Below are 199,986 nucleotides of genomic sequence, written 5' to 3' on the forward strand. Positions count from 1 at the left end.
AAACACAGAAGAAACCACTCAAACCCTCGCAGAAAGCCTTCTAGAGCCCTCTCAGCAGCCCCTATTCCTACTTCCCAGCACACGCTACCTCACCGATAGATGCAGAAAGCCCCTCCCCTTCCGTTCGGCAAGGAATAGAAGAAGAGGGGCACATAGAGCGCTGAAACGCTTAGTACTGAATTAGTTGAGTACGGGGTTAGTACTGGGGAGGCGCCTCATTCGCCATATTGTTGAAGCGCGAGTACTTACCGCTAAACGCCAACGGAATAGTACGAGTCGGACCACCACGGTGCTTAGCAATAATCATGTCCGCCTCACCCACACGTTGACTATCCAGGTTATACATATCCTCACGATGCAGCAGAATCACCATATCCGCATCCTGTTCAATAGAACCCGACTCACGCAGATCCGAAACCATCGGACGTTTATCAGTACGCTGCTCCGAACCACGGTTCAGCTGCGACAGCGCAATCACCGGAACATCCAGCTCCTTAGCCAACAGCTTCAGGCTACGCGAAAACTCCGAAACCTCCTGCTGACGCGACTCAACCTTCTTACCCGAACTCATCAGCTGCAGATAATCCAGCACCACAAGCTTCAAATCATTACGCTGCTTGAGGCGGCGGCACTTCGCGCGAATCTCCATCAGAGTCATATTCGGCGAATCATCAATAAAGAGAGGAGCAGAATCAATACGGCCCTGCAGATTCGCCAGGTTCGTCCAGCCTTCAGTACCCAGGTCACCCTTCTTCAGCTCACTCATCGGAATCTTGCCCTCCGCAGAGAGAATACGCATCGCCAACTCAGTACGACTCATCTCCAGCGAGAAAAACACAGTCGTCATCTGATGATGAATAGACGCAGAACGAGCAATATCAAGAGCCAAAGTCGACTTACCCACACCCGGACGAGCCGCAATAACAATCATCTGGCCACCGTGCAGACCACCGGTCAGCTCATCAAACTCAATAAAGTCAGTCGGCACACCGTACACGCCATCGGGGCGGTTCGAGTTCGCATCAATCTCATTGATGGTCTCCTCCAACGCATCAGAGAAAGATACATAATCTTCCTTCGCGTTACCATCAGTCACCGCATAAATCTCAGCCTGCGCCTGATCGACCAAAGTATCGACCTCAGTCTCATTGGCGTAACCCAGCTGAGCAATCTTCGTACCCGCCTCAATCAGGCGGCGCATAATCGCGTGCTCCTTAACAATCTCAGCGTAATACTGAGCGTTAGCAGCAGTCGGAACCGACGCAATCAGCGTATGAATATAGGACGCGCCGCCCACACGAGTCAGCTCGCCGCGCTTCTTCAGCTCATCAGCAACCGTAATCGCATCCGCAGGGCTGCCGTGACCATAAAGAGAAAGAATCGCCTCATAAATCGTCTCGTGCGCCGGCTTATAGAAATCAGACGCACGCAGGCTCTCAACCACATCCGCAATAGCGTCCTTCGACAGCAGCATGCCACCGAGCACCGACTGCTCAGCCACATCATCATGGGGCATAGTGCGGGAACCATAATCAATGGCAGTTTCAGACATGCTTATCCTCGCGTTTCAATCCGATATCTACGACGTTCCAGAAACAATTTCTGCAGAACTCCTATGCTAGTTTCTCACGAAGGCACATGCGAAACCCATACACGCCTAACGGGGAGCTCGGAGATAATCCTCAATCTTCTCAACGGCGAGCGCCGCGCCATCCATAGTGCGCATTGCCTCACCCAGCTGCCGCGCCCTAGCGCGCATGCCCTCATCGCTGAGCAGACGGTCCAGAATATCGCGCACATTGCCGCGGCGCACATTATTCTTCGTAAAGCGCAGGGCGTTACCGTAGCGCACGCACTCCTCAATATTCCAGCTTTGCTCAGCCTGCATCGCAATACCGGCAAACGGCACACCCGCCAGGCACGCCGTCTGTACCGTCCCCTCACCGCCGTGGGTCAACGAGGCATCAATATGGCCGGCAAGCAGATGCGCCGGAACAGTCCCAGCGAAATGGATATTGCTGCCCAGCATGCTGGTATCCGAGAGCTGCACCCCGCCGCCGACCAGCACATCCACCGGAGCGGCTGACAACTGCTGCAGCACCTGCACCAAAATATCTGCGGAGCCGGATGAGCCCATTCCCACGTAAATCAGTGGCCGCTCCCTGGGTTCGCGAACAATCTGCGGCAGCTCACCGGGCGCACGGTAATAAATAGGACCCACACCAACATCAGGCTCCACCAAAGAATCCCCGCGCAGCTGCATAAACAGAGAACAGATAAGATTCACGTCGGCACTGAGCATATCAACAGTACGGCGAGGAAGCCTCAGCCCATGCTCACGTGCCACACGAGTAAAAGAAGTCGGCTTATACGACAACACCCGCGCCACCGCACGCAACCACCCCGGTGCCGCGAGCTCGCCGTCTACAGGTTTCTTCGAAAAGTACGTCGACGAGTAAGCGTACGGGCGCGCATAGAAAATAGGGACACCCGCAATACGCGCAGACAGCAGCATCGTCAGGTTAGAACCAATCACCACAGCGTCCGCGCTAAAGTCACGAATAGCCGCGAGCTCAGCATTGACCCGCCGACGCACCATATCGGTCGTGAAAGGATGCCGGACTCCCCTGCCCTGATCCAGCGCCATAATCTGCTCCGCCTCAGCATCGCTCATGATTGGCTCGCGAAGATGCACAGGAAGCCCCGTATTTTCCAGCAGTCCCAAGTACTTAGGGGAATACACATGGAACAAGACCGTATGACCTCGCTCCCGAGCCACACGCGCTATCTCAATACAGCGCGTGGTTTCACCCATATTGAAGCTTTCGGGAGAGAAAAGAATACGGCTCATAACAAACTCCGGCAGGCGCACACGTGACTGAGCCGAATCTGCGACTCATAACCTCACCAGTGTAAAACGGAGCCCCAGTATTCCCTCGGATAGAGAGGAATACTGGGGCTCCGTTTCGCTGTATAAGCTTTGCGGTGTGATTCTGTCTTACTTCTTACGCAGAATCAGCCCGATAGCGCCAATGTGGTCCGCGTGGCGGCGGAACACACCGCGCATACCCAGCACACGCTCACGAATCTGCGGCTTACGCGCCAGATTGAACGCAATCTTCGCAACGCCGGCGGGACCCTCATCAGCCAGCAGACGCTTCGGCTCCAACAGAGCCATATCGGTCTGGTACACATCCAGCACCTCAAAGCCAGCCTCTTCCGCCAGAGCAGTCCACTCGGCAACAGTCAGCGGGCGGGCATTCACACGGATAGTGCGCGCCAGGTCCTTCTGAATCTCTTCCTTCAGCTCGGGGCGCAGATAATCGGGAACCAGCGACATCTCGTGAATAGCGTAGTAGCCGCCCGGACGCAGCAGACGAGCCGCCTCACGCATAATCTCCAGCTTGTGCTTATCGGTCTGCATGGTCAGCATCGCCTCGCCCACCACGGCGTCGTAGCTTTCCGAGGGCAGACCGGTCTCCTGAGCGCTAGCATTCACCACACGGTAGTTCGGCTTAGTCGATGCACCAATACGCTCGGTTACGATTTCAGCAGCCTTGGGATCAAGATCCACACCGGTGTAGCTCTTGGGGGAACGCTTCACAATCTCCAGGGCGGTAATACCCAGGCCCGGCGCAAACTCCACGACGTCAATGTCGCCGCCCAGAGCACGAGCCAGCAGCCAGTTGGTGGTCTCGCGGCCACCGGGGCGCAGAACCTTCTTGCCCAGCTGAGCCAGCAGCCAGTGACCTGCCGCCTTGTCGGCGGGGCGGTCGGTACCGGGAACGGAAGGGGTCTTAGACACGGAAGACAACTCCTCAATACTTGTATTTAATATGCAAAATTTATCTTCCCTAATTCTAGACCCGCCACCCAAAGAAAGGAAATATGACGTTATATAGAAGTGTGGTTGCCCTTTGTTACAGCATGCCGCAACACCACTACAGCCACCTTTGCTGCACACCTAGAGATTAAACAGAAACTGGAGCTGGACCTCTCGATCCAACCCCAGTCTCATCACACACACATACATACGAAAATCAGAGCCACTTCCGCAAGGAAAGTCCAACTTTCTGATGGTCCTCTCGAACCATCTATATAAAGTATTACGCGTAAACCTTTATTCCCTGTAGGTTAAAGCTGTAAGAAAGCTGGGAATAGATTTTCTTCAAAATCGGGGTGCGGCACCCCGGATTTCACGCGGAAACTACAAGTCGCTTTAAAAGAAGAAAGGCAAGGCGCTTTTGCCTTGCCATCCTTCTTTCGCTAGCGGGCGACCCCGCTACACGAAACACACACATTCACATCGCAGTCCTCTCGAACCAACACTTATAGTAAACACCCCCAACCTTATGGGAGGATTGAATTTCGCTGGAAACAAGCTGGGAGAAAACCAACAGAACCCTGAGAGCTTTGATATTGTGCAGTTTGCGGACTCTAAACCGGGCTAATAAGCCGCCATATACAGCCCCAGCAGCACCAACGGGTTAGCCACTACAGAAATAACCGCCAAGCAAATATTAGCCACGCGGTACTGACGGAACTTCACCAGACCCACCAGCGCGCACACCAGCGCAACACTGGATGCAAGGCCGCCAACCACCAGCAAAAGAAGCAGAAGAGCAGTAGCGACATTAGCGTCCGCAAATGGGATAACCGCTAGAGCGCACAGCAACAAATTGACGCACTCCAACACCACACCCGTGGACAGAAGCTGCGCGCTAGAAGACAAACGTGAAAAAGATCGAGCCATGTCTACCAGTCTACGGGGTCAATTGGCGTATTTCGCAGTCGCAACCGTTCTAATCACCAATCCTTCTGTAGCACACCACATATTCTCAGCTTCCAAAAATAATGTTTCACGTGAAACATGTACAGGAGCGAATACAACAAACGGGGTGCCCCTCACGAAGAGGGACACCCCGTCCAACATTCAACGCCGCAGCATCAAAGCACCAGCGTCAAATATCTAAAAATCTACTTACGCAGCAGCAACGACGTCCAGGACAACGTTAGCAACAACGTCAGCGTGCAGGCGGACAGTCACCTTGTACTCACCGGTGCGCTTGATAGCGGAACCCAGGTGGATGGTGCGCTTGTCAACGGAGCCAATGCCAGCAGCCTCAATAGCCTCAGCAATAGCCTCAGCCTTGACGGTACCGAACAGGCGGCCGTCAGCGCCAGCCTTGTGTGCAACGACAACCGGCTTAGCAGCCAGGGACGCAGCAATTGCCTGAGCCTCTTCCAGAGAAGCCTTAGCACGAGCCGCACGAGCGGCGCGGATGGACTCAACCTGCTTCTCGCCACCCTGGGTCCAGGTCACGGCGAAGCCGCGGGGCAGCAGGTAGTTACGTGCGTAACCGTCCTTAACGGTGACAACATCGCCAGCTGCACCGAGGCCGGAAACTTCCTGAGTCAGAATGATCTTAGCCATGTTACTGTCTCTCCTTCTCTTTAGCGGCCAGCGCCGGAGTAGGGCAGCAGTGCAACTTCGCGGGCGTTCTTAATAGCCTGAGCGATCTTGCGCTGCTCCTGAACGGTCACGCCAGTCACGCGGCGAGCGCGGATCTTGCCGCGGTCGGAGATGAACTTGCGCAGAAGTGCGACGTCCTTGTAGTCGATAACGGTGACGTCAGCAGCCTTGAGGGGGTTCTGCTTGGGTTTGGGCTTACGGATTTCAGCCTTAGCCATCGTGGTGCTCCTTAGAGTTGGGAGCCCGCGGCGGATAACCGCGGGATGGATTGATAAATTACTATTCGGAAAACGAAACCGGCTTAGAACGGAGGTTCGTCGTCGGCGCCGCTACCCCAGTCATAGTTACCACCAGACTGAGAACTCCACGGATCAGCAGCAGGAGCTGCAGGGGCCGCCGGAGCAGCCGGAGCGGAGTAGCCAGACTGGCCAGAGTAACCATTACCCTGAGCAGCAAAATTGTTCTGCTGAGGAGCGGAGAAACCGCCCTGAGCAGCAGCGTTGTACCCAGCGCCACCGCCAAAGCCACCCTGCGCACCGCCACCGAAGTTATTACCTCCGGCAGAACGCTGTGCGCGAGTCACCTGAGCAGTAGCAAAACGCAGAGTCGGGCCAATCTCCTCGACCTCAAGCTCAAACGAAGTACGACGCTCGCCTTCCTTGGTCTCGTACGAGCGAGACTTCAGACGGCCCTGCGCGATAACCTGAGTACCCTTCTTCAGAGTCTCTGCAACATTCTCAGCGTAACCACGCCACACCGACGCACGCAGGAACAGGGTCTCCCCATCCTCCCACTGGTTCGTCTGGCGGTTAAAAGTACGCGGAGTCGATGCGATCGTGAAATTAGCAACCGCCGCACCCGCAGGGGTGTAACGAAGCTCCGGGTCGCCAGTCAGATTACCAATAACGGTAATAACGGTATCGCCTGCCATTTGATGCCTCCTCGATAAGAGTTACAAGTATGTTGAATCCAGTACAGCGCAACCCCCTGACATTTTTAGGGGGTCAGCCGACCGGAAAGACCAACTACTTGCTGGAGATCTTCTGATCCTCCGGGCGGATGATCTTGGTACGCATGACGGACTCGTTCAGGTTCAGAACACGATCGAGCTCAGCTGCGGTCTCAGGGGTAGAGGTGAAGTTCACCACTGCGTAGATACCCTCAGACTTCTTCTGGATCTCGTATGCCAGGCGGCGACGACCCCAGATGTCAACGTTGTCGATAGAACCGCCTTCGCTGGTGACGATCTCGAGGAACTTGGACAGCGACGGCTCAACCGCACGGTCCTCAACCTCGGGGCTGAGGATAACCATCAGTTCATATGCACGCATGATTAAACCCCTCCTTTGGGCTAAACGGCTATGGGATTTCCATAGCAGGAGATTCATTGTGCTCTACACGTGAAGCACACCGGGTGGGGAACACGCATAGATTTCTTAACAATACACGAGAAAAAGCAGATAGAACAGTACCGCACCGCGTGACCTCAACCATGCGATGCGGTACCGAAAACCGCAGAAGCTACGCTTTCTGACGCTGCTCCCACCACTGCACCAGACGAGCCTTCGCCTCCTCCTCAGGAAGCGAACCCTCATCCAGACGCAAATTCAACAAGAACTTATACGCCTCACCCACCACCGGGCCCGGCGCAATACCAAGAATCTGCATAATCTGACCGCCATCCAGATCCGGACGGATCGAATCCAGCTCCTCCTGAGCAGCCAACTCAGCAATACGACGCTCCAAATCGTCATACGCCTCAGCCAGCGAGCGCGACAGACGACGATTACGAGTCGTCACATCAGAACGCGACACACGATGCAGACGCTCCAACTGATCGCCCGCATCACGCACATAACGGCGCACCGCAGAATCAGTCCAACCCGACTCACGGTAACCATAGAACCGCATATGCAGCTCCACCAGACGAGCCACAGCCTTAATCGTGTCATTATCAAAACGCAGCGCACGCATACGCTTCTTCACCATCTTCGCGCCCACCACCTCATGGTGCAGGAACGAGACGGAGCCGTCCTTCTCAAACTTACGAGTCTTCGGCTTACCAATATCGTGCATCAACGCCGCAAAACGCAGAATAAAATCAGGAGCCGGGCACGGGCCGTCCTCGTCCGTCTCCTTCTCCATCGCCTGCTCCATCACCTTCAACGAATGCGCATACACATCCTTATGGTGATGCGCCGGATCCATCTCCATACGCAACGCAGGAAGCTCCGGCAACACATAATCCGCCAGACCCGTATCCACCAGCAGGTTCAAACCCACCCGCGGATAATCCGACTCAATCAGCTTCACCAGCTCATCACGCACACGCTCAGCCGAAATAATCTCAATACGGCCAGCCATCTCACGCATCGCCTCGAAAACCTCCGGGGCAACCTCAAGATTAAAACGCGCAGCAAAACGAGCCGCACGCATCATACGCAGCGGATCCTCAGAAAAAGACTCCTCCGGCGAGCGCGGAGTACGCAAAACACCCGCACGCAAATCCTCAACGCCACCAAACAAGTCAACAACCTCACCACTGGGCAAAGCCGCCGCCATCGCATTAATCGTGAAATCACGACGCACCAAATCGGCGCTCAAATCCGTGCCGAACTCCACCGTCGGCTTACGCGAATCCGAAACATACACCTCAGCACGGTACGTGGTCACCTCATACACCACGCCATTCTTACGCGCACTAATCGTGCCGTACTCCTTGCCGATATCCCACGTATGCTCACCCCACCCACGCAGAATCTGCTCGCTCTGCTCCGGAGTAGCATCCGTCGTCAAATCAAAATCAGTGAAATGGCCGCCATCATCCAGCAGATTGTCGCGGACAATACCGCCCACCAAGTACAGCTCAAAACCCGCCGCACGGTACAGTTCTCCCAGCTCGGCGGCATCCGGGTACTTCGACACAACATCAATAATCAGCGACATAATCCTTTAATCGTGCCAGAAAAACCACCCACGCGCCCACCCCACACCCACAACACCCCACCAAAGACAGCTATCTCACCCCAAACCGAGACACCAAAACCTCAGCCTATCGGTTAAGGTAGAACCATGAGCATTCCCGTACCCCGCGCCCCCAAAACGCGCTTCACCGCGCCCGCGCGAGCGGTACCCGCCCCCGAAGAAGTCTCCGCAGGCGGGCTCATCATCGACTTCGACCGACCCGAACAGCTACCCGTAGCCATCATCGCCCGCATCAACCGCAACGGACAACGCGAATGGTGCCTACCCAAAGGCCACATCGAACACGGCGAAACCACCGTCGAAGCCGCACAACGCGAAATCAGCGAAGAAACCGGAATCACCGGCTACCCCGTAGCCTCCCTCGGCACCATCGCCTACTGGTTCACCTCCAACGGCACGCGCATCCACAAAACCGTGCACCACTACCTCTTCGCAGCAACCGGCGGCGAACTCAGCATCGACAACGACCCCGACCACGAAGCAATCGACGTCGCATGGGTCCCCCTCGAAGAGCTCCCCACCCGCCTCTCATTCGCCAACGAGCAACACATCGCCCGTAGCGCGCGCGAATACATCACCACCCAGCTCTAAACACCCGTTAAATAGAGCCCCAAAAACTAAAAGAAGCAATCACCCGCCGACACAGGAGAGACATACGTGGCACGTAACGACGCCCGCTCAAGCGCAATCATGGCAGCAGGCACCCTCGTCTCGCGCATCCTCGGATTCGTCAAGACCATCCTGCTCACCGTAGCCATCGGCTCACTCTCAACCGTCGGCGACGTCTTCGAAACCGCCAACACCCTACCCAACCTCATCTACGTCCTCGTAGCAGGCGGCGTCTTCAACGCAGTCCTCGTACCCCAAATCATCAAGGCGGCCAAAGCACAAGACGGCGGCGCACGATACATCTCCAAACTCGTCACCCTCACCGTCACCGCAATCGGCCTCATCACCCTTATCACCGTCGCCTGCGCCTGGCCCATCATCAGCATCATGGGCTCAGGATGGAGTCCCGAACAACGACAGCTCGGCTTCATCTTCGCCCTCTGGTGCCTACCCCAAATCTTCTTCTACGGCCTCTACACCGTCATCGGACAGGTCCTCAACGCCAAAGACGCATTCGGCGCCTACATGTGGTCGCCCGTACTCAACAACGTCATCACCATCCTGTCGCTGATCCTGTTCATCTTCCTCTTCGGCGCGCAAACCCCCAACCCCAACCCGATTCACACCGTAGACAACTGGACCAACGCACAAACCCTCGTGCTCGCAGGCTCCTCCACCTTCGGCGTCATCATGCAGGCACTCGTCCTGTTCATCCCCCTACGCAAGCTCGGTCTGCGCCTCAAGCCCGACTTCGCATGGCGAGGCATCGGCCTGCGCGCAGCCTCCAAGCTCGCCGCCTGGACCCTCGCCTCCGGCATCATCTCCAACCTCGCGTTCCTCTACATGACCAAGGTCGCCGCCGGCATCGTCGGCCAGCGCGAACACTACGCCGCCCTCGGCATCCAAATCCCCGGCCTGCAGGCACTCAACTACGCCTCCATGCTGTACATGCTCCCGCACGGCGTCATCGGCATCTCCATCGCCACCGTGCTCTTCAACCGCATGAGCGCCTCCGCCATCGCCGACGACAGCGACAGCGTCATCTACGCACTCTCCCACGGCCTGCGCAACGCAGCCGTAGCCACCGTCTTCTGCATGGTCGCACTCATGGTACTGGCAGGCCCCGTCGCCGTACTCTTCAGCGGCGGCGACCCCATCGCAGCAACCATCATCGCCAAGCTCATCGTCATCACCGCGCTCGGCACCCCCACCCTCACCATCAACTACCTCTACAGCCGCGTGCTCTACGCCCGCGAAGACGCACGCACCCCCTTCCGCATCCAGGTGTACTCCGCCATCATCATGGTCATCATGAGCTTCGCAGCATCCCTGCTCGACGCACAGTACACCGTGTACATGCTCGCCTTCATCTACCCGGTGCACAACATCCTGATCCTGTTCATCAGCCACCACATGGTCCGCCGCCGCCTCGGCTACTACGGCCAGCGCGGCATCGTCAGCGCCTACGCCCGCACCACCCTCGCATCCCTCTTCGCCGGCGGCATCGCAGCCATCGCACTCTGGCTGCTCGGCGGCTACCAGCTCGACGGATTCGCCTGGGCATCCAAGCTCACCGCAATCATCACCCTCGCCGTATGCGGCACCGTCATGGGCCTGGCATACCTCGCCGGTATACAAATCTTCCGCGTCAAGGAAGCCAACGCACTACTGGCACCCCTCACTTCCAAACTTGAGCGTTTTGCACGCCGCTAAAGCAGCACACAACGCCCAACCCGGGTAGCTGCCGTGCACCCACCTCACCCCACACCGGGGCCCGCAAAGGACGCAGGCAGCCACCCGGACGCCACAAACTATCACTCAGCCCCAGCATCCTTCAATGCCGGGTAGAATCTAATAGTCAGGGCCCGCCACACGGCAGGCACTATGAAACCACCTCGGGAGAACACGTTGTCGCAACAGATTCCGGTCGGATCGGTCCTCGGAGGCCGCTACGAGATCACCGCACACATCATCATTACGGCAGAATCCGACATGGTGCTTGAAGGCACCGACCAGATTCTCAACCGTAAGGTCTCGGTCGTCGTCGCATCGCCCAGCCGCAGCGCACTGCTGGAAGCAAACTCCCGCGCGCTCGCAGCCAACGCACGCGGCAACATCCAGATCCTCGACCTGGGCATCACCCCCGAAGGCAGCCGTTACCTCGTCACCTCCCACACCCGCCCCGACACCCTGCTGGACACCCTGCTGGTCGAAAACCACGCACTCTCCAACGCAGAAGACGCGCTGGGCACCGAAATCTTCGGCGACTCCGAAAGCAGCAGCTCCCCCAACACCTACGAGAAGGTCTCTGCTTCCAGCACCAACCAGGAGAGCATCACCGCAGCCAAGAACTGGAACGCATCCGACGGCGCAGCCGTCACCGCATACTCCGAACCCACCAGCATCTACGAAGATGACGAAGACGAAGAAGACGGCAGCCGCGGCACCTGGGCAGTCGCCCTGGCAGCAGTCCTGCTACTCGTCATCGTCGCAGGCGGTATCCTCACCTCCCTGGGCGCAATCGGCTCCAACCAGGCAGCCGCACCGCACACCCCCAAGTCTTCTATGTCGGCATCCGAATCGGCTGCGGCAAACGCCAGCGCATCGGCATCCCCGACCGCTAAGGCATCGAACGCACCGGCGAAGATCGCGTCCGTGGCTCGCTTCGTGCCCTCGAACCCCACGTTCATGAACGACATGGACACCCTCATCCCGAACCTGACCGACGGTAATGCCAACACCGCATGGATCAGCTACGGCTTCGGCACCGCCAACTACGCCGGCACCATCAAGGAATTCGGCCTGGCACTGAAGCTGCAGACCCCCACCGTCGTCTCCAAGCTGACCATTCAGCAGAACACCGGCACCGGCGGCTCCTTCACCGTCTACACCAACAGCTCTGCATCCCTGGACGGTGCGGTTGAGGTCGGCAAGGGCACCTTCGAAGGCAAGGATGCAGTCGTCACCCTGGACACCTCCAAGCAGAGCGCAGAAAAGGGCGCCTACGTGATCATCGTGGTCAACGAGCTGCCCCGCCTCTCCCTGCCGATTGGAAATTGGAGTTACGGTCTGCGCATCAACGAAATCAAGGTGGACTAATCAACCCATAACGCGACGTCGACAGGGCGCTCACACCCCAGACACAAGGGCGGGGCTTCTGAACTCAACGGTTCGGAAGCCCCGCCCTTTTTGATGTCTATTTATGACTCTTTATGGCAGGGTCGCTACTCAAAGATTCACAGTGCGCACAGTATCTGGATAAGGATCCCCCAAAAATGGAATAATCGAGGATAAAGCCCTGTTATAGGGGCAGAACGAAAGACCTACAAGGGAAAGATATATCCGATGACTGAGAATCTGGGAGGCCTCTTCGGAGGCTCCGCCCTGGGCAATCTGAACCTCGCCTCCGCACCCGCCACCAAAGCCGCACCAGCTGCCGAGGTTGAGACCGATGCAACCGTCCACAACGTCATTATTGTGGGCTCCGGCCCCGCCGGCTACACCGCCGCAATCTACGCGGCACGCGCCGAGCTGAAGCCCGTCCTCTTCGCCAGCTCCCTGGCACCCGGCGGCTCCCTCATGAACACCACCGAGGTCGAGAACTTCCCCGGCTTCATTCAGGGCATCCAGGGCCCCGAGCTGATGGAGAACATCGGCCAGCAGGCTGAGCGTTTCGGCACTGACATCCGCTACCAGGACGTAGAAAAGGTCGAACTCACCGGCGACGTGAAGAAGGTCTACACCGCTGACGGCGCCGTTCACCTGGCGAAGACCGTCATCATGACCACCGGTTCTCAGGTCCGTAAGCTCCACATCGAGGGCGAAGATCGACTCTCCGGTTACGGCGTCTCCTGGTGCGCAACCTGCGATGGCTTCTTCTTCAAGGACAAGGAAATCGCAGTGGTCGGCGGTGGCGACTCCGCGCTGGAGGAGGCACTGTTCCTGACGACCTTCGCATCCAAGGTGTACCTGGTGCACCGCCGCGACTCTTTCCGTGCTTCGGAAATCATGCAGACCCGCGTGTTCAACAACCCGAAGATTGAGGTTGTCTGGGACTCGGCTGTCACCGCCGTTCACGGCGAGAGCAACCTCGAGTCGATCACCCTGACCAACACCAAGGACGGTTCTGAGCGTCAGCTGGCTGTTCAGGGCCTGTTCATCGCTATTGGCTCCGATCCTCGTGTGGAACTGGTACGTGACCAGCTGGAGATTACCGAGAACCACACCATCGCGGTTCAGGGTCGTTCCTCGAAGACTTCCGTTCCCGGCGTTTTCGCTGCCGGTGACGTGATTGACCCGACCTACCGCCAGGCAATCATTGCTGCCGGTTCCGGTGCTGTTGCCGCTCTGGACGCGCAGCACTACCTCGAAAACCTCTAAACTATTCGTATTACTCGCAGGGGAATCCGCCCCGTGTCAGAAAGGAGCACTCCGTGAGCAGTGCACAGCAGGCAACTGATGCCACTTTTGACGAACTGGTTCTGAAGAACGACAAGCCCGTTATCGTGGACTTCTGGGCTGAATGGTGCGGCCCCTGCCGCATGGTTGGCCCCGTGATTGACGAGATCGCTGGCGAGTACGCAGGCCAGGTCGACGTGGTCAAGGTAGATGTTGAGGCAAATGGCGATACCGCCATGAAGTACGGCATTACCTCTATTCCCGCCATCTACCTTTTCAAGGGTGGCGAGGTCGTCAAGAAGACCGTAGGCGCTAAGACGAAGCCCGCTCTGCTGGCCGAGTTCTCCGAGCACCTGGGCTAATCTTTCGAGCAGCTAGAGAAAAACCCTCGGTGATGTTTCACGTGAAACATCACCGAGGGTTTTTTATATATGCAACTGATTTCAGTTGCTAAATATTGTTTTATGCGAAAATTTAGCCCGAGAAATCAGAATCTAAAACGCGGATAATGCGGTTCAGATCCTCAACATTCGCAAATTCGATGGTCATCTTACCCTTGCGAGCACCCAGCGAAATCTTCACCGAAGTATCGAGCTTGTCAGCAAAAGCCTCCGCAATATAATCCAGGCGCTCACGGTGCTTCTGAGGCTGAGGAGCCTTACGCTCCTTCACCTCCGCAGCGCCGGATGTATGGTTCACCAGCTCCTCAGTTGCGCGAACCGACAGCCCCTCGTTCACAATCTTCTGCGCGAGAGTCTCAATCTGAGCCTGGTCGGTCAGAGCCAGCAGGGCACGCGCGTGACCCGCGGAGAGAATACCCGCCGCAACGCGACGCTGCACCAGAGCCGGCAGCTTCAGCAGACGAATCGTATTCGAAATCTGGGGGCGAGAACGACCAATACGCTTAGCCAACTGCTCCTGAGTAGTGTCGAACTCCTCCATGAGCTGTTGGTATGCCGCTGCCTCTTCAATGGGGTTCAGCTGGCTGCGGTGCAGGTTCTCCAGTAGGGCGTCACGGAGAAGGTCGCCATCTTCAGTCTCACGAACAATCGCCGGGATGGTGCTCAGGCCAGCCGCCTGGGTTGCACGCCAGCGGCGCTCACCCATGACCAGCTCATACTTTTCGGTGCCGTTTTCGCGCGAGGGACGCACGACGATCGGCTGCAGAACACCAATCTCACGAACCGAGTGGATGAGCTCTTCCATATCCTGCTCATCAAAGTCAGTTCGGGGCTGCTTGCGGTTCGGATGGATATCGCGAACGTTCAGCTCAGCAAACTGGGCACCGGGAACCGGGACCAGACCCCCCTGCTCCTCAGAAGCGGACTGCGGGGCGGAGACATCTTCACCAAAGAAGAAGTCCACCGGGCGGCGAGTCAGGGTGGTGTTGCGCAGTGCCGCACCCATATCCACGCGCGGCTTCTTCTTCGATGTTTCACGTGAAACATCCTGCGAGGAGGTGGGAGCTTCGATCTTCTCCTCTGCCTTCTCAGCTTCAGTAGGCTTTTCCTGAGCGGGTGCAGCTTCAGCAGGCTTAGCCTCTACAGACTCAGCTTTAGTGCTCTTACGCTGCTTCTCCGGCTTAGCCTCGTGAGCCATTTCGAAGAGGCCGTCAGTCATCGGCTCTTCAATCGGAGTGGACACCTTCTTGGGTGCAGCCTTTACTGCAGCAGTCTTTTCGGATGCCTTCGCCTCAGCATTACCAGAATTCTTCGTACTCTGAGGGATCAGTGCCCCCAGGCCACGACCCAAGCCGCGTCGCTTTTCAGCCATCGTTACTCCTTAGGACTCCCGGACGAGCCCGCTCATTTTTGCTTCTTCATCTAGTGTAAACGAAATAAGCACCCGAAAGCAGAAGTGAAAACTGCACGGTACATGATCCAAATTATTCCCAATAATTAATTCTCTAAGGCTGTTTTCTCGGGTTTCACCCAGAAAATACCGTACACAATAAGCCCTTTTTGAATCATCAATAGACAATCCAAAAGGGCTCATTTCAAAAGATTTAGATTATGCGGATCGGCGCGAGAGCTCCTGTGCCGCCTCGCGGTAGGCGCGAGCGCCAGTCGACGAAGAATCGTAGGTGATGACGGTCTGCTGATAACTGGGAGCTTCAGAGATACGAACCGAGCGAGGAATCTTCACACCCAGGGTTTCCTCCGGGAAGTGTTCACGCACCTCCTCTGCCACTTGGAATGCCAGGTTGGTACGAGCATCGTACATGGTCAGCAGAATTGTGCTGATGCGCAGCTTGGAGTTCAGATGCTTCTGAATCATCTGAATATTCTTCAGCAGCTGGCTCAGACCTTCCAGAGCGTAGTACTCGCACTGAATCGGAATCAGAATCTCTTCTGCCGCAACGAAGGCATTGACGGTCAGCAGGCCGAGGCTCGGCGGGCAGTCGATAAAGACATAGTCCAGGCGCTCCATGCCCTGCTTCTCGCGCCACTCAGTGTAGTCCATCAGGGCATTCTTGAGGCGAGTCTCGCGTGCCACCAGGGAAACCAGTTCAATCTCCGCGCCCGCAAGGTCGATATTGGCAGGGGCACAGAACAGGCCGGGCATATCGGGGCATTCCTGAACAATTTCAGAAAGCGGCTTATCCTCAATCAGGACGTTGTAGACACTGGGAACATCCACGCCGTGCTCAATACCCAGTGCGGTCGAGGCGTTACCCTGCGGGTCGTTATCGATAACCAAGACGTTCAGTCCAGCCTCCGCGAGCGCGGCTGCGAGGTTCACGGCGGTGCTGGTTTTACCCACGCCACCCTTCTGGTTCGACACGGTGAAGACACGCGTATGCACAGGCTTGGGGAGCAAATCTGCTGCAGATTTCTGAGCTTGAGGAGTCATCGGGTGCCTTCCATGTTCCGGGTGGTGTGTCTACGGTGATGCTTCGTCTGATGCCTCGCGTGTGGCAATACTCTGCGGTATTTGTGCGCGAGGAGGATTCAACCTCCACTCCCCCACCATTCACTCATCTCAGCATGTTTCACGTGAAACATACTCCGTGAGGTGGTGAAGTCTGCAATGTTTCACGTGAAACATTGATGCTGCCCGAATGGTTCTGAAGGGCTCGGTACCCCTTACTGAACCAGCAGGCTTTGATGTAGAAGAGTCTAAGGTTTCAATCCTTCCTTAAGGGTACCCGGCATCAGGTCAATACTCCACGCGAGAGGTCATTCTATGTACTCTACGGATGCAATTGCCGCGCACGCCCGGCAAGCCAGCGCACAAAAATGGGCGGTACCGCGTAAGCTATGTATATTCACTAGCTCATTGCGGTACCGCCCATTTGAGACGAAACCTTTAGAGACGGACTCGAACCACCGTCGTCGGCTCTTCCAGTAGATCACCGCCGGCGGTGAGAATCTCAGTCTCACGCGCACCGTAGCGGTTCAGCTTCTTCTTCGCCTTAGTAATCTCCTCCGCGGCACTACGACCCTTCAGAGCCAGCAGCTCACCGGTGCCACGCAGAATCGGCAGAGTAATGTCCAGCAGGCCCACCAGAGCGGACACAGCGCGCGCAGTCACCACATCAGCTTCAACAGCACCCACAGCCTGCTCAGCACGCGAGCGCAGCACGGTCACGTTCTCCAGGCCCAGATCCTCGACAACCTCATTCAGCCAAATCACGCGGCGCTCCAGAGGCTCAATCAGGGTCAGCTTCAAATCCGGGCGGGCAATCGCCAGGCACAGACCGGGCAGACCAGCCCCCGAACCAACATCGGCAACCGACGCATTCGGAGCAATATACTCCTGCACCACGGCACAGTTCAGCACGTGGCGAGCCCACAGGCGCGGCACCTCACGCGGACCAATCAGACCACGCTCAATACCGGTCGTCGCCAGGTGCTGCACGTAGCGCTCCGCCAGAGGCAGACGCTCACCGAACACAGCCTCCGCGGCGGCGCGCTCACTCTCACTGAGAGTAACCATCGAAGTCTCCATACTAGGCTCCTACCTTGGGAAGAGAAATCACCACGTGACGGCGAGGGCCCTCACCCTCAGACTCGCTGTACAAGCCAGCAGCAGCCACCACATCGTGCACGACCTTACGCTCGTACGGGCTCAGCGGCTTCATGTGCTCATCGCGACCGGTAGTGCGCACCTTCTCAATCGCGTCAGCAGCGATCTTCTCCAGCTGCTCACGACGCTCAGCACGGTAGCCAGCAATGTCCAGAATCAGGCGGGAACGGGTGCCGTTACCAGCCAGGACGGAGAGGCGCACCAGCTCCTGCAGAGCCTCCAGAACCTCGCCGTGGCGGCCAACCAGGTGGCGCAGTTCCTCATTGTCATCATCGTCATTAACGACCGACAGGTAGATGCGGTTATTGCGCACCTCAATATCAATGTCGCCGTCCATATCGACAATATCGAGAAGCTCTTCGAGGTAGTCAGCGGCGATATCGCCTTCCTCCTCAATGTCCTCAAAATCATCTTCTTCGCCCTCAAAGGGCTCCTCTACCAGCTGCTCCTCAACGAGCTGCTCGTCCTCATATTCCATAGCTTCAGTCACAATAATCCTCGGGGTGTTCGGAGGGGTGTCCTAGGGGTAAAAAGTATCTCATACACGGCGCCGGGCCCGCGCCACACGTGGCGAGAACCCGGCCCGAATCACGGAAGAAAACTACTTCTTTCCGTTCTGCTTATTGCGTTGCTGCTTCTGGCGCTTCTTACCAACCGGCTGCTGACGCTGACCCGCAGCGGCACGTTCACGAGCCTCCTGCAGATCCTTCTCGTGCTGCTCACGGGTCTTACCAATCGGGGGCAGGCCCTTCGCAGCACGACGAGCGTTCAGCTCACGCTCCGCCTGAGAACCGGGGGTCGGGTTATTGCGGATAACCCACCACTGCTGACCCAGCGACCACAGGTTCGACACGGTCCAGTAGTACATAACACCCAGCGGGAAGTTAATACCGGAAACAGCGAAGATGATCGGGAAGATGTACATGATCATCTGCTGCTGACGGAACATCGGAGAGTTCAGAGCCGCCTCCGACATGTTCTTCACGCTCAGCTGCTTCTGAATGTAGAACTGGGTCGCACTCATCAGAACAATCATGATGACCGCCTGAACAACGGTCGCGGTGGTGTCACCAGCGCCCGGGTGCAGCATGGTCGCGAAGAGCTGAGCACCAAAAATCTGCGAGTCGTTGAACTGGTGCACCAGATCAGCCGGCAGCATGAGCACGCTCTCGTTACTCTGAGCCGCGGTGGGAACGCCCATCAGCACCTGGTACAGACCGAAGAAGATCGGCATCTGAGCCAGAATCGGCAGACAGGACGCGAAGGGGTTCGTACCGTGCTTACGGTACATTTCCATCTGCTCCTGAGCCATAGCCTGGCGGGAGAGCTGGTCCTTCTTGCCCTTGTACTTCTCCTGCAGCTTCGCCATATCGCCCTGCATCGCGGTCATACCGCGCATAGCCTTAATCTGCTTGACGAACAGCGGAATGGTCAGGGTACGCATCACCAGGGTCAGGAAGATAATGCACAGAACCCAAGTCAGACCGGAAGCAGGGTCCATGCCCAGCGAGGTGAAAAGAGTGTGGAACAGCCACAGGACCACGGAGACGATCCATTTAAACGGCCAAAGAATCAAATCAAAAATATTCACGCGGGAATACTCCTTAAGGACTCGGCTAAGTCATTGTGTGGGAGGCGTCGCCTACTCAGGGCGGGCGTCACCACCGGTGTGAGGGGTGTAAAGATGGGGGTGGTTGAGCAGAATAATTTTCGGTTCTGCTCCGGGAGCGAAAGTGCGCTTCCCCTCCGGGACTGGGTCGATACCTCCGGTCGCCCAGGGAACACACCGCAGAATACGGCGCACCGTCAGGGAAAGCCCGCCCATCGCACCGTGGGTGGTCAGCGCCTCCAGAGCGTAGGCTGAGCAGGTCGGGTAGTAGCGGCACACATCCCCGTAGAGGGGGGAGACGACCTTGCGATAGGCTTTCATGCACGCGATCAGCAGGTTCTGCGGTAGAACGTAGAGAGCCTGCAGGAAAGTTTCAGCCCTTACGAATTCGTTAGGTGCTAGTGCCAGCAGCTCGTCGGGGCCCAGAGTCTCGGCAGAGGCGCTATAAGTGCCGCTGTGATGCGCGTGGAAGCGTTCTTCACAGCGGTCACGCTGGGAACGGCTCACGGCTTCTCCTTGCTCTGAGGCAGGTCGAGCTTAGCGAACGCGGTCTCGAGTGCCGATTCGTAGTCGCGGCGCAGCTGATCCCAGCTGGCGCTCGCAGAGGCAGGAAGCGCTCGCACAGCAATGGCGTAGCCTTCCGGATGCGCGGCGCAGGTGAGCGCGGCAAGTTCACGCAACCGGCGCTTGACCAGATTGCGTGTGACTGCGTTGCCCACCGCCTTCGACACAATGAAACCTACCTGGGTTGTTTTTCCAGGATTTTTCGCCGTAGATACAACGATGTTCCGACGTCCTGTACGGATGCCGGAACGGAAGGCGTGGGAGAATTCTGCGCTGGTGCGCATACGGTGCCGTTGAGGCAGCACGTGTTCCCCTTTACGTAGTGTGGGAGATTCGGCTCATGTGGTGAGCTGACCTCCGCGTGTATTTCACGCTTAATGATAGTTCGCCCGCCGATGCGTGTGCATCGGCGGGCGAACTATATGCCGTGATTAGGCCGAGAGCTTTGCGCGGCCCTTACCGCGGCGGCTCGACAGAATCGCGCGGCCTGCACGGGTACGCATACGCAGACGGAAGCCGTGCTTCTTAGCGCGACGGCGGTTGTTCGGCTGGAAAGTACGCTTGCTCATACTTTGTCTCCTTGATTTTTGCGGTTCGTGCCCTCACGGGTATCGGAACCGTACGCTTCTTGGTGCACGGAGGTACCGCGACTATTCGCAGTAGGCGGTGCACACACAACAGCACAACTTTAGAAGAGTGGAGGGCGTAAATCAAGTTCTTGACGCTTTTTTCCGCGTGATTCCGGGCTCGTTTGTGGCGTGGAGGCGGTGATTGCGGCGGGTGTACAGGCTGTGGAGACGCTACGTGCTCTTGGGACGCAAACCTGGGGATATTTACGGCAGTACGGTATCCACCATGGTGCATATCCCACCCATACCCCCTACTATCGGCGAGTTATCCACACCCCCGGACCTTTAGGCTATTCCGCTAAATATCAGGGAAGAAGGCATGTTATGCACTTAAATCCACCGCTTATCCACTTCTGTAATTACAAGTTTTCCACCGTGTGGAAAACTCTTGTGGATAACTTTCTCTCCCTGTGTATTAAGCGGGTAGAATCTTAATGACCTCGCGGTGGTTTCCGGCATAATTTCTTTACTGCACCACCGCTTCACATCGAGTGAAAGTAAAGAATTCCATGACCGACTCCCTTCAGGCGCGCTGGGCGCATCTGCTCTCCATTCTTGCCGCCGATCCGGCGGTGACGGCACGTCAGCGCGGTTTCGTGAATCTTGCGCAGCCTCAGGGACTGATGGGTTCTTCTCGCCTCATCATTGAAGTGCCGAATAAGCTCACCCGTGCGGTCTTTGAGGAGCAGATTAGCGCTTCGTTCCGTGCGGCTCTGCACGAGGCATTTGGCCCGTCGACTACCGCGCTTTTCGATGTGAATGAGTCGATGATTCCGGTTGAACCTGCAAGTCAGGACGTTTTCCATGGTGAGCGTGAGGTTCCTGTCGAGCACCAGCCCGCCCCTTCGGTAGCGACGGCTTCTGTGCATCCTGAGGCGCCCGCCGGTTCGCGCGCTTTTGAGTACTACACTGAGCCGCATCCGGGCCCTGACCATTACGAGGTACCCGCTGATGAGCAGGTCACCCGCCCCTCCCTGCAGGCTTTGGAGGCGGAGCGTGCCGGATTCCCCTCCGCGCAGCAGCCCGCTCCGGCGGCTCCTGTCGCGGGTGCGCCGGCGCCTCGCGAGTACCCGGCACCCACTTTCGTTCCGGACGCCCCGGCGGTACCGGAGGCCCAGCAGGTGCATCCGCATGAAGACCCGGAAAACGCGCCGACTTGGGATAGCTCTGCCCGACTGAACCCAAACTACACCTTCGACACCTTCGTGATTGGTCAGTCCAACCGCTTTGCGCACGCGAGCGCTTTCGCGGTGGCGGAGCAGCCCGGCATTGTCTACAACCCGCTGTTCATCTACGGCGGTTCGGGCTTGGGCAAGACCCACCTGCTGCACGCGATCGGCCACTACACCAAGTATCTTTACCCGAATTTGCGGGTGCGCTACGTGAATTCTGAGGAGTTCACGAATGACTTCATTAACTCGATTCGTGACGATGAGGGTTCGTCATTCAAGCAGATTTACCGCAATGTTGACGTTCTGCTGATTGACGATATCCAGTTTTTGGCGGGTAAAGAGGCGACGATGGAGGAGTTCTTCCATACGTTTAACGCCCTGTACAACCACCAGAAGCAGATCGTGATTACCTCTGATTTGCCGCCGAAGCAGCTGACCGGTTTCGCTGAGCGTATGCGTTCGCGTTTCGGCTCGGGTCTGAACGTGGATGTGCAGCCTCCGGAGCTGGAGACTCGTATCGCGATTCTGCGGAAGAAGGCTCAGAACGAGATTTTGCCGGTGCGCGATGACGTCATGGAGTACATTGCTTCCCATGTCACGGCCAATATTCGCGAGTTGGAGGGCGCTCTGATTCGTGCGAGCGCTGCCGCCTCGATGAAGAAGCCGCCGGAGCCCATTACCCTGGCTGAGGCTGAGACCTATCTGAAGGATTTGCTCTCTGATACCGGTGGTGCGGAGATTACGTCGGCGCTGGTTTTGGCGACGGTGGCGAAGTATTTTGATGTGTCCATTGAGGATATGCAGTCGAAGTCTCGCACCCGTACGCTCACGAATGCGCGCCAGGTGGCGATGTATCTTTTGCGTGAGCTAACCGAGATGTCCCTGCCGCGTATTGGTAACGATTTGGGCGGCCGCGACCATACGACGGTGATGCACGCGGTGCGTAAGGTGAGCGCGCAAATGGCGGAGCGTCAGACGATTTTCAATCAGGTGACTGAACTGACGAATTTGATCCGCCAAGAGCAGCGCGCCGCCGGCTAGATGTGTTTTTGTTCCTGTCCCGTAGCTTATTTTGCGCCTCGACTAGGTGTTTTATAGGCTTCGGGGCGGGGATTTCAGGCTAAATTCGAGGATTTTAGCGACTCTCAACACTGGATTTTCGGGTGTGGATAAGCTGTGCTTTAACTCATGCGTTCGTGTGGACGTTAAGTGCATGAATATTCAAAAGGTGTGGAATCGAGGAAATGTATAAATATCCATAAACAATGCATCCTCAGCATTGACTGAATTCTTCCACTTAATGTCCACAGGCTACTTCCGCGTCATTGCAGGCAAGGAAGGGGTTTTCCACCGTTTCCACAAGCGTTAATAATACTACTGTACTTAAAGAAAAAATCCTCCCCATAACAAGTAGTTCTGCTCGATCAGCCGAGCTGGTTCAGGTTTTTTGTGTGCCCCTATTGAAAATGTAGATTTTCGCGGATTTGGATCGATAGCTGCATGCTATCTCTGAGGTTGGGTTTGAAGAAGAAACCAACACCGAACCATCACCTAATTCGAACCTGTTTTCGACTGGATTTGCTACACCTTCCGCCTATCTTTGTAATTACAAAAATACAACGGCACTACATGCCTCATCTCACCCGATTTTTCGCTGCAGGATCGACCTTCGAGTCTCTGTGTAATTACAAAATCCGGTAGGATGGATAGACGCGCGCGCGGAAGATTCACTGCGCATCAGAGCACGCGGTATTTCCGGCTCTATCGCCCAAAGCTTTACGTGCGCCCAAAAACTACTCTCTAATTCCGTGAAAGGCGCCTTCTCGATGAAATTCACCGTTGAACGCGATGTCCTTGCCGAAGCAGTCGGCTGGACGGCACGCTCACTTCCGCTGCGTCCCACCTCCCCCGTACTCAACGGTCTGCTGATTACCGCCTCCGCAGGTGAGGTCAGCATCGCAAGCTTCGATCACGAGACCAGCGCCCGCCAGGTCATTGCAGCCGATGTCGAAGCAGAAGGCGTTTGCCTGGTTCCCGGCAAGATCCTGGCAGAAATTTGCCGATCCCTACCGAATGCACCCGTCGAGTTCACCGCAGATGAGTCCGTGATTCGTATTCACTGCCGTTCCGCTAACTTTCAGCTGGCTGGCATGCCGGTCGTGGACTACCCCGAGCTTCCCGAGCTTCCCGAAATTTCCGGTACCGTGGACGGCGCCGAATTCGCTGAAGCCGTCAAGCAGGTTCAGATTGCGGTATCCAAGGATGAGACCCTGCCGCTGCTGACCGGTATCCGCGTAGAAATCAATGGCGACACCATGACTCTGCTCGCCACCGACCGCTACCGCCTGGCAATGCGCGAAATCAAGTGGAACCCGACCAACCCTGACGTTCAGGCGGCTGTGCTGCTGAAGGCTAAGACCGTCTCTGAGGTCGGTAGCACCCTCTCCGGTTCCGGCGATCTGTCTATCGCCCTGCCCGCAGCGGGCGAGCTGATCGGCTTCGCAGCGGGTACCCGCCGCACCACCAGCGTTCTGATGGACGGCGACTACCCCAACATCCGTGCGCTGTTCCCCGAGCAGACCCCGATTCACGCGGTGGTTCGCACCTCCGACCTGGCTGAGGCTGCTCGCCGTATCTCCCTCGTGGCGGAGCGCAATACTCCCCTGCGTCTGAAGTTCACTCAGGGTTCGGTTGCTATTGATGCCGGCCGCGGTGATGAGGCTCAGGCTTCCGAGACTCTGCAGGCGCACCTGTCCGGTGATGACATCACCGTTGCATACAACCCCGCTTACCTTTCGGACGGTTTGAAGGTTTTCGGTACTGAGTTCGTTCGTTTCTCCTTTACCGATGCGCCGAAGCCCGCCGTGATTTCCGGTCAGGATGAGCCTCTGGCTGAGGATGACCGCAACTACCGTTATCTGCTGATGCCGGTTCGCCTGCCGTCGAACTAGTTTCAGCTTTTGCCGCCCCGCGCGCCTCCCAAGGTTCTGCCCAAGGAAGCCCGCGGGGCTGTGCTTTCTGCCCTCCTGTACCCATCCCCAACCGAACCGCACGAAAGGAGCTTCCGGTGTATATCGACCATATTTCGTTGTTGGATTACCGCACGTACGCTCTGCTGAGCCTGCCTCTTTCGGCGGGAGTTACGGTGTTTCTGGGGTCGAATGGTGTGGGGAAAACCAATATTGTTGAGGCGATCGACTATGCGGCGTCGCTGTCTTCGCACCGTGTGAGCCATGACGGGCCGCTAGTGCGGGCGGGTGCTTCGCGCGCCTATATTCGCACCCGTACAGTGCGCGGTTCGCAGCAGACGGTGACCGAGTTTGAGATTGCTCCGGGGCAGAGTAACCGGGTGCGCATTAATCGTGCCGCGCCGGTGCGCGCCAAGGAAGCGCTGGGTATTGCCCGCACGGTGCTGTTTTCCCCGGAGGATCTGCAATTGGTGAAGGGGGACCCCGCCGGTCGTCGTCGTTTTGTGGATGATTTAGCGAGCTCTTTGCGTCCAGTGGTCTCTGGGTACCGTAGCGAGTATGAGCGGATTTTGCGGCAGCGTAATTCGTTGCTGAAATCCATGCAGCGTAAGGCTCGGGATGAGAACGCCTTGAGTACCCTGTCGGTCTGGGATGAGCAGCTGTCGACTCTGGGCGCTCAGCTGCTTTCTGCGCGTTTTCGTCTGTTGCAGCGTTTTTTGCCGCAGCTTCGCCGCGCCTACGCGGGGCTGACGGACGGCTCTAAAGAGGTCGGTTTCAACTATGAGTCGACTGTTTTTTCGAGCATGGGCGAGCGCTCGATTGAGCATGCGGCGCTGATGCGCATTGAGGACCTCAAGGAGGCTTTGATGCGCGGTTTTGCGGAGCGTCGACGCGACGAGATTGAGCGTGGCGTGACCCTGGTGGGCCCGCACCGTGAGGATATTACCCTGCTACTCGGTGGCATGCCGGTGAAGCATTTTGCTTCGCACGGCGAGAGCTGGTCTTTTGCACTGGCGCTGAAACTGGCGTCCTGGTTTGTACATGTTGAGGATGACTCCTCGGCGGGTTCTTCGCCGATTCTGATTCTTGATGATGTGTTTGCGGAGCTTGATTCTGCGCGCCGACACCGCCTGGGTGCGATGGTTGCCGACGCGGAGCAGGTGCTGATTACCTGTGCGGTGCTCAGCGATATTCCGGAGGAGCTGGGTGACTACCGCTTGGTATCGGTGACGGCGGGGCATGCCGAGTATGTGCAGCCTGCCGCCACCTCTGTGGATAGCGAGGGGTTGACTGCATCTGCGCTCGCGGAGGGTGACGGCGATGAGTAACCCCGTCCGCCCTCAAAACCATGTTTCACGTGAAACATTCGGTGAATTCGCGGAACCGCAGTTTGCGGAGCCTCAAAACCCGCACGAGGTTGACGGCGTGGTTGAGTTCTACCGTGACGAGGTGGATGCCCCCTCCGCCCTGCTGACCCGCATGCGAATGGCGGCTCAAGAACGCGGCGAGGCGCCCCTGAATGCATTCTCGGCGAATAAAATCATGCGTGACTTCGGTGCGGTCATGTCTGGAACCGCCTCGAAGAAGAAATCACGGCGAGCGCAGGGGTGGGACCCCCGCGTCATGGGTGGCTATAGCGGCCCCGGAGAGAGCTCTCGTGACCCCAAACCCCTCGGTGGCATCGTCAGTGCCCTGATTCGTTCACGCGGCTGGAAAGAGCCTGTGGCGGTCTCTAGTGTGCTGGCCCGCTGGGCTGAGCTAGTGGGTCCGGAGATTGCCGCGCACACTCGCCCGATTAGCTTCGAAAACTCCATTGTTGAAGTTCAGTGCGACTCCACCGCCTGGACGACTCAGCTGCGCCTGATGCACGGGCACCTCATCGAACTTTTCCGCCGTGAACTGGGTGATGGTGTCGTGGCCCAGGTTCGCGTGCTGGGCCCGAATAACGGACGCTGGAATCAGCGAGGCTATCGGCGTGCCACCGGTATGCGCGGTGTGCGCGACACCTACGGGTAGCCTTCTGGGTGTCTCTAACTCTCGTTCACCTTCTGATTGAACAGTGTTAGGTCAAAATAAGCCTTTTTCTACACGCTATGAAAGCTTTAGAATCGCCGGCAACCCCCACGAAGTGGTGAACCGTATCCCCTACCTCAAAAGGGGGTTGAGGCACTCTAAACCGCCTTTGCGGGCTTTTGAGCGGGTGGTAGTGCCCAAAAAAGCTCAATATGTGACGCTTGTAGATGGTTTTATGCTCTCTTGCTCGGTAAAATAAAAGAGACAATGCGTAAAGTGTGCCCACCTATGGGTACCACCGGCAACGCGGGTTGTACAGGCACCTTCTTGTGCCCTCTGTGAGGCGTTCTAGGCTCCGCTCTTGACTGCCTGTAGCTTTCCTTCGCCGGTTGCATCATCTACTCAAGGAGTTCTGCCTCGTGGCATCTGAACAGAATGCATCTGAACAGCAGCATGAATACGGTGCATCCGATATTACCGTGCTGGAAGGTCTGGAAGCGGTTCGTAAGCGCCCCGGCATGTACATTGGCTCGACCACTGAGCGCGGTCTGCACCACCTGGTCTACGAGGTTGTAGATAACTCGGTCGACGAAGCGCTCGCCGGCTACGCCTCCAAGATTGACGTGACCATCCAGGCTGATGGTGCTGTTCGCGTAGAGGATGACGGTCGCGGTATTCCCGTGGATGAGCACCCCACCGAGCATAAGTCCACTGTTGAGGTTGTTATGACCGTGCTGCACGCTGGCGGTAAGTTTGGCGGCGGCGGCTACTCCGTTTCCGGTGGTCTGCACGGCGTGGGTATCTCCGTGGTGAACGCGCTGTCCACCCGCGTGATTACCGAGGTTCACCGCCAGGGCTACGCATGGCATATTTCCTTCTCCAACGGTGGTGTGCCGGATGGTCCCCTGCGTAAGGGTGAACCGTCCGATAAGACCGGTACCATTCAGACTTTCTACCCGGACCCGGAGATCTTCGAGACCGTCGAGTTCGACTTTGAGACTCTGCGCGCCCGTTTCCAGCAGATGGCGTTCCTGAACAAGGGTCTGACCATCACCCTGACCGATGAGCGTGAGAAGTTCGTCGGTGACGAGGTTGCTGAAGAGAGCGAGAAGAAGGAAAACATCCTCAACCGCGTGCGCGCGAACGCTGATGGTTTCATGACCGTCACCTACCGTTACGACAACGGCCTGTTCGACTACGTACACTTCCTCAACGCAGGCGCGAAGACCATCGTGAACGAGGAGATTGTCTCCTTCGAAGCCGAAGACACTGAGCGTAACATGAGCCTGGAAGTGGCGATGCAGTGGACCGGCGCCTACAAGGAGTCCGTCTACTCGTACGCGAACACGATCAACACCCACGAGGGCGGTACCCACGAAGAGGGTTTCCGTGCCGCTCTGACCTCGTTGGTGAACCGTTACGCGCGTGAGAACAAGCTGTTGCGCGATAAGGACGATAACCTCACCGGTGAAGACGTGCGTGAGGGCCTGACCGCGGTGATTTCGATTAAGATTTCCGAGCCGCAGTTCGAGGGTCAGACCAAGACCAAGCTGGGTAACTCGGAGGCTAAGTCCTTCACCCAGCGTGAGGTGAACGATCACCTCGGCGACTGGTTCGGTCGTAACCCCGCGGTGGCGAAGGATATCGTGCGCCGCGCGATCACCGCCGCTCAGGCGCGTATCGCTGCCCGTAAGGCACGCGAGACGACCCGCCGTAAGGGCCTGCTGGAGACCAGCTCCATGCCCGGTAAGCTCAAGGACTGCTCCTCGAAGGACCCGTCGATCTCTGAGATTTACCTGGTGGAGGGTGACTCTGCGGGTGGTTCGGCTGTTCAGGGTCGCAACCCGAACACTCAGGCTATTCTGCCGCTGCGCGGTAAGATCCTGAACGTTGAGCGTGCTCGCCTGGACCGTGCCCTGTCCAACGCTGAAATTCAGGCGATGATTACCGCTTTCGGTACCGGCATCGGTGATGACTTCGATATTGAGAAGGCACGCTACCACAAGATCGTTCTGATGGCGGATGCGGACGTTGACGGCCAGCACATTACGACTCTGTTGCTGACTCTGCTCTTCCGCTTCATGCGTCCGCTGATTGAGGCTGGCTACGTGTATCTGGCTCAGCCGCCGCTGTACCGCATCAAGTGGTCGAACGCCCCGCACGACTACGTGTACTCGGACGCTGAGCGTGATGAGGCTCTGGCTCGTGGTGCTGCGAAGAACCTGCGCCTGCCCAAGGATAACGGTATTCAGCGTTACAAGGGTCTGGGCGAGATGGACTACACCGAGCTGTGGGACACCACCATGGATCCGGCTCGCCGCACCCTGCTGCAGGTGAAGATGGAGGATGCAGCTGCTGCTGACCAGATCTTCTCTGTTCTGATGGGCGAGGACGTTGAGGCTCGCCGTGAGTTTATCCAGCAGAACGCAAAGGACATTCGATTCCTCGATATCTAGCCCGAAACGGCATATGCCCCGTATGGAATATGCCAAATGAGCTATATAGCCGAGCGAGTCATTGAGGAATGAGAAAGTAATGAGCGAAGAACAGCAGAATAAATCCACTGAGGTTGACGTAGTCAGCAACGGTGGCGCTGAAAATGTAGACCACCACGGTCACATTGAACAGGTGGACCTGCAGACTGAAATGCAGCGTTCCTACCTGGACTACGCAATGGCGGTTATTATTGGCCGCGCCCTACCGGACGTACGTGACGGCCTCAAGCCCGTGCACCGCCGCGTCATCTACGCGATGTACGACGGCGGCTACCGCCCGGACCGATCCTTCAATAAGTGCGCCCGCGTGGTTGGCGACGTGATGGGTCAGTTCCACCCCCACGGCGATAGCGCTATCTACGACACTCTGGTGCGTCTGATTCAGAGCTGGATTATGCGTTACCCGCTGGCTCTGGGTCAGGGTAACTTCGGCTCCCCCGGTAACGACGGTGCTGCAGCGCCTCGATACACTGAGACCAAGATGGCTCCCATTGCCCTTGAGATGGTGCGTGACATCAACGAAGACACCGTTGATTTCCAGCCCAACTATGACGGCAAGTCCCTGGAGCCTACCGTTCTGCCCGCGCGTATCCCGAACCTGCTGGTCAACGGTTCTTCGGGTATTGCTGTGGGTATGGCGACCAATATTCCGCCGCATAACCTGCGTGAGGTTGCCGAGGGTGTGGAGTGGTTCCTGAAGAACCCGCACGCCACCAATGAGGAGCTGCTGAACGCTCTGATGGCGCGCATTAAGGGCCCGGACTTCCCGACCGGTGCACAGATTCTGGGCACCAAGGGCATTGAGGATGCGTACCGTACTGGCCGCGGCTCCATCACCATGCGCGCGGTGGTCAATGTGGAGGAAATCCACGGTCGTACCTGCCTTGTGGTTACCGAGCTGCCGTACCAGGCGAACCCGGATAACTTGGCGATTAAGATTGCTGAGCTCATCAAAGACGGTAAGGTCACCGGCATCGCGGATCTGCGCGATGAGACTTCGGGTCGTACCGGTCAGCGTCTGGTGATTGTGCTCAAGCGTGATGCTTCCCCGAAGGTTGTGCTGAACAACCTGTACAAGCACACCCAGCTGCAGGAGAATTTCTCCGCGAATATGCTCGCCATTGTGGATGGTGTGCCGCGTACCCTGTCCCTGGATGCGTTTGTGCGTCACTGGGTGGATCACCAGATGGACGTTATCGTTCGTCGTACCCGTTACCGTCTACGTCAGGCGGAGGAAGAGGCGCACATCCTGCGTGGCCTGCTGAAGGCTCTGGATGCTCTGGATGAGGTTATTGCCCTGATTCGCCGCTCCCCCACCGCTGATGAGGCGCGTAGCGGCCTGATGGAGTTCCTGCAGATTGATGAGGCTCAGGCTCAGGCAATTCTGAACATGCAGCTGCGTCGTTTGGCTGCTTTGGAGCGTCAGAAGATTCAGGATCGTCACGATGAGCTGATGCGCATGATCGCTGAGTACAACGCGATTATTGCTTCGGAGACTCGCCAGCGCGAGATTATCTCTGAGGAGCTGGGCGAGATTGTGAACCGCTACGGCGATGAGCGTCGCACCCAGATTATGTACGGCTACAACGGCGACATGTCCATGGAAGACCTCATCCCTGAGGAAGAGGTCGTGGTTACGATTACTCGCGGCGGCTACATTAAGCGCACCCGCAGTGATCAGTACCGTAGCCAGCACCGTGGTGGTAAGGGCATTAAGGGTGCCTCGCTGCGTGGTGATGACGTGGTGGAGCACTTCTTTGTGACGACTACGCACAGCTGGATTCTGTTCTTCACGAACCTGGGCCGCGTGTACCGTGCGAAGGGTTACGAGCTGCAGGAAGCCGGTCGTGACGCGAAGGGCCAGCATATTGCAAACCTGCTGGAGTTCCAGGGCGGTGAGCATATTGCTCAGGTCATGGAGCTGAAGAGCTATGAGGATGCTGAGTACCTGGTGCTTGCTACTCGCGGCGGTATGGTGAAGAAGAGCCGTCTGAGCGATTACGATACGAACCGTACTGCCGGCCTGATTGCGATTAACCTGCGTGAGGGCGACGAGGTTGTTTCGGCGTTCACCGTTTCGGATAAGGACGATATTCTGCTGGTGTCGCGTAACGGTATGTCGCTGCGCTTCCACGCTGATGATGCGTCGTTGCGCCCGATGGGTCGTTCGACCTCCGGTGTGACCGGTATGAAGTTCCGTGAGGGCGATGAGCTGATTTCTGCGAATGTGGTTACTGAGGGCTCCTTCGTCTTCGTGGTCACTGAGGGTGGTTACGCGAAGCGTACGAGCGTGGATGAGTACCGCGTGCAGGGCCGTAACGGCTTCGGCATTAAGGTTGCTAAGCTAGTTGAGGATCGTGGCGCCCTGGTGGGTGGCCTCATTGTGGATGAAGAGGACGAGGTGCTGGTGGTTATGGCCAGCGGCAAGGTCGTTCGTTCGAACGTGAATGAGGTTCCTGCGAAGGGACGCGATACTATGGGTGTTATCTTTGCAAAGCCCGGTAAGGGCGATTCTATTATTGGTGTTGCACGCAACCAGGATCGTCAGCTGGATGATAGCGACGATGAAACCACTGAGAACACCGAGGCTTCGGAGTCTTCTGAGGCGCCCGGTACGGACAACGAGGGTGAAGCGGCGGCTGCCGATCTCACCGCTACTGGAGGTAACTAATGAGCAGCACTCCCGCGAGCTCCTCTCCTGCGTCGGCACAGCGTTCGGCGTCGGCTGGCGCATCTAAGTCTTCGGGTGCGGCTAAGGCTGGCGCGCGTCGCCCGGCTCAGTCGCGTTCGGGCCAGGCTCGTCCTGGCGGTACCGCTAAGCGTCCTGCCGGCAAGCGCCCTGTGAACGCTAAGCGTCCTACTGGTTCGCGCCGTCAGCTGGTGCGTCCTGCACCGCGTTCGAAGATTCGTCGCGCGCGTCTGGTGGTTCAGAAGGTTGATACGTGGTCGGTGGCTAAGCTGATCTTCCTACTGTCTATTGCTTTGGGCATTGTGACTGTGGTGGCGTCGGTGATTCTGTGGCTGTTCCTGCAGGCTTCTGGTGCGTTTACCGGTGTGAACCAGCTGATTAGCTCGCTGGGTACCGGTTCGACCACTGTGGATATTTCGCAGATGATTTCGCTGGGTCAGGTTGCTTTGGTGACTACTATTTTTGCTGTGGTCAACACTGTGGTCTTTACTCTGCTGGGTATGATTGGCGCGATTCTGTACAACCTGGCTGCGAAGCTGGTTGGTGGCGTGACCTTGACTCTGAGCGATGAGTCCTAGTTTGTAGCTTTTTGAGCTTTGTGTGCGGGCGGTGCCCCTCTGGATGGAGGTGGTGCCGCCCGCTCTGTATGCTTGGGAACCCCCAATATTAAAGTGTGATGCAGAACATGCTTTTTCGATTTGGTGTTACCTGCAAACACCTGTATAGTTATATCTCGTTCTACGGAAGAAATTCCGCAGAAGGAGGGCGTATAGCTCAGACGGTTAGAGCGCTTCGCTGATAACGAAGAGGTCCCAAGTTCGATTCTTGGTACGCCCACTCCACACTATGAAAGGCAATAATGAAGAAATTATTGATTCTTGCTGTTCTTTCGTGTGTCACTGTGATGGTTCTGAAAAAGTACCAGAGCAATGAAGTCGTGAAGGCTTGGAAAAAATAACTAAACAGTGGTTTCCGCTGAGACGGGGGCGTGGCGCAATTGGTAGCGCATCTGCTTTGCAAGCAGAGGGTTAGGGGTTCGAGTCCCCTCGCCTCCACTTTCCGGTGATTATAGCAAGAGGGAAACGCCTGGCTCCATTCCGAACCCAGAAGCTAAGACTCTTCGCGCCGATGGTACTGCACTTTTGTGGGTGTGGGAGAGTAGGTCATCGCCGGTTTATTTTTGAAAAAGACCCCGTATCGAAGGATACGGGGTCTTTTGTTGTATTCGCTGATGCGAGTGGCAGATTCGGCATGGGTGCCTCGTGAAGCTGGCGTATTGTGCACGCTGCGAATTGGTAGCTGGGGTTGCTCCTTCTCGATGCTGAAGCGTGCGTCGCTATAGAAAACCAGCTACCGCAGAGAACTTGCGCCGCCGAAACCCCAGTACTGTAACCCCAGTGCCGCAAAAACCCACAGGGGCATCCTGTACGGGTAGCTTGGTGATCCAAATGAGGTCTGAATAATAAAGGTGTGTCACAAAAAGAAAGCTGGGAGGTTCCTGAAAGTGAACACTTGGTGAACACACTTTAGCCTCTTGATGGATATAATCACCCCTCTCCCCCGCACTCTCGCATAAGCCACATAAACCAACTTAAGTATTCCGATAGGTGCACCCTTTTTTCCGCGGAATATCGGGAGAGTTTCCCCTGAAATATGGGCTCTATAGTAAAACCCTCACGGAAACCCGCTCAATACTGTGGGTTTATCTGTTATTTCGTGTTAATTCGGAATACTTTAGATTTCGCGAAAACCGACAGATAATTTTCTTGTGACTACAGAACTCATTATTCTCGTGATCGTGGTGCTGACCGCGCTCGCCTTCGACTTTACGAATGGCTTCCACGACACCGGTAACGCGATGGCAACCTCCATCGCCACCGGTGCGCTGAAGCCTAAGACCGCCGTGGCGCTGTCTGCGTCCCTGAACCTCGTTGGCGCGTTCCTCTCTGTTGAGGTGGCGCGTTCGGTCGGTAGCGGCATCGTGAACCTGGACCGTATCGATGTAACAACGGACGGTCCGGCATTGATGCTCATCGTCTTTACCGGTCTGGTGGGCGGTATCCTCTGGAATGTTTTGACCTGGCTTCTGGGTCTTCCCTCATCCTCGTCGCACGCTCTGTTTGGTGGCCTGATTGGTTCGGCTATTGTCGCGATCGGCTTTGACGGCGTGCAGTGGATGGGCGTTCTGTCCAAGATTATTGTTCCCGCGGTCCTCTCCCCCGTCATTGCGGCTATTGTGGCGGCAACCGGCACTTGGCTGGTCTACCGTATTGCTGCCCCGGTGGCTGATGATCGCAAGCACGGCGGCTTCCGTAAGGGACAGGTCGCGACCGCATCCCTGATGTCTCTGGCGCACGGTACTAACGACGCGCAGAAGACCATGGGCGTAATCTTCCTGGCTCTGGTTGCTTCGGGTACCCTGAGCAACGATGACGCGATTCCCTTCTGGGTGAAGGCTTCCTGCGCGCTTGCTATTGCGCTGGGTACTTACCTGGGTGGTTGGCGTATTATCCGCACCCTCGGTAAGGGCATCGTTGAGGTTGACACCCCGCAGGGCGTTGCCGCTGATGGTGCATCCGCTGCGATTATTCTGACCTCTTCCCACTTCGGTATGGCTCTGTCGACCACTCACGTGGCGTCCGGCTCGATTCTGGGTAGTGGTCTGGGCCGTAAGGGTGCTGAGGTGCGCTGGTCTGTTGCTGGCCGCATGGTGGTTGCTTGGCTGATTACTCTGCCGGCTGCCGCGATTGTGGGTGCTCTGACCTGGCTGATTGGTCACGGCCTGAATGCTCTGACCGGTACCCAGTTCATTGGCGAAATGACCGTGTTCGCTTTGTTGGTAGTCTTCTGCTTCCTGATGTGGCGTCATTCCCAGAAGGACAACATTGACGCTTCGAACGTGACTGGCGACTGGGATGAAAAGGAAGGCGCTGCAGTCACCAGCGCTGAGGCATCCGCAGAAGCCCAGACCCTTGCTACTGAGAAGGCAGGTTCGTAGTCGTGGAATATCTGATTGACATTGTGAACAAGGTTATTCCGGTGCTGATTGCCGGTTTGTTCTTTGGTGCGGGCCTTCCGGCGCTCTATGCGCTGGGTCTGCGTCTGCTGGCTGGCCGTACCGAGTACACTGCGGACGGTAAGCTCGTTGAAATTGAGCCTCCGGGAACGGTGGCGAAGATTGCCGCGTCTTGCATTTTTGCTATTATCGTAGCAATCGTAATCATCGGTATTCTCTGGGTCGCTAAGGACTTTATCGACCACACTTTCGGCTGGAATATCTTCGGCGTAACCGGTGGAGGCCACTAATCCCGTGAACACTAAATTGCATATAATGACTGCTTCGAAGGAGGGGCTCGATGCCTGATAAGAGCATAATCTCTCGAGTAATCGACTGGCTGAGCGTCGGGTATCCCAAGGATGTTCCGGTGCAGGACCGCGCGGCAGTGATGGCTATTTTGAAGATGCGTCTGACCGATGAGCAGCTGCAGGAAGTTGTTCGCCAGCTCATGCAGTCCCGTGCTGCCCGTGGTGAGGCGTACGTGAGTGACCAGCGCATTAATGAGTACATTCGTCGAGTGGTGGATCATACCCCGACCCCGCAGGATATTGACCGCGTCGCTAAGATTCTTGGTGCGCACGGCTTCCTGATTGCGGAGAACCACGTGAACGAGGATGCTGAGCCTACGGCTGGCGGTACCGAGTACGTGACCTACGATGATCCGACGACCGGCGAGATTCGTATCGCCGAGTTGGCTGCCGAATCGGCTAATATCCCGGCTCCGAACGCTACCGCTGCGCAGGATAACTAAATAGCCTGCTATGAGAGTTGAGAGCTCTCATGAAACTTGTGACCTATGGGGTGGACTGAAGTCCGCCCCATAGGTTTTCTTTATGCCCTTCGAATGATGCGCAGCGGGTTGTCGGCATGCGCATAGGTGCGGGCGGTATTCTAGAGGGACTTCACTCCCCTCAAACCGTTGGTGGGCTTTGTGCTCGCCCTGCATCCTGGAGATTCTGTGTCTTCTTCCCCTTCTTTGGAACCCGAGAACTCTCACATTCCCGATACTTCTACACGGGGAGCCTCTCAGGGCTCTTCTGAGGCGGCATCCGTCGCCGCTGAGGAATCCTTCGCTAAGAGCTCTTCAACCCGTGTAGATGCCGCTAAAGAGGCTATTGCGGGGCAGGTGCGCCGCCTCGTGGTGCCCCGCCGTTCCCTGCTTCTGACTGGCGGCGTGGTCGCTGCCGCCGGGGTACTTGCCGCGATGCCGCAGATTGCCGCCACCGGTGTGCTGGGTGAGGATGCGGCGGCGGTGGTTTCAAACGAGAAGCTGCTGGCACGCCGTGAGCGTCTGGTTCGCGAGAATGTTGATACCCGCTACCTGAAGATTGAGTCTCTGGGGCGTATCTATGTGGGTCAGGGGCGTGGTGAACAGGACCTGCGTCTGGTGGGTTCTTTCTCCCTCACAGAGGCGGCACAGGCCGATTTGGCGGCGGCAGCTACGGCTCTGACGAACCTGTCCGTATACGGTTCTCTGCACCGGCTGAGCGTTACCTACGGCGGTGTGGACTCGGCGAATGACCCGCAGAACGTTGCTAACACCGCTACGGATGCGCCGGTGGGCCCGCTGCGCGTGAACGAATCGGCGACCCTGAAGGAAGAGCAGTGGCTGAAGGTGTTGACTGCTAACGCGGCGCTGGGAACTAATGCGAGCTACGCGCAGGTGGGTCTGCTGGCGGATGAGCTGCGCCTGAATGCCGTTGTGATTGATGAGAACTATGAGTCTCTGCTGAAACGCTTCCGTGCGCTGGCTGAGCTGGATCTGAAGAACGAGCAGGTGCAGCAGATTCACCTGAATATTCAGTTGGCTCCGGATAAGGCGCTGAGTTTGCCCTCGGATGCTCAGTCGAAGATTTCGGTGAGTGTTGCGGAGTCTTCGCGCGTGGCAACGGTTGCTGATGTGCTGTCGAAGGCTGCTACGAAGAAGGAACTGAAGACTTTGGCGTCGTTCTCGCTGGTGTGGAATGCTCGTGAGAAATACCCGTCGGCGAGCCAGTGGGATGCTTTCAAGCTGGGCTTCACGGCGCCGGAGTCGAAGGAGGAGTCCGCGAAGGAGGCGCAACGTACCGAGATCCGTAAGTATCTGCAGGAAGTGAGTGGCCCGCTGCAGGCTCTAACGAAGCGGGAGGCGACAGTTCCGGGTGAGGTTATTTCCTAAGCCCCTCAGGGGTGTGATGGGTCTAACTAAAAAAATGTTCCTGAGGATTTGGTAAAGCTGTAAAAGGTGTTATAGACTAGTAGAGCACCGCGGGGGCGTGGCGCAATTGGTAGCGCATCTGCTTTGCAAGCAGAGGGTTAGGGGTTCGAGTCCCCTCGCCTCCACTTTCCGGTGATTATAGCAAGAGGGAAACGCCTGGTTCCATTCCGAACCCAGAAGCTAAGACTCTTCGCGCCGATGGTACTGCACTTTTGAGGGTGTGGGAGAGTAGGTCATCGCCGGTTTATTTTTGAACCGAGAACCCCATGTCGAAAGACATGGGGCTCTTTGTATATCCGGGAATATGTCTGGGTTTATCAGGTGTCTGGAGTATACACAGGAGATTCAGCATCACAGCTGCACTCCCCCTCCCCCCCCCAAAAAAAACAAGAGAAACACCCAAAACAATAGCCGCCTGCCAGAGTAAGAACTCTAGCGGGCGGCTATCTCTCATAAAGCGCTCCCTCACGCCGCCAGCGGCGCCTCAGAAAGCTATCTCAGAATGCCTCAGAGAAGAAGGATGCGGGAACGCTTATGCGTTCTTCCAGGGGTCCTCCACGGGACGAGCTGCGTTGTAGGCTGCGGCGCCTGCAACACCCAGAGCAACCAGCAGACCCAGGAATGCCAGGCCCTTGCGGGGGCGCTTGCCGCCGTTACGCTCAATACGAGCCAGTTCCTTCTCAGCGGCGCGAACGGTCTTCGCGGTAGCCTTACGAGCCTTCTTCAGCGCCTTCTTGTTGCCGGTCAGCTTCTCAGCGAACATCTCAGCGGTCTTGCCTTCCAGAGCGGACTCAACAGCAGCCAGAGAAGAGACAACAGCCTGAGCCTTAGCAGCCTTGCGTGCCTTACGCTTCTTGCAGCAGAACATGGGGTGACCTCCATCGGTTGAAATGCGCCAGCGGCCAGAAAACGCCGCCGCGCGCGTAGTGTTCACCTCTCAGGATATTCAATTCCCGCCCAAAAAGCCCGCTCAACGGTGCGCCCGGGGCGAAAAAACATGTTAGATGGCGAATGAGCGCCGCCCCGTGCCACAATAGAGCCATGACTAATGCAACTGCTAAGGCAACTATCCACACTAACTACGGTGACATCGTCGTCGAGCTCTTCGGCAACCACGCACCGCTGACTGTTGAGAACTTCATCGGCCTGGCTGACGGCTCCCGTCAGTGGAAGCACCCCCGCACCGGTGAAATCATGAACACCCCCCTGTACAAGGACGTCGTGTTCCACCGCATCATCAAGGACTTCATGATTCAGGGTGGCGACCCCCTGGGCATGGGTGTTGGCGGCCCCGGCTACCAGTTCAAGGACGAGATTCACCCCGAGCTCTCCTTCTCTAAGCCCTACCTGCTGGCAATGGCTAACGCAGGCCCCGGCACCAACGGTTCTCAGTTCTTCATCACCACCGTTGAGACCCCCTGGCTGAACGGCCGCCACACCATCTTCGGTGAGGTTACCGACGAGGCATCCAAGAAGGTTGTTGACGCTATTGAGGGCGTTGAGACCGGCTTCCAGGACCGCCCGGTCAAGGACGTTGTCATCTCCTCGATTGACATCGAAAAGCTCTAATAAACCCCCTCAGAAGGCTCATACGAGCATTCTGCTGAAGGTGTTGAGAAAACACGTATAGTTCAGGGGCCCGCCAGGATTTTTCCGGTGGGCCCCTGCGCTTATATGCCCCCACACCACCCCGGCTGATCCGGCACACAACCCCTGGAGGTTCAGTGGAGAACTTTCCCAACTACGCAGGCTACGGGCAGAGCCCTACCGTCTGCGTCAACCACCCCAACCGCGTTAGCTACGCCCAGTGCAAGCGCTGCAACCGCACCGTCTGCGGCGAATGCCAGGTGGCGCTGGATGTGGGCATGGTCTGCCCCGACTGCTACCGCGAACTCAAAGGCGGCAGCTCGAAGGCGCAGGGTTCGAAAGCACGGGGCTCGTTCCTGGCGCGCCACTGGCACATTACGTACACGCTCATTCTGATTAACGTTGTAATGTATGGCCTACAGCAGCTTATTCCCAACGAATGGATGATTAGGCACGGATTATTCTGGTGGCCCTACGTCCAACACGGCGAGTACTACCGCATCATCAGCTACGGTTTTCTGCACCTGCAGCATGACCCGATGCACCTGGTGTGGAACATGATTTACCTCTTCATCTTCGGTGTATCCCTCGAACGCATGATGGGGCGGTGGAAGTTCCTCGTGGTGTACCTGGGATCAATCGCCTTTGGTGCATTAGGCGTGTACGTGCTGGCTCCTTCAACGAGCGTGGCGGGCGCTTCAGGCGGTGTGTACGGCCTCTACGGCGCCTTCTTCGTGATCCTGCTTCTCAGGAGGCAGAAGGACACGGCACGCCTCTTTATGCTGCTCATCGGTATTGGTGTGGTGCAGAGCTTCTTCAACCCGTATATTTCTCACGCAGGCCACGCGGGTGGTTTTGTCGGTGGTGTGCTGCTGACGTTGCTGTTTGTCCCGCTTGTGGATAAGCCCGAGTCCTCGAATCCGCCGCAACAGAGTCCGCAGCAGTGGCAAAACGGCAGGTACTAAGCCTGAAAATACGTGAAAAATCTTCGGAAAATCCGGCACAAAAATCTTTGGAGAGGCAGTGGAGAACTTTCCCAACTATATGAACTACGGGCAGAGCCCCACAGTCTGCGTCAACCACCCCGACCGTGTCAGCTACGCCCAGTGCGGGCGCTGCAACCGCACCATCTGCGGCGAATGCCAGACGGCACAGGATGCGGGCGTGGTCTGCCCCGACTGCTACAGCGAGCTCAATGGAGGCGCCTCGAGCCCGAAGCGTTCCTTCATCGCCCGTCACTGGCATATTACGTACACGCTCATTCTGATTAACGTTGTGGTGTACGGTCTGCAGCTAATCATCCCATTCCGTTGGATGTACAACCTCGGCATGATGTCTGGTCCCCGTGTTCACCACGGCGAGTACTACCGCCTGATCACGCACGGGTTTATTCACTCGCAGAATGACCCGATGCATATGGTGTGGAACATGATTTACCTCTTCATCTTCGGTGTATCTCTCGAACGCATGATGGGGCGCTGGAAGTTCCTCTTCGTATATATGGCTGCTACCTTGGGTGCTGGCCTCAGTGTGTACCTCTTCGACTACTCTCGTGGTGCTGTGGGCGCCTCAGGCGGCGTGTACGGCCTCTACGGTGCCTTCTTCGTGATCCTGCTTCTCAGGAGGCAAAAGGACACTGCGCGCCTCTTTATGCTACTCATCGGCATTGGTGTGGTGCAGAGCCTCTTCCACCCGAATATTTCCCATGCGGGACACTTTGGCGGTCTTGTCAGTGGCGCACTAGCAACCCTGCTGATTATCCCGTTCGTGAAGAAACCCGAGTCCTCGAATCCGCCGCCGCAGAGCCCGCAGCAGTGGCTCAACGGCAGGTATTAAGCCTGGAAAACCGCAGAAATCCGGTGCAGAGACACGTTATCCACAGCAGTTTTCCACACTGTGTATAACTACATTCGTGTAATTCCACGAGTGTGAGTACATGTTAAAAACCTGTGGATACAGGCTAAAACAACCGAATTACACGGGGTGAATTACACGGGTGTAAGAGTTTTCCCCAGATTTCTCCACAGATGTGGAAAACCTTAAATACCAGGGTGTGTGTAATTACAAAAAATTCCGGTGCTACGCACCAACAAAAAGTGCCCGGAAGGATCAACCTTCCGGGCACTTTCACGTATCGAGCCCCTCACGGGGCGAAGAAGCAGCGGGCGCGAACCTAGTTCGCCTGAGCCTCCGCCTCCTCAACCTCCTCGGGGGTGAGCTCCACGCCGGTGTACAGGCGGAACTGCTCAGCAGCCTGCAGAGCAATCACCTCACCGCCGTGAATAACTTCCTTACCCGCCGCGCGAGCCGCACGAACCAGCGGAGTCTCTACAGGCATCGCCACCACGTCAAAGACCACCTGCGCCTCAGCAATAGCCTCCTGCGGGTAGGACAGCTCCTCGCTCTCCTCACCGCCAGCCATGCCAATCGGGGTCACGTTCACCAGAATCGGTGCGCGCAGGTTACCCACCTCCGGTGCCCACGCGTACTCGTAACGCTCAGCCAGCGCACGGCCGGTCTCCTCGTTGCGGGCAATAATCATGCCCTGCGAGAAGCCCGCATCAAAGAACGCACCAGCCACAGCCGCAGCCATACCGCCCGAACCGCGCAGCAGGAACGGCAGAGACGGATCCACGTTATGCGAACGCAGCAGGGAAGCCACCGCAATCACATCCGTGTTGTACGCCTTCAAGAAGCCGTCAGTGTTCACAATCGTGTTCACCGCCCCAATAACCGCAGCCGAGTGGTCCATATCGTCCATCAGCGGGATAACAGCCTGCTTAAACGGCATAGACACCGAGCAGCCACGAATACCCAGAGCACGCACGCCGGCGATAGCACCCTCAATATCGGTGGTGGTCATCGCCTTGTACAGGTAATCCAGACCGTGCTTCTCGTACAGGTAATTGTGGAACTTAATACCGTGATTCGACGGGCGACCAGACAAGGAAATGCAGACCGTCGTATCGCGGTTCAGCGCCGGGCGAGCCATCTTAAGCCTCGCCGCCAGAGTTGAGGGTGTTCTCAATCAGCTTCTTCACCTTGTTGCGGCTCACCAAGTCAGCGACCACAAAGTGGGTGTCGCCGGTATCCACAGTGGGGACGGTCGCGTTGCCGTCGTTGAGGGACTTCACGTGCGCCTCAGCCTGCGGATCCTCCCAAATGTTGACCCAGGTAGCGTGGTCGCCCAGCTCGCCCAGCTTAGAATCCAGAGCCTCGCAATAAGGGCAGCCGGGGCGCCAATAAATGACGACGCCGCCATCCTTCATGACCTCGCGTGCCTTCTGCTGATCGGACTGCTGACGTTCAAACATAGTTCCTCCATAGACGGGGTGCTCCGCGGTCTTCAGGAGGCACTGAAACCTACCTGAGGGCGCAGCTCAATAAGTTGATATATCAAGCATAGCTGAGCGTGCAGGGGCGGGGGAGAGGTCCTCATAGGGCGAACGTCCGCGGCGCACCCCGGCAGCCCGTGCAGCACTCCCGCAGAAGCCTTCACCCTGCTCTCCAGAAGCCTGTGCCCCGCCCCAGATGCCTTCCCCCGCGCATTAACGGCATACGCCCCACACCAAGGTTGCCGGACCAATGATGCGGGGCGTATACAGTTCGCGAGAAAGCGCGAGTACTTGTGCTGAGTAAGAGTAAAAGAAGAGTGAAAACAGGCTACCAGACGGTAACCGAAGCTGAGCAATATGCCGAGTGAGTCGGTGAATGAAAGAACCCAGGCGGGGCAGAACGCCCCATTATTTGAGAGAGATGTTGAGTGAAAGCCTGTAATGCAAACCCAGGGAAATGGCGCCCTACCCCATGAGGAGGCGAGGCAGGGCGCCAATCCAAAGGAGGCTGTCGCCTTACTTGCCGAACTTCTCGGTCAGCTTGGAGACGTTCTCGGTCACGACCTCTTCAACCTTGGCAACGTGCTCGTCGGTGACGACCTCCTTGCCAGCCTTTTCGTTGATGACTTCCTGAGCCTTGTCGAGGCCCTGCTCAACGGTGCCCTTGATATCGAAGCCCACGGGGGCCTCCTTTCTGCGCTTTCGCGCTCTAAAGCCTCACTCTTGGTGAGGTACCTGCCCGGGGCGGGCAGAAAACTGGAGTGTGATGCTTTGGTGGACGAAACCTGCAAGCTGGGCTTGTATGTGACGGTCGAACCCAGTGTAGATGCTATCCATATGCAGGACTATGCGCATCGAAACTTTACAGCTCACGGATTGCGTCCGTCGATAAGTGTACATACCCGCGAAGGCAAGAAAAACCACCCTCAGAAAACGTGGCGCCATTTTTGACCAACGACCAAAAAATTATGGCTTATCAGCGCGTTATTACAGGGGATGAGCGGAGGAAATTTGCAGAAACTCGCAGGAAACTTCCAGCTATGAATATCGTTCAAAACCCCAAAAAACGCCCCTATGACACCCCGCCGATTTATGACAGACCTCAGCGCCCAACCCTACAACACCGGAATATCCGTAGGATCAGCGCCCGCTGCCCAATCATGAGACGCCGCAAAACCAGCAACCATCGGCAAAAAACGAGGTGCCGCATAGCCGCGCACAGCATACGCAGTCGCCACCGCATCCGCAGCAGCCTCCAGCTGAGAGGTCGGAATCAGCGCCATCACCGCGCCGCCAAAACCGCCACCCACAATACGGGCACCCAGTGCACCCCGATCCAGGCACACCTGCACCGCATCATCAATCTCAGGGCGAGAAACACGCAACTCATCACGCATCGACACAAACGACTCCGTGAAAATACGGCCCGCCTCCTCAAACGCCGCGCAACCCAACTCATCAGCATGCTGCAGTAAATAGCTCGCACGACCCACCAGAGTCATATCGTGGAACGCATGACGCACCCAACCACGCGGGAACGAACACGGGCGACCCGCATCCTCCAGAGCATCCAAGGCACGATTCACCGAAGAATCCACCAAATCAGCACGCCACGCCTTTGCCGCACGCGCATCCATACCCGCACACGACAAATCCTCCGGTAGGGCATCACGCAAAAAACGCAGACCCAAAGCATCAGCGCACGCCTCAGACGCCGCACGACGAGCCGCAAAACCGCCATCCGTCAGCTCATGCGGAGTGTTCGTATCGATCACCAAAAAACTCAGGCCATGCTGGGCAATATCCACCGCAACCGGCTCAATCGAAAAATCACGGAAATCAACCACCAGAGCCTGCTCCGGATACGAACGCAACGACGCCGTCTGATCCAGACCACCCGTATGCGCGCCAGCCATCTTATTCTCAGCCGTAATACACACCTGAGCCAGACGCGCACGCAACGCATCACTATCAGCCGGGGTGGCATCCGCCTGCGGGCACTCCTCACGCACCGGACACGAGAGCTCCAACAACGCCAACGCCGTCGAACACTCCAAAGCCGCCGAAGACGACAAACCGCCACCCACCGGAACACGAGAATTAATCAGCAGGTCAGCGCCAAACTCATCGGGCAGCATAATATCCCTGCCGCCCTCCTGATTCATCGCCCACGCAACACCCGCCACATAGGTGAACCAGCCCTTCAAATGACCCGGCTGAATATCGCGAATCACAACCGTGCGCTCATCGCCGGGCATCTGCAAAGAAGCCGCACGCAACACACCATCACGACGCAACGCACCCGCCACATAGGTGCGGTACGGCAACGGCATCGGCAGGCACGAGCCACCCAAAAAATCAATGTACTCGCCCAAAAGATTCAGACGCCCAGGCGCAGACCACACACCATCCGGCTCATAACCATACGCAGTAATAAACTCCTCACGCACACGCGCAATCTCCGCGCTATGGTCTGGAAGAGCCGCCCACTGGGCGGTAGCGGTCATCGACATGGAACACCTCTGATAAAGCCCAACAGGGCACTAAAACATAAACGACACCCTTCGCGCACCCGATACACTCCGGGTACAAGCACGTGTCACCTCTAGACTAAAGCAGAAAACCAGCGAACATCGACTCAACCGCCAAACCGCGCCGGTATCAGAGCGCGGCAGAGCAGCCAGCACCAACGCACGCAAAAGCCCCGCACCCCCACAAGGGGGCACGGGGCGACATACATAACTAATAAACCAAAAGAAGGGCTAAGTGATTACGCATCATGCGTATAAGGCTCCTGCACCACCATCATCGTGTCAATGGCAGAGAGCAAATCCTGGCGGTAACGGTTAAACGCATTCTCAATCAGAGGAACATCGCCGCTCGCCACAGCCTCCTGAGGCGAAATCAGCGGCAGAGTCTGATACTCCTCCACCAGGCTCAGCGCAATATGAGTCAACAAACGAGCACGACGCAGCGCCTCCGCATGACCCAAACCAAGAGCCTGGAACTCATGAGCCATAGCCACCACCGGCTTCAACTCACGCGGGTGCAGAGTCAAACTCAAACGCACCACCTCAGGGCACTCACGAATCGGGTAGAGCAGGGAGAACAGAAGATCACCGCGGCGAATCATCGAAGCGCGAATAGCCTCCGGATTCGGCTCAGCCTCCTCAGACATCGACTTCGGGGCACGAGCCAGAATGTAATCCGCCAACAGAATGAGAAGCTGCTGCTTATTCTTCACGTGGTAGTACAGAGCGCCGGGAGCCACGTGAAGCTCCTGAGCGAGTCGGCGCATGGAAAGGTCCGCCAAACCGTAGGTCGCCAAGACCTCGTAGGCGGTATCTAGAATCTTTTCACGGGAAAGTACCACCCTTTCATTTTAGGGTGTTCAACTCTATATCTTGAGCAAGATGCACCCCGCGGCAAACAAAAACCCAACAAATACGCGGCACAAACCCAAAAAGCAATGTTGATTCTCACTCACCCGGAGCGAACGGTTCGCGTTTCATGAGCGCTTTTGCCACCAAAAACGCTTCAGCACACACAGAATAGGTAGCCGCCCACGCTCTCGGCATAAAATCACGTCTTAAACCGCCCAAAACCGCCAAGACAGGTAAACCTCGCGGGCGAACGCCCCAAAATCAGGTGTTTAATATTCGGTATGAGCAATGCATTTTCTGAACTAATCGAGCGCGCCACCGCAGGCGAAGGCCTCAACCGCGAAGAAATCCACACCCTCCTCGTGGACGGTGACGGACAGGACTTCACCCTTATCGAGGCAGCCTCCGTCGTGCGCCGCAACGAATTCCGCAACATGATTGCGATCCACACCGAAGATGAAGCACTCGCCGACGCCCTCGGCACCCGCTCCATCGCCGTGGACTCCTACGAAGTACTGGATATCTCCCGCGATATCGACTCCGAAGAACTCGCGGCAAGCATTGAACGTATTGCAGAATCCTCCGCCATCGGCGTGACCGTACTACTGCCCGAAAATGCAGTACCCATGATGCTCATGCGCGTGCTATCCATCCTGCGCCTGGCGGCACCCTCCAAGGTCATTCACCTGCCCGAAGGCTACGAACAGTCCCTGCGCTCGCTGACCTCCCTCGCAATGCACGTGGTCAGCGCTATCACCATCACCGACGACATTGAGCAGTGGCCCATGGTCAACGAGGTGCTCAAGGCACTGCGTCACGGCGGCATCGTCATCTCCGGCACCGGTGGACGCGACGCCCTCGCAGGCTACCTGCGCTACCTCTCCGACCTGGGCGTGGACCTCATGGGTCACCGCGATGCACGCGGCTCCGCCTGCGGTTCGGTCGACGGTGGCGGCTGTGGATGCGGTTCGGGTGGCTGCGGTAGCCACGAGGAGCCGGCACCTTCCGCCGGTGGTTGCGGTTGCGGTTCGGGCGGATGCGGTTCCTCCGCTGAAGCTCCGGCTGAGGCTCACGGTCACTCCCACGGTGGTGGCGGTTGCTGCGGCGGCCACGACGAACCAAAGGAAGAAAAGGGTGGCTGCTGTGGTGGCCACGACGAGCCTGAACCGGTCGTGGAGGAAGCTCCCGCTGGCGGTTGTGGCTGCGGTGCTGGTGGATGCGGCTCTAAGTAATCTGCTAGAGGTAGCTACCCCAATCGATATATTCCAAATATAGAATTTTCCCCTGAATAACCTGCTGAAAAGCAGAGATATTCAGGGGAAAACTCTATATTCCGTAAAGAGCATTAGGCTTAGAGGTAAACAACACCACAATAAACGCTGCAGAACCCCCATATCCGAAAAGCGGAATGAGCCCCTCCGGTAGAGTAGAAAGACGTAGCCGACTAACCCTAGCCGCGCGAAAGGAACAACACCGGACCAATGCTTTACCTCTCCGTTATTGTCATCATCCTGATTGCGACCGTGTTTATGGTCAGCGTCGGTGATCGACTCAACCTCCCCTGGCCGGTCATGATGACCCTGCTCGGCACCGCCGCGCTCTTCATCCCCAACCGACCGGATCTTACTATCGACAGCGACATCATCCTGCCGATCTTCCTTCCGCCGCTACTGTGGGCCATCGGCGTTAAATTCTCCTGGGGCACCCTGCGCCGCCGCTGGAGATCCGTACTGCTCTACTCGGTCCTTCTCACCACCGTCTCCGCCCTGGCAATTGCCAGCGCAGCCATGTGGTGGGTCCCCGGTATGACCATCGCCGTCGCCCTTGCCGTCGGTGCCGCCGTCTCCCCGCCCGACCCCGTCGCCGTGGAAGCAGTCGCTGAGCCCGTCGGCATCCCCCGCCGCCTCATCGGTACTCTGCAGACCGAAGGTAGCTTCAACGACGCTATCGCAATCGTTCTCTTCCACGCCGCAATCCACTCCATGACCAGCGGCCACCACATCGAGCCGCTCTCGGTCGCCAAGGACTTCGTGCTCGGCTCGATCCTCGCGGTCATTATTGGTTATATCTTCGGCTGGCTTGGCGGCTACGTTCGCCAGCGTGCCCACGACGTGGTCACCAGCAACGCCGTGACCCTCATGATCCCCTTCGGCGCCTACCTCGCTGCTGAAAGCGTGCACGCCTCCGGCGTTATTGCCGTGGTCATCGGCGCTATCCAGTTCACCAGCACCAAATACATGGCGGCACTCGAAGCGGAAGAACGCCTCTCCTCCACCTCCTTCTGGCAGATCATTGAGCTGCTCATGACCGGTGTCGCCTTCGGCCTCATCGGCCTGCAGGCAAGTAGCATCATCGCCACCGCCGACCCCTCCCGTATCGCAAGCCTCTTCGCTGACGGTGCCCTGGTCGCACTGGTCGCCATCCTGGTGCGCCTCATCTGGTTCACCATCGTCTGGCTGGCAGGACGCAAGAACCCCATCCACGAGGGTGCCCCCGAAAGCTTCGCCGAAGTTATCATCATGACCTGGTCCGGCATGCGAGGCCTCGTGACCCTGATTCTTGCCCTGTCCATCCCCGTGGTCAATGGCACCGAACAGGTCCGCCAGGACGCCATCGTCATGATGCTCTCCGTGCTCTTCTTCACCCTCGTGCTACCCGGCCTGACCCTGCCCATGCTCGTAAAGGTCCTTGGCGTGCGGGCTAACCATGAAGAAGAAACCGCCGTACCCGAACTGCTCAAGATCGCGCAGGTCGCAGCCCTCGAGGCGCTGCAGGCAGAAGCGAAGGCAACCACCGACCCTGAGACCTACGCCCGCGTGAAGGAAATGTGCTCCGCCATTACCCGCCGCGACGAAATCAGCGAGGCACTGCCCGAAGAATACAAGCAGCACATGGAGAAGCTTAAGGACAAGAGGAACGACTTCGTGCGCCTGCGCGACGCCGCCCTCGTCGCCGCGCAGAACGAGGTTATTTCTGCTCAGGACCGCTACGACTCCCACGACGTGACCCGCGTGGTGCGTAAGCTGGATATCCTGGCGCAGGCCGAAAGCATCCGCTCCTCCGGCATGTTCATTCTGCCCGCCATGACTGCCGGCGCGGTTGCCATGGAACGCTACAACCTCTGGAAGAAGCACCAGGGCGCCCTGAGCACCCGCGCAATCCCTGTGGTTGAGAACGCGCCCGCCTCGCCTCTGGTCACCAATGAGGTAACCCCCACGTCCTAGCCGGTACCTGCACCGCGTGCATGCACGTTACGTTTCTGCCCCTGCCTACGCCACCGAGATAAGCCCGTTGGTCTTTAGCTCACAGGCGATAGACAAGGGCAGAAGCAGATTAAGCCTCAACTATCACCTAAAATGAGACAGGAAACGTAGTGACCGTACGTTAGCTCTCTCAAACTCACGAACACATTGAAAGTAGACATGGATTTCAAGACTCTCTCGCCTGCGTACCTGACCTCCCTCGGCGTGATTTTTTGCGGCGCACTCTTGATCGGAACCTCCAACCCCTGGCTCCTGTGGCTCGGCTGGATCCTTCTGATTCTTGCGTTGGGTCTGAACGTCCTTGCTTTTGTGCTGTCCGTGGGTAAGGCGAAGGGTGACCCAACCCCCGCACTGGTGACCAACCTGGACGGTTTCGAATCCTCCGTTGAGAACCGCATCCGCGAGCGCTCGGAGCACCGCCGTGAAGAGCGTGAAGCTGCTGAGCATGAGGCAGTTGAGCACGAAGCTGCGGCGCAGGCTAACCAGGAAGTAGCTCCCGCTGAGGCTGCTGAAACCGTTGAGGCGACCGAGCCTGCTGAAACTGCAGAGGTCCGCGAGGAAGAGCCCACCGAATCTCAGCCGATTGTTGATCATGCCCCCGGCCGTATGAGCGTTCTGCCCTCGCGTCCCCGTTCGGGTCGTGCCCCCAAGCCCCGCTCCAACGCACGCTAGGTAGGTCGGTAGTGAATACGAAGTTTTTGCTTTCCCCGGCGTACCTGGTTTCTGTTGCCCTGATGCTTTCCGGCGCGGTGCTTTCCGGTGGTCGGTTCATGCTGATCGGCTGGATTCTGTGCATTGTGGGTGTCTGCCTGAACGCCATGACCCTGGTGGTGCTGACGAATCGCGAGCAGCTGTACACCATGGAGGCGAAGGCTGCCCGAGGCACCCGCCGCGGCTTTGATGACCGCCCCGCTGTGGTGCAGCGATTGGACGAGGCTCCGGCTACTGACAGCGCAGACGAAGGATCTGCGGAGTCCGTCGAGGAAGCCGCAGAAGAGCCCGTTGAAGCACCCGCGCAGAAGACCAACTAGGGTGTAACCCCCTAAGACGTAAAAGACCCCCGCAGAGGGTATCTGACGTGAATAAAAGACCGTAACCGCCCCCGTACAGGGGAGTGGTTACGGTCTTTTGGGTGCCTGAACGCTCACCTCGACTAACGCTCGTCGAATACTTTTGTCTTTTGGGGAGGGGTGAGCGCAACGGGGTCTTTAGCGCTGAGTACCCAGCTTTTGCGCCGCGAAATCCGCGTACTCCTGCACGTGCGCGCGAGCCTGCTTGGTCAGCGCCTTATTCTCATCCAGGATGCGCGCCGACTGCGCCGCCATCAGCTCCAGGTACTGGCTGTCGCGGGTTTTCTTCCATGCGGTGCGTGCCGCCTCCAGCTCGGCGAAATCGTTGAGCGCCTGACGCTGCATCGTGTAGCGGACCCACATGAGCACCAGAATCAGCACCAGCGGAATGAGGCACGCCCAGCTCTGCCACAGCCCGTACAGTGCCGCCGCAATGGCACCCAAAACAATCAGCACCGGGGAAATGGAGACGATGGGGGAGTCCGGGCGGTTCTTCTGGTTCTTCACGAGTGATTCACGCGCCATAGCGCGGAAGGTGTCGGAGAAGCTGGACGGGTCGTAGGACTGGGCAGAATCGGCCTGCTGGCTCTTCTGGGACTGATTCTTGCTGGACTGATTCTTGCCGGGCTGGTTCTTTGGGGGGTGAGCGGGGCACATAGAAACCTCACGGGGGGGTACACGGGGAGTAACGGGAAAGCGGGTGTTTCACGTGAAACGGGGGAGTAGGCGGTGAGTGCGCGTGAGAGAAGCGGCGAGTACGCGGAAGCGGGTGGCAGGCGCTCTGCGCTCGCCGCGCCTGAACGCCGGCTCGGGAGCTTCTGCGGAGCTTCTACAGGGAAGCCTCAATAAACTCGTACGCCTTATCCACACAATCGGTGGTGACAGCCTTAACCTCGTCGGGGGAGTAGCTGAACGACGCCGAACGGTCAGCGTAGCGGTGCATGTCGATATCGTTCCACGAATCACCAATCGTATGCACCTCATAGGAGCTACCCGGATGCTCAGCCTGCAGGTACTCCACCAGATGCTGCAGACCGGTGCCCTTCGTGCAGGCGGGCGGCACAATATCCAGGAAATCCTGGTTCTTGTGGCAGTCCACCGAATCACCAAAACGCTCTAGAATCCAGGTGTATGCCGCCTCGCGGACCTGCGCATCCGGAATCCACAGGGGTACACCCACGTACTCGTGGTTCTGCAGGTCATTAGCCGGCAGGGGAGTGAACTCCGGCAGAATATTCGTCGAGGAGCCCACCCGGTCGCAGAGGCTGTAATCGTTATCCAGGGTGGTCGCGAACAGTGCCACGCCGTCCACGGTGCTGAAATGCTCGTAGCACGCCTGCACAACACTCACCGGAAGAGGCTGATGGTAAATCACCCGGTACTTCCGGTCGGTAATCACCGCACCCGTGTACAGCACGTGGTAATCAAAGCGGATGGCGGTCGGGTTCAACGCCAGCTGAGTAGCAAAAATGCTCTTGCCCGTGCACGAGACCGCCAGGTTACCCTCCGCCTGCCAGCGGGCAATCGCCCGCTCATTGGCAGGCTCCACGGCACGGTTAAACAGAATCGTGCCGTCCAGGTCGAAAGCCATCAACTTGGTCATAAAAACTCCTTCGCGGGAGGGCTGCATTGCCGCGAATTGTGCGCCGCAACCGATAGAAAACGCCCATGAAAAACGGGGGTGCCGCCGGTACTTTTAAGTGTACCGACCGCACCCCCACCACTTGAGATATAGCCCCTGAATCTCACGCCTTCACTGAAGGGTGAAAGGGCTTATTCCTCAGATTTTTAGAGAGCCAGGAAGCCCAGGTACGAACCGAGGATACCCACGGCGAACAGAGCGAAAATCAACCAGATAGCGTTGACCTTCTTCTTCAGCAGCCACATGCACAGGAAGCACAGACCCAGCGACGCAAGGCCCGGCAGCAGGTCGTTCAGCACCGACTGAACGGTCACATCCACCATCGCGCCAGCCTGGTTCTTGTAGCTGGTTAGCGGCAACGGAATGTTCACGCTCGTCCAGCGGTACACCAGCGCACCCATCACGAACAGACCCATCACGGAAGCGCCCTGAGTGATCTTCTGCAGGGTGTTACCGCCCGCCTCAGTCACAATCTGGGTACCCTTCTCGTAACCGTACTTGAAGCCGTACCAGCGGGTCGCCCAACGAATCGCGGTCAGACCAAAGAAGAACAGCAGCGGGCCCAGAATATTACCGGTCACCGCCAGGGAAGCACCCAGAGCAGCCAGCACAATACGTGCGGTACCCCAGTAAATCGGGTCGCCTACACCAGCCAGCGGGCCCATCAGACCCACCTTCACGTTGGTGATAGCGGCCTCGTCAATGTCCTTACCGGCTGCCTTCTCACGCTCCATTGCAGCGGTCACACCCATAATCGAGGATGCGACCCACGGCTGGGTGTTGAAGAACTCCAGGTGGCGGGTCAGCGCCTCCGCCTGGTCTTCCTTCTTGGTGTAGAAGCGCTTAATGGCCGGAATCATGGAAACCGCGAAACCGATGGACTGCATACGCTCAAAGTTAAACGAACCAAGCAGGAAAGTGGAGCGGAAGTAGGTTTCGACCTTATCGCGCTGGGTGAGCTCGGGAACTTCAACGAGCTCGACGTTCTTGTTCTCAGTCATGATGATGCTCCTTACTCGAGCTCGTTATCGAGGTCGTTTGCTGCGGCTGCCGGTGCTACGGCGGGTGCCTCGCTCTTATGGAAGAGCGGGTTCAGCTGGGTGTACAGCAGACCCAGGCAAGCGCCCACAATACCGATAGCAACCAGGTTGAACTGTGCCTGACCGGACAGGGTTGCGACGAGGTCCTTCGCGCCTTCGGTGCCAGCAATCGAAATCGACTGGGTTGCCGGGATAGCGGCGGCGGCAATGAAGCCGAGGAAGAAGAAGGGCATGAGAGCCTTCGAACGCATCATGTTGATGACCATCGCGAAACCGACCACGGTGATCATGCCACCGGCGATACGCAGACCAACGGTCACCTCGGTGGGAATCATGTTCAGCAGGCGGGTCAGCTCTTCGGAGCTAATCAGGGCCACAATAGCGGTCGGGATAGCAACACGCAGACCCTGCAGAGCCATACCGCTGATGTGCATCAGCTCAATACCGCGGAAGTTAGCGGTCTTCGCGAAATTATCAGCCTGATGCTGGAAGAACACCGTAATGGTACGAACGAAAATGGTCAGAACCTGACCTGCCGCAGCCAGCGGCACAGCAATAGCAATACCGGTGGTGATGTCCTGGTGACCCTGAATCACAACAACAGCGGAGATGGTGGATGCCAGGGCCGAGTCGGGAGCCATAGCCGCACCGACGTTCATCCAGCCCAGTGCGATGAGCTCCAGTGCGCCACCGAGCATAATGCCGGTAGTCGGGTCACCCAGCGCAAAACCCATCAGGGTACAAGCGACCAGGGGGCGGTGGAACTGACGCTCGTCCACCACGGATGCGACGCCCGCAATGAACGCCACGAGAACAACGAGAATAAACGTCAGGGCGCTCATGCGTCCAGGCCTTTCTGCTTGAGGATCTTTTCCAAATCAACCGGGGAGTGGTTGGGCAGTTGCTGCACCGTCAGCTTCACACCGCGCTTAATGAGTTCGCGGTAGGCTTCCAGGTGCTCCTCGGAGGCGTACACTGCGTCCGAGAGCTGAACCATGCCGGTCTTGAAGGTGACGCCACCAACGTTCACTTCGTTGATCTTGACGCCTTCGTCGAGCAGCCGCACCACGTCAACGGGGGATTCTACGACGAACATGGTCTTCATGCCGGTGTACTTGGGGTTGTTGTACACGCGGCCCGCCTTGGCGATGTCCAGGACGTTGGTCTTCACGCTGGTTGGCGCGACCTGCAGCAGCAGGGACTTGCGCAGCTGATCGTGTGCCGCATTATCGGATGCCGCGATGAAGGTCTGCGGTGCGATATGCGGAACCCAGGTGCCTGCCACCTGACCGTGAATCAGGCGGGAGTCGATGCGGGTGAAGATAGCGTCCATGGTGCCGCCGGGAACCTGCTGAGCAGCCGGAACCTCGACCGCCTTGGTCTCTGCGGGCTTCGCCTCGGCGGGCTTGGCGGCTGCGGGCTGGTTCGCCTCCTGGAAGGAGCGAATACCCTTAGTGCCAGCCTTGTGCGCCTTAGCGACCAGGGACTTGAGGGTTGCGTTCTTACGGCCTGCGCCGGAGATGACCTCAATAAGCATCGGTACGTTGACACCGGAGACGACGTCGACGCCCTCGCGGGTGGCTGCGAACTGCGCACCGGCGTTGTAGGGGCTACCGCCGAAGAGGTCGACCAGCAGCAGGGTTTCTTCTGCTTCAGATGCCTCAACGATGCGGGTGTACTCTTCGACGAGATCTTCGGGGCCCTGACCCGGCAGGAACGTGACCGGGTGGACGTTTTCGAAGTTACCGAGGATCATGCCGGCGGTCTTCAGCAGAGCCGGAGCTGACTCGCCGTGTGCCGCCACAATGATAGTGACCATAGTGGTCCTCTCGTGTTCGTGACATGGTGTGTAGTGGCCCCGTGAAGGGCCTCATAATTCTCAGATAGTAACACGTTATTTTTGTGTTTTGTGGGTTTTTTCTGAGCATGCACACTTTAGGTTCTTGTGACATTTTTTCAAGTGTTGGAATATGGGTTTTTGATGTCAAAACACGTATTTATTGCCAGGGTGTAAAAAATTTAAACAGAACACCGAAGAATGGTTGCCGAAGTGGAGGGTGAAGCGTTATTTTTGTGAAATTTCAGGAATGACGGCATCTTATGCGCGGGCTGACGAGGTGCTTGTTGCGGGATATTTTGACTGCGATGGTGCAAGAAAATAATTTACAAAGAAAATACCGAACAAAAAATGGGTATGCGAGTCAAAAGATGTGGGATTTATAAAAAACCCACATTTCCCTGCGGTCTGTCCACAGAATGGTATTTCTGGAATACGCCGTTATAAACCGTCATTTCAAAATTTAAATCGACGCGCTAACGCGCGAAGAAAAACCCAGGAAAACGACAATTTAGTGACAGGTTGTATGTATAAATAGCAACCCACCTTTAACGGCCACGTTCCGCCCGGCAGCACCCCTCTAGAATCCTCACTCCCAGATTCCACCACCCGAACCCCTCACCGGAATCCCGGGGTATAGATTTCGTGGCGTAGAAAAAGCCGAGGTGTAGAAAAAATCTGGGGTATAGAAAAAGCGACCGAGAACCCTCCCGGTCGCTTTCTATCGAACATCCGCTACGCGTTAATGCCCCACATATCCCGCGCCAGACGCGCAATATGAATCGTCAAATACGTCAACTCATCACGAGTCAGGCTCTGCTTCAGCTGCATCTGCAGCACCAACAAAACCTTCTGCGCACACGCGTAGGCGCGCGGTACATCCGCACGAAGAGCCGCCAACAAACTCGGCTGCGACACCTCATCAATATCCTCCGTGCGATTCGCGGAGGCGCGGCTCGCCCGCACAAACAGGTACCTCAGATGCGTCACAAAACGTGCCGCACTCATTGAGTCCGGGTCGATCTTCCGCTCGTAGCTTGCCTCAATAATTTCAAAAACCTGCGCGAAAACCTCAGTCATGCGGAATGCCTGAGACATATCCGCCGTCGCAAATTGCGCGTTGACCAGGTGCAACGCCAAAGGAATAGCCTCATTCGGGTCCAGTTCAACCTGCAGGCGCTCGCGAACCATTTCCAAAACCGTGCGGCCGTACTCCACCTCGCGCGGGTAGAGAACAGTCACCTCTGGGGCGAGCGGATACTGCACCCGCACCCCGTCACGCGCACGAACCACCGCATAGTGCAGGTGATCAGCCAGCGGAAGAATAAACGAGTTCGACAGCTCCAGCGCACCCTCGGCGCGCACCTTCGACTCCAAAAGTGTGGCAATCGACAGAATCTCCGCCGGGATCTCAGAAAGAGTCATGCTCAGGCGCTCACCCGACATACCCTTCTCAGGCACAAACGTCTGCTCCACTGCAGACGGGTCAATCAGCTGGCCCTTACGCTTACCAAAGGCAATGCCGCGACCAATCATCACGGACTCCTTGCCGTAATGATCCACAGTGAGGACAACATTGTTGTTATAAATACGGCTAATGCGCATGTGTCCTCCTCTGCGGGTGTCGGGGCGCCTGTGTCGGGGTGGCACACTGAAACGATAAAAGGCGATTGAGTATCACCTAAGCTACTACAAATTTTACCGAAAGATTGAACCCGTATTGAAGGGTTAACGCGCGTGGTTGGGATAATGGGCGGCGCGAAACTGTGCCCCAGCTGTGATGCAGGCAAGCATTCCATAAGTTTGCGGCTGAAAACCGGCTCCCGCCCCGCCGTGAACCCTAAATCGCGATACTCTTAATCACATGAGCAGCAAAGCAACCGAAATCGCAAAGAACCTTCCCGCCCTCGAACACCCGGACGGTAGCCCCATCCGCGCCCTCGTCGTTGACGATGAGGAGATGCTCAAGGAACTCGTCAGCATGGGTCTGAAAATGATCGGCTGGGAGGTGCAGTCCGCCGGTGACGGCCCCTCCGCGCTCGCGATTGCCCGCGATTGGCGCCCCGACGTGCTCGTTCTGGACATTATGATGCCCGGCTTTGACGGCCTGGAGCTGCTCTCCCGTATCCGCAAGTTTTACCCCGAAGTTCCCTGCCTTTTCCTGACCGCTAAGGATTCGGTCGATAACCGTATCGAAGGCCTTGCTGCAGGTGCGGATGACTACGTGACCAAGCCCTTCTCTATGGAAGAAGTCATGATTCGTCTGCACCGCCTGGTGCAGCGCTCCGGTGTTGCCGCCATAGACGACGCTGAGCTGGTCGTCGGCGACCTGGTACTGAACCAGGACACCCGCGAGGTGACCCGCGGTGGCGAGCAGATTAACCTCACCGCAACCCAGTTCGACCTGCTGCGCTACCTCATGGAGAACGCGAAGCGCGTGGTCTCCAAGAGTCAGATTCTTGATAATGTCTGGAACTACGATTTCGGTGGTCAGGCAAATATTGTGGAGCTGTACATCTCCTATCTGCGTAAGAAGATTGACGTGGGTCGCGAACCGATGATTCACACCGTGCGCGGTGCCGGTTACGTGCTGCGTCCCGCTGTCTAAATTTATTCTCTGCTCTTCATATGGCGCGGTATAACACCCGGTTATACCGCGCCATATCAGTTATATTCCGTATTTCGAATATGGAAAGAAAGGATGCTCGTGGGCTCCTACTCACCCGGTGACCCCGCCTCCCCGGATAACGAAGCAACCCGCCCCCTGCGCGTGGGTACCCCCGCACGAGACGGTGCCACGCGCTCGCCGGGGAACTTCTTCGTGCGCCTACGCGCCGCCTGGAAGAGCATGAGGAATCCCGAGGCATCCCCCGAAGAACTCGGGTACGTACCTCACCTGCGTTCGCGCCTTATCGCCATCCTCGTGGCAGCCCTCGGCATTGCCTGCCTCATCATCGGCCTGTCCACCTACGTGACCCTGCAGAACTCCCTCTACCAGCAGGCGCAAAGCGACCTCAAAGAAACCAGCCACCGCGTAGTGCAACCGACCTCCCGAGACGGCAAGCGAGAAGAAGTGGACTGCAGTGACCTGCAGAGCAGTAAATCCCTCTTTGCGCCCGGTCAGGCGTCCGGAACTATCATCACCTGCGTGGAATCCGAAGGTGCCGTAGAAATCGCCAGCAAACTCACCAAGGACGGCACCGTACAAGCCCTCTCCGCCAACGACCAGGTAACCCTCGGAACCATGGCGCTGAATGCCACCAAAGAAGAAGTCCGAGAGGTCAAGCTGGAATCCGGTCTGTACCTCGTGAAAATCACCCCGAAGGCTAATAGCGATGCCGATGCCCAGGTGGTCGGTATTCCGCTCGCCAACATACAGCAGACCCTCACCATCTTCGTGATTGTTGTAGCCCTCGGTTCCATCGCCGTCATGGTTGGTGCTGGCGTGGCGGGCTCCTACATTATTCGCGGCACCATGAAGCCCCTGGAGCGAGTCTCCGCGGTGGCAACCGATGTGGCGCACCTGGACCTGGAAGAGCACACCATCTCCTCGGCGGTGCGCGTGGATCCGAAAGATTCCGACCCGCGCACCGAAGTGGGTGCCGTAGGCTACGCCCTCAATCAGCTGCTCGATAACGTGAACTCTGCTCTGGAGGTGCGCGAACGCACCGAACATCAGATTCGCGCCTTTATTGCGGACGCCTCCCACGAGCTGCGCACGCCCCTTGCCGCCATTAAGGGGTACTCCGATATGCTCCGCTGGACCGAGCCGCTCAGCGAATCCGGCCAGTCCTCCCTGGCGCGTATCGACTCGCAGACCGAACGTATGTCCCGCCTCGTGGAGGATCTGCTGACCCTTGCTCGACTGGACGAGGGGCGCGAACCCAAGCTGGAGCAGGTTGACCTGACCGAGCTGGTGCTTGAATGCACCTCCGACATGCAGGCGGCAGTGCGCACCCACGAATGGCACCTGAACCTGCCCGACGAGCCGGTTGAGGTTGTTGCCGATCGCTCCCAGATTCAGCGCGTGATTCTGAACTTGCTCTCGAACGCTCGCAAGCACACGGACGAGGGTACACGCGTGACCGCGGGCCTGTCGGTGGATGCTGCACGCCGTGAAGCTGTGGTGACCGTGACCGATAACGGCCCGGGTATTACCCCGGACTTCTTGCCGAAGATTTTTGACCGCTTCACCCGTGCCGATAAGGCACGTTCCGGTTCGGATGGAACGACCGGTCTGGGTCTGGCGATTGTGCAGGCGATTGTGCAGGCGCACGGCGGTTCGATTCAGGTGCAGAGCCAGCCTGGGCATACGGTCTTTACGGTGCGCTTGCCGCTGGATGCCCGTCTTCAGCCTGTCGCCTAGTTCAGTTGTCGCCTAGTTCAGTGCTTGGTCTACTGCCTGAGTTGCGCGTGTCTATTCTGTGAATGGCTGCTTGAGGGGGTGGGGTATGTTGTGTGCGCACTCTGCTCCCCTGCGGCGTTTTTGAGGGTTTATAGCGCCTTGACATGCTAAAACGCTAAATTACTTGTTGAGTAAACGTTAAATCTGCACTTCAAGTTTATTACCCAGAGTGCAAATATGTGGTGAATCTAACCCCCAAATAGTTACCCCCAGTGAAACAATGCGCGTATTGTAAAAAACATGGCTAATCTTGTTGAATCTCCCGCAAACATCACGGACAAGCGCTCCGCTCGCAAGGCAGAGAACCGCATCGCAATCGTTGAGGCAGCAGAATCCCTCATCCTCGAGGGCGGCTACGGCGCCCTCAACGCAGAAGCACTCGCAGAACGCGCAGGCGTCTCCCGCCGCACCATCTTCAACCACTTCGCCTCCGTAGACGACGTACTGGTCACCCGCATGAACCAGTACTTCAACCGCATCTTCGAAGAATGCGACTTCACCGTCTCCGGTGAAAACGCAAGCATGGAAGCCGAAATGCTCTCCATCGCCCGCAAGGTCTTCAAGAGCAACACCCTCGAAGAGTACATCGCACCCTTCGCGCACCTGCTCTACGCCCTCGAAATGGACAGCCCCGCGAAGTTCGAAGAATACTCGCACGTCATCCTCGAGCGCACCTACGACATCTTCCTCGAGCGGTACCTCGCGGCATACCCCGACCTGCCCTACCTGCGCGTGGCAGTCTTCGCCTCCAACCTCGCCGAAACCATCGGTGAAGGCGTCTACTACTACCTCACCCGCGCCGAAGAAATGACGGTCAAGGTTGCAGCAGAAGCCCCCGAGGGCACCCACCCCGAAGCACTCGCCATTGAAGCGATGCGCCAGTGTGTCCTCGAAGCACTCGACTACCTGGGTCGTCTGGTCCAGGGCGAATTCGCAAGCTAAGCCCCATAGCGTCAACGCTCAAACACTCTCGCTTCGGGCACTTCATCTGCAGGTGCCCGGGGCGGGGTATTTTTTGTCTAAAAACAGGACACAGCGTTCGCCGTACAGGGCAAACCACACGCCGTATTCACACGCACCCACCACCCAAACTCTTCACTCACTCAATTTCAAAGGACTGAATCATGGCTACATGGCTCTACCGCATCGGTGAAGCTGCCGCCCGCCGCGCATGGGCTGTCATCCTCACCTGGGTACTCATCGTTGCCGGTGTAGCGGGTGCCTACACCGCGTTCCACGGCAAGCTCAGCAACACCTTCACCATGCCCGGAACGCAGACCCAGCAGCTCTCCGACGAGCTCGCCCAACGCTTCCCCAGTGCCAACCGCGGCTCCGGCCAGATCATTCTCACCACCGGTGACGGCACCGCCCTCACCGAAGAGCAGAAGCAGGCATTCTCCGCCGCACTGAGCGCGCTGCCCAGTGAGGTGCCCTCCGTGGATGCGGTCACCGACCCGTTCACCACCACCTCCAAGCTTGCAGAAGCGAAAACCCAGCTCGACGAGGCGCACGCCAAGATTGACGCCGCCCCCTCCCAGATCGAGGACGGCAAAAAGCAGCTGAATGCCGCCACCTCGCAGCTTGAGGACGGCAGGAAGCAGATTGCCGACAACGAGAAGAAGCTCGACGACTCGCAGGCACAGATTAGTGCAGGTCAGGAGCAGCTCGCCTCCGCGCAGAAGCAACTGGACGACGCACAGGCGCAGCTGAAGGACGGCTACGCCCAGGCGGAGGCGGCAGGCTCACCCGCCGCCATGATGGAGCAGCTCAACGCCCAGCAGGCGCAGCTGACCGAGCAACAGAACGCACTCAATCAGCAGCGCGATACCCTGACCGAGAGCCAGAAGCAGGTTGACGCGGGTCGCGCAGAAATCGCCTCCAAGAAGGATGAGCTGGCTGAGGGTAAGAAGAAGCTGGACGAGCAGCGCAACCAGCTTCAGAAGACCGAAAACGACCTGCCGGCACAGCGTGAGCAGTTGGAGCGTCAGCAGAAGCTCTACGACTTTACCTCCGGCTACCGTATGGTCTCTGAGGATCAGTCCACGGCGATTGCGACTGTCTCGTTTAAGAAGAAGATTTACGAGGTGCCGTCCGCCGAGTTGCAGAAGGTCATGTCCGACATTGAGTCGGCGAACCTGCACGGGGCGACCGTACAGTTCGACGTGAACCTGAGCGAATCCGCGCTTGGTGGCGGCTCACACACCGGTGAGGTGGCGGGTATGGTCATCGCCTTCATCGTGCTCATGGTTATGCTCGGCACCCTCGTGGCTGCCGGCCTGCCGATTCTCATGTCCCTGGTGGGCGTGGTGGTGGGTGTGCTCGGCACGCTCTCCCTGTCCTCCGTTGTTCAGATGAGCTCCACCGCCTACACCCTGGGCCTGATGCTTGGTCTGGCGGTCGGTATCGACTATTCGCTGTTCATTCTGAACCGTTATCGCACGAACCTGCTGGACGGCATGCCGAAGGTCCAGGCGATTGCTCTGGCGAACGGTACGAGCGGTAATGCGGTGATTTTTGCGGCGAGTACCGTGATTATTGCGCTGGTTGCGCTGAACGTGACCGGTATTCCCTTCCTGGGCGTGATGGGTAATGCCGCCGCGTTCTGCGTGGTTGTTGCCGCCCTGATTGCGGTGACTCTCACCCCGGCGGTGCTGTCCCTGGCGGGTACCAAGATCATGTCGAAGAAGCTGTGGGCTTCCATTGATACCCCGCAGAAGATTGCGGAACGCCGCGCACAGGATGCCGAACGCACCGAGAAGCCGAACGGCTGGTTGCGCCTCGTGCTGGCGCGTCCGCTACTGACTCTGGTGGCCGGTACGCTGGCGCTGCTGGCGGTTGCCGCCCCCATGTCTCAGATGCGCCTGGGCCTGCCGGACGCTTCGAACTACCCCTCCGGTAGCGCCGCGTACAAATCGTATGCGCTGGTCAAGGACAAGTTCGGTGAGGGTATGAGCGCCCCGCTGGTCGCGGTCGCGCACACGCCTGCGAACATGAGCGAGGAGCAGGCTCAGCAGGCGCAGATTGATATCGCCTCTGCGGTCAAGGAACGCGGTGGCGCGAATGTGCAGGCTGTGGTTCCCGGCGGTATGACCGATGACCGTACCCTCATGATTTTCCAGGTGATTCCTGCCCACAGTGCAAGCTCCGTGGAGACTGAAGAGCTCGTCCACGAGCTGCGAGCCGTGACCGTTCCGGTTCAGGGCTCTGAGGTGTCTCTCGGCATTGCGGGTCAGACCAGCGGCAATATTGACGTCTCCGAGGTGCTCGCGCAGAAGCTACCCCTGTACCTGGGCGTGGTGATGGGCCTGTCCTTCCTGGTGCTGATCCTGGTGTTCCGTTCGATTATGGTTCCGCTGGTTGCTTCGGTCGGCTTCCTCTTCTCGGTGCTGGCGAGCTTCGGTGCCGTGGTGTCGATTTACCAGTTGGGCTTCATGAGCTCCCTCTTTGGCGTGGACCACCCGGGTCCGGTGCTGTCCTTCCTGCCGACCCTGCTCATCGGTATTCTTTTCGGCCTTGCCATGGATTACCAGATGTTCCTGGTGACCGGCATGCGTGAAGCGTACGTGCACGGCAAGGATGCGGCGACCGCCATTGTGAGCGGTTACAACCACGCGGTGCGTGTGGTGGTGGCTGCCGCGATCATCATGATTTCGGTGTTTGGTGGCTTCATCTTTGCTGATTCGACGATGATCCGCCCGATGGGCTTTGGTTTGGCGTTTGGTGTGCTTGTGGATGCGTTCATTGTGCGCATGACGCTGATCCCGGCGATTATGGCTCTGCTGGGTGATAAGGCGTGGTGGATGCCGAAGTGGCTGGATCACCTCACTCCGAATATGGATGTTGAGGGCGCCGCGCTGAGTGAGAAGATGAGCGAGAATATTCAGCACGAGCGTGAGTCTGCTGCCGCCGACTCGGGTAGCAAGCTCGGGTCAGAGTAAAGTATTAGTGTGCGTTTGTGCGCTACGGCGCACTCTGAAGACTAATACGAGACGAAAGGGCAGGTGCAGGGCGATGAGGAACCGCGCGAGTATCCGACAGCGGATAGGAGGCGTTCTGAGCCGTGTGCCTGCCCCTTTTCTTGTCTTTTTGGGAGGCGGTACGGGTGCGCTGTGCCGCGTGTACACTCCCGGCGGCGTGCTGGTGGCGAACCTGCTGGGTTCGTTTACGCTGGGCCTGCTGACGATGGTGTGGAACGCCTACGCGCGCCGTGACGGTGAGGAGCGGATTCATTCGTTCCGTCTGCTTTTTGGTGCCGGCATGATGGGCGGCTATACGACGTATTCGTCGATTGCGGCGGTTTTGGCGCAGACGATTTTTCTGCCGTACACCATCAACTACACGTACATGATGCTGGCGGTGGCGGTGCTGCTGGTGGGTGGTTTGGTTGCCGCCGCGGCGGGCATGCTGACGGGCCGTTTTGTAGCGTCCCGCTTGGTGCCCGCTCCTGATGTTGAGGGGGGCCGCTAATGTTTTTCGCTCTGATGGTTTTCCTGTGCGGCGGTTTGGGCGCGATGACCCGCTTCTTCTTGGATAAGGCGATGTCGCCTCGCCTGCGTACGGAGTCGTCGATTATTAGCCCGGTGTTCGTGATTAACCTGGTGGGCTCGTTCCTGTACGGCCTGCTGATTATGCCGGTGTCTAATCCTCGCGCGCTGGGGGTGCACTATAACGCCACGGATCAGGTGGCGTTCTGGTGCACGGTGATTACGACCGGTCTGCTGGGTGGGTTTACGACGTTCTCAACCGCCATGGTGGAGGCGCTGACCGCCCGCTCTGAGGGCAAGATGGTGAAGTTCCTGATGCTGTGGCTGGTGCAGGTTGTGGGTGCGATGGTGGCAGCTCTGGCGGGTGCGTTGCTGTTTGTGTTGCTGTTTGGTCGGTATATTGCGCCGGTGTTCCCGCCGGATGTTCTGTACTGACCGCGCCAGCTGTGGTGGTTCTCATGGTGTGTGTGGGTGTGTACAGCTTTTTCACAGTTTCGCCTAGGGCGAGCCATAGAGCGGTCTTTTACACTGGTGGTGAACGATATGCGGCGGGTATGAACGGTAACCCGCTATATACCACCAAGAATATATGTTAGAACAGGCATATATGCAGGTGGAGTTCATATAACTCACTCTCACGACCTAAGGAACACACAGCATGCAGGAACTGCTCAGTAAACACATGATTGGCACCTTCGCCATCGAGATTGCGGCGCTTACTGTCGCACTCTCTATCATCGGGTTCATTGGTATGCGCCTGCGCGCCAAGAAGACCGGTCGAGCGCACAGCATCCGCCAGTACTTGTTGACTGCGTCCTTTGCACTGTTCCTTGCTTCTATTCTTTCTCTGACGCTGACCCCGATTGGCTCTTCCAATAGCGTCACGAACCCCGAGCTGTACTACCCGCGTTTCTACGTGGGCTGGAGCTGGCAGCAGGCATGGGATTTGACTGCCGGTATGGGTCTGCGCCGCTTCGCAACGACCGTGTATGCGCAGCTTTTCTTCAATGTCGCCATGTTCATCCCCTTGGGCTTCTTTACTGCGGGCTGCCTGCGCTGGGGTCTGCGCGCCACGGCGCTGAGTGGCTTCGCGCTGTCGAGCTTCATTGAGTTGAGCCAGCTGACCGGCAACTGGGGTCTGGCGGGCTTCACCTACCGCACCTTTGATGTGGATGACATTGTGAATAATACTGCTGGCGCGGTCCTGGGTGCGGTCTGCATCTGGGTGGTGCGCGCGATTCAGAAGCGCCGCGCGGCTAAGCATGACCGGGCGCTGGCAATGGCTACCGCCGCGGCCTAGTACCCCTCCAAATTAGCAGATGTTTTCATAACATGATTGATATAATTCATGTTATGAAAACGTCTGCTCCTAGCCTCCTTCCCATCTTGCGTAGTGACCTGCAGGGTGAAGTGATGGCATTGCTGTTCTCTCACCCTGAGCAGCAATACACGGTGTCACAGATTGCTGATGCGACACGTGCATCGTTGCCGACTGTTTCCCGAGAGGTGAATCGTCTGGAACAGTCCGGTTTGGTGGCTGTCCAGAATGTTGGTAGGACCCGTATGGTGCAAGCCAAGGTTGATAATCCGGTGGGCCAGGCGATGCGTCAGTTGATTCTGGTAACGTATGGCCCCGTTCCGGTGCTCCGGGATACTTTGCAGGGCGTTTCCAATATTGAGGGTGCTGCTATTTATGGTTCGTGGGCTAGCCGTCGTTCTGGGGTGGCGGGGCACGTGCCGAATGATATTGATGTGCTGGTTGTGGGCTCCCCTTCACGGCAGAAGCTGTATGAGGCTATCGATGATGCTGAGCAGAAGCTTGGCTATGAGGTAAACGTGAAGCGGCTATCTCCTGAGGCTTGGAACTCGCAGGACGGCTTCGTGCAGACTGTGCGGTCGCGTCCTATGGAGGTTCTCTTTGGGCAGCTGGAGGTAAACGATGTCCACGCTGAAGCCTAATGCCCCAACCCCGGGTCCCTGGACTGTAGGCCGGGAACGCATTCTTGAGCTGATTGAATCTGGCGAGCTGGAGCGGGTCGTTGTAAATCGTGAGCATGCTCAAGGCCTGTTGTTGCGTGCTCGCCGGCATCTAAAGACGGCGCATCGTCTGGTAGTTGATGATTCGGAAGGTGCCTATACGCTCCTCTATGATGCTTCGAGACTAGCGATGACTGCCGCCTTGGCGGTGCAGGGTCTGCGTCCGACTACTCGGGGAGGTCATATCGTGGTGGGTGATGCCTTGCGTGCTCAGCGAGGCCCTCATGATGCGGTGGGTAAGCTGTATTCTCGCTTGCGTCGAACTCGTCATGAGGTTGAGTACCCCGGTCTGGATTATGAGCCTATAGCTGTGGAGGAAGCTGAAGCGGCTTTGGAAGATGCAGAGTATATCGTTCAGGAGATGACTCTTTTTATTCCTAAGCTAGGACCTTTCTAGACTGTATTTCTTTTCGGCACCCCTGAATGAACCTCCCTCCGTGAGGTAGACGCAACGAACCCCTCATTTTCATAACCTGACCGATATTGTGCAGGTTATGAAAATGAGGGGTTCGCTGTTTTTAGATGAAACCTTGCCGGATCAATCTATTCAGATAAACCCGGCTCGATGAAACCCTAGACAGGGAAGTTCTCGGGCGGGAAGACTACTCGTCCTCGGTCAGCCGGTTCACGACGCGGGTGCTGCGGTTGCCCTTGACCTCTTCGGGCAGCAGGATCGGCATGGAACCGGTCGGCGTGTAGGTTGCCGCGCGTGCCGCCGCGGTAGCGTGGGTGTCCTCAAACTCGGGGATGACCTCGGCACTGGGTGCGCGGTACAGATGGCTATTAGCCCACCACGCGAAGAGCAGAACCGCAATCGCCAGAGCGCTAGAGACGAACAGCCACGGGCTGACCTGACCCTCGTAGTAGAGCTTGAAGAACGCGCCACCCATGAAACCGCCGGCAATCGGGCCGCAGATCGGAACCCACGCGTAGAACCAGCGTGAAGTGCCCTTATCGTGGATGGGCAGCAGGGCGTGCATGAGGCGCGGACCGAAGTCACGGGCGGGGTTCAGAGCGTAGCCGGTCTGACCGCCCAGACCGATGACGAGTACGGTGACCATGAAGCCGAAGGCGAGGGGCTTGAGCACGTCGTTGAGGTTGAGGGAGAGTTCCACACCGCCGCTGATGGACGGCTTGAAGTTTACGCCGGTGTACAGTGCCGAGAAGACCAGCATGAACGTGCCGATCATTTCGGAGAGGGCGTTGGTGAAGTAGTTGTGAATAGCGGGGACGGTGCCGAAAACGCCGAGCTTAATCTTCTTGTCGGCGGTTGCTTTCCAGTGCGGCAGGTAGTTGAGGTAGACCAGTCCGGCGCCGACCATTGCGCCGAGTACCTGGGCGATGATGTAGCCGGGGACCTTCTCCCAGGAGAACTCGCCGAACGCTGCCAGGCCGATAGACACGGCGGGGTTGAGGTGGCCGCCGGAGTAGGCGTGGGAGGCGTAGACGCCGAAGGTGACGGCGAAACCCCAGCCGAAGGCGATGGTGAAGAAGTTGTCGCCGTGGCCTTTGGATCGGCGAAGTTCGACGTTGGCGATGACGCCGCAGCCGATGGTGCACATGATGAGCGTGCCGAGGAATTCGGCGAGGTAGGGGCTGATGGTGTACACGGGGTGTCCTTCAGGTAGTGAACTGCGGGTGGTAAACCGGGATTCGGTCGGGTGCGCAGTGCCGAGCGTGAGGGAGGTGTGGTTTTGTGTGGGGTTATGCCGCCCGAGTGGCGTGTTTAAACCTTTGGCATCTATGGAACCCTGAATGCCCTAGAAGGGCAATACTTTGGTGTTATTTCACCCTTAGACATAAGCGGTTTTTCGGGTTTTTCGTTTAAAAATAAATGTGGCGAATGAGGGGAAAATCGGTCATAGTCCATACCTTGGACTCATTCCATAAACTCGCGGTTGAACCCATGGAGAAACTCACGAATAAACCCGCGATCAAACCAACACTCACCCCCGCCATCAGCACCCGCCCACACCACTTGCCATCAGCATAAAAATGCCCGGGCACCTCACGGGGTACCCGGGCAGTTTCTGTAATTTTTATGCGGCTCTAACTGCGGCTCTTGCGAACCGCGGTGGACTGGCTGTTACGCCGCTACACGGTTGTTACATGGCCGCTACACGGCTTCTACTTGGCGCTCGCCCAGTCGAGAATCGCCTCGAAGAAGCGCTCGCATTCGCTCAGCTGCTCCAGCTCAATCCACTCGTTCGGGGAGTGCGCCTGGGCAATATCGCCGGGACCGCAAATGATGCTCTGCACGCCGGCGCGCTGGAACTGGCCCGCCTCGGTGCCATAGGTGACCTTCTGTGGTGCGTCATTGGTGCCCAGCCACTCGTGGGCGAGGTGCACGATGGGTGCGTCGTCCTCGGTACCCAGGCCCGGCACGGCTGCGAGCAGTTCGTGCTTCACACCCACGCGGGAGGTGAGGCTACCGGGCTCTGCACCGGTCAGCTTTTCGGCGCGTGCGGCGCGCGCCTGCAGGTCGGGCAGGATGACCTCCGAAAGTTCGCGGTCAATGCGCTCCACGAAGGATTCGGTGGTCACCTGCGGCAGGGTGCGCACATCGTACTCTACGACCGCCTGCTCAGCGACGATGTTGTACTGCAGGCCGCCGGTTGCCAGGTTCACGCTGCCGGTGGAGTGGGGAATGATGAACGACTCGTCGAACGGGCCTTCTTCTTCCCACTGGTCCGCTATGTCGGTGAAGAAGGTGATGAACTCGCCTGCTGCGGCAACCGCGTTCACGCCATGGGTGGCGAGGGAGCCGTGCTTGGGCACGCCGGTGAAGGTGACGCGGCCGCGGTGTGCGCCCTTGTGCGCGTCGATAATGCGCATGCTGGAGGGCTCACCAACAATCGCGTAGTCGGGGGCGAGGTCGCGAGCCACGAACTCCTCGATAAGGGAGGGTGCACCAATGCAACCGATTTCCTCATCGTAGGAGAACGCGAAGTGCAGGGGAGTGCGCAGCTTCGCCTCAGCCACGCGCGGCAACAGCCAAAGCGCCACGGCGAGGAATCCCTTCATGTCGCACACGCCGCGACCGTAGGCGCGGGTACCCTCCACACGCAGGGTGAAGGGGTCGGCGTCCCAGTCCTGTCCGGCGACGGGTACGACGTCCGTGTGACCGGAGAGGATAACGCCGCCGCGGGTAGTGCCGTCAGCGGCAGGGATGGTGACCAGCAGGTTGGCGCGGGTGCGGTCCTCGTTGTAGGTGCGCACGCCACTGTAGCCGTAGCGGGCAAATTCGGCTTCGATGAGCTCAATGAGTTCCAGGTTGGAGGTTCCGGAGATGGTGGGAATCGCGATGAGCTTTTCGAGCCAGGGGAGGGATGCGGGCTGGGTGGTTTGAGCCGTCATAACTATTCCTTCTGCAATGTAATGCTGTGCGCTGTCATGTGCTGCGTGCGCTGTTATGTTCAGGGTACGCCGCGGGGCGGTATTCGTCGCCTCATGGTCGTCGAATACCGCCCCGTGACCCCTGCGCGGGGTTAGATGCTGTAGTTGTTCACGTTCGAGTGGTCGCCCAGCGCGTGGAAGTTGCGCGAGTGGTAGACCAGCGGGGTGCCTTCGCAGTCGTTGCGGATGAACTCTTCAACCTGCGCGGTGAAGACGATTGCGGGGCCAGCCTCAACGCGGCTGAGCGGGGTTGCGCGCAGTACGCGGCCTACACCGTGGACGAGGGGTTCGCCGGTGGAGACGAATTCCCAGGTGCTGGTGTCTGCGAAGCGGGGGTAGTCGTGGGTTGCGAAGTTCTTCGCGAGGGTCACATTCTCAGCATCGAGCATGTGCACGAGGAAGGAGGACGCAGCCGCAATCTTTGCTGCGGAGCCGCTGTTTGCCTTGAGGGAGAAGGCGATGATGGGCGGTTCTGCGGCGACGGAGGTCAGCGAGGAGGCGGTGAAACCTGCGGGTTCGCCATTTTCATCGGTTGCGGTGATGATGGCGACGCCGGCGGGCTGGTGGCCGAAGGCGAGCTTGAACTGCTCGGAGGTGTCGGCGATGGGTGCCTGTGCTGCAATGGTTTCGGTCATAATCGACCCTTTCTTCTGCGGCTGCGTTTAGGGTTCGTCCAGATGTGTATGCGTTGGGCGACCCTTTGTTAAGGGGAGATATGTTTCAGGGTAAAGCTAAAGGGTGGTGAACACCTTATTTATTGCCCTATGTTTCTTAGGTGACCCTTTCGTGACATTGAGCGTGAAATATTACGTCATAATCTTCGTCTTTTGGGAGCTTCGAAGATGCACTCCGCCGATTGTCCCGCTTCGGGGTCTGAGTAGCAGGTTGCGGGTGCTGTCCCTCTCTCTTCCGCGGGGTTTCGCCGGGTTAAAGAAGCCTCTGGGGTATCCTTGCTAGGTACTCGAAAGCGCGCCGCGCCCCGTATTTAAGGGGTTTTTCGGTGCGTGAACTGTGGGGAGAAGAGGGTTAATGAGCTGGTTGGCAACTATTCCGCTGCTACTTTTTGCGGTCGTGTTGGCTTTCGGTCCCGGCTATGCGATGGGCTGGGCGTTGCGTGTTCCTGCACGTTTGCGCGTTTTTTATGCGCCGCTGCTGACTTTTGCCCTGGTGGCTGTCTCTGCGATTGTGCTGGGTAAGACCGGCATCGCGTGGAGCCTGATTTCTTTTGTGCCGGTCGCTGCCGTGATGGTGGCTGCCGCCGCGGGTGTGATGCACCTGGTGGGTCGCCGCTGGCCCTCCGCCGTACCCGATGCCTCCAGCGAGTCTGCAGAGAACTGGGCGGGTAACACCGTGCCCCTCGCATGGCCCGTTATTGGTGCGGTGCTGGGTGGTTTCTTGACCCTGCACGCAACCCAGCATATGGTCTTTGGGCCCGAGGCGTTCTCGCAGACCCTCGATAACTCATTCCATATGAACGCGATCCGCTGGATTCAGGAGCACGGTGACGCCTCCAGCCTGACTCTGGGCGCAGTTGCCGCCGCGAATCAAGAACCTACTTTTTATCCTGCCGGCTGGCACGATTTCGTGTACCTGATTTACAGCACGACCGGCACGAGCATCGCTACGGCAACTATCGTCATGATTCTGCTGGCGGCAGGCATTATCTGGCCCTGCTCCCTGGTGGCAATGTGCTTGAGCATTCCGCACCTGCGCCCCCTGCAGGCGCTCGCCATCCCGGCTCTGACCTGCGGTTTCTTTGCGTTCCCCGGCCTGCTGCTGTTCTGGGGTGTGCTGTTCCCGAACCTTCTGGGTTACGCCCTGCTGCCTGCGTTCGTGGCGCTACTGCTACACATGATTCAGCTCATGGCGCGCCGCGAGTACTCCTTCGTGCTGTCCCTGTCGCTGACGATTCTGGTGGGCCTGGGCGGTTTGGCTCTGGTGCATCCGAACGCGGTGGTTTCTGCCGCAGTGTTTGCGGTGCCCATGCTCCTGGGTGGTGTGGTGCAGGTGCTGCGTACCCGCGGCGCGTCCACGCGTGAGCGTCTGGTGGGTACCGGCGTGCTGGTGGCGCTCATCGCCGGATGTGTCACTATCTGGTTGTCGTTGCGCCCGAGCGAGGAAGCCAGCGACCTGTGGACCGCCATCATGAGCGAAGGCGAGGCGGTCTACCAGTTCCTGTTCCTGGGCCTGGAGAACGCAAACCCGCTGGGTGGTAATTTTGCTCCCGCATATCTGCTGGGTTTCTTGGCGCTGTGGGGTGTTGGCTACCTGCTGTACAAGCGCCGTAACCTGTGGCTGATTGGTAGCTGGATGCTGGTCGGCTACATGTGGATTATTGCGGCTTCGGTGCCGCGCGGTGACTTCCGCCTGCTGATGGTTGCTCCCTGGTACACCGACCACTTCCGCCTGGCGGCTCTGGTGGTGTTCCCTGCAGTGCTTCTTGCCGGTATTGGCCTGGGTGGCGCCGTGGAGGGCATCTTCGTGCGCATCATGCACGCTATTCCGCGTGAGAAGCACGCGAAGGTCGCCCCGGCAATGATGGGCGCCTCCATGGTGCTGGTGCTTGCGGTTGCGGGCCTGTCCTCCCGTACTCCCGCGATGCATGACGCAACCTTGCAGGTGGCGGAGAGGTACAAGGTGACCCCGACCTCCGACATCCTAAATCAGGATGAGATGAACGTCATTAACGAGATCCCGAAGATTGTGCCCAAGGACGACGTCATTGTGAACAACCCCTGGGACGGTAGCGCCTACATTTATGCGCTGGCTGACCGTCACCTGACCAGCTACCACTTCGAATTCCAGACTTCCCCGAAGTACGCGGCGATCCTGAACGATTTGAAGGATGCCCGCACGAACCCGGAAGTTTGCCGCGAGGTGAACCAGTACAAGGCTCACTGGTATGTTCACCTGGAGAACCAGGGTAATTTCGGCCCTGCTCAGCAGAAGAACTATGACGGCATGGTGGCTGCTATTGATACGGACGTTCTGACCCCGGTCTATTCCTCGGGTCCGATGACTCTGTACCGCATTAGTGCCTGCGATAACTAACGGTGTGCCAGCACACCTGCGAGGGTGTATGCATCTCAGAGAATAAGTGGTGCAGTCTACAATCTGTCGCCGAATCTGAGATGGTGCGGAACCACTGATATGATGAAAGCCGGTATGTCCACTAGGGCATACCGGCTTTCACACGCACGGTAAGACACATTCGTTAGGAGGGGTAGCTGCCCTATGGGTTCTCCCACATCGCCTCTTACCCCCCGCACGTATCCTCGTACGCTGGTGATTATGCCCGCCTGGAACGAGGAAGAGGCACTACCCGCCACCATCGCAGAGCTGCAGGAGACGGTGCCCTACGTGGATCTGGTGGTGGTCAATGACGGTTCCACCGACAACACCTCCGCTGTAGCTCGTGAGGCAGGCGCTTTTGTGATTGACCTGCCCTACAACATGGGCGTGGGTGCCGCTATGCGCACCGGCTACAAGTACGCGCAGCGCATGGGCTACGACTACGCCATGCAGGTGGATTCAGACGGCCAGCACCACCCCGAGAGCATCCCCTCGCTCATTAAGGCGGTGGAGGATTACGACATCGTAATCGGTTCCCGCTTTGCCGATGGTGCGGCGGACTATGAGGTGTCCGGTCCGCGCAAGTGGGCGATGGGCCTGCTGTCGTTCCTGTTTACCCGCGCGGCGGGTACCCCATTCACGGATGTGACGAGTGGTTTTAAGATTGCTAACCGCCGCGGTATCGACTTCTACTGCCGTAACCTGCCCGCCGAATACCTGGGCGACACGATCGACATCACCGCCATGGCCATTAACAATGGCTTGAAGGTGCGTCAGGTGCCGGTGCATATGCGTGAACGTCAGGGAGGTACCCCCTCCTCCGGTCCACTGAAGTCTGCTGTCTATCTGGTTCGTTCACTGTTTGCCTACGGCATTTCGGTGAGCCGCCGCCCCGAGGAGAAGTAGCCGTGAGCGCCAGTGTTTTCTTCTTGATTCTTGCCATTCTGGTCTGCACTTTTGTGATTATTCAGGTGCGTCACCAGCGCATGAAGGAGCGGTACGCCGCCCTGTGGCTGATTATTGGTGCCATTATCATTGTGCTGGGTGCTTTCCCGAATCTTCTTAACGGTGTGGCGGACTTTGTGGGCGTCGCCTTGCCGGTGAACTTGCTGTTCCTCCTGTCGATTCTGCTGCTGATGGGTGTGAGTATTCACCTGACCCTGGAGCTGTCGCGCCTGTCGGAGAAGACCCGCATCCTGGCTGAGGAAGTCGCCATTTTGAAGGCACTTCAGGAGCAGCCGGGAGGCGCCTCCGGTGCGAAGAAGCGTAACCAGCAGGATTCTTAAAGCTTTACTGTCGAGACTTTCCATTTTGTGAGTTGGAGTAATACCTCATGACCGTTGATATTCTGTTCCCCTACTACGGCGACGTCGCCATGATGAAGCAGGCTGTGCTGTCTGTGGTCGGTCAGACCAACCCGGACTGGCGCCTGATTGTTGTTGATGACGGCTACCCGGACGACTCGATTCCCGGCTGGTTCGAGTCACTGCAGGACGAGCGCATCACCTACATGCGTAATGAAACCAACCTGGGTGCGAACGCGAACTACCGCAAGTGCCTGACCTTCGTGGAGAACGAGCTGGTCACCGTCATGGGTGCTGACGACGTCATGCTCCCCAACTATGTGCAGTGGCTCGTGGATGCGGCGGCTAAGCACCCCGAGGCGTCCATTTTCCAGCCCGGCGTGGTCGTGATTGATGAGAACAACGGCCTGTCGAACACTCTGGTGGAGCAGACTAAGGCGTTCTACCGTCCCAAGGGTGAGGCTGTTCTGCAGGGTGAAGAGCTGGCTACCTCCCTGCTGCGCGGCGCGTGGTTCTACTTCCCGTCCCTGGGTTGGCGTAAGGACGCTATCGTGGGCACCGGTTTCCGTGAGGGCCTGAACGTTATTCAGGACATGGCGCTGATCCTCGACATTACGATGCGCGGCGGCTCCCTGTACTACGACCCGCAGGTTGCGTTCATGTATCGCCGTCACGGTGGTTCTGACTCGTCTTGGCGTGCCCTGGAGGGTACCCGCTTTGAGGAGGAGCGCCGCTACTACAACACCATGGTTGAAGAGATGACTGCCCTGGGTTGGACGAAGGCTGCTCGTGTGGCTCGTATTCGCTTCTCTTCGCGTGCTCACGCGCTGACTCTGCTACCGAAGGCGGCTCTGGCGAAGAAGTGGCAGGGTGTTAAGAACCTTGCCGAGCACGTCGTAAAGTAAAGACTTCAATTCTATAGGTGCGACCAGTAGAGAACGGAGATAGCGTGGAATCATCGGCAGAGTCCCAGCCGAAGAAAATGACTCGTGGTCATTCGATGGCAATTTTGGGATCGTCCGGTTTAGCTGCACTATCTTCTCTAGGAATTACCGTTGTGGTGAAACGGTTTCTGGAGGGCGAAAGCTTGACGGAGTTCCTTCTCTTCTGGTCGCTTCTTTTTGCCCTCTACGGTGTGGTGGTAGGTATCCAGCAGGAAGCTACCCGCGCTGTGGGCACCGCACGCCGAGACGGTAAAACTGGTGCACGTATTGCACCCGTGGGTGCTCTGGTGGGTCTTATTGTGGGCGGGCTGACCTTAGTGACGAGTCCTCTGTGGGCTCCTGCCCAGATTCCTTTGAGCGGGTTTAGCGGTGTGCTGCTCCTGAGTGCCGGTGTGGCCCTCTACGCCATGCACATGACTCTCTATGGTGCGTCTGCTGGCCAGGAAAGCTGGTACCTCTTCGCGAGTGTGTCGGGATTCGACGCTATTTGGCGTATCGTAGCTATCTGTGCGGTCGGTCTGGTCTCTGCACATCTAATCGGTCTTGAAGCCGCAGCGGTTTCTCCGGTACTTCTGTGGCTGCTGATGGTGCTTCTGCTTCCAGAGGCTCGGCGAGTTTTTAGCTCTCGTGCGGATGTTTCCTCGGGCCGTCTGCTGTATAACTACACGCTGTCGATGGGGTCGTCGACTGCTAACGCGGTTCTTATGATGGGCTTGCCGCTTCTGCTGAACGTTAGCATCGATTCAAACGACCCGCTACAGCAGGTTATTTTGGCGGTTCTGATTCTGGCGATTTCGATTACGCGCTCGCCGATTATGATTCCTTTGCAGGCTTTTCAGGGCGTGGCGGTGTCTGCTTTCTTGAAGCAACAGAACCATCCGTTGCGTGCTTTTGCGAAGCCTGCTGGTGCGCTGTTGGGCGTGGGTCTTGTGGGCGCTGCGGCGGCTTATGTGCTGGGCCCGTGGCTGTTTGGTCTGCTTTACCCGCCGAAGCCTTCAGAGGTTGGAGCGTACGCTCAGGTGGTGACTTCTCCGGTGCTTGCGCTTTTGGTGTTTGCTTCTGCTTTCCTGGCGCTTCTGGTGTTGTCGGGGTCGCTGGTGATTGCGTTGAATATGCACCGGTCGTATGTGGCTGGTTGGGTGCTGGCGGCTGTAGTTGCTTGTGTGGTGGCGGTGTCGCCGTTGCCTCTTCTGACTCGCACTCTTCTTGCCCTGTATGTGGGGCCGATTCTTGGCCTGCTAGTACATTTGGGTGCGATGGTGTGGCAGGCGCGTTCTGCGTCGAATAGCGGCAACGCTGAGCTGGAGAATATTTAATAAATAAATGATGAGGGGTTGAGCAAACGAATAGTTATGCCCAACCCCTCATTTTTTATTGCTCATGAACTGGCTGGGGCTGGAGGTGTCCGCCGCTATTACTACTTCAAACCTTGGGAACTTAGGTAACCCTATGGAAAACAGGCGGTGCGCTCCCTACACTGGAAGGGCACATTGACAAACCGCACGGGCCGCCTACACCGCGGCCCCGCCCCTCCCAACGGGTATATCACCGAAGGAGCCACCCATGAGCCGACGCACCGACGCGCCCGCCCGATCACCACGACGAGCCGCCCTCGCCAGCTGGATAGGCTCCGCCCTCGAATACTACGACTTCGCCGTCTACGGCACCGCCGCGGCAATCGTGCTCAACCGCATCTTCTTCCCCGAAGACACCGCCGCCATCGGCATCCTCAAGTCCATGGTGGTTGTGGGTGTCGCCTACGTTGTGCGCCCCTTCGGCGCCATGATTGTTGGACCCCTCGGTGACCGCTACGGCCGCCGATTCGTTCTGATGCTCACGCTCTTCCTGATGGGCTTTGCCACCTTCGCAATCGGTTGCCTGCCGACCTACAGCGAGGCGGGTATCCTCGCTCCCACCCTGCTGGTCATCTGCCGCATGATTCAGGGCCTCTCCGCCGCCGGTGAGCAGGCAAGCTCCATTTCCATCTCCCTGGAGCACGCCAACGAGCATCAGCGCGCCTTCACGACCAGCTGGACCCTGCAGGGTACCCAGTTCGGCTCGCTGCTGGCAACCGCCGTGTTCATTCCCTTCGCCGCCCTGCCGGACGAGCACCTGCTCAGCTGGGGCTGGCGCGTACCCTTCTGGCTCTCCGCCTTCGTGGTGGTGACCGCCTGGCTGATTCGCCGCACGCTCTCCGAACCGCCCGCATACCTGCAGCGCGAAAAGCTCACCGAATCCCCGCTCATGCTGGTCTTCAAGCACCACAAGCGCGCCGTGCTCACCATTGCCGTATGCGCCATGGTCAACACCGTGAACATGGTCTTCACGACCTTCGCGCTTTCCTTCGCCACCAAGGGTTACGGTCTTGATCGCAGCACTATGCTGCTGGTGCCGGTCGCCTCCAACACTCTCGGCCTGATTGCGATTCCGCTCGCCGCCATGCTTGCCGACCGGATCGGTCGTAAGCCCGTGTTCATTACCGGTGCGGTTGCTTCGTCCCTGGTGATGTTCCCGTACCTCGGCGCGATTACCGAGGGTAACTGGGTGGGTATCTTCGCCTACGGCGTGCTCATGCACGGCGCGCTGTACTCCATGGCGAACGGCGTGTGGCCCGCCTTCTATGCGGAGATGTTCCCGACCCGCGTGCGCGTGACCGGCCTGGCGCTGGGTACCCAGATTGGCTTCGCAATTTCTGGAGGCGTGGCGCCCGCCGTGGCGACGAGCCTCGCCGGTGCCGACCTGCATAACGCGGTGCTGCCCGCCGTGTTCACGGTCGCCATGTGTGTGCTCGTGGCGTTGGGCGCGCTGACGGCTCGTGAAGGGTACAAGAAGTCCCTGGCTGAGCTGGATGCATAGCCCACAGAATATATTCCGAATATAGAATAAATAAAGGTGGGATTGGATAGCTAGCTATCCAACCCCACCTGTATGTTTAACCTTCTAAGCCCCCTGCTGAGCCGCAATCAGCGCCTCAAAATGCGCCGCCATACGCTCAGCGTTCGGTTCCAACCCAGTGAAGAGACGGAACGCATCCACCGCCTGACCCACCGCCATGTAGCCGCCCGTCAGCACCTCGCATCCGGCGGCACGCGCCGCGCGCACCAGCTGCGTCTGTTGCGGCAGGTAGATGACATCCGCAACCCACAGGCCCTCGCGCAACACCCCGGCGCTCAATGCCGACTCGCTCAACGGCATACCCGGATGCACGTGCATACCCACCGGGGTCGCGTTCACCAAACCCTGAGCTTCCAGTAGAGCTTCAATGAGGCGCTCGTCATCGCTCAGCACCTCGATCCGGGTCTGCGGGAAGAGCCCACCCAGCTGCTCCGCAAGCCCCTGCGCCTTCGCCGCGTCACGCTCAAAGAGACTCAGGTGGCGCACCCCCAGGCGGCACAGGGCGTATGCCGTGGCGCTACCGGCACCGCCAGCGCCCAGCTGCACCACGTGCTCCAGGCGCGCCGGATTCTCCGCCACCTGTGGCAGGCCGCGCTTCAATCCCGCAATGAACCCGGAGTAGTCCGTGTTATCGCCGTAGAAGCTGCCGTCCTCACCAATCACCACGCAATTGACCGCACCCAGGGCGCGTGCCGCATCCGAAAGCTCGTGCAGGTGCTCCATGACCGACTGCTTGCACGGGTGCGTGATATTGAAAGCGTTAAAGCCGAGCAGTGCCGCAGCATCCAGAAGCGCCGGTGCGGAGGCGCCATCCAGGTTCAGGGCGTCCAGGTCGACAGGGCGGTACAGGTAGCGCACCCCGTGCGCGTCCGCCTCCGCCTCATGCATGGGAGGGGTCAGGGAGGAGGTGATGCCGTCACCAATGAGACCCACCAGGAAAGATTCAGTACGCAAACTCATAGTTTCACTGTACGTGTCCATCCCTCAAGATGCACCTACTTTCTTGAACCCGTACCAAATGCGTGCTGGATTTGGGAAGAAGATAAAAATAATTTCTACGCTCACAAGAGCGATATGTCTGACAGAAACACCTCGAAGGTATAAGCTTGGTATAAGTGCTCGCGCGCCACGGCGCGCACATGAGACCACACAGACACCGTCACAGTGAAGTGATACCGATATTCGGAGGATAGATTGTCAATGACTGACAAGGCTATGGCACACTTCGCTGGCGCCGATGCATGGGTCGAGCAGTATTTCCTGAACAGCCCCGAAGATGAGCGTGAAGAGTTCACCCCGGCAGAGTTAGAGGATTTGGCTCGCACCCACCGTGCGCTGGCTCAAATCCGCCTGCCCAAGACCCCTGTCGTTGCCGCACGCAACGACGAGTACAACACCACCCTGTACGTCGCGACCGACGACATGCCGCACATCGTCAGCTCCCTGACCGCATGCCTTGCCGCGCACTTTGGTGGTTTCGTCACCATTCTTCACCCCACCTTCCTCGCTGAACGCGGCCCGGACGGTACCCTCCTGAGCCTGCGCGGCACCGGCATGCGCGGCAACCTCGCCAGTGGCGATACCGCCACTCTTGGCGTGCCCTCCCTCAAGCTCAGCGAGAACGCCCCGGCGGGTACCACTGTCGCTATTGAAGCCTGGATTGCGGTTCGCCTGACCCGCTACCTCACTGAGGAAGAGCAGCGCCGCTGCGAGAAGGAAGTTGAGCGCGTCCTCGCTGATGTTCGCGCCTGCCACGCCGACCTGGATGCCATGGTCACCCGCGTTTTCGACCTGGCGCAGTCCATGTACGACCTGCGCGGCGCAACCCTGGGTCACGGCGAGGAATCCTACGCCGCCAACCCGCGCGGTGTGGAGCCTGCCTCCCGTGTGGAGGTGGCACAGGACTTCCTGCGCTGGCTGACCCGCGGCAACTTCGTGTTCATGGGCGTTAAGGAGCGCGTGCTGGATGGCACCTCCGGCGCTATTTCTCTGGTGGACCGCCCCGGTTCGGCGCTCGGTATTCTGCGCACTACGGAGGGTAAGAGCCGCATCCCCCTTTCGGGCGAGACCTTGGAGCGTGCCCTGTTCCCGCGCCCCCTGTACATCACGAAGGCGAATTCCCGCTCCACCGTCGCACGGAACGACTACCTGGACTACATTGGTGTGCGCCGCTTCGACCTGAATGGCCGCGTGATTGGTGAGTACGTCATTCTGGGTCTGTTCACCCGTCAGTCGTACGCACTGCCCGCTATTGAGACTCCGCTGGTGCGTGAGCGTATCGCGATGGTACGCCGCCGCCTCGGCTACCACCCCGGTTCTTACTCTGACAAGGCGCTTCTGGGTGCCTTGGAGGATTACCCGCGCCTGGAGCTGCTGCACGCTTCCGCTAATGATCTGACCGATACGTTCGGCGGCATCATGGGCTTGGAGGAGCGCCGCAAGACCCGCCTGTTCCTGCGCGCAGACCAGTTCAACCGGTTTATTTCCGCTGTGGTGTACCTGCCTCGGGACCGCTACAACACGAACGTGTGTGCGCGAATCCAGCGGGTGTTCCAACAGGAATTTGATCTTAGTGCCATCGACCATGAGGTGTACCTGTCCTCCTCATCGTTGGCGCGCCTATTTTTCCGCATTCGGCTCACCAACCCCAACGATGTGCCGAAGACGGATCATCAAGCTCTCGAAAAGCGACTGCAAGAAGCCGCCCGCTCCTGGGTGGAAGCAACCGCAGCTGCTATTGAGGCATGGAAACCCGGAGCGGCAGGCCGCCGACTCGCATCAGCCTGGGCAGATGCGACTAGTGCAGCCTACCGAGCCGATTACACAGTAGAACAAGCAATCGAGGATATCGTGATTCTTGAATCTCTCTCGGGCCAGAAGCCCGCCGCAATCAAGGTTGAAGCCGGCGAAGCCAACACCACCCGACTGAAGACCTACCTGTCCGCACCTCACACCCTCACCGAGCTTCTGCCGGTTATGCAGAATATGGGCCTGGTCGTTGTTGATCAGAAGCCCTACGAGTTCAAGCCTGAGGATGGCGAAGACTACGGCTACCTCTACGACTTCGGAGTTGAATTCCCCGAGGGCGTGGACGCAAACGCTGTGGCTTCCCTGTACGAGGACGCCCTGAACGCCTACCTGCTCGGTGAGCGCGAGTCCGATACCCTGGACCGCCTGATCCTGGCTGAGGGCCTGACCTGGCAGGAAGTACGTCTGTTCCGTGCCCTGAACCACTACCTGATTCAGCTGGGCCTGGGCTACACCCCGTCCTTCATGTCGAACACCCTGCTCGCTAACCCGGCCATCACCAAGCACCTGGTCGAGTTCTTCGAGGTCAGCTTCGACCCGAACAACGGTCTCAACGATGAGCAGCGCAATGCACGCCGTGACGAAATCGAAGCAGCCCTGGTTGAGGAACTGAACCAGATCCCCACCCTGGACGCTGACCGCTACCTGCGTTCCCTCGGCAAGGTCATCCGCGCTATCCTGCGCACCAACGCATACCTTGCTGACCGCCCCGCACTCGCATTCAAGGTGGCGCCGCAGGAGATCGACTTCGCACCCCTGCCCCGCCCCAAGTTCGAGATCTTCGTCTACTCCCCGCGCGTTGAGGGTGTTCACCTGCGCTTCGGTAGCGTTGCACGTGGTGGCCTGCGCTGGTCGGATCGCCGTGACGACTTCCGCACCGAGGTGCTCGGCCTGGTCAAGGCCCAGATGGTGAAGAACGCCGTCATTATCCCCACCGGCGCGAAGGGTGGCTTCTACCCCAAGCAGCTGCCCGACCCCGCAGTGGATCGTGACGCATGGATCACCGAGGGCCGCGAGTCCTACAAGGTCTTCATCGGCTCCCTGCTGGACGTCACCGACAACCTCGCAGTTGGCACCGACGGCACCGAGACCGTTGTCCGCCCCGAAGGTGTTGTAGCACGCGACGCTGACGACTACTACCTGGTGGTTGCAGCGGATAAGGGCACCGCAGCATTCTCCGACACCGCAAACGCAATCAGCCTGGAGCGCGGCTTCTGGCTGGGCGACGCCTTCGCATCCGGCGGCTCCGTCGGTTACGACCACAAGGCTATGGGCATCACCGCACGTGGTGCATGGGAGTCCGTCAAGCGTCACTTCGCTGAGCTCGGCCACGACGCTCAGACCGAAGAGTTCACCGCAGTCGGCATTGGCGACATGTCCGGTGACGTGTTCGGTAACGGTCTGCTCCGCTCCAAGGCAACCCGCCTGGTCGCAGCATTCGACCACCGCGACATCTTCCTGGACCCGAACCCCAACGCGGCAGCGTCCTTCGACGAGCGTCAGCGCCTGTACGATCTGCCCCGTTCCTCGTGGCAGGACTACAACCGCGACCTGATTTCCGCCGGTGGTGGCGTGTACTCTCGCGGTCTGAAGTCCATCGAGATCACCCCCGAGGTGCGCGAGGTCCTGGGCCTGGACGAGTCCGTCACCGAGCTGGCACCGACCGAGCTGATTTCCGCAATCCTGAAGGCACCGGTCGACCTGATTTACAACGGCGGTATCGGTACCTACGTGAAGGCCTCCACCGAGACCAACGCACAGGTGGGCGACAAGGCTAACGACGCACTGCGCGTCAACGGCAAGGATCTGCGCGCCAAGATTGTTGGCGAGGGTGGTAACCTCGGCTTCACCCAGCTGGGTCGTATCGAGGCTGCGCTCAACGGCGTCATCCTCAACACCGACGCAATCGACAACTCCGCAGGTGTGGAAACCAGTGACCGCGAGGTCAACATCAAGATTCTGGTGGACCGCCTCGTGGCACACGGCGAGCTGTCCAGCGAAGAGCGTGCTTCCTTCATCGAGTCCCTGCAGGACGAGGTCGGCGGCAAGGTCCTCGAGACCAACGTTGAGCAGAACGTTCTGCTGCAGGGTGAGTTCCACGGTTCCTTCCTGGGCACCAACCTGTACAAGCGCCTCATGCACGACCTGGAAGAGCACGCCGGCCTGAACCGCGCCGTCGAGTTCCTGCCCACCGACGAGGAGCTGGATGCACGCCTGGAGAACACCGGCGAGCGTCTGACCCGCCCCGAGCTGTCCGTCCTGGCTGCGTACGTGAAGATTTACCTCACCCACGCACTGGAGCAGACCGACTTCGCGGACGACCCCTACCTGGAAGGCGTTCTGCGCAGCTACTTCCCGGCAGCACTGGTCGAGCGCTTCGGTCAGCACCTGGACTCGCACCCGCTGCGTAAGGAAATCATCTGCACCCGCGTCGCTAACGAGCTGGTCAACATCGGCGGTATCACCTTCGCATACCGCGTGATGGAGGAGTTCAACGTCGGTATCGATTCCGTCGCACGCGCCTTCATCGTCGCTCGCGAGCTCTTCGAGCTGGGCACCGCAGCTAAGCTGCACCGCGAACTGCCCCCGAAGACCCCGCTGGATGCATGGTTCACCGTTCTGCGCGACAACCAGCGCGTTCTGGATCGTGCTGTCCGCTGGTTCATCACCGAGCGTGGCGTGGTTGCTGGCACCAGCATCTCTGAGCTGCTGGAGATCTTCGGATCCGTCGTCGAAATGCGCCACAACCTGCCCGAGTACCTCTCCGGCACCTCCCGTGCTCGCGTCCGTGCAAAGCGCGACGCAGGCGAGGCATGGGGCCTGCCCGAGGAACTCATCGTCATCTGGATCCGCGGTTTCGAGGGCTACGCCCTGCTGGACGTCATTCGTTCGGCACGCGACCACGACTTCGAGGCAACCTCGCTGGCACCGGTCTACTTCGCAACCTACGACCGCTTCAAGGTGGACGAACTGCTCGGCCTCATCTCCGACCTGCCCCGCAGCGACCGCTGGGAGATCCTGGCACGTCAGGCACTGCGCGGCAGCCTCTACGAGACCGCTGCAGGTCTGGCACTGTCCGTGGCTGAGGGCGCGAAGGGTGACTTCTCCACCGTGGACGGTGCGCAGAAGGCACTGGCTACCTGGATTGAAGAGCACCCGACCCGCGTGGGTAACATCGACCGCATCCTGAAGGAGATTGGCGAGGCCGCTCTGGACGTCACCGGTCACCCGCGTCTGGCTGTAGTGTCCGTGGCACTGCGTACTCTCTCGAGTGCATCCTAAATAGCTAAGGCCCGTTAGGGTCGCTTAGAGCATCCCGGTTCCCTCCCTGTGGGAGGGGCCGGGATGCTTTTGCGCAGGGACACATGGTGCGTGCACAGGTAGTGGGGGGGATCCCTTGGTTGGGTGAACCTTGTGCCGGTGTGCCAGCGCGTCAGCACCTCGCGTGGAGCACCCAAATCAAGGTTGTTGCACCCCGCGTATATTGCATAGAATATTGCTCTCACTAGGTATTTTGCATTCTTGTGTGATGCACATTATGTGGGTGTGTCCTAAATCCCTCCAAATATCAAGTAGAGGGTTAAGGAAACCAAAGGTTTTAGTTGATATATGCCGTATATTGATTCACGGCGGCATCAGCGCAAGCCATGGGGACCCGGCACTTCTCGGTACGACGACTCTTTCCCCTGGCGCGTCACACGGTGCTGTTCAAACACACTGCCCCTAATCTTTACGATTATCGACTGAAAGTCTGCAAGATTGTCTACCAACCACGGTACTGAGGAAAAAAGCAACAGCGCATGGCGCCTCCTCATTAACTTTCTGCTTTACGTCTCTCCGGTCGCCCTGCTGACCACCGTCTTCCCCATGGTCACCCCGACCATTAACCGGTACAACCTCGATGGTGTACCCCTGATCCAGGTGATTCTGGCAGCGTCCATTACCGTTCCTTGGCTCAGCCAGGCTGCCTGCCTGCCCCTTTACCGTGCTATCCAGATGGAGCACAAGAAGATTGCGGACGCCCGCGAAGGCCTGCGTATTCACGCTGAAACCCTTGAGCACCAGCTCAAGCGCGCCGAAGCACGAGCCGTACGCGCACGCATGTCCGAACCGCAGTTCCAGGACATTACCGACCTGACTGCGTTCACCCGCAACTGGCTCTACCTCTTCTTCATGACCATGCCGCTGGTGCTGCTCTTCGCAATTCCGGTCGCCCTCGTCCTTCACTGGAGCCCGACTGCATTCGGTGCGTTCTTCGTCCTGGGCGTTCTCAACATTGCGTTCGCGCAGCTGCTGGTCATCCCGAACCTCGCGAAGAACCGCATCATCTGGTTCATCGCGTGGCTTGGCTACACTCTTGCCCTGTACTGCTACCCCATCATCTGGTTCCTGCCGCCGCTGGTCGGTTCGCTCATCCTGCTGGTGAGCCTCGGTAAGGACCTGGTGCACCTGCTGCACTTCGCGCGCATCCCGCTCAAGGACATTGCGCTCGACGCCCTGCGCGGCTTCTTCACCGGCTCCATTATCTGGGCTGATAAGTACATGCTCTTCCTGGTCACCGGCGGCGAAATCAACGTCGTGGCAATCTACCTGAGCCTGATCCCCTGCGTTATCGCCTACAACTACTTCTTCGTGGTGGAGGCAGACCGCGTCAACGCAAGCATCCAGCACCTGTGGACCATCTTCGACCGCCTGCCCTACAAGGGCGTTCAGGCGGAGTCTTCGAAGGCTCTGCGCACCTCCAACCACGCTATCCGCAACTCCCTGCTGATTTACATCGCCAGCGCTATCGTTACCGGCATCCTGATGTTTATCTTCCTGCCGCAGTCCTACCCGCTGGCGCTCTCCGGCCTGGTCGTGGCGTTCCTCTTCGTTGCAGTGGCACTGCTGATTTACCAGATTGAGTACATGACCATGTACGTCACTGTGCAGCTGCTCTCCGCAGCGCACCTGGTGCTGCTCTTCATCTCCTTCATGATCCTGCCCAACGAGACCGGCTACCTGCCCATCATCGCGGGCGAGGCAGTGCTCGCCTTCGCATGCTACCGCGTCTACCGTCAGGCGTGGGCAGCACCCGAGTACTCCCTCTTCTGGCGTCGAGCCCTCGCCTGGTAAGAACCGCACGGTCCGCGAAAGATACATACGACAATGACTGAACAGATGTACCGAAACCACTACGCGCCGCTGCAGCTTCCGGCTCCCGGCCCCCACTACAGCGACCCCGAATACCCGGACGTTGACGTCGCCATCATCATGGAATCCACCTACCCCTACCTCAAGGGTGGTGTGTCCGCGGTGGTGCACGATATCGTCTGCGAAAACCCGGATCTGACCTACGGCATTATTCACATCGCCTGGGATAAGAACTCCCCCCACGAAGACCTCTACGGCATGCCCGAGAACGTCAAGTGGGTCAAGGTGCTGTACCTGAGCCTGGAAGTCAACCGCGACGCCTTCGCGGAAGCCTGCGACCCCTCCGCACTGCGCATGAACTTTGCGGAGCGTCAGGCACTCACCCAGCGCCTCATGGACGGATTCAGCGCCCTCATCGCCGGCGACGTGAACCCCCTCTGGAAGCTCTACGACGAGGGCATCAACCCCGCAACCCGCAGCTACAACCTCTTCGGCCTCTTCGGAACCCGCGAGTTCATGCAGGCGATTGCGGGTCTGGGCTTCTTCTCCGAGGTGCCCTTCGGTGAGCTCTTCTGGAAGGTGCGCGACTTCGTCTCCATCCTCTTTGCAATCCTGCACGAGCGGATGCCGCACGCCCGCGTCTACCACGCCCACACCACCGGCTACGCGGCACTCATCGCCGCCGCAGCCGCACGTGACCACGGTACCAGCTTCCTGCTGACCGAGCACAACCTGTACATTCGCGACACCGTGAACACCAAGCTCGAACGCAACATGGCGAAACCCGTCACCACCGACTACGCCTTCCTCAACGAGGAGCGTGAGCACCCCGGCCTGGGCCCGGTCACCCTTGACGAGCGTGCCTGGTCCGTCTGGTTCGTCGAAATGGGACGCTTCTGCTACCCCAGCGCTGACATGGCAACCTACCTGTACCCCAAGGCTCTGGAAGAGGCACGCGGTATTGGCGCGCCCATCGACCAGATGAACGAGGGTGAGAAGGACCGCGCGATCATTCTGCCCAACGGTATGCTCATCGAGTCCGTGGCGGAAGCCTACTACGCCCGCCAGGCGGCGCGTGCCCGCATCCTCGCTGAGGGCCGCGGCCACGTGTGGCGCTTTGTGTTCATTGCCCGCGTGGTGCCCATTAAGGGCCTGACCGATCTGATTCGCTCCCTCGCGGTGCTGCGCGATCAGGGTCTGGTGAACTTCCACCTGGACGTGCTCGGCCCCAAGGACCACCTGCCCGAGTACTACGAACTGTGCCTGCGTACCATCGAAGAGCTCAACATGGGCGAGTACATCACCTTCCACGGCACCGTGAACGTGCGTGCGATGCTCGACCGCTTCGACCTGCTGCTCATGCCCAGCTACAATGAGGGTCAGCCGATTGTGGCGCTCGAGGCGATGGCTGCGTCCATCCCGCTGGTCAGCACCGACGTGGGCGGTATGTCCCAGCTCATCGACGATGTGCTGGTCGCCCCCGACGGCCACGAAATCGGTAACTGCGGTATCTTGACCATCCCCGGCGATATTCACGGCTTCGCGGCGGCGCTGCGCACCCTCATGGAGGAGCCCAGCATCTACGAACGCTACTGTGTGAACGCCTACGACCGTATCGTCAGCTTCTTCCAGCTGCGACTGGTCATGGACCGCTACAACACGATCTACCGCGAGCTGGGCAAGCTGCCCCCTCGCGCCCCCGAATTCGACCCGGAGTACGATGGCGAATAAACTCACCCGCTTGGGCGGACCCGGCAAATTTGGTGCCTGGGTCCGCTACGGCGGTAAGCCCATTACCCAGCAGCAGCTCGATTTTGCGGTCAAGAACTACTCTGTCGCAATCCTGCAGCCCTGGGAACTGGACGCGGCACGCTACCTGAAGAAGCGTGCACCTCAAATGGTGGTGCTGGCGTACAAGTGTCTGTCCTCCACCCGCTCTTATGAGCCCGGCCCGATTTATTCTTCGGGTGTCTCTTACCCGCTGGCGCAGTCGATGGCGAACTCCGGTAAGGATTTCTTCGCCCACCGCCTCAACGGTGACCGTATCGAGTGGAAGGGCTACCCCAAGCACTTCCAGATGCAGGTGTGGAACGCCGACTACCGTTGGCACTGGGTGGACGCTGTGGTGCGCGAAATGCGTAACTCACCCTTCGACGGGGTCATGGCGGATAACGACGTGGAGAACGACTACTACGACCTGAACTTGCCCATCCAGGGTGTGGAGTCTATGACGAAGATCCGTGAGCACCTGGATTTTCTGGTTGCGTATGCCGGTATTGAGCTGAATAAAATCGGCAAGATTCTGGTGCCCAATATTGCTGAGTCTCGTCTGCGTTACGGCAAGTGGGAGCGTCACAGCGCCTACGGTGGCGGCTTTGAGGAGGTGTGGCTCGGCTGGGGTCCGAACGACTACCTGTCTTCGCCGTACGCCGTGATGCAGGGTCGTGAGATTGCGAACGGCTCGGCGGGCGACGTGAACCTGGGTGCTACTTTTGCGGGTCTGGGTGGCCGTAGCGCCGCCTCGCAGAAGAAGGTGACGATTCTGCGTACCCCGCTCAGCGACCGCAAGGCTGCTATTACCGGTACGGATGAGAACTTCCTGTACGGTTTGGCGGGCTTCTGGGTGTTCGGTGGAGGCGCCTTCACCGGCATCAGCGCAACCCACCACGACGCCTACGACGAGATCCCGCACGCCCCAGAGCTTTCCTACGACCTGGGGGATCCGGTCGGCGGTATTATCGCTCAGTCTACCGCTCAGACTCGTGCCTTTACGCGCGGTTGGGCCGCCCTGAACACCGGCTCGAAGGATGTGACCGTGAAGGTTCCCTCTCATCTGGTGGATGCGGCAAACCGCCCGGTGCCTTCGAGCTTCACGCTGCGGGCGCATCAGGGTGTGGTGTACCGCCGTAAGGCGTAATTTACCGTAAGCGTTAATTTTAAGGGCTGATTCACAGCGTAGTAGCCCTGTACTATGAAACAAGCGGCTGGAATATAGCCAACCGTTCTCGCGGTGTTGAGTTTAAGGAGTGAACTACAGTGAATATTCTTTTGATTGACGGCGGTAAAGCATTCGCCCACTCGGCGGGTCGTCTGAACCACACCCTGCATCAAGTAGCCCGTGATACGTTATCGGCGCTCGGTCATCATGTGCGAGAAACTGTGATTGACGACGGGTACGATATTCACCAGGAAGTAGAAAAATTCCAGTGGATGGATGCGGTCATCTGGCAGATGCCCGGTTGGTGGATGCACGAGCCGTGGACCGTGAAAAAATATATGGACGAGGTGTTTACCGCCGGTGCGGGTACCCTGTACGCTAATGATGGTCGCCACAGGGTCAGCCCCACTGAAGGATACGGCACGGGCGGTCTTCTTCAGGGGCGGCGTCATATGCTGTCGCTGACGTGGAACGCGCCTCGCGAAGCTTTTACCCGGGAGGGCGACTTCTTTGAGGGACTCGGGGTAGATGCCCTCTATATGCACTTTCATAAGGCCCATGAGTTCATGGGGACTACCCAGTTGCCCACCTTTATTTGCTATGACGTGATTAAAAATCCGCAGGTCGAACAGTATCTCGCTGACTATACTGCCCACCTCAACGAGGTCTTCGGTCAGGCGTAAGGGTTTTAAGCCTGCATGCCTTCATAAGCATGTCTGAGGTGGATGCGGCAAACCGCCCGGTGCCCTCAAGCTTCACGCTGCGGGCGCATCAGGGTGTGGTGTACCGCCGTAAGGCTTAATTACCGCTCGCATAGCTCTTCTGAGCTTCTGCGCGGCACCGCTCATCTGCGTAGATAACCTCATAAACAAACCCACCGGCAATATAGCCAATTGGCTATATGTACCGGTGGGTTTGTTATATGTGTGCTAGATGAGCTGGGGTAGCTTACTTAGCGGGGTAGGAGGGCACGTCGTAGCCGCCCATGCGCTCCAGAACGCGAATCACCTGGCAGGAGTAACCGAACTCGTTGTCGTACCAGACGTAGACAATTGCGGAGTCATCGGTCACCACGGTAGCCAGCGAGTCCACAACACCTGCGGTGCGGGAACCCACGAAGTCGGTGGAAACAGCCTCGGGGGAATCCGAGTAGCCCACCTGGCGGCGCAGCTCGCCGTCGATGGACTCGCGGCGGAACAGCTCGTTCAGTTCCTCAGCGGAACCTGCGGGCTTGGTCAGCTTCACGTTCAGGATTGCCATGGAGACGTCCGGGGTGGGAACGCGGATAGCGTTACCGGTCAGCTTGCCTTCCAGCTGCGGCAGAGCCTTAGAAACAGCCTTCGCTGCACCGGTCTCGGTGATGACCATGTTCAGCACAGCGGAGCGACCGCGGCGGTCACCCTTGTGGAAGTTGTCGATCAGGTTCTGATCGTTGGTGAATGCGTGAACGGTCTCAACGTGGCCGCGCTCAACACCGTATGCGTCATCCAGAACCTTCAGTGCCGGAGTAATCGCGTTGGTGGTGCAGGATGCTGCGGAGAGGATCTTGTCCTCAGCGGTGATGACGTTGTCGTTCACGCCGAACACGATGTTCTTCATGTCGCCCTTACCGGGAGCGGTCAGCAGAACACGAGAAATGCCGGGGCAGTTCAGGTGCTGCTCAAGGCCCGGAACGTCGCGCCAGCGGCCGGTGTTGTCCACCAGCAGAGCGTCGTGGATGCCGTACTCGGTGTAGTCAACGGTGGTCGGGTCAGAGGAGTAGATGAAGCGAACCGGAACACCGTTAGCGATGATGGTGCTGTTCTCTTCGTCTACCTCAATAACGCCCTTGAAGGGGCCGTGAACCGAGTCGCGCTCCAGCAGGGACGCACGCTTGACCAGGTCCTGGTCACCGTTCTTACGGACCACAACAGCGCGCAGGTTCAGGCCAGAACCCAGCGGCGAGGAGGAACGCTCCAGCAGAATACGAGCCAGCAGGCGACCAATACGACCGAAGCCGTACAGCACAACGTCCTGCTCCTTCGGCTGGTCACCCTGGTGGTTCACGGAGGAACCCAGCTGCTCGGGCAGCCACATGGACAGCTCGGGGGAGCCAGCCTCGTGGTGTGCCTTGTGCAGAGCAGCAATGTTAATCGAGCACGCGCCCAGGTTCAGCTCAACCAGGGCGCGAACCAGCTCGAGGGAGTGCGCGGGGTTCAGGGGCGCACCATCGATGTGGGATACGAAATCGTGCAGCTTCAGCAGCTCAATGACAGACTTGTTGACCAGGCTGCGGCCGTGAATGCTCAGCACCACGCCGTTCTCGCGGTGCAGCTTACCGATGAGGGGGATCAGCTCCTCTGCGGTAGCTTCACGGTTAACCCAGGTAGCGGTTGCAGTCGTCACGTATGACCTTCTTCCTAACTTCGTCGTTGGAGGGTAGGCGCGACGATGCTGTCGCGTCAATACCGTGCCGGGCGTTAAGACCCGGCGTCGGTTTAAGTCTAACCCGTGTGGACCCCTTCAGAGCCTCAAAATTAGCGATATTGAGGCTAAAAGTCAGAAGAGACAGAAGGCAGTTTGTGAACCCACACGGCAAGCCAACATAAGCCCTCAAAAGGGAAAGCAAAACCACTTTAAATACCCACAAAAACACACGTCACGACCCGGAAAACATGAGTAGAATTGAAACCATGTTGACTGTAATCGGTGAAGCACTCGTAGACGTCGTCCACCAGCACGACGGAGAAACCCGCGCCTACCCCGGCGGATCGCCCATGAACGTAGCCGTCGGCGCACGCCGCCTCGGTCACCCCACCAACTTCGTCGGCCACTACGGCCCCGACGCCTACGGCAAGAGCATTGACGCGCATCTGGAAGCATCCCAGGTGACCCTGCCCTTCGAACACAGTGCTGAGCGCACCTCCGTCGCCCAGGCAACCATCGGTGCCGACGGCGCGGCAGAGTACGAATTCGACATCACCTGGTCCCTCGACTCCGTCGCCGAGAAGCTCACCGAACTGGCACGCACCTCCGACGCAGTGCACACCGGCTCCATCGCCGCCATGCTCGAACCCGGCGCGCATGTGGTCGCAGCAGCCTTCGAAGCCGCTCGCGACAGCGCCCTGCTCAGCTACGACCCGAACTGCCGCCCCACCCTCATCCACAACGTTGACGAGGGCCGCGCTTGGGCTGAAAAGTTTGTGTCCCTCTCCACCGTTGTAAAGGCATCCGACGAGGACCTGCAGTGGCTCTACCCCGACCGCTCCCTCGACGACACCGCACGCGCATGGCTTGACCTCGGCGCCGAGCTGATGGTCATCACCCGCGGCGAGGACGGCCCCATCGCCTTCACGAAGAAGTACCCCGAGGGCATCAGCCAGCCCGCACACCGCGTTGAGGTTGCGGACACCGTCGGTGCCGGCGACTCCCTCATGGCGGCACTCATCGCGGGCCTGCTCGACCGCGGTATCGCTGGTGCTGAGGCACGCGCCAAGGTCGCTGCACTGACCGCCGAAGACATCGCCGACCTGCTGCGTTTCTCCGCAACCGCAGCCGGCATCACCGTCTCCCGCGCGGGCGCTAACCCGCCCACCCGCGAAGAACTGACCGCCGTACTCAACGGCTAAATTATCTGCGCCTCGCCGGCGGATAGCTCACTCTGTCCGCCGGCGTCGCCATATCCACCCGCACCCCACCGACGAGGAGCACCATGACCAACATCGGCACCGCACCCCTGCCCCGCGAACCCTACGCGGGCATGCCCGAACTGCCCGAATTCACCCTGACCTCCACCGACATTCAGGACGGCGGCACCGCCCCCGAATGGATGCGGTCCGCCCTCTTCGGCCTGGCGGGCGGTCAGGACCGCTCCCCGCAGCTGTCCTGGAGCGGCTTCCCCGAGGGCACCAAGTCCTTCGTGCTGACCTGCTTCGACCCGGATGCGCCGGTCCCCAGCGGCTTCTGGCACTGGACCGTCTCCAACATTCCCGCTGACGTGACCAGCATTGACACTGGCGCGGAGGCACCCGCCGGCGCCTTGACACACCGCAACGACGCCGGCGTGGCGGGCTTCCTGGGTGCTGCGCCTCCGGCTGGTCACGGCCCGCACCGCTACATCTTCTGCGTCACCGCCGTGGACGTGGAGAAGCTCGACATTGACGAGAACGCCACCCCCGCCGTCGTGAACTTCAACCTGCTCGGCCACGGCCTGGGTCGCGCGTTCCTGACCGTCACCTACGCGGAACCGGCAGCCTAACACGTAGCCCTAACCAGCCTCGCGCTTTAACCCGCGCCGACACACCCCATCACTGAAGGCAAACACTGCATGATTAAACTCATCGCCAGCGACCTGGACGGCACCCTCATCGGGCACGACTTCCGGTTCCGCCCGCGCACCCTGCGCGCCCTCGAGGCCGCCCGCGCCGCCGGAATCGAGATCGTTTTCGTCACCGGCCGCCCGAGCCGCTGGCTCACGCCCCTGCGCGAACAGACCGACTTTGACTCCTACGCCATCTGCTCCAACGGCGCGGTGGTGTACCACCTGGGTGCGAACGAGGTGGAAGAAGTCAACGGCGCTGATCCCGCGGTGATTGCGCGTACTCACGAGCTGCTGGAGCCCATGTTCCCCGACGCCACCTACACCCTCGAAACCGTGGATACCGTCTACATTCAGGGCCCGCACGAGGGCGGCGAGGTGCTTGAGGGCGCCCGCGTGGTGGAGGCGAAAATCGCCGAGGCGCTCGAACGTATCGGCTCAACCCCGGTCATTAAGTACCTGATTCGTGTGCCCGGCATGGACCCGGATATTCTGCAGGCGCGCGTGCATCAGGCGGTGGGTTCGCTGGTGTCAGTGACCCGCGGCGTGGTTGGTGAGCCGCTCGTGGAGATGGGCTCTAAGACCGTGAATAAGGGACGGATTTTGGAGAAGTTTGCTGCACGCCACGGCATTGAGGCGCACGAGGTGATGGCGTTTGGTGATATGCCGAATGACGCGGAGATGCTCTGCTGGGCGGGGGAGGGCTTCGCCATGGCGTCGGGTCAGCCGGCGCTCATTGCGAAGGTGGGGCGCACCTGCCCGCCCTTCCATGAGGACGGTGTGGCGCAGACGATTGAGGCGATGCTCGCCGAACGGTCCTAGGCGCCTAGCAGCGCTAACCACCCAGTGCTGGCTATCCAGCACGAGTGGCTGGGTGCGCGGCAAGGTATCCTCCGCAGACATAACTCAGACATAAACTTTTATGTCTACACATAAAAAATTTGAGTCTAGACATAAAAATTTATGTCTAGACTTAAATTTTTGTGTCTGATTTACATCTGATTTGTGTCTGAACAAAATGGCAGTTGTGTGTAACGTCCAGAAGACGCAAAAGCGGCCCGGATGGAAACCAATCCATCCGGGCCGCTTTTCTACAGCTTACGCCTCAGGAGTATCACTCCCACGGGCGGTGAGGTGCCTAGTGCACCTCGGTGCTCTTCTCTGCGTCGAAAGGCTCCAGCGGGTCGCCAGCGGCCTTCGTGTACTTCGCGATGAAGGTCATCAGGTGGAAGATAATCAGGGTTGCCGCGGTACCCAAAGCAATACCGGCGAAGGACAGCTCGCCGAAGGTCCAGGTGTAGTCCGCGATACCCACAATCAGCGCCACGGCGGCGGTGGTCAGGTTGATCTGGTTCGAGAAGTTCACACGGTTCTCGCTCCAAATACGTGCGCCGAGCATACCGATCATGCCGTACAGAACGGTTGCGGCACCGCCCAGAACACCCGCCGGGACGGTCGCAATTGCCGCACCGAATGCGGGGAACATGGACAGCGCAATCGCGAAGATAGCAGCCACCCAGTACGCCGCGGTGGAGTACACCTTGGTTGCAGCCATAACGCCGATGTTCTCAGCGTAGGTGGTGGTACCCGAACCGCCGCCCATGCCCGCGATGGTGGTTGCCAGGCCGTCGGCCATGAGGGCGCGACCCGAATAGTCGTCCAGGTTCTTGCCGCTCATCAGAGCAACAGACTTCACGTGGCCGATGTTCTCCGCCACGAGCACCAGAATCACGGGGATGAACAGGCCGGCGAGCTCCCAGTGGAACTCGGGGGTCTGGAAGTGCGGCAGACCGATGATGCCCTGAGTCTCAACTGCCTTGTCAATCTTGGAGAAGTCCACCTCGCCGCGAATCACAGCGGTGATGTAGCCGATACCCACACCCAGCAGAATGGACAGACGACCAATGATGCCCTTGAACAGCACCGAAATCAGGATGATGGAGCACAGGGTCACCAGCGCGGTCACCGGTGCCACCATGAAGTTGTCCTTAGCGCTCTTTGCCAGGTTGAAGCCAATCAGCGCCACAATCGAACCGGTTACGACCGGGGGCATGAGCTTGGTCAGCCAGCCGGTGCCAGCGAACTGAACAATCAGACCGACCAGGAACAGCGCCACACCCGCCATGACGATGCCGCCGAGGGCACCAGCGGGGCCGTGCGAGTTCATGGCAGCCGCCAGGGGCGCAATGAACGCGAAGGAGGAGCCCAGGTAGGAGGGGACGCGTCCGCGGGTAATCAGCAGGAACAGGATCGTGCCGATACCCGAGAAGAACAGGGTGGTTGCCGGCGGGAATCCGGTAATGATCGGCACGAGGAAGGTTGCACCGAACATTGCGACCACGTGCTGCGCGCCGATGCCGATGGTAATCGGCCATGCGAGGCGCTCGTTCGGGGCAACAAAGGAACCGGGCTTGATGCTGCGGCCGTCGCCGTGGATCGACCAGTCAAAGCCGAGAAGCTTAGAGATGCTCAAAGGGAGCTCCTGAGGTGAATGTGGTGGTGTATAAAATTCCACATAATTCTACGCGCATATGGGTTTAGGTCTCAGCTAAACGGGTGTAAATATGAGCAGGGATACGTTGAGCGGGGCGTATATTCTCTTATCGTGGGCTCTGTATCCCGTTATATAGCCCAGAAAGCATCAATACCCCGTATATGCGGTTCAAGGCATATACGGGGTATTGATGCAAAGAGCGAATAAAAACACTCGCTACACACAGCTCAGTAGCTTAGAGAGCGTCACGCAGGTTCTCCAGGTGATCGTAACGCGCCAGCTCATAACGCAGGTGACCCTCGGTCGGGGACTGAACCGGCAGGAACGACGCCTCACGCAGGCGACGAGCAGTCGGGGAATCAGCCACGTAACCGGCGCCTCCAACAACCTGCAGCTCAAAGTGAGTAGCAATAGTTGCAAAGTGCGAAACACCCAGGCGCAGGCTCAGCAGGTCACGACGCTCAGCACGCTCCGGCTCAGAAGCCAGGCGAACCAGTTCCTCACGCAGGCTCTGGTACTCCGCCAGAATCAGCGGGAACTCAGGGCGGAACACGCCCTGCGAGACGTCCAGGTGCTTAGCAGCCTCCTGCAGTGCACCAGCGGCAAGACCCAGGCAGAACGACGACTGAACCAGCAGGAACGGCGCGGTCACATCGTGCAGGAAAGCCTCAATATTGTCGCTCAGAATGTCCTCGCTCGGAACGAAAACGTCCTCAAACTTCAAGGTGCCGGACTCGGTGCTGTTCAGCGCCAGCAGGTTGCGGTGGTAGTCAACGCTCAGACCCTCGACGTCCTGGCGGACAGTCACAATGTAGCGGTTCGGGTGGCTCTCCGGGGCGTTCTGCACAGCCACCGGAAGAACAATCACGCCGCCCGGGTACAGATTCGACGCCCACGACACGGAGCCGTTCAGCTTCAGACCGCCCTCAACGAGGGTGCCCTCCACCTTGATCGGTGCCAGACCCGAAGCCTCCTTGTATGCCGCCGCCATGGCGGTGGTGCCGCTGACGGTCGCATCCGCCAGACCGGCGGGCAGGTCGCGACCCACAGCGTCAAAGAACGCAATGGTCGAGCGGTGAGCCCACAGGGAGAACGCCGTGGAGGCGTCCTCGGTGGCAAGGTCGAAAGCCACCGAAACCTGGGGTACCAGGGAACCGCCGTCGCGGCCCAGGGTAATCAGGCCGTCCTTAGCGATTTCACGCAGGTTTTCGAAGGGGGAACGCTCGCCGCGGTCAACAGCATCTGCGTGGGTTCGGGCGAGTGCGAGCACCTGCTCGCGCTGGGGGTAATCGTAGAGGGGTTCGAGAGTGAACTCGGACATGGGGTTTCTCCTAAGCGGGGAGCATCGCGTCTATGCGTGCAGCTTGAACAGTCGGTCGATGGGGGTGCTGACGGCCTTACGGGCGCGAACAACAGCTTCTTCGTCGGGTGCGTCGTAGAAGCAGAGGCACTTTGCGGTGTCTTCGCGAACGTAGGTGCGCAGGAAGGAAACCTCGGGAACTTCAGCGTACTTGGGGGCGTTTGCCTTCTTGCGGGTCAGGTACTGTTCCATAGTGATCTCTGCGGGGATGTCCCACTCAACCAGGTAGTCTGCGTCCTTCTTGAGCTTCTTGATGTCTTCGAGCTCTGCGCCGACCAGGCGGACTGCGTCGGGGCCTGCGACGGATGCGCGCTCACCGATTGCTGCGGCGAGGTCGGGGCCGAATGCGGTGTTCTCGGATTCGACGATGACGAAGACGATCTTGTGGTCTGCGGAGACCTGGGTTTCGATGAGCTCGGCGCCGTTGGTCAGGGACGAGTTGACGGTCTCGATGAGTGCGGTTGCTTCGTCCTTGGACGGCTGTGCGGGGGTCAGTTCTACCAGGTAAAGTGCCATGATTTTCTCCTCGGCTAAGGGTTGAAGGGTCGTGCCGGAAGGTTTTCCGGCTCGTTCTGGATTCACCTTAGACCTGTGCTTGAGGGCTGTCTAGTAGATTTCTGTTCGTGGCTTAATGCGTCCCTTTTTGACCCTGTGTTTCGTCACGCGCGTTCACGCGGAGACATAAGGAGACATAAATCGTCACAGTTCCGCACATTGGAACCCGCCTGTCACAGAAGGGATGCTTATTGAGACAATTGCCCTCGATTTTCTTATTAAGGCGCTTAATAAGAAAATCCGTGCGGATTGTCTCATTAAGGAAAACGCCCCCTGAACCTGTCGTTACTCCGGCTGTCCGGGGCATGCACCAGGGCGTACAGTGAGGGCCCCGAACCCTTGGTAATTCAAGGATTCGGGGCCCTAAGCCTATACACGCTCACGCCGCCTGAAACAGCGAGTCAGCAGTGCAGGCAAGTAACTTTGTGGCTACTTCACGCCGCGCATCATCTTCTGAACCGGCTTGTGCACCAGGAACAGCAGAATACCGGTCGCGATGGTGATAATACCCATCCAAGTGAAGTAGGGAACCTCAGTCTCCATGCTGTAGAACGGAGCCAGCCAACCGGAGAGCACGGTACCCATTGCCACGGAGGTGAAGTACAGCGCCATCATGTTCACGCGGTGCGCCTTCGGTGCGAGCTTGGTCGCCAGCGAAATACCCACCGGCGAAATGATCAGCTCGGCGATGGTGCAGACGAACAGAATCAGCACGATCCAGCCGACGTTCACGCTCTGAACGCCCGCCTGAGCGAGGAAGATCCAGAACGCCAGACCAATAATGATCAGCGCTGCGGAGAACTTCAGGGTGGTGACCGGCTGGCGGTCACCCCACTTGGTCCACAGGGCGGAGAACATCATGCCGAAGACGATGATGAAGATCGGGTTGATGGAGTTGACCAGGTTCGGGCTCAGCTCCATGCCCAGGATGTTCCAGTTGAGGCGCTCATCCGAGTACACCGCCATGACAGTGAACTGCTGCTGGTACAGTGCCCAGAACACGGCGTTTGCAATCCACAGGGGGATGAACGCGGTGACGCGGGAACGCTCATCGGAGGTGACGTCCTTGGCGGTCAGCATCTGTGCGAACAGGGCGATAGCGCCGATGAAGATGAAGCCCATGACCCAGTTCTTGAGGTTGTCTGCGGTCATCAGACCGGTCGCCAGCAGGATGCCGAGAACGACGACGATACCGACCAGTGCCAGGAAGAAGTTACGCTTCTGGGCGCCGGTGAAGGGGGTGCCCACGTGGTGCACGGAGGCGGGCAGGTTCTTGCGGGTCAGCGAGTACTGAATCAGGCCGGCAGCCATACCGATTGCGGCAAAACCGAAGCCCATGTGGAAGCCCCAGGTGCTCCAGCCCCAACCGGTCAGAATCGGGCCGATCAGTGCACCGGTGTTCACGCCGATGTAGAAGATGGTGAAGCCTGCGTCGCGGCGTGAGTCGTTGTCGCTGTAGAGCGAACCGACCAGCACGGATGCGTTACTCTTCAGACCGCCGGAGCCGATAGCGACCAGCAGCAGACCAATCACCACGCCGGGGATGCCGGGGATGAGGGAGAGGGAGATGTGACCCGCCATAATGCCGATGGCGGAGTAGAAGAGGGTACGCTCGGGGCCGAGGATGCGGTCACCGAGGATACCGCCGAGGATTGCCATGAGGTACACGACTGCACCGTACGCACCGATAACGCCGGTGGCGAGGTCCTTGTCGAGGCCCAGGCCGCCCTTGTTGGCGGTGTAGTACAGGTAGTAAATCATGATGCCCTGCATACCGTAGAAGGAGAAGCGCTCCCACATTTCTACGGTGAACAGGTTCGCGAGCATGCGCGGGTGGCCGAAGAAGGTCTTGGTGTCCTTGGGTTCGGCACCTGTGATGGTGTGAGACATGGTGGTAATTCTTTTCTGTGCAAGCCCGGGGTTCTATGTGACCCGGGCAATATGTGTTTAAGTCTATACCCTTATAGGTGCATATGTATACATGGTGTGTGCCTGTATTTCAAAGATTGAACTATCAATCAGTGCATGAAAAACCATTTCGATTTTTTCGTATGCATCATTTCCGAATCTCACAAACCCCCAAATACCGGGCTAGATGCGCCACACACCCCCAAAGCGCTAGAGTGGAACCACAACTATGCCCACCCGGCACCCCACCGTGCCGACCGGCTCATTTTTAACCATTTCAAAGGAGAACCCCATGACCGCTGTATCCCAGGTTGACCCCCGCGACGTTCCCGCAGGCGCAACCATCATCGACGTGCGTGAAGACTACGAGTGGGAGGGTGGCCACGCCACCGGCGCCAAGCACATCACCCTCGGCACCATCGCTGAGCGTCTGGAAGAACTGCCCGCACCCGGCGAGGACTTCTACGTCATCTGCCACGGTGGCGGCCGTTCGAACCGCGCTGCAACCTTCCTGCGCGAGCACGGCTACGCCGCACACAACATTGCGGGCGGCACCAGCGCATGGTTCGCTGCCGGTCTGCCGATGACCAGCGAAAACGGCGAAGCACCCGCAGTCGTTCACTAAACCGCCAGTTCGCCTGCACGCCATACAATGGAGTCCGTGACTGAAACTTCCGCGGACCGTATTTTTTCTACCCCGAACGCTCCCGCTTCTGCGTCCCCTCATGCCCTGCCGAGTATTCTGCAGAGCATCCCGTGGGATGCGCAGACGCGGGAGCTTGTCGTGCGCCCGCTTCCTTTCGCGGTGAACTGCGAGGAAGCGTACCCGTTGCTGAGCGGTGGTGCCGAGTATTCCTTCTGGCTGGATTCGGCGCGCGAGGAGTCGCCCATGTCGGTTGCCTCGTATGTGGGTGTGGTCCCGGCGCAGCTGTCGCCCCTACGCGTGGATTCGGCGCGTGCGGCGGCTGAGTCCGGCGGGGAAGACCCCTTCGCCCAGCTGGAGGCGGCGCTCGCCCGCGCACCGCGCGTGCACCCGGATACCGCGGCGGCAACCGGTCTGCCCGCGGGTTTGCGTGGCGGTTACGTGGGCTATTTCGGCTATGAGGCGCGTGCCGCCATGGGCATGGAGCACGGCCACCCGGTGCCGGGCTACCTGCCGGCGCATGAGGCGCCGACCCCGGATTCTCTGTGGTTGCCGGCGGTCCGCTACCTGGTGCATGAGCATGCCCGCCCGGGGGTTGCGGCGCGTAGCTGGCTGGTGGGCGATGAGCCGTGGTGTGAGGCGGCGGAGCGGCTGCTGAGCGCGGTGCTGACTGCGGCGGGGGAGTGCGCCTCCGAAAATACTCCCGTCAACGCCCCCGTCAATGCCCCTGAGCTCGCCGAGCTCCTGCTCTTCCCGGCACCCGCCGCGGAAGCCTACAAGGATGCCGTTCGCGCTAGTCAGCACGAAATCTACGAGGGTAACAGCTACGAGGTGTGCCTGACCGCGCAGACGGTCGCGCGCATCCCCAATCCGAGCCCGGAGCTTTTCTTTGAGCTGTACCGCCGCCAGCGCGCCCACAATTCGGCGCCGTATGCGGCGTATTTGCGGTGCGGTGATTTTTCGGTGCTTTCTTCTTCGCCGGAGCGTTTTTTGAGTGTGGATGAGCAGCGTAACGCCCAGACGAAGCCGATTAAGGGCACGATTGCTCGCGGCGCCACCCCGGAGGAAGACGCCGCAGCAGCGGCATGGTTGCGTACCGATGAGAAGACCCGCGCCGAGAACCTCATGATCGTGGATTTGCTACGTAATGACCTGTCTACGGTGTCTGACCCGGCGTCCGTGCGCGTGCCCGTGCTTATGGGCGTGGAGAGCTATTCGACGGTGCATCAGCTGGTGTCTACGGTCAGTTCGCGTCTGCGTGAGGGAATTTCCGCGGTGGCTGCCGCGCGGGCGTGCTTCCCGGGCGGTTCGATGACGGGTGCGCCGAAGCCTTCGACCATGCAGATTATTGAGGGTCTGGAGGGTCGCGCTCGCGGCGTGTATTCGGGTGCTCTGGGCTTTGTGTCTGCGGATGGTTCGGCGAATCTGTCGATTGTGATTCGCACGCTCGTGGCGCACGATGAGGGCACGGTGACTCTTGCCGCGGGTGGCGCTATCGTGGCTGATTCCGACCCGACCGCCGAGTATGAGGAGATGCTGACGAAGCTGCGCGCCGCGTTGCCGCCGTCGGTGGGTCGCGTGGTGGAATAGCCTAGCGCTGGAATAGTGCAGGGAATAGCCTGCGCCGCCTGCACGTGAGCCGCTACACTTGAACTATGACTAAGCTTTCTGAAAACCTCCCCATTGAAGAAGCCCGTGAACGCCTGCGCCAGCTGATTATGGAGCTGGCTGTGGTGCGCGGGCACGTGGTCCTCGCCTCCGGCAAGGAAGCCGACTACTACGTTGACCTGCGCCGCATCACCCTGCACCACGAGGCTTCTCGCCTGGTCGGTCAGGTCATGCTGGACCTGCTGGATAAGAACGGCATCGAGTTTGAGGCTGCTGGCGGCCTGACCATGGGCGCTGACCCGGTGGGTACCGCGATTATGCGTGCCGCTGGCGATCAGGACCGTGCGATTGACGCGTTTGTGGTGCGTAAGGCTCAGAAGTCTTACGGCATGGGCCGTCAGGTGGAGGGCCCGAGCGTTGAGGGCCGCCGCGTGGTTGCTGTTGAGGACACCTCCACGACCGGTGGTTCTGCGCTGACCGCTGTTGAGGCTCTGCGTAAGGCTGGCGCTGAGGTTGTGGCGGTTGCTGTGATTGTTGACCGTGCGACCGGCGCTAAGGAGCATGTGGAAGAGGTTGCGGGCGTCCCGTGCCTGTACGCGTACTCGAAGGATGAGCTGGGCCTGGACTAGTCTCTACTGGCTTGGACTAGGACCTCGTGAATTTTTAAGACGTTCCCGTTGCGGCGGGTGAACCCGTGCCGCTGGCTACTGTGTGTGGCTGGTGGTGCGGGTTTTTGTCTGTAAGATGGCTCTGTGGGCGCCGGTCGTGGCGCCGGTTGTTGGCGTGAAGGCGGTTGTGATGGTTGAGAATCGTGAGGCGGCTGTAGCTGAGGCTATTGTGGGTACTGAGCAGGGTACTGCCCGTTTTGAGGTGGGTGTGGGCCCGTGGGAGGGCCCGTGGCCTGAGGGCGACCATTGGGATGAGGAGCTGCTGCGTGAGGGCGACCGCCGTAACGTGGTGGATAAGTACCGTTACTGGTCGATGGACGCGATTATTGCTGACCTGGATACGCGCCGCCATGATTTTCATGTGGCGATTGAGAATTGGCAGCATGACCTGAATATTGGCACGGTGGTGCGTACTGCGAATGCGATGTTGGCGAAGGAGGTCCATATTATTGGGCGTCGCCGCTGGAATCGTCGTGGTGCGATGGTGACGGATCGTTATCAGCATGTGCGTCATCATCCGACGATTGAGGATTTTGTGGCGTGGGCGCAGGCTGAGGGTCTGGAAATTATTGGTATTGATATTTTTCCGGATTCGGTGCCGCTGGAGACGTATGATCTGCCGAAGAAGTGCGTGCTGGTTTTTGGTCAGGAGGGCCCGGGCTTGTCGGAGGAGTTGCATGCGGCGGCTAAGGATACGTTGTCGATTGAGCAGTTTGGGTCGACGCGTTCGATGAATGCGGCGACGGCTGCGGGTATTGCGATGCATGCGTGGGTTCGCCGCCATGTGTTTGGCCAGATTCCGTCGTAGTTTGGTGGCTGTTTATGAGGTGTTTAAAGGTTCCGATGCGTTGTGTGCGCGTCGGAACCTTTTTCGTTGTGGTTTGGGCGGCTTAAACCACGCATGGAATTACCTAGGCGTGTTAGTGTTAACGCAAATCACAGGAGATATGAGAATCGCACTCTCAACTTCAGTTTGGGACATGCGATGGATTTCCTGGCTTCGGCTCGCCAATGGTTGCGGGTTGTGCATATGAATGACCGCGGCGTCATTCCCCTGAAAGGAGTCGGTAACAATGAAGAAATCTGCTGCCCTACTCGCCTGCTTTGCTTTAGCTTTAAGTTCCTGCGCCGCTGCGCCTAAAGATACTAGCCTCAAAGCCCAGCTAGATTTTGAAAATAACTATATTACTCTTCCGCTCGACGAATACGACATGAGTGACCAGGCCCTAGATATAACATATAGGGCGTATTTGTTGATTCTTAAAGAGTGCTACGCGAAAAAGGGATACGATTTTGAAATTCTAGAAAACGGCTTCGTTTCTGGCGACGCCTCCCAGTACGGCTCCTGGAATGTGAAGCATGCGGCGAATCATTTTACGTCCAGCAAAGTCAGAGAAGAGCAGTATAGGATTTATGAGAGCATCCCTGAAGACGTCAAGGCTAGCTGCCGCGAAGAGCATCGGGAAGAACTGGATATGCTCTATTTTGATGAGGATGATGAGAAAAAGTACCGCCCTGTCGGTCGTATCCGTAGTGAAGCGTACCAGCGTGCGCAGGGTGACCCTGAATGGAAGAAAGCCCGCTCAGATTGGTGGGACTGTCAGCGTGAGAAAGGGTTGACGCCTCGCACCGGGGATGGTGAATGGTCGAGCCAAGAAACGGCCAATCTGAATGCTGATGATCCCAAAGTATTGGAGGAGGTTATCCGCCTGGCAACCATTGAAGCTCAATGTAGTGAGAAGGTGAGGTTGGCTCAGCGTTTGGGTGATCTTGAGGCGTCCTATCAGGGTCCTTTGATTGAGAAGAATCAGGCGCTACTGAATGAATTGAAGGCCGATCGTGATGCGAAGATAGCGAAGGCGCGCGAAATTATCGCCACCCGCCAGTAGTCGCACCCACCTGAAGGGTAGAACGGGTGAACCAGCCGCAGAATGCCCACAAGCAAATTTCATAAGAAGGAGCCGGGGAGTGTTACCACTCCCCGGCCCTCACTTTATTCACTCTCAACCTCGCAGCCCATGCTGGCGCACCTTACCGGCTCGCCAACTCAAGGCCACTCAGCGTCAGGCTGCTTAGTCCTTTAGCCCACCGGAACGTTAACGTTCACCAGCGAGTACAGATCCTTCGGATCATCCGGGCTAGCAACCAGGTCAATGAACTGCTGCAGGTCGGTGTCCTGCGTAGCCGCACGGGCATAACGCAGACCCGAGAAGTCAGCAATCGCGAAGCCCACCGAATCAAACAGGGTAATCTGCTCATCCGACACGCGACCCGGCTCCTCACCGGTCAGAACCTTCCAGAACTCCACCACCGGGAAGTCCGGGTCCTTCTGCTGAATCTCGCCCTCAATGCGGGTCTGCGGCGGGAACTCAACAAACACGGTGGAACGGTCCAGAATTTCGCTTTCCAGCTCAGTCTTGCCGGGGCAGTCGCCACCAATAGCGTTCAGGTGCACGCCGGGCTTCACCTGGCGGTCCAGCAGAACCTTCGCCTGCTGCTTATCGGCGGTGCAGGTGGTAATAATATCGGCACCCTCAACAGCCTCATCCACGTCCTTAGCCAGGTGGATGCGGAAGCCCAGCGGCTCCAGGTTACGGCGGAACTTCTCCATCGCGTGCGGATCAACGTCGTAGACGGACAGGTCCTCAATGCCGAGCACAGCGCGCATACCCAGCGCCTGGAACTCAGACTGCGAGCCGGTACCAATCATCGCCATCTTCTTCGAATCCTTGCGTGCCAGGTGCTTAGCAACCATAGCGGACACGCCGGCGGTACGCAGCGCGGTCAGCAGGGTCATCTCAGCCAGGAACACGGGGTAGCCGTTGTCCACGTCAGCGAGCAAACCGAACGCGGTCACGGTCTGGAAGCCGCGTGCCGGGTTCGACGGGTGGCCGTTCACGTACTTGAAGGAGTAGGTGATGTTGTCGGAGGTGGGCATCAACTCAATTACACCGAAGGGGGTGTGGGAGGCGACGCGCGGGATCTTGTCGAAGCTCTGCCACTTCTTGAAGTCTTCTTCGAGGAAGTCGACCATGCCGGCAATGATGTTGCCTACGCCGTCCTTCTGAATCCACTTCGCCATCGAGGCGACGTCAACAAATTCCACCGCGTGTGCGCTAGGACGTTCAGTCATGATTTTCTCCTTTGAATATCTGCACAAAACTTCTTTGTGCATCTGGTGGTCACTGCGGATATCTATTATCTCAAAATATATTGCAGGACACACCGTATTAGAAATGCTGTAGATATGTACTTTGCTTTATGTATTACACGGATGTAATACGGAACGAACACGAAAAGACGTGCAGGGAGGGGGTTCTAGAACTCCTGGAACCTACGGGCTAGGGTCTAGAACCCCCTCATCGCCTTCACCGGGATTTCACTGGGATATCACGGGATCGGAGGCTGCCGTCGGGTTAGTTGCCCTTCGGCTTGTCCTCGTCCTCAGCGTCCAGTTCACCCAGGTCAATGTGGGTACGAGGCTCCGAAACGAGCTTCTTCACCACGGGGCGGGCAGCAATCACAGGCACGGAACCGGTGTAGCCTTCACGGACGCGAGCAATCTCGTTGACGCGGTCACGAACCGTGTACCAGCCGATAATCAGCAGCGGGATAACCAGCAGTAGCGATGCCAGGGTGTAGGTACCCACCGGGTAATCCAGAGCCATCAGCACCATCACAACAGCGAGGAACACCATCACAGCCCAGTCGCTGAAGCGACCGCCGGGTGCGCGGTAGTTGGGGCGCTTGTACTTGCCCTCGCCGACCAGCTTCAGGTACTTCTGGTGCGACATTGCGATAGCCGCCCAGCTAGCCATAGTGCCCACGGATGCGATGTTCAGCACGACCTCGAACGCCTGCTCGGGAACGAAGAAGTTCAGCACAACGCCGAAGAGGCCAATCACACCGGTCAGCAGAATACCTGCCACCGGAACGCCGGAGCGGGACACCTTGGTGGTGAACTTCGGTGCCGAACCTGCAACACCCATCGAGTGGAGGATACGGCCGGTGGAGTACAGGCCAGCGTTCAGCGAGGAAGCAGCCGCGGTAATAACGACCAGCTGCATAATCGGTGCGGTACCGTCAATGCCGATAGCGTCGAAGAAGGTCACGAACGGCGACTCTGCATCCTTGTATGCGGTGTAGGGCATGAGCAGGCAGAGCAGAACCACGGAACCAACGTAGAAGATCGCGATACGCCAGATCACGGTGTTGATAGCGCGGGGGATAACCTTCTCAACGTTCTTGGTTTCACCACTGGTGGTGCCGACCAGCTCAATACCGGCGTAGGCGAACACAACGCCCTGAACCACGATAAGAGCGGGAAGAATGCCGTTGGGGAAGAAGCCGTCATTGGCAGCGATGAGTTCAAGGCCGGGGCGGACGCCGTTGATGGGTTCACCGAAGACCAGGTACCAGATACCTACCGCCATGAAGGACAGCAGGGCAAGAATCTTAATGAGCGCGAACCAGAATTCCAGCTCACCGAAGAGCTTCACGGAGATAAGGTTCAGAGCCACGGTGACGATAACGACGATGAATGCGCTAAGCCACTGAGGAATATCTGCGAAGAACTGGTTGTATCGACCGAACCAGCTGATGTAGATAGCGATAGCGGTAGCGTCTGCAACGGCGGTCATTGCCCAGTTCAGCCAGTACAGCCATCCGGATACGAATGCGGCCTTTTCACCGTAGAATTCGCGGGTGTAGGAGACGAAGGAGCCCGAGGAAGGGCGGTGAAGGATCAGCTCGCCGAGGGCTCGAAGGATCAGGTAGCCGAAGAAGCCGATGACGGCGTAGATGACGGCGAGCATGGGGCCTGCGTCCTGCAGGCGGCTACCGGTGCCCAGGAACAGGCCGGTACCAATAGCGGAACCGATGGCGATCATCTGGAGCTGACGTGCGCCAAGCCCCTTGTGGAAGCCTTCCTGTTCGTGTGCGAACGGGTCGTCTGTGGGGGGCTTAGTGTACTGATCCGCTGCAGAAGTCTGCGGGTTCTTGTTCGGTGAGGTGCTCACGCTATACCTCCTTGGATAGTTACGTCTGAAGCACGTGCTACACGAAATGTGGTTGGGAACACGTCTGCGGGTTGTAATGACTATAGCACGGTAATTTAGGTAAATATAACCCGCATCACGTAACAATTTATATAAATATAACGCATATCTTATGAATATATTTGGTTCATGTTGTATTGTGTGGTTTTCATTGTTTTGTGAAATAGATTAATTGAACCCTGAGTCCAAAAAATCAATTACCCCACCACCGCACAGTACAAGAGCACCCACAACGGGGTGCTCTCACAACCTATTCACAACGGGGACTTAGCCCTCCATCAGGCGATCAATCTTCGCCCGCAACGCGCGCTCACGACGATTCAACCACCACCAGCTCGGCCAACGCATCAACGACTTACGGCCCACCTGCACGACCGAGGGGAGCTTCGCCTCCGCAAGCGCCACATCAATCTCGTGGTCACTCGCGCCCTCATCACGCATTTTCTCCATCAACTCAAGGGATTTCGCCATATCGCCATGCCCCAAAACATGCCGACTCTTACGCTCCAGAACCTCATCCAACTGGGCGCGCACCGGGGCAATAGCCGCCGCATTCGGATGCTCACGCTCAGCACGACGCTGCGCCTGGCGGGCACGCTTCTCACGTTTTGCGTCGAGCTGTTTCGGATTATTTTTAGCGCTCGCCTTGCTCATGGGAGGTTCCTTTCGTCGCGTCCGGGTGATGTGTGCGCTGGCCTGCACGCGCAGAAGACATCAAGTCATTAACACCTCTACTTTACCGCGGTATTTCGCGGAAATTTCGCTGCAGTAAACCCAAAAAAACCCACAAAAAATTAACGATAAATAAGTCGTATCTTGGTAAAATAGTGCGAGTAGGAGGCGTCTCGCGCGCCAACAAAATATGGTGAACCGGCCCAGCATCGGTAACCGGTCGCATCTATCCAAGGAGTCAGCATATGGCTATTGCAACCCCCGAAGTTTACGCAGAAATGCTGCAGACCGCGAAGGAAAAGGGCTTCGCGTACCCCGCAGTGAACGTGACCTCCTCCCAGACCCTGAACGCTGCAATCCGCGGCTTCGCAGAGGCTGGCTCGGACGGCATCATCCAGGCATCCACCGGTGGTGCAGCATACTGGTCCGGCGCTTCCAAGAAGGACATGGTCGTTGGCTCCCTGGCCTTCGCAGCATACGCACGCGAAGTTGCTAAGCAGTACGACGTGAACATTGCACTGCACACCGATCACTGCCCCAAGGACAAGCTGGACGGCTTCGTTCTGCCCCTGCTGGCAGAGTCCGAGAAGGCTGTTGCTCGCGGTGAAGACCCCATCTTCAACTCCCACATGTGGGACGGCTCCGCAATCGACCTGGACGAGAACCTGAAGATCGCTGCTGAGCTGATTGAGCGTACCTCCAAGGCAAACATCGTGCTTGAGGTTGAGATCGGTGCCGTTGGTGGCGAGGAAGACGGCGTTGAAGGCGCTATCGACGACTCCCTGTACACCACCGTTGCAGACGCAATCAAGACCGTTGAGGCAATCGGCCTGGGCGAGAAGGGCACCTACATGGCTGCTCTGACCTTCGGTAACGTTCACGGCGTGTACAAGCCCGGTAACGTTCACCTGCGCCCCGAGCTGCTCAAGGAAATCCAGACCGAGGTCGGCGCTAAGTACGGCAAGGGCGACAAGCCCTTCTACCTGGTCTTCCACGGTGGCTCCGGCTCCACCGAGCAGGAGATTGCAGACGCAGTGTCCTACGGTGTTATCAAGATGAACATCGACACCGACACCCAGTACGCATTCACCCGTCCCGTTGCTGGCCACATGTTCAGCAACTACGACGGTGTGCTGAAGGTTGACGGCGAGGTCGGCAACAAGAAGACCTACGACCCCCGCGTTTGGGGTGCAGCTGCAGAGGCAGGCATGGCCGCACGCGTGGTCGAGGCTTGCCAGCAGCTCGGTTCCGTCGGTACCTCCATCAAGTAAGGTGCTGTTCGCCCGCCGCAGCTCTCGTAGGTGCTGCCGGGTGTGAACCTAAGCTTCGTTAAGCGAAAGCGGTGCCCGCTTCCTCATCACGAGGAGGCGGGCACCGCTCTTTGTTTATGCAGTTCTTTGGGTGCGCAGTTTAGAACCGGGCGAGCCGGGCGCTCGTTGCCGGCAGGGGCGGGTTTACTTGCCGCCGCAGCCGCAACCACCGCATCCGCAGCCACCGGACTTCACAGCCACCGAACCGGAGGTGGGGATACCGTCGCCAGTGTCGCCACCCATGAGGTTCACGCGGTTACCAATCTCGGGGCCGCCGACCGGCTGGGGTGCCTTACCCGCCAGGGTTGCCGCGAAACCGGCGGGTTCGCCGCTCAGGTTCGGAATCATCGACGCCGCCGGGGAACCGGACGGGCCGCATGCAGCCGCTGCCGCGTTCGCCTTCGGCTGGGCGACCAGGTGGGCGCGGGAGAAACGCTTAATCTGCTCGGCGGTCGGGTACGCGAAGGACACCTTCACCTCGCCGTTGACCAGCATGAGCGGCAGAACCTCGATGCCGTTCATCTCAATCTGCTCCGCCACCGGTGCGCACTCTTCAAATGCGGACGGGTAGGAGTCGGTGGAGTACACCTCAATGTCCACGCCCGAATCCAGAGCCTCCTGTGCGGCGCCCAGGAACTCGGAGCGCTCCATATCCTGCGGATCCTCCGGGTTCTCACCGGGGCCCGGAATAAATACTTCAAGAACGGTTTCAGCCGCTTCAGTCATCAGTTTCAGCCTTTTCTCTCTTATGGGCACCGGCTCGGGGGAGGGGTGCCAGTCCTTCACTAAGTGTACTCGCGACCTCAAGAGTGCAGAAGTGTGAGTTGAAGTTCCAGATTTGCGGAATATTTGCAGAATTCGAGTCGAATGACCCTCAGCTCGTGAGCTACGGGTTTAGGTGTTGTATTCTGAGTGCATATGCACCGGAGTGTGCGAACCCTGCAATTTAGGCAGGCGCCGCCCGGTGTGAAACCAAGAAGGCAACGACGCCCGCATCCGACGCGGACGCATCAGCGCTACAAATACACGCTATTCATAGCGCCACACGACCAAAAGGAGCATATATGTTCGGTTTCGGCAAGAAGAAGAAGGAAGCTGCCGCACAGGAAGCATCGTCCGCAGACGTCTACGTCGCACCTGCTACCGGCGAGTACCTGCCGCTGAGCGAAGTCTCCGACCCCGTTTTCTCTCAGGGCGTTATGGGCGACGGCTACGCAGTGAACCCCACCGCAGGCACCATCGTCGCACCCGTTGCAGGCACCATCGCACTGATTCAGGACACCCTGCACGCATTCATGCTCCGCACCGAAAACGGCGGCGAGGTACTGGTCCATATCGGTATCGACACCGTTGAGCTCGGTGGCGACGGCTTCACCAAGATTGCTAACGTAGGTGACAAGGTTGAGGCAGGCGCACCCATCATCGAGGTCGACTGGGCAGCTATCGAGGGCCGCATCCCCTCCAAGGAAACCATGGTGATGATTACCAACACCGCAAAGTTCAACATCTCCAAGGACTCTGAGGCACGCCGCCCCGTCGCAGCCGGTGACCGCGTCGCTCAGGCATCCAAGAAGTAAGCTGAACCAGCGAAAATAGCTCAGCTTCAACAGCGGTGAAAAACCCGCGAAAAATGTTTTAACGCAAAAGGTCGCGTCCTGCAGGCTCAATCGGGCTGTGGGCGCGGCCTTTTTCGTTACACGAGAAATTTTTTAACACCGTATGAAAATGCCGCTATTAAAAGCGGCGGAAAAGGAGGAACACATTCACCCGCATTACACCGCGGGTAAGAATGAGGCGCACATAATACCCTATTTTCCTGTAAACGCAGTGAATCACCGATAAAAAATCGTTATCCTACATAGAGTTGTAGTTTGAGTTGAGAGAATCCGGACCCTCAGCTATAAACCAAAACTTCAATGAACAACCACACACATTACGCTCAACTCATAAAAGAAAAAGGACTACTACGGTGACTGCATTCCCGAAGACCTCTAAGAATCTGAGCCGCCGCGGCTTCATCGGCGCCTCCGCACTGGCACCCGCCGCCCTCATGCTCCAGGCAGGCGAAGCCCACGCCGCAGCCAACACCCGCGCACAGCTCGCGGCAGTACACAGCGGCTCCCCCGCACATCAGCTGCTCTACAAGACCGATGAATTTTTCATCGCCCACCGCGGTGCCGGCAACATCAGCCCCGAGCACACCGCCTACGCCTACGCAGAGTCCGTACGCCGCGGCGCCCTCGCCGTCGAAATTTCCGTACGCACCACCAGCGACGGCCAGTTCGTCTGCATGCACGACACCAACATCAAGCGCACCACCGGTGCGTCCATGGACGTGCGCGGCCATACCCTCGCCGAACTGCGCCAGCACAAGGTCGACATGCGCCAAAACTTGGGCGAGAAGACCGGCCTGTACGACATCCCCACCCTCGAAGAAGCCATCGCAGCGGTTGACGCCGTACCCGCAGGCGGCGAATACGCCTCCGTCGGCGGCAAGAAGGTCGTACTGTTCCTCGAAGCGAAGGACGGCCCCGCACAGGCAGGCCTCGTCAAGTTCATCACCGAACGCGGCCTGCAGCGCCGCACCGTCATCAAGATGTACCGCGACGGCAGCGGCGGCTTCAAACCCACCTCCCGCTACCTGAAGCTTGCCAACTCCGCAGGCTGCGCCACCTGGTGCTACTTCGACGGTGGCGACCCCATCGACAAAATCTCCGCAATGGCACGCCACGAAAACGTGGACGCCATCGGCGTACCCTACTACGAGAAGCCGACCGGCGCTTCCCAGGGCTCCATGAGCGAGGAGAACGTACGCGCCCTCACCGGCCTCGGCAAGGCAGTCATCGTCTGGGAAATCCACCGCCGCTCCGCCTACGAAAAGTACAAGGCACTGGGCGTTAAGGGCTTCATGTGCCCCGACCCCTACTGGGTAATCGGTGACCCCTTCGACTCCAGCGTCAAGATCAAGACCGGCCAGCGTCCCCACGGCATGCTGCCCGCCGACCCGTCCGTCGCAGCGGACATGCCCGACCTGACTGGCACCGCCATCGTGCACAACCAGCGCTACGACGAATCCGTACTGCTCGGCCCGCTGGCGAACTACACCACCCGTGAAAAGTACACCCTCGACTTCTCCATGAAGTGGACCGGTGCACTGCCGCAGCAGGCGGGACACTATGGCTACATTGCGTTCGGTCGCGAACACGACGGCCCCTTCGGCATCGGCAAGAAGTTCGCCGCAAACCAGGAAGACGGCACCTACGTGCTCGCCATCCGCCCCAACTACCGCGGCAGCTCCGTAGCGCAGATCCTCTGCTTCGAACCCAAGCAGACCAACCCGCGCGTACTGCACACCATGAAGCTGCGTCAGAAGGTCACCACCGGCCAGGCACTGAACTGCAAGATCGTGCTGAGCAAGAACAGCTTCTACTACACGGTCAACGGCCAGTACTCCAGCCCCATCAACCACAGCGCCTACCGCGGCCCGTACGTACACTTCGGCCGCTTCCACGGCACCAACGATGGCGGTCCTCTGGAGCTGACCCGAATCGAGGCACGCCAGTCCTGGATCTGAGAGAACCGGTGGGCCTAGTCCACCTGGGTGCCCGCCTCACCGCCCGCTAAGCGGTGAGAATACGGATACCGGGCAGAGCGGATGCAACACCGAGCATCCCTTCCGGGCAACGCCTTCCATAATCCCCAGCTAGGACTCGCGCGCTGAGCGAGAATCCACCTGAAGGGGGTCGTATCCACAGTGGATGCGGCCCCCTTCGGCGTGCCCTCGGTCTTTTGGGTGGGGAGAGTGCGAGCGGGGACGTGTAGGGGCGCGGGACGTATAGATGGGGTGTGGGGCAGGTTCGAGGGGTAGGGGAGCGTGCGGGACTAGAATTAAAAGCGTCAGAGTCGACCGCACCGGCCGCCCCAACCCGAAAGGCACGCCATGACCACCTCACCCGAAAGCTCCGCCGAGAATCCCGCCGCACAGCCCTCCGCGAAATCCGCCCAGCTGCGAGGCCGCACCGAACCGCACATGCAAAGCATCAACATGCCGCAGCGCGAACCCATCAACCCCTACGAACGACCCTCCTACCCCTTCTTCTACGTGCCCACCGACCTGCTCATCGGCGGCAGCTGGGTCACCGGCGACAACGGCTCCTTCCCCGTGCACAACCCCTCCTGCGGCCAAATCCTCGCGCACGTCGCCGACGCCAGCGTCGAACAGGGCATCGAAGCACTCGACGCCGCCTGCGACGCCCGCACCTCATGGGCGGCAACCAGCGCCCGCGAACGCGCGGACATCCTCAACCGCGCCTACACGCTCATGACGCAGCGCACCGAAGTTATCGCCCGGCTCATGACCCTCGAAATGGGCAAGCCCCTCGACCAGTCCCGCGGCGAAGTCGCCTACGCCGCGAACTACCTGCGCTGGTACGCCGAAGAAGCTGCCCGCAACTTCGGCCGCACCGGCACCGCCCCCGAATCCGGGCTGCAGATCACCACCGTACGCCGCCCCGTGGGCCCCTGCCTGCTAATCACCCCCTGGAACTTCCCGCTCGCCATGGCGGCACGCAAGGTCGCCCCGGCGCTCGCGGCGGGCTGCACCGCGGTGCTCAAGCCCGCCTCCCTGACTCCGCTCAGCTCCCTGTACTTCGCGTCCCTGATGCGTGAGGCGGGCCTGCCGGATGGCGTGCTGAACGTGGTGACCACCTCCCGCACCGGCGAGGTTGTCTCCGTGCTGATGGCTGATGAGCGTCTGCGGAAGGTCTCGTTCACCGGGTCCACCGCCGTGGGTCGCACCCTGCTCGCGCAGGCCTCGCAGAACGTTCTGCGCACCTCCATGGAATTGGGCGGCAACGCCCCGTTCATCGTCTTTGAGGATGCGGACATCCCCGCCGCCGTGGAGGGCGCCTACGCGGCGAAGATGAGGAACATGGGCGAGGCGTGCACCGCCGCCAACCGATTCATCGTGCACGAGGACATTGCCGAAGAGTTCACCCGCGCCTTCGTGGAGCGCATGGAGGCGACCGTCGTGGGTGACGGAACAGCCGACGGAACCGACTGTGGACCGCTAATTCAACCTTCAGCGGTTGAATCCATGCTTTTTATGGTCGAAGACGCCCTGGGCAAGGGTGCACTCCTCGCCTGCGGCGGGTACATTCCCGAGCTTGCAGAAAACGTTCCGAGCGATACCGGCGGCATGCCCAAGAACCTGAACAAGGGCAACTTCGTGACCCCCACCGTGCTGACCGGCGTGACCGATTCGATGCGCGTGTGGCGTGAAGAAATCTTCGGCCCCGTCGCCCCGATTGCCACGTTCAGCGGCTACGGTGAGGAGGGTGAACGCACCGCCCTGAAGCTCGCCAACGACACCGAGTACGGCCTGGCGGCGTACGTGTACACGAGCAACCACCCGCGCTTTACGCGCATGGCGGCTGGTCTGGAGTTCGGCCTGATCGGTTACAACTCCGGCGTCATTTCGAATGCGGCGGCTCCCTTCGGTGGTGTGAAGCAGTCCGGTATGGGTCGCGAGGGTGGCCCCGAGGGTCTGGAGGAGTACACCGAGCTGCAGTACATCGGCGCGCCGAACCCGTTCGCCGGATAAGCCCGTTTGCCGGGTACGGCGAACCCTGAATGCAGCGAAGCCCCGGCGGGTACCCGAGAAGGTGCCCGTCGGGGCTTCACGCTGTCTACATTATGCGCGGGTGCTAGAACTGGCTCTGCCTAGAGCTGGCGCAGGGGTTATAGCTGGCACAGGGTTTATATCTGGTGCAACGCGAGCAACTCGCGGCTGAAAGCATCCGCGGGACCCTTGCCGCAGGAGTTGGGGCGCGGCTCAAGGGTGACCCGCTCGAAGAAGGTGACCCAGGTGCGTCCGTCGGTGTGGGAGGTGAGTGCCGCCTCCATGGTGGGGTGCTCGGAGAAATCTTTAGGCGAGAACGCCGCAAAAAATTCAGGGGAGAACTCAGTGCTTGTCTCAACGTTCACATCGATGCCCGCCTCGCGGAGCGCAATGAATGCCTCCCGCCCCGATGTTTCACGTGAAACCAAACCTCCAGAGGTTACTTCTTCACCCTTTTTCTCCAGCTCGAGGCGTACGGCAACCTCCGCCGCCTGCTCCACCGGGGTATCCGTGCTGCGGCCTCGCAGACCGTGCAGTGACGGAATGGAACGACCCGCCAGCGACAGGTACGCCGCCAGCGCCGAAGGCTCCGAGAGGCGACCGTAGGTGTAGCCGGTGGGCAGCATAATGCCGACCGGGGCAAAGCGGTGACCGCCCGTATGCGAGCACTCCCAGACCGCGTTACCGGGCAGGATATCCGCCAGGTGCGCCGCAATGGGGCGACCGCGCAGGGCGCAGCAGCGGTCGCGCTTGGAGTGGGTGCACACGAGAATGGCGGGGGAGTCCATGAGCTCCGCGCCGGTCGCCTGAATCAACTCCTGCGGGTTGTCCAGGGGCAGTTCAAGGAGCTGTTCGGGGGTATCCACGCTGAACGAGTAGAGCTTCTCCTCGCCCGGTGTGCAGAGCGCGTAGAGCACCCGGTGGGTCGGGTTGCCGGATGCATCCAGCACGCCGTGCAGTACACGCCCCGCCCTGCCCACCTGGCGGATCAGCAGGAACTTCAAACCCGCCTGCGAGACTGCCTCGCCCAACGCCTCCGAAAGCTCCTCGCCGAGGGCGGAGCCGTCCAGCACGTCGCGGCCCCACTGGCCCACGTGCTCGAGCGCCAGCCAGGCGGTGGCGCGTCCGGCGGTGCCGCCGAGAGCCTCGTCGTCGTAGAGGGAGCAGGAGTCCGCCGGGATGCTCGTGGCGCGGGTGCGTGAGGAGAGCTCATCGGCGTGTGCGGCACGAAGGTTCTTTAGCTCGGCGGGGTCGCTGGCGCGCGGCTCGGGGGTTGCGGGGGTGCAGGATTCAGTCATAATTCCTCGATTCTACGCCTGCGGGATGTGAATGACCTATGTCGCCTCTGCGCGGTCTAAATGCTGAAAAACAACCGCTCAAGGGTGATTTTTAGGGGCTATCGGGTGGTCAACTACTCAGGAAGGAGCGCCAAAGCGACGCGGTAGAGGCGGTCCTTTTCCTCGGGGGCGCCGAAGAAGGAGCGGAGCATATAGCCCTGGAAAACCATCATGAAGGCATCCGCGGTGTCGCGGGCGTAATCGGTGATGAGCGACTCCTGCTCGGGGGTGCGCTGTGCCGGATCGGGGTTAATCTCGTGCAGAACGCTCAGCTGTTCAGCGGCCCAGGGGGTGAGGGTCTTTATGATGATGCTCTGCAACAGAGGAATGATGTCTGCGGTTGCCCTGGTGATTTCGGGTGCGTGGAGCGACTCAAGGCGGATACGCAGCATGGCGGAGAAGTTATCGTTCACCATCTGGTTGGTGTAGATGGTTTCGAGAATGTCCTGGGGGCCTGCGCCTTCGGGGAGTGCGGCGTAGAGATTTTTGACGTTTTCGAGGCGCTCGTTGATGGCACTGATGAGGATGTCTTCTTTGCCGGAGAAGTGCGAGTAGATGGACCCGGAGGACAGCCCGGAGGCTTTGATGATGTCGCTCATGGAGGTGTTGGTGTAGCCCTTTTCGAGGAAGCAGCTAATGGCGGCTTCGATGATTTGGGCTCGGCGTGCGGCTTTGGTGGCGTCTGTTAATCGGGGCATGGTTCCAGTCTAGGGGGTGAGGCTAAAGAATACGTAAACACAACACTGATTCTTTTTGTGACTTTGCAAACAAAATAGCCATTTCGTTTGCACTTGGTAAAAACCGAGAGTAGAGTTCTGTCTCGTAAACGAAATAAGCATTTTGTTTGGAGATTGTCATGAACAACGAAACTACCACCGCAGTCACTGCGGAATCGGTGACCGCCCCAGCCCCCGAGCGCTCCTCCTGGCTCAAGGTCATCAGTACCTCCGTACTAGCATCCTTGCTGGTAGCACTCATCGTCCTGGCCTTCACTTGGCCCACCAAGACCATGGAAACCAAAAACCTGCCCGTCTCTATCGCAGGCCCCGAGGTGACCGTCAGTCAGTTTGAACAGTCCCTCAAAGACCAAGGTATTGAAACCTTCGACTTGAAGCAGGCATCCTCCCGTGAAGACGCCGAACGGCAGATCAAGCAGCGCGAAACCTACGGCGCAATCATCTTCACCGAAGGCGCCGCCCCCGAGGTGCTGACCGCCCCCGCCGCGAACGCCGCAGCAACCCAGATGCTCAACGGTGTTGCCACCCAGCTGAACGCGCAGATTCAGCAGAAGGCACTCGCAGCCAAGACGGAAGCCCTCACCCAGGCGGTGCAGGCGGGAGGTGAGCAGGGTGCCCAGGCTGCCGCCCAGCTGGAGCAGATGAAGGTGCAGGCCGAGCAGGCATCCGCAATGGCGGTGAAGACCACCGCAGTGGTGTCCCTGAGCGAGAGTGACTCCTCCGGTACCGGTCTGGCTATTGCCGCATTCCCGCTGGTCATTGGCGGTATTCTCGGTGGTTCCTTCTCCGTACTGCGTGTGAACGGCACCTGGCGCCGCTTCGCCACCGCAACCCTGTACGCCGTCATCGGTGGTGCACTGACCGCCCTGATTCTGAGCACCTGGTTCGGTTTCATTCCCGGCGACTTCGCTACCCTGTGGGCTGCGTTCGGCGCTACCTACCTGGCGACCGCCTTCTTCATTGTGGGTGTGGGTGCACTGTCTTCGCCGCTGATTGGTCTCGCTGTAGGCGCGGTCATCACCATGTTCATTGGTAACCCGATTTCGGGCGCAAGCATGCCGAGCGTGTTCCTGCCCGGCGCGTGGGGTGCTATCGGGCAGATGATGGTTCCGGGTGCCTCCTCGACCCTGTTGCGTTCGATTGCATACTTCCCGGAGGCTGCAACGAGCGACCAGTGGCTGGTGCCCGGTTCCTGGATTGCATTCGGTCTGCTGACCGGTGTGCTTGGCTGGGCTCTCAAGGAGCGCCGCACCGCAACGGTGGAGGCATAAGCGCCGCGGGTTAGACCGCCGGTACAACGTAGCCGACGCAATATAGCCGGTGCAACGTAAGAAGGGTGTGTGCCGTGTTCACTGAACACGGCACACACCCTTTCGGCATACCGACTATTACCGACTGCTATTCGCTGTTACTGGTTGTCGAGAACGTACTGCTTGAACTGCTCGTCCCGGCGTTTGAATTCTTTGAGCTCATTCTCCAGGGCAGCCTGGTTCTTGGCGACGAGCGGCTTCTGGTACTGCGCCTCCAGGTCGTAGAGCTTCTGCGAACGGCCTACATCCTGATTGCACTGTGCCTGAATGACGGCGATTCGAATTTCCTCTTCTGAGGGGGTGGTGCTCTGAGGAATGTTCTTTTCTTCCTTGACCGTCATCTCACTATCGGGGGTGAGGCCCTTGTCCTTGACGCATCGCTTCCACTCGTCGTCGAGGGATTTTTTGAGCTGTCGATCCCCAGCGGCGTTTCGAGCATCGGTTTCCAAACGCCTATACGTGGCGGAGCCGAATGGTATCTCTCCAATTTGCTTCATCTCATCGCTGGCGCGCTGATAGCATTCGGTGCTGACATCCTTCCCAGGGTCGGATGAGGGCGCAGGGGAGGACAGGTCCAGCGTATTCGATTCATTGGGCTCGTGGAGGCCGTATTTTTGGGCGTACTCAACGTTCCAGATTCCGTAGGTCCTGCCGAAGTTCCTGCCGGCCCCCTCGGTGCGGACAAACATCTTGTAGTGCTGCCCGTGTTCGGCAAAGCACTTTTTGCGGGCGAGCTCAAGGGCCTTGGTGAAGTATTCGTCCTTGCCGTCGGTGTTGTAAGCGTCCAGGGGCAGGATCACCTGATCATTTTCTGCGTCGAAAATCGCGCGGGCGCTTTCATCCTTCTCCAACGTGGGACCGAAAGAGCAAGAGGACAGCACAGTGCTGATGAGGGCAGCCGCCAGGAGCTTTTTCAAAGCTGACATGGTGTATATCCAATCTGTTACGGGGAGCCCGTGGCGTCGCGGCCACAACCCCCCCCGTAGACCACGCGAACTAGGTGGCCTTGAGAACACTTCTTGAGAAGGTGACTTAACAATACCCCTAGTGGACGCGGGTTTGCGCTCAATAGGCTGGTGCGTGCAATAGAAAATTTTCTGCCGCATGGCGGGTTTGGAGCCGGTTGCGGAGCGGTTCGGTAAAACCATGGTGGAACCCCGCCGAAACCCCGGCAAAAATACGGTGGAATCACTGCGAAAACGGTGGAAGCGCAGCACGGGCAGGTGGGTGCACCTGATTTGGTGCCCCGCCCGCCTCGCGCCACAATGAACACATGACCGCAGAAGACACCAACGCACTAACCAGCGCCAGGCTCGACCTCTGGCTCTGGTCGGTGCGCATCTTTAAAACCCGTTCCCTCGCCGCCGACGAATGCAAAGGCGGCCACGTGCGCGTCAACGACGCCCCCGCCAAACCCTCCCAAAAACTCAAAAAAGGCGACATCGTCAAGGTCCGCTACCCCGGCTGGGAACGAGTCTTCAAAGTCGAAAAACTCCTCGTCAAACGCGTAGGCGCACCCATCGCCGTCACCTGCTACGAAGACCTCTCCGGCCCGCGCCCCGCCTACCTCTCCATGCCCCCGGTCGCCAAACGCGAACGAGGCAGCGGCCGCCCCACCAAGAAGGACCGCCGCGCCCTCGACGAACTGCGCGGCCGAGGCGCCTAACCGCGCATCTCGCGCGCCTATCTCGCAGAGTGCACCCCACCCCGCGCGCAGGCACCCGCGGCGGTGGCGGGGAGTAGCCTAGAAGGATGAGCACACAGAAGCACCAGAATACTGAACCCGGTCAGAACGCAGTGAACGCCGCCGAGCCTTCGCTGAACCGGCGCATCCTCGCGCTCGCCATACCCGCCTTCGGCGCGCTCATCGCCGAACCCATCTTCGTGCTCACCGACTCCGCCCTCATCGGCCAACTCGGCAAAGCAGAACTCGCCGGCATGAGCATCGCCGCCACGCTCGTCACCACGGTCGTGGGCCTCATGAACTTTCTCGCCTACTCCGTCACGCCCGCCGTGGCGCGCGCCTTCGGCGAGAAGAACCTGCGCCGCTCCTGGCAGATTGGTGTGGACGGAGTGTGGGTCGCCTTCGGCCTCGGCATGCTCCTCATGATCGCCGGATACGCCTTCGCAGACCCGCTGCTGCGCGGCCTCGGCGCGACCGACGAAACCATGAGCTACGCCCTCGACTACCTGCACCACTCGCTCTGGGGTATTCCGCCGATGATGATTATCCTCGCGCAGGTCGGCACGCTCCGCGGGCTGCAAGACACCGTCACCCCGCTCAAAGTCGCCACGGTCGGCACGCTCGTAAACATTGTGCTGAACTGGCTGCTCATCTACCCGGTCGGCTGGGGCGTTGCCGGTTCGGCGACCGGCACCTCCCTCACCCAGTGGGGCATGGCTGCCGCCCTCGGTGTGGTCATGATGCGCGGCATCCGCGAACACGCCGTCCGCTGGGCACCCGACGTCGCCGGCATGCGTTCGGTGCTCTCGCTCGGCTCCTGGCTCATGCTGCGCACCCTGTCCATGCGCATCGCCTCCCTGCTGACCGTGTTCGTCGTGGCACGATTCGGCACCGAACACACCGCCGCATACCAGCTCGGCATGGGCGTATTTAACCTCTTCCTCTACGCCCTGGACTCCCTCGCCATCGCCGCCCAGGCGCTACTCGGCAAGGAACTCGGCGAACGCGACCTCAACATAGAATCCGAACGTGCGAAGGTGCGCCAGCTGAAAAACCGGCTGCTGCGCATGAGCCTCATCTACGGCGTCATCACCGGCCTGATTTGCCCGCTCATCGGCTTCTTCGGCTCCTGGATTTTCACCAAGGACGCGCAGGTGGCGTTCCTCTTCACCATCGCCACCGTCATCATCGCCCTCGGCCAGCCCATCGCCGCGTACGTGTTCACCCTGGACGGCATCCTCATGGGCGCGCAGGACGTGAAATACCTGGCAATCGGCTGCTTCATCATGCTCGTGATGTACGTGCCGGTCATGCTCGGCCTGCACTGGGCGGTCGGCGCCGGTGCCATGGATGCGCTCGCCGGGTATTGCGGCTTGTGGGCGGCGTATATTCTGTACTTCCAAGGAATCCGCGCGGTCATTTTTGGCCGCCGCGCCCGCTCGGATGTGTGGATGAAAGCCGGTGCCTAAACCCTTCGAGCCTGATTGCTTCGAACATACGTGCTCTGGGCGTAATGGCTCACAATTAGACCGCCCGTACCCTCCGCAGGTGTAGCATGACAGGGTATTGAAACCCTCATGCAAAGGATGAAACCGTGACCGTAACCCGCGAAGAAGCCCTCGAAATTTTCGCCCGCCGCCGCGCAACCCGCGCCTACGACCCCGACCGCCGCGTCAGCGACGAAGACTTCGCCGCAATCCTCGAATTTGCGCGCCTGTCGCCCAGCTCCGTCGGCACCGAGCCGTGGAAGTTCCTGGTCATCCAGGACCCCGAACTGCGCGAAAAGCTCAAGCCGATCGCCTGGGGCATGGCTGGCGCCCTTGACGACGCAAGCCACCTGGTCGTACTGCTGGCGAAGAAGGGCCTGCGCTACGACACCCCGTGGATGCGCCGCACCCTCGAAGGCCGCAACCTCACCGAGGAGCAGATGGAAGCCGCACTCGAACGCTACGGCAACTTCCAGAAGAACGACATGAAGGTCCTGGAAAGCGACCGCGCGCTCTTCGACTGGGCATCCAAGCAGACCTACATCGCCCTGGGCAACATGATGACCGGCGCCGCAATGCTCGGCATCGACTCCTGCCCCATCGAGGGTATGAACTACGAAGCAGTGAACGAGCTGCTCGCTTCTGCTGGCCTGTTCGACCCGGAGGAGTACGGCGTGTCCGTGGCTGTGACCTTCGGTTACCGTGCCCATGAAATCGCGCCGAAGAGCCGCCGCTCCATCGAGGACCTGGTCACCTGGGCGTAAGGTTCTGCCGGGCTGTTAGCTCGGGCTATCGGGTGGGGTGTTCGCGCTAGATGTTTGTGCTGGATGCTCAAGCTAGGTGTTCAAGTTAGACGTTCAAGCCGCCGCCCGTGAAAACTAAATATAAAGAAATGCACCGCCTTTACACGGGCGGTGCATTTCTTTATATCTTTTACCGTGCGAAAAGCACGGTGAGCTGTACTTTTGAAATTTTCGTTCAGGCTATTGAAGAGCTAATGTTCGAGCAATTTCGCGCTATACGCTCAGGCAATTTCTCGCCATATTTCGCTACTTCCTAAACGCCGTCAGACGCATAGAATTCAGCACCACAAATACCGAACTAAACGCCATTGCCGCAGCCGCAATCATCGGGTTCAGCAGGCCCGCCACGGCAACCGGAATAGCCGCCGAATTGTAGGCGAACGCCCAGAACAGGTTCGACTTAATGGTGCGCAACGTAGCGCGGGAGAGACGCAGTGCCGTCACCACCGAAGCAACATCCGAACGGGTCAGCACGATATCGGCTGCCTCCGCGGCAACGTCCGTGCCCGAACCCATCGCAATGCCCAGCTCAGCAAGAGCCAGCGCCGGGGCGTCATTCACGCCATCGCCGACCATCGCCACGCGGTGACCGGCAGCCTGCAACTTCTCAATCACCTGCGACTTACCCTCCGGGGTCACGCCGGCGTACACGTTCTCAGCCGAAATACCGACCTGCGAGGCGACCGCCTGCGCAACCTGCGGGGCGTCACCGGTGAGCAGGATCGGCTCCAGGCCGAGCTCACGCAGCTGCGCCATGGTCTCTGCCGCCTCCGGCTTGGGGGTGTCGGCAACCGAAATCATGCCGACCGGCTGCAGAGCGGAGGTGCTGCTCAGGGCCTCACCGTTCGGGGCATCATCAGGGGCCTCACCGCGGGCGACAACCACCGTCGTCAGACCCGCCCGGCGAGCCTGGTCCAGCAGGGCCAACTGAGCCTCGCTCAGCTGCGCACCCGCCGCCTGCAGGTACTCGGGAGTACCCACCACAACCAGCTGGGAGGCGCCATTCTCAGCGCCTTCACCCGCGCCGCTCAGCACGCCGCGTACGCCTCCGGGAACACCCTCAAAGCCGCTCACGCTCGGCGCCGAAGCACCCTCCGCCAGCACGCCCTGCTCACGGGCAAAACCGGCAATCGCGCGGGCAATCGGGTGCTCACTCAGCGCCTCCACGGCGGCGGCATCACGCAGAACAGACAGGGAACGCTCGTTCTTGGAACCTGCGGATTCCGGCGAAATACCGGACAAGTCACCCGCCGACTCATAGTCACCAAACGTGCCGTAGAACGCCACAGACATCTCACCAGTCGTCACCGTACCGGTCTTATCCAGCACCACGCGATCAACCGTGCTCGTCGCCTCCAACACCTGCGCATTACGAATCAAAATGCCCAACTGCCAGCCGCGACCCGTACCCGCCAAAAGCGCCGTCGGAGTAGCCAAACCCAAAGCGCATGGGCACGCCACCACCAGTACCGTCACCGCCGCATTAAACGCCGCCGCACCGTCACCAGAAACCAGCCACCAACCGACCAGGGTCAGCGCCGAAATCACCAAAACCACCGGCACAAACACCGCAGAAACACGGTCCGCCAGGCGAGCAATCGGAGCCTTCGTCTCCTGCGCGCTCGCCACCAGCTCACCCATCTTCGCCAGGGTTGTCTCAGCGCCCACACGGGTCGCACGCACCGTCAACGAACCAGACGTATTCACCGTCGCACCCGTGACCGCATCACCCGGATGCACCTCAACCGGCACGGACTCGCCGGTCAGCAGGGACGCATCCACCGCGGAGGTACCCTCAACCACCACACCATCCGTGGCGATCTTCTCACCCGGGCGCACCAAGAACAGGTCATCCGGCATGAGGTCCTCCACTGGAACCTGCACCTGCTTCGTCACACCCTGCTTATCGGTGCGCAGCAGAGTCGCCTCCTTCGCACCCATACTCAGCAGGGTGCGCAGCGCCTCCGAAGAACGGTTGCGAGTGCGGTGCTCAATCGCGCGGCCAATCAGCAAGAACAGCGTCACCATGGACGCCGAATCAAAATACAGCGGCGCATGGTTGCCGGTAAACATCGACCAGAAACTACCGCCCGCATGATGCACATGCGCCGTCAACGCCGGGTTCATGAGCAGCTGCGCCAGCGAATAGAAATACGCCAACACCACGCCGAGAGACACCAACGTATCCATCGTGGACGAGCCATGACGCGCATTAATAAGCGCCGCACGGTGGAACGGCGCAGCACACCAAAACGCAACCGGCGCCGTCAGAACCGCCACAACCCAACCCCAATTCGGGAACTGGAACGACGGGAACATCGAAATCAAGAAAATCGGCACACCCAAAATCGCCGCATAAATAATGCGGTCAGTGAAGCCGCCATTCATGCTCGGAGTGCTGTGCTGGTTGCCGCCGCCGGATGCGCTCGCGTTCGTCCCAGCGCCCGCGCGCGGCCCGTTCTTGAGGTGCGCCTTGTAGCCGGCATTGTTGATGGTCTCAACGATCTGGTCGTCGCTCACGCCCTCGGGCACGATAACGCGCGCGGACTCCAGGGGCAGGTTCACCGCCGGGTCAACGCCGGGGATTTTGCGGAGCTTACGCTCCACACGACCCACGCAGGATGCGCAGGTCATACCCTGAATATCCACGTGGATGATTCGGGTTGACTCCGTTGATTTTACGGTCGTTCCGGTGGAATTAAAAAGAGAACGCTCACTCTGTGATGAGGGCTCACGGGTGCTTGTTGAAGGCTGTGTAGAAGACACAATACTTCCTCAAAAATAAAAACGGGAGGGTAGAAAAAGGCGCACACCAAGCCGGGGGAGGGGCCCCGAAGGACCCCGCCCCGGACGGTGTATGGTGCAGTATCGGGACGCGGCATCGAACGCGCGCGAGGGCGAAAGCTGCGGTGGGAGTAAGGCTGTGGCGGCTCAGTGGTCGCCGGGCAGCCCATCCGGCCTGCTCGTATGCGGACGAATACCGGTCACCTTCGCGCCACGATCAGACACACCGTAGGCACGCTTCACGGCAGCCCGCGGGAACGGCGAAGCGTTCGCCTTCTCACGCGCCTTCACGCCCTGCTCGTGCTCGGCGGAACGCTTATTCGCGCTCGTGCCGCTACGTCGCGCGGCGCCGGGCGCATCCTCACGTGCCGTATATTCGGGGCTCTGCTTCACCCACGAATCGACCAGCGCCGCATCCAGATTCATCTGCCTGGCCACACGAGTGATCGCGTCGCGCAGGTGCATGTTTTCGGTGCCGACAAGGGTGCGAACCGCGCCAACAACCATCGCAATGTACTGCGGAGGGTAAGCCATGATGACTCCTAATCGAGCCGGCTGCCGCGCTAGATGGCGGGGGTGAAGCCAGCCTCCGCGATAGCGTCTGCAACAGCCTGGGTGTTGAGGGTGCCCTCGTGCTCGATGGTCACGGTGGAGACGCCGTCCTTGACGACGTCCACGGTTACGCCGGTCACGCCGGGAACTTCGCTGATCTCTTCGCTGACGCTCATAGCGCAGTGGTTGCAGGTCAGGCCGGTTGCCTTAACGGTGGTGGTGCTCATGATGATTTCCTTTCGGTAATGGGTTGAAAACTTGGGGCTGCCCGGTGTTTAGGGGCAGCGTGTTTAGCTGCGCATGAGGCGGGAGATCGCGGCGGTTGCCTCTTTGACCTTGGCCTCTGCGATGGTCGGGTCGCCGGTGCGTTCGGATTCGACGGCGGCGCCGGTCACGCAGTGGCCGATGTGCTCTTCGAGCAGGTTCAGGGAGACGGCGTGGAGCGCCTTGGAGACCGCGGCAACCTGGGTGAGGATGTCGATGCAGTACTTGTCTTCATCGACCATGCGGGCGATGCCGCGGACCTGCCCTTCGATGCGGCGCAGTCGCTTGAGGTGCGCCTCTTTGTTGGAGGCGTAACCGTGCTGGGTTTCGGGTGCCTCGCCGCTACAGCATGCGCCGGTGTGCGCCTCGGTGGGCTCCTCAGTGGGGGCGCCGGATGCGGTGCTGACCTGGGTGGATGTGCTGTGGCAGCACTGATTGCTAGTGGTTTCCATGACTCCAGTATATACCCTAGGGGGGTATACCGCAAGGGGGTGTTACGAGTTGTTACGCGGTATGGGTGCGGGGGCTTGTCGATAGGGGGATTCTTCGATAGGTTACGGCCCTGTCGATAGGTTAGTGTTTTCACTGCGGGTTAAAGACCCGCGGCGAAGACACTAACCTATCGAAAACCTCGGTCTAAAAAGCAGGCGGCCCCGAATGCACCGGGTAGGCGGGAGTCGGTTATGGTTTAGCTTTTCCGGTAATGGGTTAGTGACTTCAGGCTGGGGTTTTAACCATTACCAAAGACGCTAAGTCATGACTGAAATTGCTAAGTCATTACCGAATTTCCGCCAGCGTGGAGGTGGAACCTCTGCAGAATTTGTGCCATGGTTTAGCGTCTTCTGCCATGGTTTTTAACTACGGCCAAAGACACTAACCTATGGTCGAAATCTGCTGCTTATTACCGAATCTCCGGCTGCGTCAGGTAGGTGAGAGCTGGTTATGGGTTATGACTTAGCCTTTTCGTCGATAGGTTAGTGTCTTCACTGCGGGTTAAAGACCCACGGTGAAGGCACTAACCTATCGAAAACCTCGGTCTAAAAAGCGGGCGGCCCTGAACACTTCCGTATCCGGGGCCGCCTGCTGCGGTTATCTATATATTGGGTCAGAACTGGTTTACATATCGGGCCAGTCACGGTGCAGCGAATACTCCGTATCCCCGTCACCGTTATCATTCAGGTGCCATCGCTGACCGGTACGAATATCGGCCTTGCGCAGGCGCGGGTTCGGGTTATCCGGCTTGCCCATAGTCGGATCGTTCTTGCAGCCCCAGCGAGTGTCGTCGTAGCTGCAGTCATCGGCTACGCGTCCAACATCAACCCACCACACACGGACCAGCAACGGGTCACTGGTCGCCTGTGGAGTCACCATCATCATTTGCCAGGGGCCGCCGTCCACACGGAAACGAGCCGTGTAGTGCACGGTCGCGTACGCGTGGAAGTTGCCAGAGCGCTGGTAGGCGTAACTGGTAGCCGTTTGACGCGGACGCTCACGAGGGTAGGTGGTGACCGGTTTACCCGCCGTGTAGTTGGTATCTGTGTCGCCGTTGCCGTACTCGATGACATAGGAGGAGGGCATGAGCTCAATTTCGACGTGTCCGGCGAGCATGTCTGCTTCGAGGCGGTAGGGGCCTCCGTCATCGACGTAGAAGTTGATCTGGTCGCCCTTGTAGACGTTGGGGTCGCCTTCTGCTCGGCCAGTGCCTGCGGGGTTGTTGTAGGACTGGTGCAGGGTCGGCTTGCCCGGCTCTAGCGATTCTGCTGCGTGGCGAATTTCCGTCATAACTTCTTCGTAGGTCGGACCGGTGGGACCGGGGCTGTCGGCACTGGTGAGAGTACGAGTATTATTCGGGATACAAGTAGCTGAGGAGGGGCTTCGAGGACTTCCGTGGTCTACAGGAATGCCAGATTCAAGTGACATGTTTGTGAACTTGAATGTTCCTATTCTTCCATCTTTGGTTGTGCATGACATAATATTGTGATTTTCGTTGGCGTAGGTAACTTTTACGCCGTTTCCCTGATTTACCGTGGAATAAGTATATTGTTGCTGAATTTCCTGGTTGGCATTATCTGCACCTGTATTTTTCTCATCGTAACCATCTTGACTGCCTCGCGAAGTAGTTGTTTCAACTTCGATTTGGCAAACTTTAGCTGATGTGTCAGAACAAGGCGCAGTAATAACGTATGCATCAACGTTAGTGGTACCGCAAAATCCTAGAATGCAAGATAGAGAAAAAATCCCACTGCATTTTATTATTTTGTTCATTATTTTAGTCTTCTACCTGTTCGTAACCGATAATTTTCCATGAAGAATCAGAATACTTAAACTCAAATTTCCAGGTGTCATTATCCTTCTGGATATTTCGGTTTCGGTGCCATTCTCCGGTAGGCTCCACAAGAGTTATATAATTCCACTCGCGATATGCCTTCCAAAAATAGGTTTCCCCATCCTCAGACCACGGATTTCCATCAGCAACATAGTTGTCAATGCCATCAATAATCCACCCGCCGCGCTTATACAAGTCCTCAAAGCTTTTATATCCCTTAAGTTCACTTTCAAAATTACTGGAGATGTACTTTCGGGATTCCGTAAAATCGCCTACCTGAATTCCGTAATTAGTCCATTTCACCCAAGCATCCATCGTCTTACGGATACCTTCAATAGACTTCTCACGATAGCCCTCTTCAGGGGCGTTAGGCTTCGGCACGTTCTGAGCAGGACCCTTGCCGTCCGCAGGGCGGTACTCGCCGTCAGGTGCCTTGGAGCCGCCCGAGTAGCCTCGGACAGTAGACGGGGTAGCGCTCGCCGAAGGCGACTCAGACGCCGCCGCAGACGTCGAAGCGGTCTCGCTCGGCGCAGCGGATGCGGTTGCTGCCGCCTCGTTATTTGTCTGCTGGCCACATGCCGCAAGCAGGGCCCCCAGGCCCACAAGTGCGCCGCCGCCCAGCAGGGTGCGGCGGTTGAAAATGGTCGAATCCATAGAAGATACGCTCCTATCGTCGGTGATGGTGTGATGCATATGTGCATGTCGGGCCGTTATTCACAGGTCAAACTGACTGCCGGAAGAAAAACAGCCCCGTAGCTCGCCCATTAAGCGCATCGGTGCGTTATTGAGTACTACAGTTACCACCCTACCGCATGTTTGCGGTCGTTTGCATTCTTTTGAGGATGATGACGGTGGTTGGTCATTATTCGGGCTTCTCAATGCTTTATGTATCAAATATCTCTGCTCCCGCGGAGGCGCCGCTTCTGCGGAATTTGTGCCATGGTTTAGCGTCTTCTGCCATGGTTTTTAACTACGACCAAAGACACTAACTTATGGCATAAATCCGTAACCCATGACCGAATCTCCGGCTGTGCCAGGTAGGTGAGAGCTGGTTATGGGTTATGCCTTGCCTTTTCGTCGATAGGTTAGTGACTTTAATGCGGGTTAAAGACCCACGGAGAAGACACTAACCTATCGAAAACCTCTGTCTAAAAAACAGAGCGGCCCCGAACACTTGCGCATCCGGGGCCGCCTGCTGCGGTTATTCACAACCTACGAGGCAATCTTCGCGATCTGGAACATGGACGCCGGCATCGGCCGGTCTAACGACCAGCGAATATGCATCGGCTTAGAACCCTCGTGAGAAATGTATTTCACGGTGCCCAGGCACATGTAGGGTTCGGGGCCGAGCCTATTCTCCCTGTGCTGGCGGGCGAGGAGCACGATGCGTCGGCCTCGCTCCTCGTGGTGTTGGAAGAGCTGACCCGTCGGGCTTTCGGGGGATGTCGCGCTCTGCGAATCCCACGCGAACTCGTCAGTGCTGATGGCGTAGTCCTTGTACATGGTGGCCGGGGAGAAGTGCTTTTCAGACTTCTCGAGCGTCACCAGTAGCGCGGTGGTGTTCGTCGGGTCGAAGGGTACAACACCGTTGACCACGCCGCCGGGTACCTTGAAGTTCTCCTCCTGGCCGCCCAGTCCGGCGAATAGTTCCTCGCGGGAGTAGAGGGCGTGAGTGCGCAGGGGGACGCCTTCACCCTCAAAAAGTGGCAGGGTAGAGGTGGTATCCGTACCGGCGTTGAAGTTCCAGATACTCTCCAGCTCCTGCAGCATGCCGCGGTTCTTGCGCAGAGTTGCCAGGCCCTCGTCGAGGCTGAACTTCTTGGTAGAACCGTCCCACTTGGCCTTCGGCCAGATAGAGAACAGCAGCATCCATGCGTGACGGCGCTGTTCATCGGTCATGTCCTGCTCCAGGATGTCCGTATTCAGAAGCTCCAGGTATGCGTTAATGCGGAACGTGTCGTGCACGTGCGTGAGTGCCTTGACGCGCTTATTCGTCTCGACGGCCACGTTGTCCTGGAAGGGAACCACCAGGTCGGGGTACAGTCCACTCGCGGCCTGGAGGCTGGTCCAGGTCGTTGCGACGGGCTTAGTGACACCGGGCAGGGTCATCTTGCTGTTGCGGCCGTAAATCTGCGGCAATCCCAACCCGTAGCGATTGATGAAGTCGATGACGGTGGGGCGAATATCGAGGTCCGTGGAGTTTCGGCGCATATCTTCCAGGTAGCTCTTTGCGGTGTCGATGAGGGCGCTCTGGTTCATGCGTAGGGACTCGCGAATCTTCTTGATGACCTGCTTCTGAGTCATCTCGTCCAGGTGGAAGTGGCAGCCGGCCGGCAGTTCAGGACTCTCAATGTCCTGCTCGGTCAGGGTACCCTGTCGTGCAAAGGCGCGGTACTTGCTGTGAACCATGAAGTTCTTGTTCTGGTGTCCCACGAAGTCGAGGACCGTTAGAACAGACTTCAACGGTGCACGGCGCAGGCCGCGGCCCAGCTGCTGCAGGAAGAGGGTGAGCGACTGGGTGGGGCGTAGCATCAGGAGGGTATCGACGCTCGGAATGTCGACGCCCTCGTTGAATAGGTCCACGGTGAAGATCGTGGTCAGCTCGTGCGCTTCGTCTGCAAGGTTTTTCATGACCTCGGCGCGGCGCTCGGCGGAATCCGTACCCACCAAGCAGTCTGCCGGGATTCCTACTTCGTTGAATTTTTGGGCCATGTATTTGGCGTGTTTCACGCTCACGCAGAACCCGAGTGCCTTCATGCGCAGGGGGTTGTCAACCTTCTCGCGTAGCTCCTCCACGATGATGCGCAGGCGGCGTTCGGCCTCGTCCTTGGTGTACAGGTTCTCAAGGGCGTTTTCGTCGTATTGGCCGCTTCGAACGTTGACGCGGCGCAGGTCGGTGCCGTCGGCAATACCGAAGTACTGGAAGGGTACGAGGAGGTGGTCTTCGAGTGCGTCCCACAGGCGGATGGAAGTTGCCACGTAGCCGTCAAAGTACTTGTCAGCAATGTTCACCCCGTCTTCTCGCTCAGGGGTTGCGGTCAGGCCAATAAATTCGCGGGGTTCAAAATAGTTGAAGACTTTGTCCCAGCTGGCGGCCTTAATATGGTGGCATTCGTCCATGACGATGACATCGAAATAGTTCGGTGCATAATTTTCGAGGGCGGCACCCGACAACGTTTGAATGGTCGCAAAAACAGCCTCGTTATATTCAGGCTTTTTACCGCCGGTCAGTAGCTCACCGAAATTACCTTTAAGCATGACGTCGCCGAAAGTGCGGCGCGCCTGGTCAAGGATTTCTTTTCGGTGTGCAATGAAAAGCAGCTTCAGCTTTTTGCCGGACTGCTCGCAGAGGCGCCTGTAGTCGAGGGCGGAGAACACGGTTTTGCCGGTGCCCGTTGCGGCCACGGCGAGGTTGCGGTGACGACCCTTAGAACGAGCGTTCTGCATTTCTTCGAGCATGCGCACCTGATGCGGGAACGGATGCACATCCAGCAGGGACGAGTCGATATCGTACTCCAGGCCCTTGCTCTTACGGCCGGTAATATCGGCCTTGGCTAGGGCGGTATCGAGCTCCTGCTTCTCCTTGTCAGAGGCGGTGTAAGAGGTGAAATCACCGCTCTTCCAGTAGCTTTCAAACAGGCCTTCAAACTGGCGGATCAGGCCGGGTGTAATCGGGTTAGAGATGCGAACATTCCACTCCAGGCCGTCGGTGAGTGCGGCACTGGACAGGTTCGAGCTGCCCACATAGCCGGTGGACATGCCGGTATTGCGGTGGAACAGCCAGGCCTTCGCGTGCAGGCGGGTGCTGTCACCCTGGTAGCTGATTTTCACCTCGGCACCGTACTCTTCAACGAGGCGGTCGATAGCCTTTCGGTCGGTTGCGCCCATGTAAGTGGTGGTAATAATGCGGAAAGGGATACCGCGATTTTTAATAGCTTTAAGCTGCTCACTCAAACTATTAACGCCGGACATTTTAAGAAAAGAACAGAGCAAATCTACACGGTCCGCGCTTTCTAATTCTTTCTGAATTTCAGTATTGAGATTCAGGTCTTTAGAAGTATTCGTCATCAGAGCAACGTCGCTCAGAGGAATATCGGGGCGCGTAGTTTTTGCGTCAGTGAGGGTGAGCTCGCGCATCTGAATTACGTTGCTGTCGTCATCGGTCAGCAACGAATCGTTCTGCTCTTCGGCATCCTGCGGCAGGAGCTCCATCATTCGGTTGATGAGTTCCACCTGGTCTGCGGGGGTTTTGAGGCTTTCGAGGGCGGGGGCCAGCTGGGTGGCGAAGAACTGGGTGAGCAGTTCGGGGATGTTGTAGTCGTCCTTTTGGAGGATTTCTTCCTGCCATTGTGCGCCTTCGGGGATGGTGCGGCCCATAAGCGATGCACTCTTGAGGTGTTCGTACAGTCCCAGGGGGAGAGTTTCGTCAGTCGTGGTCATAGCAGCAGCCTAGCAGCCCGAGCGGTTTGCCGCTGCTTGGGTGGTCACCGGCTCACGGGGTAGTGGTGGTGGAATCCTGTAATTACAAAAATTCTGCCCCGCATCTTCCTCGAGAAGCCACATGTGTTTCGAGAAGCCACGTAACATGTTGCTTTTCGAAACACATGTGGCTTCTCGGCGATTAAACTCGGCGCACCAAACACCCCGCCCCGCACGCAGAACACACCAGCCACAATGCTATTGATTCGCATCACACGCCGGTGTTCTTAGGTATCCTTGAGGTAACACTCAGACAGAAGCCCGCCCTCCACTTCGAAAGGGGCCGCATGAAAACCTTCTGGACTAACCTACCCCTCACCATCCGCGCGGCAGTCATCTTCTGCTACGCCTACGCCGCGGTGCGCATCCTCAACCTCTTCACTGAGGCAGGCACCGCACCGCTGACCCCGCGCACATTCTTCGACGGTGCCCTCACCGCCGTGGTCGTCGTCGGCGCTCTCCCCCTGTACCTGGGTAACGCGCTGGGTGCCGCCCTCCGTGCCCGGCGAGAAGGCTACGAGCCCCGCCCGGTCGGCATCATCGTCGCCTACGCCCTCTTCGTGGCGGTGTGCACCTACCTTGCCTACCGCCTCATCTCTTACACCGTGGAGGCGGGGCTCACCTGGCTCTTCCCGCCCGCCCTCGATCCGGTGCTGGTCGCGGTGGGTATGGCTGTTCTTGGCGTGATTAACTATGTGCGCCTTGACCGCACCCGCAAGGACTAACCGGGGAATGGCACTATAAGAAACCCTGTAATTACAAAAAATCTCCCGCACCGGGTGGAGCACACCTCCAAGGCATGCCCCGCCCAGCGCGGGAGATTTCTATATCAACGGAACGCCGCAGCCTTCACGCTACAGCGCCGCGTGCACCTTACAGGCTCTGTGCCTGAATTGCGGTGATCGCAACGGTGTTGATGATGTCCTCAACGGTGGTACCGCGCGACAGGTCGTTCACGGGCTTACGCAGACCCTGCAGAACCGGGCCCACAGCGGCAGCACCCGAAGACTGCTGAACAGCCTTGTAGGTGTTGTTACCGGTGTTCAGGTCGGGGAAGACGAACACGGTAGCCTGACCAGCGACCTCGCTGCCGGGCAGCTTGGTCGACGCAATGGACATGTTCGAAGCAGCGTCGTACTGGATCGGGCCCTCAACCGCGAAGTCGGGGTTCGATGCGCGCACGAGCTCGGTTGCCTCACGCACAACGTCCACGTCTGCGCCAGCGCCGGAGGTGCCGGTCGAGTAGGACAGCATAGCAACCTTGGGGGTCACGCCGAACTGGCGTGCAGTCTCCGCGGATGCCTTCGCGATGTCGGCCAGCTGCTCTGCGTTGGGGTTCGGGTTCACTGCGCAGTCGCCGTAGACCAGAACGCGGTCTTCCATCAGCATCAGGAAGACGGAGGAGACGATCTTGGTGCCGGGGCGGGTCTTGATGAACTCGAGCGAGGGGCGGATGGTGTTCGCGGTGGTGTTCACAGCACCGGAAACCATGCCGTCGGCGATGCCCTTGTAGACGAGCATGGTGCCGAAGTACGAGGGGTCGGTCATGCGCTCGCGAGCAGCCTCAATGGTGACGCCCTTGTGTGCACGCAGCTCAGCGTAGGTTGCTGCGAAGTCTTCGGTGTACTCGTTGTTTTCGATGTCGATGATGCGAACGGTGCTGGGCAGTTCGATACCTTCGGCCTGGCAGATCTCTGCGATCTTGGCGGGGTTGCCGAGCAGGATCAGGTCGCAGAAGTCGCGGCGTGCAATGATTTCGGATGCACGCAGGATTCGCACGTCGTAACCCTCGGGCAGGACCACGGAGCGGCGGTTTGCGCGTGCGGTCTCGATGAGGTTGTGCAGGAAGCGCAGCGGGGTCATGGATGCGGGGCGCTCAATTTCGAGGCGTGCGAGCAGTTCGTCCTTGTTGACGTGCTCGTCCCAGCCGCCCATTGCTGCTGCGAGCTTGCGCTGGTGGCCGCTTTCGAGGGTGCCGCGGACGCGGGAGACTGCGCGTGCAGACTTGAAGGTGTCCTTGGTGGTGGACAGCACGGGGAACGGTGCGTTGTCGATGAGGGAGCCGACTGCGGTGTTCTTGCCGGGCAGTGAGTCCAGGCCGCCGGTGAGCAGCACGCCGGAGGGTGCGGGGAAGGTCGGCGCCAGTGCGGATGCGAGGGTTGCTGCAACAATGTCTGCACGGTCGCCGGGGACGATGACGAAGTCGCCGTCGACGAACTGGTTGAGGAAGTTGGAGACGTTCATTGCTGCGACCTTGATGCCGTGGATGTCGCGACTGAGGTCTTCTGCCTTGATGCCTTCGGTGTCGAGCTTGAGGGCTTCGGCAACTTCACCGACGGTGGGTGCGTTCAGTTCGGGGATTTCGGGCAGTACGTAGACGGGCAGGTTTGCGTCGCCGCGCTTGACGGAGTTTTCGATTTCGTCGCGCAGTTCGGGTTCTGCACGGCCGACGATGATGGCGAGCAGGTCTGCCTTGGAGGCGAGCAGCTCGGTGCGTGCCACGTCAACGGCGGTGACTGCTTCCTCAACGGTTGCTTCCTGTGCGCCGACGATAGCGACGACGGGCAGGCCCAGGTCGCGTGCAATCTGGACGTTCAGGTCGAATTCGACTGCGAGCGCGTTGGCGGGCAGGTAGACGCCGTCAACGATTACGACGTCGCTGTTTGCAGCGACCTTCTCGTAGGCGGAGACTGCACGTGCGGAGATTTCTTCGGTGTCGCCTTCTGCGATGAGTGCGAGTGCGTCGGTCATGGAGACTGCGCCGCCGACCTGCTCTTCGGTCAGGCCGAAGTGTTCACGGATGAGGCGTGCCATGGGGTCGTCGGAGATGGTTGCGCCGTCGAATACGGGGCGGAAGAAGCCGACGCGGTCTGCGCGCTTGATGAGGGAGTCTGCTAGACCCAGGGCTACGAGGGACTTGCCCGAGTTCTGGGACATAGCGGAGAGGTAAAGACCGGTGGTCATTGTTTTACTGTCCTTCTATGCGATGTTCGGCGCTGGGTCCCGCGGTTGCGCAGGGGTGTATGTGCTCCTGTGCGCGGGTGCGTCGAGCTTATAGGTCTCTTCTATCTTAAGGCGTTGTGGGGGTGGCGCCTAACAGGGTGTGCGGTGCGCTGCGTCATGTGGGCGGGCTGTTTCCCTGTTGTGGTGTGCCGTTTAGGGGTTGAGGATGCGCGCGTACCGTACGCTGTGGCCGGGCGCCCAGATGCCGCGTGCCTCAAATTCGATGCTGTTGCGCTGGTAGCCGAGCCGCTCGTAGAAGGAGAGCGCTCGTTCGTTTTCTGCCATGACCCACAGGTAGGAGTTTTCGTCCGGGTAGATGACGGATTCGTAGAGTGCCTGACCGAGCCCGGTGCCGTGCATGTGGTTGAGGGTGTACAGGTGCGCGAGTTTGCGGGTGCCTGCGGGCAGTTCGGGGAGGGACTCGGCGCGTTCGAGTTCCCAGGAGGAGGGCTCACACAGGGAGAGCGCCAGGCCGACCGGCTTATCCCAGTCGATGCGTACGCCGATGGAGCAGGAGAGCCCGCCGTCGGGGGTCCAGCCGGGCACCTCATAGGCGAAGAAGCCGCGCACGGTGGGGGAGGAGAGGTGGCGGTGGAAGTCTTCGAGGTACTCGTTGCGTTCGGCGCGGTGGCGGGCGGTGAAGCTTTCCCCGAGCGTGTCGAAGTAGATCGGGTCGTAGGTTTGCTCCATGCAGTCCAGCTGCAGGTTGACGTATTTTTCGGCGTCGGTCGGTTCAATTGGTGCGAGCGCGTAGCGGCCCTGACATACAAATCCCATGGGTTCTAGTCTACTCAGCCAGCCGCTGTGGAGGCGGGCTCCCGCGGGTGCGTACGCTAGGGGCGTGCGGGCTGTCGGCTAGGCTAGTGGGTATGGCGAAAAAGAGCAGGGCACCCAAGAAGTCCCAAAAGGCGCAGAAAGCCCAGAAGCAGCAGAAGAACCGCATCGACGATACCGAGAGCACCCCCGTGCAGGGTGCCGCCGCTGGCGTGTACCCGATTTCTACGGGTGAGGCGGAGCTGGTCCCCGACGGCTACCATGCCGACGGCTGGCTGCTACTCATTAATGGTGTGCAGTCTTCCCACGTGATTGTGGGTGAGCCCCGCCAGCTGGATTTTGAGTACATGCGCTGGATCGCGGCGGTCGTCTCCTCGCACGTGGAGGAGCACCTGGACGCCGCGAAGCTGCGCATCACCCACCTGGGCGGCGGCGCGTGCTCGATGGCGCGCTATTTCGCTGACCTGTACCCGACCAGCCGCAACACGGTTGTTGAGCTGGATGCCAAGCTCGCCGAGTATGTGCGCGCCTGGTTCGACATCCCCAAGGCGCCGCGCGTGAAGATTCGCGTGGGCGAGGCGGGTGCCGTCACCGCAACCTTCGCGCCCGCATCCCGCGACGTGCTGATTCGTGACGTATTCGCCGGGGACACCACCCCCGAGGCGCTCACCACCGTCGAGTTCACCCGCACCGTCGCCGAGTCGCTGGCACCCGGTGGCCTGTACATCCTGAACTGCGGTGACGGGCCGGCGCTGACCGGTGCCCGCGCGGAGGCGTCCGCCCTGCTTGAGGTGTTCGAGTACGTGTGTATTGTGGCGGATTCGGCGATGTTGAAGGGCCGCCGCCGCGGCAACGTCATTATTGCCGGTTCGCACGCGCCCCTGCCGGATGCTGGTTCCGTGCAGGCTGCCGCCATCGCCCGTGAGCTCATGGGTGGAGGCGTGCCCGCCCAGTACTGGGACACCGCGCGGGTGCGCCAGTTCGTGAGGTAGCGGTTTTCGGTAATGACTTAAGTTTTTCGGTGATAGGTTAGTGACTTTGGTGGGGGCTTTTAACTACCGCCAAAGACCGTAACCTATCACCGAATTCGGCGGCCCCTCCACGGCAGACGCTACTATAGTGGCATGCGATACACCTACCTTGGCCCCTCCGGCACCTTCACCGAATCCGCCCTGCTGAGCGTCCCCGGCGCATCCGACGCCGAACGGATCCCCGCCACCAGCGTGCCCGACGCGCTCGCACGCCTGAACGCGGGCGAGGCGGACGCCGCCATGGTGCCCATCGAAAACTCCGTGGAGGGCGGCGTGAGCGCCACCCTGGACGCTATCGCAGCCAGCGAGGGTGTACGCATTATCCGCGAGGTGCTCGTACCGATCCGCTTCGTGCTGGTCGCCGCGAAGCCCATCAGCATTGAAGACGTCAAGACCATCTCCACCCACTCGCACGCCTGGGCGCAGGTGCGCGGCTGGGCGCAGGAGAACGTGCCCACCGCCGCCTACCTGCCCGGCTCCTCCACCGCCGCGGCGGCTGTCGGACTGCTCGAAGAGGGCTGCACCTACGATGCGGCAATCTGCTCCCCGGCGCTACTGAACTACCACCCGGAACTGCACGTACTGCAGGACAACATCGGCGACAACAAGAACGCCGTAACCCGCTTCGTGCTACTCTCCCGCACCGCCGACATCCCCGAACCGACCGGCTCCGATAAGACCACCCTGACCGTGCCGCTGCCCGCCAACCGCGCCGGCGCCCTGCTCGAACTGCTCGAACAGTTCTCCGTGCGCGGCGTGAACCTCTCCCGCATCGAATCGCGCCCCACCGGCGAAGGCATGGGATCCTACTCGTTCAGCATCGACGCCGACGGCCACATCTACGAGGCACGCATGCGCGACGCCCTGCGCGGTCTGCACCGCGTCTCCCCGACGCTGAAATTCCTCGGCTCCTACCCGCGCGCCGACCACGAAAACACCGAAGTCGACGCCATCCACTCCGACGGCTCCTTCGACGCCGCACACGAATGGGTCGAGTCGCTCTTCCCGAACGGCCGCCCCGCACAGCTGCAGCGCCACTAGCGGCACCACTTACAACACCACCGGCGGCACCAAGCCGGCCGCCGCTAGACACCCCCGCACCTACCCGCGCCCCACCAGCGCAAACCCCGCCCACAACCCACCGCAAGATTAGGTAGGATAAAACAGTGATTGATATTAACCTCCTCCGCGAAAACCCCGACGTCTTCCGCGCCTCCCAGCGAGCACGCGGCAAGGACGAAACCCACGTCGACCGCATCCTCGAAGCCGACACCGCACGCCGCGCACTCATCGGCGAATACGAGACCCTGCGCGCCGAACAGAACGCCTTCGGCAAGACCGTCGCAAAGGCACCCAAGGAAGAAAAGCCCGCCCTCGTCGCACAGGCGAAGGAACTGGCAGCCCGCGTCAACGAAGCAAAGGCAGCCTCCGAAGCGAAAACCGCCGAATACGAGGAACTGATCAGCAGCATCGAAAACCTCATCATCGACGGCGTACCCGTCGGCGGCGAAGACGACTACGTAGTCGTCAAGGAAGTCGGCACCCCCCGCGACTTCACCACCGAAGGCTTCGAACCGCGCGACCACCTCGAAATCGGCGAACTCGTCGACGGCATCGACATGGCACGCGGCGCGAAGGTCTCCGGCGCACGCTTCTACTTCCTCAAGGGCCAGGTAGCACGCCTCGAACAGGCACTCATGTGGATGGCGCTCGACCTCGCAACCGAGCACGGCTTCACCATGATGACCACCCCCACCCTGGTACGCCCCGAAATCATGAACGGCACCGGCTTCAACGTCAAGCACGACGACGAAATCTACCGCCTCGAACGCGACGACCTGTACCTGGTCGGCACCTCCGAGGTGGCGCTCGCCGGCTACCACACCGACGAAATTCTCGACTTCGAGAAGGGCGCGAAGAAGTACCTGGGCTGGTCCTCCTGCTACCGCCGCGAGGCAGGCTCCGCAGGTAAGGACACCCGCGGCATCATTCGCGTGCACCAGTTCAACAAGGCTGAAATGTTCGTCTACTGCCCCGTCGAGCAGGCAGAAGAGATGCACGAGAAGCTGCTGTCCCTCGAAGAGGAAATGCTGCAGCGCTGCGGCCTCGCATACCGTGTGATTGACACCGCCGCAGGCGACCTGGGTACCTCCGCAGCCCGCAAGTTCGACTGCGAGGCGTGGGTCCCCACCCAGGGCACCTACCGCGAGCTGACCTCCACCTCGAACTGCACCACCTACCAGGCGCGCCGCCTGAACATCCGCGAGCGCACCCCGGACACCGTGGACGAGGCAGGCAACGTGCGTAAGGGCCGCACCCGCTCCGTAGCGACCCTGAACGGCACCCTGGCGACGACTCGCTGGGTGGTTGCCATCCTGGAGACTCACCAGCAGGCAGACGGTTCTGTACGTATTCCTGAGGCTCTTCGCCCGTACATGGGTGGCGCCGAGGTCATCCCGGCAGTAGCCGCTGAGTAATCTCACAACCAGCTGAAAAACCCGCTCACCGCGTAAACGGTGGGCGGGTTTTCGCGTATCCCGGTAGTCTAAGAACTATGCCTCTATACCGTAAACTCCTTGGTGTTTCTGCGGCGGCGGCTCTGACCGCCTCCGTCACTCGTGCCCGCCGTGAAGCGCGCCGACGCGCTATCGAACTGGGCGCGCCCTTCGGCGTCCTGCCGACCCTGCCCACCGGTGAGGCGCAGCGTGTGGGCGTGGTGTACAACCCGAGTAAGCCCGGCGCTGCGGCGGCTATCGAGATTCTGGAACGTACCCTCGCGGCGAACGGCCACCCGCAGGCGCTGGTGCGCACCACCCGCGTGGACGAGCCCGGTTCTGAGGCTGCCCGCGAGCTGATCGCTGAGGGTGTTGACCTGCTGATTGCTGCCGGTGGTGACGGTACGGTGCGTGCTGTGGCGGCGGCGCTGGCGCATCATGAGGGGCGCAAGCCGCGCCTGGGTATTCTGCCGATGGGTACCGGTAACCTGCTGGCGCGTAACCTGTATATTCCAGTGAGTGACGTGGCGGCGTGCGTGAATATTGCGCTCAATGGTGCAGGTCAGGCCGTTGATGCGATTGAGATGACGACGACGAGCACCCCCGGCGAAGAAACCGAACACACGTTCTTTGTGATGAGTGGTGCCGGCTTTGATGCGCTCGTTATGAATGATACGAACGAGGAGATTAAGGCGAAGTTCGGCTGGGTTGCGTACGTGCAGTCCGGCATGAAGCATATGCTGGGCAGGTCGCATCCGGTGCGTATTAGCGTGGACGGTGGGGAGTCTCGTACTCTGCCGATGCGTTCGGTGCTGATCGCGAATTGTGGCCGCCTGCAGGGTGGTATTCGCCTGGCGGATATGACGGATGTGAATGACGGTAATCTTGAGGTGATTGTGGCGTCGCCGCGTGACCTGGTGGAGTGGGGGTTGCTGATGGCGAAGGTTACGCGCCGCACGATTTTGGGTTCGCCGCGCATTGAGCTGCCGGTGATTCGCCACCTGGTGGGGTCTGAGGTGGTGCTGGAGTTCCCGGATGGTGCGCAGCCGGTTGAGGTGGATGGTGATCCGGCACCGTCGGCGTACCGTATTAGCGCGCGGGTGTTGCCTGCCGCCGTGGAGGTGGCGGTCCACCCCGAGGTGCTCTAGCGGGCGTGGTGAAGGTGTAAAGCGGAATCCTGTCTAGCACCCTAATCACCCGCTTGTGACCTGGATTATGAAAAAAATCGCGGATTTTTTCACTATTTCCTGAAAATTGGGAGGATAATGAAAAAAACCGCGATTTTTTACACCATCAAGGAGGGCACAGGTGAACACCACCGGCACAAGGTACCGCACCCTCAAAAGCATCTTTCACGAACGCGGCAAAGCCGCCGTACAGGCGGAACTGCAGGCACGCCGTAGCGGCCACTCCACCTACCTCCTCAACGAATTCACGGTAGGGGAGCACCCCCTGTTCTACCTGGCAGACCGCACCGCGCTCGCAGCCTTTGAACGCATTATGCGCCGTGAACGGCACATCGAACAGCTGAGCTCCCAACTGCCCAGCATCGCCATGCAAAGCTACCTACTCGACCTGGCAGTACGCAGCATCGTGGCGTCCGACCGCATCGAAGGTGTGCACACCACACGCCAGCTCATCTCTGAGGCACTCACCTCCGGCGACAGCGAGGACCCCCGCGCCAAGCGCGCCGTCGAATTCGTGAACCTCCTCAAGGACCTGGGGGCAGGCCGCCCACCCGCCACAGTCGAGCAGGTGCGCAGCCTCTACGACACGCTACTCGAAGGGCACCTCGCGGAAGAAGACCGCCCAGACGGGGCTCTATTCCGTACTAAACCTGTGGTTATCCACGACAACACCCGCGAAATTCACCGCGCCCCCGGCAGCGAAGCAACCATCACCGCCAACGTGCAGGCGGCGCTCAACCACGCCCTCAACCCGAACGTGCCGGCGCTATTCTCCGCAATCGCCACGCATTTCATGGTGGAGTACACGCACCCTTTCTACGACGGCAACGGCCGCCTGGGCAGGTACCTGCTGGTAGCCCACCTGGGGCAGACGCTCACCCGGCTGACGACCCTCACCCTGCCGAGCACGCTCAACATTCAGAAGAGCCGCTACTACAAGGCGTTTAGCGCGGCGGAAGAACCCCTCAACTACGGTGAGGTGACCGGTTTTCTGCATGTTTTTCTGGGGCTGATCGAGCAGGCTCAGGAGCACCTGGTAGACGAACTGGAGTCACGCGACCGTGCGTGGCGTGCCCTTGGCAGGCGTATCGCTGAGCTGGAGGGCAGCCGCACCTGGACGGGTGGCACTCCCGGGCTGACTTCTAAGAAGCTCGATGATGTTCTGCGGCTACTGTACCTGCTGGGGCAGGTGCAGATTTTCCGTGCGCCGGTTGCGCCCACTTCGAGCGAGTTGCAGGAGGTGCTGGGGGTTACGGCGCCGACTCTGCGCGATAGGCTCAAACTGTTGCAGGGGCTTGGTTTTGTTGAGGGTATGAAGGCTGGCCGCACGATGCGCTGGTCCCTCACCGAGGCGGGAACCGCCCTGCTGGGCTTGCCCGCGGTTGATGACGACGAAGAATAGCCCACGAGCATAAGAAACAGGGGAGGGGCCGCACCGGAGTGCGTCCCCTCCCCTAAAAACTGTTGTTTCCCGTAACTCCTAGTAGTGGTAGTGATAGTGATAACGAGGAGTCGAGGCAGCCACCGCGGTAGCTGTAGTCGCTGCCAGAATGCCGGCAAGCAGAACGTTCGCCTTACGCTGCTCATACAGCTGCTGATCCATCAGGTCCTCCACAATAGCGTTATGGATTCGCTGCTCCTCAGCCTGCTGCTCCATGCTGAGGCGAACCCACAGCTCGTGCTTCTCCTTCTCGAACAGGTTTAGCGCATCCTGCAGGGTGAAGGACCGACCCTGCCGCACGTACTTGTACAGGCTGTCCGAGGCGTACGGGTACAGGTAGTCTTCCGGGTACCAGTGGGAGAAACGCTCCATGTACTCCTTATGTACCTTCGATAGTTCCGCACGTGCCGGGTCCTCATACTCACGCCACACAGATTCGTTGTGTGCCTGGCGTTTCAGGTTCTCCCGCTCCACACTCATCATTGCCAGCGGGTAGATGCCGAAGTACTTCCACAGCCACCAGGCAACCGCGATAGCAGCGGCAGAAACCAATGCCGGGACGTGGATGGTGTGCCAGGGAATATCACTGGAGTGAATCTGCGGGTTAGCGACAAGATACCGCAGGTACGTCACCATCATGACGAGGGCACTAATAAGGTACGTCCAGGCGAGGACCTTCACGAAAGCTACAAAGAGCTTAGTGATTTTGATGCGAGGCGGGTTAGGCACAGCGGTAACGTACGACTCCTGGGCGCTCTTCAAAGAAGCCGCCCAGGGGGCTGCACGATCCACCAGCTGCTTGACCTGGCGGAGGTGTTCCAGCAGGTCCTGACGCTGATGCATCTGCTCCTGCGGAATCGGGGAATGAGTGGATGGTGCCGGGATGGGGGTGGGACTACTGGACGACATGGGGGTCTGCGACATTGGTGTGCCCTTTTCGTAGTGTGAATCGGTGTTTTATTCGGCCGGTACAGCGGTTTCAGCTCTGACTAGGCGGCTTTCCAGGTGACGTACTTGCCCTTGTCGTACTCGTCAGTCACCTGCGGCTGCTCGGCGGGAACCCACAGAGCCCAGTCGCCGTTGTGCCATTCCAGGGTCGTCTCAAAGTAACGGTAGGTACCTGACGGGGTCTGAAAGAGAATGCGGATGACTGCGCGTTCCGGGGTGTACGACATGTAGCGGTACCCCATGATACGAACCACGGTGCGGGTCTTCGTGTCCTGCAGACGTTCCTTGGTGATTTGCTCAGCGCCGGGTCCGATGACGGTCGGCATGTACGCCTCCGGGCTGTCATTAACATGGATGACCGCCCACGCGGCTGCGTACAGGGCACCCTGCGCAGAGTGCTCAAAACAGCTGCGAATAGGGGACTCTACAACGGGGCCGGCGGTCTGCGAGACGGGTCCGGTCCACCCCGATTCGGCGGTCACCCACTGGGTGTCTTTTGGGGCGGTCTTTAGGACGGTCTTGTCTGCGGATGCGCCAGCACCGCACGTGCCGGGCTCAATCACGACGCCGGGTTTAGCTTCTAGGGTTTCGTTGGGGGAGGCGCCGCCTCGCGGCACCCACAGGAGGGTGAGCCCGAGGAGTAGCAGGCCAATGATGTAGAAGAACCCGATGAGCGCGCGGGGAATGGCTGGACCTGATGCGGTGTTATATGTTTTCACGAGTCTCCAATCGTGTCTTCCCGGCAGTGGGTTATAGACTGAGCCAGCCCCTCGGCGCTGGGGGCGGTGTTTACTGGTTGAGAGTGAGTGGAGACAGTAGAGCATCCCCATGTGAGGTGCCGCTTTAGGAAGCGGAATCACCGGCTACTGGGTGCTCTCATATGAGCGTCAAAAGATACCCTAGCATGCCTACCGTCAGGGCGCTGAGCGGACGGTCATTCTCTCATGAAGAGAGAGCGCGAAACAAGAAAAGGCGAACCCCTAAAGGTCCGCCCTTAAAACGTTATGAGGCGCTACCCTATGGGGAACACGCCTCATACCCATGACAAGGTCCACGGCTTCGGCCAAACAGGCTTCCCCCCGCAGCCTCATCCTTTCCCCTCCCTACACAGAAAATCTGATAGGAACTCGCCACTTGCATGATGAGCAGCACGGTAACTTGCGCAGAGCGTACGGGATGAGTTTTAACTTGTACCTCAAGGTTACCAAGTACGGGAATCTCCGGCAACGTGGTTGGTCACGCCAGGATTCTTACTAGAGGCAATACCCGCCGACCTTCAAAACAAGACCCGGCGGTTATTCAGCAATCGCCTGCGCCAGCACCTCGGCAAGGCGTGCGCTCCTGCCGGTGTCCTGACCCTCAAAACGCGCCTCCACGAACTCATCACGCAAACCCGCCACCACCGCAAAAGCGGCAGGCACCAGACGGTACCCGGCATGCTCAGCAAGCTGACTGAAAAACACGAACTGGGTGCGCGTATTGCCCTCACGGAACGCATGCACCACATTCAGCTCATTCCACAGCTCAGCGTACTCACGCACAAACTCCTCACGAGAAAGACCTGCCAGGTAGTTCTTAGCCGCCAACCCGCGGTAGAGCCGGTTCGCCTGCTCCAGCATCGGGACACCTGCCGGGAAATACCGGTGCCCCTCCTTGCTCATGCGCGGATCCCAAAAACTGGGGGCGGTACGTTCCTGGCCAGCCCACTCGTACACGTCCTGAAAGAGGAACCCGTGAATCGCCTTCATATGGGCGAAATCGAAATTGCCGCGGATAGGCTGCTGAGCCAGCAAGAGCATGCGACTGCTCACTTTAGACTCTTCGAGCTGCTTGAGCTTAGCGGCGTCAGTTTCACCGTACGGTTTTTCGGGGCTGGTGAAAAGGTTCCGGAGGACGCGCGTTCCGGGGATGTAGTAGTCGCCCCACTCGTAGTGCTTCGCCATTACGCATCACCCATAATGTGTCGGGTAGTAGCTGCATCGTACTCTTCGAAAGAGATTTCGTGGTGTGCCAGCTGGCGCAGGAGCTCCTGGAGGTGGGGGTCAGTGATGACGTGCCCTGCGAGGTTCATGCCAGCCTCAACGAACTGCAAGGCTTCTTCGGGGGTGATGGAGCTGTTGGAGTTGTCGGTGCGGGTGGTTGGTGTTGACATGGTTTCCTCCCTTGAAGATTTACCCTGTAGGTGTTCGGTGAGGGGAACGTGATACAGAAATGTAGGAATCTGTATATGCGGTTTTCTGTACGCGCGGCTTCCGGCGTTGGAAGCGCCCAGAACCAGAAAAGGCTGAACAGAAAAGGCGAACCCTGTGAGGGTCCGCCCTTAAAGCGTTATGAGGCGCTACCCTACTGGGACCACGCCTCATACCCATGACAAGTTCCACAGCTTCGGCCATTCAGGCTCCCCCCTGCAGCCCCATCCTTTCCACCCCCTACCCAGAACAAGTCTGATAGGAACCCGCCATATATGGCGGGTAGCAACTATACAGTCGCAGAGCGTACGAGACAGGTTTTAACTTGTACCTTAAGGTTACCAAGCACGGGAATCTCCGGCAACGCATACGGTCATTTTGGTGGTGCCCTCCCCAGAATGACCGTGGGCAGTGCCTGTTTTCGGTACCTGGGTTAGGCTGGAATATACGAGGTGCCTCCCAAGGGTACGGGTGAGGCCCTGCACTAGCAGTCGTAATCCATGCATGCGCGTGGTATATCGGTCGTCACCGCAGCGAAGACTAACGAAAGGACCCACCTAATGGATCGTATGCTGATTGTAGGTGTCAATGAAATGGCGCGTTTTCTGGGTATGACCCCTGCGGGTCTGCTGCGCCGAGGCGAGCTGCCCGAGCCTGATTTCATGTCGCACAGTAATAAGAGAATCTGGTTGCCGGCAACCGCGGAGGCGTGGAATACCGAGTACACGAGCCGCCCCGAATTTGGGGAGTGGGGTCGCCGCCGACGCGAGAAGAAACAGGCAGCGGAAAAGCCTGCCGACTAGGCAAAACTTCACCTCATAATAAGTAGCTTAGAGGGAGCGCGCCCACGAAGTAGTGGGCGGCTCCTACTGACCGACAATCACCAACCACACCTGCGAGGAGAACACTCATGGGAGAGTATTTTGACCTTCCTGACCGTTACCCAGATTTGTTTGAAGGACTCACCGAAAAGCAGCGCCAGAGGGTTATCGACGTTCTCGTCTCTTCTTGGCTTTCAGGTTACGAGCATAGTCGTGAAGAAGTCGCTCGCTTCATCGATCTCGTAGTAGGGCGTATCAGCGGGGAAGAGTACCGAAAGCAGATTTTGGAACATGCTCTCGCCCTCAATAAGCAGAGGTCGCAAGAAGCAAAATCTTCCGCCAAGCCCAACGAAATTGAGCAGTACCAACCCGTCGACTACCTTCCGGAAAGGGGATAACCGTGGAAGACAGCACCCCCGATTTTGAGGCGCTCCATAAGTACCTCGTAGACAACAGCTCAGAGGTCTTCACCCCGCTTATCGAGGCCGAAGAAGACGACGAAAAACGCCGCTTCTACCTCGCCCTGCAGACCTACTCCCTGCAGCAGAAGCAGCGCATCGTTCTCGCTGACGAGAACTTCGTTGTCTAAGCCGTTTAGGCAGTCTAAGGAGCCGCACATGAAGCCCCAATACATCATCATCAGCGGAGTCAACGGAGCCGGTAAGAGCACCCTCTACCGCACCAACCCGCAGATTTTCGGTGCCACCCGCCGCCTCAATGCCGACGAGAAACTCCGCGCCGCAGGAGGCGACTGGCGCAACCCCGCCGACGCCGCCCGCGCCATGCGAGACACTGTGCAGGACCTGCGCCAAGCGCTCGCGGCCGGTGAGTCCATCCACCAGGAGACCACCCTTGCGGGTAACGCCAAATCCTTCCAGAACCTCATCGACCGCGCCCACGCCCAAGGGTATGAGGTGACCCTACTGTACGTGACGCTTAACAGCGCCGACACCGCCGTGGACCGGGTCGCCGCCCGAGTCGCCAAGGGCGGGCACGGTGTTGACGAGGCAGATATCCGCCGCCGCTACGACAGCTCCCACGCGAACCTGCAGGTGCTCGCCTCCTCTGTGGACATCCTGCGGGTCTTCGACAACACCCGCTGGTACGAGCCGGTGTACTGGCGTGCCGGTTCAAAGGTGTTGCTCGACGAGCCGAGATACGGTCTGCACCTCAGCTAACCGTCACCTCCCACCCTCACAACCCAGCCGTGAGGCCGACCTGTGAAGGTCAAGAAAGGAACATCCAGTGTCAGATCATTTTGACCTGCACCTGCGCTACCCCGAACTATTCGCGCCGCTCACCGAAGAGCAGCGCCGCAACGTCATGCAGCCCCTCGCCTCATCCTGGCTTGAGGGTGACAACCCCACCCGTGAAGATGTTGCGCTACTCATCGACTACGAGCTTGGGCGAATCACCGCGGAAGAATACGACCGGCAAGCACTAGCGAAGGCGCTCGCCTACCAGGTGCTGACAAGCCAAAACGCGGGCAGCCAAAACGCGGGTCAGCAGAGTGCAGAGGAGGGCGAATAACCGTGAGTCAGCAGCAGAACTGGGCGGCGTACTTCTACCCCGAACCCCACCAGCACGTCATGCGGAACAAGCCGGGTATCAAGGACCCCGCGGCGCTTTCGCTCTACGAGCACCGCATCATCACCCGACGAGGCTACGAGCTCACCAAGAACCCCGAGCTCATCGCCCACACCTTCGACGCGGAGCACCTCAAGGCCATTCACCGCTACCTCTTCCAGGACGTGTACGACTGGGCGGGGGAGTACCGCACCGTGGACATGTCCAAGGGTGTGAGTGCTTTCGCGAGCGTTCAGGACGGGCCTTTGAGCATTGAGCGGTACCTCGACTACGTTTTCGCGACTAGCCGTGCGACTGACTGGGCGAGCCTGAACCATCAGGAATTTGTGGAGGCTGCCGCCGCGATTTTCGCGCACCTGAACCATGCGCACCCCTTCCGTGAGGGTAATGGTCGTGCGACCCGCATTTTTATGGATCATGTGGCGGCGCGTAGTAATTTCCGGTTTGATTATGCGCGTGCTGGCCGCCGCGGCTGGAACCAGAGTTCCATGTTTAGCGGCCCGGATCGCGGGTATTTTGAGGTGCACCCGGAGGAGCTGCATCAGCTGTTCAGCATCATTACTGTGCCGCGTGATGCCTAGTCAGGGTGCTAAAACACCTCGGGCAGATGCCCGGTTAGGTCATTAAAGCGCGGATGTCCGCCACCTTATTGGTAAGGCGGCGGGTTTTCCCTGTATGCGCGGGGATTAGCCCGACAGACACGCTTATATGTTGGATTTTGGTCACATTATTGTATATTTGTCCCGTACCCAATTTCAGTGCATGCCCGAGAAGGCAACATGTCAGCCGACGTTGGCTGTTCATTATAGACGGTTGAGCTCGACCCAAGCATGCCTGAAGCGCACCGACTTCTCGGGTTCATCCTTATGCAATTAGGGGCCCCGCGCCGCGCAGGCGCAACTCGATGCGAAATCGAAGGCTGAGGTAGAGCTTTTGCTCATGCAGGCTCGGACTGCTCTCGATCCGAGCATAGATGTCCAGGTAGCTCTCAATGACCTCCAAGCCCGTTTTCCGAACGACGAACTTATTAACGAGGCCGTACACCTGAACTCGAATACCGAATGACTGGAAGAAACGTAATGGTGATCAATCACAAGCGACGGGGCGAAGCACAGAGCGCTCCTAGCCTGCATCTGAGAGACATGCCCATCGAGCACTTGTATGTACGCTATCAAAGGATAGCGCGGAACCTACCGAGACGGATCCGCTGGCTTGCTTTGGTATTCGCGCCAACGAGCACGAGTTTCACCGTCTTCACCGCTGGCCTACTGAATGTTGCAGGGGCTCTGATGATTACGGCAGGTATCGGCCAGGTAACGTCAGGTGAGAGGACCCCAGGCAGTGCTATTTGGTTACTCATCTTCGCTTTCCTGGCTGAAAGCCTAGGGTACTGGGTGAAGGAACGCCAAGAGCTTATTCTCACGATCGCGGTTCGACAGCTCACATACCGCCGTTTCCGGGACATCTTTAGTAGGTCATCCCATCCGCCGGAAGCTCACGGGCATGTTCTCACATACCCAGGACAGATCAGCCAGTTTGCCTTCGTTGTTGATTTCGCCGTTTCAACCGTTCAGATTATTGCCTTTCTCGCGGCTTCGCTCGCGCTATATGGTGCAAGCGGCGCCATCGCTGCGTTGCTCATCACTGGATTGGTATTCGTCAGCGTCCGTCTCATCAACTTGGTGGGCCGACTATGGGAACAGTACGTCGCTCTAGAGGGAGAGCGTAGGCAGTGGATCCAGCGTGTAGCAAACGCGCTGCCTCGAGGGCAAAGCATCCCCAGCTGGGGTACCGCCCTGGATAAGGTCGCTAGCATCCGAAACACCGAAGAGCAGCTTCTGCGCAGACGGGTCCCGTTGCAGGTCCTGAATGGATTCCTTGAACGGGGAGCACTAACTGCGGTGCTCGCTGTGGTTGCGGTTCTCGGCGCGTGGTTCTGGCCATCCGCTCATTTCGGTGTTGGAATTATTTTGGCAGCCCGCTACCTGTACGCAGCGGTGCAGAACAACATCGTAAACTATCGGGTTATTCGGCTCGCTGTGCCAATGATGCGTGAGCTCGACAAGCTCGAGTCGTCTCCAAATTGCACGGTTAAACAGCAGGACTTGGTGGGGCAGCCTTCAAACTCTAGAGAGGTGCTTGCAGCTACGTCTGAGCGCGCTGAAGCATTGCGCACATCCGTGACCACCCCCGATTCTGCTTTCGTACCACGCAACCCGGAAGTGTCCCATTCGGTGTTGTCAGCGTGGCGAGCTTCTGCTTCGCCACATCAGGTATCCCGGTTCACTAGCCTCGCTTTAGGTATGGGGCTCACTGAGGATGTGATCGGGCGGTTCTGGCAAGACGCAACAACCTTGTCGTCAGGAGAGAGACACCGTGCTGCTGTCGCTATCGTTTTGGCAGACAAACCGGACTGGCTAATTTTGGACGATACGTTCGCAGCGCTTGATCCTGTAACACGAGAAGTGGTTGCCGAGAGGATCTTAGAGTGCGTGCCAACGTGCACACTTCTGGCAAGCTCGGAGGAGTACGTACCGAGTGCCTTCACCCCCGGCAATGATGCGAGGGTAGACCCTCTTGAGTTGCAGGCTCATAGCCCCGGGGCAGCTAAGGAGGCAGATGCTGGTTCGATGGATGTGAGCGAGGGACAGGACCTTCCTGACCCTGAGCCGAAGCGTGCCACATTCCGACGATCGGCCCTGTTGTTGTTTGGACCGCATTTGGTGTGGATTACGTGTGGCGCCCTACTCTTGAGCGGATCCGAAGTTGCTTTTGCAATGACGATTGCTCACAGTGATGGGCTGTCTGCTCAGGTTGCTGGAGTGTCAGCTGCTTGCGCACTGGCAGCAATTGTTGGGTCCGTCATGTTCTTTGGCCCGCTCTACTGGGCTCCCATCGCTAGGCTGAGCGATTTGCACGACCGGGTTATACGCAGGCTCGATCGATTCGCTACTCCTAGAACAAGCGGTGCGGTCATGGGGCGGATGGGTGAAGACTTCTCCGACCTTCAGATGTCGGTGCCTAGCGCCCTGGGTTCGGTATTTATGGTCATTCTACAGACCTTTATGCTCATCGGAGGCGCAGTGGCTGGCGCCCCGCTGTTCATGATTGCTGTGTTGGCGGTAGCACCCCTAGCGATCCTTGCTATGCGTCAGGGTTCAAAGTGGATTCTCCCTGCCTCGACGACGGCAGCCAATCGCCGAGGTGACTTCATCGGGGTGGCTGGTGCCCAGGCTGGCTTACACGCTGCGCCCGTCAGTGCAGGGCTGCGTCGGGCTGGAGAAGAAGCCTACGCTCATTCGGAGGCTGCATACGTCAGCAGCTCGATTCAGTTGGCGAACGCCTACGCACTGCGTACGGGACTGATTCAGTTGCTTGTGTTGTCACTGAATGTTTCTGCAGTGGTATTGGCACTGATGGTCGAAGGATCGAACTCAGTGGTTGCTCCCGCGGTCGTAATATATTTTGCAGTAACTCTGTCATCTGGCATCCAATCTACGGTGGAGACGCTGCAACAGGTTGGTGTAGTCAGCTTGACTGCGGAGCGTGTTCGGATGCTTGAAGAGTACCGGGCCGACCGTTCTTATCCGCCCGTGCGGTCTGCTGACCTGGCTCTGCTTGAGAGTGTTCTTGACTCTGGGTGTTCTATGGTTGCCTTGACTGGACCAACTGGCGCGGGGAAGTCCGTCATGCTTGATGCTCTATACCGCCGGTATCCCCAAGGCGAAGTGGTAATCGTACCAGATATCGATCCGTTCGCATCTGAAGCATCGAATTCGAGCGGGCTCATGCTTGCGCGTTCCGTATTACGTGAAGGCGCTACCCGGCTTGTGTTGCTTGATGAGACCTTGAAGAGTCTCACTCCGTCAGAGGAGCGCGCTGAGCTCGAATCGATGGCGTGCGCTATCGAAGGCAGTGACAAGCAGGTTGTGATTGTCCTTCACTCACGCTCTAACCTTGATTGTTTCAAAGAAGTGGTGAATTTAGATGAGTGAGCTGACCCAAGTACTACGTTTTTCTCCAAGAACTATCGAGGACGAAATGCGAATCTATAGGGCCAAACCTATAGCCTGGACCGATTCGTCGGTGGCACTTCTGAACGAGTACGGCGCCACACTGTGCACACCTGACCGCGAGGCGACACCGCTATTTACCCGAGGCGGGAACCGACCTGCTGGGCTTGCCCGCCGTTGATGACGACGAAGACTAGCCCACAAGCATAAGAAACAGGGGAGGGGACGCACCGGAATGCGTCCCCTCCCCTGAGCTGTAGTTAAACAGCAAAGGCACCCTGAATGGGTGCCTTATGTGTCAGGAGCGCTAAGTTCGGCCGGAGTCCTCCAGCTTGCCCCTTAGAGCCTTCATCCCTGGGCCCGTAGGCGGTAATCCGTCGTTTTATCCTGACAACCCCCACTATACGGAGGTTATACCCATCCCCGCAACTGTTTCAGTCATGCGCGGTCGGGGTCAGGTTCGGCGCACAAAAAAGGCACCCTTGCGGGTGCCTAGGTGCAAGGTCCGAGCTTCGACCAGAATCCACCAGTACACCCCGCTACGGCTCACCCGTTATACCTCATCGCCTTGCAGCAACTACGTCAGGGTTCTTGTGTTACCTTGCTAGTTCCAACTATACCTAAGCTCTGAAAACACCACCAGTAATTAGGTCATACCTTAAACCTGTCCTCCAGGCGTTCTCTCCACCCCACCAAACCCGCGCCTCCTGCCCCTCAATGTCACCCCTAGTAAAAACCCCCGTTAAAAACACAGTCGGGGCCGTCTCGCACGCAGGCTCGAAAAGTGCGAGAATGGAACGAAAAGAAAACTACGAAAGAAGATACTTTCATGCTTATTCTCGTTGTGAACGCCGGTTCTTCCTCCCTGAAGTACCAGGTGCGTGACACCTCCCTGCCCGAGGCAGAGCAGATGCTGACCTCCGGCCTCGTTGAAAACATCGGCACCGACGTGCCCAACCACGAGGTCGCATTCGACATCATGTCCGAGAAGCTTGAGCCCGTCCTGCACGGCCGCGAGCTGCAGGCAGTCGGCCACCGCGTGGTGCAGGGTGCAGAGAAGTTCACCCACCCCACCCTGCTGACTGAAGAAGTTGTCCAGCAGATCGACGACCTCTCCCCGCTGGCACCGCTGCACAACCCCGCACACGTTCAGGGTATGCGCGCAGCAATGCACAAGTGGCCCTCCCTGCCGCAGGTTGCTATCTTCGACACCGCGTTCCACTCCACCATGCCCGAAGAAGCATGGCGCTACGCAATCCCCTACGACCTGGCTGACAAGTACAGCATCCGCCGCTACGGCTTCCACGGCACCAGCCACGAGTACGTCTCCCACGTTGCAGCTGACATGCTCGGCATTGCACGCGACGAGTTCAACGGCATCGTTGCTCACCTCGGTAACGGTGCGTCCGTGACCGCTGTGAAGGGCGGCAAGTCCGTCGACACCTCCATGGGCTACACCCCGCTGGCTGGCCTGATCATGGGTACCCGCTCCGGCGACATTGACCCCTCGGCACTGACCACCATCCTGTCCCGTGAAGGCATTGACGGTGAACGCCTGGACACCATCCTCAACAAGGAGTCCGGCCTGCTCGCACTGGCTGGCTCCAACGACATGCGTAAGGTCGTCGAGTCTGCACAGTCCGGCGACGAGCGTGCACAGCTCGCACTGGACATGACCTCCTACCGCCTGATGAAGTACATTGGCGGCTACAACCTGGTTGTTGGCGGCGCGCAGGCACTGATCTTCACCGCAGGTATCGGTGAGAACTCCGGCGACTTCCGCAAGCTGGTCCTGGACCGCCTCGGCGCACTGGGCATCAAGTACAACGAGGAAGAGAACGCTAAGCGTTCCCCCGAGCCGCGCGTGATTTCCACCGAGGATTCCGCAATCAAGGTGCTGGTCATCCCCACCAACGAGGAGAAGGCTATCGCTGAGGCTACCGAGGAACTCGTCAAGAGCCTCTAAACCCCACGCACCCCGCCGTGTAGGCGGCTCAGCGTAAAGTTATCCGCCGTAGCGTCCCGTCCTGTATGGGTGCTGCGGCGGATTACTTATGCCCGCAAGGCGGTACGCCCCTGCACTGTGTGTCCCTGAGTCTCTGCACTGCGCGCCCCGGCGCTGTGTATTCCGATGCGGTGTATTCCGGCGCTGTGCATTTCGATGCTGTGGCGTACTGTAGCGTCGCGAATGGGCATTCTATGAGAAAAAGCGCATTCACATTCACTAGTAAGTGCCCAAAAACGATAGAGTGGAATCAGATAACACTCGATACGAAGCGGACGAGACATGACTCAACCCCCTGAAAACCACCAGCAGCCCGGCGGGCAGTTCAACGCCCAGCCCGGCCAGCAGGCATTCCGTGCCCCCGGTGAGCCCCTCCCGCAGGACCTCTCCGCCGGCTGGCTCCCCGAAGACGAGCGCCAGAAGCCGGTCAGCCCCCTGCCCCAGCCGAAGCTCTTCGCCTACCAGTCGATGCTGCCGCCGAAGGTGCTGCACGCGCTGCGTCACCCCTCCGAAATTCCGTGGCTGGTCGCCGCCTACGCCGTCACCGCGGTCGGCTACATTGTGCTGTTCATGGCGCTGGCTGACCTGTTCAGCTCGATGATGCGTTACGTCTTCAGCTCAACCGGTGAAGGCTCGGTTCGAGTACCTTCCGGCAGCACCTCCGCAAGCCTGGAAGACCTGATTTTCCAGACGGTTGGTCTGCTCATCCTGGGCCCGATTGCCATCTTCATTGTTCGTGCAATCTACTACGCACAGCAGCGTGTTCGCGGTGTGCGCATCACCCCGACCCAGTTCCCTGAGGCGTACCAGATGCTCGCCGAAGCAGCGGAGGCGGCAGGCCTGCGCCGCGTGCCGGATGCGTACGTCATCCTCGGTAACGGCACCATGAACGCTTTCGCGGCAGGTCACGGCTTCCGCCGCTACATCTGCCTGTACTCTGACCTGTTCGAGATCGGCGGTAAGTCCCGTGATCCGCAGGCGCTGCGCTTCATCATTGGCCACGAGGTGGGCCACATCGCCGCAGGTCACGTCGGTTATTTCCGTCTGATTTTCACCACGCTGTTCAACCAGATTCCGGTGCTGTCGAGTGCGCTGTCCCGCTCGCAGGAATACACCGCCGACAACTTCGGCTACCGCTTCTGCCCCGAGGGCGCTGAGGGCGCTATCAAGGTGCTTGCGGCAGGTAAGTACCTGAACAAGCAGGTCAACTTCGATGAGCTTGCCGACCGTGCCGTCACCGACCGCGGCCTTGCCGTCTGGTACGTGAACCTCCTGGCAAGCCACCCGGTTCTCACCTGGCGTGCGCACGCGCTGCGTGACCGCACCCAGCCCGGCCGCCTGTTCTGGCGCCCGACTGAGAACCCGGTCAAGGACACCGCACTGCGCGTTCCCGTCCTGATCCCGGCGGCGGAGCCGGTGCACATGTGGCCCGACCCGATTCAGTCCACCGAGTTCATGCGTGAACACCAGGACACCTGGGCTGACCACACCCTGGAAACTGTGGACGTGTACTCCAAGCCTGAGAACGCCCCCAAGTTCGACGCGAACTCTACGCTGTTCGCTGGCTGGCTCACCGAGCAGGCTCGCGCCTTCCACGGCCAGCGTTGGGATGCGTACGCTGCCGCCGGTGGCGTGCCGGCACCGGGTGCTCCCGGTGGCCCGCAGATGCCCGCACCGGGTCAGCCTGCACCCAATCAGCCTGCCTACGGTCAGCAGCCCGGTTTCGGTCAGCCCGCCGCAGGTCAGAACAGTGCAACCCAGAACGGTGCAGGCCAGCCCGCACCTGAGCAGCCCTCTAATGGCCAGCCTTCCAGCGGTCAGTCTTCTAATGGTCAGTCTGCTCCCGAGCAGTACGGTTACGGCCAGTACGGTAGCGGCTCCTCTGAGGGTGGCTCGTACGGTTATGGCTTCGACGGCGATAAGAAGTAGCCAGTAGCCGCCCGGGTGCGCTCTAAGCGCCTCATCTGAGCCGCATAGCTCAATAACCTTCACGAACCCGTCGGGGTGCCTAAGCGCTCCGGCGGGTTCGGTTGTTAACCGCCTCCTCACAGGCTCGTAGCCGGTTGCTACAGCCGCCCGTAACCTTCAGCCACCCCGCCCTGCAGCTGAGATGCACCCGGCAACCCGGCAGGTTCACACAGGCGCAGGCATAGAATGGACAGCATGCTTTCATCACTTCGCTCCATCAAACTCGACCCGCTGCTGACCATGCTCATTAGCGCGGTCATCCTCGCAATTATTGTGCCGGCGCGCGGCGACTTCGCCGACTGGTTCAGCACCGGAACGAAGTTCGCGGTCGCCCTGCTGTTCTACCTGTACGGCGCTCGCCTCTCCACCGCGGAGGCTATTCGCGGCCTGACCCACTGGCGTCTGCACCTGATGATTCTCAGCTGCACGTTCGTGCTGTTCCCGCTGGTCGGTTTGGCGCTTTCACCGCTGCGTTTTGTGCTCGGTGATGGGCTGTACATGGGCATTCTGTTCTTGACCTTTGTGCCCTCGACCGTGCAGGCGTCGATTGCGTTCACCTCGATTGCGGGCGGTAACGTGGCGGCGGCGATTGTGAGCGCTTCGCTCTCTTCGATTGTGGGCGTGGTGGCGACCCCGCTGCTCGCCATGATGCTGATGAACACGGGCCATATTGAGTTCTCTGGAACGGTCTTCCTGGACATCGCCATTCAGCTGTTTTTGCCGTTTGTGCTCGGTCAGCTGACGCGCCGCTGGGTGGGGGAGTTCGCCAAGAAGCCGACGACCAAGTGGCTGGATAAGTTCTCGGTCATGATGATTGTGTATTCGGCGTTTTCCGCCTCGGTGGTGCAGGGCGTGTGGACGCGCGTGGCGTGGTGGCAGATTGTGCTGCTGGTTGTGCTCATGGCGATTATTGTGGTGTTCATGCTGTGGCTGACTGACCAGCTGGCTAAGCGTCTGGGCTTCAACCGTGCCGACCGCATTACGATTCAGTTCTGCGGTTCGAAGAAGTCGCTGGCGGCTGGCCTACCGATGGCGATCATTATTTTTGGTGCGGGCTCGCTGGGTCTGATGATGCTGCCGATCATGATTTTCCATCAGGTTCAGTTGATGATTTGTACCTGGCTTGCGGGCCGCTATGCGCGCCTGGATGTGGTGGGTGCCGCCTCCGCGAAGGAAGTTCAGTAGGGGGTTTGAAACCTGCCTGCCGGGCCGCCCGGCGGGTGCTATTGGGGGCCTCTGAGTCTGTGAGATAAGCCTCTGATGAGGGGTTTTAATGGGTTCTTTGGGTCTGGATGACCTGTCTATGAAGTGATATAGCGCGCATTCATCGAAAAACTCTCTGACTAGTGAATATGCGTGCAAAATGTGGCATTAGTACTGGTCAGTTGGTTTTCTGTGGGTTATCTGCACTCTATTGCACCAAAGTGACCAGCGAGACAATCAACACTATCGGGTGTTGAGCGGCGAAAAATCCCCGATTTTGCCCTAGAATGTTTTGTCGATGGGTTAGACAGATTTGCATCCTGTATGCAAGAATTTATGACTCACATATGGGAACGGTTGAGATTCACTCCCTCACACCGCCCATGAGCATTGATGCAGCGGATTCACTCCCCGCCCGCATCCCACACCGGAAGAGCCTCACTCACTCAACCGGCAGGAAGCTCAAACCATTTATTCACTCAAACACAACTGGATACACTCAGCTTAATGACGCGCTTAGATTCCATCTATGCGCTAATCGCTGTCTGTATCCGCCAAGAAAGAGGACACTCCATGGCTACCATCATGAGCGTGAACGTATGCGATTCCAAGTACAACGCTGACCCCACCGGCGTACGAGACTCCACTAGTGCTATCCAGAAGGCTATCGATGATGTTGCTGCGCAGGGCGGCGGCTCCGTGGAGATTCCCGGCGGTATGTACCGCGTCTCCTACCCCTTCATCGAAATGAAGCACCGCGTCGAGATTTTCGGCCACGGTCAGGCAACCCGAATCGTCGCTTTCACCGACAAGGGTATTCCCTCCACCAAGAACGGTAGCTACGAATGCACCGGCGTTTTCCACACCGGTAGCTACACCACCCCCATGAGCGGTGGCACCAACCAGAACAAGCCCATGCGTATGGGCGTGCGTGACCTGTTCATCCGCACCAACAAATACAACCTGCCGCTGGATTCTAAGAGCAACCAGATTTTCCTGGAGAAGCACACCCAGCCCGTCGACAACGTTGCAGGCGTCATCTTCCACACCCGCATTGCGGACGCTAACCCCGGTGAGCCGGACGCAGTTCCCACCCTGTCCAACATCGAAATCTGGGACACCGCCATTGGCGTTGCGATCCTGGGCCTGGACGACCAGGGCATGAAGATTGACAAGCTGCGCATCCGCCAGACCCTGCGCCAGGGCCTGCTGGTCGGCAAGCCTGTCGGCCACCCGCTGCGCCCCCGCGAGGGTGACACCCCCGGCGCGGCAGATAACAAGTTCTCCATGATTGACGTCTCTGACGCAAACATGAGCTTCGGCACCTACGCGGGTATCGAGATTTACACTTCTCAGTCCAAGTTCGAGGCGTCCACCAGCTGGTTCAACAAGCGCAACCAGGGTAAGAACGCCCTGTACGAGGTGAAGACCCGCCACGTGGGTGCAGGCTGGTTCATTCAGGGCACCCGCAACATGTTCATTGGCTGCACCGCCCAGGAGAACGCCGGTCACGGCTGGCTCGTGGAGTGGGGTAACAACCAGTTCATTGGCTGCCTGGGTGAGTCTTCGAGCTTCCAGGACGCTGTTACCGGCGCTGCCCGAGGTGACGAGGCGGCGAACTGGTACATTGGCCGTAACGCACGCGGTAGCCGTTTTGTGGCTGCCCGCTCGCACAACCCTTACAGCTGGGCGAAGGCTTCCCTGTACGGTTTCTACATTGAGAACAACATTCGCGATATGCACATCACTACCGCTTCCGCGAAGGATGACCGTATTGGCGAGAACAACATGATCGGCCGCCGTGTTCACGTGACCGGTGCTATGGGCGATAACGTGCTCATCGAGGTGGATCATATTCGCCACGCGACCTTCGCGCCGAAGCAGCTGGAGAAGCGCGGCAACGGCGTGTTCATGGGCTAACCCTCACGGGTTGAGCTCTGCGAGCTGAGGCTCGTGACCACAAAGTCTTAAAACGCATACGTCTGAGGGGCGGGGAGTAATCCCCGCCCCTCGGCGTTTAACCCGCCCACAAAACAGCCGAAAAACCTTAGAAAAACAGGGCAGGGGAGCAGGCATCACAGTGCCCGGTCGTCGCCTCCACACGCCCAATGCGGTACCCTTGAGCAGGAGGCAGGTCTGCCGGTGCACAGACCCGCACACGCCAAAACACCCGCAGAAATGCGCCCAACACACCGCACCACGCAAACTCAACACTGCACCCACGCAGCACCGTATTCACCGCATACAGCCGTATTCACTCAATTCACTCACCACGCCGCCTTCAGCACCGAACGCGGTACCCATCGAAAGAATTGAGCCCCTCATGCCCGATACGCCCATGAGCATCAACGCCATCAACTACGGCGCAGACCCCACCGGTGCCAAAGACTCCACCGCAGCCATCCAGAAAGCCGTCGACGCTGTCGCCGCACGCGGCGGCGGATCCGTAGAACTGCCCCGCGGCATCTACCGCGTCTCCTACCCCTTCATCGACATCAAGCACCGCGTCGAAATCTTCGGCTACGGCTCCTCAACCGTCGTCATCGCGCACTCCGACCGCGCCATCCCCACCACCACCAACGGCCACATCGAATACACCGGCGTGTTCCACGTCGGCAGCTACACCACCCCCGTCTACGGCAACTACAACGCCAACAAGCCCATGCGCATGGGCGTACGCAACCTGCACATCCGCACCAACGCCGCAAACACCCCCATCAGCAGCTACCCGCTCGATGCGCACACCGCCCCGCTGAATAACGTCGCCGGCGTCATCTTCCACACCCACCTGACCGGCGACATGCTCAACGAACCGGACATCGTGCCCGTTATCGCCGGTGTGGAAGTCTGGGACACCGCCATCGGCGTTGCCGTGCTCGGCCTGGACGACCAGGGCATGAAAATTGACGACGTGACCATCCGCCGCACCCTCAACCAGGGCCTGCTGCTCGGCAAGCCCGCCGGTCACCCCCGCCGCCCCAACGAAGGCCAGAACTCCGGCGCGGCAGACAACAAGCTGCGCGGCGTAGACGTTGCCGAAGCGAACCTCAGCGGCGGCTCCTACGCCGGTATCGAGGTGTACGCGGCGCAGGCTAAGTTCGAGAACTGCTCCAGCAACAGCAACCACCGCACCAGCAATAAGTACGCCCTCTACGAGCCCGCCACCCGCCACGCCGGCGCAGGCTGGATTGTGCAGGGTGAACGCAACATGTTCATCGGCTGCACCGCACGCTCCAACGCGGGTCACGGCTGGATCGTTGAGTGGGCGCACAACGTCTTCATCGGATGCGAAGCGGAAGGCTCCAGCTGGGCTGGCACCGTCAGCGGTGCCGCAGGCGCCGACGAGGCCGCCAACTGGTACATCAGCCGTAACGCGCGCGGTACCCGCATGGTCGCGCCCGTCTCCTACAACCCGCCGGAGAAGCCCGCCTCCCTGTACGGCTTCTACATTGAAAACAAGATTTACGACCTGCGCATCACTGAAGGTACCGCCAAGGACGACCGCATCGGCGATGGTAATATGCTCGGCCGCCGCGTGTACATCACCGGCGAGATTGGCGCGAACGTGGTCATTGAGGTTGAGGAGCTGCGCCACTCCACCTCGCCCGCCGGTCAGCTCACCAAGGAAGCCTATAACGTGATGCGCGGCTAGCAGAGGCTAGTAGACACGCCCGAACCGGTTCGGGACTTTCCTGTGAATCGTGAGGGAGGCGCGTGTGCCCTAGTGGGCGCGTTATACCGCTATATATCAGCTAAAAATCAAAGCAGCTGCGAATGGAATACATACCATTCGCAGCTGCTTTGTCGTTTAGAACAATGTTTAATTTTTAGTTGATAAAAGTCTCAATTAAATATTGAATAAAATATTAATATGTACTTTAAACTTTCTATGGCGGTGTAAAACAGTCCATTCACTGTGCACCGCCATAGCCATGCGACAGCATGCGGAACACGCACATCATTGGTACACACCAAAACCGCATATTGCCGCACGTCAGCCCCTATTCATTGCCGCTTCTCACTATTCCTCAACGCACTCCTTTCCCCTTCTCTTGTTCGCTCCATTTGGCGACCCCGCAGTTGACCCAAAAATCGGTTCCTTCCGGCCGGTTCCCAACCACAATTACATAAGGAAAAATCCATGCTTCCGGTAATCTCTCGAGCGCTCACACCCGCTCCCCGCGCACGCCGCACTTTCGCCCTCACTCTCGCACTCGTTCTCGGTGCCGTACCCGTCACCTCCGCGGTGAGCGCACAGCCTGCCGCCCACGCTGCAGAACCCGCAGTGAACCTGCAGCTCGTCATCAAGACAGAGCAGCCCAAGGACGATCCCAGCTACGTAGAATGCGTCGCCAACTTCCTTGGCACCATGAGTGCCACCCCCGGCGTGTGGGCGGTCTGCCACGGCTACCTCGACAGCGAAGAATACACCGTCACTCGCCGCCACAGCACCGCAACCGTCACCCGCGGCCAGCTGGTGCGCATGCTCTACCGCATGGCGGGATCGCCGACCGTCAAGAACCTGCCCAAGACCTCCCCCTACAAGGATGTGGCAACCACCGACCCGGACTACCCCGCCTACATCTGGGCGGCGGACGCGGGCATCACCTCCGGCTGGGATGACGGGCTCTTCCACCCGGACGACTACGCCACCCGCCACACCCTCGCCGCGTTCCTCTATCGCGCCGCAGGTAGCCCCGACGGTGCCGCACGCCTGCGCCAGATCCGCCGTCCGCTACGTGCCGAAGTCAAGAAGACTGAACAGTTCAAGACCGAAAACCGCTGGGCAGCCCGCACCCTGGGTGCATACCCTGAGGTTGACCGCAATGGCGATGGTGTAGCAGACGTGGTGGACCCCGCCAGCCCCCTGTACTTCTCTGACGCCCTGTACATGCTCAAGGCGTACGGCGATAAGGGCCTGAAGGTTGTGGGCACTCCCGCCGTTGACTAGGAGTAATACCGACTAGATTCAGTGCTAACTAGATTCAGCGCTGACTAGCGTATATATTCACCGCCCGCCGGTGCTACCCAATGGGTTGCGCAGGCGGGCGGTGCTCTGTTCCGGGTGCTGTGCTGTTCTGGCAGGTTGCGAGCGCCCGTGCCCGCCGCGCCATCGCCTCCGTGCAATGAAGGGCGCCTGCTCTGCACCCGCTAAGCTAGAAGGCATGAAGATTGCCACCTGGAACATCAACTCAATCCGCGCCCGTGAGAACCGCGTCGAAGACTGGCTCGACGAACACGACGTTGACGTGCTCGCCCTGCAAGAAACCAAAACCAAGGACGAAACCTTCCCCTTCGACCTCTTCGAATTCATGGGTTACGAGGTTGCGCACTTCGGCCTGAATCAGTGGAATGGCGTGGCAATCGCCTCCCGAGTTGGCCTCGAAGATGTGCAGCGCGGCTTCGATAATCAGCCGCACTTCGGTAAGACCGGCGAGCCCGAGGTGCTGGAGGCGCGCGCGATCGGTGCGACCTGCGGCGGCGTGCGCGTCTGGAGCCTCTACGTGCCCAACGGCCGCGGCCTGACCGACCCGCATATGGACTACAAGCTCCGCTGGATGGAGGCGCTGCGTCAGAACGTGCACAACGAACTGGCTGCTAACCCGCAGTCGCAGCTCGCCCTGGTCGGTGACTGGAACGTCGCCCCCGAAGACGCCGACGTGTGGGATATTGACTACTTCCTGCGCAACGAAATGACTCACGTTTCCGCACCCGAACGCCGCGCCTTCGCCGCCCTACTCGAAGAGGGCATGGTGGACGTAGTGCGCCCGCACACTCCGGGCGAGTACACCTACTGGGACTACCAGGCGGGCCGCTTCACCAAGGATGAGGGTATGCGCATTGACTTCCAGCTGTTCTCGCCCGCGCTTGCCGCACGCGTGGAACGTGCCTGGATCGATAAGGTGGAACGCGCCGGTGAAGGCGCAAGCGACCACACGCCGGTCGTGGTTGAGATTGCCGACTAATCCGAGCGCATAGCGTGCCGTAGAACCGCGTGTAGTAAGGAGGCGGGGGAGGGATCCCTCGCCTCCTTACTGTGTCTGCCGGTGCTTCTGTCTCTGGGCTTCTGCCAATATTTCAAGGTTTTCTGTGTGGCTTAGTTGAAAAGTTCGGCTAGCCGAACTATTATTAAATTCCGCCCGGGACGACAGGCAAAAGCGCATTATGATGCCTGCGCAGACACACCGTGTCCCTAGCGTCCCGGCGCGGCAAATTCCACACATCAACCACATACTCAAACCCGTGACTTCCAATGAAGGATGCCTCATGAACGCTTTCACCCCCGCAGGTAGCAACGCACGCCGCCTCGTCCAGGCGCTCTGCGCCGCCCTCGCACTCACCCTGCTACTCGTGCTCACCGGCTGCGGTAGCACCTCCAGCACCACCGAAGGCGCTAAGAGCAGCAGCGGTAAGAAGACCGTGCTCACCACCTTCACCGTGCTCGCAGACATCGCCCGCAACGTGGCAGGCGACGACCTGAACGTCGAATCCCTCACCAAGCCCGGTGCAGAGATCCACGAGTACGAGCCCACCCCCTCCGACCTGAAGAAGGCGCACGCCGCCGACCTGGTGCTCGACAACGGCCTGAACCTCGAATCCTGGTTCGCGAAGTTCGTTGAAGAATCCCACGCTAAGCACGTGACCGTCTCCGAGGGGGTCACGCCCATCTCCATTACCGAGGACGCCTACGCGGGCAAGCCCAACCCCCACGCCTGGATGAGCCCCAGCAACGTGCAAAAGTACGTGGACGTGATGATTCGCGAATTTAGCGCCCTCGACCCGGGCCACGCCGCCGACTACAAGACCCGCGGTGAAGCCTACAAGAAGCAGCTGCAGGGCGTGCGTGACGAGCTCGTCAAGGAAATCTCCACCCTGCCCGAGAACCAGCGCGCACTGGTCACCTGCGAAGGTGCCTTCTCCTACCTGGCGGCAGACGCGGGCCTGAAGGAAAAGTACATTTGGGCGGTCAACTCCGAACAGCAGGCGACCCCCTCGCAGATTTCCTCCGCGATCGACTACGTGCGCGAGAACCAGGTGCCCGCCGTGTTCTGCGAATCCACCGTCTCTGACAACCCGATGCGCCAGGTCGCAGACGCCACCGGCGCACGATTCGGCGGCGTGCTCTACGTAGACTCGCTCTCCGAGGCGAACGGCCCCGTGCCCACCTACCTGGACATGATTCGCTACGACGCACGCACCATCGTTGCGGGCCTCAAGGGCAACTCCTAAACTCGGCATAAAGCCCGAATAAACCCGGGCTAAACCAGGGTCAAACCCGGCATCGAAAACCCCGGGTAAACCCCAAACCCCCGATAGGATAGGAGGGGCGGTCGCCTTCATGGCTCCGCTCCTCCCACGCCGTTAACACTCGCTCACACAAGCAACTCATCAACACACCGAAGAAACCCCGAAAGAGCCACCGAATGTCACTTCTCAGCTGCGAAAATGTGCACGTGAACTACGGGCCAGTCCGCGCCCTCACCGGCGCATCCTTCACCCTGGACACCGGGCGTATCTGCGGCCTGATCGGTATGAACGGCTCCGGCAAATCCACCCTCTTCAAAGCCATCATGGGGGTCGTGCCCATGCACGCCGGCAGCATCACCCTCGACGGGCAGCCCGTCGGCGGTAACCGTGGCAGCCGCGGCAAGAACGCGCACCACCACCGCGCCGGACTCGTCAGCTACGTGCCGCAGAGCGAAGAAATCGACTGGACCTTCCCCATCTCCGTGCGTGAGGTCGTCAGCATGGGCCGTTACCGCAACCTCGGCATCACCCGCCGCCTGCGTGCCGCAGACCGTGCCGCCGTGGATGAGGCGCTCGCCCGCGTGGAACTGACCGACCTTGCCGACCGTCAGATTGGGGCGCTTTCGGGCGGTCAGCGTAAGCGCGCCTTCGTGGCACGCGCTATCGCTCAGGGCGCCCAGCTGCTGCTGCTGGATGAGCCTTTCGCCGGCGTGGACAAGCGCAGCGAAGCGATGCTCATTCAGGTCATCGAACAGTTGCGTGACGAGGGCGCGACCGTGCTGGTTTCCACGCACGACTTGGCGAGCCTGCGCCAGTTCGCCGACGAGGCACTACTGCTACGCGGCGATATTCTGATGCACGACACCCCCGAGAAGGTGCTCGCCCCCGAGAACCTGGTGCGTGCCTTCGGCATGGAAGTGGACGCCGGCGCGCCGACTGCCGCCTCCAGCGCTACTACCTCTGGCACTACTACGATCAGCTCTGCGGAAGGGAAGAACTAAATGGACATCCTCAACTTTCTGGTGGAGCCGCTGACCCTGCCCTTCATGCTCCGCGCATTCGTGGTCACCGTCATCGCCGCCGCCGTCTGCGCCCTGCTCTCTTGCTGGCTCGTGCTGCTCGGCTGGTCGCTCATGGGCGATGCGATCTCGCACGCGGTGCTGCCCGGCGTGGTGCTCGCCTACATTTTTGGTGCGCCCTTCGCGGTGGGTGCGGTCATTGCCGCGCTCGTGGCGGTGGCGCTCATCGGCGGGGTGCGGCGTAGCGGACGCGTGCGCGAGGATGCCGCGATCGGCATCGTGTTTACGACCTTGTTCGCGTTCGGTCTGGTGCTGATTTCGGTTACGCCGTCGAATACCGACCTGAACCATATTCTCTTCGGTAACGTGCTGGGTGTGTCCTGGTCGGACGTCTGGCAGGTCGCTATCCTCGCGGTGGTGGTTGCCGCCGTGCTGCTGGTCAAGCGCCGCGACTTTGTGCTGTACGCCTTCGACCCGGGCTTCGCGCAGGCGGTGGGGTTGCGTCCGCGTCTGCTCGGCGCGCTGCTGCTCATTATGCTGGCGCTGACTTCCGTGGTGGCGCTGCAGATCGTGGGTGTGGTGCTGGTCGTGGCGATGCTCGTCATCCCCGGCTCCACCGCGCGCCTGATAACTGACCGGTTCGTGCCGATGCTCGCGGTGAGCGTGGGAGTCTCCCTGGTGGGCACGCTGACCGGCTTGTACGCCAGCTACTACGCGGACGTATCCCCCGGTGGTGCCGTGGTCGTCACGCAGGGCATACTGTTCGCCCTGGCGTACGTGTTCGCCCCGCGCTACGGTCTGCTGGGCAGGATGCGCGCCCGCCGACTCAGCACTGATGCAACGAAAACTGAGCCGGTAGCTTCCTAAGAAAGCTCACCCTGTGAAAGCTCCCTTTGGGAAAGCTTACTGAGTACACTCACCACAGACAGCAATAGGCGGAAAGTCCCACCGAGGGGCTTTCCGCCTATTGCTATCTTTTGAAGGTTAGGGGCGCGTACCCGCCCGGATTGCCGGGCTAGAAGTCCGCCTCTACCGCCCTGTATCTAGCGCCCTGTATCTAGCGCACCGTGCGGGAGACGAACAGGAAGGCGGTCGCCTCCGCCCCCAACGGAATAATGGTGCCGCCGGGCTTTACCGCACCGGCCGCATCCGTCTCGTGCAGGTTACCGGAACCGGCACCGACCACGCTCACGTTTACCGCCTCCGAGAAGGGCGCACCTTCCTCAATGTGCAGGCGCACGCCGGGCACAAAACCGTGGCCCTGCAGGTAACGCAGCAGGTGCGGGTCGTCATCGTTAATGCGTTCAAGCACGACTGTTTCGCCGGGTTCGCACTGGCTCAGCGGCACGGTCTGCGGAAAACTAATATGCCCCGAAGAATCCGGGATCGGGTCGCCGTGCGGGTCGCGGGTCGGGTGCCCCAGCAGGGTGTCGATGCGGTCCACCATGAAGTCGGATACCGCGTGCTCCAGAACCTCCGCCTCGTCGTGCACACGGTCCCAGGTGTAGCCGAGGGTTTCCACGAGGAACGTCTCAATGAGGCGGTGGCGGCGGATCATTGCCAGCGCGTAGGAGCGGCCGGTTTCAGTGAGCTCAATAGCGCCGTACGGCTGATGCTCGATCAGATCGGCGGCGGCGAGGCGCTTGAGGCCGTCAGATACCGAAGAAATGCGCAGGCCCATGCGTTCTGCCAGGGCGGATGCGGTGGCAGGGGTTTTGGTCCATTCTTCGAGGCTCCAGATTTCCTTGAGGTAGTTCTGGGTGCTGACGGAAAGTTCTGAAAGAGGCATAAAGATAAGTCTACCTTTTCTCTGGTTTTGCCCGTCGAGCTGCAGGGTATTCAGCGCGGGTTTAAAAAGCGTCCCGCCCGGATAGTTCACCCCTGGCAGGGGGCGACCATCACGGGCGGGATCAGGTGTTCGGTTCCGCGCTGGCAGGTACGAAAGGCTGGTAGGCACTATAGGTGGGCAAGCGCGAAAGAATGAGGGATGCGCGGCGGCGGTTAGGTGGCGCGGCGGCGCGAACGGTCAATACGGGTCAGCAGCTCGATGAGGGCACCGCGTGCCGCCTGCTCCTCATGCCAGAGGGAGCGGACGAGGGTGCGGCTGACCGCCTGGGTGGTGATGCCGAGCGCGGTTGCGGCGGCCTTCTGCTGGCCGCGTACGCCGGGTACGAGCAGGTTGACCACGCGCCATTCGGCGTCGGTGCGGTCGGCGCATACGCGGTAGAGCAGGCGTGCGGAGCCTGCGGCGAGGTCGGCGAGGTGGCGGTTGTCGGCGCTGACGCTGATGCAGCGTACGGGTGCGCCTCCTTGTGCTTCTTCGACGGCGAGGCGTGAGAATTCGAGGGCGTCGCCGGTGCAGTCGGTGGTGCTGACGGCGCCGAGTGCGCCTGCGAATCGGGGGATGTTGAGCTCGCCGATTCCGATGCCGACCCAGAAGCCGTTATCGCGCGCGGCAATGAGCGCCGCGTGGAGTGCGTCGCTGGCGCGGTCGAAGGCACCCTGAATTTCGTCAGGGTATGTCTGGGCGAAGGCAACACGCGGGTTGAGCTTTGCGAGTTCGTCCGACAGTGCAGTGAGTGAGTGCTGTGCGGAACGTTGAATAAAGGTTAGAACGAACACCTTCCTATTATGCCGTAAAACCTTCAACAAGCGGCGTAAGGTTCGCCGTAATGCCGGCAACATTTAAACCCCTAAAAATGCGCATTGATAAGGGGAATTATCGTGAGTATGCACTGTGTGCAGAAATCCTCGAAAGGACGTAGAACACCCCCGAAAGGAAAATAATTTTCATGCAAGTGCACGTTGAATTATTCGCTTTCGGGGGCGTTGAGTGGAGTTGATAGATGGGGCTACCGCGGAACTACTGTGCGTTCGTTACCTGCGAGATATGCGGCAGCTGACGCAGCGGCTTCTGGAATACCATCACCACCAGCGACAGGAAAATGAACACCGCGTAGAACAGTGCCGTGTACGTAATACCCCAATCAACAATGAGGAAGCCTGCCAGCAGAACAGCCAGCGGGGTGAGCGCCATGTTCGGGATGCCCTGCACCGAGTGCACGCGACCGATCATGTGCTCCGGGGTGGATGCGTTAATGTACGCAATGATGCTCGAATTGAAGGAGGGGAGCACAATACCCGCCAGCACAATCAGCAGGCACACCGCCCACAGCATCGAATGAACCACCGGCAGCAACAGGTAGCAGGCCGACATGATGGCCAGGGAGGTGATACCGAGCGGGCCGAGCGCAAACTTCTCGGTCAGCGGGCCGACCAGGAACGAACCGAGCAGCACGCCCACGCCGAAGGCGCTCGCAAAGATTCCGATGAAGAGCGGGTGTGCGCCCTCCAGGGTGTAGTAGTAGATGAAGGTGAGCGGAATGCCGACCGTTCCAAAGTTAGCAAGTGTTGAAACGAACGCAATGGACACCAGCACCTTGTTTTTCAGGATGTACTCGAAACCGGCTTTTGAATCCTGCCAGAAGCTGGTTTTCTCGCCCTCCTCCTCTTCCGCGGGCTGTCGACTAGCGCCGTAGCTCTTGGGCGCGACGATGAATGCCAGCAGGTTGATGATTGCGTGAACTGCGGTCATGAGCACGGTCGAGAAGCCGATAATGATGCCGGCGACCGGGCCGCCCAGCAGGTTAGCGGTGGACTCGCGTGTCTCGCCCATACCGGAGGCGTACCCCAGATGTTCCTTGGGGACTACGCGGGTGATGATGGACTGCTCGCTCGGGTAGTCGAAGGTGGAAATGATGGCGGCGAGAGAAATCGTGATCACCAAAACGTAAATGTTGGTGACGTTGAAAACGAGGTAGAGAAGAATCGCTATCCAGGACAGTGACTGACCGATACAGGACAGCGCCAGGCACTTTGAGGGGCCGATTCTGTCGACCCACGTTCCAGATACTGCTCCGGCGCAGGTGGCGAGAACACCCGCGACGAAGAGGGTGATGCTCGCAGCTTCGGGGGAGCCGGTCAGCGCCAAAATAATGATGGGCGTGGTGATATAGCTCATCGAGTCTGAGAGCTGGTTGGCTCCAATGGCGAAGAGAGTATTTCGAAAATCTCTATTCTTGAGTAGCTCGGTGTTGACACTCATGGGGGACCTCCACTGTGTATGAATTACTGTAATCGAACATATTTTGATGTATTGCTTTACCTAAACTTTGTGGCTTAAGTTTGGCAAGATACCTAATTCCTTCATATGCGGCAAGTGATCCAGATATAAGGACTATAGGAGATATTGCAGCATTTATCTCTGGGACTTTATCTGTATGAGCTTCCTCGTAACCTAGACGAGTCATATTTCGTAGATTACTTTCACGGATGCATCTATAGCATCCTGTAACCTTTGGGTCATAGATGCAACAATTAATTATTGGGCCATTGTAGCTTGCATCAATCCATGGCTTACCAGATTTTAATGAAGCATCAGAGAACCAAAATGGTATATCGTCTGGACTGTCAGCGCAACGGTACACTAGGTCATATTCATTAAAATATTTAATGAGGTCATCAGAGGAAGTAATTTTCTTATCTTCGGATGTAATAAGAATTTCTGAATTTATTTTTTGGAGATTTTTCATGGCAGCCGTTGATTTTTTGAGCCCAAGGTCTTTTTCTGTGTATAGAATTTGCCTATTGAGATTCGACTCTTCAACATTGTCAAAATCAACTATGTGTATTTGAGATACTCCTGAAGAGGCTAAGTTCATGGCCACGGATCCACCAATTCCTCCAAGACCTACAATTGCAATCTTCGAGGAGGACAGAATATTTTGCACCCGAAAAGGGTCGCTACTTCCTGAAGTGTCAATCCAAGAAAAGAATTCACGACTTCTTGAGTACCTATTAGATTTTGTAGATGATTTAAGGTAGGATCCATCTTCTATGTGACCCATCGTTATGAGTGATTCTATAATTTTCTTTGAATTTTTAGGAGTTAATCCTAAAATTTCTGATGTCTTTATAACTACCTCATCTATCGTGTATTCTCCTGTTAAAATCTCATTCAGGTTCTTAAAATTTCCCGAGGGGTCATGAATTGTGTTTGATATGCCTTGTGTTATAGATCCAATAATGAATCTATTGTTTTTAATTTTTATAATTGAGTGACCAAATCGAAGCTTTGGGTACATTTTTCCATCTTTCTATCTGTTGGATGTTTGTATGCGTAGAGGGGCTCGAGTAACTGAGATTACCGAGCCCCTCTGGAGGTGGTTATTTACTGTCCGCCTACACGATGTGCCGGAGGACGGGTACCACCATGAGCCCTCTTGAGCTCATCTTCGGATGAGGTAATCAAATCCTGAATATCGAGTTCCATTGGTGTTCCTTTCGACAGATAGTCATCTATGGCTATCGAATCTTGGTTGAGCGAGTCAGCTCAACCCCCAACATCTGTTGGTGTCTTAAATCATAGTGGAGATATGGGTCATATGCATGAACTCATGTTGAAAAACTTTCCTCATTTTGAGTATTGACATTAGGGTTAGGATGACTACAATTCAGTCTTGGTGCTTCCGCCCAACCGAACCCTGAAATAACCCGATTGAACCCGGTTGCGGGCGCACCAAAGACGCCCCCGCAACGCAGCAGGCGGGGGAGCGTAGAAGAGCACAGAATAAGGGCTGCACTAGGTGCTACTCCACCAGGCCCGCGAAGCCCGACAGAGCCAGCACCTCCTCAACATCCTGCGGCACCGAACGCGCCACCCACGGCGAATGCACCAACACCGCCTGCCACTGACCGCGCGACACCGCCACATTCAAACGATTCGGCGACAGCACAAACCCGGCACCGCGCCCAGAATCAACCCGCGACGATGCCAACGACACCAACACCACCGCAGCCTCCTGACCCTGGAACTTATCCACCGTACCCACACGCACGCCAGCACCTGAAGAATCCGCCAAACCAGCAGCAATCAGCGCCTCACGCACACAATCAACCTGCGCGTTATACGCCGCCACCACAATGCAATCCTCCGCCGCCAGAGGGCGCGGCTCAGCACCAGCCGCCGGAACCCACTCACGACCCAACAACTCGCGCACGCAATCCACCACCGCCTGCGCCTCCTGCACAGAACGCACCGAACAACCCGCATGCTCCACCGGATACGACACCACACCCGGCGCAACACCCTGCAAGGCGCGACCAGCCGTCGCCGCCGCGCTCGCCAACGCGCCATCATACGACAGCCACGAAACCCGCTCGCACAACGCCGAATCCATGCGCCACGACTCACCCAAGAAATAGCCAAAACGAGAATCCAGCGCCGCCGCCCCATCAGACAACCAGCCCAACGCCGAAACATCCACCGGGTACGGGTGCACACCCGTCGACACCTGCGGCAACTGCTGCGGATCACCCAACAGCAGCACCGAACGAGCCGCACGAGCCGCCGCCACCGTATTCGTCAGCGAGAACTGGCCCGCCTCATCAACCACCAGAACATCCAGCGACCCGGCAGGCACACGACGCTCACTCACGTAATCCCACACCGTACCGCCAAACAGCAGGCCGCCCGCACCAGAAATCAGCTCCACCAGCTCAGAATCAGACACCTCAGACCACGGGGCGTCCGGAGTCACCGACTTACCGCGCAGACGCACCGCACGCGAAACATCAAAACCATCACGGGCACAGCACGCCACCATGAGGTTCTCAATCACCGCGTGCGACTGAGCCACCACGCCCACCTTCGCACCCTCAGCCACCAGACGCGCAATCACGTGCGAGGCGAGGAAGGTCTTACCCGCACCCGGAGGGCCCTGAACCGCTACATAGGAATGGTCGAGAGCGCGAACCGCCGCATGCACGGCATCCACCGTGGGCAGGTCAGAGCCGGAAAAATCAACCTCAAAGGGTAGATTTTCTGCATTTTTGGCGTTCGAGGCGCTCCTCTTCAGGCGCGGTGCACGGCGGAACAGCAAATCCGCGGAGGCGCTCTCCACCCCCGTCAGCGAAGCCGCCGCATCGAGCACGCTCGGCAGGGCGCGGGGCGGGTCAGGAGTCTCGGAGGACTCGCTGGAAGCTTCGGAACCCTCGCCGGGCATGGGGCCATTAAGCACGGGGTCGCCCGGCATGAGAGCACCGCCGAAGAGCAACCCGTGCACATCAGACTGCAGAGCCGCCTCAATCGTCGCCGTAGACACCGGATCGCCAGGACCAATACCCGAAGGCAGCGCGCCGTGCGGCTCATCCTTCACGCGGATGCGCTCCTGCAGAAGCACCTCCAAGAACTCGCCAGCCGACTCGCCGGTCGACTTGCCGGACTCTGCGGCAGCCTCTTCGGGATTCGCAGAACCCTCGGAACCGGCACCGAAACCGCCCTGCGCCACCGCCAGCACACGCAAGCCAAAGAAACCCGTCGCCGCCAACTCAGCGGGCACACGCTCACCCGGATTCGACGCACGGAAATAATTCACCTGCGACTCCATACGGTCCAGCGCAATCTGCGGGCTCAACCCCGCCTCATACGCACAAAAAACCGCACGGTCAGAGGGCGCAATCACCAGGCTCGGGTCAGCCTCAATTCGCGCACGCAACAGGCGCACCTGCGCGCCGCGCACACGATACCAGCCGGGGGCGTCTTCAACCTCGGCGGGCTCCTTCATGGCGGCGGCAAGCGCCTCCAGATCTGCGGGGGTGTTCAGAAGAGCATGCGCATGCTCCGCCGAAAGCACCTGCACCCGGTCAAGGTACGCATAATCGCGGCTCGCCACCCACGCCGTCGTGCCGTCCTCCAGGCGGCGAATGTGCTCACGCCAGAACGGGGCACGCTCGCGGCGGTGATAATTCGTCATGGATAGCAGCATCGCCGCCTCAAGCTCACCGGCACCCCAGCCGTGCTCCGCCGCGTGCTCCTCCAGGGAGGCGAGCTGGGCATCCAGCAGGCACTGCAGGCGGTACTGTTCACTGTCGTTCTCGACCGCGGCGGGCACCCGGTACATGACCGGGTGCTCCTCAGTTTCCGGATTCTCGGCGGTATCTTCGGCAGTGTCTTCGGTGACGAGCTCCGGGGCGTCGGTCGCGAGGGCAAGAGAAGCCGCCGCGTTCAGACACACCGGGCACTCGTCGCAGGTCAGAAAATAGGGGATGCGCTCGGCAAGTTCCGCCGGTTCTACACCCTCGTTCAGCGCCTGGGTGAGCAGCAGTAGGCGCTGCTCCTGCAGGCGAATCAGCGGCAGAATACGCACCGAATCAACCCGGTGAGGTTGAGGAACGGGGGAGTGGCGCCCAGTATGCTCAGTGGGCTCCGATTCGGACCCCGCGTTGTACTCATTCGCGCCGTACTCATTCGCGCCGTGCTCTAGATGAAGGTCGAGGCGCGCGGCATTCTCGGCACTCTCGGTTGCACTAGCGGTCAGCAGGTGCGCCGCCAGGGCACCGCGCAACAGTGCCCGATGCGCCGCCTCACCCAGATGCGGGGTGCAGACGATTCGGGCGGTATTGCTCTCGGCGGTGCTGTCCGCAGCCGGGCAGTCGAGGCGGTCGAGCTCCACCGTGTAGGTCAGCCCCGCCGCGGAGATCGCCACCAGGGGCACCGGGTGTACTGTGCCGCCCGCATGCTCACCGCTAACTACTCCACTGCCGACTACTGCACTGCCGACCATTCCGCCCTCGGTTAGCACCCGCAGGCACTCGCGGTACGCTTCGCGGGCACGCTCCAACTTCTCGTGGGTCGGGTGGGCAGACTGCTTCTGCGCACGCTCCCGAAGCTCGGTGTAGAGCCGCAGCTCGCAGGCGGAGGTGGCGGTCAGATCAGCGAGGGTGAAGGTAAGGTCCATGGTGACTTTTCTGCTGGAGGAGAGAGAAACAAAGCGGGCGTGAAGCCCCGCCGCAGGGAGTGGGGGCGAGTCCCAGTTGAGGAGTCTGTCGGCATCCCGTGCCCCCCTCACTCCGAGAGGTTGATTTTCAGGTTTCACGTGAAACACTACAGAAAATCAACCTTTATGGGGTGATTTAAGGGGCTTTTGGGGCTATCCGGGCACACACGCTAGGAGGCTGTACCCGCCACAGTCGCGGTAGAAACTGCCGCCGCGGGCGCCTCCGAAGCGGGTACCGAAGCACTCGGCGCAGTCGAACGGTTCGCAATCGCCGCCGCCGCCGCGTCCACGCGTTCCTTCGCGGCGGGCAGCGCATCCGCACCGCCCAGATCGTTCAGAATAATCGCGAAAATCAGGCGGGTGCCGTCGGGTCGGGTCGCCACACCGCACAGCGAAGACACCGTGTACAAGGTGCCGGTCTTCGCCTGCACAAAAGTGCGTGCGTGCACGGCGTTCGCCGCACCAAAACGACCGGACAGGGTGCCGCTCACGCCCGCGACCGGGAACGTGCTCATCAGCTGCTCCGCATGCTCATCAGCATTCAGCAGAGCCACAACCTGCACGAGGGTTCGGGCGGTCACGCGGTCCGTCAGGGACATGCCGCACACGTCCGCCTGCACCAGGTTTTCAATGTTCACGCCGGCATCCACGAGCGCCTGGCGCACGGTCTGCTGTGCCGCCTCGCCGCTGCCTTCCTTACCTGCGGCAACGGCGGCGCAACGGCCGAGCACCTCGGCGAGAGCGTTGTCGGATTCGAGCATCATGTGCTGTGCCTGCTCCAGCAGGGTTGCCGACTCGACCGCGGCGATTTCGGCTGCTTCCGCGGGGGCGGTGCGGCGCTCCGCGAGGGTGAAGCTCATGCCGGACTCCTTGCCGGCGGTGTTGAGTGCATCCACGAACGCCTGCTGGGCGGCAACCGCCGCATCATCCGGGCGTACCGGGTTGCTTGCGGTGGACTTGCCCGGCACCGTGTGCGATTCGAGCGCAATGGGGTGAATGGGCGTGATCTGGCCGGACGCCACATCGGCGGCATCCCAGCCGGGGTTCACGCCGGGGCCGCTGAAGAAGGTGCCGTCAAGGTAGACGGGCAGCGCCGCGGTCGGCTTCTCGCCCTGAAGAAGCGCCTTCACGGTCAGCTCGGCGAGGGTGGTTAGGCCTGCGCGTCCGACAATCTGCTTCGGGTCAGAGGCGCCCGCGCCGAGCAGGGTGTCGCCGCCTGCCATGAGGTACAGTCCGGCGGAGTCGCGGGTGACGCGTGTGCGCAGGCGCGCCTGCAGGTTCGCGTAGTGGTTGAGTGCGAACAGGGTCAGCACCTTAAAAGTGGAGGCGGGTACGCGTGCGGTGTCGGCGTTGGCGGCGTAGAGGTCGGCGGGTGCGGTGGCCGCCTTGATGCTGGGCAGGTTCCCGTCCATGCCGGTGACGAGCAGGCTGTACTGCGGGTAGGTGTCGTCAGCGAAGAGCGCGGTAAGGGCGGCACGTAGTTGCTCCTGTTCCGCTTCGGTCAGTGCGGGTGCGAGGGTCGGGGTGGCGCTCGGGGTTGCGGAGGCGGTCGCCTCGGCGGTGCCGGTGGGGCTGCCGGTTGCGCTGCCGGTGGGGCTTGCGGAACCTTCGGGGCGTTTCTGTTCGGTTGCGGCGGATCCGCAGGCGGTGAGGAGGAACATGCCACCGAGGGTGAGGGCGGCGCGGCGGGTGAGGGTGGTGGTCTGGGTGTTGTGCTTGTTGGAAGGCATCTTTTGAGCATAGCGGGCGGATGGGGTGCCTATCGAATTTACGCGCCGGTGCCCTGATGCTCATGCCGTGTTCCTGCTGCCCCTCACGAACCCTATCTGGGCTGCCCGGCATGGCGGCGGGGTGTGCTGGCGCGCGTGCTGGCGGGCGCGGGACTAGGCGGAACGTTAACTGTGGTGTGAGCGTGGTAAATTACGCTGGTTTTGGCGCCGAATACGCGGTTTCGGTGTGCGTGAACGGGTTACAATGGGTGAGTTCAACACCTAACTTTCGCACCTTGCGCGCCGAAGTCGCCGCGAAAGTGACTCTAACTCACGAGAAAGAAGGTTCCGATGGAACTCGACGTCACTATTGAAATTCCCCGCGGCTCCCGCGTGAAGTACGAAGTGGACCACGAGACCGGCCGCCTGCGCCTGGACCGTGTGCTGTTCACCTCCATGCAGTACCCCACCGCTTACGGCTACTTCGAGAACACCCTCGGTGAGGACGGCGACCCGCTGGACGCAATGCTGATCCTGGACGTTGACGTTGTTCCCGGTGTGCTGGTTGAGTCCCGCCCGGTCGCAGTGTTCAACATGACCGATGAGGCTGGCGGCGACGCTAAGGTTCTGTGCGTTCCCACCGACAAGCGCTACGACCACATCAAGTCCCTGGCTGATGTTCCGGAGCAGCTGAAGGCTGAGATTCAGCACTTCTTCGAGCGTTACAAGGACCTGGAGCCCGGCAAGTGGGTTAAGGGCGAGGGCTGGGAAGACCTGGCTGCTGCCGAGAAGATGGTCCAGGAGGCTATCGACCGTTTCGCAGCTGAGGGTCACTAAGCTGCCGCACCGTTAGGTGCACCCGGTTTTTATCAGGGGGGCGTGTTCTCCGCGTCTGGTTCGTGCGAGTTTTCGTGCGTGCTGGAGGCGGTGGGCACGCCCCCTTTTTGTTGTGTCTTTCGCCGCATCTGCCTGCACGCCGGGCGTAGTTGATTGCGCGAGGTGCAGATTCCGGGTATGGTCAAAGGGATTCACTCTTCTTCTACTCTCACACCTTTCACCGAGGATAGAAAATGAAGAAAAACCTTTCGACCCGTGGTGCGGCGGCACTGTTGGCGCTGACTATGGGGTATATGGGTCAGGGCGTAGCCCAGGCGGCATACATTCAGCCGAAATCTGCACAGCCTGTTGAAGAGCTAGAGTTTGATGTTAATTGTTTTGGCATGCACTTCTATTACGGCGCAAACATGATGACCAATTTGCACTGGGCGGAGTGTACTGGCCTGATTACGAAGAATCAGGTTGTTGGGCTGGCTACAACCGATGAAGATAAGTTGCCGAACGGGGTCATGACTATCTCGCGTGGCCGCTTGCTGGAGTACCTGTACCATCTGGCGGGTTCACCCGAGGTGAAGAACCTGCCGGAGAAGTCCCCGTACACCGACCTGACTCCGGGCGATGCTCGTTATAAGGTTGCTATCTGGGCGACCCGCGTGGGTTTGAGCGCTGGTTGGTCTGACGGCTCCTTCCACTATGACACTCCGGCGAGCCGTGGCGCCTACTTTACCTTCCTTTATCGTGCTGCGGGTAGCCCCAAGGTGACTCTGGAATCCCTGGATGCGGCGAATGCTGTGCGTGCTGAGAAGGGTGCTGCTCCCATTAAGGAAGGGAGTGAGTTGCATCGAGCAATGAGCTGGGTGTACCAGCATGCGCTGGCGAAGGGGGGAGATATTCGGGCGTATGACACTAACTTCTTCACTAACGGGTACACGCCGTGGGATTTCAATAAAACACCGGATTTCTATTACGCTTCGTACCGCACTATTTTCACCCCTCTCATGGTTCTTGATTACCACGAGGAGTTGGCGCCCATTGTGGCTCGTCTGCAGTCGCTGTCCTAGCGGCAGGTGAGCGGAGGGCTTGCTGGGCGTGTTCCCCGTGTCTGGTTCGTGCGAGTTTTCGTGCGTACTGGAGGCGGTGGGCACGCCCCCTTTTTTGTGTTCCTTGATTGTGTTCGGAGGTTCCGTGGAAGGGTATGTAACCGAACTATTCTTCGGAAAACAGCCTTAGAGCGCCTCCGAGGGTGCTAATATGGGCATATTACGAAGAATAGTTCGTATAACCTGAGGTTCTGTAGCGGTGAGGAGGGAACCCCCATGGCATTCGACGCAACGGGGTTCGCACAGGAATTTGGTGCCCAGGTTCGCGCCGTCCGCAAGTACGAAAAAATCACCCAAATGGAGTTGGCATGGATGGTTGGGCTCAGCGATAAAACGATCCGCGATATTGAGCGTGGGCTACCCGGCCCGTCAATTGGTGCGGTCCTCAAGGTCGCCCAAGAGCTCGGCATTGAGCTGGCCATTACTAACCCTCTCACCTAACCCCTCCCGCACACTGCGATAGAAAACAGAACCTGGAGAAAAGCCATGACAGATGAACTTATGGCAGATGTCTATAAAGATGGTGTTCTCGCCGCATATTTGAGGCGAGACGCCAACGGGCTGATTCATTTCACCTACCGGGCAGATTATAAAGGGCCAGCAATTGCCACGAGCCTGCCTTTAAACGCGGAATATACCGCAGAATCAATTCCGCCTTTCTTCCAGAATCTTTTGCCCGAAGGCTATAGGCTCGACGTCGTTAGTTCCGAGAAAAAAATCAGCAAAAATAACACTCTGGGCTTATTGCTGGTGATTGGTTCTGACGTTCCAGGCGATGTGCAAATTATTGAGCACGGGCGGGAACTGTACACCGCCCCTGCCGCATTGGTGAACAACCCTGAGGTCGTTTCCTTTGCGGAACTTATGGGCACGGTTGACCGCCGAGGACTGCCTGGCGTTCAAGAAAAGCTGAGCGCCGTCATGAAAACCCTGCCCGTGCATTGGAAGGGCGCTGGCTACGATGCGCTTCTGAAAATTAGCCCGCAACGCATGCCCGGGCTTGTGGAAAACGAAGCTGCCCACCTCACCGCAGCCGCACTCATGGGGATTCCTGTAGCTCAGCATGAGCTTGTCTATGATCGAGACGGCGTATCAGGTTTGATGGTCTCCCGTTTCGACCGAACACCCTCTGGGGGACGCATCGCTATGGAGGATGGCGCACAGATTTTGGGTGTTCCTTCGGGTGAGAAATACACGGAAGATAATCCTGCTGTGACAACAGAAAGTGTCATTCAAGCAATGGTGAAGCTTGCTGCTTCCCCTGCTATTGCCCGCAGGAATCTTTACATGCATTTTCTCTACGCTTGGCTGACCGGCAATGGGGACCTGCACGCAAAAAATATCTCGCTCCTCAAGGGACGCCGTGGATGGGAAGTAGCTCCTATCTACGACATCCCCTGTTCGCTCGTGCACATTAAATCTCTATCCATGGCGCTTAGCGTCAACGGAAAAGATAATTCGAATCCCGGTGACGGTTCGCCGCCCGAAGATTGGAAGATTACTGTTGACGATTGGCTTGCTCTCGCAGAGACTATCGGTCTTCCGCCTAAGATGCAGAAAGACGCTCTAACTCGTGCTCTCAAAGCGGCTCGAGCAGTTCGCTGGCCCACAGACCGAGCCGCCCCGGGGTATATTTTCAACTCGAATGCCTCACCGTTTAAGGCCATGCAGAAAGAGTTGGAACGCCGCCAGGACGAGTTTGAAGAGTACCTTCATCCGAGCTCCTCGCGTTCCTAAGACTCCTGAGACTCCTGACTTCTTGAGCCTCCGTTATTTCTAAATTCTCCTCGTGAAGTAAGTATCTATCTACATAGACACTTCGCAATTTCTATAAAGGAACCACTATGCAGAATGGACGCGCAGGACGCCTGCACCCCGCCGTCGGCACTGCCCGCCGCCACCTCGCCGCCGCCCTCGAAAAGCTCCTCGGCGCTGGAAGCATCAAAGCCACCGGACGCTCCCGCACCGCCTCCACTGCGGACGCCGCCGACCTGCCCCTGCTCCTGGTCGCCTGCAGCGGCGGCCCCGACTCCCTCGCGCTGGCGGCCATCGCCGCGCACTTCGCCCGCCGCGGCGACGTGCGCGTAGGTGCCATCATCGTCGACCACGACCTACAAGAAGACTCCGTCGCGGTCGCCGCGCAGACCGCGCAGACCCTCACCGACCTGGGGCTTCACCCCGTCATCACCGAAAAAGTGCAGGTTCCCGCCGGCAACATGGGCCCCGAAATGGCGGCACGCACCGCCCGCTACAGCGCCTTCACCAAAGCCGTCGAGGCGACCGGCGCCCGCGCCGTGCTGCTCGGCCACACCCTCGACGACCAGGCAGAAACCGTGCTGCTCGGCCTAAGTCGCGGCTCCGGCACGCGCTCCCTTGCCGGTATGCCGCCGGTGCGCGTCGAAGAGGGCGTCACCTACCTGCGCCCTTTCCTCGGTCTGCGCCGCACCGACATGCTCGATATCTGCGAGGCCGAAACCCTCATCCCCTGGATTGACCCGACCAACGCCGACCAGTCCCTCATGCGTGCCCGCATCCGCCACAGCGTGCTGCCCTACCTGGAGGAGCACCTCGGCGGGGACGTCGCCCGCTCCCTGGCGCGCACCGCCTCCGTAGCTGGCCCCGACGCCGAATACCTCGATGAGCAGGCACAGGTAGCCTACGAGCAGGCGCTCCTACCCGGCGGAACCGCCGTGCGCGGCATCGAACGCGAGGACGCCGTGCTACTGGACCGTGCGCAGGTGGCGGCGCTGCATCCGGCGCTTCGATTGCGTGTGCTTGCGGCCGCCTGCAAGGCTGCCGGGGGAGAGAACCCCGGCTTTGAGCGACTGCAGGCGCTGGACTCTTTCACCGCCGAATACGCGGTAGCCGGGCCCGTTCAGATGCCCGGTCACGTGAGTGCGTACCGCCGCCGCAAAGTTGTGCATCCGGCAACCGGTGAACGCCTGGACGTGCTCGTATTAGCGCCAACTCGACCCTAACTAGGTGCCCAGCTAGGTACCCGCGGGGCGCCCTCAGCACACACTATCTGCGTGGTGAGGTGCGCCGCGGCGCCGTTTTAAGCCATACTTAAGGCGAACACCATCCACATTATCCGCCGTGGGAAGGCATGAAACCTCGCACCCGGGGCCCCGGCGGAGGCGCAGAGCGTCTAAAAGAATACGAAGGAATACATCGTGCAGGCTATCGACGTGCAGGACGATATTAAGAACGTTCTCTTCAGCAAGGAAGAGATTAACGCGAAGGTCGCCGAACTGGCGGCGCGCATCGACGAAGACTACGCCGGTAAGGACGTGCTGTTGGTGGGTGTTCTCAAGGGCGCCATCATGATCATGGCTGACCTTTCCCGCGCTCTCAAGGGCCACTACACCATGGACTGGATGGCTGTTTCCTCGTACGGTTCCGGCACCAAGTCCTCCGGCGTTGTGCGTATCCTCAAGGACCTGGACACCGACCTGGTGGGCCGCAACGTCCTGATCGTTGAAGACATCATTGACTCCGGCCTGACCCTGGCATGGCTGCAGCAGAACCTGATTTCTCGCGGTGCAGCTTCCGTTGAGATTTGCACCCTGTTGCGCAAGCCCAAGGTCGTCAAGGCTGACGTTGAGGTCAAGTACGTCGGCTGGGACATCGAGCCCGAGTTCGTTGTTGGTTACGGCCTGGACTTCGCTGAGAAGTACCGCAACCTGGACTGCGTCGCAACCCTGCACCCGCACGTTTACTCCTAAGCCTTCACCTCAGCAACCCTGCTGTAGGTGGTTACGCCCCGCCTCCTCACGCTTGTGGGGGAGCGGGGCGTTGCTGTACCCGCCGGTGGATGTACGTGGAGGCGGATGTACCCGCCGCGGAAGATGCACTTTCACCCCCACCGAGTGCTACAACCCTTTAGCCCGCAGGTGAAATAGAGAAGCCCGGTACCTAGCCGCCCGCCGGGGTAGGGTACATTTAAGGTTGTATCGTTGGGTGTTCCGGCTGGCATGCCGCAACCCCCGACGGGTTACAGCCGCAACGTAAGGACAAAGCATTGGCGCAAACCCCCAATACTCCGCAGAAAGGCTCGGAGGGCTTCCTGAAGAAGCTGATTAACGGCCCCTGGTTCTGGCCGGGTGCAGCTCTCGTAATCATGCTGGCTTTCCTCATGGCCTCCTTCTTCACTCAGCCCTCGCGTCAGGTGGACACCAACGTCGGTCTTCAGCTGCTCAACGACCACCAGGTCAAGAGCGCAAAGATTTACGACGGCGACCAGCGCGTCGAGCTGCAGCTTAAGGACGACTACAAGAAGGGCAACGACAACTACGGTAAGTCGGTGCGCTTCTACTACGTGCAGCCCCGCGGCGACGAAGTTGCTAAGGCAATGGAATCCGCCGAGCTGGAAAGCTACACGGACCAGCCGGTTGAGCACAGCTTCCTGGGCTCCCTGGTGTCCCTGCTGCTGCCGATTCTGCTCTTTGGTGCGCTCTTCTGGTTCCTGATGGGACGCATCGGAGGCGGCTCCTCTGTCATGAGCTTCTCCAAGTCCCGCGCGAAGAAGTTCACCAAGGACAAGCCGGAAGTCCGCTTCAGCGACGTCGCTGGCGTGGACGAGGCGCTCGCCGAACTGGAAGAAGTCCGCGAGTTCCTGGCTGAACCCGAAAAGTTCACCCGCCTGGGTGCAAAGATCCCCAAGGGCGTGCTGCTGTACGGCCCTCCCGGCACCGGTAAGACCCTGCTCGCCAAGGCTGTGGCGGGCGAGGCTGGCGTGCCGTTCTACTCGATTTCTGGCTCTGACTTCGTTGAAATGTTCGTGGGTGTGGGTGCGTCCCGCGTGCGCGACCTGTTCAAGGAAGCGAAGAGCGACCCCGCCGCCATCGTCTTCGTTGACGAGATCGACGCTGTCGGCCGCCGCCGCGGCGTCGGCATGGGTGGCGGTAACGATGAGCGTGAGCAGACCCTGAACCAGCTGCTGGTTGAGATGGACGGCTTCGACGGCAACTCGAACGTCATCGTCATTGCGGCAACGAACCGCCCCGATGTTCTGGATCCGGCGCTGTTGCGTCCCGGTCGTTTTGACCGTCAGATTGGTGTGGACGCCCCCGATATGAAGGGCCGCGAGCAGATTCTGCGCGTGCACGCCGCCGGCAAGCCGATTGCTAACACCGTGGACCTGGCTCAGGTCGCTAAGCGCACCCCCGGCTTCACCGGTGCTGACCTGGCGAACGTCATGAACGAGGCGGCTCTGCTGACCGCCCGCGATAACGGCAACGTGATTGACGACCGCGCCATCGACGAGGCGATCGACCGCGTGATGGCTGGTCCGCAGCGTTCCTCGCGCATCATGAACGAGCACGAGCGTAAGGTCACCGCATACCACGAGGGCGGTCACGCCCTGGTCGCGGCGGCACTGCGTAACTCCGCGCCCGTCACCAAGATTACGATTCTTCCGCGTGGCCGCGCCCTGGGTTACACCATGGTCATGCCGCAGGACGACAAGTACTCCACGACCCGCCACGAACTGCTCGACCAGATGGCGTACGCGATGGGTGGCCGTGCGGCTGAGGAGATTGTCTTCCACGACCCCTCGACCGGTGCGTCTAACGACATTCAGAAGGCGACCGACACCGCCCGCAAGATGGTCACCGACTACGGCATGAGCTCCGTGATTGGTTCCGTCAAGCTTGGCGGCGAGGACACCGAACCGTTCCTCGGTGGTGGCGGCGCTTCGGCACGCAACTACTCGGACGAGACCGCGGCGAAGGTCGACGCTGAGATTCGCGCCCTGCTGGAACAGGCACACGACGAGGCATTCCAGATTCTGCTGGAAAACCGCGATATTCTGGACCGCCTGGCGTTCGCCCTGCTCGAGAAGGAAACCCTGCTCGAGAACGAGATTGCCGAAATCTTCAAGGATGTTCGCAAGCGCCCCGAGCGTGAGCACTGGTACTCCAAGCCGACCCGCGAGCGTACCGACATCCCGCCGGTGAAGGCACCGAGCGAGCTGGCTCAGGAGGCGCAGAAGGCTGAGGAAGCACCTGCCGAGGCGCCGGCAGCTCCTGCTACGGCACCTACTGTTCCGGTAGCACCGGCTGCACCCGCACAGCAGGCACCCGCACAGCCGCCCGTCACCAACCCGGACGCCGACCCGACCGTCGCAATGCCCACCCAGCAGTACCCGAACTACCCCGCCCCTCCGGCGCAGCGCCCGGAGAACGGCACCCCGAACCAGAATGGAGCAGAGAATGAGCGAGGCTAAGAACGCCGTCGACCAGCCGCGTATTGAGGCTGCCGTCCGTGAGATTCTGCTCGCGATTGGTGAGGACCCGGACCGTGACGGCCTGCAACAGACCCCGGCACGTGTGGCGCGTGCCTACGCGGAGTTCTTCTCGGGCCTGCACCAGGACGCCGGCGAGATTCTGGGTACGACCTTCGACATTGCCCACTCTGAGATGGTGCTGGTGAAGGACATCCCGTTCTACTCGACCTGTGAGCATCACCTGGTGCCGTTCCACGGCGTGGCGCATGTGGGTTACATTCCCGGCCCGGACGGTAAGGTGACCGGCCTGAGCAAGCTCGCCCGCGTGGTCGATCTGTACGCTCGCCGCCCGCAGGTGCAGGAGCGTCTGACCACGCAGGTGGTGGAGGCTCTGGAGGAGCACCTGAACCCGCGCGGCGCGATTGTGGTGATTGAGGCTGAGCACATGTGCATGTCGATGCGCGGTGTGCGTAAGCCGGGCGCGAAGACCGTGACTAGCGCGGTGCGCGGTGCGCTGATGAACGGCGCAACCCGTGCGGAGGCGATGAGCCTGATCTTCTCGCAGCGCTAAGCGCACTCTAGACACGCTGAAAGGGGCGGAGGTGAAAACCTCCGCCCCTTTTCGCATCGCCAAAGTGCTCTGAGAATGTGTTCTGAGCCGGATGCCTTCCGCGGCGGTGGCAACGCCGATAGTGCCGCACCGCAGAAGCTAGAAAAGCCCCGCCGCTAACGCTGCAAGCTACCCTTCGCCTCGCTCGGATTATCCCAACCCAGGGCAAGAGTCACGATCAAGCCCACGGCAATGAAACCGCAACCGGTCGCGGTGCCGAAAGCAATCCAGCGCACGGCAGGAGCACCTTCAGCGAGCACAATAGTCACCAGCGCGGCAAGAGCCACCAGGGAGAGGATCCAAGCTCCGGTCTTCAAGTTCACAATGAGTCACTTCCTAGAGTATGTATGTGTGGGTGCGCGCCACCGACCGGGAACGCGCCAGGCACGGTATGCGTGCCCTCCCAGCATACCCTTAAATAGGTATCTGTAATGCAAATATTGCATGTTGTGTCCCCAAAATCGTCCCGTCGCTGTCCCAACCCCCGCCTCAATCCCCCTTCCAATCACAGCGGCAAACATGGGAGCACCACAGATTCGGTACGATAAACCCATGACTGAATCCACACACACCACCCGTGTAGCCCCCCTGCCCTGCGACGCGCTCGCCGCCGAACGCACCCTCGTGATGGGCATCCTCAACGTCACCCCCGACTCCTCCAGCGACGGCGGCCAGCACTACGCCGCCACCGACGCCATCGCCCGCGCCGCCCGCATGATTGCCGAGGGCGCCTCCATTATCGACATTGGCGGTGAATCCACCCGCCCCGGTGCCGTGCGCATCAGCGTGGAGGAGGAGCAGCGCCGCATCCTGCCCGTCATCGAGGCAGTCGCGCAGATGGGCACCACCATCAGCGTTGACACCATGAACCCGCAGACCGCCCGCGCCGCCATCGCCGCCGGTGTGCACATCATCAACGATGTGTCCGGCCTGAACGTCAGCGATGAAATGATTGAAACCGCCGCTGAACTGCAGGTGCCGTACATTCTCATGCACGCCCGCGGCACCTCCCAGACCATGGACAGCCTGGCGGAGTACCCGCGCGGTGTGGTCACCGAGGTTGTGGAGGAGCTGACCGGTCTGCGTGAGCGTTTCCTCGCCGCCGGTGTGCTGCCGCAGAACCTGATTCTTGACCCGGGCCTGGGCTTCGCGAAGGGCGGCATGCAGGATTGGGAGCTGCTCGCCGCCATTGACGAGCTACAGGGCCTGGGCCACCGCCTGCTCATTGCCGGTTCCCGCAAGCGTTTTATCGCCAACGCTCTGACCGCGGCGGATATGGCGCTGGCTGAGCGTCTGAACGCGAGCGGCTTCACCGCAACCGAGGCGGGCGAGGCGGAGCGCGAGCTGTGGCAGTCGCTGTTGGAGCCGCGTCCGGCTCAGCATCGTGCGGCAGCCTCTGCGGCGGTGACCGCCCTGGTGGCGGCGCGCGGCGTGTGGGCGGTGCGCGTGCACGACGTGCCCGCCAGCGTGGATGCGGTGACGGTCGCCTCCGCGCTACGCTCCGTAAGCTAAGGCTCTGTCAGTTAGAACCACCAACCCCGCCCACAACCTCCGATTACCCGAATACCCTCTAGGAGACCCCCAATGACCCAGGCAGATTACGCCCGCCACGACCGCATCACCCTCACCGGCATTACCGCCAAGGGCTACCACGGCGTGCTCGACTTTGAGAAGCGCGACGGCCAGCCCTTCGTCGTGGATGCAACCCTGTACAGCGATTTTTCCGCCGCAGCTGTTACCGATGACCTGACGAAGACCACGAACTACGCGCTCGTGGTTGACCTGATTCACCGCCACGTGACGAACGGTTCGCTGGACCTGATTGAGACCCTCGCGGTGAACATTGCCGAGGGTATTCTCGCGATGTTTGAGCTTGTGGAGGCGGTGGAGATTACCGTATCGAAGCCGCAGGCGCCGATTGAGTTGCCGTTCGGTAACGTTGCGGTGAGCGTGTTCCGTGAGCGTGCCGCGGAGCGTGTCGTGGAGGGCGGCCGCTAGTGGCTGGCACCCAGACAACCGATACGCAGAAGCCCAACACCCTGAAACACCGCGCGGTGCTGGCGTTGGGCTCGAATCTGGGCGAAAGCGAAGACACCCTGGAGCGTGCCGTCGCCGACCTGGTGGCGGGCGGCGTGCAGCTGGTGCGCGCCTCCGGGCTGTACCGTACCGCCCCGGTGGGTGGCCCGGTGGGTCAGCCGGATTTCGTGAACGCGGTCATTGAGGTGGCCACTGACCTGGGCGCCTACGAGCTGCTGAGGCTGTGTAATGCGGTGGAGGCGGCGCATCACCGTGAGCGCCTGGTGCGTTGGGGCCCGCGCACCCTCGATATTGACGTGATTGACTATGACGGCGTGATCTCTGAGGATCCGGTGCTGACTTTGCCGCATCCGCGGGCGCAGGAGCGTGCTTTTGTGCTGGTGCCGTGGGCGCAGATGGACCCGCAGGCGTACCTGACGGTGACCCGGCGTGCGGAGCCTTCGGGGGAGCGGCCGGATGAGGTTCCTGCGCCGCTGAACCGCGAGGTCGTGAACGTTGCGGAGCTGTCCCGCACGCTGCTTGGGGCGGATGAAGACGCTATCAGCTATATGCGTGAGATGCAGGTACCTGATCAGCCTTAAATGTGGCACTCTGGAAGGTAGAGGAACCTACCGAAAGGAAACACCATGAAGCCCCTGAGTTATCGGGCGATTATTGTGGCGGCTGTGTGCGGTGCCGCTGCCGCTCTTATGGTGAATTCCGCGATGATTGGCGCCGGTTTTGGTGAGCTGAATTTTTCGTGGATGCTCGGCGCGGTGTGCCTGCTGGTTGCGGCGGGCGCCGTGTGGCTGGGCGTGCAGGTGGCTCGTTATCGTCGTATTCAGACGCGTGAGAAGGTACCCCATATGGGCCCGATTCTTGCTGCGCGTGCGGTGGCGTATGCGCAGGGTTCCATCATGACCGGTGCCCTGTTGACGGGCTGGTGCGCTGCGATTCTTGGCTACCATGTGGCGATGGTGTCTGTGCGCGGTTTTTCGGTGGTCTTTTGGGAGGTTCTTGTTAATTGTGTGGGCAGTGTTGCCCTGCTGATTGCTGGCCTGTGGGCTCAGCATTGTTGTCGTATTCCGCCGGAGGATGATGAGGATGCGGCCTCCTCTTCCGGTGCTGTCAAGCCGCGAGAGGGAGGAAACTATGTCGGCTCCTAACCAGAATAGTTATTCGCCGAATGGCCAGTATGGGCAGGACGCCCAACAGGGTCAGTATGGTCAGAGCCAGCCTGCTCAGCAGAACCAGCCTGTTCAGCAGAACCAGTACGGGCAGTACCAGCAGGCGGCTTACGGTCAGCCTGGTGCCCCGTATGACCAGCAAGCGCAGTACGGTCAGCAAGCCCAGTATGACCAGCAAGCACAGTACGGTCAGCAGGTTCCGCCCGCTGCCGCGTACCCGAACGCGCCTCAGCAGGTTCCCGCGCAGCCAGCACCTTCCCAGCAGGTAAGCTCCCAGCCGGTTCCCGCGCAAGCCGTGCCGGACCCGCAGTGGGTGCCCGCCGCATCCGGCTACCTGACGGTTCGTTTTGTTCACACTATTTCTGCCTTGGCGCTCCCGATTCTTGCGGGTGTTGCCCTGTATTGTGCGGGTGCGTTCTTCGGCGGCCCGGAGGTGCTACGCATCGTCGGCCTGGTGGTGGTCGCGGTGTTTGGTCTGTGGGGTCTGTGGTGGATTCTGACCACTCCGCGTCGTACTCGCGCGCTCGGCTACGCGCTGGAGTCGAATCACCTGATGGCTCGCCGCGGTATCGTGTTCCGTTCCATGAGCTCCATGCCGTACGGTCGCATCCAGTATGTTGATGTGGATTCGGGTCCGCTGGAGCGCATGTGCGGTGTTGCCCGCCTGACGGTGCGCACCGCGGGTACGACCACCGGCACGATGGTGCTGTTCGGTATTCCGCTGAACGTGGCGGAGGAGCTGCGCGCGGATCTGGTGCGCCGCGCCGATGAGCGAATGGCGGCACTCTAATGAGTACCCCGGTTCCGAATAATAACGCCCCGAACTCTCAGGAGCAGAAGTGGTGGCGTGCCGATATCCGCACGTTCATCATGAACCTCTGGTTCATTATTCTGCTGGCGTTTGGTTTCTTCCAGAGCATTATCCTGAATATTTTGACCACCCCGCCGAACGAGTGGGGCGTGCGATTGACGCAGGTATTCGACGAGAACAACAGCTACTTCAGCGCAACGTACTCGCAGCTTATCGGCTTCGCCGTGCTCGTGCTGATTCTGGTTGGCGGCTCGATTGACTGGTGGTTTACCCGCTATAGCCTGGACGATTTGGCGATTCACCGCCGTAGCGGTTTTCTGTTCAAGAAGAACCGCACGATCCGCCTGGAGAGCGTGCAGAGCGTGGACATTTCGCGTCCTCTGGTGGCGCGTCTGCTGGGCCTGTCGGAGCTTCGTTTTGAGGTGGCTGACGGCTCTTCGGAGGCGCTGCACATCAAGTACGTTTCTGCCCGCAAGGCAGAGGTTCTGCGCCGCACCGCGATGGCGAGTATTAACCTGCTACGTTCGGAAGCGGCTGGCCGCCCGGTCGACGTGCTGCCCGATAGCATGCAGATTTCGGCGGAGCGCATGCCGGCTGCGGATCAGCTGCATCAGCCGTTTGAGGCATCTTACGAGGCGTCCTATGGTGCGCCCGCACAGAACAGCACTCAGCAGGTGGCTCCTCAGCAGGGCGCCCAGCAGCTCGCACCCGAGCAGTCTGCACCCCAGCGCCCCGGTACTCAGCAGCCTGGCGCATCCCGCCGCGGCGCTCGCATGCCGATGCCGGTCGCGGCTGACCCCTCGCAGCCGCCGATTTTCCGCATCTCGAATGTGCGTCTGATTGCCTCCATCATGCTGGAGCACCTGGTGTGGCTGGTGCCCGCCGTGGCCCTCATGGTCGGTGCCGCGGTCATTGCCGCGATCATGGATGGCGAGAGTCCGTTCCTGATTTTCATGGCGTTGCTACCCGGCACCTTCGTACCGCTGCTCGGTTACTTGGGTACGTTGTGGGCACGTTTTGACGGTGCCGCGAACTTCAAAATCACCCCTAGCGGTCAGGGCGGCGTGACCCTGCGCTACGGTTTCACCGGCACGCACACCCAGAACGTGATGGTTGAGCGTATTCAGGCACTCGCGGTGGAGCAGTCTATTCTGTGGCGTGCGTTCGGCTGGTACCGCATCAAGATGACCATTGCCGGTATTGGTATTGAGAAGAACGAAAACCAGAAGCTGGTGACCCGCAATGTTGCCCTGCCGGTTGGCAACAAGCAGGAAACGCTGATGGTGTTGCGTCTGCTGTTGCCCGCCCTGGATGAGGCGCAGGCGCAGGTGCTGCTGGATACCGCCAACGGTTCGCTGAAGAGTCAGAAGCCGCAGGTTCCGGCAATGATTGTGACGCCCTCTTCGGCGCGCTGGATGGACCTGCTCACCTGGAAGCGTAACGGCGTGACCACGGTCGGTTACACTGCCGGTTCGGTGCAGGCGACCACTCGCATTGATTCTGATGCGGCACGTTCGAGCGTTGGTGAGCATACGCGGGGTGACCTGCTGCTGATTCGTGGCGGCTACTTTATCCGTACGATGTCGATTGTTCCGGTCAGCCGGGTGCTGAGCGTGAGCTGGGGTCAGGGCCCGCTGCAGCGTGCCTTCGGATGCGCGAGCGTGCATTTCGGTACGGTGCCCGGCCCGGTGCGCACGCTCATGATGCACTTGCCGCCGCGCGTCTGCGAGGACCTGGTGTGGTTGATGACGGTTCGGTTGGAGGGTATTGAGCCCTACTACCGCGTACCGGTGATGAGTGGGCGTCCCTAAGCCAGCCCGTCAGCTGAGATTCCCCGCCGGGCTAGCGGGCAGCAAAACTACAGATTGCGCTCTGCCGTCGGTGTTCTTCGTGACACCGGCGGCAAGGTCGGCGTGAAAGGGAGAATATACTTAAAGCCGTGATACAGCATTCAAAACCTGCGCGTTTGGGCATTGGAATTATTTCCGCCGGGAGGGTCGGATCCGTCCTCGGTGCGGCTTTGCGCGCCTGCGAGCACACTATTGTGGGTGTTCACGCGGTGTCTGAGGCTTCTCAGGAGCGCGCCGCGATGCTGCTTCCCGATGTGCCGCTGTTGCCGGTGGAGCAGATTGCTGAACGTAGCGAATTGCTGATTCTTGCGGTTCCCGATGACGAGCTACCGGGCCTCGTCACCTACCTGGCGTCCTCGGGAAGTATTACTGCCGGTCAGATTCTGGTGCACACCTCCGGCCGTCACGGCACCGAGGTTCTCGCACCGGCGACCGCGCTGGGCGCTATCGGTTTGGCGATTCACCCCGCCATGACGTTTACCGGCATGTCCGTGGACCTGCAGCGCCTGAACGGCACCTGCTTCGCCGTGACCGGGCCTGCACCGTTCATCCCGATTGCTCAGGCACTCGTGGTGGAAATGGGCGGCGAACCCGTGCACGTTGCCGAGGCCGACCGAGCGCTCTACCACGCAGCCCTAGCGCACGCCGCGAACCACCTCGTGACCATCCTGGGTCAGTCCCAGCAGATGCTCGCCTCCATCGGTATTGAGGACCCGGCACGCTACATGGGGCCGCTCGTGCGAGCCGCCGTGGACAATGCGCTCGCCAGCGGTGAGGGTGCTCTCACCGGGCCCGTGGCACGTGGAGACGCAGGCACCGTGAAGGCTCACCTTCAGGCTCTGAATGAGTACTCAGAGCATGAGAAAACAGGTGATATTACAGACTCTTATGCCGCTCTGGCACACGCAACCGCAAAAAGAGCGCATAATAGAGGTTTGTTAAACGATGAACAACTGGGACGAATTGAAAATCTGCTGGGTGAGTCTTCGGACCGCAACCACCCCGGCGATATTGATGATTCAGCCCCCGAAAACAAGGAGTTCTCGTCATGACTGAGACTTCGATGCCCCGAGTCGTGACCACCATTGCGGATTTCCGCACGGCAATCACCGAATCCCTTGCCGCAGCGCAGGAAGAACTGGACCGGGCAGCCCGCCAGGAGGCGGAGCAGAACGGCACCGCAGTTCAGTACACGAACGCATCCCTGGGCTACGTGCCCACCATGGGCGCCCTGCACGACGGCCACGCAACCCTGTTGCGTCGCGCCGCTGAACAGAATGATGTAGTGGTCGCCTCCATTTTTGTGAACCCGCTGCAGTTTGGCCCCGGCGAGGATTACGAAGCATACCCGCGCACCCTGGAGGCAGACGCTACCCTGGCTGGTGCCGCCGGTGTTGACATTATTTTTGCCCCCGAGGTTGAAGAGATGTACCCCGACGGTGACCCGCTCATCCGCATTTCGAGCGGCGAGCTGGGCACCAAGTTTGAGGGTGCGACCCGTCCGGGCCACTTTGATGGCGTGCTGGCCGTGGTCAATAAGTTCTTCAACATCATTCGCCCCGCAGCCGGTAACCACCCGGTGAATGCGTACTTCGGTCAGAAGGACGCTCAGCAGTACATCCTGATTCAGCGTATGGTGCACGATTTCAACCACGACGTGACCATGCGCCCTGTGGCGATTGTTCGCGAAGATAACGGTCTGGCGCTGTCTTCGCGTAATAGCTACCTGTCGGATGAGGAGCGCGAGTCTGCCCTGGTGCTGTCCCGCACCCTGGCGATGCTGCGTGAGAATTCGCTGAACCGTGGTTTCCACGAGATTGATTTGGACGGTGCGCGTGAGCGTATCAACTCCACTCCGGGTGTGCGCCTTGACTACCTGGAACTGGTCGACCCGATGACTTTCGGTGAGCCGACTGAGGAGTCGGAGCGAGTGCTGGCACTGGTTGCTGCGTTCGTTGGCCCGACCCGCCTGATTGACAACATGGACCTGCGCTAAGCGTTCGTTCGTTTAGAAGAGTCCCCAACACACTACACAGATAGGTATCACTGTGAGCACTGAGCACACTGCCGCACCGGCGATTGCTGATATGTCCGAGCAGATGCAGATTCGCCTGGAAAAGCGTGCGAAGCTGATCGAGTCGGGTCGCGAGGCATACCCGGTGGGTCTGCTGGATTCTGAGGGTAACCGCGTGGAACCCAACCACATTGAGGATCTGCGCGCCGAGTACGATCCGAAGCTGGCTGCTGAGGAGCTGAAGGCTGGCGACGAGACTGACCGTGTGGTGCATGTTGGTGGCCGCGTGGTGTTCGTCCGTAACACCGGTAAGCTGTGCTTTGCGACCCTGCAGGGTGGTACCGAGGGTAAGCGCATCCAGGCGATGCTGTCGCTGGCTGAGGTGGGCGAGGAGTCCCTGTCTGAGTGGAAGTCCCTGGTTGACCTGGGTGACCACGTGTTCGTGACCGGCCGCGTGATTGTTTCTCGCCGCGGTGAGCTGTCCATTATGGTGACCGACTGGAAGATGGCGTCGAAGGCGCTGCGCCCCATGCCGGTTCTGCACAAGGACCTGAACGAGGAAACCCGCGTTCGCCAGCGTTACCTGGACCTGATGGTTCGCGAGGAGGCTCGCGAGCTGGTGAAGAAGCGCGCCCTGATTACCCGCACCGTCCGCCGCGTGCTGGAGGATCACGGCTACATTGAGGTTGAGACCCCCGTTCTGCAGCTGGTGCACGGTGGCGCGACTGCTCGCCCGTTCCGCACCCACCTGAACGCTTTTGATCAGCCGATGACCATGCGTATTGCGACCGAGCTGCCGCTCAAGCGTGCAGTGGTCGGTGGTATTGACCGCGTGTACGAGATTGGCCGCGTGTTCCGTAACGAGGGTGTGGATTCGACCCACAGCCCCGAGTTCACCACCCTGGAGTGCTACGAAACCTACGCTGACCAGTTCGTGATGGCTGAGCGCATGAAGGAGATTATCCAGAGCTGCGCGAAGGCTGTCGGTACTGAGCGTATTGAGACTGAGAACGGCACCATTGACCTGTTCGGTGAGTGGAAGTGGGTTGGCGTGTACCCGGGCCTGTCTGAGGCTGTGGGCGTTGAGATCACCCCCGAGACTGACGCTTCGGTTCTGCGTGAGATTGCTGAAAAGCACGAGGTGGACATCGACCCGAAGTGGGACGCTGAGAAGCTGGTGACCGAGCTCTTCGGCGAGATTGTTGAGCCGACCCTGGTGAACCCGACTTTCGTGTACGATTACCCGCCGAGCGCTCAGCCGCTGGCGCGTCCGCACCGTTCCGGTGAGCCTCTGATTGAGGCGTGGGACCTGATTATTGGCGGTATGGAGCGCGGTACCGCGTTCTCCGAGCTGATTGACCCGGTGATTCAGCGTGAGCGCCTGACCGCTCAGTCGCTGCTGGCTGCTGCCGGTGATGATGAGGCGATGGAGCTGGATGAGGACTTCCTGCGTGCCCTGGAGCACGGTGCACCCCCGATGGGTGGCCTGGGTCTTGGTATTGACCGTCTGATTATGCTGCTGGCGGGCGATCAGGATCCGGAGCGTCCGGGTACTGTGGTGCGTCAGCCCGGTATTCGTGAGACTATTCTCTTCCCCCTGATGAAGCCGGAAGCCTAAGCTTTAACTTCACCTGTAGGGTTTCTTTAACTTTGCCTTTAGGGGTGTGAGTGCGGCGGGTGCCGCGGATACGGTTGTATCTGCGGCACCCGCCGTTTTCTGTGCACTCTTTTGCACGGTGTATAGCTTCTGAGGTGGAGTTTTCTGTTTATTTGCACAGGTCAGGGGCTTTTAAAGGGGGTTTTCGTTCTATTCTGGTGCTGATTTATGCTGCTCTATTCACTCTGGCAGATGCTTCTGTTCTTGTACACAAATGTGTTGTGTAGAAAAGAATGAGGTGCTGGGATAGGGGCAGAATTTCGCTTTTGAATATCGTAGGAATGCCTGGAGTGAATAGCGTATTGTAGGTGTCCGTGTGGGTGGTGTAATTCCTGTAGATTGTTGGTAGCGCCGGGTCGCGTATTGTTCGATATTGTCCCCAGAGTGAGTGCCGGAAGAATCCAAAGTATTTGCACTCTAAACTTCACTTTAATGTTCTTGTAGCGAGTGCAGATTTAACGGGGATGAACAGAAGCGATATATCGCTGCGGGTGATTGGCGTATTGTTTCAACGCTCAGAATATTTTCGGAATCTTTAATATATTTCTGTTACTATATGAAAGAAAATTAGTACATAAATATATCCGGCACACTATTTTCTCAATCCCGATAGAGGCTTTTGGGTTTACTCCACAGGATATATGCAACAGATGAGGAGGTGCCTCAATGGCACAGAAGGTTCGCATCATTCTTGAAGACGATCTCGATGGCGGCCCCGCAGACGAAACTATCCGTTTTGGCCTGGACGGCGCTCACTACGAAATCGATCTGTCCTCCGCAAATGCAGCTCGCCTGCGTGACGCTATCCGCCCCTTCGTAGCGAAGTCTCGCCGCGTTCAGGGTACCGCTACCCAGCGCACCCGTGCTCCCCGTGGTACCGCTGCTCCGGTTAAGCGCAACCCCGAGACCGCAGCAATTCGCGAGTGGGCTAAGGCTAACGGCCACAAGGTTTCTGACCGTGGCCGCATCCACCAGGATGTTCAGGACGCATACTACGAAGCAATGAAGGCTCAGGACTAAAAGTTCTAAGTATTCACGCTGTCGGAGGGCTTAGTGCTTTAGGGCTCTAATCCTCCGAGTGCTTAGGGCGGACGGTGTTATCACCGTCCGCCTTTTGTTTTGCCCTCTGTGGTGTGTGTTGATATGCGCTGCATATCTGTTTGGGGGAGTGAGGGGGTATTTTTACCCCCAATTCCAATTAACTATTTACATGTAAAATATATAGGGTTGGTTGATGATGCAATCTGTGCAATACCGAGAAGGGTATTGGTTGGCTGAAGGGGCATAGTTTACATTCGGATCCTGTGTTCGTTTACTGTGTTCGTTTAGATTGCATGCATCGGCAGGAAGGCTAAAGGTGTTGTTGCATTAATCTCTTCGGTGCGGTTGTTATGCGCCGAGATATTCTCCCTGTAAGAGGTGTGGAGCGCACCCTGAATAGAGTCGAAAATAATAAGCGCCCTACCTATGTGTCGAGGTGAGGATTTCCTCCGATGTCAAGATGATTATCGGATGGAATTCTGACGCAGATCGCCTGAATATTATGCGGAAATATATACCGGAAATGGTGCCGTATATATTTTTGCGAATTATTGAAATTTCTCACTTAAACATATAAATTTTTAAAAATTTCTGCAATATATTCATGCACGTGCAGGAAACAAGGGGTTTAGGTGTTGGTCTGTGTGGGTTCTTGTGCGTTCATCTCTTCCGCAAACCCTCGTATTGGCACTGTAGTCCCTCAGAACCCACCTGTAGCACCTTCCCGCGGTACATCCGACGGTAATATGCGCACACTCTGCACAGACTGCCTCCGCAAAAACAGCCAGCCCCGGCAAAAACAGGTAGCACCGACCGGGCGGCACCCATCCACCTTCAGGTAGGCTCACCTGCGTGAGCTAGACCCCTCAAAACCGCCCCTGAGCCCCGCCAGAAGCCCCGAAACCGCGCCTAAACCGCCCCTAGAACGCCCCGAACAGCTCATCTGTTCTCTTGATGGCGAACAGACGCCCATCAGCCCGCCCTTTCAGCCGCGCTCAACGTACTCTTGTATCAATAGGAAAATGCAAGGAGTGCGTAAATGTTTGAACGCTTTACCGATCGAGCTCGGCGCGTTGTGGTGCTTGCCCAGGAAGAGGCACGCATGCTCAACCACAACTACATCGGTACCGAACACCTTCTGCTCGGTCTGATTCACGAGGGCGAAGGCATCGGTGCCCGCGCCCTGGAATCATTGGGCGTTACCCTGAACGCAGTACGTGAACAGGTTCAGGACATCGTCGGCCCCGGCCCCCAGGCGCCTAATGGCCACATCCCCTTCACCCCGCGCGCAAAGAAGGTTCTCGAACTGTCCATGCGCGAGGCTATTCAGCTGAACCACGGCTACATCGGCACCGAACACATCCTGCTGGGCATGGTTCGTGCAAACGAGGGCGTGGCAAACCAGGTGCTGGTCAAGCTGGGCGCTGAGCCCGCTGCCGTGCGCCAGGCCGTTATGGACCTGATTTCCGGTTACCCCGGCAACAACTCCGGCGATAAGGAAACCGCCGGCGTGGGTGCAGGTAACTCTCGCGAAGGCACTCCCGCGGGTTCGACCATCCTGGATCAGTTCGGCCGCAACCTCACCGCAGCAGCACGTGAGGGCGAGCTGGACCCGGTCATCGGCCGCCACAAGGAGATGGAACGCGTCATGCAGGTCCTCTCCCGCCGTACCAAGAACAACCCCGTGCTGATTGGTGAGCCCGGCGTCGGTAAGACCGCCGTCGTGGAGGGCCTGGCACAGGCTATCGTGCACGGTGACGTCCCTGAGACCCTCAAGGACAAGCACCTGTACACCCTGGACCTGGGCTCCCTGGTTGCAGGTTCGCGCTACCGCGGTGACTTCGAAGAGCGCCTGAAGAAGGTTCTGAAGGAAATCCGCTCCCGCGGCGACATCATCCTGTTCATTGACGAGATCCACACCCTCGTCGGTGCAGGTGCCGCAGAGGGCGCAATTGACGCTGCCTCCATCCTCAAGCCCATGCTGGCTCGAGGCGAACTGCAGACCATCGGTGCAACCACCCTGGACGAGTACCGCAAGCACATTGAGAAGGACGCCGCCCTGGAGCGCCGCTTCCAGCCGATTCAGGTTGATGAGCCCTCTCAGGAGCTTGCCGTGCAGATCCTCAAGGGTGTGCGCGATAAGTACGAGGCGCACCACCGCGTCACCATTACCGACGAGGCTATCGAGACTGCCGTGAACCTTGCGGCACGCTACATCTCTGACCGCTTCCTGCCGGATAAGGCTGTTGACCTGATTGACGAGGCGGGCGCACGCCTGCGCATCAAGCGTATGACCGCACCTCCGGAAATCAAGCTGCTCGACGAGAAGGCCGCCAAGCTGCGCCAGCAGAAGGAAGACGCCATCAACTCCCAGGATTACGAGAAGGCCGCAGGCCTGCGTGATCAGGAGCAGAAGGTTCTGGCTGAGAAGGAAGAAGCCGAGAAGGCATGGCGCGAAGGCGGCGACGCATTCGGCACCGTGACCCCCGAGGTTATTTCTGAGGTTCTTGCCGCTTCCACCGGTGTTCCGGTCTACAAGATCACCGAGGAAGAGTCCAGCCGCCTGCTGACCATGGAGCAGGAGCTCCACAAGCGCGTCATCGGTCAGGAGCACGCTATTGCGGCACTGTCCCGTGCTATCCGCCGTACCCGCGCAGGTCTGAAGGACCCGCGCCGCCCCGGTGGTTCGTTCATCTTCGCTGGCCCGACCGGTGTGGGTAAGACCGAGCTTGCCAAGGCTCTCGCGGAGTTCCTGTTCGGCGATGAGGATTCGCTCATCACCCTGGATATGTCCGAGTACCAGGAGAAGCACACCGTCTCCCGTCTGTTCGGTGCGCCTCCCGGCTACGTTGGTTACGATGAGGGCGGCCAGCTGACCGAGAAGGTCCGCCGCAAGCCCTTCTCCGTGGTCTTGTTCGACGAGGTTGAGAAGGCTCACGCCGACCTGTTCAACTCGCTGCTACAGATCCTGGAAGACGGTCGCCTGACCGACTCGCAGGGTCGCGTGGTGGACTTCAAGAACACCGTCATCATCATGACCACCAACCTGGGCTCGCGTGACGTGAACCGCCGCATCCCGGTTGGTTTCCAGGCGATGGATGACACCGCAGCCGACTACGAGCGCATGCAGGCACGCGTGATGGAGAACCTCAAGGAGCACTTCCGCCCCGAGTTCCTGAACCGTGTGGACGATATTATCGTCTTCCCGCAGCTCTCCGAGTCTGAGATTCTGCAGATTGTGGACCTGTTCGTGGGTCGCCTGGCTAAGCGCCTGGCGGAGCAGGACATGTCCATTGAGCTGACTAATGCTGCGAAGGTTCTCATGGCGGCTAAGGGTTACGACCCGTCCATGGGTGCTCGTCCGCTGCGCCGCGAGATGCAGCGCAACATTGAGGACGCCCTGTCTGAAAAGATCCTCTTCGGCGACATCAAGCCCGGTGAGAAGATCACCGTGGACGTTGAGGGCGAGGGCGACTCCGCGAAGTTCGTCTTCTCTTCTCAGCCGATGAAGGAGCTGGCTCTGGACTCGGTGCAGGAGCTGAACGAGGATGCCGCAGAGGCTCCCGCAGCTGAGGCACCTGCTTCCGAGGCTCGAGAGGGTCAGGGTGGGGACTAAGCCCTAGGTAGCTAGGTTTAGCGCACTAAACGCCTGTGGGGCGGTACCGGAATTATCCTGTACCGCCCCACAGGCGTTTTCTGTCTTCTAAAGGTTCCAGATTCTATAGGCTCTAGAAGCCCCCAGGAGCCTTTCTGCGGCGGGTACTAGAGCGAGACGAGCACTGCATCGCCCTGCGTGACTTCGCGGGCGAGAGAGTCCGCCAGCAGCCCCGCGTAGCAGCGCTGCAACTGCTCGGCGGCGGGGGAGAGCGCATACAGCGCCTTGAGTGGGCGGTGCACCGCGGCGGGTGCATTTGCGGGGAACGCAAAGTCAGGGGAAGTCGTATCGTCAGCTGAAGCTACACCCGCGCTCAAAATCAGCTCACGATTCACCGGCTCATGCGCCGCACGCAACACCGCCATGACCGCCCCGCGCACCTGACGATCCGTGCCGTGCCAACTCTGGCCCCTGGGGGTGTAGTCCGCCTCCGGCTTGCCCGCCGCAACCCAGGCGCACAGATTCTCCACCGGGCACAGTTGACAGGTCGGGGACTTCGCCGTGCAGACCAGCGCACCGAGCTCCATGGTCGCCGCATTCCACAGGCAGGAGGTGGGGGTGTCGGCGGGCATGAGCGCCTCCGCCAGGCGAGTCTCAGCCGCCGTCAACGAACGCGAGGGCAACGCCTTGCCAGACACAGCGCGCGCGTGCACGCGGCGGATATTCGTATCAATCACCGTGGCGCGCAGACCGAACGCGAACACGCTAATCGCCGCCGCCGTGTAGGAGCCCACGCCCGGCAGAGCCAGTAGCGCCTCGTAGTCGGCGGGAACCTCGCCGCCGTGCTGTTCCACAATCGCCACAGCGGCACCGTGCAGCCGCTGCGCGCGGCGCGGGTAACCCAGGCGGCCCCAGGCGCGCACCGCCTCCGAGGCGGGCTCGGCGGCAAGATCGGCGGGGGTGGGCCAGCGGTGCATCCACTCCTCCCACACGGGTAGAACGCGCTTGACGGGGGTCTGCTGCAGCATGAACTCGCTGACCATCACGCCCCAGGGGGTGCACTCGTCACGACGCCACGGCAAATCGCGTGCCTGGTCGAGGAACCATCGGTTGATTCGGTGGTGGAGCGCCTCGGTATTCGTGCCTTCGGGCAGGGTAGGTTCCGGGCGTGTGCGTGCGGTGCGTTTGGGCTCTGAGGTCATCCGAAAAGCCTACGCCACAGGGCATATATTCCCAAAACCGCATGAACAGAGTTCACTGTGAATCTCAGGGTTAAACCCGGTATCCTTAAGGGTATGTCTGAAAATGGTCCCGTTCTGCCTCCCGAAGTCTACCGCCGCCGTCGCATCGTGGCGGTTATTGCTCTGCTCGCTATTATTCTGCTGCTGGTTGCCGGCGTGACCTCCATGGTCGGCATGATTAACGGCAAGAAGGACGCCACTGTAGCCTCCACTGCGACGGCTTCCGGTGCGCCCTTCCAGAGCTTCAGTGCTCGCCCCTCCGAAACTGCTTCGGCTACCCCGTCTGCTAGCGCGACTGCCTCTGCAACCGCGTCGGCTACTGCTTCGGCAACCCCCTCGGTGACCACTTCTGCGGCACCTACTGCAAGCGTGACCACCGCCGCGGCAACCCCTGCGGCAACTACCCCCGCGGCGACCCCGACCACGCCCGCGCCGACTCCGAGCGTGACCACTGCGGCTGCTGTTGCGGCGTGCACCGCGAACGACCTGAAGGTGACCGTCACCCCCGCGAAGCGTACCTTCGCGGCCGGTGAGCAGGTGTCCTTCCACGTGACCTACACGAACTCCTCGAAGACCCCCTGCGCTGTGGGTGGCGAGGGCGCGAACACCGGCGTGGACCTGAACATCACCTCCGGTGCGGCTCAGGTGTACACCCGCAGCCTGTGCGCGGCGACCGCCGTTCAGAAGTCTGAGGTGGCCGCAGGTGCCGAGGGCGCAACCGACCTGGCGTGGGACCGTAAGATCAACGTGCTGGGTTGCTCCTCCGCTTCGACCGCTCAGAAGGGATCTTACTGGGCGACTGCCACGGTGAATGGTGTGACTTCGGCTCAGGTGAACTTCGTGATTCAGTAGTTCACTTCTATAGTTTTCGCCCGTGAATGGGCACGCAAAAGCCCCCGTGCTGGA

At 59.3% G+C, this 199,986-nt stretch carries 168 protein-coding genes, 3 tRNA genes and 2 rRNA genes; 107 read left to right on the forward strand and 66 right to left on the reverse strand.

The window, feature by feature from the left end; all coding sequences use genetic code 11:
• Positions 1-196: 196 nt before the first annotated feature.
• From dnaB to O3675_RS05650, 9 genes are all read right to left on the reverse strand, one after another.
• Positions 197-1,552 (reverse strand): replicative DNA helicase, encoded by a 1,356-nt coding sequence (gene dnaB / locus O3675_RS05610; protein ID WP_371571466.1) that lies wholly within the window; start codon positions 1,550-1,552, stop codon positions 197-199.
• Positions 1,553-1,657: 105 nt separating this feature from the next.
• Positions 1,658-2,674: a glycosyltransferase gene (locus O3675_RS05615; RefSeq protein ID WP_371571467.1), complete on the reverse strand. Its 1,017-nt coding sequence runs from the start codon at positions 2,672-2,674 to the stop codon at positions 1,658-1,660.
• Positions 2,675-2,998: 324 nt separating this feature from the next.
• Positions 2,999-3,805, reverse strand: a complete 807-nt coding sequence (locus O3675_RS05620; RefSeq protein ID WP_005508028.1) for a class I SAM-dependent methyltransferase — start codon at positions 3,803-3,805, stop codon at positions 2,999-3,001.
• A gap of 642 nt (positions 3,806-4,447) precedes the next feature.
• Positions 4,448-4,753, reverse strand: coding sequence for a hypothetical protein (locus O3675_RS05625; protein ID WP_044142258.1), 306 nt, complete (start codon positions 4,751-4,753; stop codon positions 4,448-4,450).
• A gap of 228 nt (positions 4,754-4,981) precedes the next feature.
• Entirely contained in the window at positions 4,982-5,434 is a 453-nt protein-coding gene (gene rplI, locus O3675_RS05630; RefSeq protein WP_005504050.1) for a 50S ribosomal protein L9, read from the reverse strand.
• Positions 5,435-5,454: 20 nt separating this feature from the next.
• On the reverse strand, positions 5,455-5,691 hold the full coding sequence (gene rpsR, locus O3675_RS05635) for a 30S ribosomal protein S18 (RefSeq protein ID WP_004005948.1): 237 nt from the start codon (positions 5,689-5,691) through the stop codon (positions 5,455-5,457).
• A gap of 83 nt (positions 5,692-5,774) precedes the next feature.
• Positions 5,775-6,404 carry a single-stranded DNA-binding protein gene (locus O3675_RS05640; RefSeq protein WP_049338566.1) on the reverse strand — a complete coding sequence of 210 codons (630 nt, stop codon included), beginning with the start codon at positions 6,402-6,404 and terminating at the stop codon, positions 5,775-5,777.
• A gap of 94 nt (positions 6,405-6,498) precedes the next feature.
• Positions 6,499-6,804 (reverse strand): 30S ribosomal protein S6, encoded by a 306-nt coding sequence (rpsF, locus tag O3675_RS05645; protein ID WP_070819188.1) that lies wholly within the window; start codon positions 6,802-6,804, stop codon positions 6,499-6,501.
• Positions 6,805-6,994: 190 nt separating this feature from the next.
• Positions 6,995-8,419 carry a CCA tRNA nucleotidyltransferase gene (locus tag O3675_RS05650; protein WP_371571471.1) on the reverse strand — a complete coding sequence of 475 codons (1,425 nt, stop codon included), beginning with the start codon at positions 8,417-8,419 and terminating at the stop codon, positions 6,995-6,997.
• A gap of 126 nt (positions 8,420-8,545) precedes the next feature.
• Between O3675_RS05650 and O3675_RS05655 the strand changes: the two genes are divergently transcribed.
• From O3675_RS05655 to trxA, 5 genes are all read left to right on the forward strand, one after another.
• Complete coding sequence (locus O3675_RS05655; protein WP_005504058.1) at positions 8,546-9,049, forward strand: NUDIX hydrolase; 504 nt, start codon at positions 8,546-8,548, stop codon at positions 9,047-9,049.
• 66 nt (positions 9,050-9,115) lie between these two features.
• Positions 9,116-10,780 (forward strand): murein biosynthesis integral membrane protein MurJ, encoded by a 1,665-nt coding sequence (gene murJ / locus O3675_RS05660; RefSeq protein WP_371571472.1) that lies wholly within the window; start codon positions 9,116-9,118, stop codon positions 10,778-10,780.
• Positions 10,781-10,975: 195 nt separating this feature from the next.
• Positions 10,976-12,166, forward strand: coding sequence for a serine/threonine protein kinase (locus tag O3675_RS05665; protein WP_371571474.1), 1,191 nt, complete (start codon positions 10,976-10,978; stop codon positions 12,164-12,166).
• 246 nt (positions 12,167-12,412) lie between these two features.
• Positions 12,413-13,447 (forward strand): thioredoxin-disulfide reductase, encoded by a 1,035-nt coding sequence (trxB, locus tag O3675_RS05670; protein WP_306524685.1) that lies wholly within the window; start codon positions 12,413-12,415, stop codon positions 13,445-13,447.
• Positions 13,448-13,500: 53 nt separating this feature from the next.
• Positions 13,501-13,827, forward strand: a complete 327-nt coding sequence (gene trxA / locus O3675_RS05675) for a thioredoxin (protein ID WP_005504074.1) — start codon at positions 13,501-13,503, stop codon at positions 13,825-13,827.
• Positions 13,828-13,939: 112 nt separating this feature from the next.
• On the opposite strand, the gene O3675_RS05680 is transcribed toward trxA, so the two are convergent.
• From O3675_RS05680 to rpmH, 8 genes are all read right to left on the reverse strand, one after another.
• Entirely contained in the window at positions 13,940-15,238 is a 1,299-nt protein-coding gene (locus O3675_RS05680; protein ID WP_371571477.1) for a ParB/RepB/Spo0J family partition protein, read from the reverse strand.
• Positions 15,239-15,475: 237 nt separating this feature from the next.
• Positions 15,476-16,318: a ParA family protein gene (locus O3675_RS05685; protein WP_049354148.1), complete on the reverse strand. Its 843-nt coding sequence runs from the start codon at positions 16,316-16,318 to the stop codon at positions 15,476-15,478.
• A 456-nt stretch (positions 16,319-16,774) separates the two neighbouring features.
• On the reverse strand, positions 16,775-17,416 hold the full coding sequence (gene rsmG, locus O3675_RS05690) for a 16S rRNA (guanine(527)-N(7))-methyltransferase RsmG (protein WP_005504080.1): 642 nt from the start codon (positions 17,414-17,416) through the stop codon (positions 16,775-16,777).
• Between the two features lies 1 nt (position 17,417).
• Entirely contained in the window at positions 17,418-17,984 is a 567-nt protein-coding gene (locus tag O3675_RS05695) for a protein jag (protein ID WP_371571479.1), read from the reverse strand.
• 111 nt (positions 17,985-18,095) lie between these two features.
• Positions 18,096-19,085, reverse strand: a complete 990-nt coding sequence (gene yidC / locus O3675_RS05700; RefSeq protein WP_005504085.1) for a membrane protein insertase YidC — start codon at positions 19,083-19,085, stop codon at positions 18,096-18,098.
• Between the two features lie 51 nt (positions 19,086-19,136).
• A complete protein-coding gene (yidD, locus tag O3675_RS05705) occupies positions 19,137-19,610 on the reverse strand; it encodes a membrane protein insertion efficiency factor YidD (protein ID WP_304269145.1) in 474 nt (157 codons plus the stop codon).
• Complete coding sequence (rnpA, locus tag O3675_RS05710) at positions 19,607-19,972, reverse strand: ribonuclease P protein component (RefSeq protein ID WP_049338559.1); 366 nt, start codon at positions 19,970-19,972, stop codon at positions 19,607-19,609. Before rnpA ends, yidD begins: the two co-directional genes overlap by 4 nt.
• A gap of 126 nt (positions 19,973-20,098) precedes the next feature.
• Positions 20,099-20,236, reverse strand: coding sequence for a 50S ribosomal protein L34 (gene rpmH, locus O3675_RS05715; RefSeq protein WP_005504094.1), 138 nt, complete (start codon positions 20,234-20,236; stop codon positions 20,099-20,101).
• 569 nt (positions 20,237-20,805) lie between these two features.
• Here rpmH and dnaA point away from each other — a divergent pair.
• The 16 genes from dnaA to rrf (O3675_RS05795) all read left to right on the forward strand — a co-directional run bounded on the left by dnaA (position 20,806) and on the right by rrf (O3675_RS05795) (position 37,134).
• Positions 20,806-22,509, forward strand: a complete 1,704-nt coding sequence (gene dnaA / locus O3675_RS05720; RefSeq protein WP_371571482.1) for a chromosomal replication initiator protein DnaA — start codon at positions 20,806-20,808, stop codon at positions 22,507-22,509.
• 785 nt (positions 22,510-23,294) lie between these two features.
• Positions 23,295-24,419: a DNA polymerase III subunit beta gene (gene dnaN, locus O3675_RS05725; RefSeq protein WP_049327445.1), complete on the forward strand. Its 1,125-nt coding sequence runs from the start codon at positions 23,295-23,297 to the stop codon at positions 24,417-24,419.
• A gap of 116 nt (positions 24,420-24,535) precedes the next feature.
• Positions 24,536-25,765 carry a DNA replication/repair protein RecF gene (recF, locus tag O3675_RS05730; RefSeq protein WP_303936690.1) on the forward strand — a complete coding sequence of 410 codons (1,230 nt, stop codon included), beginning with the start codon at positions 24,536-24,538 and terminating at the stop codon, positions 25,763-25,765.
• Positions 25,758-26,453: a DUF721 domain-containing protein gene (locus tag O3675_RS05735; protein WP_005508014.1), complete on the forward strand. Its 696-nt coding sequence runs from the start codon at positions 25,758-25,760 to the stop codon at positions 26,451-26,453. The genes recF and O3675_RS05735 overlap by 8 nt, the downstream gene beginning before the upstream one ends.
• 416 nt (positions 26,454-26,869) lie before the next feature.
• Positions 26,870-28,906: a DNA topoisomerase (ATP-hydrolyzing) subunit B gene (gene gyrB, locus O3675_RS05740; RefSeq protein WP_005508013.1), complete on the forward strand. Its 2,037-nt coding sequence runs from the start codon at positions 26,870-26,872 to the stop codon at positions 28,904-28,906.
• A 79-nt stretch (positions 28,907-28,985) separates the two neighbouring features.
• Positions 28,986-31,616: a DNA gyrase subunit A gene (gene gyrA / locus O3675_RS05745; RefSeq protein WP_303936686.1), complete on the forward strand. Its 2,631-nt coding sequence runs from the start codon at positions 28,986-28,988 to the stop codon at positions 31,614-31,616.
• Positions 31,616-32,212 (forward strand): DUF3566 domain-containing protein, encoded by a 597-nt coding sequence (locus O3675_RS05750; protein ID WP_005504108.1) that lies wholly within the window; start codon positions 31,616-31,618, stop codon positions 32,210-32,212. The genes gyrA and O3675_RS05750 overlap by 1 nt, the downstream gene beginning before the upstream one ends.
• Before the next feature lie 185 nt (positions 32,213-32,397).
• A tRNA-Ile gene (locus O3675_RS05755) sits at positions 32,398-32,471 on the forward strand.
• A 145-nt stretch (positions 32,472-32,616) separates the two neighbouring features.
• A tRNA-Ala gene (locus O3675_RS05760) sits at positions 32,617-32,689 on the forward strand.
• 3 nt (positions 32,690-32,692) lie between these two features.
• Positions 32,693-32,809 (forward strand): 5S ribosomal RNA (gene rrf, locus O3675_RS05765).
• A gap of 593 nt (positions 32,810-33,402) precedes the next feature.
• The gene (locus tag O3675_RS05770; RefSeq protein WP_005504110.1) at positions 33,403-34,632 is read left to right on the forward strand and encodes an inorganic phosphate transporter; all 1,230 of its coding nucleotides are present in this window, start codon (positions 33,403-33,405) and stop codon (positions 34,630-34,632) included.
• A 2-nt stretch (positions 34,633-34,634) separates the two neighbouring features.
• On the forward strand, positions 34,635-34,940 hold the full coding sequence (locus O3675_RS05775) for a hypothetical protein (RefSeq protein WP_049326726.1): 306 nt from the start codon (positions 34,635-34,637) through the stop codon (positions 34,938-34,940).
• A gap of 50 nt (positions 34,941-34,990) precedes the next feature.
• On the forward strand, positions 34,991-35,443 hold the full coding sequence (locus tag O3675_RS05780) for a DUF3349 domain-containing protein (RefSeq protein ID WP_107945030.1): 453 nt from the start codon (positions 34,991-34,993) through the stop codon (positions 35,441-35,443).
• A gap of 207 nt (positions 35,444-35,650) precedes the next feature.
• Entirely contained in the window at positions 35,651-36,850 is a 1,200-nt protein-coding gene (locus O3675_RS05785; protein ID WP_371571486.1) for an acetamidase, read from the forward strand.
• A 91-nt stretch (positions 36,851-36,941) separates the two neighbouring features.
• A tRNA-Ala gene (locus O3675_RS05790) sits at positions 36,942-37,014 on the forward strand.
• Between the two features lie 3 nt (positions 37,015-37,017).
• A 5S ribosomal RNA gene (gene rrf, locus O3675_RS05795) occupies positions 37,018-37,134 on the forward strand.
• Positions 37,135-37,421: 287 nt separating this feature from the next.
• Here rrf (O3675_RS05795) and O3675_RS05800 read toward each other — a convergent pair.
• Positions 37,422-37,757 (reverse strand): hypothetical protein, encoded by a 336-nt coding sequence (locus O3675_RS05800; RefSeq protein ID WP_049345994.1) that lies wholly within the window; start codon positions 37,755-37,757, stop codon positions 37,422-37,424.
• A gap of 173 nt (positions 37,758-37,930) precedes the next feature.
• On the opposite strand from O3675_RS05800, the gene O3675_RS05805 reads away from it, so the two are divergent.
• From O3675_RS05805 to O3675_RS05815, 3 genes are all read left to right on the forward strand, one after another.
• A complete protein-coding gene (locus O3675_RS05805; RefSeq protein WP_005508008.1) occupies positions 37,931-38,458 on the forward strand; it encodes a peptidylprolyl isomerase in 528 nt (175 codons plus the stop codon).
• A 155-nt stretch (positions 38,459-38,613) separates the two neighbouring features.
• Positions 38,614-39,441, forward strand: a complete 828-nt coding sequence (locus tag O3675_RS05810) for a rhomboid family intramembrane serine protease (RefSeq protein ID WP_371571488.1) — start codon at positions 38,614-38,616, stop codon at positions 39,439-39,441.
• Positions 39,442-39,499: 58 nt separating this feature from the next.
• Positions 39,500-40,312 carry a rhomboid family intramembrane serine protease gene (locus O3675_RS05815; RefSeq protein ID WP_371571490.1) on the forward strand — a complete coding sequence of 271 codons (813 nt, stop codon included), beginning with the start codon at positions 39,500-39,502 and terminating at the stop codon, positions 40,310-40,312.
• A gap of 337 nt (positions 40,313-40,649) precedes the next feature.
• Here the strand turns inward: O3675_RS05815 and O3675_RS05820 are convergent, their stop codons facing one another.
• The 5 genes from O3675_RS05820 to O3675_RS05840 all read right to left on the reverse strand — a co-directional run bounded on the left by O3675_RS05820 (position 40,650) and on the right by O3675_RS05840 (position 45,184).
• Positions 40,650-41,468, reverse strand: coding sequence for a shikimate 5-dehydrogenase (locus O3675_RS05820; protein ID WP_005504124.1), 819 nt, complete (start codon positions 41,466-41,468; stop codon positions 40,650-40,652).
• A gap of 1 nt (position 41,469) precedes the next feature.
• Complete coding sequence (locus O3675_RS05825) at positions 41,470-41,790, reverse strand: glutaredoxin domain-containing protein (protein WP_049326839.1); 321 nt, start codon at positions 41,788-41,790, stop codon at positions 41,470-41,472.
• Positions 41,791-42,327: 537 nt separating this feature from the next.
• Complete coding sequence (locus O3675_RS05830) at positions 42,328-42,492, reverse strand: hypothetical protein (protein ID WP_005504128.1); 165 nt, start codon at positions 42,490-42,492, stop codon at positions 42,328-42,330.
• Positions 42,493-42,926: 434 nt separating this feature from the next.
• Entirely contained in the window at positions 42,927-44,324 is a 1,398-nt protein-coding gene (locus tag O3675_RS05835; protein ID WP_371571492.1) for a galactokinase, read from the reverse strand.
• 257 nt (positions 44,325-44,581) lie between these two features.
• Entirely contained in the window at positions 44,582-45,184 is a 603-nt protein-coding gene (locus O3675_RS05840) for a TetR/AcrR family transcriptional regulator (RefSeq protein WP_371571494.1), read from the reverse strand.
• 291 nt (positions 45,185-45,475) lie between these two features.
• Here O3675_RS05840 and O3675_RS05845 point away from each other — a divergent pair, with 291 nt between their 5' ends.
• The 4 genes from O3675_RS05845 to O3675_RS05860 all read left to right on the forward strand — a co-directional run bounded on the left by O3675_RS05845 (position 45,476) and on the right by O3675_RS05860 (position 49,488).
• Complete coding sequence (locus O3675_RS05845) at positions 45,476-46,426, forward strand: biotin synthase (protein WP_371571496.1); 951 nt, start codon at positions 45,476-45,478, stop codon at positions 46,424-46,426.
• A 249-nt stretch (positions 46,427-46,675) separates the two neighbouring features.
• The gene (locus tag O3675_RS05850) at positions 46,676-48,418 is read left to right on the forward strand and encodes a cation:proton antiporter (protein ID WP_371571497.1); all 1,743 of its coding nucleotides are present in this window, start codon (positions 46,676-46,678) and stop codon (positions 48,416-48,418) included.
• Between the two features lie 198 nt (positions 48,419-48,616).
• On the forward strand, positions 48,617-49,129 hold the full coding sequence (locus tag O3675_RS05855; RefSeq protein WP_005507998.1) for a hypothetical protein: 513 nt from the start codon (positions 48,617-48,619) through the stop codon (positions 49,127-49,129).
• An 11-nt stretch (positions 49,130-49,140) separates the two neighbouring features.
• Entirely contained in the window at positions 49,141-49,488 is a 348-nt protein-coding gene (locus O3675_RS05860; RefSeq protein WP_005507997.1) for a hypothetical protein, read from the forward strand.
• A 177-nt stretch (positions 49,489-49,665) separates the two neighbouring features.
• On the opposite strand, the gene O3675_RS05865 is transcribed toward O3675_RS05860, so the two are convergent.
• The 6 genes from O3675_RS05865 to O3675_RS05890 form a co-directional block, all read right to left on the reverse strand.
• Positions 49,666-50,184 carry a hypothetical protein gene (locus O3675_RS05865; protein WP_371571499.1) on the reverse strand — a complete coding sequence of 173 codons (519 nt, stop codon included), beginning with the start codon at positions 50,182-50,184 and terminating at the stop codon, positions 49,666-49,668.
• Between the two features lie 172 nt (positions 50,185-50,356).
• On the reverse strand, positions 50,357-51,130 hold the full coding sequence (locus O3675_RS05870; RefSeq protein ID WP_371571500.1) for an HAD hydrolase family protein: 774 nt from the start codon (positions 51,128-51,130) through the stop codon (positions 50,357-50,359).
• Positions 51,131-51,315: 185 nt separating this feature from the next.
• The gene (locus tag O3675_RS05875; RefSeq protein ID WP_005504142.1) at positions 51,316-52,170 is read right to left on the reverse strand and encodes a PTS system mannose/fructose/sorbose family transporter subunit IID; all 855 of its coding nucleotides are present in this window, start codon (positions 52,168-52,170) and stop codon (positions 51,316-51,318) included.
• A gap of 11 nt (positions 52,171-52,181) precedes the next feature.
• Complete coding sequence (locus O3675_RS05880) at positions 52,182-53,051, reverse strand: PTS mannose/fructose/sorbose transporter subunit IIC (protein WP_049326833.1); 870 nt, start codon at positions 53,049-53,051, stop codon at positions 52,182-52,184.
• Positions 53,048-54,028: a mannose/fructose/sorbose PTS transporter subunit IIA gene (locus tag O3675_RS05885; protein WP_049326832.1), complete on the reverse strand. Its 981-nt coding sequence runs from the start codon at positions 54,026-54,028 to the stop codon at positions 53,048-53,050. The genes O3675_RS05880 and O3675_RS05885 overlap by 4 nt, the downstream gene beginning before the upstream one ends.
• Positions 54,029-54,781: 753 nt before the next feature.
• A complete protein-coding gene (locus O3675_RS05890) occupies positions 54,782-55,651 on the reverse strand; it encodes a PRD domain-containing protein (protein WP_294455835.1) in 870 nt (289 codons plus the stop codon).
• A gap of 259 nt (positions 55,652-55,910) precedes the next feature.
• On the opposite strand from O3675_RS05890, the gene O3675_RS05895 reads away from it, so the two are divergent.
• The 9 genes from O3675_RS05895 to O3675_RS05935 all read left to right on the forward strand — a co-directional run bounded on the left by O3675_RS05895 (position 55,911) and on the right by O3675_RS05935 (position 65,369).
• Positions 55,911-56,654: a response regulator transcription factor gene (locus O3675_RS05895; protein WP_005507990.1), complete on the forward strand. Its 744-nt coding sequence runs from the start codon at positions 55,911-55,913 to the stop codon at positions 56,652-56,654.
• A gap of 93 nt (positions 56,655-56,747) precedes the next feature.
• A complete protein-coding gene (locus O3675_RS05900; RefSeq protein WP_371571503.1) occupies positions 56,748-58,412 on the forward strand; it encodes a sensor histidine kinase in 1,665 nt (554 codons plus the stop codon).
• Between the two features lie 279 nt (positions 58,413-58,691).
• Positions 58,692-59,393 (forward strand): TetR/AcrR family transcriptional regulator, encoded by a 702-nt coding sequence (locus tag O3675_RS05905; protein ID WP_005504153.1) that lies wholly within the window; start codon positions 58,692-58,694, stop codon positions 59,391-59,393.
• A gap of 182 nt (positions 59,394-59,575) precedes the next feature.
• Positions 59,576-62,389 carry an MMPL family transporter gene (locus O3675_RS05910; RefSeq protein ID WP_371571505.1) on the forward strand — a complete coding sequence of 938 codons (2,814 nt, stop codon included), beginning with the start codon at positions 59,576-59,578 and terminating at the stop codon, positions 62,387-62,389.
• 124 nt (positions 62,390-62,513) lie between these two features.
• Entirely contained in the window at positions 62,514-62,918 is a 405-nt protein-coding gene (locus O3675_RS05915; RefSeq protein ID WP_371571507.1) for a CrcB family protein, read from the forward strand.
• The gene (locus O3675_RS05920; protein WP_005504159.1) at positions 62,918-63,370 is read left to right on the forward strand and encodes a CrcB family protein; all 453 of its coding nucleotides are present in this window, start codon (positions 62,918-62,920) and stop codon (positions 63,368-63,370) included. Before O3675_RS05915 ends, O3675_RS05920 begins: the two co-directional genes overlap by 1 nt.
• A 223-nt stretch (positions 63,371-63,593) precedes the next feature.
• Positions 63,594-64,235, forward strand: coding sequence for a VanZ family protein (locus tag O3675_RS05925; RefSeq protein ID WP_005507984.1), 642 nt, complete (start codon positions 63,594-63,596; stop codon positions 64,233-64,235).
• Positions 64,236-64,348: 113 nt separating this feature from the next.
• The gene (locus O3675_RS05930) at positions 64,349-64,894 is read left to right on the forward strand and encodes an ArsR family transcriptional regulator (protein ID WP_049352282.1); all 546 of its coding nucleotides are present in this window, start codon (positions 64,349-64,351) and stop codon (positions 64,892-64,894) included.
• Positions 64,875-65,369, forward strand: coding sequence for a HEPN domain-containing protein (locus O3675_RS05935; RefSeq protein WP_371571509.1), 495 nt, complete (start codon positions 64,875-64,877; stop codon positions 65,367-65,369). Before O3675_RS05930 ends, O3675_RS05935 begins: the two co-directional genes overlap by 20 nt.
• A 205-nt stretch (positions 65,370-65,574) precedes the next feature.
• Here the strand turns inward: O3675_RS05935 and O3675_RS05940 are convergent, their stop codons facing one another.
• From O3675_RS05940 to O3675_RS05950, 3 genes are all read right to left on the reverse strand, one after another.
• Positions 65,575-66,582: an MIP/aquaporin family protein gene (locus O3675_RS05940; RefSeq protein ID WP_005504178.1), complete on the reverse strand. Its 1,008-nt coding sequence runs from the start codon at positions 66,580-66,582 to the stop codon at positions 65,575-65,577.
• Positions 66,583-67,099: 517 nt separating this feature from the next.
• The gene (gene argE / locus O3675_RS05945) at positions 67,100-68,329 is read right to left on the reverse strand and encodes an acetylornithine deacetylase (RefSeq protein WP_303939930.1); all 1,230 of its coding nucleotides are present in this window, start codon (positions 68,327-68,329) and stop codon (positions 67,100-67,102) included.
• Between the two features lie 131 nt (positions 68,330-68,460).
• Positions 68,461-69,003: a flavin reductase family protein gene (locus O3675_RS05950; RefSeq protein ID WP_005507981.1), complete on the reverse strand. Its 543-nt coding sequence runs from the start codon at positions 69,001-69,003 to the stop codon at positions 68,461-68,463.
• 394 nt (positions 69,004-69,397) lie between these two features.
• Between O3675_RS05950 and O3675_RS05955 the strand changes: the two genes are divergently transcribed.
• The 6 genes from O3675_RS05955 (at position 69,398) to O3675_RS05980 (ending at position 76,544) form a co-directional block, all read left to right on the forward strand.
• Positions 69,398-71,419 (forward strand): DUF6541 family protein, encoded by a 2,022-nt coding sequence (locus O3675_RS05955; protein ID WP_371571512.1) that lies wholly within the window; start codon positions 69,398-69,400, stop codon positions 71,417-71,419.
• Between the two features lie 183 nt (positions 71,420-71,602).
• Complete coding sequence (locus O3675_RS05960; protein ID WP_005504187.1) at positions 71,603-72,346, forward strand: glycosyltransferase family 2 protein; 744 nt, start codon at positions 71,603-71,605, stop codon at positions 72,344-72,346.
• Between the two features lie 2 nt (positions 72,347-72,348).
• Positions 72,349-72,726, forward strand: a complete 378-nt coding sequence (locus O3675_RS05965) for a DUF2304 domain-containing protein (protein WP_303936635.1) — start codon at positions 72,349-72,351, stop codon at positions 72,724-72,726.
• Positions 72,727-72,773: 47 nt separating this feature from the next.
• Positions 72,774-73,649: a glycosyltransferase gene (locus O3675_RS05970; RefSeq protein WP_005504190.1), complete on the forward strand. Its 876-nt coding sequence runs from the start codon at positions 72,774-72,776 to the stop codon at positions 73,647-73,649.
• A 152-nt stretch (positions 73,650-73,801) separates the two neighbouring features.
• Entirely contained in the window at positions 73,802-75,004 is a 1,203-nt protein-coding gene (locus tag O3675_RS05975) for a hypothetical protein (protein WP_371571515.1), read from the forward strand.
• Between the two features lie 247 nt (positions 75,005-75,251).
• Entirely contained in the window at positions 75,252-76,544 is a 1,293-nt protein-coding gene (locus tag O3675_RS05980) for an MFS transporter (RefSeq protein ID WP_049350236.1), read from the forward strand.
• A gap of 84 nt (positions 76,545-76,628) precedes the next feature.
• On the opposite strand, the gene O3675_RS05985 is transcribed toward O3675_RS05980, so the two are convergent.
• Positions 76,629-77,543, reverse strand: a complete 915-nt coding sequence (locus tag O3675_RS05985) for a shikimate dehydrogenase (protein WP_049352917.1) — start codon at positions 77,541-77,543, stop codon at positions 76,629-76,631.
• Positions 77,544-77,783: 240 nt separating this feature from the next.
• Here O3675_RS05985 and O3675_RS05990 point away from each other — a divergent pair, with 240 nt between their 5' ends.
• The 5 genes from O3675_RS05990 (at position 77,784) to O3675_RS06010 (ending at position 88,145) form a co-directional block, all read left to right on the forward strand.
• Entirely contained in the window at positions 77,784-82,673 is a 4,890-nt protein-coding gene (locus O3675_RS05990) for an NAD-glutamate dehydrogenase (RefSeq protein ID WP_371571517.1), read from the forward strand.
• Between the two features lie 477 nt (positions 82,674-83,150).
• Positions 83,151-84,506, forward strand: a complete 1,356-nt coding sequence (locus O3675_RS05995; protein WP_314844156.1) for a hypothetical protein — start codon at positions 83,151-83,153, stop codon at positions 84,504-84,506.
• Positions 84,507-84,539: 33 nt separating this feature from the next.
• Entirely contained in the window at positions 84,540-86,255 is a 1,716-nt protein-coding gene (gene pelF, locus O3675_RS06000; protein ID WP_070599560.1) for a GT4 family glycosyltransferase PelF, read from the forward strand.
• Positions 86,245-87,441: a putative glycoside hydrolase family 15 protein gene (locus O3675_RS06005; protein WP_371571519.1), complete on the forward strand. Its 1,197-nt coding sequence runs from the start codon at positions 86,245-86,247 to the stop codon at positions 87,439-87,441. Before pelF ends, O3675_RS06005 begins: the two co-directional genes overlap by 11 nt.
• A 119-nt stretch (positions 87,442-87,560) precedes the next feature.
• Positions 87,561-88,145 (forward strand): NAD(P)H-dependent oxidoreductase, encoded by a 585-nt coding sequence (locus O3675_RS06010; protein WP_005504206.1) that lies wholly within the window; start codon positions 87,561-87,563, stop codon positions 88,143-88,145.
• Positions 88,146-88,410: 265 nt separating this feature from the next.
• Here O3675_RS06010 and O3675_RS06015 read toward each other — a convergent pair whose 3' ends face one another.
• Complete coding sequence (locus O3675_RS06015; protein ID WP_371571521.1) at positions 88,411-89,847, reverse strand: glyceraldehyde-3-phosphate dehydrogenase; 1,437 nt, start codon at positions 89,845-89,847, stop codon at positions 88,411-88,413.
• A 287-nt stretch (positions 89,848-90,134) separates the two neighbouring features.
• Here O3675_RS06015 and O3675_RS06020 point away from each other — a divergent pair, with 287 nt between their 5' ends.
• The 3 genes from O3675_RS06020 (at position 90,135) to O3675_RS06030 (ending at position 92,581) form a co-directional block, all read left to right on the forward strand.
• The gene (locus O3675_RS06020; RefSeq protein WP_371571523.1) at positions 90,135-91,070 is read left to right on the forward strand and encodes a carbohydrate kinase; all 936 of its coding nucleotides are present in this window, start codon (positions 90,135-90,137) and stop codon (positions 91,068-91,070) included.
• An 83-nt stretch (positions 91,071-91,153) separates the two neighbouring features.
• Positions 91,154-91,699 carry a YbhB/YbcL family Raf kinase inhibitor-like protein gene (locus O3675_RS06025; protein ID WP_371571525.1) on the forward strand — a complete coding sequence of 182 codons (546 nt, stop codon included), beginning with the start codon at positions 91,154-91,156 and terminating at the stop codon, positions 91,697-91,699.
• Between the two features lie 69 nt (positions 91,700-91,768).
• Positions 91,769-92,581: an HAD family hydrolase gene (locus O3675_RS06030; protein ID WP_371571527.1), complete on the forward strand. Its 813-nt coding sequence runs from the start codon at positions 91,769-91,771 to the stop codon at positions 92,579-92,581.
• Between the two features lie 316 nt (positions 92,582-92,897).
• Here the strand turns inward: O3675_RS06030 and O3675_RS06035 are convergent, their stop codons facing one another.
• The 4 genes from O3675_RS06035 to O3675_RS06050 all read right to left on the reverse strand — a co-directional run bounded on the left by O3675_RS06035 (position 92,898) and on the right by O3675_RS06050 (position 98,058).
• The gene (locus O3675_RS06035) at positions 92,898-94,232 is read right to left on the reverse strand and encodes a uracil-xanthine permease family protein (RefSeq protein WP_371571529.1); all 1,335 of its coding nucleotides are present in this window, start codon (positions 94,230-94,232) and stop codon (positions 92,898-92,900) included.
• A gap of 256 nt (positions 94,233-94,488) precedes the next feature.
• The gene (locus O3675_RS06040; RefSeq protein ID WP_371571530.1) at positions 94,489-95,574 is read right to left on the reverse strand and encodes an acyl-CoA dehydrogenase; all 1,086 of its coding nucleotides are present in this window, start codon (positions 95,572-95,574) and stop codon (positions 94,489-94,491) included.
• A gap of 30 nt (positions 95,575-95,604) precedes the next feature.
• On the reverse strand, positions 95,605-96,129 hold the full coding sequence (locus O3675_RS06045; RefSeq protein WP_012902691.1) for a DUF4242 domain-containing protein: 525 nt from the start codon (positions 96,127-96,129) through the stop codon (positions 95,605-95,607).
• A 468-nt stretch (positions 96,130-96,597) separates the two neighbouring features.
• Positions 96,598-98,058 carry a peptide MFS transporter gene (locus O3675_RS06050; protein WP_371571532.1) on the reverse strand — a complete coding sequence of 487 codons (1,461 nt, stop codon included), beginning with the start codon at positions 98,056-98,058 and terminating at the stop codon, positions 96,598-96,600.
• Between the two features lie 310 nt (positions 98,059-98,368).
• Between O3675_RS06050 and O3675_RS06055 the strand changes: the two genes are divergently transcribed.
• The 5 genes from O3675_RS06055 to O3675_RS06075 all read left to right on the forward strand — a co-directional run bounded on the left by O3675_RS06055 (position 98,369) and on the right by O3675_RS06075 (position 102,884).
• Entirely contained in the window at positions 98,369-98,701 is a 333-nt protein-coding gene (locus O3675_RS06055) for a rhodanese-like domain-containing protein (RefSeq protein WP_096740899.1), read from the forward strand.
• Between the two features lie 27 nt (positions 98,702-98,728).
• Positions 98,729-100,309, forward strand: a complete 1,581-nt coding sequence (locus O3675_RS06060; RefSeq protein WP_096740900.1) for an anthranilate synthase component I family protein — start codon at positions 98,729-98,731, stop codon at positions 100,307-100,309.
• Between the two features lie 65 nt (positions 100,310-100,374).
• The gene (gene pyrE, locus O3675_RS06065; protein ID WP_005504234.1) at positions 100,375-100,956 is read left to right on the forward strand and encodes an orotate phosphoribosyltransferase; all 582 of its coding nucleotides are present in this window, start codon (positions 100,375-100,377) and stop codon (positions 100,954-100,956) included.
• A gap of 169 nt (positions 100,957-101,125) precedes the next feature.
• On the forward strand, positions 101,126-101,803 hold the full coding sequence (locus O3675_RS06070; RefSeq protein ID WP_371571623.1) for a TrmH family RNA methyltransferase: 678 nt from the start codon (positions 101,126-101,128) through the stop codon (positions 101,801-101,803).
• A 265-nt stretch (positions 101,804-102,068) separates the two neighbouring features.
• Entirely contained in the window at positions 102,069-102,884 is an 816-nt protein-coding gene (locus tag O3675_RS06075) for a hypothetical protein (RefSeq protein WP_371571535.1), read from the forward strand.
• Positions 102,885-103,075: 191 nt separating this feature from the next.
• Here the strand turns inward: O3675_RS06075 and O3675_RS06080 are convergent, their stop codons facing one another.
• From O3675_RS06080 to O3675_RS06090, 3 genes are all read right to left on the reverse strand, one after another.
• Positions 103,076-104,128, reverse strand: coding sequence for an ornithine cyclodeaminase (locus tag O3675_RS06080; RefSeq protein WP_005504242.1), 1,053 nt, complete (start codon positions 104,126-104,128; stop codon positions 103,076-103,078).
• Positions 104,129-104,411: 283 nt separating this feature from the next.
• Positions 104,412-106,013: an amino acid permease gene (locus tag O3675_RS06085; protein WP_314667553.1), complete on the reverse strand. Its 1,602-nt coding sequence runs from the start codon at positions 106,011-106,013 to the stop codon at positions 104,412-104,414.
• A 306-nt stretch (positions 106,014-106,319) separates the two neighbouring features.
• On the reverse strand, positions 106,320-106,706 hold the full coding sequence (locus tag O3675_RS06090) for a hypothetical protein (RefSeq protein ID WP_049342000.1): 387 nt from the start codon (positions 106,704-106,706) through the stop codon (positions 106,320-106,322).
• A 263-nt stretch (positions 106,707-106,969) separates the two neighbouring features.
• On the opposite strand from O3675_RS06090, the gene fbaA reads away from it, so the two are divergent.
• Complete coding sequence (fbaA, locus tag O3675_RS06095) at positions 106,970-107,995, forward strand: class II fructose-bisphosphate aldolase (RefSeq protein ID WP_005507927.1); 1,026 nt, start codon at positions 106,970-106,972, stop codon at positions 107,993-107,995.
• Between the two features lie 183 nt (positions 107,996-108,178).
• Here fbaA and O3675_RS06100 read toward each other — a convergent pair whose 3' ends face one another.
• Complete coding sequence (locus O3675_RS06100; RefSeq protein WP_070605210.1) at positions 108,179-108,760, reverse strand: arsenic metallochaperone ArsD family protein; 582 nt, start codon at positions 108,758-108,760, stop codon at positions 108,179-108,181.
• Between the two features lie 338 nt (positions 108,761-109,098).
• On the opposite strand from O3675_RS06100, the gene O3675_RS06105 reads away from it, so the two are divergent.
• The 3 genes from O3675_RS06105 to O3675_RS06115 all read left to right on the forward strand — a co-directional run bounded on the left by O3675_RS06105 (position 109,099) and on the right by O3675_RS06115 (position 113,636).
• A complete protein-coding gene (locus O3675_RS06105) occupies positions 109,099-109,611 on the forward strand; it encodes a PTS glucose transporter subunit IIA (RefSeq protein ID WP_049326797.1) in 513 nt (170 codons plus the stop codon).
• A 392-nt stretch (positions 109,612-110,003) separates the two neighbouring features.
• A complete protein-coding gene (locus O3675_RS06110; protein WP_371571538.1) occupies positions 110,004-111,608 on the forward strand; it encodes a glycerophosphodiester phosphodiesterase in 1,605 nt (534 codons plus the stop codon).
• Between the two features lie 366 nt (positions 111,609-111,974).
• The gene (locus O3675_RS06115; RefSeq protein WP_371571539.1) at positions 111,975-113,636 is read left to right on the forward strand and encodes an NAD-dependent succinate-semialdehyde dehydrogenase; all 1,662 of its coding nucleotides are present in this window, start codon (positions 111,975-111,977) and stop codon (positions 113,634-113,636) included.
• Positions 113,637-113,791: 155 nt separating this feature from the next.
• Here the strand turns inward: O3675_RS06115 and O3675_RS06120 are convergent, their stop codons facing one another.
• Together O3675_RS06120 and O3675_RS06125 are read right to left on the reverse strand one after the other, a co-directional pair.
• Complete coding sequence (locus O3675_RS06120; protein WP_371571540.1) at positions 113,792-114,952, reverse strand: sucrase ferredoxin; 1,161 nt, start codon at positions 114,950-114,952, stop codon at positions 113,792-113,794.
• A gap of 113 nt (positions 114,953-115,065) precedes the next feature.
• Positions 115,066-115,689 carry a TetR/AcrR family transcriptional regulator gene (locus O3675_RS06125; protein ID WP_371571542.1) on the reverse strand — a complete coding sequence of 208 codons (624 nt, stop codon included), beginning with the start codon at positions 115,687-115,689 and terminating at the stop codon, positions 115,066-115,068.
• 158 nt (positions 115,690-115,847) lie between these two features.
• On the opposite strand from O3675_RS06125, the gene O3675_RS06130 reads away from it, so the two are divergent.
• Positions 115,848-116,999 (forward strand): ABC transporter permease, encoded by a 1,152-nt coding sequence (locus O3675_RS06130; protein ID WP_371571544.1) that lies wholly within the window; start codon positions 115,848-115,850, stop codon positions 116,997-116,999.
• Positions 117,000-117,136: 137 nt separating this feature from the next.
• Here the strand turns inward: O3675_RS06130 and O3675_RS06135 are convergent, their stop codons facing one another.
• Positions 117,137-117,964: a UDP pyrophosphate synthase gene (locus tag O3675_RS06135; RefSeq protein ID WP_371571546.1), complete on the reverse strand. Its 828-nt coding sequence runs from the start codon at positions 117,962-117,964 to the stop codon at positions 117,137-117,139.
• A 347-nt stretch (positions 117,965-118,311) separates the two neighbouring features.
• Between O3675_RS06135 and O3675_RS06140 the strand changes: the two genes are divergently transcribed.
• The 3 genes from O3675_RS06140 (at position 118,312) to O3675_RS06150 (ending at position 120,973) form a co-directional block, all read left to right on the forward strand.
• On the forward strand, positions 118,312-118,704 hold the full coding sequence (locus O3675_RS06140) for an RNA-binding S4 domain-containing protein (RefSeq protein ID WP_371571548.1): 393 nt from the start codon (positions 118,312-118,314) through the stop codon (positions 118,702-118,704).
• Positions 118,705-118,790: 86 nt separating this feature from the next.
• On the forward strand, positions 118,791-120,191 hold the full coding sequence (locus O3675_RS06145; RefSeq protein ID WP_371571550.1) for an MATE family efflux transporter: 1,401 nt from the start codon (positions 118,791-118,793) through the stop codon (positions 120,189-120,191).
• Between the two features lie 125 nt (positions 120,192-120,316).
• The gene (locus tag O3675_RS06150) at positions 120,317-120,973 is read left to right on the forward strand and encodes an NAD(P)H-dependent oxidoreductase (protein ID WP_371571551.1); all 657 of its coding nucleotides are present in this window, start codon (positions 120,317-120,319) and stop codon (positions 120,971-120,973) included.
• A gap of 285 nt (positions 120,974-121,258) precedes the next feature.
• On the opposite strand, the gene O3675_RS06155 is transcribed toward O3675_RS06150, so the two are convergent.
• The 7 genes from O3675_RS06155 to O3675_RS06185 form a co-directional block, all read right to left on the reverse strand.
• On the reverse strand, positions 121,259-123,661 hold the full coding sequence (locus O3675_RS06155) for a heavy metal translocating P-type ATPase (protein WP_371571553.1): 2,403 nt from the start codon (positions 123,659-123,661) through the stop codon (positions 121,259-121,261).
• A gap of 282 nt (positions 123,662-123,943) precedes the next feature.
• Positions 123,944-124,330: a hypothetical protein gene (locus O3675_RS06160; protein WP_005504270.1), complete on the reverse strand. Its 387-nt coding sequence runs from the start codon at positions 124,328-124,330 to the stop codon at positions 123,944-123,946.
• Between the two features lie 29 nt (positions 124,331-124,359).
• Positions 124,360-124,575, reverse strand: a complete 216-nt coding sequence (locus O3675_RS06165) for a heavy-metal-associated domain-containing protein (RefSeq protein ID WP_371571555.1) — start codon at positions 124,573-124,575, stop codon at positions 124,360-124,362.
• A gap of 63 nt (positions 124,576-124,638) precedes the next feature.
• Positions 124,639-125,064: a metal-sensitive transcriptional regulator gene (locus O3675_RS06170; RefSeq protein WP_049326785.1), complete on the reverse strand. Its 426-nt coding sequence runs from the start codon at positions 125,062-125,064 to the stop codon at positions 124,639-124,641.
• 664 nt (positions 125,065-125,728) lie between these two features.
• A complete protein-coding gene (locus O3675_RS06175) occupies positions 125,729-126,532 on the reverse strand; it encodes a hypothetical protein (RefSeq protein WP_371571557.1) in 804 nt (267 codons plus the stop codon).
• A gap of 349 nt (positions 126,533-126,881) precedes the next feature.
• On the reverse strand, positions 126,882-127,592 hold the full coding sequence (locus O3675_RS06180) for a DUF6318 family protein (RefSeq protein ID WP_314925202.1): 711 nt from the start codon (positions 127,590-127,592) through the stop codon (positions 126,882-126,884).
• 558 nt (positions 127,593-128,150) lie between these two features.
• On the reverse strand, positions 128,151-131,378 hold the full coding sequence (locus tag O3675_RS06185; RefSeq protein ID WP_314925203.1) for a DUF3427 domain-containing protein: 3,228 nt from the start codon (positions 131,376-131,378) through the stop codon (positions 128,151-128,153).
• 326 nt (positions 131,379-131,704) lie between these two features.
• On the opposite strand from O3675_RS06185, the gene O3675_RS06190 reads away from it, so the two are divergent.
• Entirely contained in the window at positions 131,705-132,142 is a 438-nt protein-coding gene (locus O3675_RS06190; protein ID WP_371571559.1) for a hypothetical protein, read from the forward strand.
• 148 nt (positions 132,143-132,290) lie between these two features.
• Here the strand turns inward: O3675_RS06190 and pta are convergent, their stop codons facing one another.
• Both pta and O3675_RS06200 read right to left on the reverse strand, forming a co-directional pair.
• Positions 132,291-134,381 carry a phosphate acetyltransferase gene (gene pta, locus O3675_RS06195; RefSeq protein ID WP_070616268.1) on the reverse strand — a complete coding sequence of 697 codons (2,091 nt, stop codon included), beginning with the start codon at positions 134,379-134,381 and terminating at the stop codon, positions 132,291-132,293.
• Positions 134,382-134,573: 192 nt separating this feature from the next.
• Positions 134,574-135,197 carry a GNAT family N-acetyltransferase gene (locus O3675_RS06200; protein WP_371571561.1) on the reverse strand — a complete coding sequence of 208 codons (624 nt, stop codon included), beginning with the start codon at positions 135,195-135,197 and terminating at the stop codon, positions 134,574-134,576.
• Positions 135,198-135,289: 92 nt separating this feature from the next.
• Between O3675_RS06200 and O3675_RS06205 the strand changes: the two genes are divergently transcribed.
• From O3675_RS06205 to O3675_RS06225, 5 genes are all read left to right on the forward strand, one after another.
• Positions 135,290-136,186 carry a spermidine synthase gene (locus tag O3675_RS06205; protein ID WP_371571563.1) on the forward strand — a complete coding sequence of 299 codons (897 nt, stop codon included), beginning with the start codon at positions 135,290-135,292 and terminating at the stop codon, positions 136,184-136,186.
• A gap of 132 nt (positions 136,187-136,318) precedes the next feature.
• Positions 136,319-137,266, forward strand: a complete 948-nt coding sequence (gene pheA / locus O3675_RS06210; protein WP_070846665.1) for a prephenate dehydratase — start codon at positions 136,319-136,321, stop codon at positions 137,264-137,266.
• Between the two features lie 125 nt (positions 137,267-137,391).
• A complete protein-coding gene (gene serS / locus O3675_RS06215) occupies positions 137,392-138,702 on the forward strand; it encodes a serine--tRNA ligase (RefSeq protein WP_070593245.1) in 1,311 nt (436 codons plus the stop codon).
• 77 nt (positions 138,703-138,779) lie between these two features.
• On the forward strand, positions 138,780-139,868 hold the full coding sequence (locus O3675_RS06220) for a diacylglycerol kinase family protein (protein ID WP_303975665.1): 1,089 nt from the start codon (positions 138,780-138,782) through the stop codon (positions 139,866-139,868).
• Positions 139,869-140,028: 160 nt separating this feature from the next.
• Positions 140,029-141,309: a Fic family protein gene (locus tag O3675_RS06225; protein WP_371571566.1), complete on the forward strand. Its 1,281-nt coding sequence runs from the start codon at positions 140,029-140,031 to the stop codon at positions 141,307-141,309.
• A 78-nt stretch (positions 141,310-141,387) separates the two neighbouring features.
• Here the strand turns inward: O3675_RS06225 and O3675_RS06230 are convergent, their stop codons facing one another.
• The 4 genes from O3675_RS06230 to O3675_RS06245 form a co-directional block, all read right to left on the reverse strand.
• Complete coding sequence (locus O3675_RS06230; RefSeq protein WP_294645523.1) at positions 141,388-142,272, reverse strand: hypothetical protein; 885 nt, start codon at positions 142,270-142,272, stop codon at positions 141,388-141,390.
• A gap of 65 nt (positions 142,273-142,337) precedes the next feature.
• Entirely contained in the window at positions 142,338-143,015 is a 678-nt protein-coding gene (locus O3675_RS06235) for an acyl-CoA synthetase (RefSeq protein WP_371571568.1), read from the reverse strand.
• 576 nt (positions 143,016-143,591) lie between these two features.
• Entirely contained in the window at positions 143,592-144,239 is a 648-nt protein-coding gene (locus O3675_RS06240) for a Fic/DOC family protein (RefSeq protein WP_371571569.1), read from the reverse strand.
• The gene (locus O3675_RS06245) at positions 144,239-144,448 is read right to left on the reverse strand and encodes a hypothetical protein (RefSeq protein WP_371571571.1); all 210 of its coding nucleotides are present in this window, start codon (positions 144,446-144,448) and stop codon (positions 144,239-144,241) included. Before O3675_RS06245 ends, O3675_RS06240 begins: the two co-directional genes overlap by 1 nt.
• Positions 144,449-145,045: 597 nt before the next feature.
• Here O3675_RS06245 and O3675_RS06250 point away from each other — a divergent pair.
• From O3675_RS06250 to O3675_RS06330, 17 genes are all read left to right on the forward strand, one after another.
• Entirely contained in the window at positions 145,046-145,288 is a 243-nt protein-coding gene (locus tag O3675_RS06250) for a hypothetical protein (protein WP_371571573.1), read from the forward strand.
• 107 nt (positions 145,289-145,395) lie between these two features.
• The gene (locus O3675_RS06255) at positions 145,396-145,704 is read left to right on the forward strand and encodes an antitoxin VbhA family protein (protein ID WP_371571575.1); all 309 of its coding nucleotides are present in this window, start codon (positions 145,396-145,398) and stop codon (positions 145,702-145,704) included.
• 2 nt (positions 145,705-145,706) lie between these two features.
• Entirely contained in the window at positions 145,707-145,895 is a 189-nt protein-coding gene (locus tag O3675_RS06260) for a hypothetical protein (RefSeq protein WP_049347110.1), read from the forward strand.
• 28 nt (positions 145,896-145,923) lie between these two features.
• Positions 145,924-146,484 carry a zeta toxin family protein gene (locus O3675_RS06265; protein WP_371571577.1) on the forward strand — a complete coding sequence of 187 codons (561 nt, stop codon included), beginning with the start codon at positions 145,924-145,926 and terminating at the stop codon, positions 146,482-146,484.
• Positions 146,485-146,551: 67 nt separating this feature from the next.
• On the forward strand, positions 146,552-146,836 hold the full coding sequence (locus O3675_RS06270) for an alpha-mannosidase (protein WP_371571579.1): 285 nt from the start codon (positions 146,552-146,554) through the stop codon (positions 146,834-146,836).
• Between the two features lie 2 nt (positions 146,837-146,838).
• Positions 146,839-147,474, forward strand: coding sequence for a Fic family protein (locus O3675_RS06275; RefSeq protein ID WP_070643596.1), 636 nt, complete (start codon positions 146,839-146,841; stop codon positions 147,472-147,474).
• 498 nt (positions 147,475-147,972) lie between these two features.
• Complete coding sequence (locus O3675_RS06280) at positions 147,973-150,888, forward strand: hypothetical protein (RefSeq protein ID WP_371571581.1); 2,916 nt, start codon at positions 147,973-147,975, stop codon at positions 150,886-150,888.
• A gap of 847 nt (positions 150,889-151,735) precedes the next feature.
• Positions 151,736-152,872: an acetate kinase gene (locus O3675_RS06285; protein WP_314362120.1), complete on the forward strand. Its 1,137-nt coding sequence runs from the start codon at positions 151,736-151,738 to the stop codon at positions 152,870-152,872.
• A 321-nt stretch (positions 152,873-153,193) separates the two neighbouring features.
• Positions 153,194-154,840, forward strand: coding sequence for a M48 family metalloprotease (locus O3675_RS06290; protein WP_371571584.1), 1,647 nt, complete (start codon positions 153,194-153,196; stop codon positions 154,838-154,840).
• Positions 154,841-155,065: 225 nt separating this feature from the next.
• Positions 155,066-156,064 (forward strand): bile acid:sodium symporter family protein, encoded by a 999-nt coding sequence (locus O3675_RS06295; protein ID WP_371571585.1) that lies wholly within the window; start codon positions 155,066-155,068, stop codon positions 156,062-156,064.
• 591 nt (positions 156,065-156,655) lie between these two features.
• Positions 156,656-158,002, forward strand: a complete 1,347-nt coding sequence (locus tag O3675_RS06300; protein ID WP_049346245.1) for a glycosyl hydrolase family 28-related protein — start codon at positions 156,656-156,658, stop codon at positions 158,000-158,002.
• Between the two features lie 403 nt (positions 158,003-158,405).
• Entirely contained in the window at positions 158,406-159,734 is a 1,329-nt protein-coding gene (locus tag O3675_RS06305) for a glycosyl hydrolase family 28-related protein (RefSeq protein WP_049352717.1), read from the forward strand.
• A 489-nt stretch (positions 159,735-160,223) separates the two neighbouring features.
• Positions 160,224-161,033: an S-layer homology domain-containing protein gene (locus tag O3675_RS06310; protein WP_049349878.1), complete on the forward strand. Its 810-nt coding sequence runs from the start codon at positions 160,224-160,226 to the stop codon at positions 161,031-161,033.
• A gap of 214 nt (positions 161,034-161,247) precedes the next feature.
• Entirely contained in the window at positions 161,248-162,048 is an 801-nt protein-coding gene (locus O3675_RS06315) for an exodeoxyribonuclease III (RefSeq protein WP_371571588.1), read from the forward strand.
• 301 nt (positions 162,049-162,349) lie between these two features.
• Positions 162,350-163,312: a metal ABC transporter substrate-binding protein gene (locus tag O3675_RS06320; protein WP_049349880.1), complete on the forward strand. Its 963-nt coding sequence runs from the start codon at positions 162,350-162,352 to the stop codon at positions 163,310-163,312.
• A 194-nt stretch (positions 163,313-163,506) separates the two neighbouring features.
• A complete protein-coding gene (locus O3675_RS06325; protein ID WP_049349881.1) occupies positions 163,507-164,331 on the forward strand; it encodes a metal ABC transporter ATP-binding protein in 825 nt (274 codons plus the stop codon).
• Positions 164,332-165,216 (forward strand): metal ABC transporter permease, encoded by an 885-nt coding sequence (locus O3675_RS06330; protein ID WP_371571590.1) that lies wholly within the window; start codon positions 164,332-164,334, stop codon positions 165,214-165,216.
• A 190-nt stretch (positions 165,217-165,406) separates the two neighbouring features.
• On the opposite strand, the gene O3675_RS06335 is transcribed toward O3675_RS06330, so the two are convergent.
• The 6 genes from O3675_RS06335 to dacB form a co-directional block, all read right to left on the reverse strand.
• A complete protein-coding gene (locus O3675_RS06335) occupies positions 165,407-166,138 on the reverse strand; it encodes a metal-dependent transcriptional regulator (RefSeq protein ID WP_049349883.1) in 732 nt (243 codons plus the stop codon).
• A gap of 212 nt (positions 166,139-166,350) precedes the next feature.
• Positions 166,351-166,971, reverse strand: coding sequence for a hypothetical protein (locus O3675_RS06340; RefSeq protein ID WP_005507641.1), 621 nt, complete (start codon positions 166,969-166,971; stop codon positions 166,351-166,353).
• A 241-nt stretch (positions 166,972-167,212) separates the two neighbouring features.
• Complete coding sequence (locus tag O3675_RS06345; RefSeq protein ID WP_005504318.1) at positions 167,213-168,454, reverse strand: MFS transporter; 1,242 nt, start codon at positions 168,452-168,454, stop codon at positions 167,213-167,215.
• The gene (locus O3675_RS06350; protein ID WP_080975574.1) at positions 168,423-169,493 is read right to left on the reverse strand and encodes a ThiF family adenylyltransferase; all 1,071 of its coding nucleotides are present in this window, start codon (positions 169,491-169,493) and stop codon (positions 168,423-168,425) included. The genes O3675_RS06345 and O3675_RS06350 overlap by 32 nt, the downstream gene beginning before the upstream one ends.
• A gap of 504 nt (positions 169,494-169,997) precedes the next feature.
• Positions 169,998-173,147, reverse strand: coding sequence for a DEAD/DEAH box helicase (locus tag O3675_RS06355; protein WP_371571593.1), 3,150 nt, complete (start codon positions 173,145-173,147; stop codon positions 169,998-170,000).
• A gap of 209 nt (positions 173,148-173,356) precedes the next feature.
• Positions 173,357-174,916, reverse strand: a complete 1,560-nt coding sequence (dacB, locus tag O3675_RS06360; protein ID WP_371571595.1) for a D-alanyl-D-alanine carboxypeptidase/D-alanyl-D-alanine-endopeptidase — start codon at positions 174,914-174,916, stop codon at positions 173,357-173,359.
• A 330-nt stretch (positions 174,917-175,246) separates the two neighbouring features.
• Between dacB and ppa the strand changes: the two genes are divergently transcribed.
• The 8 genes from ppa to folE all read left to right on the forward strand — a co-directional run bounded on the left by ppa (position 175,247) and on the right by folE (position 183,629).
• Positions 175,247-175,732: an inorganic diphosphatase gene (gene ppa, locus O3675_RS06365; RefSeq protein WP_005504328.1), complete on the forward strand. Its 486-nt coding sequence runs from the start codon at positions 175,247-175,249 to the stop codon at positions 175,730-175,732.
• A 233-nt stretch (positions 175,733-175,965) separates the two neighbouring features.
• Positions 175,966-176,793 carry a hypothetical protein gene (locus O3675_RS06370; protein WP_371571596.1) on the forward strand — a complete coding sequence of 276 codons (828 nt, stop codon included), beginning with the start codon at positions 175,966-175,968 and terminating at the stop codon, positions 176,791-176,793.
• A gap of 255 nt (positions 176,794-177,048) precedes the next feature.
• Positions 177,049-177,273 (forward strand): helix-turn-helix domain-containing protein, encoded by a 225-nt coding sequence (locus O3675_RS06375; RefSeq protein WP_005504337.1) that lies wholly within the window; start codon positions 177,049-177,051, stop codon positions 177,271-177,273.
• 45 nt (positions 177,274-177,318) lie between these two features.
• A complete protein-coding gene (locus O3675_RS06380; protein WP_371571598.1) occupies positions 177,319-178,569 on the forward strand; it encodes a type II toxin-antitoxin system HipA family toxin in 1,251 nt (416 codons plus the stop codon).
• Between the two features lie 107 nt (positions 178,570-178,676).
• Positions 178,677-179,810 carry a tRNA lysidine(34) synthetase TilS gene (gene tilS / locus O3675_RS06385; protein ID WP_371571600.1) on the forward strand — a complete coding sequence of 378 codons (1,134 nt, stop codon included), beginning with the start codon at positions 178,677-178,679 and terminating at the stop codon, positions 179,808-179,810.
• Between the two features lie 195 nt (positions 179,811-180,005).
• Entirely contained in the window at positions 180,006-180,557 is a 552-nt protein-coding gene (hpt, locus tag O3675_RS06390) for a hypoxanthine phosphoribosyltransferase (protein WP_005504342.1), read from the forward strand.
• A 296-nt stretch (positions 180,558-180,853) separates the two neighbouring features.
• Positions 180,854-183,058: an ATP-dependent zinc metalloprotease FtsH gene (gene ftsH, locus O3675_RS06395; protein ID WP_371571602.1), complete on the forward strand. Its 2,205-nt coding sequence runs from the start codon at positions 180,854-180,856 to the stop codon at positions 183,056-183,058.
• Positions 183,045-183,629 (forward strand): GTP cyclohydrolase I FolE, encoded by a 585-nt coding sequence (folE, locus tag O3675_RS06400; protein ID WP_005507626.1) that lies wholly within the window; start codon positions 183,045-183,047, stop codon positions 183,627-183,629. Before ftsH ends, folE begins: the two co-directional genes overlap by 14 nt.
• Before the next feature lie 155 nt (positions 183,630-183,784).
• Here folE and O3675_RS06405 read toward each other — a convergent pair whose 3' ends face one another.
• On the reverse strand, positions 183,785-183,991 hold the full coding sequence (locus O3675_RS06405; RefSeq protein ID WP_371571604.1) for a hypothetical protein: 207 nt from the start codon (positions 183,989-183,991) through the stop codon (positions 183,785-183,787).
• A 229-nt stretch (positions 183,992-184,220) separates the two neighbouring features.
• Between O3675_RS06405 and folP the strand changes: the two genes are divergently transcribed.
• From folP to O3675_RS06460, 11 genes are all read left to right on the forward strand, one after another.
• Positions 184,221-185,180, forward strand: a complete 960-nt coding sequence (folP, locus tag O3675_RS06410; RefSeq protein ID WP_371571605.1) for a dihydropteroate synthase — start codon at positions 184,221-184,223, stop codon at positions 185,178-185,180.
• A gap of 72 nt (positions 185,181-185,252) precedes the next feature.
• Positions 185,253-185,666, forward strand: a complete 414-nt coding sequence (folB, locus tag O3675_RS06415; RefSeq protein ID WP_371571607.1) for a dihydroneopterin aldolase — start codon at positions 185,253-185,255, stop codon at positions 185,664-185,666.
• Positions 185,666-186,286: a 2-amino-4-hydroxy-6-hydroxymethyldihydropteridine diphosphokinase gene (gene folK / locus O3675_RS06420; RefSeq protein ID WP_371571609.1), complete on the forward strand. Its 621-nt coding sequence runs from the start codon at positions 185,666-185,668 to the stop codon at positions 186,284-186,286. The genes folB and folK overlap by 1 nt, the downstream gene beginning before the upstream one ends.
• Before the next feature lie 45 nt (positions 186,287-186,331).
• Positions 186,332-186,850, forward strand: a complete 519-nt coding sequence (locus O3675_RS06425) for a DUF3180 domain-containing protein (protein ID WP_294604063.1) — start codon at positions 186,332-186,334, stop codon at positions 186,848-186,850.
• Positions 186,837-187,661, forward strand: a complete 825-nt coding sequence (locus O3675_RS06430) for a PH domain-containing protein (RefSeq protein ID WP_371571611.1) — start codon at positions 186,837-186,839, stop codon at positions 187,659-187,661. Before O3675_RS06425 ends, O3675_RS06430 begins: the two co-directional genes overlap by 14 nt.
• Positions 187,661-189,493, forward strand: coding sequence for a PH domain-containing protein (locus O3675_RS06435; protein WP_371571613.1), 1,833 nt, complete (start codon positions 187,661-187,663; stop codon positions 189,491-189,493). The genes O3675_RS06430 and O3675_RS06435 overlap by 1 nt, the downstream gene beginning before the upstream one ends.
• A 128-nt stretch (positions 189,494-189,621) precedes the next feature.
• A complete protein-coding gene (locus tag O3675_RS06440; protein ID WP_012902776.1) occupies positions 189,622-190,584 on the forward strand; it encodes a Rossmann-like and DUF2520 domain-containing protein in 963 nt (320 codons plus the stop codon).
• The gene (gene panC, locus O3675_RS06445; protein WP_371571615.1) at positions 190,581-191,528 is read left to right on the forward strand and encodes a pantoate--beta-alanine ligase; all 948 of its coding nucleotides are present in this window, start codon (positions 190,581-190,583) and stop codon (positions 191,526-191,528) included. Before O3675_RS06440 ends, panC begins: the two co-directional genes overlap by 4 nt.
• Before the next feature lie 52 nt (positions 191,529-191,580).
• Positions 191,581-193,164: a lysine--tRNA ligase gene (gene lysS / locus O3675_RS06450; protein ID WP_080974502.1), complete on the forward strand. Its 1,584-nt coding sequence runs from the start codon at positions 191,581-191,583 to the stop codon at positions 193,162-193,164.
• Positions 193,165-193,869: 705 nt separating this feature from the next.
• The gene (locus O3675_RS06455) at positions 193,870-194,223 is read left to right on the forward strand and encodes an Lsr2 family protein (RefSeq protein ID WP_070604962.1); all 354 of its coding nucleotides are present in this window, start codon (positions 193,870-193,872) and stop codon (positions 194,221-194,223) included.
• Between the two features lie 1,060 nt (positions 194,224-195,283).
• Positions 195,284-197,860, forward strand: a complete 2,577-nt coding sequence (locus O3675_RS06460; protein ID WP_371571617.1) for an ATP-dependent Clp protease ATP-binding subunit — start codon at positions 195,284-195,286, stop codon at positions 197,858-197,860.
• Positions 197,861-198,006: 146 nt separating this feature from the next.
• Here O3675_RS06460 and O3675_RS06465 read toward each other — a convergent pair whose 3' ends face one another.
• Positions 198,007-199,041 (reverse strand): A/G-specific adenine glycosylase, encoded by a 1,035-nt coding sequence (locus tag O3675_RS06465; protein WP_371571619.1) that lies wholly within the window; start codon positions 199,039-199,041, stop codon positions 198,007-198,009.
• Between the two features lie 93 nt (positions 199,042-199,134).
• Here O3675_RS06465 and O3675_RS06470 point away from each other — a divergent pair, with 93 nt between their 5' ends.
• Entirely contained in the window at positions 199,135-199,932 is a 798-nt protein-coding gene (locus O3675_RS06470) for a hypothetical protein (protein WP_371571620.1), read from the forward strand.
• The last annotated feature ends 54 nt before the right edge of the window (positions 199,933-199,986 follow it).

The sequence above is a fragment of the Rothia sp. 27098_8_27 genome (assembly GCF_041432805.1).
GTDB classification, from domain to species: domain Bacteria; phylum Actinomycetota; class Actinomycetes; order Actinomycetales; family Micrococcaceae; genus Rothia; species Rothia mucilaginosa.

Excerpts from the sequence above, each read along its gene's own strand:
- O3675_RS05855 (WP_005507998.1), top strand. The coding sequence starts at position 48,617 with ATGGATTTCAAGACTCTCTCGCCTGCGTACCTGACCTCCCTCGGCGTG.
- O3675_RS06325 (WP_049349881.1), top strand. The coding sequence starts at position 163,507 with ATGTCACTTCTCAGCTGCGAAAATGTGCACGTGAACTACGGGCCAGTC.
- O3675_RS06380 (WP_371571598.1), top strand. The coding sequence starts at position 177,319 with ATGACAGATGAACTTATGGCAGATGTCTATAAAGATGGTGTTCTCGCC.
- O3675_RS05930 (WP_049352282.1), top strand. The coding sequence starts at position 64,349 with ATGGCATTGCTGTTCTCTCACCCTGAGCAGCAATACACGGTGTCACAG.
- O3675_RS06175 (WP_371571557.1), bottom strand. The coding sequence starts at position 126,532 with ATGTCACTTGAATCTGGCATTCCTGTAGACCACGGAAGTCCTCGAAGC.
- O3675_RS05900 (WP_371571503.1), top strand. The coding sequence starts at position 56,748 with ATGCTCGTGGGCTCCTACTCACCCGGTGACCCCGCCTCCCCGGATAAC.
- O3675_RS06070 (WP_371571623.1), top strand. The coding sequence starts at position 101,126 with ATGGTTGAGAATCGTGAGGCGGCTGTAGCTGAGGCTATTGTGGGTACT.
- O3675_RS05865 (WP_371571499.1), bottom strand. The coding sequence starts at position 50,184 with ATGTGCCCCGCTCACCCCCCAAAGAACCAGCCCGGCAAGAATCAGTCC.
- O3675_RS06080 (WP_005504242.1), bottom strand. The coding sequence starts at position 104,128 with ATGACTGAACGTCCTAGCGCACACGCGGTGGAATTTGTTGACGTCGCC.
- O3675_RS05985 (WP_049352917.1), bottom strand. The coding sequence starts at position 77,543 with ATGAGTTTGCGTACTGAATCTTTCCTGGTGGGTCTCATTGGTGACGGC.
- rsmG (WP_005504080.1), bottom strand. The coding sequence starts at position 17,416 with ATGGAGACTTCGATGGTTACTCTCAGTGAGAGTGAGCGCGCCGCCGCG.
- O3675_RS06160 (WP_005504270.1), bottom strand. The coding sequence starts at position 124,330 with ATGGCTTACCCTCCGCAGTACATTGCGATGGTTGTTGGCGCGGTTCGC.
- O3675_RS05870 (WP_371571500.1), bottom strand. The coding sequence starts at position 51,130 with ATGACCAAGTTGATGGCTTTCGACCTGGACGGCACGATTCTGTTTAAC.
- O3675_RS06165 (WP_371571555.1), bottom strand. The coding sequence starts at position 124,575 with ATGAGCACCACCACCGTTAAGGCAACCGGCCTGACCTGCAACCACTGC.
- O3675_RS05970 (WP_005504190.1), top strand. The coding sequence starts at position 72,774 with ATGACCGTTGATATTCTGTTCCCCTACTACGGCGACGTCGCCATGATG.
- O3675_RS06285 (WP_314362120.1), top strand. The coding sequence starts at position 151,736 with ATGCTTATTCTCGTTGTGAACGCCGGTTCTTCCTCCCTGAAGTACCAG.
- fbaA (WP_005507927.1), top strand. The coding sequence starts at position 106,970 with ATGGCTATTGCAACCCCCGAAGTTTACGCAGAAATGCTGCAGACCGCG.
- O3675_RS06030 (WP_371571527.1), top strand. The coding sequence starts at position 91,769 with ATGATTAAACTCATCGCCAGCGACCTGGACGGCACCCTCATCGGGCAC.
- O3675_RS05835 (WP_371571492.1), bottom strand. The coding sequence starts at position 44,324 with ATGTCGATGACCGCTACCGCCCAGTGGGCGGCTCTTCCAGACCATAGC.
- O3675_RS05885 (WP_049326832.1), bottom strand. The coding sequence starts at position 54,028 with ATGGTCACTATCATTGTGGCGGCACACGGCGAGTCAGCTCCGGCTCTG.
- O3675_RS06115 (WP_371571539.1), top strand. The coding sequence starts at position 111,975 with ATGACCACCTCACCCGAAAGCTCCGCCGAGAATCCCGCCGCACAGCCC.
- O3675_RS05990 (WP_371571517.1), top strand. The coding sequence starts at position 77,784 with ATGACTGACAAGGCTATGGCACACTTCGCTGGCGCCGATGCATGGGTC.
- O3675_RS06020 (WP_371571523.1), top strand. The coding sequence starts at position 90,135 with ATGTTGACTGTAATCGGTGAAGCACTCGTAGACGTCGTCCACCAGCAC.
- rpsR (WP_004005948.1), bottom strand. The coding sequence starts at position 5,691 with ATGGCTAAGGCTGAAATCCGTAAGCCCAAACCCAAGCAGAACCCCCTC.
- O3675_RS06205 (WP_371571563.1), top strand. The coding sequence starts at position 135,290 with ATGGCGAAAAAGAGCAGGGCACCCAAGAAGTCCCAAAAGGCGCAGAAA.
- O3675_RS05750 (WP_005504108.1), top strand. The coding sequence starts at position 31,616 with ATGAGCAGCACTCCCGCGAGCTCCTCTCCTGCGTCGGCACAGCGTTCG.
- folP (WP_371571605.1), top strand. The coding sequence starts at position 184,221 with ATGACTGAATCCACACACACCACCCGTGTAGCCCCCCTGCCCTGCGAC.
- O3675_RS05820 (WP_005504124.1), bottom strand. The coding sequence starts at position 41,468 with ATGGCTCGCCCGGCGCTGAACCGCGATACGACGGTCTGCATTTCCTTG.
- O3675_RS06240 (WP_371571569.1), bottom strand. The coding sequence starts at position 144,239 with ATGGCGAAGCACTACGAGTGGGGCGACTACTACATCCCCGGAACGCGC.
- O3675_RS06005 (WP_371571519.1), top strand. The coding sequence starts at position 86,245 with ATGGCGAATAAACTCACCCGCTTGGGCGGACCCGGCAAATTTGGTGCC.
- trxB (WP_306524685.1), top strand. The coding sequence starts at position 12,413 with ATGACTGAGAATCTGGGAGGCCTCTTCGGAGGCTCCGCCCTGGGCAAT.
- pyrE (WP_005504234.1), top strand. The coding sequence starts at position 100,375 with ATGACTAAGCTTTCTGAAAACCTCCCCATTGAAGAAGCCCGTGAACGC.
- O3675_RS06190 (WP_371571559.1), top strand. The coding sequence starts at position 131,705 with ATGAAAACCTTCTGGACTAACCTACCCCTCACCATCCGCGCGGCAGTC.
- tilS (WP_371571600.1), top strand. The coding sequence starts at position 178,677 with ATGCAGAATGGACGCGCAGGACGCCTGCACCCCGCCGTCGGCACTGCC.
- O3675_RS06335 (WP_049349883.1), bottom strand. The coding sequence starts at position 166,138 with ATGCCTCTTTCAGAACTTTCCGTCAGCACCCAGAACTACCTCAAGGAA.
- O3675_RS05925 (WP_005507984.1), top strand. The coding sequence starts at position 63,594 with ATGCAGGAACTGCTCAGTAAACACATGATTGGCACCTTCGCCATCGAG.
- pta (WP_070616268.1), bottom strand. The coding sequence starts at position 134,381 with ATGACCACCGGTCTTTACCTCTCCGCTATGTCCCAGAACTCGGGCAAG.
- O3675_RS05845 (WP_371571496.1), top strand. The coding sequence starts at position 45,476 with ATGAGCAATGCATTTTCTGAACTAATCGAGCGCGCCACCGCAGGCGAA.
- O3675_RS06090 (WP_049342000.1), bottom strand. The coding sequence starts at position 106,706 with ATGAGCAAGGCGAGCGCTAAAAATAATCCGAAACAGCTCGACGCAAAA.
- O3675_RS06255 (WP_371571575.1), top strand. The coding sequence starts at position 145,396 with ATGGGAGAGTATTTTGACCTTCCTGACCGTTACCCAGATTTGTTTGAA.
- folE (WP_005507626.1), top strand. The coding sequence starts at position 183,045 with ATGAGCGAGGCTAAGAACGCCGTCGACCAGCCGCGTATTGAGGCTGCC.
- O3675_RS06245 (WP_371571571.1), bottom strand. The coding sequence starts at position 144,448 with ATGTCAACACCAACCACCCGCACCGACAACTCCAACAGCTCCATCACC.
- O3675_RS06220 (WP_303975665.1), top strand. The coding sequence starts at position 138,780 with ATGCCTCTATACCGTAAACTCCTTGGTGTTTCTGCGGCGGCGGCTCTG.
- O3675_RS05680 (WP_371571477.1), bottom strand. The coding sequence starts at position 15,238 with ATGGCTGAAAAGCGACGCGGCTTGGGTCGTGGCCTGGGGGCACTGATC.
- O3675_RS06460 (WP_371571617.1), top strand. The coding sequence starts at position 195,284 with ATGTTTGAACGCTTTACCGATCGAGCTCGGCGCGTTGTGGTGCTTGCC.
- O3675_RS06265 (WP_371571577.1), top strand. The coding sequence starts at position 145,924 with ATGAAGCCCCAATACATCATCATCAGCGGAGTCAACGGAGCCGGTAAG.
- O3675_RS05655 (WP_005504058.1), top strand. The coding sequence starts at position 8,546 with ATGAGCATTCCCGTACCCCGCGCCCCCAAAACGCGCTTCACCGCGCCC.
- O3675_RS06435 (WP_371571613.1), top strand. The coding sequence starts at position 187,661 with ATGAGTACCCCGGTTCCGAATAATAACGCCCCGAACTCTCAGGAGCAG.
- O3675_RS05800 (WP_049345994.1), bottom strand. The coding sequence starts at position 37,757 with ATGTTCTGCTGCAAGAAGCGTAAGGCACGCAAGGCTGCTAAGGCTCAG.
- pelF (WP_070599560.1), top strand. The coding sequence starts at position 84,540 with ATGACTGAACAGATGTACCGAAACCACTACGCGCCGCTGCAGCTTCCG.
- dnaA (WP_371571482.1), top strand. The coding sequence starts at position 20,806 with ATGACCGACTCCCTTCAGGCGCGCTGGGCGCATCTGCTCTCCATTCTT.
- O3675_RS06250 (WP_371571573.1), top strand. The coding sequence starts at position 145,046 with ATGGATCGTATGCTGATTGTAGGTGTCAATGAAATGGCGCGTTTTCTG.
- O3675_RS06305 (WP_049352717.1), top strand. The coding sequence starts at position 158,406 with ATGCCCGATACGCCCATGAGCATCAACGCCATCAACTACGGCGCAGAC.
- O3675_RS05735 (WP_005508014.1), top strand. The coding sequence starts at position 25,758 with ATGAGTAACCCCGTCCGCCCTCAAAACCATGTTTCACGTGAAACATTC.
- rpmH (WP_005504094.1), bottom strand. The coding sequence starts at position 20,236 with ATGAGCAAGCGTACTTTCCAGCCGAACAACCGCCGTCGCGCTAAGAAG.
- O3675_RS06320 (WP_049349880.1), top strand. The coding sequence starts at position 162,350 with ATGAACGCTTTCACCCCCGCAGGTAGCAACGCACGCCGCCTCGTCCAG.
- O3675_RS05890 (WP_294455835.1), bottom strand. The coding sequence starts at position 55,651 with ATGCGCATTAGCCGTATTTATAACAACAATGTTGTCCTCACTGTGGAT.
- O3675_RS06050 (WP_371571532.1), bottom strand. The coding sequence starts at position 98,058 with ATGTCTCACACCATCACAGGTGCCGAACCCAAGGACACCAAGACCTTC.
- O3675_RS06425 (WP_294604063.1), top strand. The coding sequence starts at position 186,332 with ATGAAGCCCCTGAGTTATCGGGCGATTATTGTGGCGGCTGTGTGCGGT.
- O3675_RS06045 (WP_012902691.1), bottom strand. The coding sequence starts at position 96,129 with ATGGCACTTTACCTGGTAGAACTGACCCCCGCACAGCCGTCCAAGGAC.
- O3675_RS06295 (WP_371571585.1), top strand. The coding sequence starts at position 155,066 with ATGGACAGCATGCTTTCATCACTTCGCTCCATCAAACTCGACCCGCTG.
- O3675_RS06375 (WP_005504337.1), top strand. The coding sequence starts at position 177,049 with ATGGCATTCGACGCAACGGGGTTCGCACAGGAATTTGGTGCCCAGGTT.
- O3675_RS06105 (WP_049326797.1), top strand. The coding sequence starts at position 109,099 with ATGTTCGGTTTCGGCAAGAAGAAGAAGGAAGCTGCCGCACAGGAAGCA.
- O3675_RS06465 (WP_371571619.1), bottom strand. The coding sequence starts at position 199,041 with ATGACCTCAGAGCCCAAACGCACCGCACGCACACGCCCGGAACCTACC.
- O3675_RS06345 (WP_005504318.1), bottom strand. The coding sequence starts at position 168,454 with ATGAGTGTCAACACCGAGCTACTCAAGAATAGAGATTTTCGAAATACT.
- O3675_RS05640 (WP_049338566.1), bottom strand. The coding sequence starts at position 6,404 with ATGGCAGGCGATACCGTTATTACCGTTATTGGTAATCTGACTGGCGAC.
- O3675_RS05650 (WP_371571471.1), bottom strand. The coding sequence starts at position 8,419 with ATGTCGCTGATTATTGATGTTGTGTCGAAGTACCCGGATGCCGCCGAG.
- O3675_RS05805 (WP_005508008.1), top strand. The coding sequence starts at position 37,931 with ATGACTAATGCAACTGCTAAGGCAACTATCCACACTAACTACGGTGAC.
- dnaN (WP_049327445.1), top strand. The coding sequence starts at position 23,295 with ATGAAATTCACCGTTGAACGCGATGTCCTTGCCGAAGCAGTCGGCTGG.
- O3675_RS06230 (WP_294645523.1), bottom strand. The coding sequence starts at position 142,272 with ATGTCGCAGACCCCCATGTCGTCCAGTAGTCCCACCCCCATCCCGGCA.
- O3675_RS06290 (WP_371571584.1), top strand. The coding sequence starts at position 153,194 with ATGACTCAACCCCCTGAAAACCACCAGCAGCCCGGCGGGCAGTTCAAC.
- O3675_RS05910 (WP_371571505.1), top strand. The coding sequence starts at position 59,576 with ATGGCTACATGGCTCTACCGCATCGGTGAAGCTGCCGCCCGCCGCGCA.
- O3675_RS05935 (WP_371571509.1), top strand. The coding sequence starts at position 64,875 with ATGTCCACGCTGAAGCCTAATGCCCCAACCCCGGGTCCCTGGACTGTA.
- dacB (WP_371571595.1), bottom strand. The coding sequence starts at position 174,916 with ATGCCTTCCAACAAGCACAACACCCAGACCACCACCCTCACCCGCCGC.
- gyrA (WP_303936686.1), top strand. The coding sequence starts at position 28,986 with ATGAGCGAAGAACAGCAGAATAAATCCACTGAGGTTGACGTAGTCAGC.
- O3675_RS06330 (WP_371571590.1), top strand. The coding sequence starts at position 164,332 with ATGGACATCCTCAACTTTCTGGTGGAGCCGCTGACCCTGCCCTTCATG.
- O3675_RS06470 (WP_371571620.1), top strand. The coding sequence starts at position 199,135 with ATGTCTGAAAATGGTCCCGTTCTGCCTCCCGAAGTCTACCGCCGCCGT.
- O3675_RS05625 (WP_044142258.1), bottom strand. The coding sequence starts at position 4,753 with ATGGCTCGATCTTTTTCACGTTTGTCTTCTAGCGCGCAGCTTCTGTCC.
- panC (WP_371571615.1), top strand. The coding sequence starts at position 190,581 with ATGACTGAGACTTCGATGCCCCGAGTCGTGACCACCATTGCGGATTTC.
- rpsF (WP_070819188.1), bottom strand. The coding sequence starts at position 6,804 with ATGCGTGCATATGAACTGATGGTTATCCTCAGCCCCGAGGTTGAGGAC.
- O3675_RS05950 (WP_005507981.1), bottom strand. The coding sequence starts at position 69,003 with ATGACCGAAACCATTGCAGCACAGGCACCCATCGCCGACACCTCCGAG.
- folB (WP_371571607.1), top strand. The coding sequence starts at position 185,253 with ATGACCCAGGCAGATTACGCCCGCCACGACCGCATCACCCTCACCGGC.
- O3675_RS05780 (WP_107945030.1), top strand. The coding sequence starts at position 34,991 with ATGCCTGATAAGAGCATAATCTCTCGAGTAATCGACTGGCTGAGCGTC.
- O3675_RS06140 (WP_371571548.1), top strand. The coding sequence starts at position 118,312 with ATGACCGCAGAAGACACCAACGCACTAACCAGCGCCAGGCTCGACCTC.
- O3675_RS05905 (WP_005504153.1), top strand. The coding sequence starts at position 58,692 with ATGGCTAATCTTGTTGAATCTCCCGCAAACATCACGGACAAGCGCTCC.
- ppa (WP_005504328.1), top strand. The coding sequence starts at position 175,247 with ATGGAACTCGACGTCACTATTGAAATTCCCCGCGGCTCCCGCGTGAAG.
- O3675_RS06200 (WP_371571561.1), bottom strand. The coding sequence starts at position 135,197 with ATGGGATTTGTATGTCAGGGCCGCTACGCGCTCGCACCAATTGAACCG.
- O3675_RS06315 (WP_371571588.1), top strand. The coding sequence starts at position 161,248 with ATGAAGATTGCCACCTGGAACATCAACTCAATCCGCGCCCGTGAGAAC.
- O3675_RS05880 (WP_049326833.1), bottom strand. The coding sequence starts at position 53,051 with ATGAGCGCCCTGACGTTTATTCTCGTTGTTCTCGTGGCGTTCATTGCG.
- O3675_RS06125 (WP_371571542.1), bottom strand. The coding sequence starts at position 115,689 with ATGCCCCGATTAACAGACGCCACCAAAGCCGCACGCCGAGCCCAAATC.
- argE (WP_303939930.1), bottom strand. The coding sequence starts at position 68,329 with ATGACGGCTCAAACCACCCAGCCCGCATCCCTCCCCTGGCTCGAAAAG.
- O3675_RS05825 (WP_049326839.1), bottom strand. The coding sequence starts at position 41,790 with ATGTTTGAACGTCAGCAGTCCGATCAGCAGAAGGCACGCGAGGTCATG.
- O3675_RS06180 (WP_314925202.1), bottom strand. The coding sequence starts at position 127,592 with ATGGATTCGACCATTTTCAACCGCCGCACCCTGCTGGGCGGCGGCGCA.
- O3675_RS06025 (WP_371571525.1), top strand. The coding sequence starts at position 91,154 with ATGACCAACATCGGCACCGCACCCCTGCCCCGCGAACCCTACGCGGGC.
- O3675_RS05955 (WP_371571512.1), top strand. The coding sequence starts at position 69,398 with ATGAGCTGGTTGGCAACTATTCCGCTGCTACTTTTTGCGGTCGTGTTG.
- O3675_RS06145 (WP_371571550.1), top strand. The coding sequence starts at position 118,791 with ATGAGCACACAGAAGCACCAGAATACTGAACCCGGTCAGAACGCAGTG.
- O3675_RS06100 (WP_070605210.1), bottom strand. The coding sequence starts at position 108,760 with ATGACTGAAGCGGCTGAAACCGTTCTTGAAGTATTTATTCCGGGCCCC.
- O3675_RS05685 (WP_049354148.1), bottom strand. The coding sequence starts at position 16,318 with ATGACTCCTCAAGCTCAGAAATCTGCAGCAGATTTGCTCCCCAAGCCT.
- O3675_RS06055 (WP_096740899.1), top strand. The coding sequence starts at position 98,369 with ATGACCGCTGTATCCCAGGTTGACCCCCGCGACGTTCCCGCAGGCGCA.
- O3675_RS06170 (WP_049326785.1), bottom strand. The coding sequence starts at position 125,064 with ATGGAAACCACTAGCAATCAGTGCTGCCACAGCACATCCACCCAGGTC.
- O3675_RS06280 (WP_371571581.1), top strand. The coding sequence starts at position 147,973 with ATGGTGATCAATCACAAGCGACGGGGCGAAGCACAGAGCGCTCCTAGC.
- O3675_RS06300 (WP_049346245.1), top strand. The coding sequence starts at position 156,656 with ATGGCTACCATCATGAGCGTGAACGTATGCGATTCCAAGTACAACGCT.
- O3675_RS06355 (WP_371571593.1), bottom strand. The coding sequence starts at position 173,147 with ATGGACCTTACCTTCACCCTCGCTGATCTGACCGCCACCTCCGCCTGC.
- O3675_RS05615 (WP_371571467.1), bottom strand. The coding sequence starts at position 2,674 with ATGAGCGATGCTGAGGCGGAGCAGATTATGGCGCTGGATCAGGGCAGG.
- O3675_RS05895 (WP_005507990.1), top strand. The coding sequence starts at position 55,911 with ATGAGCAGCAAAGCAACCGAAATCGCAAAGAACCTTCCCGCCCTCGAA.
- rplI (WP_005504050.1), bottom strand. The coding sequence starts at position 5,434 with ATGGCTAAGATCATTCTGACTCAGGAAGTTTCCGGCCTCGGTGCAGCT.
- O3675_RS05850 (WP_371571497.1), top strand. The coding sequence starts at position 46,676 with ATGCTTTACCTCTCCGTTATTGTCATCATCCTGATTGCGACCGTGTTT.
- O3675_RS06350 (WP_080975574.1), bottom strand. The coding sequence starts at position 169,493 with ATGTACCCAAAGCTTCGATTTGGTCACTCAATTATAAAAATTAAAAAC.
- O3675_RS06075 (WP_371571535.1), top strand. The coding sequence starts at position 102,069 with ATGAAGAAATCTGCTGCCCTACTCGCCTGCTTTGCTTTAGCTTTAAGT.
- O3675_RS05875 (WP_005504142.1), bottom strand. The coding sequence starts at position 52,170 with ATGACTGAGAACAAGAACGTCGAGCTCGTTGAAGTTCCCGAGCTCACC.
- dnaB (WP_371571466.1), bottom strand. The coding sequence starts at position 1,552 with ATGTCTGAAACTGCCATTGATTATGGTTCCCGCACTATGCCCCATGAT.
- O3675_RS06455 (WP_070604962.1), top strand. The coding sequence starts at position 193,870 with ATGGCACAGAAGGTTCGCATCATTCTTGAAGACGATCTCGATGGCGGC.
- pheA (WP_070846665.1), top strand. The coding sequence starts at position 136,319 with ATGCGATACACCTACCTTGGCCCCTCCGGCACCTTCACCGAATCCGCC.
- O3675_RS06310 (WP_049349878.1), top strand. The coding sequence starts at position 160,224 with ATGCTTCCGGTAATCTCTCGAGCGCTCACACCCGCTCCCCGCGCACGC.
- O3675_RS06130 (WP_371571544.1), top strand. The coding sequence starts at position 115,848 with ATGAACAACGAAACTACCACCGCAGTCACTGCGGAATCGGTGACCGCC.
- O3675_RS06135 (WP_371571546.1), bottom strand. The coding sequence starts at position 117,964 with ATGTCAGCTTTGAAAAAGCTCCTGGCGGCTGCCCTCATCAGCACTGTG.
- O3675_RS06120 (WP_371571540.1), bottom strand. The coding sequence starts at position 114,952 with ATGACTGAATCCTGCACCCCCGCAACCCCCGAGCCGCGCGCCAGCGAC.
- O3675_RS06430 (WP_371571611.1), top strand. The coding sequence starts at position 186,837 with ATGTCGGCTCCTAACCAGAATAGTTATTCGCCGAATGGCCAGTATGGG.
- O3675_RS05920 (WP_005504159.1), top strand. The coding sequence starts at position 62,918 with ATGTTTTTCGCTCTGATGGTTTTCCTGTGCGGCGGTTTGGGCGCGATG.
- O3675_RS06040 (WP_371571530.1), bottom strand. The coding sequence starts at position 95,574 with ATGTCCGAGTTCACTCTCGAACCCCTCTACGATTACCCCCAGCGCGAG.
- O3675_RS06060 (WP_096740900.1), top strand. The coding sequence starts at position 98,729 with ATGGAGTCCGTGACTGAAACTTCCGCGGACCGTATTTTTTCTACCCCG.
- O3675_RS06370 (WP_371571596.1), top strand. The coding sequence starts at position 175,966 with ATGAAGAAAAACCTTTCGACCCGTGGTGCGGCGGCACTGTTGGCGCTG.
- O3675_RS06185 (WP_314925203.1), bottom strand. The coding sequence starts at position 131,378 with ATGACCACGACTGACGAAACTCTCCCCCTGGGACTGTACGAACACCTC.
- O3675_RS05980 (WP_049350236.1), top strand. The coding sequence starts at position 75,252 with ATGAGCCGACGCACCGACGCGCCCGCCCGATCACCACGACGAGCCGCC.
- O3675_RS05960 (WP_005504187.1), top strand. The coding sequence starts at position 71,603 with ATGGGTTCTCCCACATCGCCTCTTACCCCCCGCACGTATCCTCGTACG.